Origin of the sequence: Geodermatophilus obscurus, assembly GCF_900115395.1 — a bacterium.
In the GTDB taxonomy this organism is placed as follows: Bacteria; Actinomycetota; Actinomycetes; order Mycobacteriales; family Geodermatophilaceae; genus Geodermatophilus; species Geodermatophilus obscurus_B.
In genome coordinates, this window is the sequence record NZ_FOWE01000008.1 from 1 (window position 1) to 209,169 (window position 209,169).

208 protein-coding genes, 1 pseudogene and 1 riboswitch are annotated in these 209,169 nt (G+C 75.3%); of the genes and pseudogenes, 107 read left to right on the top strand and 102 right to left on the bottom strand.

All coding sequences use genetic code 11. From position 1 onward, the window contains the following. A partial coding sequence (locus tag BM165_RS16110) for a hypothetical protein (RefSeq protein WP_208976774.1) occupies nt 1–266 on the bottom strand: 266 nt, incomplete at its 3' end. 93 nt (nt 267–359) lie between these two features. On the opposite strand from BM165_RS16110, the gene BM165_RS16115 reads away from it, so the two are divergent. Then, the gene (locus BM165_RS16115) at nt 360–1,112 is read left to right on the top strand and encodes a TetR/AcrR family transcriptional regulator (protein ID WP_083427419.1); all 753 of its coding nucleotides are present in this window, start codon (nt 360–362) and stop codon (nt 1,110–1,112) included. A gap of 110 nt (nt 1,113–1,222) precedes the next feature. Here the strand turns inward: BM165_RS16115 and BM165_RS16120 are convergent, their stop codons facing one another. Further along, on the bottom strand, nt 1,223–1,747 hold the full coding sequence (locus BM165_RS16120; protein WP_075014588.1) for an ATP-binding protein: 525 nt from the start codon (nt 1,745–1,747) through the stop codon (nt 1,223–1,225). 189 nt (nt 1,748–1,936) lie between these two features. Here BM165_RS16120 and dtd point away from each other — a divergent pair, with 189 nt between their 5' ends. The 4 genes from dtd to BM165_RS16140 all read left to right on the top strand — a co-directional run bounded on the left by dtd (nt 1,937) and on the right by BM165_RS16140 (nt 5,055). Further along, nucleotides 1,937–2,368 (top strand): D-aminoacyl-tRNA deacylase, encoded by a 432-nt coding sequence (gene dtd, locus BM165_RS16125; RefSeq protein WP_075014589.1) that lies wholly within the window; start codon nt 1,937–1,939, stop codon nt 2,366–2,368. Nucleotides 2,369–2,688: 320 nt separating this feature from the next. Then, complete coding sequence (gene sigB / locus BM165_RS16130; RefSeq protein ID WP_280140721.1) at nt 2,689–3,594, top strand: RNA polymerase sigma factor SigB; 906 nt, start codon at nt 2,689–2,691, stop codon at nt 3,592–3,594. A 173-nt stretch (nt 3,595–3,767) separates the two neighbouring features. Then, on the top strand, nt 3,768–4,331 hold the full coding sequence (locus BM165_RS16135; protein ID WP_075014591.1) for a TIGR03086 family metal-binding protein: 564 nt from the start codon (nt 3,768–3,770) through the stop codon (nt 4,329–4,331). An 82-nt stretch (nt 4,332–4,413) separates the two neighbouring features. Further along, nucleotides 4,414–5,055: a dihydrofolate reductase family protein gene (locus BM165_RS16140; protein WP_075014592.1), complete on the top strand. Its 642-nt coding sequence runs from the start codon at nt 4,414–4,416 to the stop codon at nt 5,053–5,055. A 16-nt stretch (nt 5,056–5,071) separates the two neighbouring features. Here the strand turns inward: BM165_RS16140 and BM165_RS16145 are convergent, their stop codons facing one another. After that, the gene (locus BM165_RS16145) at nt 5,072–7,756 is read right to left on the bottom strand and encodes a bifunctional acetate--CoA ligase family protein/GNAT family N-acetyltransferase (protein WP_075014593.1); all 2,685 of its coding nucleotides are present in this window, start codon (nt 7,754–7,756) and stop codon (nt 5,072–5,074) included. Nucleotides 7,757–7,868: 112 nt separating this feature from the next. After that, nucleotides 7,869–9,050: an acetoin utilization protein AcuC gene (locus BM165_RS16150; RefSeq protein ID WP_075014594.1), complete on the bottom strand. Its 1,182-nt coding sequence runs from the start codon at nt 9,048–9,050 to the stop codon at nt 7,869–7,871. A gap of 194 nt (nt 9,051–9,244) precedes the next feature. Here BM165_RS16150 and BM165_RS16155 point away from each other — a divergent pair, with 194 nt between their 5' ends. Both BM165_RS16155 and BM165_RS16160 read left to right on the top strand, forming a co-directional pair. Further along, entirely contained in the window at nt 9,245–9,952 is a 708-nt protein-coding gene (locus tag BM165_RS16155; RefSeq protein ID WP_075014595.1) for an iron-dependent transcriptional repressor DtxR, read from the top strand. Between the two features lie 123 nt (nt 9,953–10,075). Next, nucleotides 10,076–12,169: an alpha/beta hydrolase family protein gene (locus BM165_RS16160; RefSeq protein ID WP_143108190.1), complete on the top strand. Its 2,094-nt coding sequence runs from the start codon at nt 10,076–10,078 to the stop codon at nt 12,167–12,169. A gap of 3 nt (nt 12,170–12,172) precedes the next feature. On the opposite strand, the gene BM165_RS16165 is transcribed toward BM165_RS16160, so the two are convergent. From BM165_RS16165 to BM165_RS16175, 3 genes are all read right to left on the bottom strand, one after another. Beyond that, complete coding sequence (locus BM165_RS16165) at nt 12,173–13,276, bottom strand: DUF4192 domain-containing protein (protein WP_075014596.1); 1,104 nt, start codon at nt 13,274–13,276, stop codon at nt 12,173–12,175. Between the two features lie 93 nt (nt 13,277–13,369). Then, entirely contained in the window at nt 13,370–14,131 is a 762-nt protein-coding gene (locus tag BM165_RS24840; RefSeq protein ID WP_075014597.1) for a hypothetical protein, read from the bottom strand. Nucleotides 14,132–14,184: 53 nt separating this feature from the next. Next, entirely contained in the window at nt 14,185–14,478 is a 294-nt protein-coding gene (locus BM165_RS16175; protein ID WP_075014815.1) for a Dabb family protein, read from the bottom strand. 53 nt (nt 14,479–14,531) lie between these two features. Between BM165_RS16175 and BM165_RS16180 the strand changes: the two genes are divergently transcribed. The 5 genes from BM165_RS16180 to BM165_RS16200 all read left to right on the top strand — a co-directional run bounded on the left by BM165_RS16180 (nt 14,532) and on the right by BM165_RS16200 (nt 19,455). Then, nucleotides 14,532–15,785, top strand: coding sequence for a glycosyltransferase family 4 protein (locus BM165_RS16180; RefSeq protein WP_177225220.1), 1,254 nt, complete (start codon nt 14,532–14,534; stop codon nt 15,783–15,785). Beyond that, nucleotides 15,779–16,540 (top strand): class I SAM-dependent methyltransferase, encoded by a 762-nt coding sequence (locus BM165_RS16185; RefSeq protein WP_075014598.1) that lies wholly within the window; start codon nt 15,779–15,781, stop codon nt 16,538–16,540. The genes BM165_RS16180 and BM165_RS16185 overlap by 7 nt, the downstream gene beginning before the upstream one ends. 37 nt (nt 16,541–16,577) lie before the next feature. Then, complete coding sequence (locus tag BM165_RS16190; protein WP_244274274.1) at nt 16,578–17,615, top strand: prenyltransferase/squalene oxidase repeat-containing protein; 1,038 nt, start codon at nt 16,578–16,580, stop codon at nt 17,613–17,615. A 65-nt stretch (nt 17,616–17,680) separates the two neighbouring features. Beyond that, nucleotides 17,681–18,490: a glycosyltransferase gene (locus BM165_RS16195; protein ID WP_075014817.1), complete on the top strand. Its 810-nt coding sequence runs from the start codon at nt 17,681–17,683 to the stop codon at nt 18,488–18,490. Further along, entirely contained in the window at nt 18,487–19,455 is a 969-nt protein-coding gene (locus tag BM165_RS16200) for a glycosyltransferase family 2 protein (protein WP_083427421.1), read from the top strand. The genes BM165_RS16195 and BM165_RS16200 overlap by 4 nt, the downstream gene beginning before the upstream one ends. 67 nt (nt 19,456–19,522) lie before the next feature. Here the strand turns inward: BM165_RS16200 and BM165_RS16205 are convergent, their stop codons facing one another. From BM165_RS16205 to gdhA, 5 genes are all read right to left on the bottom strand, one after another. Continuing rightward, complete coding sequence (locus BM165_RS16205) at nt 19,523–19,852, bottom strand: TraR/DksA family transcriptional regulator (protein WP_075014600.1); 330 nt, start codon at nt 19,850–19,852, stop codon at nt 19,523–19,525. Then, a complete protein-coding gene (locus BM165_RS16210) occupies nt 19,842–20,417 on the bottom strand; it encodes a class I SAM-dependent methyltransferase (RefSeq protein ID WP_177225221.1) in 576 nt (191 codons plus the stop codon). The genes BM165_RS16205 and BM165_RS16210 overlap by 11 nt, the downstream gene beginning before the upstream one ends. A gap of 161 nt (nt 20,418–20,578) precedes the next feature. Then, complete coding sequence (locus tag BM165_RS16215; protein WP_075014601.1) at nt 20,579–21,865, bottom strand: YibE/F family protein; 1,287 nt, start codon at nt 21,863–21,865, stop codon at nt 20,579–20,581. 49 nt (nt 21,866–21,914) lie between these two features. After that, on the bottom strand, nt 21,915–22,364 hold the full coding sequence (locus tag BM165_RS16220; RefSeq protein WP_075014602.1) for an STAS domain-containing protein: 450 nt from the start codon (nt 22,362–22,364) through the stop codon (nt 21,915–21,917). 58 nt (nt 22,365–22,422) lie between these two features. Next, nucleotides 22,423–23,772 (bottom strand): NADP-specific glutamate dehydrogenase, encoded by a 1,350-nt coding sequence (gdhA, locus tag BM165_RS16225; protein WP_244274276.1) that lies wholly within the window; start codon nt 23,770–23,772, stop codon nt 22,423–22,425. A 246-nt stretch (nt 23,773–24,018) separates the two neighbouring features. Between gdhA and BM165_RS16230 the strand changes: the two genes are divergently transcribed. The 6 genes from BM165_RS16230 to BM165_RS16255 all read left to right on the top strand — a co-directional run bounded on the left by BM165_RS16230 (nt 24,019) and on the right by BM165_RS16255 (nt 28,726). After that, nucleotides 24,019–24,513, top strand: a complete 495-nt coding sequence (locus BM165_RS16230; RefSeq protein ID WP_083427422.1) for an Hsp20/alpha crystallin family protein — start codon at nt 24,019–24,021, stop codon at nt 24,511–24,513. Nucleotides 24,514–24,611: 98 nt separating this feature from the next. Next, nucleotides 24,612–25,028 (top strand): MerR family transcriptional regulator, encoded by a 417-nt coding sequence (locus tag BM165_RS16235; RefSeq protein WP_244274277.1) that lies wholly within the window; start codon nt 24,612–24,614, stop codon nt 25,026–25,028. A 32-nt stretch (nt 25,029–25,060) separates the two neighbouring features. Then, the gene (locus BM165_RS16240) at nt 25,061–25,372 is read left to right on the top strand and encodes a metal-sensitive transcriptional regulator (protein ID WP_075014823.1); all 312 of its coding nucleotides are present in this window, start codon (nt 25,061–25,063) and stop codon (nt 25,370–25,372) included. Nucleotides 25,373–25,398: 26 nt separating this feature from the next. Then, the gene (locus BM165_RS16245) at nt 25,399–25,608 is read left to right on the top strand and encodes a heavy-metal-associated domain-containing protein (protein WP_075014603.1); all 210 of its coding nucleotides are present in this window, start codon (nt 25,399–25,401) and stop codon (nt 25,606–25,608) included. Then, nucleotides 25,608–26,474 (top strand): hypothetical protein, encoded by an 867-nt coding sequence (locus BM165_RS16250; RefSeq protein ID WP_075014604.1) that lies wholly within the window; start codon nt 25,608–25,610, stop codon nt 26,472–26,474. Before BM165_RS16245 ends, BM165_RS16250 begins: the two co-directional genes overlap by 1 nt. Then, on the top strand, nt 26,471–28,726 hold the full coding sequence (locus BM165_RS16255; protein ID WP_244274278.1) for a heavy metal translocating P-type ATPase: 2,256 nt from the start codon (nt 26,471–26,473) through the stop codon (nt 28,724–28,726). The genes BM165_RS16250 and BM165_RS16255 overlap by 4 nt, the downstream gene beginning before the upstream one ends. A gap of 6 nt (nt 28,727–28,732) precedes the next feature. On the opposite strand, the gene BM165_RS16260 is transcribed toward BM165_RS16255, so the two are convergent. After that, complete coding sequence (locus BM165_RS16260) at nt 28,733–29,314, bottom strand: TetR/AcrR family transcriptional regulator (protein WP_075014605.1); 582 nt, start codon at nt 29,312–29,314, stop codon at nt 28,733–28,735. 64 nt (nt 29,315–29,378) lie between these two features. Between BM165_RS16260 and BM165_RS16265 the strand changes: the two genes are divergently transcribed. After that, on the top strand, nt 29,379–30,275 hold the full coding sequence (locus BM165_RS16265; protein ID WP_075014606.1) for an oxidoreductase: 897 nt from the start codon (nt 29,379–29,381) through the stop codon (nt 30,273–30,275). A gap of 45 nt (nt 30,276–30,320) precedes the next feature. On the opposite strand, the gene BM165_RS16270 is transcribed toward BM165_RS16265, so the two are convergent. Next, complete coding sequence (locus BM165_RS16270; protein WP_075014607.1) at nt 30,321–31,259, bottom strand: M56 family metallopeptidase; 939 nt, start codon at nt 31,257–31,259, stop codon at nt 30,321–30,323. A 1-nt stretch (nt 31,260) separates the two neighbouring features. Continuing rightward, nucleotides 31,261–31,605, bottom strand: coding sequence for a BlaI/MecI/CopY family transcriptional regulator (locus BM165_RS16275; protein WP_075014608.1), 345 nt, complete (start codon nt 31,603–31,605; stop codon nt 31,261–31,263). A 170-nt stretch (nt 31,606–31,775) separates the two neighbouring features. Here BM165_RS16275 and BM165_RS16280 point away from each other — a divergent pair, with 170 nt between their 5' ends. From BM165_RS16280 to cydC, 3 genes are read left to right on the top strand one after another with little or no spacing between them, the layout of a single operon-like run. After that, nucleotides 31,776–33,365, top strand: a complete 1,590-nt coding sequence (locus BM165_RS16280) for a cytochrome ubiquinol oxidase subunit I (protein ID WP_244274279.1) — start codon at nt 31,776–31,778, stop codon at nt 33,363–33,365. 11 nt (nt 33,366–33,376) lie between these two features. Further along, nucleotides 33,377–34,396: a cytochrome d ubiquinol oxidase subunit II gene (gene cydB, locus BM165_RS16285; protein ID WP_075014609.1), complete on the top strand. Its 1,020-nt coding sequence runs from the start codon at nt 33,377–33,379 to the stop codon at nt 34,394–34,396. Further along, nucleotides 34,393–37,761 carry a thiol reductant ABC exporter subunit CydC gene (gene cydC / locus BM165_RS16290; protein WP_075014610.1) on the top strand — a complete coding sequence of 1,123 codons (3,369 nt, stop codon included), beginning with the start codon at nt 34,393–34,395 and terminating at the stop codon, nt 37,759–37,761. Before cydB ends, cydC begins: the two co-directional genes overlap by 4 nt. On the opposite strand, the gene BM165_RS16295 is transcribed toward cydC, so the two are convergent. The 5 genes from BM165_RS16295 to BM165_RS16315 all read right to left on the bottom strand — a co-directional run bounded on the left by BM165_RS16295 (nt 37,754) and on the right by BM165_RS16315 (nt 42,025). Continuing rightward, nucleotides 37,754–38,404, bottom strand: a complete 651-nt coding sequence (locus BM165_RS16295) for a response regulator (RefSeq protein WP_083427423.1) — start codon at nt 38,402–38,404, stop codon at nt 37,754–37,756. The genes cydC and BM165_RS16295 overlap by 8 nt on opposite strands. Continuing rightward, entirely contained in the window at nt 38,401–39,615 is a 1,215-nt protein-coding gene (locus tag BM165_RS16300) for a sensor histidine kinase (protein ID WP_208976775.1), read from the bottom strand. Before BM165_RS16300 ends, BM165_RS16295 begins: the two co-directional genes overlap by 4 nt. A 41-nt stretch (nt 39,616–39,656) precedes the next feature. Beyond that, entirely contained in the window at nt 39,657–40,865 is a 1,209-nt protein-coding gene (locus BM165_RS16305) for a hypothetical protein (RefSeq protein ID WP_075014611.1), read from the bottom strand. A 113-nt stretch (nt 40,866–40,978) separates the two neighbouring features. Continuing rightward, a complete protein-coding gene (locus tag BM165_RS16310; RefSeq protein ID WP_075014612.1) occupies nt 40,979–41,251 on the bottom strand; it encodes a hypothetical protein in 273 nt (90 codons plus the stop codon). 132 nt (nt 41,252–41,383) lie between these two features. After that, complete coding sequence (locus BM165_RS16315) at nt 41,384–42,025, bottom strand: hypothetical protein (RefSeq protein ID WP_075014613.1); 642 nt, start codon at nt 42,023–42,025, stop codon at nt 41,384–41,386. Nucleotides 42,026–42,044: 19 nt separating this feature from the next. On the opposite strand from BM165_RS16315, the gene BM165_RS16320 reads away from it, so the two are divergent. Both BM165_RS16320 and BM165_RS16325 read left to right on the top strand, forming a co-directional pair. Beyond that, nucleotides 42,045–42,302 carry a hypothetical protein gene (locus tag BM165_RS16320; RefSeq protein ID WP_075014614.1) on the top strand — a complete coding sequence of 86 codons (258 nt, stop codon included), beginning with the start codon at nt 42,045–42,047 and terminating at the stop codon, nt 42,300–42,302. Between the two features lie 131 nt (nt 42,303–42,433). Further along, nucleotides 42,434–42,829 carry a nuclear transport factor 2 family protein gene (locus BM165_RS16325; RefSeq protein WP_075014615.1) on the top strand — a complete coding sequence of 132 codons (396 nt, stop codon included), beginning with the start codon at nt 42,434–42,436 and terminating at the stop codon, nt 42,827–42,829. Nucleotides 42,830–42,851: 22 nt separating this feature from the next. Here BM165_RS16325 and eutC read toward each other — a convergent pair whose 3' ends face one another. The 5 genes from eutC to BM165_RS16350 all read right to left on the bottom strand — a co-directional run bounded on the left by eutC (nt 42,852) and on the right by BM165_RS16350 (nt 47,868). Then, nucleotides 42,852–43,577, bottom strand: a complete 726-nt coding sequence (eutC, locus tag BM165_RS16330; RefSeq protein WP_075014616.1) for an ethanolamine ammonia-lyase subunit EutC — start codon at nt 43,575–43,577, stop codon at nt 42,852–42,854. Then, nucleotides 43,574–44,986, bottom strand: coding sequence for an ethanolamine ammonia-lyase subunit EutB (locus BM165_RS16335; RefSeq protein WP_075014617.1), 1,413 nt, complete (start codon nt 44,984–44,986; stop codon nt 43,574–43,576). Before BM165_RS16335 ends, eutC begins: the two co-directional genes overlap by 4 nt. Then, a complete protein-coding gene (gene eat / locus BM165_RS16340) occupies nt 44,983–46,452 on the bottom strand; it encodes an ethanolamine permease (RefSeq protein ID WP_177225222.1) in 1,470 nt (489 codons plus the stop codon). The genes BM165_RS16335 and eat overlap by 4 nt, the downstream gene beginning before the upstream one ends. 98 nt (nt 46,453–46,550) lie before the next feature. Beyond that, nucleotides 46,551–47,432 (bottom strand): SDR family NAD(P)-dependent oxidoreductase, encoded by an 882-nt coding sequence (locus tag BM165_RS16345; RefSeq protein WP_075014618.1) that lies wholly within the window; start codon nt 47,430–47,432, stop codon nt 46,551–46,553. A gap of 37 nt (nt 47,433–47,469) precedes the next feature. Continuing rightward, nucleotides 47,470–47,868: a hypothetical protein gene (locus BM165_RS16350; RefSeq protein ID WP_075014829.1), complete on the bottom strand. Its 399-nt coding sequence runs from the start codon at nt 47,866–47,868 to the stop codon at nt 47,470–47,472. Between the two features lie 116 nt (nt 47,869–47,984). On the opposite strand from BM165_RS16350, the gene BM165_RS16355 reads away from it, so the two are divergent. The 5 genes from BM165_RS16355 to BM165_RS16375 all read left to right on the top strand — a co-directional run bounded on the left by BM165_RS16355 (nt 47,985) and on the right by BM165_RS16375 (nt 51,436). Beyond that, nucleotides 47,985–48,605: a hypothetical protein gene (locus BM165_RS16355; protein WP_075014619.1), complete on the top strand. Its 621-nt coding sequence runs from the start codon at nt 47,985–47,987 to the stop codon at nt 48,603–48,605. A 102-nt stretch (nt 48,606–48,707) separates the two neighbouring features. After that, entirely contained in the window at nt 48,708–48,977 is a 270-nt protein-coding gene (locus tag BM165_RS16360) for a DUF2277 domain-containing protein (protein ID WP_075014620.1), read from the top strand. 100 nt (nt 48,978–49,077) lie between these two features. Then, nucleotides 49,078–49,611 carry a hypothetical protein gene (locus tag BM165_RS16365; protein ID WP_075014621.1) on the top strand — a complete coding sequence of 178 codons (534 nt, stop codon included), beginning with the start codon at nt 49,078–49,080 and terminating at the stop codon, nt 49,609–49,611. Nucleotides 49,612–49,654: 43 nt separating this feature from the next. Further along, nucleotides 49,655–50,161 (top strand): PGPGW domain-containing protein, encoded by a 507-nt coding sequence (locus BM165_RS16370; RefSeq protein ID WP_075014622.1) that lies wholly within the window; start codon nt 49,655–49,657, stop codon nt 50,159–50,161. 84 nt (nt 50,162–50,245) lie between these two features. After that, nucleotides 50,246–51,436: an FUSC family protein gene (locus BM165_RS16375; protein ID WP_177225223.1), complete on the top strand. Its 1,191-nt coding sequence runs from the start codon at nt 50,246–50,248 to the stop codon at nt 51,434–51,436. Nucleotides 51,437–51,483: 47 nt separating this feature from the next. Here the strand turns inward: BM165_RS16375 and map are convergent, their stop codons facing one another. Together map and BM165_RS16385 are read right to left on the bottom strand one after the other, a co-directional pair. Further along, nucleotides 51,484–52,266 carry a type I methionyl aminopeptidase gene (map, locus tag BM165_RS16380; protein WP_244274280.1) on the bottom strand — a complete coding sequence of 261 codons (783 nt, stop codon included), beginning with the start codon at nt 52,264–52,266 and terminating at the stop codon, nt 51,484–51,486. Nucleotides 52,267–52,323: 57 nt separating this feature from the next. Continuing rightward, the gene (locus tag BM165_RS16385) at nt 52,324–52,560 is read right to left on the bottom strand and encodes a hypothetical protein (RefSeq protein WP_177225224.1); all 237 of its coding nucleotides are present in this window, start codon (nt 52,558–52,560) and stop codon (nt 52,324–52,326) included. 178 nt (nt 52,561–52,738) lie between these two features. Here BM165_RS16385 and BM165_RS16390 point away from each other — a divergent pair, with 178 nt between their 5' ends. Together BM165_RS16390 and BM165_RS26110 are read left to right on the top strand one after the other, a co-directional pair. Then, on the top strand, nt 52,739–53,284 hold the full coding sequence (locus BM165_RS16390; RefSeq protein WP_244274281.1) for a DUF6328 family protein: 546 nt from the start codon (nt 52,739–52,741) through the stop codon (nt 53,282–53,284). 118 nt (nt 53,285–53,402) lie between these two features. Continuing rightward, a complete protein-coding gene (locus BM165_RS26110; protein ID WP_083427426.1) occupies nt 53,403–53,765 on the top strand; it encodes a PspC domain-containing protein in 363 nt (120 codons plus the stop codon). A gap of 69 nt (nt 53,766–53,834) precedes the next feature. Here BM165_RS26110 and BM165_RS16400 read toward each other — a convergent pair whose 3' ends face one another. Next, nucleotides 53,835–54,206 carry a VOC family protein gene (locus BM165_RS16400; protein WP_075014628.1) on the bottom strand — a complete coding sequence of 124 codons (372 nt, stop codon included), beginning with the start codon at nt 54,204–54,206 and terminating at the stop codon, nt 53,835–53,837. Between the two features lie 150 nt (nt 54,207–54,356). Further along, on the bottom strand, nt 54,357–55,850 hold the full coding sequence (locus BM165_RS16405; RefSeq protein WP_083427461.1) for an HNH endonuclease signature motif containing protein: 1,494 nt from the start codon (nt 55,848–55,850) through the stop codon (nt 54,357–54,359). A gap of 546 nt (nt 55,851–56,396) precedes the next feature. Between BM165_RS16405 and BM165_RS16415 the strand changes: the two genes are divergently transcribed. Further along, entirely contained in the window at nt 56,397–57,830 is a 1,434-nt protein-coding gene (locus tag BM165_RS16415) for a glycosyltransferase family 39 protein (RefSeq protein ID WP_075014629.1), read from the top strand. On the opposite strand, the gene BM165_RS16420 is transcribed toward BM165_RS16415, so the two are convergent. The 6 genes from BM165_RS16420 to BM165_RS16445 form a co-directional block, all read right to left on the bottom strand. Further along, nucleotides 57,745–58,509 carry a glycosyltransferase gene (locus tag BM165_RS16420; RefSeq protein ID WP_244274283.1) on the bottom strand — a complete coding sequence of 255 codons (765 nt, stop codon included), beginning with the start codon at nt 58,507–58,509 and terminating at the stop codon, nt 57,745–57,747. The genes BM165_RS16415 and BM165_RS16420 overlap by 86 nt on opposite strands. Continuing rightward, complete coding sequence (locus tag BM165_RS16425) at nt 58,506–59,363, bottom strand: NAD-dependent epimerase/dehydratase family protein (protein WP_075014630.1); 858 nt, start codon at nt 59,361–59,363, stop codon at nt 58,506–58,508. The genes BM165_RS16420 and BM165_RS16425 overlap by 4 nt, the downstream gene beginning before the upstream one ends. After that, on the bottom strand, nt 59,360–60,151 hold the full coding sequence (locus BM165_RS16430) for an aldolase/citrate lyase family protein (protein WP_075014631.1): 792 nt from the start codon (nt 60,149–60,151) through the stop codon (nt 59,360–59,362). Before BM165_RS16430 ends, BM165_RS16425 begins: the two co-directional genes overlap by 4 nt. Nucleotides 60,152–60,172: 21 nt before the next feature. Further along, nucleotides 60,173–61,261 (bottom strand): ABC transporter ATP-binding protein, encoded by a 1,089-nt coding sequence (locus BM165_RS16435; RefSeq protein WP_075014632.1) that lies wholly within the window; start codon nt 61,259–61,261, stop codon nt 60,173–60,175. After that, nucleotides 61,258–62,760: an ABC transporter permease gene (locus tag BM165_RS16440; RefSeq protein ID WP_075014633.1), complete on the bottom strand. Its 1,503-nt coding sequence runs from the start codon at nt 62,758–62,760 to the stop codon at nt 61,258–61,260. The genes BM165_RS16435 and BM165_RS16440 overlap by 4 nt, the downstream gene beginning before the upstream one ends. An 83-nt stretch (nt 62,761–62,843) precedes the next feature. Further along, nucleotides 62,844–63,866 (bottom strand): iron ABC transporter substrate-binding protein, encoded by a 1,023-nt coding sequence (locus BM165_RS16445; protein ID WP_075014634.1) that lies wholly within the window; start codon nt 63,864–63,866, stop codon nt 62,844–62,846. 173 nt (nt 63,867–64,039) lie between these two features. Between BM165_RS16445 and BM165_RS16450 the strand changes: the two genes are divergently transcribed. From BM165_RS16450 to BM165_RS16460, 3 genes are read left to right on the top strand one after another with little or no spacing between them, the layout of a single operon-like run. Further along, the gene (locus BM165_RS16450) at nt 64,040–65,071 is read left to right on the top strand and encodes an ATP-binding cassette domain-containing protein (RefSeq protein ID WP_244274284.1); all 1,032 of its coding nucleotides are present in this window, start codon (nt 64,040–64,042) and stop codon (nt 65,069–65,071) included. Beyond that, nucleotides 65,068–65,916, top strand: a complete 849-nt coding sequence (locus BM165_RS16455) for an ABC transporter permease (protein ID WP_075014635.1) — start codon at nt 65,068–65,070, stop codon at nt 65,914–65,916. The genes BM165_RS16450 and BM165_RS16455 overlap by 4 nt, the downstream gene beginning before the upstream one ends. A 43-nt stretch (nt 65,917–65,959) precedes the next feature. Continuing rightward, the gene (locus BM165_RS16460) at nt 65,960–66,397 is read left to right on the top strand and encodes a GNAT family N-acetyltransferase (protein WP_075014832.1); all 438 of its coding nucleotides are present in this window, start codon (nt 65,960–65,962) and stop codon (nt 66,395–66,397) included. 22 nt (nt 66,398–66,419) lie between these two features. Here the strand turns inward: BM165_RS16460 and BM165_RS16465 are convergent, their stop codons facing one another. Then, nucleotides 66,420–66,959 (bottom strand): DM13 domain-containing protein, encoded by a 540-nt coding sequence (locus BM165_RS16465; RefSeq protein ID WP_075014636.1) that lies wholly within the window; start codon nt 66,957–66,959, stop codon nt 66,420–66,422. Nucleotides 66,960–67,053: 94 nt separating this feature from the next. On the opposite strand from BM165_RS16465, the gene BM165_RS16470 reads away from it, so the two are divergent. Then, the gene (locus BM165_RS16470; RefSeq protein ID WP_075014637.1) at nt 67,054–67,440 is read left to right on the top strand and encodes a PaaI family thioesterase; all 387 of its coding nucleotides are present in this window, start codon (nt 67,054–67,056) and stop codon (nt 67,438–67,440) included. 26 nt (nt 67,441–67,466) lie between these two features. On the opposite strand, the gene BM165_RS16475 is transcribed toward BM165_RS16470, so the two are convergent. Beyond that, a complete protein-coding gene (locus BM165_RS16475) occupies nt 67,467–67,703 on the bottom strand; it encodes a hypothetical protein (protein WP_075014638.1) in 237 nt (78 codons plus the stop codon). Between the two features lie 168 nt (nt 67,704–67,871). On the opposite strand from BM165_RS16475, the gene BM165_RS16480 reads away from it, so the two are divergent. Then, nucleotides 67,872–68,153 carry a DUF427 domain-containing protein gene (locus tag BM165_RS16480; RefSeq protein WP_075014833.1) on the top strand — a complete coding sequence of 94 codons (282 nt, stop codon included), beginning with the start codon at nt 67,872–67,874 and terminating at the stop codon, nt 68,151–68,153. Between the two features lie 48 nt (nt 68,154–68,201). Here the strand turns inward: BM165_RS16480 and BM165_RS16485 are convergent, their stop codons facing one another. From BM165_RS16485 to BM165_RS16495, 3 genes are all read right to left on the bottom strand, one after another. Beyond that, nucleotides 68,202–68,624 (bottom strand): hypothetical protein, encoded by a 423-nt coding sequence (locus BM165_RS16485; RefSeq protein ID WP_075014639.1) that lies wholly within the window; start codon nt 68,622–68,624, stop codon nt 68,202–68,204. Between the two features lie 116 nt (nt 68,625–68,740). Continuing rightward, entirely contained in the window at nt 68,741–69,712 is a 972-nt protein-coding gene (locus BM165_RS16490) for a hypothetical protein (RefSeq protein WP_075014834.1), read from the bottom strand. A 102-nt stretch (nt 69,713–69,814) separates the two neighbouring features. Next, nucleotides 69,815–70,549, bottom strand: coding sequence for a TetR/AcrR family transcriptional regulator (locus BM165_RS16495; RefSeq protein ID WP_075014640.1), 735 nt, complete (start codon nt 70,547–70,549; stop codon nt 69,815–69,817). Between the two features lie 103 nt (nt 70,550–70,652). Between BM165_RS16495 and BM165_RS16500 the strand changes: the two genes are divergently transcribed. Further along, nucleotides 70,653–72,854 carry an MMPL family transporter gene (locus BM165_RS16500; protein ID WP_075014641.1) on the top strand — a complete coding sequence of 734 codons (2,202 nt, stop codon included), beginning with the start codon at nt 70,653–70,655 and terminating at the stop codon, nt 72,852–72,854. A 50-nt stretch (nt 72,855–72,904) separates the two neighbouring features. Here the strand turns inward: BM165_RS16500 and BM165_RS24845 are convergent, their stop codons facing one another. The 6 genes from BM165_RS24845 to BM165_RS16525 all read right to left on the bottom strand — a co-directional run bounded on the left by BM165_RS24845 (nt 72,905) and on the right by BM165_RS16525 (nt 79,468). After that, nucleotides 72,905–73,045, bottom strand: a complete 141-nt coding sequence (locus BM165_RS24845) for a hypothetical protein (RefSeq protein WP_177225225.1) — start codon at nt 73,043–73,045, stop codon at nt 72,905–72,907. Between the two features lie 511 nt (nt 73,046–73,556). Then, complete coding sequence (locus tag BM165_RS16505) at nt 73,557–74,015, bottom strand: NUDIX hydrolase (RefSeq protein ID WP_075014642.1); 459 nt, start codon at nt 74,013–74,015, stop codon at nt 73,557–73,559. An 82-nt stretch (nt 74,016–74,097) separates the two neighbouring features. Next, nucleotides 74,098–74,721, bottom strand: a complete 624-nt coding sequence (locus tag BM165_RS16510) for an isochorismatase family protein (RefSeq protein ID WP_075014643.1) — start codon at nt 74,719–74,721, stop codon at nt 74,098–74,100. Between the two features lie 100 nt (nt 74,722–74,821). Beyond that, nucleotides 74,822–76,699, bottom strand: a complete 1,878-nt coding sequence (locus BM165_RS16515) for a hydantoinase B/oxoprolinase family protein (RefSeq protein ID WP_075014644.1) — start codon at nt 76,697–76,699, stop codon at nt 74,822–74,824. A gap of 1 nt (nt 76,700) precedes the next feature. Then, the gene (locus BM165_RS16520; protein ID WP_075014645.1) at nt 76,701–78,785 is read right to left on the bottom strand and encodes a hydantoinase/oxoprolinase family protein; all 2,085 of its coding nucleotides are present in this window, start codon (nt 78,783–78,785) and stop codon (nt 76,701–76,703) included. Beyond that, entirely contained in the window at nt 78,782–79,468 is a 687-nt protein-coding gene (locus BM165_RS16525) for a GntR family transcriptional regulator (RefSeq protein WP_075014646.1), read from the bottom strand. The genes BM165_RS16520 and BM165_RS16525 overlap by 4 nt, the downstream gene beginning before the upstream one ends. A gap of 245 nt (nt 79,469–79,713) precedes the next feature. Here BM165_RS16525 and BM165_RS16530 point away from each other — a divergent pair, with 245 nt between their 5' ends. The 4 genes from BM165_RS16530 (at nt 79,714) to ilvA (ending at nt 88,611) form a co-directional block, all read left to right on the top strand. Next, nucleotides 79,714–80,136, top strand: a complete 423-nt coding sequence (locus BM165_RS16530; protein ID WP_075014647.1) for a nuclear transport factor 2 family protein — start codon at nt 79,714–79,716, stop codon at nt 80,134–80,136. A gap of 57 nt (nt 80,137–80,193) precedes the next feature. Next, on the top strand, nt 80,194–81,072 hold the full coding sequence (locus tag BM165_RS16535) for an isocitrate lyase/PEP mutase family protein (RefSeq protein ID WP_075014648.1): 879 nt from the start codon (nt 80,194–80,196) through the stop codon (nt 81,070–81,072). A 180-nt stretch (nt 81,073–81,252) separates the two neighbouring features. Next, a complete protein-coding gene (locus BM165_RS16540) occupies nt 81,253–87,150 on the top strand; it encodes a DUF3320 domain-containing protein (protein ID WP_075014649.1) in 5,898 nt (1,965 codons plus the stop codon). A gap of 171 nt (nt 87,151–87,321) precedes the next feature. Continuing rightward, complete coding sequence (gene ilvA / locus BM165_RS16545) at nt 87,322–88,611, top strand: threonine ammonia-lyase IlvA (protein WP_075014650.1); 1,290 nt, start codon at nt 87,322–87,324, stop codon at nt 88,609–88,611. Here the strand turns inward: ilvA and BM165_RS16550 are convergent. Continuing rightward, nucleotides 88,608–90,830: a SpoIIE family protein phosphatase gene (locus BM165_RS16550; RefSeq protein WP_177225226.1), complete on the bottom strand. Its 2,223-nt coding sequence runs from the start codon at nt 90,828–90,830 to the stop codon at nt 88,608–88,610. The two genes, ilvA and BM165_RS16550, sit on opposite strands and share 4 nt — an antisense overlap. A gap of 10 nt (nt 90,831–90,840) precedes the next feature. Next, nucleotides 90,841–91,242 (bottom strand): STAS domain-containing protein, encoded by a 402-nt coding sequence (locus tag BM165_RS16555; protein ID WP_143108191.1) that lies wholly within the window; start codon nt 91,240–91,242, stop codon nt 90,841–90,843. Between the two features lie 15 nt (nt 91,243–91,257). Between BM165_RS16555 and BM165_RS16560 the strand changes: the two genes are divergently transcribed. After that, complete coding sequence (locus BM165_RS16560) at nt 91,258–91,686, top strand: ATP-binding protein (protein ID WP_075014652.1); 429 nt, start codon at nt 91,258–91,260, stop codon at nt 91,684–91,686. Nucleotides 91,687–91,696: 10 nt separating this feature from the next. Here BM165_RS16560 and BM165_RS16565 read toward each other — a convergent pair whose 3' ends face one another. Next, nucleotides 91,697–92,053: a cupin domain-containing protein gene (locus tag BM165_RS16565; protein WP_075014653.1), complete on the bottom strand. Its 357-nt coding sequence runs from the start codon at nt 92,051–92,053 to the stop codon at nt 91,697–91,699. Between the two features lie 53 nt (nt 92,054–92,106). Further along, a complete protein-coding gene (locus BM165_RS16570; RefSeq protein WP_075014654.1) occupies nt 92,107–93,075 on the bottom strand; it encodes a TIGR03557 family F420-dependent LLM class oxidoreductase in 969 nt (322 codons plus the stop codon). A gap of 194 nt (nt 93,076–93,269) precedes the next feature. On the opposite strand from BM165_RS16570, the gene BM165_RS16575 reads away from it, so the two are divergent. Both BM165_RS16575 and BM165_RS16580 read left to right on the top strand, forming a co-directional pair. Then, nucleotides 93,270–94,433, top strand: coding sequence for an RtcB family protein (locus tag BM165_RS16575; protein WP_075014655.1), 1,164 nt, complete (start codon nt 93,270–93,272; stop codon nt 94,431–94,433). 226 nt (nt 94,434–94,659) lie between these two features. Next, a complete protein-coding gene (locus BM165_RS16580; protein ID WP_075014656.1) occupies nt 94,660–95,559 on the top strand; it encodes an SMP-30/gluconolactonase/LRE family protein in 900 nt (299 codons plus the stop codon). A 219-nt stretch (nt 95,560–95,778) separates the two neighbouring features. Here the strand turns inward: BM165_RS16580 and BM165_RS24850 are convergent, their stop codons facing one another. Next, on the bottom strand, nt 95,779–95,931 hold the full coding sequence (locus tag BM165_RS24850) for a hypothetical protein (protein WP_177225227.1): 153 nt from the start codon (nt 95,929–95,931) through the stop codon (nt 95,779–95,781). Between the two features lie 352 nt (nt 95,932–96,283). After that, a riboswitch (cyclic di-AMP (ydaO/yuaA leader) is annotated at nt 96,284–96,417 on the top strand. Between the two features lie 12 nt (nt 96,418–96,429). On the opposite strand from BM165_RS24850, the gene BM165_RS16585 reads away from it, so the two are divergent. Next, a complete protein-coding gene (locus BM165_RS16585) occupies nt 96,430–96,948 on the top strand; it encodes a C40 family peptidase (RefSeq protein ID WP_083427431.1) in 519 nt (172 codons plus the stop codon). Between the two features lie 52 nt (nt 96,949–97,000). Here the strand turns inward: BM165_RS16585 and BM165_RS16590 are convergent, their stop codons facing one another. Continuing rightward, on the bottom strand, nt 97,001–97,426 hold the full coding sequence (locus BM165_RS16590; protein ID WP_075014657.1) for a hypothetical protein: 426 nt from the start codon (nt 97,424–97,426) through the stop codon (nt 97,001–97,003). Between the two features lie 135 nt (nt 97,427–97,561). On the opposite strand from BM165_RS16590, the gene BM165_RS25760 reads away from it, so the two are divergent. Further along, nucleotides 97,562–97,867: a hypothetical protein gene (locus tag BM165_RS25760; protein WP_244274285.1), complete on the top strand. Its 306-nt coding sequence runs from the start codon at nt 97,562–97,564 to the stop codon at nt 97,865–97,867. Further along, on the top strand, nt 97,828–98,727 hold the full coding sequence (locus BM165_RS16595; RefSeq protein WP_244274286.1) for an HNH endonuclease signature motif containing protein: 900 nt from the start codon (nt 97,828–97,830) through the stop codon (nt 98,725–98,727). Before BM165_RS25760 ends, BM165_RS16595 begins: the two co-directional genes overlap by 40 nt. 2 nt (nt 98,728–98,729) lie before the next feature. Here BM165_RS16595 and BM165_RS16600 read toward each other — a convergent pair whose 3' ends face one another. From BM165_RS16600 to BM165_RS16610, 3 genes are read right to left on the bottom strand one after another with little or no spacing between them, the layout of a single operon-like run. After that, on the bottom strand, nt 98,730–99,668 hold the full coding sequence (locus BM165_RS16600; RefSeq protein ID WP_075014658.1) for a PGN_0703 family putative restriction endonuclease: 939 nt from the start codon (nt 99,666–99,668) through the stop codon (nt 98,730–98,732). A 12-nt stretch (nt 99,669–99,680) separates the two neighbouring features. Beyond that, entirely contained in the window at nt 99,681–100,103 is a 423-nt protein-coding gene (locus BM165_RS16605) for a hypothetical protein (protein ID WP_075014659.1), read from the bottom strand. Further along, nucleotides 100,096–103,371: a TM0106 family RecB-like putative nuclease gene (locus BM165_RS16610; RefSeq protein WP_075014660.1), complete on the bottom strand. Its 3,276-nt coding sequence runs from the start codon at nt 103,369–103,371 to the stop codon at nt 100,096–100,098. Before BM165_RS16610 ends, BM165_RS16605 begins: the two co-directional genes overlap by 8 nt. An 84-nt stretch (nt 103,372–103,455) precedes the next feature. Between BM165_RS16610 and BM165_RS16615 the strand changes: the two genes are divergently transcribed. From BM165_RS16615 to BM165_RS16645, 6 genes are all read left to right on the top strand, one after another. Then, nucleotides 103,456–104,859, top strand: coding sequence for an ADP-ribosylglycohydrolase family protein (locus BM165_RS16615; RefSeq protein WP_075014661.1), 1,404 nt, complete (start codon nt 103,456–103,458; stop codon nt 104,857–104,859). Between the two features lie 76 nt (nt 104,860–104,935). Beyond that, nucleotides 104,936–105,616, top strand: coding sequence for a helix-turn-helix domain-containing protein (locus tag BM165_RS24855; RefSeq protein WP_075014662.1), 681 nt, complete (start codon nt 104,936–104,938; stop codon nt 105,614–105,616). Beyond that, entirely contained in the window at nt 105,613–106,353 is a 741-nt protein-coding gene (locus BM165_RS16625) for a nucleotidyl transferase AbiEii/AbiGii toxin family protein (RefSeq protein ID WP_083427432.1), read from the top strand. Before BM165_RS24855 ends, BM165_RS16625 begins: the two co-directional genes overlap by 4 nt. Before the next feature lie 93 nt (nt 106,354–106,446). Then, the gene (locus BM165_RS24860; protein WP_208976778.1) at nt 106,447–107,361 is read left to right on the top strand and encodes an HNH endonuclease; all 915 of its coding nucleotides are present in this window, start codon (nt 106,447–106,449) and stop codon (nt 107,359–107,361) included. 338 nt (nt 107,362–107,699) lie between these two features. Next, nucleotides 107,700–108,083, top strand: a complete 384-nt coding sequence (locus tag BM165_RS16635) for a nuclear transport factor 2 family protein (RefSeq protein ID WP_083427433.1) — start codon at nt 107,700–107,702, stop codon at nt 108,081–108,083. A gap of 698 nt (nt 108,084–108,781) precedes the next feature. Next, complete coding sequence (locus tag BM165_RS16645; RefSeq protein WP_075014665.1) at nt 108,782–109,390, top strand: tetratricopeptide repeat protein; 609 nt, start codon at nt 108,782–108,784, stop codon at nt 109,388–109,390. A gap of 1 nt (nt 109,391) precedes the next feature. Here BM165_RS16645 and BM165_RS16650 read toward each other — a convergent pair whose 3' ends face one another. Both BM165_RS16650 and BM165_RS16655 read right to left on the bottom strand, forming a co-directional pair. Further along, on the bottom strand, nt 109,392–109,976 hold the full coding sequence (locus BM165_RS16650; RefSeq protein ID WP_083427434.1) for a hypothetical protein: 585 nt from the start codon (nt 109,974–109,976) through the stop codon (nt 109,392–109,394). Between the two features lie 4 nt (nt 109,977–109,980). Then, entirely contained in the window at nt 109,981–111,375 is a 1,395-nt protein-coding gene (locus BM165_RS16655) for a DUF4407 domain-containing protein (protein ID WP_075014666.1), read from the bottom strand. A 134-nt stretch (nt 111,376–111,509) separates the two neighbouring features. On the opposite strand from BM165_RS16655, the gene BM165_RS16660 reads away from it, so the two are divergent. Continuing rightward, nucleotides 111,510–112,100 carry a trypsin-like serine protease gene (locus tag BM165_RS16660; RefSeq protein WP_075014667.1) on the top strand — a complete coding sequence of 197 codons (591 nt, stop codon included), beginning with the start codon at nt 111,510–111,512 and terminating at the stop codon, nt 112,098–112,100. Nucleotides 112,101–112,173: 73 nt separating this feature from the next. Here the strand turns inward: BM165_RS16660 and BM165_RS16665 are convergent, their stop codons facing one another. Beyond that, nucleotides 112,174–112,572, bottom strand: coding sequence for a type II toxin-antitoxin system VapC family toxin (locus BM165_RS16665; RefSeq protein WP_075014668.1), 399 nt, complete (start codon nt 112,570–112,572; stop codon nt 112,174–112,176). Then, the gene (locus BM165_RS16670; protein WP_075014669.1) at nt 112,569–112,805 is read right to left on the bottom strand and encodes a FitA-like ribbon-helix-helix domain-containing protein; all 237 of its coding nucleotides are present in this window, start codon (nt 112,803–112,805) and stop codon (nt 112,569–112,571) included. The genes BM165_RS16665 and BM165_RS16670 overlap by 4 nt, the downstream gene beginning before the upstream one ends. Nucleotides 112,806–112,909: 104 nt before the next feature. Between BM165_RS16670 and BM165_RS16675 the strand changes: the two genes are divergently transcribed. From BM165_RS16675 to bla, 7 genes are all read left to right on the top strand, one after another. Continuing rightward, complete coding sequence (locus tag BM165_RS16675; protein WP_075014670.1) at nt 112,910–113,950, top strand: NAD(P)-dependent alcohol dehydrogenase; 1,041 nt, start codon at nt 112,910–112,912, stop codon at nt 113,948–113,950. A 466-nt stretch (nt 113,951–114,416) separates the two neighbouring features. Further along, on the top strand, nt 114,417–115,397 hold the full coding sequence (locus BM165_RS16685) for a hypothetical protein (RefSeq protein ID WP_075014672.1): 981 nt from the start codon (nt 114,417–114,419) through the stop codon (nt 115,395–115,397). Between the two features lie 55 nt (nt 115,398–115,452). After that, on the top strand, nt 115,453–116,661 hold the full coding sequence (locus BM165_RS16690) for a hypothetical protein (protein ID WP_075014673.1): 1,209 nt from the start codon (nt 115,453–115,455) through the stop codon (nt 116,659–116,661). A gap of 11 nt (nt 116,662–116,672) precedes the next feature. Next, nucleotides 116,673–117,833, top strand: a complete 1,161-nt coding sequence (locus BM165_RS16695; protein WP_075014674.1) for a TrbG/VirB9 family P-type conjugative transfer protein — start codon at nt 116,673–116,675, stop codon at nt 117,831–117,833. 28 nt (nt 117,834–117,861) lie between these two features. Further along, on the top strand, nt 117,862–118,374 hold the full coding sequence (locus tag BM165_RS16700) for an HAD domain-containing protein (RefSeq protein WP_075014675.1): 513 nt from the start codon (nt 117,862–117,864) through the stop codon (nt 118,372–118,374). Nucleotides 118,375–118,383: 9 nt separating this feature from the next. After that, nucleotides 118,384–119,310, top strand: a complete 927-nt coding sequence (locus BM165_RS16705) for a serine hydrolase domain-containing protein (protein ID WP_083427436.1) — start codon at nt 118,384–118,386, stop codon at nt 119,308–119,310. After that, nucleotides 119,310–120,203, top strand: a complete 894-nt coding sequence (bla, locus tag BM165_RS16710; protein WP_075014677.1) for a class A beta-lactamase — start codon at nt 119,310–119,312, stop codon at nt 120,201–120,203. Before BM165_RS16705 ends, bla begins: the two co-directional genes overlap by 1 nt. 3 nt (nt 120,204–120,206) lie before the next feature. Here bla and BM165_RS16715 read toward each other — a convergent pair whose 3' ends face one another. The 4 genes from BM165_RS16715 to BM165_RS26310 all read right to left on the bottom strand — a co-directional run bounded on the left by BM165_RS16715 (nt 120,207) and on the right by BM165_RS26310 (nt 123,810). Beyond that, entirely contained in the window at nt 120,207–121,361 is a 1,155-nt protein-coding gene (locus BM165_RS16715) for an OmpA family protein (protein ID WP_075014678.1), read from the bottom strand. A 52-nt stretch (nt 121,362–121,413) separates the two neighbouring features. Then, nucleotides 121,414–122,577 carry a hypothetical protein gene (locus tag BM165_RS16720; protein ID WP_143108193.1) on the bottom strand — a complete coding sequence of 388 codons (1,164 nt, stop codon included), beginning with the start codon at nt 122,575–122,577 and terminating at the stop codon, nt 121,414–121,416. Next, on the bottom strand, nt 122,574–123,287 hold the full coding sequence (locus BM165_RS16725) for a hypothetical protein (RefSeq protein ID WP_075014680.1): 714 nt from the start codon (nt 123,285–123,287) through the stop codon (nt 122,574–122,576). Before BM165_RS16725 ends, BM165_RS16720 begins: the two co-directional genes overlap by 4 nt. 175 nt (nt 123,288–123,462) lie before the next feature. Then, nucleotides 123,463–123,810: an HNH endonuclease gene (locus tag BM165_RS26310; RefSeq protein WP_208976779.1), complete on the bottom strand. Its 348-nt coding sequence runs from the start codon at nt 123,808–123,810 to the stop codon at nt 123,463–123,465. A 232-nt stretch (nt 123,811–124,042) separates the two neighbouring features. Between BM165_RS26310 and BM165_RS26220 the strand changes: the two are divergent. Together BM165_RS26220 and BM165_RS16730 are read left to right on the top strand one after the other, a co-directional pair. Continuing rightward, nucleotides 124,043–124,431 (top strand): annotated as a pseudogene (locus BM165_RS26220) (phosphorothioated DNA-binding restriction endonuclease); the annotation flags it as partial. A gap of 188 nt (nt 124,432–124,619) precedes the next feature. Then, nucleotides 124,620–125,402 (top strand): NgoMIV family type II restriction endonuclease, encoded by a 783-nt coding sequence (locus BM165_RS16730; RefSeq protein ID WP_208976780.1) that lies wholly within the window; start codon nt 124,620–124,622, stop codon nt 125,400–125,402. Nucleotides 125,403–125,416: 14 nt separating this feature from the next. On the opposite strand, the gene BM165_RS16735 is transcribed toward BM165_RS16730, so the two are convergent. Next, the gene (locus BM165_RS16735) at nt 125,417–126,688 is read right to left on the bottom strand and encodes a DNA cytosine methyltransferase (RefSeq protein ID WP_244274287.1); all 1,272 of its coding nucleotides are present in this window, start codon (nt 126,686–126,688) and stop codon (nt 125,417–125,419) included. A gap of 114 nt (nt 126,689–126,802) precedes the next feature. Between BM165_RS16735 and BM165_RS16740 the strand changes: the two genes are divergently transcribed. Beyond that, nucleotides 126,803–127,279, top strand: coding sequence for a very short patch repair endonuclease (locus tag BM165_RS16740; protein ID WP_208976781.1), 477 nt, complete (start codon nt 126,803–126,805; stop codon nt 127,277–127,279). 140 nt (nt 127,280–127,419) lie between these two features. On the opposite strand, the gene BM165_RS24370 is transcribed toward BM165_RS16740, so the two are convergent. From BM165_RS24370 to BM165_RS16760, 4 genes are all read right to left on the bottom strand, one after another. Next, nucleotides 127,420–128,010, bottom strand: a complete 591-nt coding sequence (locus tag BM165_RS24370) for a hypothetical protein (protein WP_143108194.1) — start codon at nt 128,008–128,010, stop codon at nt 127,420–127,422. Between the two features lie 2 nt (nt 128,011–128,012). Continuing rightward, entirely contained in the window at nt 128,013–129,788 is a 1,776-nt protein-coding gene (locus BM165_RS16750) for a DEAD/DEAH box helicase family protein (protein WP_075014683.1), read from the bottom strand. Further along, a complete protein-coding gene (locus BM165_RS16755; protein ID WP_075014684.1) occupies nt 129,785–132,295 on the bottom strand; it encodes an ATP-binding protein in 2,511 nt (836 codons plus the stop codon). Before BM165_RS16755 ends, BM165_RS16750 begins: the two co-directional genes overlap by 4 nt. Nucleotides 132,296–132,505: 210 nt before the next feature. Further along, complete coding sequence (locus BM165_RS16760) at nt 132,506–132,721, bottom strand: GAF domain-containing protein (protein WP_143108195.1); 216 nt, start codon at nt 132,719–132,721, stop codon at nt 132,506–132,508. 302 nt (nt 132,722–133,023) lie between these two features. Between BM165_RS16760 and BM165_RS24375 the strand changes: the two genes are divergently transcribed. From BM165_RS24375 to BM165_RS16810, 10 genes are all read left to right on the top strand, one after another. Beyond that, nucleotides 133,024–133,221, top strand: coding sequence for a hypothetical protein (locus BM165_RS24375; protein WP_143108196.1), 198 nt, complete (start codon nt 133,024–133,026; stop codon nt 133,219–133,221). A gap of 85 nt (nt 133,222–133,306) precedes the next feature. After that, on the top strand, nt 133,307–134,851 hold the full coding sequence (locus BM165_RS16770; protein WP_075014687.1) for an acyl-CoA synthetase: 1,545 nt from the start codon (nt 133,307–133,309) through the stop codon (nt 134,849–134,851). A 270-nt stretch (nt 134,852–135,121) separates the two neighbouring features. Further along, nucleotides 135,122–135,562, top strand: a complete 441-nt coding sequence (locus BM165_RS16775) for a VOC family protein (RefSeq protein WP_075014688.1) — start codon at nt 135,122–135,124, stop codon at nt 135,560–135,562. Nucleotides 135,563–135,613: 51 nt separating this feature from the next. Then, on the top strand, nt 135,614–136,957 hold the full coding sequence (locus BM165_RS16780; protein ID WP_075014689.1) for an ABC1 kinase family protein: 1,344 nt from the start codon (nt 135,614–135,616) through the stop codon (nt 136,955–136,957). A gap of 156 nt (nt 136,958–137,113) precedes the next feature. Then, the gene (locus BM165_RS16785) at nt 137,114–137,515 is read left to right on the top strand and encodes a nuclear transport factor 2 family protein (protein WP_075014690.1); all 402 of its coding nucleotides are present in this window, start codon (nt 137,114–137,116) and stop codon (nt 137,513–137,515) included. Between the two features lie 42 nt (nt 137,516–137,557). Then, nucleotides 137,558–138,523 carry an NAD(P)H-dependent flavin oxidoreductase gene (locus BM165_RS16790; RefSeq protein ID WP_075014691.1) on the top strand — a complete coding sequence of 322 codons (966 nt, stop codon included), beginning with the start codon at nt 137,558–137,560 and terminating at the stop codon, nt 138,521–138,523. A gap of 2 nt (nt 138,524–138,525) precedes the next feature. Further along, nucleotides 138,526–138,780: a type II toxin-antitoxin system Phd/YefM family antitoxin gene (locus BM165_RS16795; RefSeq protein WP_075014692.1), complete on the top strand. Its 255-nt coding sequence runs from the start codon at nt 138,526–138,528 to the stop codon at nt 138,778–138,780. Further along, nucleotides 138,777–139,169 (top strand): type II toxin-antitoxin system VapC family toxin, encoded by a 393-nt coding sequence (locus BM165_RS16800; protein ID WP_177225228.1) that lies wholly within the window; start codon nt 138,777–138,779, stop codon nt 139,167–139,169. The genes BM165_RS16795 and BM165_RS16800 overlap by 4 nt, the downstream gene beginning before the upstream one ends. Before the next feature lie 85 nt (nt 139,170–139,254). Next, nucleotides 139,255–139,716 (top strand): hypothetical protein, encoded by a 462-nt coding sequence (locus BM165_RS16805; protein WP_075014693.1) that lies wholly within the window; start codon nt 139,255–139,257, stop codon nt 139,714–139,716. 348 nt (nt 139,717–140,064) lie between these two features. Then, nucleotides 140,065–141,075, top strand: a complete 1,011-nt coding sequence (locus tag BM165_RS16810) for a hypothetical protein (RefSeq protein WP_075014694.1) — start codon at nt 140,065–140,067, stop codon at nt 141,073–141,075. Between the two features lie 6 nt (nt 141,076–141,081). Here BM165_RS16810 and BM165_RS16815 read toward each other — a convergent pair whose 3' ends face one another. Beyond that, the gene (locus BM165_RS16815) at nt 141,082–141,825 is read right to left on the bottom strand and encodes an enoyl-CoA hydratase/isomerase family protein (RefSeq protein WP_075014695.1); all 744 of its coding nucleotides are present in this window, start codon (nt 141,823–141,825) and stop codon (nt 141,082–141,084) included. Between the two features lie 120 nt (nt 141,826–141,945). Between BM165_RS16815 and BM165_RS16820 the strand changes: the two genes are divergently transcribed. Together BM165_RS16820 and BM165_RS16825 are read left to right on the top strand one after the other, a co-directional pair. Next, on the top strand, nt 141,946–142,989 hold the full coding sequence (locus BM165_RS16820) for a YncE family protein (RefSeq protein WP_143108197.1): 1,044 nt from the start codon (nt 141,946–141,948) through the stop codon (nt 142,987–142,989). A 56-nt stretch (nt 142,990–143,045) separates the two neighbouring features. Continuing rightward, nucleotides 143,046–144,068, top strand: coding sequence for a YncE family protein (locus BM165_RS16825; protein ID WP_075014697.1), 1,023 nt, complete (start codon nt 143,046–143,048; stop codon nt 144,066–144,068). Here BM165_RS16825 and BM165_RS16830 read toward each other — a convergent pair. Then, on the bottom strand, nt 144,065–144,634 hold the full coding sequence (locus BM165_RS16830; RefSeq protein ID WP_075014698.1) for a TIGR03086 family metal-binding protein: 570 nt from the start codon (nt 144,632–144,634) through the stop codon (nt 144,065–144,067). The genes BM165_RS16825 and BM165_RS16830 overlap by 4 nt on opposite strands. Before the next feature lie 65 nt (nt 144,635–144,699). Here BM165_RS16830 and BM165_RS16835 point away from each other — a divergent pair, with 65 nt between their 5' ends. From BM165_RS16835 to BM165_RS16865, 7 genes are all read left to right on the top strand, one after another. Beyond that, on the top strand, nt 144,700–145,467 hold the full coding sequence (locus tag BM165_RS16835; protein WP_244274288.1) for a hypothetical protein: 768 nt from the start codon (nt 144,700–144,702) through the stop codon (nt 145,465–145,467). 202 nt (nt 145,468–145,669) lie between these two features. Next, nucleotides 145,670–146,260 (top strand): hypothetical protein, encoded by a 591-nt coding sequence (locus BM165_RS16840; RefSeq protein WP_143108198.1) that lies wholly within the window; start codon nt 145,670–145,672, stop codon nt 146,258–146,260. A 35-nt stretch (nt 146,261–146,295) separates the two neighbouring features. Beyond that, nucleotides 146,296–147,150, top strand: coding sequence for a hypothetical protein (locus BM165_RS16845; protein ID WP_143108199.1), 855 nt, complete (start codon nt 146,296–146,298; stop codon nt 147,148–147,150). Nucleotides 147,151–147,187: 37 nt separating this feature from the next. After that, nucleotides 147,188–147,409, top strand: coding sequence for an antitoxin (locus BM165_RS16850; protein ID WP_075014702.1), 222 nt, complete (start codon nt 147,188–147,190; stop codon nt 147,407–147,409). After that, nucleotides 147,406–147,789, top strand: coding sequence for a type II toxin-antitoxin system VapC family toxin (locus tag BM165_RS16855; RefSeq protein ID WP_075014703.1), 384 nt, complete (start codon nt 147,406–147,408; stop codon nt 147,787–147,789). Before BM165_RS16850 ends, BM165_RS16855 begins: the two co-directional genes overlap by 4 nt. 53 nt (nt 147,790–147,842) lie before the next feature. After that, nucleotides 147,843–148,256 carry a DUF1810 domain-containing protein gene (locus tag BM165_RS16860; protein ID WP_208976782.1) on the top strand — a complete coding sequence of 138 codons (414 nt, stop codon included), beginning with the start codon at nt 147,843–147,845 and terminating at the stop codon, nt 148,254–148,256. Between the two features lie 116 nt (nt 148,257–148,372). Next, entirely contained in the window at nt 148,373–149,428 is a 1,056-nt protein-coding gene (locus BM165_RS16865; protein ID WP_075014704.1) for a glutathione S-transferase family protein, read from the top strand. A 9-nt stretch (nt 149,429–149,437) separates the two neighbouring features. Here the strand turns inward: BM165_RS16865 and BM165_RS24865 are convergent, their stop codons facing one another. The 5 genes from BM165_RS24865 to BM165_RS16885 all read right to left on the bottom strand — a co-directional run bounded on the left by BM165_RS24865 (nt 149,438) and on the right by BM165_RS16885 (nt 154,392). Then, on the bottom strand, nt 149,438–149,671 hold the full coding sequence (locus BM165_RS24865) for a hypothetical protein (RefSeq protein ID WP_177225229.1): 234 nt from the start codon (nt 149,669–149,671) through the stop codon (nt 149,438–149,440). Nucleotides 149,672–149,723: 52 nt separating this feature from the next. Next, nucleotides 149,724–149,963, bottom strand: coding sequence for a hypothetical protein (locus tag BM165_RS16870; RefSeq protein WP_143108200.1), 240 nt, complete (start codon nt 149,961–149,963; stop codon nt 149,724–149,726). A gap of 313 nt (nt 149,964–150,276) precedes the next feature. Next, nucleotides 150,277–152,829, bottom strand: coding sequence for a hypothetical protein (locus tag BM165_RS16875; protein WP_143108201.1), 2,553 nt, complete (start codon nt 152,827–152,829; stop codon nt 150,277–150,279). Between the two features lie 54 nt (nt 152,830–152,883). Further along, nucleotides 152,884–153,618: an alanyl-tRNA editing protein gene (locus tag BM165_RS16880; protein WP_075014707.1), complete on the bottom strand. Its 735-nt coding sequence runs from the start codon at nt 153,616–153,618 to the stop codon at nt 152,884–152,886. A 48-nt stretch (nt 153,619–153,666) separates the two neighbouring features. After that, complete coding sequence (locus tag BM165_RS16885; RefSeq protein WP_075014708.1) at nt 153,667–154,392, bottom strand: type 1 glutamine amidotransferase; 726 nt, start codon at nt 154,390–154,392, stop codon at nt 153,667–153,669. Between BM165_RS16885 and BM165_RS16890 the strand changes: the two genes are divergently transcribed. Together BM165_RS16890 and BM165_RS16895 are read left to right on the top strand one after the other, a co-directional pair. Beyond that, nucleotides 154,328–155,311, top strand: a complete 984-nt coding sequence (locus tag BM165_RS16890) for a DNA-3-methyladenine glycosylase family protein (RefSeq protein ID WP_083427439.1) — start codon at nt 154,328–154,330, stop codon at nt 155,309–155,311. The genes BM165_RS16885 and BM165_RS16890 overlap by 65 nt on opposite strands. Nucleotides 155,312–155,399: 88 nt before the next feature. Continuing rightward, a complete protein-coding gene (locus BM165_RS16895) occupies nt 155,400–156,020 on the top strand; it encodes a hypothetical protein (protein WP_075014709.1) in 621 nt (206 codons plus the stop codon). Nucleotides 156,021–156,075: 55 nt separating this feature from the next. On the opposite strand, the gene BM165_RS16900 is transcribed toward BM165_RS16895, so the two are convergent. The 6 genes from BM165_RS16900 to BM165_RS24870 all read right to left on the bottom strand — a co-directional run bounded on the left by BM165_RS16900 (nt 156,076) and on the right by BM165_RS24870 (nt 162,216). Beyond that, nucleotides 156,076–157,155 (bottom strand): acyl-CoA dehydrogenase family protein, encoded by a 1,080-nt coding sequence (locus BM165_RS16900; protein WP_075014710.1) that lies wholly within the window; start codon nt 157,153–157,155, stop codon nt 156,076–156,078. After that, nucleotides 157,152–158,321: an acyl-CoA dehydrogenase family protein gene (locus BM165_RS16905; protein ID WP_075014711.1), complete on the bottom strand. Its 1,170-nt coding sequence runs from the start codon at nt 158,319–158,321 to the stop codon at nt 157,152–157,154. Before BM165_RS16905 ends, BM165_RS16900 begins: the two co-directional genes overlap by 4 nt. 111 nt (nt 158,322–158,432) lie before the next feature. Beyond that, the gene (locus BM165_RS16910) at nt 158,433–158,765 is read right to left on the bottom strand and encodes a hypothetical protein (RefSeq protein WP_244274289.1); all 333 of its coding nucleotides are present in this window, start codon (nt 158,763–158,765) and stop codon (nt 158,433–158,435) included. Between the two features lie 114 nt (nt 158,766–158,879). Further along, a complete protein-coding gene (locus tag BM165_RS16915; RefSeq protein WP_075014712.1) occupies nt 158,880–161,141 on the bottom strand; it encodes a SpoIIE family protein phosphatase in 2,262 nt (753 codons plus the stop codon). Between the two features lie 16 nt (nt 161,142–161,157). Next, entirely contained in the window at nt 161,158–161,922 is a 765-nt protein-coding gene (locus BM165_RS16920) for an alpha/beta fold hydrolase (RefSeq protein WP_244274290.1), read from the bottom strand. Between the two features lie 150 nt (nt 161,923–162,072). Continuing rightward, nucleotides 162,073–162,216: a hypothetical protein gene (locus BM165_RS24870; protein WP_177225230.1), complete on the bottom strand. Its 144-nt coding sequence runs from the start codon at nt 162,214–162,216 to the stop codon at nt 162,073–162,075. 244 nt (nt 162,217–162,460) lie between these two features. Here BM165_RS24870 and BM165_RS16925 point away from each other — a divergent pair, with 244 nt between their 5' ends. The 3 genes from BM165_RS16925 to BM165_RS16935 all read left to right on the top strand — a co-directional run bounded on the left by BM165_RS16925 (nt 162,461) and on the right by BM165_RS16935 (nt 166,291). Next, nucleotides 162,461–163,120 (top strand): hypothetical protein, encoded by a 660-nt coding sequence (locus BM165_RS16925; RefSeq protein ID WP_075014714.1) that lies wholly within the window; start codon nt 162,461–162,463, stop codon nt 163,118–163,120. A gap of 41 nt (nt 163,121–163,161) precedes the next feature. Further along, nucleotides 163,162–163,881: an alpha/beta fold hydrolase gene (locus BM165_RS16930; protein WP_208976783.1), complete on the top strand. Its 720-nt coding sequence runs from the start codon at nt 163,162–163,164 to the stop codon at nt 163,879–163,881. 97 nt (nt 163,882–163,978) lie between these two features. Further along, entirely contained in the window at nt 163,979–166,291 is a 2,313-nt protein-coding gene (locus tag BM165_RS16935) for a HelD family protein (RefSeq protein WP_075014716.1), read from the top strand. A gap of 81 nt (nt 166,292–166,372) precedes the next feature. On the opposite strand, the gene BM165_RS16940 is transcribed toward BM165_RS16935, so the two are convergent. Both BM165_RS16940 and BM165_RS16945 read right to left on the bottom strand, forming a co-directional pair. Next, entirely contained in the window at nt 166,373–167,611 is a 1,239-nt protein-coding gene (locus BM165_RS16940) for a cytochrome P450 (protein ID WP_075014717.1), read from the bottom strand. Between the two features lie 38 nt (nt 167,612–167,649). Continuing rightward, nucleotides 167,650–169,353 carry an SIR2 family NAD-dependent protein deacylase gene (locus BM165_RS16945; protein ID WP_083427440.1) on the bottom strand — a complete coding sequence of 568 codons (1,704 nt, stop codon included), beginning with the start codon at nt 169,351–169,353 and terminating at the stop codon, nt 167,650–167,652. Between the two features lie 87 nt (nt 169,354–169,440). Between BM165_RS16945 and BM165_RS24875 the strand changes: the two genes are divergently transcribed. Continuing rightward, nucleotides 169,441–169,599: a hypothetical protein gene (locus BM165_RS24875; RefSeq protein WP_177225231.1), complete on the top strand. Its 159-nt coding sequence runs from the start codon at nt 169,441–169,443 to the stop codon at nt 169,597–169,599. Nucleotides 169,600–169,666: 67 nt separating this feature from the next. On the opposite strand, the gene BM165_RS23900 is transcribed toward BM165_RS24875, so the two are convergent. Further along, nucleotides 169,667–170,314 (bottom strand): hypothetical protein, encoded by a 648-nt coding sequence (locus BM165_RS23900; RefSeq protein WP_143108202.1) that lies wholly within the window; start codon nt 170,312–170,314, stop codon nt 169,667–169,669. A 181-nt stretch (nt 170,315–170,495) separates the two neighbouring features. On the opposite strand from BM165_RS23900, the gene BM165_RS16955 reads away from it, so the two are divergent. Together BM165_RS16955 and BM165_RS16960 are read left to right on the top strand one after the other, a co-directional pair. Continuing rightward, nucleotides 170,496–171,335 (top strand): DUF1206 domain-containing protein, encoded by an 840-nt coding sequence (locus tag BM165_RS16955; protein ID WP_075014718.1) that lies wholly within the window; start codon nt 170,496–170,498, stop codon nt 171,333–171,335. Further along, complete coding sequence (locus tag BM165_RS16960) at nt 171,332–172,237, top strand: DUF1206 domain-containing protein (RefSeq protein WP_244274291.1); 906 nt, start codon at nt 171,332–171,334, stop codon at nt 172,235–172,237. The genes BM165_RS16955 and BM165_RS16960 overlap by 4 nt, the downstream gene beginning before the upstream one ends. Here BM165_RS16960 and BM165_RS16965 read toward each other — a convergent pair. The 3 genes from BM165_RS16965 to BM165_RS16975 form a co-directional block, all read right to left on the bottom strand. Then, the gene (locus BM165_RS16965) at nt 172,234–172,995 is read right to left on the bottom strand and encodes an SDR family oxidoreductase (protein WP_075014719.1); all 762 of its coding nucleotides are present in this window, start codon (nt 172,993–172,995) and stop codon (nt 172,234–172,236) included. The two genes, BM165_RS16960 and BM165_RS16965, sit on opposite strands and share 4 nt — an antisense overlap. An 84-nt stretch (nt 172,996–173,079) precedes the next feature. Beyond that, nucleotides 173,080–174,294 carry an acetyl-CoA C-acetyltransferase gene (locus BM165_RS16970; RefSeq protein WP_075014720.1) on the bottom strand — a complete coding sequence of 405 codons (1,215 nt, stop codon included), beginning with the start codon at nt 174,292–174,294 and terminating at the stop codon, nt 173,080–173,082. 129 nt (nt 174,295–174,423) lie between these two features. Continuing rightward, a complete protein-coding gene (locus tag BM165_RS16975) occupies nt 174,424–174,789 on the bottom strand; it encodes an STAS domain-containing protein (RefSeq protein ID WP_075014721.1) in 366 nt (121 codons plus the stop codon). Nucleotides 174,790–175,013: 224 nt separating this feature from the next. Here BM165_RS16975 and BM165_RS16980 point away from each other — a divergent pair, with 224 nt between their 5' ends. Together BM165_RS16980 and BM165_RS16985 are read left to right on the top strand one after the other, a co-directional pair. Next, the gene (locus BM165_RS16980; RefSeq protein ID WP_075014722.1) at nt 175,014–175,316 is read left to right on the top strand and encodes a hypothetical protein; all 303 of its coding nucleotides are present in this window, start codon (nt 175,014–175,016) and stop codon (nt 175,314–175,316) included. Between the two features lie 247 nt (nt 175,317–175,563). After that, nucleotides 175,564–175,929: a hypothetical protein gene (locus BM165_RS16985; protein WP_075014723.1), complete on the top strand. Its 366-nt coding sequence runs from the start codon at nt 175,564–175,566 to the stop codon at nt 175,927–175,929. A gap of 83 nt (nt 175,930–176,012) precedes the next feature. Here the strand turns inward: BM165_RS16985 and BM165_RS16990 are convergent, their stop codons facing one another. Continuing rightward, entirely contained in the window at nt 176,013–179,018 is a 3,006-nt protein-coding gene (locus BM165_RS16990) for a sacsin N-terminal ATP-binding-like domain-containing protein (protein WP_075014844.1), read from the bottom strand. Between the two features lie 75 nt (nt 179,019–179,093). Between BM165_RS16990 and BM165_RS16995 the strand changes: the two genes are divergently transcribed. Next, nucleotides 179,094–180,632 carry an aldehyde dehydrogenase family protein gene (locus BM165_RS16995; protein ID WP_083427442.1) on the top strand — a complete coding sequence of 513 codons (1,539 nt, stop codon included), beginning with the start codon at nt 179,094–179,096 and terminating at the stop codon, nt 180,630–180,632. Beyond that, nucleotides 180,629–182,245 carry a GMC family oxidoreductase gene (locus BM165_RS17000; protein ID WP_075014724.1) on the top strand — a complete coding sequence of 539 codons (1,617 nt, stop codon included), beginning with the start codon at nt 180,629–180,631 and terminating at the stop codon, nt 182,243–182,245. The genes BM165_RS16995 and BM165_RS17000 overlap by 4 nt, the downstream gene beginning before the upstream one ends. Before the next feature lie 69 nt (nt 182,246–182,314). Here BM165_RS17000 and BM165_RS17005 read toward each other — a convergent pair whose 3' ends face one another. Both BM165_RS17005 and BM165_RS17010 read right to left on the bottom strand, forming a co-directional pair. Next, nucleotides 182,315–183,193 carry a DUF559 domain-containing protein gene (locus tag BM165_RS17005; RefSeq protein WP_083427443.1) on the bottom strand — a complete coding sequence of 293 codons (879 nt, stop codon included), beginning with the start codon at nt 183,191–183,193 and terminating at the stop codon, nt 182,315–182,317. Between the two features lie 89 nt (nt 183,194–183,282). Then, on the bottom strand, nt 183,283–184,602 hold the full coding sequence (locus BM165_RS17010) for an MFS transporter (protein ID WP_075014725.1): 1,320 nt from the start codon (nt 184,600–184,602) through the stop codon (nt 183,283–183,285). A 72-nt stretch (nt 184,603–184,674) separates the two neighbouring features. Between BM165_RS17010 and BM165_RS17015 the strand changes: the two genes are divergently transcribed. The 3 genes from BM165_RS17015 to BM165_RS17025 all read left to right on the top strand — a co-directional run bounded on the left by BM165_RS17015 (nt 184,675) and on the right by BM165_RS17025 (nt 188,150). Next, nucleotides 184,675–185,658 carry a GlxA family transcriptional regulator gene (locus tag BM165_RS17015; protein ID WP_075014726.1) on the top strand — a complete coding sequence of 328 codons (984 nt, stop codon included), beginning with the start codon at nt 184,675–184,677 and terminating at the stop codon, nt 185,656–185,658. 281 nt (nt 185,659–185,939) lie between these two features. Beyond that, complete coding sequence (locus BM165_RS17020; protein WP_244274292.1) at nt 185,940–187,553, top strand: DEAD/DEAH box helicase; 1,614 nt, start codon at nt 185,940–185,942, stop codon at nt 187,551–187,553. Between the two features lie 72 nt (nt 187,554–187,625). Then, the gene (locus BM165_RS17025; protein ID WP_075014727.1) at nt 187,626–188,150 is read left to right on the top strand and encodes a hypothetical protein; all 525 of its coding nucleotides are present in this window, start codon (nt 187,626–187,628) and stop codon (nt 188,148–188,150) included. 86 nt (nt 188,151–188,236) lie between these two features. Here the strand turns inward: BM165_RS17025 and BM165_RS17030 are convergent, their stop codons facing one another. Continuing rightward, nucleotides 188,237–188,773 (bottom strand): helix-turn-helix domain-containing protein, encoded by a 537-nt coding sequence (locus BM165_RS17030; protein ID WP_075014728.1) that lies wholly within the window; start codon nt 188,771–188,773, stop codon nt 188,237–188,239. 54 nt (nt 188,774–188,827) lie between these two features. Between BM165_RS17030 and BM165_RS17035 the strand changes: the two genes are divergently transcribed. The 4 genes from BM165_RS17035 to BM165_RS17050 all read left to right on the top strand — a co-directional run bounded on the left by BM165_RS17035 (nt 188,828) and on the right by BM165_RS17050 (nt 191,167). Next, nucleotides 188,828–189,184, top strand: a complete 357-nt coding sequence (locus BM165_RS17035; RefSeq protein ID WP_075014729.1) for a hypothetical protein — start codon at nt 188,828–188,830, stop codon at nt 189,182–189,184. A gap of 2 nt (nt 189,185–189,186) precedes the next feature. Continuing rightward, nucleotides 189,187–190,113: an alpha/beta hydrolase family protein gene (locus tag BM165_RS17040; RefSeq protein ID WP_143108203.1), complete on the top strand. Its 927-nt coding sequence runs from the start codon at nt 189,187–189,189 to the stop codon at nt 190,111–190,113. A 107-nt stretch (nt 190,114–190,220) separates the two neighbouring features. Further along, complete coding sequence (locus tag BM165_RS17045; RefSeq protein ID WP_075014731.1) at nt 190,221–190,751, top strand: cupredoxin domain-containing protein; 531 nt, start codon at nt 190,221–190,223, stop codon at nt 190,749–190,751. Continuing rightward, nucleotides 190,748–191,167, top strand: coding sequence for a hypothetical protein (locus tag BM165_RS17050; RefSeq protein WP_075014732.1), 420 nt, complete (start codon nt 190,748–190,750; stop codon nt 191,165–191,167). Before BM165_RS17045 ends, BM165_RS17050 begins: the two co-directional genes overlap by 4 nt. A 51-nt stretch (nt 191,168–191,218) precedes the next feature. Here BM165_RS17050 and BM165_RS17055 read toward each other — a convergent pair whose 3' ends face one another. From BM165_RS17055 to BM165_RS17085, 7 genes are all read right to left on the bottom strand, one after another. Next, entirely contained in the window at nt 191,219–192,226 is a 1,008-nt protein-coding gene (locus BM165_RS17055; protein ID WP_075014733.1) for a sugar phosphate isomerase/epimerase family protein, read from the bottom strand. Between the two features lie 22 nt (nt 192,227–192,248). Continuing rightward, nucleotides 192,249–193,433 carry a Gfo/Idh/MocA family protein gene (locus tag BM165_RS17060; RefSeq protein ID WP_075014734.1) on the bottom strand — a complete coding sequence of 395 codons (1,185 nt, stop codon included), beginning with the start codon at nt 193,431–193,433 and terminating at the stop codon, nt 192,249–192,251. A 61-nt stretch (nt 193,434–193,494) separates the two neighbouring features. Continuing rightward, nucleotides 193,495–194,553: a substrate-binding domain-containing protein gene (locus BM165_RS17065; protein ID WP_075014735.1), complete on the bottom strand. Its 1,059-nt coding sequence runs from the start codon at nt 194,551–194,553 to the stop codon at nt 193,495–193,497. Nucleotides 194,554–194,671: 118 nt separating this feature from the next. Continuing rightward, nucleotides 194,672–195,838, bottom strand: coding sequence for an ABC transporter permease (locus BM165_RS17070; RefSeq protein WP_075014736.1), 1,167 nt, complete (start codon nt 195,836–195,838; stop codon nt 194,672–194,674). Then, complete coding sequence (locus tag BM165_RS17075; RefSeq protein ID WP_244274293.1) at nt 195,835–197,457, bottom strand: sugar ABC transporter ATP-binding protein; 1,623 nt, start codon at nt 197,455–197,457, stop codon at nt 195,835–195,837. Before BM165_RS17075 ends, BM165_RS17070 begins: the two co-directional genes overlap by 4 nt. A gap of 424 nt (nt 197,458–197,881) precedes the next feature. Further along, entirely contained in the window at nt 197,882–199,063 is a 1,182-nt protein-coding gene (locus BM165_RS17080) for an ROK family protein (RefSeq protein WP_075014737.1), read from the bottom strand. Nucleotides 199,064–199,067: 4 nt separating this feature from the next. After that, nucleotides 199,068–199,757 (bottom strand): alpha/beta fold hydrolase, encoded by a 690-nt coding sequence (locus BM165_RS17085; RefSeq protein WP_075014738.1) that lies wholly within the window; start codon nt 199,755–199,757, stop codon nt 199,068–199,070. Between the two features lie 128 nt (nt 199,758–199,885). Here BM165_RS17085 and BM165_RS17090 point away from each other — a divergent pair, with 128 nt between their 5' ends. After that, the gene (locus tag BM165_RS17090; RefSeq protein WP_083427445.1) at nt 199,886–201,340 is read left to right on the top strand and encodes an NAD(P)/FAD-dependent oxidoreductase; all 1,455 of its coding nucleotides are present in this window, start codon (nt 199,886–199,888) and stop codon (nt 201,338–201,340) included. A gap of 94 nt (nt 201,341–201,434) precedes the next feature. On the opposite strand, the gene BM165_RS17095 is transcribed toward BM165_RS17090, so the two are convergent. From BM165_RS17095 to BM165_RS17105, 3 genes are read right to left on the bottom strand one after another with little or no spacing between them, the layout of a single operon-like run. Then, nucleotides 201,435–202,118: an alpha/beta hydrolase gene (locus BM165_RS17095; protein ID WP_075014739.1), complete on the bottom strand. Its 684-nt coding sequence runs from the start codon at nt 202,116–202,118 to the stop codon at nt 201,435–201,437. 2 nt (nt 202,119–202,120) lie between these two features. Beyond that, nucleotides 202,121–203,416 (bottom strand): erythromycin esterase family protein, encoded by a 1,296-nt coding sequence (locus BM165_RS17100; RefSeq protein WP_075014740.1) that lies wholly within the window; start codon nt 203,414–203,416, stop codon nt 202,121–202,123. Continuing rightward, nucleotides 203,416–204,561 (bottom strand): carboxylate-amine ligase, encoded by a 1,146-nt coding sequence (locus BM165_RS17105; RefSeq protein ID WP_075014741.1) that lies wholly within the window; start codon nt 204,559–204,561, stop codon nt 203,416–203,418. The genes BM165_RS17100 and BM165_RS17105 overlap by 1 nt, the downstream gene beginning before the upstream one ends. Nucleotides 204,562–204,792: 231 nt before the next feature. On the opposite strand from BM165_RS17105, the gene BM165_RS17110 reads away from it, so the two are divergent. Both BM165_RS17110 and BM165_RS17115 read left to right on the top strand, forming a co-directional pair. Further along, complete coding sequence (locus BM165_RS17110) at nt 204,793–205,734, top strand: S1C family serine protease (RefSeq protein WP_075014742.1); 942 nt, start codon at nt 204,793–204,795, stop codon at nt 205,732–205,734. 85 nt (nt 205,735–205,819) lie between these two features. Continuing rightward, a complete protein-coding gene (locus BM165_RS17115; protein WP_075014743.1) occupies nt 205,820–206,860 on the top strand; it encodes a GGDEF domain-containing protein in 1,041 nt (346 codons plus the stop codon). Here BM165_RS17115 and BM165_RS17120 read toward each other — a convergent pair. Beyond that, on the bottom strand, nt 206,779–207,585 hold the full coding sequence (locus BM165_RS17120) for an SDR family oxidoreductase (RefSeq protein WP_075014744.1): 807 nt from the start codon (nt 207,583–207,585) through the stop codon (nt 206,779–206,781). The genes BM165_RS17115 and BM165_RS17120 overlap by 82 nt on opposite strands. A 175-nt stretch (nt 207,586–207,760) precedes the next feature. Between BM165_RS17120 and BM165_RS17125 the strand changes: the two genes are divergently transcribed. Next, a partial coding sequence (locus BM165_RS17125; protein ID WP_177225233.1) for a protein kinase domain-containing protein occupies nt 207,761–209,169 on the top strand: 1,409 nt, incomplete at its 3' end.

The following is a 209,169-nucleotide window of genomic DNA, read 5'->3' on the forward strand; positions in this document are numbered from 1 at the left end:
TCGCCGCGCCGTCCCAGCACGGCGGGCAGCAGCAGGATCGGGACGAGCAGGATCGCGTACGTCCAGGCGGTGGCGAACCACGTCCAGGTCAGGCCCGCCCCGCCGGCGACGACGGCCGGCAGCACCACCGCAGCCGGTTCCCGCAGGACGTCCGGCCAGTCGAACGTCGAGGACAGCGCGGTGGCCGCCCCCGCGAACGCCAGGGCGCCCGCCACGAACAGGGTCCCCGCCGTGCGGCGCAGGCGGTGGTCCACGGTCACGGTCACGACGGGCACTCCCTGGACGGCGTACATTATCTGGACGGCGTACAGGAGCGTTCTCCTGTGTTGCCGGTGACGTCAAGGGGGTAGGGAGCACCGATGTCCGTCTCGGAGATCCGACGCAGGCGCGGCCCGCGTCGCGCGCTGACCGAGGACGAGATCCTCGATGCGGCGCTGGACCTGCTCGACGAGGGCGGCGCCGATGCGGCATCCATCCGCGGCATCGCCGCACGGGTCGGCGTCGCCCCGAACGCGGTCTACACCTACTTCCCGGACAAGGCCGCCGTGGTGCGCGGCCTCGTCGAGCGGCTGCTCGGCGGGGTGGACCACGACGTGTTCGCCGACCGGGCCCGGCCCTGGCACGAACGCGTCGAGGCCCTGGCCCTGGAGCTGCGGGCCCACCTCTCGGCCCACCCCGGCGCGGTCCCCCTGATGATCGGCGGGCCCATGGACGGGCCCCACGCGCTCACCCTCAACGAACGACTGCTGCAACTGCTGGCCGACGCCGGACTCGGTCCGGCCGACGCCGCACGGGCGTCCTACCTGCTCATCGTCTACGTCTTCGGGTCGATCGCGCTGGAGGTCGCCGACACCTCCCGTCCCGGTCCGCTGCCGCCGGAGGCCGAGCGCGTCGCCGCCCGGAAGGCGGCCTTCTCCGCGACACCGGCCGACGACTTCCCCCGCAGCGCGGAGGCGGCCGCGACCATGGCCGGCTACGTCTCCACCGAGCAGTACCTGTGGGGACTGCACCGGATCCTGGGCGGCATCGCCGCACGTGAGGCGACGCCGGAGGAGCTCGGACCCGTCGATCTGCGCGACCGGACGGGCCTACGGGAGGCGCACTCCGCCTGACCGGCGGGGTCCGGATCCGGTCACGCGTCCGTGCGGCGTCCGGGTCCCGGGGTCCCCGTGCCGGCGCCTCCCGGACGGCCGCACGGGGATCCCCCCTCGCGGCCGGACGGTCAGTGCCCCAGGCCGGGCGGTCGGCGGCCGCGGCCTCCCGGGCGCCGGGGGCGCCGGCGCGGGGACGCGCCGGGGCCCTCCGCGTAGGTGTAGTCCACCCGCGCCCACACCACCTTGCACCGGCCCTCGACGGTCCAGCCGTGGTCGGCGCAGATGGTGGCGACGAGGGACAGGCCCATGCCGCCGTGCGCCGGGTCCCGGTGGACGGCCGGTGACGGGGGGCTGTCCACCGCGGCGTCCCTGACCTCCAGCAGCCAGGAGCGGCCGCTCCGGATGACCGTCACCTCGGTCGGGGGGCCCCCGTGGCGCAGCGCGTTGGACGCCAGCTCCTCGAAGGCCAGGAGCAGCCGCTGCACCGCGCCCTCGACGGCCGCGGCCGGCCGGGCGCCGTCGTGCAGCGCGGAGCCGAGCTGGCGCCGGGAGACGGTGAGCTCGGCCAGCGTCTCGGGGTGCCACCGACCGACGACGGCGGACTCGGTGTCCCTGATCGGGAGTGCGCGGTGTGCCCACGGCGGCGCGGTCATCGGCCGACCTCCACGACCCGGGCCGGCTGTTCGACTCGGGTCCTCGTGTTTCGTCGGGCTCCGGCTCGCCGGCCGGGGCTCCGCGGCGGTCCGGGCCGGGACAACCTGTGACCGACGTTACGCGCACTTCCGGACGGCGGCGTCCCGGAGCGGTGCCGGTGGCTTCGGTGCCGGGCGCAGGATGGTCCGGTGCGCGCGGTGGTCAGCAGGGTCTCGTCGGCGTCGGTGACCGTCGACGGCGCCGTCGTCGGGGAGATCGGGCGGGGCCTGCTCGCGCTGGTCGGCGCCGGCCGGGACGACGACGCCGGCCGCGCCCGCACGCTGGCGCGGAGGATCCACGAGCTGCGGGTGTTCCCCACCGACGACGGCGCCCGCTCGGCCGGCGACCTCGGGCTGCCGGTGCTCGTCGTCAGCCAGTTCACGCTCTACGGCGACACACGGAAGGGCCGCCGTCCGTCCTGGGACGCCGCGGCTCCCGGCGAGGTCGCGGAACCGCTGGTCGACGAGGTGGTCGCCGAGCTGCGGCGGCGCGGCAGCGAGGTGGCGACCGGGGTGTTCGGGGCCCGGATGTCGGTCGCCTCGGTGAACGAGGGCCCGATGACCTTGCTCCTGGAGGTCTGACGCGCGACCGGTCGGGTACCGAAGGTGACCGAACACACGGCCTGTGCTTCTCCTGTGAACCCGGGCCTGCAGGAACACCAGGCCCCGTCGGAGCCGTTGAACGGGGTGTAACACAACGGACCACAACGGAAGAACAGCGGGGTGCCGCCCGGACAGCGGCGCTCCACCCCAGACGCGGGTGTCCCACCGGCCACGAGAGCCGGTACATGCATCCGAACTCCAGGCAAGGACGAAGACATCCCGTGACGCTCCTCCAGTCTTCCCCCAGTGACGCTCTCGAGGTCCGCTCGCCGCGACGCGAGCCGGACACCAGTGGCCTGGTGTCGACCGACCTGGTGCGCGTGTACCTCAACACGATCGGCAAGACCGCCCTGCTGACCGCCGAGCAGGAGGTCGAGCTGGCCAAGCGCATCGAGGCCGGGCTCTACGCCGAGCGGCTGCTCACCGAGCGGCAGCTCACCCCGGCCCTGCAGCGCGACTACAAGGCCCTCGCGGCCGACGGCAAGGCCGCCAAGCGGCACCTGCTCGAGGCCAACCTGCGCCTCGTGGTCTCGGTGGCCAAGCGCTACACCGGCCACGGCATGACTTTCCTCGACCTCATCCAGGAGGGCAACGTCGGCCTCATCCGTGCCGTCGAGAAGTTCGACTACACCAAGGGCTTTAAGTTCTCGACCTACGCGACGTGGTGGATCCGCCAGGCGATCACCCGCGCCATGGCCGACTCCGGCCGCACCATCCGGCTCCCCGTGCACCTGGCCGAGCAGGTCAACAAGGTGGTGCGGACCCGCCGGCGGGTGCACCAGGAACTCGAGCGGGAGCCCACCGCGGAGGAGCTCGGCCTCGAGCTCGACATGACCCCCGAGCGGGTCACCGAGCTGCTCGAGTACAGCCGCGACCTGGTCAGCCTCGACCAGACCGTCGGCGCCGACGAGGAGTCCCGCCTCGGTGACTTCATCGAGGACGCCGACGCCGCGGTGGCCGAGGACGCGGTGGCCTTCCAGATGATGAAGGGCGACGTGCGCACCGTCCTCTCCACGCTGGAGGACCGCGAGCGCGACGTCGTGGTGCTGCGCTTCGGCCTCGACGGCGGCCAGCCCCGCACACTCGAGCAGATCGGCAAGCAGTTCGGTCTGTCCCGCGAGCGGGTGCGCCAGATCGAGCGCGAGACGATGGCCAAGCTGCGCGACCCGCAGCGCGCCGACGCCCTGCGCGACTACCTGGGCTAGTGAAGGACCTCCTCGCCCCCCGACCCTCGCTCCGCTCGGGCCGGGTCCCTGCGAGGAGGCCGTTCCAGCCGCTCGGAGAGCCGGTTCCCCCCACGGGGAGCCGGCTCTCGGCGTTGACAGGGCCGCCCGTGCGGGCCACGCTATTCCTCAACCGATCGGTTGAGGAGGCGGCGATGACCACGACGGAACGGACGACGGCACAGCGGTGGCAGCGGCTGGCCGACGACTTCGGCCGGCGGGTGGACGCCGTGCCGGCGGATCGCTGGGACGCCCCCGCGCCGTGCGAGGGCTGGGTGGCGCGCGACGTCGTCCGGCACGTCGTCGACTGGATGCCCTCCCTCTACCTCGGCGCCGTGGGAGTGCCGCTGCCCGAGGGCCCGTCGGTCGACGACGACCCGGCCGGCGCGTGGCGGGCCGCCGACGCGGCGATCCGCTCGGTGCTCGAGGAGCCGGCGACGGCGCACCAGCAGACCTCCACCCGCGCCGGGGAGATGCCGCTCGAGGACCTGGTGGCCATGACCGGCCTGATGGACCTGCTGGTGCACGCCTGGGACCTCGCCCGCGCCACCGGTCAGGACGAGAGGCTCGACGCCGCCGAGGCGTCGGGCTTCCTCGCCGGCATCGAGCCGTGGGACGCGGCCCTGCGCAGCAGCGGCCACTACGGCGCGCGGGTCCCGGTGCCCGACGACGCCGACGACCAGACGAAGCTGCTCGCCTTCACCGGCCGCCGTCCCTGATCGGGGCGGCGCCCGGCCCGCCACCCCGATGAGTTCCGGTGCCGCCGGCGGTCATCCCGTCGCCGACACCGAGGAGGGGATCGTGGGCCAGCTGAGGGTGCAGAACTTCACCGTCTCGAGCGACGGGTACGGGGCGGGCGAGGGCCAGAGCCTGGAACGCCCGTTCGGGCACGCCGACCCGGGGGTGCTGATGGCCTGGGCCATCGCCACCGCGAGCTTCCCCGGCCGCGCCGGGCCGGGCGGCAGCCGCGGCCTCGACGACCTCCTCGTCCGCGACTTCGCGCACGGCATCGGCGCCGAGATCATGGGCCGCAACAAGTTCTCGCCCCACCGCGGCCCCTGGCAGGACCACGAGTGGCGGGGCTGGTGGGGGGACGAGCCGCCGTTCCACACGCCCGTGTTCGTGATGACGCACCACCTGCGGCCCTCGTTCAGGCTGTCGGACACGACGTTCTCCTTCACCGACGCCGAACCGGCCACGGTGCTGGAGCAGGCCCGTGCGGCGGCCGGCGGCGCCGACGTGCGACTCGGCGGCGGCGCCACCGTGATCCGGCAGTTCCTGGACGCCGACCTCGTCGACACGCTGCACGTCGCCGTCTCCCCGGTCGAGCTGGGCGCCGGCTCCCGGCTGTGGACGTCGCCCGACGAGCTGCTCGACCGCTTCCACCGCGACGTGGTCCCCAGCTCGAGCGGGGTCACCCACCACCTGTTCTGGCGGAGGTGACACCCCGGCCGCGGCGCTACGCGGGGTCGCGCATCCGCCGCGGGCCGGGCGCGATGCGAGCCGTGGGCGGGCCCACGCGCACGGTGCCTCCGGCGACGACCAGCGACCGGCCGCCGTGCGGCGGGTCGGCCGGGCCGGCGATCACCGGCGACAGCGTCAGGCCGAGCACCTCGGGCAGGTCGTCGGCCAGCCGCGCCACCCGCAGCAGCAGGTCCTCGAGCGCCGCGACGTCGACCGGCTCGGCACCCCGCCAGCCGTCGAGCAGCGGCCAGGCCCGCGGCTCGCGCACCAGCTCGGCGGCGTCGAGGTCGGTCAGCGGCAGGGTGCGGTAGGCGCGGTCGCCGAGCAGCTCGGTGGCCACCCCGCCGACGCCGAAGCTGACCAGCGCGCCGAAGGACGGGTCGTCGACGACCTCGACGACCGTGGCCACGCCCGGCGCGGCCATCTCCTGCACGATCACCGGGTCGCCGGCGGGGATGGCGCCGAAGGCGGCGCGGACGGCGGCGGCGTCGGCGAGGTCCAGCCGCACCCCGCCGAGGTCGGTGCGGTGCCGCAGCCACGGCGCCGTCGACTTGAGCACCACCGGGTAGCCGACCGCATCGGCGGCGGCGACGGCCTCCTCGGCCGTGGTCGCCACCCGGGTGCCCAGCAGCGGCACGCCGTAGGCCGCCAGCAGCGCCAACGTCTCGTCGTCGGTGAGCTGCCGCCCGCCCGGCGCCTCCGTGAGCGCGCCGAGGACGACCGACCGCGCCCGCCCGGCGTCGACGTCGGGCAGGTCGGGCACGGTGCCGATCGGCCGCTGCCGCCAGCGGGCGTACTCGGTCACCCGGGCCAGCGCGATGACGGCCCGCTCGGGCGTGGAGTACGACGGCACCGATCCGCGGGCGGGCATGCCGGCCTCGTCGGGCACGGTCAGCTCCGGCGGGATGCCCTCGGCGGAGAGGAACGTCGCCAGCACCGGCTTGGCCGACGCCAGCGACACCTCGCGCAGCGCCCGGCCGTAGGCGTCCGGGGACGTGCGCACCAGCGGCGGGAGGAACACCGCGACCACGGCGTCGACCCCGTCGTCGTCGACGGCGTCCTGCACCGCCGCCCGGAACGCCTCCGGGCTGCCGGCGCTGCCGATGTCGACCGGCGCCTCGTGGGACAGCGACAGCCCCTGGTCGAGGACGGAGTCGGCCACCAGCACGCCGAGCGCCGTGGAGTTGCCGACGACGGCGACGCGGTCCCCGGCCGGCAGCGGCTGGTGGGCGAGCAGCATTCCGACCTCGAACAGCTGGGCGACGGTCTCGACGCGGATGACGCCGGCCGAGGCGAACAGCGCGGCCACCGACTGCTCCGGCACCGACACCGAGGTGCCGGCCAGGCCCGGGGTGAGCCCGCCGTGCCGGCCGCTCTTGACCGCGACCACCGGCTTGGTGCGCGCCACCCGCCGGGCCAGCCGGGCGAACTTGCGGGGGTTGCCGAAGCTCTCCAGGTGCAGCAGCACGACCTCGGTGCCGGGGTCGCTGGCCCAGTACTGCAGCAGGTCGTTGCCGCTGACGTCGGCGCGGTTGCCGGCCGAGACGAAGGTCGACAGGCCGATGTTGCGGTCGCCGGCCCGTTCCAGCAGCGCCACCCCGAGGGCACCGGACTGGGCGAAGAAGCCGACCCGCCCGCGCCCGGGCACGCGGGGGGCGAGGCTGGCGTCAAGGCGGATCGCCGGGTCGGTGTTGACGATGCCCAGGCAGTTGGGGCCGACCACCCGCATCCCCGAGGCCCGCGCCGAGGCGACCAGCCGCCGCTCGGCCGCCCGGCCTTCGGGGCCGGACTCGCCGAACCCGCCGGAGATCACCACCAGGCCGCGGACCCGCTTGCGGCGGCAGGCCTCCACCACGCTCGCGACCTCGTCGGCCGGGACGGCCACGACCGCGAGGTCGACGTCACCGGGGATGTCCTCGATGGAGGCGTAGGCGGGCACCCCGCGCACGTGCCGGGCGCCGGGGTTGACCGGGTACACCGGCCCGTCGAAGCGGTAGTCGAGCAGGTTGCGCAGGACCAGGTTGCCGATCTTGCCCTCGTCGTTGCTCGCCCCGACGACGGCGACCGACGACGGGGTGAGCAACCGGGCGATGGACCGCGACTCGCTGCGCTGCTCGCGCTCGTAGGCGACGGCGAGGGAGGTCTGCGTGGGCGCGATCGGGAAGGAGAGGTGGACCACGCCCTCCTCGTAGGAGCGGCTGGGCTGGTAGCCGGCGTCGAGGAAGACCCGCACCATCCGGCCGTTCTGCGCCAGCACCTCGGCGACGAAGGCGGTGATCCCGCGCTCGCGGGCGGCGGCGGCGAGGTGCTCGAGCAGCACCGAGCCCAGCCCGCGGCCCTGGTGGGCGTCCTCGACGAGGAAGGCGACCTCGGCGTCGGTGGTGCCGGGGTACCGGTCGTAGCGGCCGACGCCGATCAGCTGGTCGCCGAGCAGCAGCACGAAGGCGACCCGGTCGTCGTGGTCGACGTGGGTGAAGCGGTACAGGTCCTTGTCGCTGAGCCGCTTCATCGGCCCGAAGAAGCGGTAGTAGCGCGTCTGGTCGGAGCTGCGCTCCATGAGGCCGGTCAGCCCGTCGGCGTCCTCGGGGCAGATCGGGCGCAGGTGCACCGTGCCGCCGTCGGCGGCGATGATGTCGGCCTCCCAGTGCGCGGGCGGCTTGGGCGCGGGCGGCTCGGGCACGGGTGACCCTCCCCCGCCGGCGGGGTCCACGGTCGGCCCCGCCGCAGCGCCCGCGGCCCCGTCCAGAGGCTCGCCGCGAGCCTGCGAGTGGTGAGGAGGACGGGGTCCTTTGTCAGTCACGGGGGTCGTCCGGGTCGAGGCCGAACCAGGGGTAGGAGGCCTTGCGGGTGCGGCCGATGGCCCGGTCGACGCGGGACTCGGTGAAGGGGTCCCAGGCGGAGAAGCCGGTGTAGCCGCCCTCGGTCATGTGCGTGGGCGGCCGGGCACGCAGCCCGCGGGCGACGACGTCGTCGCGCCAGGACTGCGGGATCGCCGTCGCCGGGTCCAGCTGCTCGCCCGACGCCTCCGCCAGCAGGTGGGTCCAGGCCCGCGGCACGCAGCGCACCAGCCCGTAGCCGCCCCCGCCGAGGGCGATCCAGCGGCCGTCGCAGATCTCGTGCGCCAACTCGTGGACGGCCCGGTAGCCGGCCCGCTGGCCGTCGACGGTGAGCGCGAGGTCGGCGAGCGGGTCCTCGTGGTGGGTGTCGCAGCCGCACTGGGTGACCAGGATCTGCGGGGAGAAGGCCCGCAGCACGCCGGGGACGACGGCGGAGAAGGCGCGCAACCAGCCGGAGTCGTCGGTGCCGTTGGGCAGGGCGATGTTGACCGCGCTGCCCAGCGCCTTCTCCGGGTGGCCGGTCTCCTCGGGGAAGCCGGTGCCCGGGAAGAGGGTCAGCGGGGTCTGGTGGATGCTGACGGTGAGCACCCGCGGGTCGTCGTAGAAGACCGCCTGCACGCCGTCGCCGTGGTGCACGTCGAGGTCGACGTAGGCGATGCGCTCGTAGCCCTGGCCGAGCAGCCACCGGATGGCGATCGCGGCGTCGTTGAACAGGCAGAACCCCGACGCGCGGTCGGGCATGGCGTGGTGCAGGCCGCCGGAGATGTTGACCGCGTGCTGCGCCCGGCCGGAGTGGACCAGCTCGGCGGCCTGCACGCTGCCGCCGGTGATGAGCGCGGCGGCGTCGTACATGCCCTCGAAGACGGGGTTGTCCGCGGTACCCAGGCCGTAGGCGGGGTCGGGGTGGGTGGGTGCGCGCCGCACCGCCTCGAGGTAGGCCGGGTCGTGGACCAGGGTCAGCAGGTCCGTGCCGGCCGGGGTGGGGGCGACGACGTCGATGCGACTCGACGCCAGGACGCCGAGGCCGTCGGCCAGCCGCATGGTCAGGTCCAGCCGCACCGGGTGCAGCGGATGGTCACCGCCCAGCGTGTAGCCGAGCAGCGCGTCGTCCCAGACGACGGCCACCGAGTCGCTCACGGGGCCCTCCTGTCACCGTCGGGGCGCCGGCGCCGGGACGTCGTCGTCCGCGGCCCGCCCTGCCGGGACGCTACCGCCGGTACCGGGGCGCCGCCCTCCCCACCGCCGCCTGCCCGCCCGTCGCCGACTCGCCGCGGACGACCGGGCAGGTGGCCCGTGCGCCGTAGGATCGGCGGCGACACGGAGGAGTGCCAGTGAACGACCTCATCGACACCACCGAGATGTACCTCCGCACGATCTTCGAACTGGAGGAGGAGGGGATCGTCCCGCTCCGGGCGCGGATCGCGGAGCGGCTGCACCAGAGCGGGCCCACCGTCAGCCAGACCGTCGCGCGCATGGAGCGCGACGGGCTGCTCACCGTGGAGGGCGACCGGCACCTGCAGCTGTCGGAGACCGGCCGCGCGCTGGCCACCGCGGTCATGCGCAAGCACCGGCTGGCCGAGTGCCTGCTCGTCGACGTCATCGGCCTGGACTACGCCGACGTCCACGAGGAGGCGTGCCGCTGGGAGCACGTCATGAGCGAGGCGGTCGAGCGCAAGCTGCTCACCCTGCTCGGCAACCCGACGGTCTCCCCCTTCGGCAACCCGATCCCCGGCCTCGACGCCCTCGGCGGGGAGACCTCCGCCGTGCTCGACGCCCTCGTCCTGCTGTCGACGTCGGCCACCGCCGAGGGGCGGCGGGTGACGATCCGGCGGATCAGCGAGCAGCTGCAGGAGGACGCCACCCTGCTGCGCCGGCTCGCCGACCAGGGCGTGCGCCCCGGCGCGACCATGGTCGCCCGGTCGGCCAACGGGACGGTCACCCTCGACGGGGTCGCCCTGCCACCGGGCGTGGCCCAGCACCTGTTCGTGGCCGCGCTCGACGAGGACCTGACCCCGGCGGAGGCCGCGGCCCAGCTGTAGGCGACGGGCCCCTCGCGGGCCCTCGGCGCCCGGCACCGCTCCCCGCGGGTGCCGGGCGCCGCTCGTTACGGTGGCGGCCACCGTCTGCCAGACGGAACCGCGCCCAGCCCGCGAGGAGCCCCGGTGAGCCAGCCCGACCACCCGACCGACGACTCCGCGGAGGCTCCCGCCGCACCTCCCGGCTCCTCCTTCGAGCGCCTCGCCGACTTCGTCGCGCTCCCGCGGGTGTCCGGCCTGGCCCTGTCGGCCGACGGGACCCGGCTGGCGGTCTCGGTGCAGACGCTCGGCCCGGAGCGCACGCGCTGGCAGTCGGCGCTGTGGGAGGTCGACCCCGCCGGGCAGCGCCCGCCCCGGCGGCTGACCCGCAGCGCACCGGGCGAGTCCGCGCCGTCCTTCACCCCCGACGGCAGCCTGCTGTTCGTCTCCGCCCGACCCGACCCGGCCGCCGGCAAGGACGCCGGGGAGCCGGAGCCGGCGCTGTGGGCGCTGCCGGCCGGCGGTGGCGAGGCCCGCCCGGTGGTGACCCGCCGCGGCGGCGTGGGCGGCTTCGCGGTCGCCGCCCACAGCGGCGACGTCGTGGTGGTGGCCTCGGCCATGCCGGGTGCCGCGGACGCCGCCGAGGACGGCGAGCGCCGCACGGCCCGCAAGGACGCCGGGGTGACGGCGATCCTGCACGAGGCCTACCCCGTGCGGTACTGGGACGCCGACCTCGGCCCGGCCGTGCCGCACCTGTTCTGGGCCGGCGCCGTGCCGGCGGAGGACCCGGCCGGGGAGGCCTCCGAGCCGGTCGACCTCCGCGACCTCACCCCCGACGCCGGCCCGCCCGTCGGAGCCGGCGAGTGGGTGACCCTCTCCCCCGACGGGACCCGGGCGCTGCGGCACGAGCAGGTGCCCGACGGCCCGGCCGGCCGCCGCACCCGGCTGGTGCTCGTGGAGACCGCCACCGGGGAGAGCCGGGTGCTGGCCGACGACCCGCTGGCCGACGTCCACTCCGGCGCCTTCTCCCCCGACGGCGCCTCCGTGGTGTGCGTCCGCGAGACGACGACCACCTACGCCGAGCCGCCGGACTTCACGCTGCTGCTGGTCGACGTCGCCTCCGCGGGGACCCGGGAGCTCACCACCGGCTTCGACCGCTGGCCCAGCGCCCCGCAGTTCGCCGCCGACGGCGACGCCGTCTACTTCCTCGCCGACGACGACGGCCGGCACGCGCTGTTCCGCGTGGACCTGGCCGGCGGGGACCCGGTGCGGCTGACCACGGACGGCGCCTACAGCGACCTGCAGGTGGCCCGCGACGGCAGCGCCCTCTACGCGCTGCGCTCGGCCTACGACGAGCCACCGGTCCCCGTCCGGCTCGACCCGCGGGCGACCGGCCAGCACCCCGACCCGCTGCCCGCTCCGGGCGCGGTCGGCCGGCTGCCGGGGACGCTGACCGAGGTCCGCGCCACCGCCGCCGACGGCGCCGAGGTGCAGTCGTGGCTGGTCCTGCCCGAGGGCGCCTCGGCCGAGCACCCGGCGCCGCTGCTGCTGTGGATCCACGGCGGACCGCTGATGAGCTGGAACTCCTGGTCGTGGCGCTGGTGCCCGTGGGTGCTGGCCGCCCGCGGCTACGCCGTCCTGCTGCCCAACCCGGCGCTGTCGCAGGGCTTCGGCCAGGACTTCGTGCGGCGCGGCTGGGGCGAGTGGGGCGGGGCGCCCTACACCGACCTCATGGCCGCCGTGGACGCCGCACTGGAGCGGCCCGACCTCGACGCGGAGCGCACCGCGGCGATGGGCGGCTCGTTCGGCGGCTACATGGCCAACTGGGTGGCCACCCAGACCGACCGGTTCCGGGCGATCGTCACGCACGCCAGCCTGTGGGACCTCGACAGCTTCGTGGGCACCACGGACGCGGCCTACTACTGGGAGAAGGAGTGGGGCGACCCGCTCGCGACCCCCAAGCGCTACGAGCAGAACTCGCCGCACCGGTTCGCCGACGCCATCCGCACGCCGGTGCTGGTCATCCACGGCGACAAGGACTACCGCGTGCCGATCGGCGAGGGCCTGCGTCTCTGGTACGACCTGCAGAAGCGCGGCGTGCCCTCGCGGTTCCTCTACTTCCCCGACGAGAACCACTGGGTGCTCACCCCCGGCAACTCCGCGGTCTGGTACGAGACGGTGATCGCCTTCCTGGCCGAGCACGTCCTCGGCCAGGAGTGGCAGCGACCCGCACTGCTCTGACCCTCAGCCGGCATCCGTCAGGAGCGTGCTGCGGATGAGCGCGCGCAGCTCGGCCGGCGGCACGCACGCGGCCAGGCCCTCGGCCAGCAGCCGGGGCAGCCGCGCGCCCGGGTCGGCGGCCATCGCCCGGTCGAGCGCGACGTTGGCCGTGGCGCCGTCGCCGCGCAGCCACGCGCTGACGGCCAGCAGCGTCGCGGGCGCGCCGTCGAGGGGCACCGGCGCGCGGCGGGTGCACTCCGTCCACAGCACCTCGGCGGCCGCGGCGTCCTCGCCGAGGGCCAGGGCGAGCGCCCGGTCACGGACGTCGGGCACGGTGAGCGCCCAGAGCACCTCGGCCACGCGGGCGTCGGGCAGCCGCGTGCCGGCGGTGGCCGGCCCCGGCCGGCAGGCGGCCACGGCGTCGGCGACCAGGGCGGCGCCCGCCTCGGCGACCTCGTCCGCAGCACCGGAGCGCAGGCGGGCGGCGTGCCGCCGTCCGGTCCGCAGGCACTGCGCCGCCATCGCCGCGGCGGCGGGCCCCTCGGCCGGGGCGATGCGGGCGGCGAGCGCGTCGCGGTCGGGTGCCAGCACCGCGCCACCCGCGACCGCGGCCGCGGCCAGCGGGCTGGCACCCTCGGGGACGGGCGTGCCCGCGCCGGGCCCGCAGCACGGGTGCGGGCAGTCGTAGTCCCACCAGCGGCCGCCGCGGACCAGCAGCGCCTCGCGGACGGGGACGTCCCGCGCGTCGAGGGCGAGCACCAGCTCGTGCACCACGTCGCGGTGCGGCAGCTCCGGCCGGGCCTCGAGGTCGCCGGACCCGGGGGGCGCGACCGGCAGGACCGTGACGTCCGGCGCCAGGACGTCAGGGGAGTCGGACACCACCGCGAGGAGCACGGCCCCGGGGTCGTCGGTGACGAGCTTGACGGCGAGCGTGCGGGCCAGCGCCGCGGCCGCCCCGGGAGGCGGGAGGTCGGCGCGCACGGTGAGGCCGACCCGGCTGCCGCCGGGACCGCGCAGGCTGACCAGCACCACCGACTCGGCCGGCCGGAAGCCGAGCAGGTGCGGCAGGGCCGCGGCGACCTCGCCGGTGTCGCCGAGGCGGATGACGGGGATCGGGGGTTCGTCCACACGAGCGACCCTGGGACCGCACGTGGGCCGGCGAGGGCGCCGACGACCCGCTGTGGACGACCGGGCGGCTGTGGACGGCGATCGGCGGACCCGTCAGTCGAGGGCCTCGGCCTGCGTGTCGTAGGCCTCCCGGAGCAGACCGGTGAACGCCGTCGGGTCCAGCCGGCCACCGCCGGTGTCGGTGGTGACCAGGACGACCACCCGCTCGCCGTCGTGCACAGCGCCCACCAGCGCCGGCACGGTCACCTGCTGCCCGTCGGGCCCGGTCGCGGTGGTGGTGGAGCTGATGCCCGCGGAGCCGTCGCCGAGGTCGGGGACGTCGATCTCGTCGAAGGCGACGGTGACGGTGCCGACCTCCGGCGAGGTCAGCTGCACCGAGCGGCAGGCCCCGAGCTGGTCGTCGAAGTTCGCCACGGCGTCCTCCGCCGGCCCGCCCGACGTCAGCGCCTGCACCGTGGTGGTCGTCCCGAGGACGGCGACCTGCGCGGCGACGTCGTCGTACTCGTCGAAGGAGGGCTGGGTGCCCTGCACGGCCTGGTCGCACTCGGGCGGGGTCACCTGCAGTCCCTCGGTGGAGGCGCCGGCGGCGCTCTGCTCGAGTTGTTGCTCGGGAATCGGGGTGACCTGGGCGCCGGGGCCGAACGCGTCGGCGGGCAGCAGCCCCGGGGCCAGGTCCGTCCCCGACGACGGCGCCCCCGACGACACCGACTCCGACGCCCCGGCCGACTCCGAGGGCGACCCCGACGCCGGCGACGCGGGCGAGGCGCTGCCCTCGACGTCGCCACCACCGCACGCGCTCAGCAGGACCGCGGCGGCCAGGCCGGCGGGGGCACGCAGACGACGGCTGGTGATCATGGTCGGACGCTGATGGCGGCGGGACGACCCCGCAGGTCGACCGCCCGGACGGGTCACACCTCGTACTGGACGGCGCTGCGCGCGGCCAGGTACGGGCGGACGTGCTCGGCGATGACCTCGAGGTGCACCGGGTCGGTGGCATAGCGGCGGAAGGCCCCGGCGTCGGGGAAGTCGGCCACCAGGACGGTGTGCGCGTTGCCCTCGACCAGGCCGGCGTCGGGCGCCACGGTGAAGGCCAGCGACCCCGGCACCTGCTCGGGCAGCCGGCGCAGCGCGGCGACCGTCGCGGCCCGGCGGTCCTCGTCGGCGGCGTCGGACCAGGTGAAGTGGACGACGTGTCGGATCACGCCGGTCACCCTGTCAGGCGGGCGGACGGTGCGGGGTCGGTAGGGTCCGGCGCATGGGACGACGGCTGCGGATCGCACTGCTGTCGTACCGGAGCAAGCCGCACAGCGGCGGGCAGGGCGTGTACGTGCGGGCGCTGTCGCGCGAGCTGACCGCGCTCGGTCACGCCGTCGAGGTCCTCAGCGGCCAGCCCTACCCGGAGCTCGACGACGGCGTCCCGCTGACCCGGGTGCCCAGCCTGGACCTCTACCGCGAGCCCGACCCGTTCCGCACGCCGCGGCCCTCGGAGTTCCGCGACGGGATCGACGTCCTGGAGTTCGCGGCGATGTGTACTGCCGGGTTCCCCGAGCCGCTCACCTTCACCCTCCGCGCGGCCCGCGCACTGCTCCCCCGCGCTCACGAGTTCGACGTCGTCCACGACAACCAGTCCCTCGGCTACGGGCTGCTGCGGCTGGTCCGCGCCGGCGTCCCGACGGTGGCCACCGTGCACCACCCGGTGGCCATCGACCGGCGGCTCGACCTCGCGGCCGCGCCGTCGCTGCGCCGCCGGCTGACGCTCACCCGCTGGTACGGCTTCACCGCGATGCAGGCCCGCGTGGCGCCGCGGCTGGACGCCGTCACCACGGTGTCGGAGAGCTCCCGCCGCGACATCGAGACCCACCTGCACGTGCCCGCGTCGGCCGTCGAGGTCGTCCCGGTCGGCATCGACCCCGGCGTCTTCACCCCGCCGCCGGCCGACCGGCTCCGCGAGGCCGACTCGATCGTGGTCACCACCAGCGCCGACGTCCCGCTCAAGGGCCTGGTGCACCTGCTGGAGGCGGTGGCGAAGCTGCGCACCGAGCGGCCGGTGCGGCTGACCGTCGTCGGTACCGCCCGGCCCGGTGGCCCCGCCGAGTCCGCGCTGGACCGCCTGGGCCTGCGCGACGCCGTCCGCTTCACCGGCCCGTTGCCCGAGGCCGACCTGGTCGGGCTGCTGCAGACGGCCACCGTGGCCGCCATCCCCTCCCTCTACGAGGGGTTCTCCCTGCCGGCGGTGGAGGCGATGGCCTGCGGCACGCCGCTGGTCACCACCGACGCCGGCGCGCTGCCGGAGGTCGTCGGCACGCAGGCGGGGCTGCGGGTGCGGGCCGGCGACGTCGACGAGCTGACCGCGGCGTTGCGGCTGGTGCTGGAGAACCCGTCGCTGCAGGAGCAGCTCGGCCGGGCCGGCCGCCGGCGGGTGCTGACCACCTACACGTGGCGCTCCACCGCGGAGCGGACGGCCGACTGGTACACCGAGGTGCTGGAACGGAAGGGTCGCCCGTGCTGACCGTCGACTACGACCTGCTCGACCTGCGGCCGGGCATGACCGTCCTCGACCTCGGCTGCGGCGAGGGCCGGCACGCGTTCGAGGCCTACCGGCGCGGCGCCCGCGTGGTCGCCCTCGACTGGGGCGTGTCCGAGGTGGAGACGACCAAGCGGTGGCTGGGCGCGATCGCCGAGGCCGGCGAGGCGCCGGCCGGTGCCCGGTTCGAGGTGGTGCGCGGCGACCTGCGGCACCTGCCCGTCCCCGACGCGAGCGTCGACCGGGTCATCGCCTCGGAGGTGCTCGAGCACGTCCCCGACGACGCCCGCGCGATGGCCGAGATCGCCCGCGTGCTCACGCCGGGCGGGCGGGTCGCGGTCACCGTGCCGCGCTTCGGCCCCGAGCGGATCTGCTGGGCGCTGTCGGACGCCTACCACGCCAACGAGGGCGGCCACGTCCGCATCTACCGCGGTGACGCGCTGCGCGCGCGGCTGTCGGTGGCGGGTCTGACACCCGGCCGGCAGCACCACGCGCACGCCCTGCACGCGCCGTTCTGGTGGCTCAAGTGCGCGGTCGGCGTCGAGCGCGACGCCGCCGTCGTCCGGGCCTACCACCGGCTGCTGGTCTGGGACCTCACCCGGCGGCCGTGGGTGACGCGGGTGGCCGAGCGGGTGCTCGACCCGCTCATCGGCAAGAGCCTCGTCGTCTACGCGGACAAGCCGGCCGTCGCGCGGCCGGCGGCCGCCCGCGAGCGGGAGCGGACCGCTGCCGCGCGCTGACCTGCCCGAGCTGCCCGGCGTCCTCGACGCCGCGGCGGTGCGGCGCACCGTCGCGAGCATCGCCGCCGAGCAGGGGGCCGACGGGTCGCTGCCGTGGTTCCGCGGCGGGCAGCTCGACCCGTGGGACTCCGTCGAGGCGGCGATGGCGCTCGACGTCGGCGGTGAGCACGAGCGGGCGGTCGCGGCCTACCGGTGGCTGGCCGGTCGTCAGCGTCCCGACGGCTCCTGGGCCGCCGAGTACCGCGGCGGCGCGGAGACCTCCCCCGCCGTCGAGAGCAACCACGCCGGCTACCTGGCCGTGGGCGTGTGGCACTCGTGGCTGACCACGCGGGACGAGGCGGTGGTGTCCGGGCTGTGGCCGGTCGTGCGGCGCGGGCTGGACCTCGTGGTGCGCATGCAGCTCGACAGCGGCGCGGTCGGCTGGGCGATGCGACCCGACGGCACCCCCGACGACACCGCGCTGCTGACGGGCAACGCGAGCCTCTTCCAGGCGCTGCGCTGCGGCATCGCGCTGGCCGGGCTGGCAGGGGAGCCGCAGCCGGACTGGGAGCTGGCGGTCACCGGCCTCGGCACCGCGCTGCGCACCGACCCCGCGGCCTTCGCCGACCGGTCGCGGTACTCGATGGACTGGTACTACCCGGTGCTCGCCGGCGCCGTCACCGGCGAGGCCGCCCGCGCGCGGCTGGCCGCCGACTGGGACCGCTTCGTCGTCCCGGGGCTGGGGACGCGCTGCGTCGCCGACCACCCCTGGGTGACCGGCGCGGAGACCTGCGAGCTGGCCCTGGCGCTCGTCGTCGCCGGGCAGCCGGAGGCCGCCCGCGAGCAGGTGGCGGCCATGCAGCACCTGCGCCACGACGACGGCTCCTACTGGACCGGGCTGGTCTACGCCGACGACGCCCGCTGGCCGGTGGAGCGCCCCACCTGGACGGCGGCCGCGGTCGTGCTGGCGGTCGACGCGCTGGCGGGCACCGGCCCGGCGTCGGGGTTGTTCGCCGACCCGGCCGCGCTCCCGGCGCCGGGCACCGTGGACACCCCCGGTTCGGCGGCGCCGCTGCCGGGCAGGGGGCAGCCGTGACGAGCACGTGGGCCCGGCCCCGCCACCGTCCGCCCGCGAGCCCCGACGGCGTCACCGTCGTCGTCATGAGCCGCGACCGGCGCGAGGACCTGCTCGCGACGCTGCCCCGGCACGAGGCGCCGGTGGTGCTGGTGGACAACGGCTCCACCGACGGCACCGTCGACGCCGTCCGGGCCGCGCTCCCGGAGGTGACCGTGCTGCCCCTCGCCGAGAACGTCGGCGCCCGGGCCCGCACCATCGGCGCCGGGCACGCGGGCACCGAGTTCGTGGCCTTCGCCGACGACGACTCGTGGTGGGCGCCCGGCGACCTCGCCCGGGCGGCGGCGGTCCTGCGCGCCCACCCGCGGCTGGCGGTGCTCAACGCCCGGGTCCTGGTGGGCCCGGAGGAGCGCCTGGACCCGCTGTGCCCGGTGCTCGCGGCCAGCCCGCTGGGCACCCCGCCGCACCTGCCGGGCCCGCGGCTGCTCGGCTTCATCGGCTGCGCGGCGATGGTCCGCCTCGACGCCTTCCTCGCCGTCGGCGGGTTCGACCCGGTGGTCCGCTTCCCCGGGGAGGAGGAGCGGCTGTCCCTGGACCTGGCGGCGGCCGGGTGGGACATCGCCTACGTCGACTCCGTCACCGTGCACCACCACCCCTCGACCCGCCGGCACGACGCCGCGGCCCGGCGGGCGGCGATCTCACGCTCGAAGGTGCTCACCGCGGTGATGCGCCTGCCGGCGCGCGACGTCGCCCGCACGGTGGCCGCCGCGGTCAGGGCCGGTGCGCCGGAACGCCGTGGCCTGCGCCGGGCGCTGCCCGACCTGCCGGCCGCGCTGCGCCGCCGCCGCGTGGTGCCGGGGTCCGTGCTGGCCGACCTGCGGCTGCTGGCACGGTGACCGCCACCGCCGGCCTCCCTGCAGGGGCCCGACGCGAGCCTGCGAGCGACGGGGGGCAGGGAGGTCCTTCCGCGGACCCCCGCGTCGCCGTCGTCGTCATCACCCACCAGCGGCGCGACGAGGTGATGCTGGCCCTCTCCCGCCTGCTGGCGCTGCCCGAGCGGCCGCACGTGGTGGTCGTCGACAACGGCTCCACCGACGGCACGGCGGAGGCGGTCGCCGAGCGCTTCCCCGCCGTCGAGCTCGTGGCCAGCCCGGAGAACCTGGGCGCGATCGGCCGCAACGTCGGTATCGCCCGGCTGTCGACGCCCTACGTCGCCTTCTGCGACGACGACACGTGGTGGGACCCGGGGTCGCTGCGGACGGCGGCCGACGTCCTCGACGCCCATCCGCGGCTGGCGGTGGTGACCGCGCGGATCCTCGTCGAGCCCGGGGCGCGGGAGGACCCGATCGTGCCGGAGCTGCGCGACTCCCCCGTCCGCGGCGCCGAGTGGCTGCCCGGGCCGGCGCTGGGCTCCTTCCTCGCCGGCGCCAGTGTGGTGCGCCGCGAGGCGTTCCTCGAGGTCGGCGGCTTCTGCGAGCGGCTGTGGCTGGGGGGCGAGGAGGAGCTCATGGCCGGCGACCTCGCCGCCGCCGGCTGGGAGCTGTGCTACCTCCCGCAGCTCACCGTGCACCACCAGGCGTCGAAGGCCCGCGACTCCCACCGCCGCCGCCGCGACGGCATCCGCAACACCCTCTGGACGACGTGGCTGCGGCGCCCGCTGCGCCCGGCGCTGCGCCGCACGCTGCACCTGCTGGGCACCCTCCCCCGCGACCGGGTGACCGCGCAGGGGCTGCTGGCCGCCGTCCGCGGGATCCCGTGGGTGGTGCGCGAACGGCGGGTGCTGCCCGCCCACGCCGAGGCCCGCTTCGCCGCGCTCGACGCCGTCCAGCGCCGCTCCACCGCCCGCCGCTACGTCAGTTGAAGGACCCCCTCGCCCCCCACCGCTCGCGGGCTCGCGGCAGGCCCCTGCGAGAGGGCCGACGACCGGCTCACCGGGCGCAGCTGATGCAGGTGCGGGCGGTGGGCCGTGCGGCCAGCCGCTCCGGGGCGATCGCCCGGCCGCACGTCTCGCAGCGCCCGTAGGTACCGGCCTCGACGGCGGTCACCGCGGCGTCGACGTCGGCCAGCCGGCGGCGCGCCTGCTCGAGCAGCGCCGCCACCTGCTGGCGCTCGAACGCGATCGTCGCGCCCTCCGGGTCGTGCTCGTCGTCGGCGTTGGACGCCTGCGACGCGGCGACGATCTCGTCGAACTGGCGGGTCAGCGCCTCGACCTGGGCCTGGGCGGCCGCCCGCACCGCCCCGAGCGCATCAGCGGACACGGCGCAGCAGCCGCAGCGAGCCGGTGCCGGGCAGCTCGGTGAAGTCGCCGGAGGCCAGCACCCGCGTGTAGACGCCGAACGGCGCCTGGCCGCCGTCGGCCGGGTCGGGGAACACGTCGTGGATGGCCAGCGTCCCGCCGACGGCGAGCTTGGCGACCCAGGCGTCCTGGTCGCGGCGCGCGGACTCCTCGGTGTGGCTGCCGTCGAGGAACAGCAGCGCCAGCGGGGTCGACCACAGCGGGGCGAGGACCTCCGACCGCGCCACGACGGCGACGACGACGTCCTCCGCGCCGGCCTCGGCGACGGTGCGGCGGAACCGCGGCAGCGTGTCGATCCGCCCCACGGCGGGGTCGACCAGCGACGGGTCGTGGTACTCCCAGCCGGGCTGGTGCTCCTCGGAGCCGCGGTGGTGGTCGACGGTGACCACCTGCCGCCCGGTCTCGCGGGCGGCCGCGGCGAGGTACAGCGCCGACTTGCCCATCCAGGAGCCGACCTCCAGCAGCGGCCCGGGCACCGCGACGGCGCGGGCGGCCTCGTAGAGGGCGCGGCCCTCGTCGGCGGGCATGAAACCAGGTGCCGCCTCCGCGGCGGCCAGCAGTCGGAGGACCCCGTCCCCCTCCCGCCTCGCGAGCTCGGCGTCGGACCCGGCCGCCTGCAGGGGCCCGCTGCGAGCCTGCGAGCGGTGGGGGGCAGGTGGTCCTTGGTGGGGCCGGGAAGTGCTCGTGTTCATCGGGCGAACCTCGCACGCAGTGCCGACAGTCGCTTCTCCGGGTCCGCGCCGGCCGCCGTCCGGGCCGCGGTGGCGAAGAACGCGCCGGCCGCCGTCGTCACCGGCACGGCCAGCACCAGCGCGATCGAGCCGACCAGGGTCCGGACGACCTCCTCGGCCATCGCCGAGCTGGTGACGATCGTGCCGGCCGGCTGGGAGTAGAGGTCGAAGAGGAGCAGGAGCGGCAGTGCGGCCCCGGCGTAGGCGAAGACGATCGTGTAGACGGTGGAGGCGATGTGGTCGCGGCCCACCGTCATGCCGCGGCGGTAGAGCTCCCTCCACCCCATCGCCGGGTCGACCTCGTGCAGCTGCCAGATGGCCGAGGCCTGGGTGATCGTGACGTCGTTGAGCACGCCGAGCCCGGCGACGACGACCCCGGCGATCACCAGGCCGGAGAAGTCCAGCGTCGGGTCGAAGGTGGCCAGCGTCGTGGTCTCCTCGCTGGTCAGCCCGGTCAGGCGGGCGACCGCCACGGACACCGCCCCCAGGACGGTCACCAGCGCGAGCCCGAACAGCGTGCCCACGAGCGCCGTCGTCGTCCGGGCCGAGAAGCCGTGCGCGAGGTAGAGGACGACGAACATGATCGCCGCCGACCCGACCAGGCTGACCGCGGTGGGCGAGGAGCCCTCCAGGATCCCGGGCAGCACGAACCGGATGAGCACGAAGAACGCGAACGCCAGCCCGACGATCGCGGCCAGCCCCCGCAGCCGGGCCACCGCCGCGGTGACGACGGCGAACGCGACGGCCAGCACGAGCATCGGCGTCGACCGCGCGAAGTCGTAGAACTGGTAGCTCGGGCCGCCCTCGGCACCCGGGTCGCGGGAGAGCACGACGGTGTCGCCCTCGCCGACCCCGTTGGCGACGACGTCGGCCTGCAGGTCCACCTGCTGGAACTCCCCGGCGCCATCGCCCTCGAGGACCTCGACGACGGCCGTCGCGCACGTCGCCTGCGCGGTCCCGGCCTCCCCGCACGGCAGCGTCTGCAGCGAGACGATCCGGCCGTCGGCGTAGGTGGTGCCCGGCGGCAGGTAGGTCTCGGCCACCTGCTGGGCGCGGGTCGGGCCGTCGCCGGGCCACAGCACGACCAGCCCGACGAGGGTGGCCAGGCCGGCCGGCACGAGCAGCAGCAGCATCAGCCAGACGGCCCGGCGCCGGCGGGTCAGCGTCTCCGCGCTCGGCGGCGCCGCGTCGGGGTCGGACCCGTGCGAGTGGCCGTGGGAGTGGGCGTGGGAAGAGGGTGGCACCCGGTCAGGCTAGGAGCCGCCGCGTCCCCCGCACCGCACGACACCGGGGTCAGGCGCTGCGGCCGCCGGGGCCGTCGGGCCGCCGGGTCTGCGCGCCCGACGGCGGCGAGCCACCCCCGTCGGCCGGGCCGGCGCCGTCCTCGACGACCTCGAAGCGCCGCCACAGACCGGTCAGCTGCAGCGGCCGGGCGACGGCCACGGGCGGCGAGACCAGGGCGACGGTGACCGCCCGCGGCGAGGTCATCCGCTGCAGCTGCACGAGGACGGCCATCCCCGCGGAGTTCATGAACGTCACCCCGGCGAGGTCGATCTCCAGCCGCCCGAGCGTGGGCACCGAGAGCATCTGGTCGGTGACCGCACGGACCAGGGGCCGCCGGGCTGCCTCGGTGAGCTCACCGGTGACGGTCACCCGGCTGACGTCGCCGTCGAGGGTGGCCGTCACCTCGGGACCGTCGTCGTGGTCGGCGGGCTGGTCGCCGGGCGGTACGGACTCGTCCATGGGGACGCACTGCCCGGTGTCCGGGCATCCCATGCCCGGAGCCTCCGTCCCGCGCGGCTCAGATGAGCCCGTGCGCGTGGACGGCCTCGGCCACCTGGAGGAACCCGGCGACGTTCGCGCCGAGGACCAGGTCGCCCGGGGAGCCGTACTCCTCGGCGGTGGCGGCGCACCGCTCGTGGATGCCGCGCATGATCTCCTCGAGCCGGTCCTCGGTGTGCTCGAAGGTCCACCGATCGCGCGAGGCGTTCTGCTGCATCTCCAGCGCGGAGGTGGCCACTCCCCCGGCGTTGGCCGCCTTGCCCGGCGCGAATGCGACCCCGGCCTCCCGGAACACCCGCACCGCCTCGGGAGTGGCAGGCATGTTGGCGCCCTCGACGACGTAGCGGCAGCCGTTGCGCGCCAGGACGGCGGCGGCATCGCCGTCGAGCTCGTTCTGCGTCGCGCTGGGGACCGCGACGTCGCACGGCACGTCCCAGATGCTGCCGCCGGCCACGAACGACGCCGACGGGACGCGGTCGGCGTAGGCGTCGATGCGGGCCCGCTCCGCCTCCTTGACCTGCTTGAGGACCTCGAGGTCGATGCCCTTCTCGTCGACGACGTGGCCGCTGGAGTCCGAGCAAGCGACGACGGTGCCTCCGAGCCGGTGCACCTTCTCGATCGCGTAGACGGCGACGTTGCCCGACCCGCTGACGGTGACACGCTTGCCGTCGAAGGACTCCCCGGCTGCCTCCATCATCGCCTCGGCGAAGAACGCCGCCCCGTACCCCGTGGCCTCCGTGCGCACCAGCGCACCGCCCCAGCCCAGGCCCTTGCCGGTGATGACACCGGACTCGTACCGGTTGGTGATCCGCTTGTACTGGCCGAACAGGTAGCCGATCTCGCGCGCCCCGACGCCGATGTCGCCGGCGGGCACGTCGGTGTACTCACCGAGATGCCGGTACAGCTCGGTCATGAAGGACTGGCAGAAGCGCATGACCTCGGCGTCGGAGCGGCCCTTGGGGTCGAAGTCCGAGCCGCCCTTGCCACCTCCGATGGGCATGCCGGTGAGCGCGTTCTTGAAGACCTGCTCGAAGCCGAGGAACTTGACGATGCCGAGGTTGACCGACGGGTGGAAGCGTAGCCCGCCCTTGTAGGGGCCGAGCGCGGAGTTGAACTCGACGCGGAAGCCGCGGTTGATCTGCACCTCGCCCGAGTCGTCCTGCCAGGGCACCCGGAAGATGACCTGCCGTTCGGGCTCGCAGATCCGCTCGACGGTCTTCATCTCGGTGTACTCGCTGTGCCGGCCGAGTACGACGGCCAGCGACTCGAGCACCTCACGGACCGCCTGGTGGAACTCCGGCTCGGCGGGGTTCCGGCGCAGCACCTCCTCGTGGATGCGCACGACCACCGGCGGGAGGCTGTCGGCCACGGGTGTCCTCCGTCCTCGACCGGATCCGTTCCGGATCCCTGACGGGGTCATGATGCCGTGCGACGGGCCGGCACCCGTCACCCGGAGGTGGCGGCCGGCTGGATCCGCCAGGACGGGACGACCCAGAAACAAATTCTCCCGAAGGACGTTTACATGGGTGTGCGATCGAGGTATTCTCCAGTCGCCACTTGAGGTTCTGCCTCGGGCAGCGAACACGACCAGCACACCCCAGGAGGTGCACCAGCCATGATGCTGACCGCCTACGACCCGTTCGCCGCCACGTCCGCCGCCTTCCGCGCGCTGGACCAGCTCGCCGGCCGCCCCGGCACCGCCCGCGCCCTGTCGGGCATGCCGATGGACGCCTACCGGGTCGGCGACAAGTTCGTCGCCCACTTCGACCTGCCCGGCGTCGACCCCGGCTCGATCGACCTGTCCATCGAGGGCACGACGCTGACCGTCAGCGCCGAGCGCTCGGTACCGCAGCTGGAGAACGCCGAGTGGGCCGTCGCGGAGCGCCCGTACGGCTCCTACACGCGGCAGCTGGTCCTGGGCCGCAGCCTCGACACCGACCGGCTCGAGGCCAGCTACCACGACGGCGTGCTCACGGTGAGCATCCCGGTGGCCGAGAAGGCCCGGTCCCGCAAGATCACCGTGACCCGCGCCGACGTGCCGGCCGCCGTCGAGGGCCGGACCATCGAGCACGGGACCGGCGCCGAGGAGCAGCGCGCCGTCGAGGGCTGACCGGCGCACCGATCGGCACCCCCGCGGGGCCGGGCCACCACGGCCCGGCCCCGCGCCGTTCCGGGCGACACCCGGAGCACGTCCTGCGAGGAGTCCCCGTGAGCACCGACGGCAGCCCGGCCGGCAGTCCGGCCGACAGCGGCCCCGAGCCCGCCGACCCCGCGGCCGACGCCGTCCGCCGGCTCGACGACCCCGACTTCCCGGCGCTCACCATGAGCCAGGCCGCCGCACTGCTCGGGGTGCAGGCGGCCTTCCTGCGCAGCCTCGACGGGTCGGGCGTGCTGCACCCCCACCGCTCCCCCGGCGGCCACCGGCGCTACTCCCGCCACCAGCTGCTGCTCGCCGCCCGCCTGCGCGGCCTGCTCGACGAGGGGCACCCGCTCGCCTCGGCCGAGGTGATCGTCGGCCTGCAGGACGAGCTGGCCGACGCCCGCGCCACCGGTGACCGGCTGCGCGACACCGTCGACCGGCTCCGCGCCGGCCCGCACGAGGTCCCGCCGGACGACGGCACCTGACACCCCTGGGGGGTAGGGGTACAGTGAGCGGTGTGACCGACCCGGAGACCGCACCCGCCCACGTGCACGGGTACATCCACCGCAAGGACGACCACCTCAAGCGGCTGCGCCGCATCGAGGGGCAGGTCCGCGGCCTGCAGCGGATGGTCGAGGACGAGAAGTACTGCATCGACATCCTCACGCAGGTCTCGGCGGTGAACTCCGCCCTGCAGTCGGTCGCCCTGGGCCTGCTGGAGGAGCACCTCTCCCACTGCGTCGCCGAGGCGGTCGCCACCGGTGGCCCGGAGGCCGACGCCAAGGTGCGCGAGGCCTCCGCCGCCATCGCCCGGCTCGTCCGCTCCTGACCCACGCCCACCCCCCGGAGGACCCCGTGAGCACCGCCACCTACACCGTCACCGGCATGACCTGCCAGCACTGCGTCTCCGCCGTCACCGAGGAGGTCAGCGGCCTGCCCGGCGTCACCGGCGTGCAGGTCGACCTGCCCAGCGGCGGCCTGACCGTCACCAGCGACGCCCCGCTCGACGACGACGCCGTGCGCGCCGCCGTCGGGGAGGCCGGCTACGAGGTCGTCGGCCGCTGATGCGCACCCCCGTCCGGCTCGCCGCCACCGCCCTGGGCCTGGCCGCCGTCCTCGGCGCCGGGTGGGGCGCCGGCGCGCTCGCCGGCCCGGTCGGCGCCGCGCCGCCCCCCGCGCACGCCGAGGACGCCGGCCACGCCGGAGCGGACTCCCACGAGGCCGCCGCGGCGGAGCACGACCTGCCCGCAGGCCTGGCGGTCTCCGCGGAGGGCCACACGCTCGACCTGGCCGCCGACGCGCTGCCCTCCGGCGACGCCGTCCCGCTGTCGTTCCGGCTGCTCGGGCCCGACGGCGCCCCGGTGACCGCCTACGAGACCGTGCACGAGCAGGACCTGCACCTCGTCGTCGTGCGCCGCGACCTGAGCGGCTACCAGCACCTGCACCCCACCCTCGCGCCCGACGGCACCTGGACGACGACGGTCGCGCTGGCCCCCGGCTCCTGGCGGGTGGTCGCCGACTCGACGCCGACCGCGCACGACGCCGGGCTGGTGCTCGGTGCCGACCTCGCCGTCGGCGGCGCGAGCGAGCCGGTGCCGCTGCCGGCGTCGTCCCCGACCGCGGAGGTCGACGGCTACACCGTCACCGTCGAGGGCGACCTGGTCGCCGGGCAGGAGTCCGAGGTGGTGGTGACCGTCGCCCGCGACGGCGTCCCGGTGACCGACCTGCAGCCGTACCTGGGCGCCCGCGGCCACCTGGTCGCGCTGCGCGCCGGCGACCTCGGCTACCTGCACGTGCACCCGACCGCCGCCACCGGCGCGGAGGTCCGCTTCGCCGTCGAGGTGCCCGCGGCCGGCGACCACCGGCTGTTCTTCGACTTCCGGCACGGCGACGTCGTCCGCACCGCCGCCGTCACGGTGACCGCCCGGTGACCGCGCAGGTCGAGCTCACGATCGGCGGGATGACCTGCGCCTCGTGCGCGGCCCGCATCGAGAAGAAGCTCAACCGGCTCGACGGCGTCACCGCCACGGTCAACTACGCCACCGAGAAGGCCCGCGTGGTCTACGGCGACGGCGTGACGCCCGAGGACCTGGTGGCCACCGTCGAGAGGACCGGCTACACCGCCCAGCCCGTTCGGCCCCGTCCAGAGGCTCGCCCCGAGCCTGCGAGGGGTGAGGAGGACGGGGTCCTCCGACCGGACGCCGCGCTGCGCACCCGGCTGGTGGTCTCGGCGGTGCTCACCGTGCCCGTCGTGCTGCTGGGCATGGTGCCGGCGCTGCAGTTCGACCACTGGCAGTGGCTGTCGCTCACCCTGGCCGCGCCGGTCGTCGTCTGGGGCGGGCTGCCGTTCCACCGCGCCGCCTGGACCAACCTGCGGCACGGCGCGGCCACCATGGACACCCTCGTGTCGCTCGGCACGGGTGCGGCGTTCCTGTGGTCGCTGTACGCGCTGTTCCTCGGCACCGCCGGCGACCCCGGCATGACGCACGAGTTCTCCCTCGCCGTCACCCGCACCGACGGCAGCGGCGACGTCTACCTCGAGGCCGCCGCCGGGGTGACCACGTTCCTGCTGGCCGGCCGCTACGCCGAGGCACGCGCCAAGCGGCGTGCCGGGTCGGCGCTGCGGGCGCTGCTGGAGATGGGCGCCCGCGAGGTGTCGGTCCTGCGCGGTGGGGCCGAGACCCGGGTGCCGGTGGACGCGCTGCACCCCGGCGACCTGTTCGTCGTCCGCCCGGGCGAGCGGGTGGCCACCGACGGCGAGGTGGTCGAGGGCTCCTCGGCCGTCGACGCCTCCATGCTCACCGGTGAGCCGGTGCCGGTGGAGGTCGGGCCGGGCGACGCCGTCGTCGGGGCGACGGTCAACGCCGGCGGCCGGCTGGTCGTGCGGGCCACCCGGGTCGGCGCGGACACCCAGCTGGCGCAGATGGCCCGGCTGGTCGAGGAGGCGCAGAACGGCAAGGCCCAGGTGCAGCGGCTGGCCGACCGCGTCTCCGGGGTCTTCGTGCCCGTGGTGCTCGCGCTCGCCGCCGCCACCCTCGGCTTCTGGATCGGCACCGGCGCCGGGCTGGCCGGGGCGTTCCCCGCCGCCGTGGCCGTGCTGATCATCGCCTGCCCGTGCGCGCTCGGGCTGGCCACGCCGACCGCGCTCATGGTCGGCACCGGCCGCGGCGCGCAGCTGGGCATCCTGGTGCGCGGACCCGAGGTGCTGGAGTCCACGCGCCGGGTGGACACCGTGGTGCTCGACAAGACCGGCACGGTCACCACCGGCCGGATGAGCCTGGTCGACGTCGTCGCCGCCGACGGCGAGGACGCGGCCGAGGTGCTGCGCCGCGCCGGCGCGCTGGAGGACGCCTCCGAGCACCCGATCGCGGCCGCCGTCGCCACCGCCGCCCGCGAGCGGGCCGGCACGCTGCCGGCCGTCGCCGGATTCCGGGCCGAGGCGGGGCTGGGCGTGCGCGGCACGGTCGAGGGCACGGCGGTCGTCGTCGGCCGGCCGGCACTGGTGGGGGCGCCGCCTGCGGAGCTGACCGCGGCGGTGGCCGCCGCCGACGCCGCCGGGCGGACCGCGGTCGCCGTCGGCTGGGACGGCGCGGTGCGCGGCGTGCTGGTCGTCGCCGACACCGTCAAGCCGACCTCCGCCGCCGCCGTGCGACAGTTCCGCGACCTGGGGCTGCGGCCGGTGCTGCTCACCGGCGACTCGGCGGCCGCCGCCCGTGCCGTGGCCGCGGAGGTCGGCATCGACGACGTGGTGGCCGAGGTGCTGCCGCAGGAGAAGGTCGACGCCGTCCGGCGGCTGCAGGCCGAGGGGCACACCGTGGCGATGGTCGGCGACGGCGTCAACGACGCGGCCGCGCTCGCCCAGGCCGACCTCGGGCTGGCGATGGGCACCGGCACCGACGTCGCCATCCAGGCCAGCGACCTCACCCTCGTGCGCGGCGACCTGCGCGCCGCCGCCGACGCCGTCCGGCTGGCCCGCCGCACGCTCGCGGTGATCAAGGGCAACCTGTTCTGGGCGTTCGCCTACAACGTCGCGGCGATCCCGCTGGCCATGGCCGGGCTGCTCAACCCGATGATCGCCGGTGCGGCGATGGCGCTGAGCTCGGTGTTCGTGGTCACCAACAGCCTGCGGCTGCGGCGGTTCGCACCCCTGCCGGGCAACGCGACCTCCGCGGTCCCGGGCTGACCGGGCTCAGCGGGGGCGGAGGCCGTCGAGCAGGCCGTCGACGGTCTGCTCGAGCAGCGGGTCGACGTCGGCCCCGGGCAGGGCGCCGCTGACCGAGAGTGCGGCCACCCCGTGCAGGGCCGCCCACAGCGCGGTGGCGAGCGTCCCGGGGTCGCCGGGGCGCACCTCGCCACGGGCCTGCGCGTCGGTGACCACCGCCTGCGGCCCGGACAGGCCCGGGCCCTCGTGGCTGCCTCCGGCGGCCTTGCCGGCGAACATGAGCTCCAGCAGGGCGGGCTCGTCGGTGGCGAACCGCACGTAGGCCCGGCCGAGCGCGAGCAGCCGGGGGCGCAGCCCCGCCCCGGGGCCGGGGTCGGCGGCCGACAGCGCGGCGTCGAGCCGCTCCCAGCCGGCGCCGGCGAGCGCCGCGAGGAAAGCCTGCCGGTCGGGGAAGTGCCGGTTGGGTGCCGCATGGCTGACGCCGAGGTCGCGGGCCAGGGCGCGCAGCGACAGGTCGGCGACGGTGCCCGTGCGCAACCGCTGGGCCGCCCGCTCCAGCAGGGCGGCCCGCAGGTCACCGTGGTGGTAGGGCTGCTCGGCCGTGGTCACGTCCGGAGAGGGTAGTCCCCTGTAGACGTTGCCTACATTGTTGTCAGCGACTACATTCATCCGCATGACACCTCCTCCCTTCACCGTCCCCTCCCAGGCCGGCCGCACCGCCGTCGTCACCGGCGCGACGAGCGGCCTCGGCCTGGCCACCGCGCGTGCGCTGGCCGCGGCGGGCGCCCGCGTGGTGCTCGCGGTCCGCGACGTCGCCCGCGGCGAGGCCGCCGCCGCCGGGCTGACCGGCGAGGTGGAGGTGCGCCGGCTGGACCTGGCCGACCTCGCCTCGGTGCGGGCCTTCGCCGGCGCCTGGACCGGCCGGCTCGACGTCCTGGTCGCCAACGCCGGGATCATGATGGTCCCGCGGGGCCGCACCGCCGACGGCTTCGAGCTGCAGTTCGGCACCAACCACCTCGGCCACTTCGCGCTCACCAACCTGCTGCTGCCGCACGTCGCCGACCGCGTGGTCACCGTGTCCTCGGGCGCGCACCGGATGGGCGGTCTCGACCTGACCGACCTGGCCTGGGAGCGCCGCCCCTACTCCCCCGAGCGGGCCTACGGCGCCTCCAAGCTGGCCAACCTGCTGTTCACGCTGGAGCTGCAGCGCCGGCTGACCGCGGCCGGCTCGCCGGTGCGCGCCACCGCGGCCCACCCGGGCTGGTCGGCGACGAACCTGCAGGGCCACACCGGCAACCGGGTCAAGCACGCGGCCATGGCGCTGGGCAACCGGGTCGTCGCCCAGTCCGGCGAGCAGGGCGCGCTGCCCACGCTGTTCGCGGCCACCGCCGACCTGCCCGGCGGCAGCTACGCCGGCCCGGAGGGTGCCTTCGAGCTCCGGGGCCAGCCGACACTGGTCGGGCGCAGCCGCGCGGCGAGCGACCCCGGGCTGGCGGCCCGGCTGTGGACGGCGTCGGCCGAGCTGACCGGCGCCGACTTCCCGACCCCTCTGTCCGCCGCCCGCGTCTGAGCACTTCCGCGGAAGTACACGGTGCATCTCCGCGGACGTGCCCGGCTACAGGGCCGGGGCCAGGAGCAGGACGGTCGGGACCAGCAGCAGCAGGCCCGCGCAGGCCAGCGCGGCGGCGCGGGCGGCGGCCGGCAGGGGCGACGGCGGGCCGAGCAGCCGCGCCACCCGGGCGGACACCGCGCCGCCGGCGACCGCCAGCGCGCCGCTGGGCACGCCGCCGGCTCCCCCGGCCGCTCCGCCGACCGCGAGGACGATCGCCTGCGCCAGCGTGCGCCGCGGGTCCGGGCCGGCCAGCGAGGCCACGGCACGGTCGTCGGCGCGCATCTCGACCAGCTCCCGCACGGCGGCGTGCGCCCGCGCCGCCGCCGGCAGCACCGGCAGCGCCGCCTCCCAGGCCACGAACGGCAGCAGGTAGAGGTGGTGGTGCTCGGCCAGGTGCGCCCGCTCGTGGGCGACGACGGCGGCGAGCTGGGCGTCGTCGAGCTCGGCGACCATGCCGGAGGACAGCACCAGCAGCGGGCGGGCGCCGGGGATGCAGAACGCCACCGGCGCCGGGTGCTCGAGCAGCCGCGCGTCGGGGACGGCGTCGGCGGGCCGGACGACGAGCTCGAGCAGCTCGCGGTGCCGGCGGCGGGCGCGGGCGGTGCGCGCCCACGACAGCGCGAGCACGCCGAGCAGCTCGGCCGCGAGGACGGCGGCCAGGGTCAGCGCGACCCAGTGGTCGCCGCGGACCGGGTCGCGGGCGGGCTGCCCGGTGAGCACCGCCCAGCCCGCCTCGGGCAGCGAGTGACCCCAGGGTGCCAGGCCGTGGACCAGCAGCGCGCCGATGATCGACAGGCCGCCGGCCAGCCCGATCGCCTGCCAGCAGACCAGGGCGACCAGCGGGTCGCGGCGCGGCCAGCGGGCGCGGCCCAGCAGCGCCGGTACCGGCCACGCCAGCAGCGCGGCCAGCACGGCGAGCGCGGCCGCGGTGGCGGGGAGCACGTCAGCTCTCGGCCAGCAGCTGCCGCAGCAGCCGGGCCTCCTCCGGGTCGACCCCGCCGACGAAGCGCGCCAGCACCGCCTGCCGGTCGGCCGACGCGCCGAGCACCTCGTGCATGAGCTCGGCCGCGTGCTGCTCGCGGGTGGCGGTGGGGCGGAACCGGCGCGGCCGGGCGTCGTCGTGGCGGACGAAGCCCTTGCCCTCCAGCCGCGACAGCACCGTGTGCACGGTGGTGAGGGCCAGCTCGCGGTCGGCCAGGGCGTCGCGCAGCTCGGCCGCGGCCACCGGGCCGTCAGCCGCCCACAGCACGCCCATGACGGTGCGCTCCAGGTCACCCAGCGACGCCACGGTTCCTCCTGCCGGTCGGTTCTACCCAGCGTAGAACGGCCGCGCCACCGGCCGCACGGACCCTGTCGCGCACCTCACCCCGACTCGTTCTACGGGATGTAGAAACAGAGTTCTACGAGGCGTAGAAAGGAGGTGTCGGGACCGCGCCCGACAGGTGAGGAGCAGGTTCCGTGGACCTCCTGGGCATGGACACGCTGGACGTCGCCCGCTGGCAGTTCGGCATCACGACCGTCTACCACTTCCTGATGGTCCCGCTGACCATCGGACTGGGGATCCTGGTCGCGGTCATGCACACGATGTGGGTGCGCACCGGCAAGCCGGAGTGGCTGCGGATGACCCGCTTCTGGGGCCGCGTCTACCTGGTCAACTTCGTGCTCGGCGTGGCCACCGGCCTCGTGCAGGAGTTCCAGTTCGGCCTGGCCTGGAGCGAGTACTCGCGCTTCGTCGGCGACGTCTTCGGCTCGCTGCTGGCGATGGAGGCGCTGCTCGCGTTCTTCCTCGAGTCGACCTTCCTCGGCCTGTGGATCTTCGGCTGGGGGCGCATCCCGAAGAAGCTGCACCTGGCCTCGCTGTGGGCCGCCGTCATCGGCTCGATCGTCAGCGCGTACTTCATCATCGCGGCCAACTCGTGGATGCAGCACCCGGTCGGCGTCGTCGTCGGCGAGGACGGCCGCCCGCAGCAGGTCGACTTCCTCGCCGTGCTGACCAACAACACGGCCCTGGCCGCCTTCACCCACGCGATCGTCGCCGCGCTCGTGGTCGCCGGCGCCCTGCTGGTCGGCATCGGCCTCTACCAGCTGCGCAAGCGGAAGCTGGCCGGCGCCTCCACCACCGACGTCTCGGGTGGGCGGGTAGACGACACGGTGTGGCGCCGCTCGGTGCGCGTCGGCGGGTGGGTGTCGCTGGCCGCGTTCGTGCTGGTCGCCGTCACCGGTGACTGGCAGGGCAAGCTCATGTACCACCAGCAGCCGCTGAAGATGAGCTCCGCCGAGGCGCTCTGCGAGACCGAGGCGCCGGCGCCGTTCTCCGTGTTCGCCTGGGCCAAGCTCGGCAGCAACGAGTGCGACGACGTGCACAGCTACACCATCCCGGGGCTGCTGTCCTTCCTCGCCCACGGCGACTTCTCCTCCCCCGTCCCCGGCATCGAGGAGCTGCAGGAGGAGTACGCCGCCGTCTACGGCGAGACCTACCCCGACGACCCGTCCTTCGGCGAGCGGGCCGGCGAGCCGGTCGACTACACCCCGGTGCTCGCGGCCACCTACTGGAGCTTCCGGATGATGATCGGCCTGGGCGGCGTCTCCGCCGGTGTGGCCGCCTACGCCCTGTGGGCCACCCGCCGGGGCCGGGTCCCGACGTCGCGGATCGGCGTCTACGGCTCGCTGGTCGCCGTCGGCGCGCCGTTCGCGGCCAACGCGGCCGGCTGGGTGTTCACCGAGATCGGCCGCCAGCCCTTCGTCGTGTACCCCAACCCCGACGTCCCGGTCGACGAGCAGGTGTGGTTCTTCACCGCCCAGGCCGTCTCCCCCGGCGTCACCGTCGCCGAGGTGTGGACCTCGCTGATCAGCCTGGGCCTGCTCTACGGCGCCCTGGCGGTGGTCGAGCTGGCCATCCTCGTCCGACTGTTCCGCCGCGGCGTCACCACCGGCGACACGACGCCGACGCCGCCCGCGGTGGGCAGCACGCGCACGGACGGCCGGTCCGACGACGACCGGTCCGACGACGAGCGCGCCGACGACGACGTCCTCTCCTTCGCGTACTAGGAGCCCCTGACATGGACCTGCAGACCCTGTGGTTCGCCGCCGTCGCGGTGCTCTGGACCGGTTTCCTGCTGCTCGAGGGGTTCGACTTCGGCGTCGCGGCGCTGCTGCCGGTGCTCGGCCGGCGCACCGCGGACCGCCACCTCATGCTGCGCACCATCGGCCCGGTGTGGGACGGCAACGAGGTCTGGCTCATCACCGCCGCCGGCGCCGTGTTCGCCGCCTTCCCCGGCTGGTACGCCACCTGGCTGCCGGCGCTGTACCTGCCCTTCGTCGTGGTGCTGCTCGGCCTGATCGTGCGGGCGGTGGCCTTCGAGTGGCGGCACAGCTCGCACGACCCGCGCTGGGACGCCACCTGGACCCGCGTCATCACCGGCGGCTCGCTGGTCGCGGCGGCCGGCGTCGGCGCGGCGCTGGGCGCCACCACGCTCGGCCTGCCGATCGACGCCGACGGCACCCGGGTCGGCGGCGCGTTCGCCGGCCTGGGCTGGTCCTCGCTGCTCGGAGCGGCCGCGGTGCTCGGCTTCTCGGTCGTGCACGGCGCGCTGTTCCTCGCGCTGAAGACCGACGGCCCGGTGCGGCTGCGGGCGCGGGCGTTCGCGCTGCGCTGGTCCCCGGTGGCCGCGCTGCCGCTGCTGGCGTGGGCCGGGCTGGTGCAGCTGCGGTCGGGCACGACGGTCACCGCGGTGCTCTGGCTGGTGGCCGCGCTGGCCGTCGTCGTCACCTGGACCCGGGTGCGGCTCGACCGCGAGGGGCAGGCCTTCGCCGGCTGGGCCACCGTGCTGCTCGCCTCGGCGGCCACGCTGTTTGGCTCGGCCCACCCCGTGGTCGTGCCCTCGACGATCGACCCGGCGTTCGACGTCACGATCGCGCAGGCCTCGGTCAGCGACTACACCCTCACCGTCATGACCTGGGTGGCCGCCGTCGGGCTGCCGGTGGTGCTGGCCTACCAGGCGTGGACGTACTGGGTGTTCCGCCGGCGGCTGACCGCCGAGCCGGAGCACGACGACAGCGCCGAGCCGGTGGCCGCGTGAGCACCGCCCGCGGGCCGCTGGCGCCGCTGGCCGGTGTGCCGGGGCTGCCCGGCGCGCTGGCCCGGGCGGCGGCGGCCGCGCTGGGGTCGACGGCGGGGCTGGTGCTGCTCGCGGCCGGCCTCGCGCACGCCGTCGCCCGGGCGGCCGGGTACGCCGACGGCGCGGTGACCGGACCGCTGGCGCTGGCCGCCGCCGGCGCGGTGCTGCGCGCGGTCGCCGGGACGCTGGGCGAGCGCGCCGCCGTCCGCGACGCCCGCCGCGCCGAGGACGCGCTGCGCCGCAGCCTGCTCGAGCGGCTGGCCGCCTCCCCCGCCGCGGTCGCCGCCGCCGGAGGGCCGGCCCCGGCCGCCGTGCTGGCCACCACCCGGCTCGCCGACCTCGCCCCCGGCCTGGCCGGCTACCTGCCCGCGCTCGCGCAGGCGGCCGTCGTCCCGCCGGTGCTGCTCGTCGTCCTCGCCGCCACGGACCTTCTCTCGGCCGGCCTGGTCGCGGTCACGCTGCCGCTGGTGCCGCTGTTCCTGGCGCTGGTCGGGCTGGCCACCCGCGACGGCACCACCGGCGCCGCCCGCGCGCTGGACCGGCTCGCCGCGCACGTCGCCGAACTGGTGCGCGGCCTGCCGGTCCTGGTGGGCCTGGGCCGCGCTGCCGAGCAGGTGACGGCGCTGGCCGAGCTGGGCGAGGCCACCCGCCGCCGCACGCTGGCCACGCTGCGACTGGCCTTCCTCTCCGCTCTGGTGCTCGAGCTGATCGCCACGCTGTCGGTCGCCCTGGTCGCGGTCACCGTCGGCCTGCGGCTGGTGCACGGCGACCTGTCGCTGGCCGTCGGGCTCACCGCGCTGCTGATCGCACCCGAGGCGTTCGCGCCGCTGCGCGCGCTCGGCACCGCCCACCACGCCGGGGAGGCCGCCACGCTGGCCGCCACCGAGGCGCGCGCCGTGCTCGCGGCCCCCGTCGCCGCACCCGCTCCGGCCACCGACGACGGCGACCCGCGCGGCGCCGACGTCGCCGTCACCGGGCTGACCGTGCGCCACGCCGGCCGCGCGCTCCCGGCCCTCCCGCCGACCGACCTGGTGCTGCGGCCCGGCGAACTCGTCGTGCTGCGCGGTGCCAGCGGCTCGGGCAAGTCGACCCTGCTCGCCGCGCTGACCGGCGGCCTCGACCCGGCCGCCCGGGTCGCCGGCACCGTCACCGGCGTGCCCGCCGGCAGGGTCGCGCTGGTCCCGCAGCACCCGCGGACGACGGCGCCCACGGTGGCCGACGAGCTGCGCCGGCACGCCGCCCCGGAGCCCGGCGTGGACGCCGTCGCGGCCGAGGCGCTCGTCGTCGCGGCGCTCGACGCCGTCGGCGCCACCGCGCTCGCCGGCCGCGCCTGCACCACCCTCTCCCCCGGCGAGCTGCAGCGCGTGGCGCTGGCCCGGGCGCTGGTGCGGGTCCGCCGCGGCGCCCGGCTGCTCCTGCTCGACGAGCCCACCGCGCACCTCGACGCCGCTTCCGCCGCCCGCGTCGCCGCCGTCCTCGCCGCCCTGCGCGGCACCGTCACCGTCCTGCTGGTCACCCACGACCCGGCCCTGGCCGCCCTGGCCGACCGCGCGGTGACGCTGCCCGGCGCGCCGGGCGCCGTCGCGCCGACTCCTGCGATCGCGGTGCCGTCGGCGGCCGATCGCCCCGAGCACGCTGGTCTCGCCGCCGCGCCCGCCCCGGTGACCCCGGCGCACCCGGCCGCCCCCACGGCGCTCGGTTGGCCGCGGCGGGCGCTGGTCCGCGCGGTCGCGGCCGGTACCGCGTCGGCCGGCGCCGGCGTCGCGCTGACCGCCCTGAGCGGCTGGCTCATCGTCCGCGCGGCGGAGATGCCGCCGGTCCTCACGCTGCTCGTCGCCATCGTCGGCGTGCGCGCGTCCGGCCTGGGCCGGGCCCTGCTGCGCTGGGTCGAGCGGCTCACCTCCCACGACGCCGCGCTGCGCATGGCCGCCGACCTGCGGGTGCGGGTGTGGCGGGCGCTGGCCGCCCAGGGCGTGGCCGCCGACCGGACGCCGGGCGGCGCGCTGGCGCGGGTGGTGGGCGACGTCGGGCTGGTGCAGGACCTCTCGGTGCGCGTCGTCCCGCCGGCCGCGGTCGCCGTCACCGTGCCGGCGCTCACCCTCGCCGTCCTGGCCGTGCTCTCCCCCGCCGCCGCGGGCGCCGCCACGCTGGTGCTGGCGGCCACCGTCGCGCTCGTGTTGCTGGCGCACCGCCGCGTCGACGCCGGCGCCGCCCGCGAGGAGGCCACGCTGCGGGTGGCCGCGCTGCGCGACGTCACCACCGCGCTCGAGGGCGCGGCCGACCTGCGCGCGCACGGCCTGGCCGCCACCACCGCCGGCGACCTCGCCGCCGTCGCCGGGCAGCGGTCGGCCGTGGCCGCCGGGAGCGCGCGGGCCGGCGCGCTGGGCAGCGGGCTGGTCGTCCTCGGCACCGGCCTCGCCGCCGTGGCCGCCACCGCCGTCGGCGCGGGTGCCGGGCTCGGCGGGCCGGTGGTCGCGGTGCTCGGGCTGGCGCCGCTCGCCCTGGCCGAGCCGCTCACCGGCCTGGTCGCCGCGCTGCAGCGGCGCGGCGCGCTGGCCGACGCCCGCGCCCGCCTCGACGCCGTCCTCGCCGCCCCCGTGCCGGCCGACCCCGCCGACCCGCGCCCGGCCCCCGCACCCGTCCGCGACCTCGCCGTCGAGCACCTCACCGCCGGCTGGCCCGGTGGCCCCGACGTGCTGCGCGGCCTGACCACCGGGGCGTCGGCCGACGGCGGCTGGCTGGTCGTCCGCGGCCCCTCCGGCGCCGGCAAGTCGACGTTCCTCGCGGTCCTGCTCGCCACCCTCCGCCCGCGCGGCGGGAGGTACGCGCTCGGCGGCACCGACACCGCCGCGCTGACCGGCGACGCGGTCCGCTCGCGCACCGCCTGGCTGCCGCAGGACGCCCACGTGTTCGCCTCGACGATCCGCGCCAACCTGGCGCTGGCCGCGCCCCGCGGCGTGCTCGCCGGCCCCGGCGGCGAGGCGCGGATGACCGCGGCGCTCACCGCGGCGGGCCTCGGGCCGCTGCTGGCCGGGCTGCCCGACGGCCTGGACACCCCGGTCGGCGCCGGCGGCACGGCGCTCTCGGGCGGCGAGCGCCGGCGGCTGGCCGCGGCACGGGCGCTGCTCGCCGACCGCGACGTCGTCCTGCTCGACGAGCCGACCGCCCACCTCGACCCGCCGACGGCGGCCGCGCTGGTCGCCGACCTGCGCCGGGCCCTGGCCGGCCGGGTGGTCGTCTGCGTGACCCACGACGACGCCGTCGAGCGGCCCGGCGACACCGTCGTCCGGCTCGGGACCGGGCTGCCCGTGGGCGCGGCTACCTGACGAAGCCGGAGCGGTAGGCCAGCACCACGGCCTGCGTGCGGTCCCGGGCACCGGTCTTGGCCAGCACCGCCGCGACGTGGCTGCGCACCGTCTCCACGCCCACCACCAGCCCGGCCGCGATCTCGGCGTTGCTGCGGCCGTCGGCCATCAGCCGCAGCACCTCCCCCTCCCGCGCGGTCAGCCGCGCCAGCTCCGGCGCGCCGGCCGGCCCGGCCGACCGCACGTGCCGGCGGGCGAGCTCGCGCACCGCATCCGGGAACAGCAGCGACTCCCCGCGGGCCACCGTGCGGATGCCGTGCAGCACCTCCTCCGGGGTGGCGCGCTTGAGGAGGAAGCCGTCGGCGCCGGCGGCCAGGGCGTCGAACACGTGGTCGTCGTTGGCGAACGTGGTGAGGACGAGCACCCGCGCCGCCGACCCGGCCCGCACCAGCGCGCGGGTGGCCGCGATGCCGTCCACGCCCGGCATCCGGACGTCCATGAGGACGACGTCGGGCGACGTCCTGCCCACCAGGTCGAGCACCTCCGACCCGTCGCCGGCCTGACCGACCACTTCGAGGTCGGGCTCGGCGCCGACGACCGCGGCCAGGCCACCGCGGATGAGCGGCTCGTCGTCGACCAGCGCGACCCGGACCACGGCGCTCACCGGGCGTGCACCGGCAGCCGCACGGCCAGCACCCACCGGCCGTCGGCGTCGGGGCCGGCCTCGACGGTCCCGCGCAGGTCCCGGGCCCGCTCCCGCAGCCCCCGCAGGCCCCGCCCGCCGCCGGGGGCCCCGGGGACGGTGCCGGGTCCGTCGTCGGCGAGCCGGATCCGCAGGTCCTCCCCCGCCGCCACGTCGAGCCGGCAGGCCGCGCCGGGCGCGTGCCGCAGCACGTTGGTCAGCCCCTCCTGGACGATCCGGTAGGCCTCGCGGGACACGACGGCCGGCAGGGCGTCGAGCTCCCCGGTCACGTGGGTCTCCACCCGCGCCCCAGCGTCGCGGGCGGTGCCGACGAGCTCGTCGAGGTCGCGCAGGTCCGGCGCCGGGGCGGTGCCGGCCCGGTCGCCGGACTCCTCGCGCACCAGCCCCAGCACGTGGTCGAGGTCCACCAGGGCACGGCGGGCGGCGTCCTCGGTCGCGCGGATCGCCGCCTCGGCCGCGGCGGGGTCACGCGTGACCAGCCGGCGGGCGGCACCGGCCTGGACGGTGACCAGGCTGAGCGAGTGGCCGACGCTGTCGTGCAGCTCACGGGCCAGGCGATCGCGGCCGGCGAGCACCGAGACCGCCGCCTCGGCCGCGGCCAGCCGCTCGGCCGCGGACCCGGCGAGCAGCCGCGGGGCCAGCCCGGCGAGGCCGCGGCCGAGCAGGTCACCGCCGGCGACCACCGCGGCGGCGAGGAGCAGCGCGAGCGCCGTCCGCACCGGCCACCCGCCCGGGACCGCGACGTCGCCGAACAGGCCGCCGGCGTCCGGCGTCGCCGCGAGCAGCACGGCCGTGGGCAGCCCGACGACGAGGAGCGCCCCGGCCAGCCCGCCGGCTCCGACGTGCAGCACGACCAGCAGGCCGGTGCGGGTGCGCTGGGCCGCCGTCACGGAGGGCCCGACGCGGTCCTCGGCGCGGCCGGTCAGCAGCGCCGCGACCGCCGCGCCCTCGACCGGCCGGGTCTCGGCGAGGGCACCCACGGCCGCGAGCGGCGCGGCCACGACGAGGAGGGCGAGCGGGACCGCGAGCACCAGGGGCAGGCCGGAGCTGACGAGCGCCTGCACCGGCCAGGCCAGGACGACGCCGAACGCCAGCGCCAGGGCACCGCCGAGCAGCAGGTACACCCAGCGGTGCAGCTCCCTCCGCAGCGCCGGGGAGGCGGGTACGCGCACCACGGCGCCATCCTGGCAGGCCACCACGTCCGGGCCCGCCGTCAGGAGCCGACGGCGAGCGGCGGGCCGCCCTGCCCGCACGAGGCGCACGCACCGCGGCGGCGGAGGGCGTAGGCGGTGACCGCGGCGGCCAGCGCCAGACCCCAGGGCAGCGTCGGGAAGAGCACCAGGAACGCCGCCTCGAACAGCTCCCCGGAGCCCAGCCCCGCGACGCCGATCGCGAGCATCCCGGGGCTGGCGGCGAGCAGCACGACGGCGACCAGCCCGCCGGCGACCACGGGGACCCGCACCGGCACGGGCCGCCCGCGCAGCACGGGCACCCAGGACGGCCAGACCTCGCCCCACGGCCGGATGAGGCCGATGGTGGCGACGGCGCCGCCCAGCGCCGCCACGCCCAGCGCCAGGCCGAACAGCCGCAGCGCCGGGTCCGACCCGTCGGGCAGCCCGACCGGCCACGGCGTCAGCCAGGTCATGCGCAGGAGCCCGTAGGGCAGCGGGCCGGCCGCGGCCACCAGCGTGGCCACCCGACCCCAGCGGGCGGCGGCCTCCGGCCGGGTCCACGCGGCGCCGGGCCGGCCGCACGAGGCGCAGGCACCGCGCGCGGCGCGCAGCACCAGCACCCCGAGGGCGGCGAGGAGGACCGCGCCGCCGATCAGCAGCGCGAGGTGCCCGCGGGCGGGCAGCTCGCGGGCCAGCGGGCCGCCGAGCTCGCCGGCGAGCCGCCCGATCGTGCCGGGCCGCAGCACGCCGCTGACGAGCCCGGCGGCGACGACCAGGCCGACGGCGGCCAGCCACGGCCGTGCCCGGCGGCTGCGCAGCGCCCCGACGGTGAAGACGGCGAGGAAGGCGGCCGGCGCCACGATCGCGGTGAGGTACCCGAGCAGCACCAGCGCCCGCACGTCCGCGGCCAGGACGCCGAGGCCGGCGGCGACGGCGAGAGCCGCTGCGGCGGCACGGGGCGACGGCCGGCGCAGCGAGGCCGCCGCCGTCGCGGCCAGCGCGCCCACGGCCAGGGCGAGCACCAGCCACGCGGTGACCGTGGGCGGCAGCACGGTGAGCAGTCCGGAGCCGCCGTTCTCCGCACCCCCCTCCAGGCCGGGACGGGTGGCGGGGACCAGCAGCCACAGGGTGGCGAGGGCCACGTGCAGGGCGCCCCAGGCCGCAGTGGCCCGGAGGACCGTGCGCGGGACCGCTGCCCCTCCGGTGGGGGCGGCGGTCCGGGGCGGGACGGCGGACGGCGGAGCGGACACGGAGGCCTCCCGGGAGCTGCCCGGGTCGCTCCCGGGCGGACGCGTCCAGCCTCGGGACGCCCGCGGCCGGGCTGCTCCCCCGCGCGGGGGATCCCGCTCCGCCGCGCGGGGGATCAGTGCGGCGGGACCCGGCGGACCTCGAAGCCCGGGCTGCGGGGCAGCTGCGCGTCGGTCACCAGCGGCACCCCGGCCGGGTCGCCGAGCAGGCCCGCGGCGACCGCCGGCCCGAGCTGGGCGACCAACCGGTCGTGCAGCTCCGGCCGCACCCGGATCTCCCGCGGAGGCGCGGCGCCGGGCTCCCACGCCACGGCGAGCAGGTCGTCGGCGAGACGGCAGCACCGGCGCGGAACGGCGGTGGGAGGGGCGGTGAGCGTCGCGGTGGCCATGACGAGCCTCCTGGGTGGGTTCCCGTGCTCTCACCCGGAGGTCTACTCCCGGGGTGTGACGGTTCCCGTGCCGCACGCTCGTGCTCTGCACACGGTCGCGTGCAGAGCACGACCCGCCGCCGGAGCAGGTGGTCAGCCGGCCCCGGGGACGGCGACGGGGACCTCCGGGCCGAGCGTCGCGCCCTGCAGGAGGCGCAGGTCGTCGCCGGACCAGAAGCTGCCCGGGTCGTACCAGTTGCGCGGCCGGTCGGCGGGCAGCAGGCCCATCGCGGTGTAGGTGGCGGCCACCAGCTCGGCGCAGAACACCGTCTCGGCCGCGGTCCCCCGGCGCAGCCGGCCGGTGACCCAGCCGCCCACCAGCCCGCGCGTCGTCGGGAAGGGCCGGCCGTCGAAGCGGGCGACGGTGCGCAGGACGGCGTCCTCCATCTCCCGGGTCACCCCGCCGTCGTCGGCCGGGCCGACCAGCTGCCGCAGCCACGCGCGCTGGCCGTAGCGCTGCCGCCAGGTGACGACGGCGTCGCGCAGGTCGTGCAGCTGCACCCCGCGCTGGTGCCGGCCGGTCCACGCGTCCGGCAGCGAGCGGCCCAGCTCGGCGTGCCACAGCAGCGGCGGCAGGTCCTCGAGGACGACGGCCATGCCGACGTGGTTGACCGGTGCGTTGGTCACCGCCCGGATCGCCCGGTCGGCGAGCGAGGCGCCACGGAACACCCAGACGTCGCCGGTGCGGGTGAGGTCGACCGCCTCGTCCAGCGGGAGGGTGCGCGGCGGGACCACGCGGCTACGGTAGGCGACCGTGCGCGTGTCCCCGCAGGTCTGGAAGCTGCTCGGTCTCGCCGGGCTGGCCGGTGTCGCGGCCACCGGCGCGGTGCTGGCCCGCGATGAGCGGCAGCGCCGTGCCCACACGCCCGACGAGGTCCGCGCGCGGCTGCACGAGCGGCACGCGGCCGCGCTGGCCGCCGCTCCGGGACCCGAGGCCGGGGAGGAGCCGCCCGGTCCGGTGCCAGTGGGTCTGCGCGCCCGGCTGCGCGTGGCGATGCGCCGTCGCCGTTGACGCGGGACGTCCTCCCGCGAACGCTCCGCGACCGCCACACCGGACCGCGCACCGGGTGCTCTCCTGCCGCGGACACCGGGTCGACACTGCTCGCGCCGTCCACGGGGGACCCGACCCGGGAGGAGAGCGCCATGTCCGAGCACCCCAACCTCGCCCGTGCACGCGAGGGCTACGAGGCCTTCGCCAAGGGCGACCTGGCCACGCTCACCGAGCAGTGGCGCGCGGACATCCGCTGGCACGAGCCGGGCGCCTCCGAACTCGCCGGCGACTACGAGGGGCCGCAGGCCGTCTTCGGCATGTTCGCCCGCCTCATGGAGCTGAGCGAGAACAGCTTCCGCGCCGAGCCGGTGCTCGTGTGCGCCGACGACGAGCACGCCACCGCCCTGGTCCGGTTCACCGCCCACCGCGGGGACCGGCACCTCGACACGCTGGTCGCCCAGGTCGCCCGCTTCGACGGCGATGGGAAGGTCGCCGAGTTCTGGAACGCGCCGACCGACCAGCAGGCCATGGAGCGGTTCCTCGCCTGAGCCCGCCCGCCGGCGCTCCCGTTCAGCCGGACGGGAGCGCCGGCCCCTCGTCCTTGAGCGCCACCCCTGAGGCGCCGAGCTCGCGCGCGGCGGTGAGCAGCGCGGTGACGGTGTCGGCGGCCTGCGCGTAGGACAGCCCGTGCGGTGGGCGGACGTTGGAGACGCAGTTGCGCTCGGAGTCCACCCGTCCCGGCCGCGGGTCCCAGGTCAGGTAGACGCCCAGGGAGTCCGCCGAGGACAGCCCCGGCCGCTCCCCGATCAGCACGACGACCGCGCGGACGCCGAGGGCCTCCCCCACCGCGTCGCCGAGCGCGACCCGCGCCTGGGTGGCCACCACCAGTGGGGCCAGCGACCAGCCGCCCAGGCGCTCGCGCAGCGCGGCCAGCAGCCCCGGCCCGTGCTCGTGCACCGCCCGCGGCGAGAGCCCGTCGGCCAGCACGACGGCGAGGTCGGCGCCCGCCCGCGGCAGCGCCAGCCCCTCGGCGAGCTGCCGGCCGAGGTCGGGGCGCTGCAGGTAGGTGGCCCGGTCGGGCGCGGCGGAGGCGACCGTCAGCACCTCGCCGGTCAGGGCGGCGCGCAGCGCGTCGACGTCGAGCGGGGAGTGCACGGCGTCGCGGGCGGCGGCGTGCGCGGCGCGGAACTCCAGCTCGCGGTGCGTGGGGAGCGCGTCGCCGGCCCGCCCGAGCGCCACCCGCGCCCGGGTGGCCGACCGCAGCACCGCCCAGGGGTCCTCCCCGACCAGGCTCACGGCGTCGCCGCCGCGAGCAGGACCCGGGCGGCCGGCGCGTCGGGGGCCAGCTCGCGCACCCGGCCGGCGTCGTCGAGCAGGTCCATCCGCGCCAGCCACGCCTCGAACTCCGGCGCCGGGCGCAACCCGAGCACCTGGCGGGCGGTGAGCACGTCGGAGAACGACAGCGACTGGTAGTGCAGCATCACGTCGTCGGCACCGGGGACGGCGATGACGAAGGAGCAGCCGGCCGCGCCGAGCAGCAGGGTGAGCGTGTCGGTGTCGTCGCCGTCGACCTCGGCGTGGTTGGTGTAGCAGACGTCCACACCCATGGGCAGGCCGAGCAGCTTGCCGCAGAAGTGGTCCTCCAGGCCCGCGCGCACCACCTGCTTGCCGTCGTAGAGGTACTCCGGGCCGATGAACCCGACGACGGTGTTGACCAGCAGCGGCTCGAAGTGCCGGGCGACGGCGTAGGCGCGGGCCTCCAGCGTCTGCTGGTCCACCGGCCGCCCGCCGACGCCGAGGTGGGCACCGGCCGACAGCGCCGACCCCTGCCCGGTCTCGAAGTACGTGACGTTGTCCCCCACCGTGCCGCGACCCAGGGCCAGCACACCGGCCCGGGCCTCGGCGAGCAGGTCCAGCGTCACGCCGAAGCCGCGGTTGGCCTCCTGCGTGCCGGCCACCGACTGGAACACCAGGTCCACCGGCGCGCCCTGCTCCAGCGCCCGCAGGGTCGTGGTGACGTGCGCGAGCACGCACGACTGGGTGGGGATCTCGTAGCGGCTGATCACCGCGTCGACCAGCTCGAGCAGGGCCACCGTGCGGGCCGGGGAGTCGGTGGCCGGGTTGATCCCGATGACCGCGTCGCCCGACCCGTGCAGCAGCCCGTCGAGGATCGAGGCGGTGACGCCGACCGGGTCGTCGGTCGGGTGGTTGGGCTGCAGCCGCGAGGCCAGCCGCCCCGGTAGGCCGATCGTGCTGCGCAGCCCGGTGACCACCCGCGTCCGCCGGCCCACGGCGACCAGGTCGGCGGTGCGCATGAGCTTCGACGTCGCCGCCACCATCTCCGGCGTCAGCCCGGGGGCCAGCGCGCTGATCGCCGCCTCGTCGCCGGCCGCCGTCCACGCCAGCAGCCGGTCGCGGAACTCCCCCACCGTCAGCGACGCCACCGGCGCGAATGCGTCCGCGTCGTGGGTGTCGAGGACCAGCCGGGTGACGTCGTCCTCGTCGTAGCCGACCACCTGCTCGTCGAGGAAGGTGGCCAGCGGCAGGTCGGCGAGCAATGTCTGCGCGGCCACCCGCTCGGCGGCCGACCGCGCCGCGCACCCGGCGAGCACGTCGCCGGAGCGCAACGGGGTCGCCCTGGCCATCAGCTCGACCAGCGTCGGGAACTCGTACGTGTGCCCGCCGACGGCGGCCCGTCTCCTCACCGGACGTCGTCCTGGGCCTCGGCGAGCAGCTCGAACTCCTCCTCCGGCGCGGAGGCCACGAGGTGGTGGCGGCTGTAGAGGGCGAACCAGGCGAGGAAGACGACGTAGGCCGCGAGCGTCCACAGCGCGGCGGTGACGTCGACGAGGAAGGTGGCCACGACCGCGGCGGCGGCGAGCACCAGCGCGACGCCGGTGGTCGCCGTCCCGCCCGGCGTCCGGTACGGGCGCGGCAGGTCCGGCTCGCGGCGGCGCAGCACGATGTGGCTGACCATCATCAGCACGTAGGACACCGTCGCGCCGAAGACGGCCATGTTGAGCAGCATCGCGCCCTGGCCGGTCAGCGAGAGGGCGAAGCCGATCGCGCCGGGGACCAGCAGCGCCAGCACCGGCGCCTTGCGCCCGTTGGTCACCGACAGCGCCCGCGGCAGGTAGCCGGCGCGGGACAGCGCGAAGGTCTGCCGCGAGTACGCGTAGATGATCGAGAAGAAGCTGGCGACCAGCCCGAACAGGCCGGCGTAGTTGACCACCCGGGTGAGGCCGTCGGAGGCGCCGGCGCCGGCCAGCGCGTCGACCGGCGGGTTGCCCGACTCCGCGATGGCCGCCGAGCCCGCGGCACCGGGGGTGAACACAAGCATGAGGACGGCGAGGACGACCAGCACGCCCATCGCCGCGACGATGCCCCGCGGCATCGACCGGGCCGGGTCGCGGGCCTCCTCGGCGGCCAGCGGCACGCTCTCGATCGCGAGGAAGAACCAGATGGCGAACGGGAACGCCGCCCAGATGCCGATGATCCCGTAGGGCAGGAACGACGAGGCGCCGGCCGCGTCGGTGGGCGCGATGTCGAGCAGGTTGCCGGCGTCGAACCGCGGCACGGCGCCGACGAGGAAGACGACCAGGCCGGCGAGCGCGACGACGGTGACGGCGAACATGGCCTTGAGCGCCTCGCCGACGCCCATCAGGTGGATGCCGACGAACAGCGCGTAGACGGCCAGGTAGACCCACCAGCCGTCGGTGATGCCGAACAGCCCGAGGGACTCGACGTAGGCGCCGATGAAGGTGGCGATCGCGGCCGGGGCGATGGCGTACTCGATGAGCACCGCGACGCCGGTGGCGTAACCGCCCCAGGGGCCCAGCGCGCGCCGGGCGAAGGTGTAGCCGCCACCGGCCGTCGGCAGCGCCGAGCCGAGCTCGGCCAGGCCGAACACCATGGCGGTGTACATGACCGCCATGAGCACGGTGGCGATCAGCAGCCCGCCGAAACCGCCCTCGGCCAGCCCGAAGTTCCAGCCCGCGTAGTCACCGGAGATGACCGCCGAGACGCCGAGCCCGGCCAGCAGCAGCCAGCCCGCCGTCCCGGTGCGCAGGCGGCGCTTCTCGAGGTAGCCCGCCTCGACCCGCTCGGCCTCCACGCCCGCGCGCGCGGCCGCCCGGGTCGGGGTGGGGCGGGCGGTGGGATCGGCGGTCATGGGCGCTCCCGCGGTCGGCCCGCCGACGGCGGGGAGGGCCAGCCTGGTGGCGCGGAGGACGCCTGGTCAACGGGGTGCGGCGGAACGGAACACGCCGTTCACGGGAGGCCGTGCCAGCGCCCCTCCTCGGCGTTGCCGGCCGGCTGCGAGGCGAAGACGTTGCCCTCGGTCGGCGGCGTCCGGTCGTCGTCGGCCAGGGCGAAGACCCGCAGCAGCGGACCGACCAGGGCGTCGTAGACGGCGGGGAAGAGCCGGAAGCCGAGGATGACCACCGGGTTGGCGAAGCCGGACTGCACCAGCCGCCGCGGCCGGTCCAGCCGGGCGACGATCGAGCGGGCCACCCGCTCGGGCGCGTAGATCGGGATGGGCGGGCGGCCCTTCAGGCCGATGTAGCTGCCGGCCTGCGAGTAGATCGGGGTGTTGACACCGCCAGGAGCGACGGCGGAGACGTGGACGCCGGGGACGTCGCGGGTCTCCTGCTGCAGCACCCGGATCATGCCGAGCTGCCCCCACTTGGCGGCGATGTAGCTGCCCATGAGCGGGGTGGCGACCGAGGCGAGCAGCGAGCTCACGACCACGAGGTGGCCGGCCTCCTGGCGGCGGAACACCGGCAGCACCACCCGCGCGAGGTTGGCGGTGCCGTGCAGCGCGGTGTCGACGACCCGCTCGAACACCTCCTTGGGCACCTCCTCCAGGCGCCCGTAGGCGATGACCTGCGCGGAGTGGACGACGACGTCGAGGCTGCCGAAGCGGGTGACCGCGCCGTCGACGGCGGTGCGCAGCGCGTCCTCGTCGAGCACGTCGGCGGGGCAGACGACGACGTCGGCGGCGCCCTGCGCCCGCACCTCGGCCGCGGTCTCCTCCAGGGCCTCGCGGCCGCGGGCCAGCAGCACCAGCTCCGCACCCCGCTGCGCGAAGAGGCGGGCGGTGGCGCGGCCGATGCCGCTGGAGGCCCCGGTGATCAGCACGGTCTCGGGCATGGGTGCGGTGTCTCCTCTGTCTCGGGTCACCGCGCGCCTACCCCGATCCGTTGCCCGCCATGCGATCGAGCACGTCGAGCAGGCGGCCGGGACCGGTCACCGCCGTCCCCGCGGGCAGCCGGGCCCGCAGGCCGCGGTCGGCGGTCACCGCCAGCACCGCCCGCCCGGCCGCGGCCAGCCCGGTGGCGGTCGCGGCCAGGGCGTCGTCGCCGCTCCCGGCCGCACGGACCAGGCGGACGCCGTCGGGTGCGGGGACGTCGCGGGCCGCACCCTCGACGACGACCACGACCTCGGCGACGACGGCGCCGTCGACCTCGCGCCCCGGCAGTCCGGCCAGGCGGGACAGGAGCCGGGCGGTGGCACCGGGCCGGTCGCGCCACCACCTGTCGGGCCGGGCACCGACGACGTTGGCCGCGTCGACCAGCAGGACGGTCACGCCGACCTCCCATCGGGTGGTGCCGGCCGGGTCCCGGTTCGCGGTGATCACCCGCGGGTACCCGCAGGTCCGGTCGGGGATCCCCGACGGGGGCGTCGACGAGACGAGGAGGACCGATGGCGAGCAACGACCGTACCGGGTACGACAGCGGCGCGACGGTGGGCGGCGAGGGGGCCTCCGCCACCCGCGGACCGGGCCGCGACGCCGTCGCCGCGCAGCGGGACCGCTTCGGCGGGATCAAGTGGGGAGCGGCCTTCTTCGGCTGGCTGTCGGCCAACGGGCTGGCCGTCCTGCTCATCGCCCTGGTGTCGGCGGGAGGCGTCGGCCTCGGTCTGGCGCAGGGCGTCGACAGCGTGGGCGAGGCGACCGACCAGGCCACCGGCATCGGCCTCGGCGGCGCGATCGCCGCCCTCGTCGTGCTGTTCCTGGCCTACCTCGCCGGCGGCTACGTCGCCGGGCGGATGGCCCGCTTCGACGGCGTCCGGCAGGGCCTGGCCGTGTGGATCATCGGCCTGCTGGTCGTGGCCCTGCTCGCCGTCCTCGGGTACGCCTTCGGGTCGCAGTACAACGTGCTGCAGCAGCTGAACCTGCCGCGCATCCCGGTCGACGAGGGCACCGCCACCACCGCCGGGCTGGTCACGCTGGGCGCGGTCCTGGTCGGCACGCTCCTCGGCGCGCTGCTCGGCGGCAAGCTCGGCACCCGCTACCACCGCAAGGTCGACCGCGCAGGCTTCTAGGAGGACCCTCCTGCCCCCCGCCACTCGCGAGCTCGCGGCGGGTCCCTGCAGGAGGGCCGTTCCCGCACCTCACCAGTCACCGGCCGTCCTACGCTGCGGCGCATGTGCCGGAACATCCGCCCGCTGTCGAACTTCGAGCCGCCGGCGACCGACGAGGAGGTGCAGGCCGCGGCGCTGCAGTACGTGCGCAAGATCAGCGGCGCCACGCACCCCTCCCGGGCCAACGCCGAGGCCTTCGACCGCGCCGTCGCGGAGGTGGCGGCGGCCTCCACCCGGCTGCTCGACGCCCTGGTCACGACGGCCCCGCCGAAGGACCGCGCCGTCGAGGCGGCGAAGGCCCGCGCCCGCTCCGCCGCCCGTTTCGGGAGCTGACCCACCGGGTCGTGCACGACCCGGTGGGCGACGGCGGGCATGGCCGCCGTGCGGACGGGTAGGTCTCGGGTCCACCTTCCCCGATCCGCAGGAGACCTCCATGGCCCGCAACACCCTGTCCCGCGCGCTGCACGACCTCGGACTGTCGGCCTGGTTCGGCGGCACGCTGGCCAACGCCGTCGCGCTCAACGCCGCCGCGGGTGCGGCCGGCAAGGACACCGGCCGCGTCGCCAACGAGGGCTGGAACCGCTGGACCCCGGTCAACGCCGTCGCCATCGGCACCCACCTGGTGGGCGCCGTCGGCCAGCTGATCGGCAACCGCAGCCGGGTGGCCCAGCAGGAGGGCGTCGCGAGCATGTCGGTGGGCAAGACGCTGCTGACCGCCGCCGCGCTGGGCGCCACCGCCTACAGCCGCTCGCTCGGCATGGTCGTGAACAGCCAGGACAACCCGTCGTCGAGGTCGGGCACCAAGCCGACCAAGCGCACGAAGGCCGAGATCGCCGCCGCGCAGGAGCAGCTCGACACCCTGCAGTGGGTCATCCCGGCGCTGACCGGCGCGCTGGTGTGGGTCAGCTCCTACGCCGGTGAGCAGCAGCGGCCCAGCGAGGTGCTCCCGGGCATCGCGCGTCGCTGACCGCTCCGTCCCGCACCACCACGCAGCACCTCTGGGGGAACCCGTGGACAGCACCGAGACACGAACCGTCACCTTCGCCGGCAACCGGGCGGCCGGTGCCCGCGACGAGGGCGCCGGGCACTCCGGCGGCTCGACCGTCTGCGCCGACTGCACCGACGGCCTGGGCAAGCCGACACCGGTCGAGCCGGACTCGTGGCGGGGACGGATCCGGGCCAAGCCGGGTATGCACCTGGCCTGGCGCGTCGGCGTCTTCGTCGTCGGCCTGCTGTTCGTGCTGCTCGGGGTGGCGCTGACGGTGCTACCTGGGCCGCTCACCATCCCACCGGTCCTGCTCGGGCTGTGGATCTGGTCGACCGAGTTCGACTGGGCGCGGCGGTTCTTCGCCGCGTTCCGCCGCAAGGCGGCCGCCGCCTGGCGACACGCCCGGCAGCACCCGGTCAGCTCGCTGGCGGTGACCGTCGGCGGTCTCGCGGCCGCGGCGGTGGTGTTCTGGGCGGTGGGCCACTTCGACCTGGTCGACCGGGCGAAGAGCGCCGTCGGGCTCGGCTGAGCCGCCCGTCCCCCGGCCGCCGTCCGCCTCCGCGGACGGCGGCCGGGGCGCGTGCGGGCCCGTGCGGCCGGGAGACTGGTGCCCGTGCCCGGACCGCGTGCCCTCCCGGCCCGGCTGGCCCGGCTGGTGCGGCCGGGACGGACCCCCGGCCTGCGCACGGCGAAGACCGTGCTGGCCGCGGTGGTCGCGTTCCAGGTGGCGACCTGGCTCGACACCACCAGCTCCCCGATCCTCGCGCCGCTGACCGCGCTGCTGGTCGTGCAGCTCACCCTCTACGAGACGCTGGCCACCGGCTGGGAGCGGGTCGCCAGCGTCACCGCGGGCGTCCTGATCGCGGTGCTGTTCGCCTCGGTCGTCGGGCTCACCTGGTGGAGCCTCGGCCTCGTCGTCGGCCTGTCGCTGATCGTCGGCCGGCTGCTTCGGCTCGGGCCGCACCTGGCCGAGGTGCCGATCAGCGCGATGCTCGTGCTGGCCGTGGGCGGAGCCGAGAGCGCGGCGCTCGGCCGGATCACCGAGACGCTCATCGGCGCCGGCGTCGGCGTCCTCGTGAACGTGGTGATCGCACCGCCGCTGTACGTCCAGCCGGCCGGTGAGGCCATCGCGGAGCTGGCCGAGCGCATGGCCGCCTACTGCGAGGACCTGGCGGCCGCACTGCGTGGCGAGTGGTCGCGTCGCGTCACCGACGACCTGCTCGACCGTGCCCGCGCGCTCGGCGCCGAGGTCACCCGGGCCGACGGCCGCCTCGCGCGCACCGAGGAGAGCGCTCGCCTCAACCCCCGGGGGTGGGTGGCCCGCGAGGCCCAGCCGCGGCTGCGCAACACGCTGACCGCGCTGGAGCGGGTGCACGTCACCCTGCGCACGCTCGCCCGCGTGCTCCTCGACCGCACCTACTTCGTGCCCGAGGACGAGGCCGGGCGCGCCTGGTCGCCGCCGGCACGGCAGGCGCTGGCCGACGTGCTGGTCACCGTGACGACGATCCTGCGCGAGGCCGGCGCGGTGGCCGCGGGCACCGTCCCGGCCGCGGGCGTCGACGCCGAGCGCCTCGCCGCCCTGCTCGACCTGCGCGCCCGGCTGGCCGAGGCCCTGCTCGTCGACCCGCGGGCCGACCAGGCCGCCTGGTCGCAGCACGGCACGCTGCTCGACGCCGTCGACCTGCTGCGCGTGGAGCTGAGCGCGGCGCTGCGCCCGACGTCGGCCACGTGGGCGCCGCCCCCGCTGGTCGGGGCGAGCCGGCGCGCGGTGCGCCGGGCGATGACCCGGCGCCGGCGGCGCTGACCCGGCGCCGGCGGCGCTGACCCGGCGCCGGCGGCGCTGACCGGCGCTCAGGGCAGGGTGAGGACCACCGGGCCGTCGTCGGTCACGGCGACGGTGTGCTCGACGTGCGCGGCCCGCCGGCCGTCGGCGGTGACCACCGCCCAGCCGTCCTTCTTGTGCCGGTACCGCTCGCCGCCGGCCAGCAGCATCGGCTCGATCGCCAGCGTGCTGCCGGCGTGCAGGCGCACCCGGTCCAGCCCCGCGTGCGGGCGGTTGGGCACGAACGGCGGCTCGTGCATCGAGCGGCCGATGCCGTGCCCGCCGTGGTCGGGCAGGTGGGCGTAGCCGTACCGGCGGGCGACCGCGTCGATCGCCTGCGCGACGTCGATCAGCGTGGCCCCGGGCACGGCCGCGGCGATCCCCGCGGCCAGCGCCTCCTCGGTGGCGGTGACGAGGCGGGCGTCGTCGGCGGACCCGTGCGACCCGACCTGCACCGTGATGGCCGCGTCGCCGTTCCAGCCGTCCACGACGGCTCCGCAGTCGATGCTGAGCAGGTCGCCGTCCTTGAGCCGCTGGCCGCTGGGCCGGCCGTGCACCACCACCTCGTTCGGCGACAGGCACAGCGCGCCGTTGTAGGCCGTGGGCGCCCAGGCCGGCTTGTAGCCGAGGAAGGACGACGTCGCGCCGGCCTCGCGGATGCAGGTCTGTGCCAGGTCGTCGAGGTCGCGCAGCCGCACGCCCGGGACCGCCGCCGCCCGCACCGCCGCGAGCGTCTGCGCCACCACGCGACCGGCGTCACGCATGGCGTCGAGTTCGGCGTCGGTACGGGCGGGCAACACAGTCAGGTCCACGTCCCCGACGGTACGAGACGGCGTGCTCGCCGCCGGCAGGGTCGCGGCGGCCCGCCGTCAGGCGATGCCGGGGCGGTGCACGTCGGCGGGGTCCGGCGTGCGGAAGACCGTGCCGACGTCGCCGGGGTCGGGTGCGAGTTCCGTCGTCGGCTCGTCGGGACGGTCGGTCTCCGCGGCGCGGTCGGGATCCTCCCCGGCGACGCCGAAGCCCTCGGCCGGCGGCGGCGCACCGGCTCCGGGATCGGCGGCGGCGATCTCGTCGGCCGGGCCGCCGGCGCCGGAGTCGGGGGTCATCGGTTCCCACATGGACGTCATGGCGGTGCAGTACCCCCTTGCCAGGCGGGCGCGTGGCCGGCCGGTGACCGGACGGGGGACAGCAGGTGACGAGGAGGTGTCGGCCGGGCATACAGCCGGGAACGGCGACGGGGCCGAGCGGCCCCTGGGGGTGCGACGGACCGGAGAGGAGCTGGGCATGGCCACGACGGGATCGGGACAGCGGGCAGGACGGGGCACGCGACCGGTGGTCGGGGACCCGCCCACCGGTGCCGACGGCCGGGACGAGACCCGGGCCGAGCGGATCGACCGGGAGCTGATGGAGCTGCTCAACGAGCTGCGCGTGGCGCTTCCCGGCGTGCAGTTCCTCTTCGCCTTCCTGCTGGTGGTGCCCTTCCAGCAGGCGACGGAGCGGGCGACGGACTTCCAGCGCGACGTCTACCTGGTGACCCTGGTGGCGGTCGTGGTGGCCACCGCGCTGCTCATCGCCCCGGCCGCGCAGCACCGCGCGCTGTTCCGGCAGCACGACAAGGAGGACCTGCTGCGGCGCAGCAACCGCTTCGCGTTCCTGGGCCTGTGCGTGCTGGCCGTCGCGATCGTCTCCGCGGTGCTGCTCGTCGTCGACTTCCTCTTCACGCTGACCCTGGCGCTGGTGACCGCCGGCGTCGTCGCCGTGCTGCTCGGCTGGCTGTGGATCGGCAGCCCGCTCACGCAGCGCGCCCGCGGATCCGCCTCCGGCGAGTGAGCCCGGGGCGACAGGGCCGTCCTGCGGATCCGTCTCGGCCCCGGCTGTCTCCGGAGGCCGCTCCGACGGGGACCTTGTCCCGTGTTCAGCGGCGCGTGCGAGAGAAAGGCTGCACGCCATGACAGCGAGCCCGTTCCCGGATCCCCCGACCTCCGCCATCCCGAACCCCGCCGAGCCTCCTCGACCGGATCAGCCGTCCTGGCCGCCGGCACCGCCTGTACCCGCAGCCGGGGTCACGCACCGTCGCCTCCTCCGCAGCTCCACCAACAAGGTGCTGGGTGGCGTGTGCGGCGGCTTGGCCGAGTACTCCGACACGGACCCCCTGCTGTGGCGCGTCGGGTTCGTCGCCCTGGCGGTGATGGGCGCCGGCATCCTCGTGTACCCGCTGCTGTGGCTGCTCGTGCCAGCCGCCGGCCCGGACGCACCGGGCGCCTCCGGGCTCCACGAGACGCTCCGGAGGGGACGGGCTCCCCGCTCCTGAGGCGGCCCACCGCACACGAGTGCAGCCTGCAGCTGTCCCGGAGCCCGGCCCGTGGCCGGGCCTCCCGGTTCAGTCGGGGGCGATCACCGAGAAGACGTTGCCCGAGGGGTCGGTGAACCAGGCGATGTCGGGGCCCTGTCCGCGCATGACCCCGTGCTCGTCCTGCGGGATCCCGTCGTATCGCTGGAAGCGCACGCCGCGCGCGGTCAACTCGCCGACCGCGGCCCCGACGTCGTCGACCTCGAAGTTCAGGACGGTGTAGCTGGCCGGGGTGGCCGTGGGCTGCTCGTAGACGAGGGTGTCCCGGCCGCCGGCCAGGTGCAGCCAGAGGTTGCCGTGGTCCTCGGACACGCGCAGCCCGAGCACCTCGCCGTAGAACTGCCGGGCCGCCGCCAGGTCGCGGACGGCGATGCCGCTGTACGCCTTCGTGTCGGTCAACATCGATGTGATCCCCTCTTATCGGCGCTCATGGGGTAGACGGCGTGAGCCCGGCGATCTCATCGCTCCGGAGCGGACCTCGATCCCTCCGCGCAGGCCTCCCTCTCCTGCTCGGGGACACCTGTGGAGGCGTGCGCGCTCCGCAGGACGTGCCTAGAACGGGGGCCGGTGGTCGCCCGGACAGGCCGGTGACTGTCCGGCGACGTCCGGTGGTGGGTCCGCAGTCGGCGCTGGTGGCGGCATGCCCGGTGGCCGGGTGGTCCTGGTGATCCCGGACGGTGTGGTGACGGTGAGTGTCCCGTCGGCACCCATCTCGAACCGCCAGCCGCGGGCGAAGGTCTTGAGGCGGTGGTGGGAGCGGCACAGGCAGCAGAGGTTGGCGCAGTCGGTGGCGCCACCTGCGGCGTGCGGGATGACGTGGTCGGTGTCGGCCCAGCCGATGCGTTGGCCGCAGGTGGGGAAGCGGCAGCTGCGGTCGCGGGTGCGTATGAACGCCTGCTGGGCGGCGGAGGGGGTGTAGCGGTCCTTCGCCGTCGGCCGGTCGAGCACCGCGCAGTCGCACTGCTCGTCGGGGTGCTGGGTGCAGCCGTGGGCGGCGAGCCGGCGCAGCCGGTCCAGCGTGCCGGTGGCGCGCAGGGTGCCGTCGTCGTCGGTGAGGGCCACGGTGACCGATCCGCCGTCGGGTGCCTGTACGCCGAGGGCGTCGAGCCGGGCGAGCAGGTCGCGCAGGTGTGCGGCGGTGATCGGCAGCCCGTTGACCGCACCGCACCCGGTCGAGGACCCGGCCAGCGAGGCGAGGGTGGCGGTGATCTGCAGGTGCGCGGTGACCGGCGGGCGGCTGTCGTCCCAGGGGCGCAGGATCAGGTCGGCGGCCACCTGGGTGTGCAGCTGCCCGATCGGGCGGGGATCGCCGTCGGCCTTGAGCATCGCCGCGAGTGCGTCGATGACCGCGTGGCAGGCCGCGGCCACCTCCGCGGGCAGGTCGGCGGTCAGTCTCGCCATGCCCTCGTCGGGGGAGGGCTCGAGGCGGACGTCGGCGTGGCGCTGTGCCTGCTCCCGGCGGCGCTCGGCCGCGTCGGGGTCCAACTGCAGCAGCAGTTCCAGCGCCCGCTTCCTCAGCCTCCCCGCGGTCAGCTGCACGGCCTCGGGCAGCAGCCGCGCCTCCACCCGCCGCGCCAGCCCCGGGTCGGCGTACTCCAAGACCTCGACCAGGATCCGCGCCCGGTACTCGTCCAGGTCCCCGGCGGCCAGCGCCGCCCACGTGCCCGGCAGCGACTCACGGAAGGTCCAGGCCCGGTGGGCCAGCTTCGCCGCCGCCACCCGCCCGCAGTTGAGCACCAACGCCAGCTCGGCGGGAAAGAACTCCGACACCCCCGGCAACTCGGGATCCGGCTTCCACGACCGCGCACCGGGCGTGCCGGGCGGCGGGTCGTCGCAGTCGGGGCGGAGCTCGGCCAGCCGCAGCACCAGCTCCGCCTCGTAGCCGGCCTCCATCGCCCGCCGTGCCTGCACCCGGGCCAGCTCGGCGGCCACCTGGTCGTCCGACAGCAGCTCCACCGGCAACCGCGACACCCGCACCGGCCGCGCCCCCAGCGCACCGGCCAGCGCACCCTCGAACCGCGACCCGCGGACGGCGACCTCCTGCACGACACCCAACCTACGCACGGGGTACGACAGAAACGTCGCTCTGAACAGCACGGATGCGTCCCAGCTCGGCGCAGATCGCGTCGGCCACGTCGTCGGGGTCCTCGTGCTCCCAGAACCGCAGCACCCGCCAGCCGGGGTCTGTGAGGACGGCGTCGGCGCGGCGGTCGCGGGCGGTGTTGGCCGCCAGCTTGGCCGCCCACCACCCCCGGTTGGCCTTCGGCAGGTGCCCACACGATGGGCAGCCGTGCCAGAAGCACCCGGGAAGGACCCCGTCCCCCTCACCCCTCGCACGCTCGGGGCGAGCCTCGGGACGGGGCCGTGGCCGCACGTCCACCGGAAGCGCACTCCCCGCGCGTGCAGCCGACGGCGCACGGCCATCTCGTGACGGGTGTCGCGCCGGCCCTGCCGGCGGAAGCGGGCGGCGACGACCTCCGACGACGGCGCCGGCGCGGGACCGGGGCCGGCCGTCGGGTCCACCACACCGCGCATGCTGCACCGCCGCACCGACACCCGCCGGCAGGGAAGGCTCGCCTACCCTCGCTCCCCGTGAGCACGACGGCGGACCGGACCGCGCAGGCACCGGCGTCCGCCACCGCGACGCGGCGCTGGTCCCCCGTCGAGCTGATCCCGCCCGCGGTGCTCGGCCTGCTGTGCGCGGTGCTGCTCGCTCCCGGCCACGGGTTCTGGTTCGACGAGGCGTTCACCGCCGAGGTCGCCCGCAGGCCACTGGCCGACATCCTGCGCGCGATCGCCACCGGCGAGGGCGTGACGAGCTACCTCGCCGACGTCCCGCCCTCGTACAACGCGCCGTACTACCTCGTCGTGCACGCCTGGGTGTCGCTGCCCGGGGTGGGCGGTGACACCTCGCTGCGGCTGTTGTCGGTGCTGGCAACCGCCGGCGGGCTGGCGTGCGTCACGCGCGCGGTCACCCGGCTGGCCGGCCGCCCCACCGGCGTGCTGGCCGGGCTGGTGCCCGCCTGCGCCCCGCTGCTGCTCGAGCAGGCCGTGGAGGCCCGCAGCTACGGGCTGGCGGTGCTGGCCACCGGCGGCGCGCTGCTCGGCCTGACCCGCTGGCTGCAGGACGGCCGCGGGCTGCTGCTGTTCGGCCTGGCCGGCGCGGGCATGGGCCTGGCGCACTGGTACGCCGTCACCGTCCTCGCCGCGTTCGTGGTCGCGGCGCTGCTGCTGCGCGGCCGGGCCGCCGTCCGGGTCGCCGTCGCCGGCACACTGGCCGCCCTGCCGGCGGCCGGGCTGGTCGGCGTCAACCTGCTCAACGGCACCGGGTCGCGCAACGCCGAGCACCTGCGCGACACCGGGGGCACGCTGGCCGACCTCGCCGTCGAGGCCTGGGCCGGCGGCCGCACCCCGCTGCTGTACCTCACCGTCGGCCTGGCCGTCATCGGCGCCGTGCGCGGCGCCGGGGTGCGGGTCGTCGGTGCCTGCTGGGTGCTGGTGCCCCTGCTGCTCCTGCTCGTCGCCGAGACCGTCCGGCCGGTGTACCTCCCCCGCTACCTGCTCGCCGGGCTCGTGGGGCTCGGCGTCCTCGCCGCCGCGGGCGTGACCGCGCTGCCCCGGGGCTCACGGGCGCCGGTGGCCGCGGCGCTGGTCGGACTGTCCCTCGTGGCGAGCGCACCCCTCGCCGTGCGCGAGCCGCGGGAGCGGTCGGACGACGCCGTCGCCCTGCTGCTGGGCGAGCAGCGGCCCGGCGAGCCGGTGGTCGCCGCCGACCAGCGGGCGGCCATGGGGCTCGACCACTTCGTCCGCACGTCCGGCCCGCGGCTGCGCCCCGACGTCGTCCTGCCACCCGCGGACGCCCCCGCCGACGCCGACCGCGTCTGGCTGGTCCGCCGCCTGGTCGACGGCGAGCCGGTGCCCACCGACGACGACGCGGTCCTCACCGGCGCCGGGTTGTACCTGACGCGGACCTGGGACCTGCCCGCCGTGAAGACCGACCTGGTCGTCCAGCTCTGGACCCGCTGACCCCGCGGCGTCGCGCCGCCCACGCCAGGGACCGCAGTGACTGCCGGAGCCGGGCCCGGGCGGTCCACGCCGACTCCCCCACCGGCCGGCGGTCGCGGGCGACGGGCACGCTGGCCAGCGGGGTCCCGGCCAGGCCCGCCGCGAGGACGACGCTGGGCGCCTGACCGCCGAGCACCGCGGCCACGACGGCGTCACGCACGGCGGGCCCGAGCGCGAGGAACGCGCCGGCGTCGGGCGGCAGGCCGGTGAGCGCGGCGGCGACCCGCCGGTGCAGCCCGCCGGTCAGCCGCCGCACCGGCGACTCGTAGCGGCCCCGGCGGCCGGCGAAGACCGCGCCGACGTCGCCCCGCGCCAACCGGTCGAGCAGCGCCGGCACCGCCTCGGGCGGGTCCTGCAGGTCGGCGTCGAGGCACACCCAGGCGTCGGCGTCCTCGGCGGCCAGCCCGGTGGCCAGCGCGCGGTGCTGCCCGACGTTGGCCGCCAGGGCGGTCACCGCGACGCGGGGGTCGGCCGCCAGCTCCCGGGCCACCGCCAGGCTGCCGTCCGGCGAGGCGTCGACGACCAGCCGCAGCCGCCAGTCCCGCCCGTCGAGGGCCGCGGCGAGCCGGGCGGCCAGCGGGCGCAGCGTCGCCTCGTTGCCGTACACCGGCACGACGACGGCGATCCGGGGACCGCTCACCCCGCCGCCCACGTGCGGGCCAGCCCCTCCTCGAGACCGACCGCCGGCGTCCAGCCGAGGAGCTCGCGCGCCGCGCGCGGGTCGCAGACCCAGTCGGCGGTGTCCCAGTCCCGGCCGGGGTGGGCGCCCGGCGCGGTCGCGACGGGCCGGCCGGTGACCCGCTCGGCGACGGCGACCAGCTCCTCCACCGACGTCTGCACGCCCGTGCCCACGTTGACCACCGCACCGGGCGGGAGGTCGTCGGCCAGCGCCGCCCGCACGCACGCGTCGACGACGTCACCGACCCACACCCAGTCGCGCCGGCTCACCCCGGCCGGCAGCGGCACCGTCGCCCCGGTGCGGGCGGCGGCGAGCACGACCGGCACCAGCCGGGTCGGGTGGTCCCCGGGGCCGTACACCTGGAAGGCGCGCAGCACCGCGGCGCGCACCCCGCGCTCGGCGGCGGCGGCCTGCAGCAGCAGCGAGCCGGCCGCCTTGGTGGCGCCGAAGAAGCCGCGCGGGCGCAGCGGCGCGTCCTCGGCCAGCGGTGCCCGCCCGGCCGCGTATTCGGTCGACGACCCGAGCCGCACGACGGCCCGGCAGCGGCCGGGCAGCGCGTCGACCAGCCAGGGGCTGGTGTTCACGGCCACCGTCGCGGCACGCTCGGCGGGGGTCGCCTTCGCCCGCCCCGCCGCGAGGGAGAAGACGACGTCGGGGTCGGCGGCCCGCACCGCGGCCGCGGCGGCGACGGGGTCGGCGAGGTCGACGTCGGCGCGGGTGAGTCCGGTGACCGCCCAGCCGTCGGCCCGCAACCGCGCCACCAGGTGCCGGCCGACGAAGCCCCCGGCCCCGGTGACCAGGGCCCGGCCGTTCACGCGGGGACGGCGACGGGGGCGGCCGCCCGCTCGACGGCGTCCACGAAGGCGGCCCGCCGCCCGTCGGCGGCCGACCGGTCGGCGCCGGCCAGGTCGGCGAGCGCGGCGAGCAGCCGCGGCACCTCGGTGAACGGGTCGCGCCCGGCCATGTCGGCGGTGAACGACCGGCGGAGGAAGGTGAAGTCGGTGCGCAGCCGGACCAGCTCGGCGGCCAGCAGGTCGCCCGGCACGGGGAACCCGCCGCCGGGCAGCGTCAGCCCGCCGACGCCGAAGGGCACGGGGACGGCGGCGCGGACGGCGTCGACCGTCCCGTCGACCAGCGGCCGGAACAGCTGGTCCGACCGCCGGTCGATGCGCAGGTCGTTCAGCCCCACGTAGACCCGCGACAGCGGCCGCCGGGCCAGCTCGGCAGCACGGTCGACGGCGTCCTGGGTCTCCACCAGGATGCCCAGCCCGCAGCGGCCGCCGACCAGGTCGAGGGTGCGGTCGACCTCGTCGGGCGCGCGCACCATCGGCAGCAGGACCTCGTCGGCGCCGGCCGCGACCGCGTCGTCGACCTCCCGGGCCGTCCACGGACCGGCCGCGTTGACCCGGCAGACCAGCCGGCCGTCGGTGGCCGCGCGCATACGGACGAGGTCCTCGAGGGTGTCGCCGTTGATCTGGGTGCCCTCGCCGGCCTGCCGGCGGTGCTTGCCGCGGCGCTCCCAGTCGACGACGATCCCGGCGGCACCGGCCGCGACGACGTCCCGCCCCCAGGCGGGGTCCACGGTGAAGAGGAACAGCTGCACGGGCGGTGAGCTTAGGCAGGCCTAAGTCGCCGTCGGCACCCCGGGTCGGGCCGGCGCGGTCGCGACGGGCGGGACGGTCGGCGCCGCGGCGGGGAACGGTACCGCCGGGCCGGCGACCACCACGGTGACCTCGGCCCCCTCGGAGGGCAGGTCACCGCCCTCGGTGCGCGCGCTGACCCGCAGCCCCGAGGGCAGCTCCAGCTCGATCCGGGCGTCGTGGCCGTAGAAGTCGACGCCGCGGACCCGTGCGCGCGTGCCCGGGCCGCCCGACAGCCGCAGCTGCTCGGGTCGCAGCAGCACCCGGACCGGGCCGTCGGCGCACGGCCGCCCGAGGGACAGCTCCCCCAGCTCGGAGGTGACCCGCCCGCCGGCGGCCTCGCCGTCGAGGACCACGGCCTCCCCGACGAAGGCGGCCACCTCGAGGTCCGCGGGCCGGGAGTAGAGGGTCCGCGGATCGGCAAGCTGCGCGAGCCTGCCGCCACGCACCACGGCCACCTGGTCGGCGGTCGAGAGCGCCTCGGCCTGGTCGTGGGTGACCAGGACGGCGGTCGCGCCGGTGGCCCGCAGCGCGTCGGCGACGGCGCGGCGGGTGTCCTCCCGCAGCGCGGCGTCGAGGGAGGAGAACGGCTCGTCGAGCAGGACGAGGGAGGGCTCGGGTGCCAGGGCGCGGGCCAGCGCCACCCGCTGCTGCTGGCCACCGGAGAGCTGGTGCGGCACCCGGTCGGCCAGCGCGGCGTCGAGGCCGACGAGCGCCAGCAGCCCGGCGACGCGCGTGCGGTCGCGGCGCAGCCTGCGGGGCAGCCCGAACGCGACGTTGCCGGCCACGCTCAGGTGCGGGAACAGCCCACCCTCCTGCGGCACGAAGCCGATGCCCCGGGAGCGCGCGGGGACGCCGCGCCCGGCACCGGCCACCACCCGGCCGCCCAGCTCCACGGTCCCGGCGTCGGGGTCGTCGAACCCGGCGACGATGCGCAGCAGCGTCGTCTTCCCGCAGCCGGAGGGGCCGAGCAGCGCGGTGGTCGTCCCGGACGGGACGTGCAGGTCGACGCCGGTGAGCACCGGGGTGCGGCCGTGGGACTTCACCAGGCCGGTGACGGTCAGCGCGCTCATGTGGTCAGACCTCGTCGGACGTCTCGGGAGAGCAGCACCGTGGCCGGTGCCGAGAGCAGGACCATGACCGCGGCGTAGGGCGCGGCGGCGCCGTACTCGAGGGCACTGCTCGCCGACCAGAACGCCGTGGCGAGCGTCTCGGTGCCCGTCGGGGCCAGCAGCAGCGTGGCGGTGAGCTCGGTGACCACCGCGAGGAACACCAGCGCCGCTCCCGCCCCGATCCCCGGGGCCAGCAGCGGCAGCGTCACCCGCCACAGCCGCGCGGGCGCGGAGACCCCGAGGGAGGCGGCGACGTCGTCGTGCACCGGCGGGGACTGCTCGACGGCCGCGCGCACGGTGACGATCGCCCGGGGCAGGAACAGGACGGCGTAGGCGGCCAGCAGGACCGGCACGGTCTGGTACAGCCCGGGCAGGACGCGGATGCCGACCGCCACCAGGGCGAGGGCGACGACGATGGCCGGCACGGCGCTGCCCAGGTAGGTGGTGCGCTCGAGCAGCGTGGCCAGCGGCCCCCGGCGGCGCACCGCCAGCCACCCGGTGGGCAGCGCCAGCACGGTGGTGACGGCCGCGGCCGCGCCGGCCAGGGCGAGCGTCGTCCCCGTCGTGCCGGCCAGGACCGCCCAGTCGACCCGCGCCGAGGTGCCGGTGAGGAACCAGGACACCAGCGCGCCGAGCGGGACCAGCAGCGACAGCCCGACCACGGTGGCGAGGACGAGCAGGGCCGGGCCGGTGAGCGCCCCGAGCCGGACGGGGACCACCCGGCGGGCGGCGCCGGCCCCGGTGCGGGCGTAGCCGCGGGTGCCGCGCAGCCGGACCTCTGCCAGCAGCAGCACCAGGCACAGCAGGACGAGGACACCGGCGAGCATCGTGGCGGCCGGGCCGTTGAAGGTGGCGCGGTACTGGTCGTAGACCGCCGTCGTGAGGGTCGGGTAGCGCAGCATCGCCAGGGCGCCGAACTCGGCGAGCACGTGCAGCGCGACCAGCAGGGTCCCGCCGAGGACGGCCACCCGCAGCTGGGGCAGCTGCACCCGCCGGAAGACCGCCCAGGCCGACAGGCCCAGACCGCGGGCGGTCTCCTCCAGCGCGGGGTCCAGCCCCCGGAAGGCGGCGACGACGGGCAGGTAGACGAAGGGCGCGTAGGCCAGCGACACGACCAGCAGGGCGCCGCCGTAGGTGTCCAGGCCGGGCAGCAGCGAGATCCACGCCGAGCTGCTGACGAAGGCGGGCAGGGCCAGCGGTGCGACCAGCAGCACGTGCCAGACGCGGCGGCCGGGCACCGTGCTGCGCTCGACCAGCCAGGCCGTCCCCACGCCCAGGACCGCGGTGACCGCGACGGTGCCGCCGACCAGCCGGACGGTGTTGCCGAGGAGCTCGGCCACCCGCGGGCGGAACACCAGCTCCGCGACGCCGCTCCAGCCGACCTCGGCGACGGCCACCGCGATGTGCACCAGGGGCAGCAGCGCGAGCGCGGCGACGGCCGCCGCCAGCAGCACCGTCACCGGCGAGCGCCGGGCCCGGGACGCGCGGCGGCGCCGCGACGCCGGGGCGGCCGGGGTCGCGGGGCCGGGGACGGCGGTGGGGCTCAGAGCAGCCCCACCTCCTGCATGAGCTCGGTGACGCGCTCCTGGTCGAGGGAGGAGGGGTCGACGGCCGGGGCGCCGAGGGTGTCCAGCGGCGGCAGCGCCCCGGCGGAGGGCACCCCGGTGCCGACGGCGTACTCGAGGGCGGTGCTCTCGGCCAGCCGCTGCTGCGCCTCCGGCGCGGTCAGCCAGGCGACCAGCCGCTGGGCGGCGTCCTGCTGGTCGGAGGAGGCCAGCACTCCGGCGCCGGAGACGCTGAGGAAGGCGCCCGGGTCGCCGTTGCCGAAGAGGTGCAGCCGCGCGTCGTCGCCCTTGAGGCCACCCTCGGCCTGGTCGCGGTACCAGTAGTAGTGGTACATCACCCCGGCGTCGATCTCGCCCTCGTCGGCGGCGACCATCACGGCGGTGTTGCTCTGGTAGACGCCGGCGTTGCGCTCGAGGCCCTCCAGCCACGCCCGGGTGGCCTCCTCGCCCTGCGTGGCGAGGACGGCGGCGACGATGGCCTGGAAGTCCGCGCCGCCGGCGGCGATGCCGATGCGGCCCTCCCACGCCGGGTCGGCCAGGTCCATGATCGAGGCCGGCAACTGGTCCTCCGTCAGCGCAGCCGGGTCGTAGACCAGCACGGTCGAGCGGGCGGCGAAGCCGGTCCAGGTGCCCGACGAGGGCCGGAACTGCTCCCCGACCTGGTCGAGGGTCTCCTGGTCCAGTGGCGCGAGCAGTCCCTCACGGTCGAGCACGGCGATCGAGGGGCTGTTCTCGGTGAGGAACACGTCGGCCGGCGAGGCCTCGCCCTCCTGCACGATCTGGTTGGCCAGCTCCGCGTCGTTGCCGTCGCGGAGCTCCACCTCGATGCCGGTCTCGTCGGTGAAGCCCTCGAGCATCGTGCGCACCAGGCTCTCGTGCTGGGCGCTGTACACGGTGAGCGTCTCGGGATCGGCGGCCCCCGCGCTGCCGCAGGCGGCCAGCGCCCCGGAGAGGCACACGGCGGTCAGCGCGGCAGCTGTCGCCCGGGCAGGGCTGGTCACGGGTCCTCCACGGGTCGCGGGACGACGGTCTCGTCAGCCGCCCAGGATAGGCACACCTAAGCAGGGCACCGCCCGCCGCGGTACCGATGAGTCCCGGGACGCCGGCCCGTCTGACCGTCAGACCCGTGCGGCACCGTGCGGGCACCCGACACGGGAGGCAGGAGGTGGAGCACGTGACGGCGTACGTCGGCGACACGGTGCCGGCCGGAGGGACGGCGCCCGGGGACGACGACGTCCCGGCGATCGAGGCGACCGGGCTGGTCAAGCGGTTCGGCGCGACGACGGCGGTGGCCGGCGTCGACCTGCGCATCCCGCGCGGCGGGGTGCACGGCTTCCTGGGTCCCAACGGGGCGGGCAAGACGACGACCATCCGCATGCTGGCGACCCTCGTCCCGCCCGACGGCGGGCAGGCGCGGGTCTTCGGCCACGACGTGGTCCGCGACGCCGACGCCGTCCGCGCGCGGGTCAGCCTCACCGGCCAGTTCGCCTCCCTCGACGAGGACCTCTCCGGCGCGGAGAACCTGCTGCTGCTGGCCCGGCTGCTCGGCTACTCCCGTGCCGCGGCCCGCCAGCGCACCGACCAGCTGCTGAGCGCCTTCGGCCTCACCGAGGCGGCCGGCAAGCAGGTGAAGCAGTACTCCGGCGGCATGCGGCGGCGGGTCGACATCGCCGCGAGCATCGTCGTCCGGCCCGACCTGGTCTTCCTCGACGAGCCCACCACCGGCCTCGACCCGCGCAGCCGCAACCAGGTGTGGGACGTCGTGCGGGCGCTGGTCCGCGGCGGGACGACGGTGCTGCTGACCACCCAGTACCTCGACGAGGCCGACCAGCTCGCCGACCGCATCTCCGTCATCGACGCCGGCCGGGTCATCGCCGAGGGCACGCCCGGGCAGCTCAAGGCGTCGGTGGGCTCGGGCACGCTGCACGTGCGGGTGCTCGACCCGGCCCGCCGGGGCACGGCCCGCGAGCTGCTCCAGCGAGTGCTGGGCGTGCCGGTGACCGAGGACGGCGACCCGGCGGCGCTCACCGCGCGGGTGCTCGGGTCCGCCCCCGCCGCCCGCGCGCTGACCGCGCTCGAGGGGGCCGGGATCGACCTGGCCCAGTTCGCGCTCGGCCAGCCGAGCCTCGACGAGGTCTTCCTCGCCCTGACCGGCCGGCCCGCCGAGGACGCCGGCACCCCGACCGCCCCGGAGGCACGGCGATGACCGCCCTGGACAGCGCACCCATCCGGCTCGCCGCACCCGACACCGCCGCGGTGCTCGCCGCGCTGGGGTCCGGCGAGCGCCCGAGGCCGCAGGGACCGATCGCCGCGTCGGCGACCTTCGGCTGGCGGACCCTGCTGCGGATCAAGCACGTCCCCGAGCAACTCTTCGACGTCACCGTCTTCCCGGTGATGCTCACGCTGATCTTCACGTACCTCTTCGGCGGCGCCCTGGCCGGCTCGGTCGAGGCCTACGTGCAGTTCTTCCTGCCCGGGATCCTGGTGCAGAGCATCCTGATGATCACCATGTACACCGGCGTCGCCCTGAACACCGACATCGAGAAGGGCGTCTTCGACCGGATCCGCTCGCTGCCGGTGTGGCGGCCCAGCGCGCTGGTGGGGGCCCTGCTCGGCGACGTCGTCCGGTTCACGCTGGCCTCGATCGTCGTGCTCGGCCTCGGCATGGCGCTGGGCCTGCGGCCCGGTGGCGGGGTGACCGGCGTGCTGGCCGCCGTGGGCCTGCTGCTGGTCTTCGCCTTCGCCCTCGGCTGGACCTGGACCTACCTGGCGCTCCGGCTCCGCACCCCGCAGGCGGTGATGGGCTGGTCGATGATGGTCCTGATGCCGCTGACGTTCGGCAGCAACATCTTCGTCGACCCGGCGACCATGCCCGGCTGGCTGCAGGCGGTCGTCGAGGTGAACCCGGTGAGCTCGCTCGTGAGCTCGGTGCGCGGCCTGGTGCACGGCGAGGTCGTCGGCTCCGACGTGCTGTGGGTGCTGGTCTGGGCGGTGGCCCTGGTGGCCGTCCTCGGCCCGCTGACGATGCGCCGCTACCGCGACCGCGCGTGAGACGCCTCCGAGCTCCCGGCGGGCGGTGCGCTACAACGGGCGGGTGACCCCCGTCCTGCGCACCGCCCGCTTCGCCGAACTCACCCCGTTCGAGGTCTACGCCCTGTGCCGGCTGCGGGTCGACGTGTTCGTCGTCGAGCAGGAGTGCCCCTACCCCGAGCTCGACGGCCGCGACGTCGAGCCGGCCACCTGGCACCTGTGGTTCGACGACGGCGGCGACGTCCTGGCCACCATCCGGGTGCTCGACGACGGCGCGACGCGCGCGATCGGCCGGGTGGCCACCGCCGCGGGCGCCCGGGGACGCGGGCTGGCCGCCCGGCTGGTGGAGGCCGGCATCGCGCTGTGCGAGGGCGTGCCCGTCACGCTCGGCGCGCAGGCGCACCTGCAGGGCTGGTACGAGCGGTTCGGATTCCGGCTCAGCGGCCCCGGCTACGTCGAGGACGGCATCCCGCACGTGCCGATGCGGCGCGAGCCCGCCTGAGCGCGGCTCACGACAGCGCGGCTCACGACATCGCCACCGCCTGCAGGTCGGCGGCCCCGAACGCGGCGTCGAACCGGTCGCACCAGATGACGACGCTGACCCAGCCGGTGGCCTCGACGCCCGCGGGGACCGGGTAGTTCTGGTCACCCACGTTGCCCTTGAGCACGCCCAGGTCGACGAACTCGTCGTCGAACGCGCCCTCCTCGCCGGCCGCGGGGTTCTGCGACAGGTAGACGTGGAGCGCCGGGCCGTTGGACGTCTCGAACCCCTCCAGCCGCACGACCGTCTGCCCGTCCGGCAGCCGGACGACCCGCGCGGTGCCGACGGTCCCGTGCTCGCGGGACACGAACGTCCCCGCGGCGAGGTCGACCGGCCCGGGTGGCGCGGCGGTGACCACGCCACCGTCGGCGGTCGGGGGCGCGGCCCCGGCCGAGGGCAGGCCCTCGTCGACCCGGTCGTCGTAGAAGAGCTTCTGCGGCTGGAACCAGACCAGGGTGACCACCCCGAGCACCACCACGACCGCCGCCACGAGCCCGACCCAGGTCCTCCGCCGCACCGACACGGCGGCGGACCCTAGCCGCGCGCCGTCGGTCCGGGAGTGGTCCCGCGCGCGGCGTCCGGGCGTGGGCCCCGGCCGGCGGGGGTACCGCCCAGGCATGGCGGACGACGGCGACGTGGGCGGCTTCGCGGGGCGGATCGGCGCCCGGCTCGACGAGGGCGAGGACGGCACGGCCACGCTCGTCTTCGAGGTCCGCGACGAGCACCTCAACCCCGCGGGGACGCTGCACGGTGGCGTCGTCGCGACGCTGGTCGACACCGCCATGGGTCAGGCGGTGCGCACGACCACCGAGGACGGCGAGGTGCCGGCGACCAGCCAGCTGACGGTGACCTACCTGCGCCCCGGCGAGCCAGGACCGCTGCAGGTGCGGGGCCGGGTGCGCACCCGCGGCCGGCACCTGACCATCTGCGAGGCCGACGTCGAGCAGGACGGCCGCTCGGTGGCGCACGCGGTGGCCACCTTCGCCATCCTCGACCGCCGCTGACCCCGGGGCCCGGCCTCCCCGAGGGCTCAGGCGGCGGGCAGCAGGGACGCGACGTCGACGACCAGGGCGCTGCCCTGCGGGTCGTCGTCGTAGACCTCGTCGTCGTCGCCGGTGCCGCACTGGCTGACGAGGGTGATGAAGAGGAACACGAACACGATCAGGCCGAAGAAGATGCCGAGCATCAGCGCGCGCCCCCGCTTGGGCCGGGGCGTCATCCCGCGGCGCTGGTCGTCGGGGTCGGGCGTGCGGGCGGCTCCGGACACGGGCGGGCTCCTCGTCGTCGGGGGTGGGGTGGCAGCGGGGTGCCGGGGAGGCGCCGGTCTGCGCTCCCCCGACACATGCCCACCCCACCCGGCGGTACTCCTGCGGTGGACCCCCGGATCACGCACGACGGGGTGCCGCGGGACACCGGCGGGGAGGACGATCGGGCCATGACCACAGCGACCTGGCACGGCACCGTCATCGCCGAGTCCGACGACATCGTCACCGTCGAGGGCAACGCCTACTTCCCGCGGGAGGCGGTGCGCGCGGACGTCCTGCGCCCCTCCTCGACCCAGACCACGTGCCCGTGGAAGGGCGAGGCGTCCTACTTCAGCCTCGAGGTCGACGGGCGGACCAACCCCGACGCCGCCTGGTACTACCCCGAGCCGAAGGACGCGGCGAAGGAGATCACCGGCCGGGTGGCCTTCTGGCGCGGCGTCGAGGTCCGCTGACCCCCGGCGAGGTGCTGGAACGGCCTCCCCGCAGGGGGGCCGGAACCGCTAGGAGGGCCGGTCCCCGGCGAGCTCGCGTGCCTCCGCGGCCTCCTGCGGGCCGAGGACGGCGGCGCGCTCCTGGCGCTCGATGGCCCGGTGGTAGGAGGTCCACGCCTCCGCCGGCGCGACGTCGAGGGCGGCGGCGATCTGCTCCCAGCTCGCCCCGCCGCGGAGCGCGGCGCGGAAGCCGATCAGCTGGCTGTCGTGGGCCTTGCGGGCGATGACCTCGCCGAGGGCGAGCACCTCGAGGGACTCCGCCACGTCGAGGGAGGTCTGCTGGGCGAGCAGGGAGGTCCAGTCGTCCTCGTCGCGCTCCGGTGCGGAGGTGCCGGACCCGGCACCGGAGTCCCGTCGGCTGAGGAAGTCCAGGCGGGTGGCGGCGGTCTGGAGCGAGAACTCCTGCTCCAGGACCTGGGGTGTGATCTGCATGCCCCGAGCATGCCCGGGGCCCGTTCCCGGTGAACGGGGAGCGACGGGGATCTCCCCGGACGGCGGAGGGCCCGCACCCGGTCGGGGTGCGGGCCCTCCGGAGAGTGGCGGAGACGTCAGCTGTCGACGCCCACGGCCTCCTTGGCCACCGCGGCGAGGGCGACCTGGGCGGCGCTGATGACGCTCGACCGGTTCTTGTGGGTCTCCTCGTAGCGGATGACCACGCGGATGTCGTGCGGCTCACGCAGCTTCTTGGCGGCCTCGGCGGCGGCCGACGTCGACAGCGAGTCGAAGCCCTTGATGGGCAGCTCGTCGGCGGAGACGTCGCCGAGCTCCTCGCGGGCGGCCTTGGCGGCCTCGGCGGCGTCGCGGTTGCCCTCGCGGCGGGCGATGCGCTCGGCCCGGCGCAGCGCGGCGGCCCGGCTGGCGGCGAGCGTCTCGCGGACGGCGTCGGTGAGCGTGCCGGCCTTGTCGGCCGCCTCACCGAGCCCGCCCTCGACCTGCGAGCGGCGCTGCGCCGCGGAGTCGAGCACCTCGTTGACCCGGTTGGCGACGAAGCGGTAGGGCGCGTTGGCGGCGCGGGTCGCGACACCGGCGACCTGCTGGAACGGCGTCGGCTGCAGCGCGGCCGGGCCGCCCAGGGCCTCCTCGGCCAGCACGACGGTCAGCCACTCGATGGTGGCCGCGTGGGCCTTCTCCAGCCCCTCGGCCAGGCGCTCGACCTTGGCCATGCCGGCCTTCTTGCCGAGGACCTTCAGGTAGGTGGCGCGGTCGTGCAGCTGGTGCTCGAGGGTGAGGTCCTGCAGGAGGGCCTCCTCGATCGGCGCGGCCTGCTCGACGGTGGCCTTGAGGACGGCCGACAGCCGGCCCACGAGCGGGGTGACGACGTCGGGCACGCCGCCGAGCTCGCGCAGCTCGGCGGTGATGAGGCGGGTGCGCTCGGCGGCGTTGTCGGCGTTCTGGGTGAGCTCACGACGCACGGCGTCGGTACGCGCCTGCGACACGCGGGTGCGGGCGATCTGCTCCTCGGTCTGGGTGAGCAGGACCAGCGCACGGAGCTGGTTGACGATCTTTGCGTGGTCGGTCACGACGGAGGACTCCAACGATCGGGGGAAAGCCTGACGCAGGAGTCATGCCCCGCCCTCCCGGACTGCTAACTCCTGCAAGCGTATTGCTAGCGGTGAGGTCGGTCACGCCCGTGGCGGTACCCACTCGTCCACGATGCCCAGCCGCTTCCCCAGCGCGCGCATCTCCGCCTCGAACAGCGGGGCGGCGTCGGTGAGGGCGAAGCGCAGGTGGCCGAACACCTCCATGCACACCAGCCCGTAGAGCCTGACCCAGCACGAGAGGAACACCGACATCACGCCCAGGGGCAGCTCGACGGGCAGCTCGGCGCACCACGCCCGCAACTGGTCGCGGTAGCCGGGGTCGAGGTCGTCGTCGGCGGGCACCGGGAAGGGCCGCCGGAGGTGGATCTCGGCGAAGAGGGTGGCGAAGACCCCGCCGAACCGGCGGCCGGCGACGGCCGCGGGCCCCTCGCCGCCCGGGGACTCCGGGACGACGCCGTCGGCGGCGCTGCCGAACAGCAGGCCGAACTCCGCCGGGTGGGTGGTGGCCCAGGTGCGGAACGCCCGCGCGGTGACCAGCAGCCGGGTGCCCGGGGCCCTCGGGTCGACGGCGTCGCGCGCGGCCTCCATGACCTCGCAGAGCTCGCCGTAGAGGTCGGCCACCACCTGCTCGACCAGGTCCTCGCGGCTGGCGAAGTAGCGGTAGAGCGCCGGTGCGGTCAGCCCCACCTCGCGGGCGATGGCCCGCAGCGCCAGGCCGTCGACCCCGCGGTCGACCAGCACCGCACGCGCCGCACTGCGGATGTCGCGCAGCGTGTCGGCGCGCGCCCGCTCCCGACGGCTCGCCGGCTGCGCCATCCCCTCTCCCCTCCGTCGGTTGACACCCGTGAACGGTGTATGCAGAGTTACCGCCGTTAGCTAACGGCGTTCACAATAGTACCGGGACAGAGTGGAGGCTGCCGTGTTCGAGACCCTCGGACGAGTGGTGTACCGGCGACGGCGGGCGGTACTGGCGGTCGGCGCCCTGCTCGTCGTCCTCGCGGGCGTGTTCGGCACCGGCCTGTTCGGCCGGCTCACCGGCGCCGGCTTCGAGGACCCGGCCAGCGAGAGCTCCCGGGCGGCGGAGCTGGCGGTCCGGGAGCTCGGCCGCGACAGCGCCGACGTCGTCGTCCTCTACCGCAGCGAGGACCTCCTCGTCGACGACCCGGCCTACCGCGAGGTGGTCACCGCCTCGCTCGCCCGGCTGCCCGGCGACCTCGTCGAGCGGACGACGACCTGGTTCGACACCGGGGCGGAGTCCCTGGTGAGCAGGGACCGGCGGTCGACCTACGCGGTGCTGCAGCTGGCCGGGGACGCCGACGAGCGGACCGACGCGCTCGAGGCCGTCGAGGCGGAGCTGTCCGCACCCGGGCTGGAGACGGCGATCGGCGGCGCCACCACCGTGGAGCGCGACATCAACGAGCGCGTCGGCGACGACATCGCGCGGGCCGAGATGATCTCGCTGCCGGTGCTCGCGGTGCTGCTGGTGGTGGTCTTCGGCAGCCTCACCGCCGCGAGCCTGCCGCTGGCCATCGGCATCACCTCGATCCTCGGCTCGTTCGCGGCGCTGCGGGCGGCCAGCGCGTTCACCGACGTCTCGGTGTTCGCCGTCAACGTGGTGACGATCCTGGGCCTGGGGCTGGCCATCGACTACGGGCTGTTCGTGGTGAGCCGGTTCCGCGAGGAGGTCCGGCAGCGGGCGACGGTCGAGGAGGCGCTGGCCCGCACGATGGCCACGGCCGGCCGGACGGTCGCCGTCTCGGGGGTCACGGTCGCGCTGTCGCTGGCCGGGCTGCTGATCTTCCCGCAGGTGTTCCTGCGCTCCATGGGGATCGGCGGGATGAGCGCCGTCCTGGTCGCGATGCTCGCCGCCCTTACCCTGCTCCCGGCGCTGCTGGCCGTGCTCGGTCCGCGGGTCGACGCACTGTCGGTGCGGCCGTGGCTGAGCCGGGTGAGCCGGCGTCCCCGGCACGCGGCGACCTCCGGCCCCGGCGGCTGGGAGCGGCTCGCCCGCGCGGTCATGCGCCGGCCGGTCGTGGTGACCGTCGCCGTCGTCGGCCTCCTGCTGGCGCTGGCCCTGCCCTTCCTGCGCGTCGAGTTCGGGGCGATCGACGTCCGGGCGCTGCCGGCGGGGACGGAGAGCCGGGTGGTGGCCGAGACGATCGACCGCGACTTCCCCGCCTCGCCGTCCGGCCCGGTGACGGCGGTGGTGACCCTCGCCGACCCCGTCGCCTCCCCCGAGGGCGCGGTGGCGCTGCAGCGCTACGTGGGGGACCTCGCCGCCGTCGAGGGCGTCGAGGGCGCCACGGTGACCGGCGCGGCCGGGAGCACGGCCCGGGTGTCGCTGGCCTACGCCGGGGACCCGGTCGACGCCGCCGCCCGCGACCTGGTCGCCGCGGTGCGCGACGTCCCCGCTCCCCCCGGCGGCGCGGTGCTCGTGGGCGGGGAGAGCGCGGCGATGACCGACCTGCTCGCCAGCCTGGCCTCGCTGCTGCCGTGGATGGCGCTGCTCGTGGTGGGGACGACGCTGGTGCTGCTGTTCCTGGCCTTCGGCTCGGTCGTGCTGCCGGTCAAGGCCGTGCTGATGAACGTGCTGTCTCTGGGGGCCTCGTTCGGCGCCCTCGTGTGGATCTTCCAGGACGGCAACCTCTCCGGCGTCCTGGACTTCACCCCGACCGGCTTCATCGAGGCGACCCAGCCGATCCTCGTGCTGGCCATCGTCTTCGGCCTGTCGATGGACTACGAGGTGTTCCTGCTGTCGCGGATCCGGGAGCAGTACGACCTCACCGGCGACAACACCACCGCGGTGGCCACCGGGCTGCAGCGCACCGGCGGCATCATCACCAGCGCCGCCCTGCTGCTGCTGGTGGTGATCGGCGCGTTCTCGCTGTCGGGGATCACGTTCATCAAGATGATCGGCGTGGCGATGGCCATCGCGATCGTCGTCGACGCGACCGTCGTCCGGCTCCTGCTCGTGCCGGCGTCGATGCGGCTGCTGGGCCGGGCCAACTGGTGGGCGCCCGGGCCGCTGCGCCGGGTCTACGCCCGGTACGGCATCCGGGAGTCCGACGGCGGGCAGCCGGCGGCCGCGCCCCGCGACCCGGAGCCGGCCCTCGCCGGCTGACGACGCCCCGGCGCCGGCTCCGCGATCACCGCGGAGCCGGCGCCCGGGGGTCAGCGGGCCGGAGCCTGGGGCACCGGCGGGCGGCGGCGGGTCCGCAGCCGCAGCACCGGCTGGGTCAGCTGCGCCAGCGCGGCGCAGCGCGCGCACACCGGGCCGGGACGGGTCTCGGCGGCGCAGGTGTCACAGGGCACGCGGGTCTCCTCGAACGCGGGAGTCCGACCGGACTCGGGGAGACACCGACCCTGCCACCTGAGACCGGCGGCGCCGTGCCGCGTGGGGCGGGTGGGACGACTCGTCAGCGATCCGTCACCTGGCGGCGGGCTCGGCGATCCAGCGGGGCCGGCGGCGCACGACGGCGGTGGCGACCGGGCGGGGCGGAGGGGTGTCGGCGCGGACGGGGACACAGGGGTGCGGGGTGCTCACGGTGACCTCCCGGGGACGGTGGCCGCAGAGCGTGGCACCCACCGCCGCGCCGTGGGGGTGCCGACGCCCCCGGAGGACGACATGTCACGCGAACGCCCCACCCCGTTCCCCCGGACGGTGCCGCTGCGTCGCGCCGGGGACCCCGCGAGTGGTCGGTCGTCGAGTGATCGGTGGTCGTGGTCCCCGGGCGCTGATGGTCACGGTGCCCGACCACTCGGCGCCGGGTGTCGGCCTGCGGTCGCCTCGCACCGCCGAAGACAGCAGCAGGCCGACACGCGGTCAGGTCTCGAGCAGGGCGCGCAGCCGGTCGAGGTAGGGCACCTGCCCCGTCACCAGCTTGGACCGCGCCTCGTCGAGGCCGAACCAGGCCGCGCGGTCGACCTCCGGGAAGTGCTGCACCCGGCCCGACCGCGGCGGCCACTCCAGCGGGAAGGTGCCGCTGACCACCGCGTCGGCGTCCAGGTCGCCCTCGGCGGCCCACACGGTGAGCACCTTGGCGCCGGCCCGCAGCTCGCCGAGCGGCACCAGCGCCGTCGACGGGACCGGGCTGCCGAGCTCCTCCTCGAACTCCCGGCGCGCCGCGGCGAGAGGCTCCTCGCCGTCGCCGTACTCGCCCTTCGGGATCGACCAGGCGCCCTCGTCCCTGCGCGACCAGAACGGCCCGCCCATGTGCCCGAGCAGCACCTGCAGGCCGGGGGTGCGCCGGTACAGCAGGACCCCCGCGCTCCGTCTCGGCACCGGCCCAGCCTGGCACGCGGTGACCAGGCGGGACGTCGTGGACGGCGCCTCCCGAGGGGGGACACTCGGGAGGCGCCGCCGTCTACGCGGGGCGCTGCAGGTGGGTCAGCGCCCCGGACAGGTCGACGACGTCGGCGTACTTGGCGTCGAGGTCGGCCAGGTTGTTCTCGTGCAGGGCCGGGCTCCGGTCGGCGCAGGCCTGGCGCACCACCTGCGGGCGGAAGCCGGAGTTGAGCGCGTCCGTGGCCGAGGCCCGGATGCAGCCGGACGTGGAGACGCCGGCGAGCACCACGGTGTCCACGCCCAGGCCGACGAGGGTCGGCGCCAGTGTCGTGCCGAAGAACGCCGAGGCGTACTGCTTGACCACCACCGGCTCCCCGGGATCGGGCTCCAGCGTGAGCTCGCCCCACTCCCCCGGCGCGTCCTCGGCGAAGGCGGCCAGCGCCGGCACCTTGCGCACGAACAGCCCGCCGTCGGCCAGCCCCCGGGCGTAACGGACCGCCGTCCACACCACCGGGTGCCCGCCGGACCGGGCGGCGTCGACCAGCGCGGCGGCCGCCTCGACGGCCGAGGCGGGGTCGGGCAGCGCGAACGGCCCGTCCGGCTCGGTGTAGGCCCGGCACAGGTCGACGACGAGCACGGCCGGCTGGCTCCCCCAGCCCACCCGGCCGGAGAACGCCGGGCCGTGCGGCCCGGCGGCGCTCATCCCGCCCCCCGGTGTCGAGATCGCGCGATCTCGCACGTTTGGAGCCCGCCGAGCGTGCGAGATCGCGCGATCTCGACGGAGGAGGAGGGCAGCACCGCGTTCACCTCGCGGCCCACACCGGACGGCGCGGCGCGGGGAGGCCGGTCTCCTCCTCGCAGCGGGCCAGCAGCTCCTCGATCGGCGGCCCCATGTCGAACACCGGCAGCTCGGCGGGGCGGTCGGCGCGCAGCTGGTCGCGCAGGGTGTCGGTCGCCCCGGGGTCCACCTCGCCGCCGTCGCACACGACCACGCCGTAGCGCCGGGCGCCGTCCTGGGTGACCAGCCCGCGGCGGACCTCCCGCGCCACCAGCTCCGGGTCGCGCGCCAGCGGGTCGCCCCACCCGCCCCCGCCCCAGGTGACGAAGTGCAGGACGTCGCCCGGCCGCACCGGCACCCCGTGGCACTTGCTGGGCAGCATCTCGCGGGTGCCGTCGGTGCGGTCGATCCACTTGCGGCCCCGGGCGCCGGGCGTGCCGCCGTTGACGCCCCACGGGTAGGTCAGCCAGCGGTCGTCGTGGATGGCGATCTCGCCGGGCTCCTCGAAGACGTAGGCGACGTCGACGCCGTTGCCGCCGCGGTGCAGCCCGGCGCCGCCGGTGTCGGCGACGGTCTCCCACTTCTCGATCCGCAGCGGGTAGTAGGACTCGAGGTACTCGCAGGGGATGTTGACGAAGCTCGGCCACAGCGAGTGCCCGTCGGGCCCGTCGCCGAGCGGCCGGCCCGGGATGCCGCCGAACCCGATCGAGTAGAGCTGGAACCACTCCCCCGTGCGCTCCCCGGACGAGTAGTGCCCGGAGTACATGAAGTGCGGCGAGGACGAGAAGCCGGCCGCGTTGAGCAGCGCTGGGTTGGTCTGCCCGAGCAGCCCGCCGAAGAGGTCGAACACCCGCCCGATGCCGTGGTTGCGGCCCGACAACGCCGCCGGGAACTTCGGCTTCCAGTAGGAGCCCTCGGGGATCGTGACGTCGACCAGCGGGTAGAAGCCGTCGTTCCAGAGGATCTGCGGGTCGGCGACGGTGATCATGTAGATCCCGAAGAACATCCGGGTCAGGTTCTCGTTGATGTAGTAGTTGATCGGCCCGACCGCCTGCGGCGAGGAGCCGGTGAAGTCGATGTGCACCTTGTCCCCGGTGCGGGTCAGCGACATCTTCAGCTCGTAGGGGCCGTTGCCGACGCCGTCGTCGCAGATGTAGTCGGTGAAGGAGAGGGTGCGGCCCTCCTCGAACACCATCGACAGCAGCACCTTCATCGCGTCGTGGTTGCGCTGCAGCAGCGCGTCGAGCGCCGACAGGTAGGTGCCCGTGCCGAACCGGTCGCACATCTCGACCACCCGCCGGGAGGCGGTGCGGCAGGCGGCGACCAGGCCGTTGAGGTCGGCGCGGTTCCAGTCGGGCTTGCGGACCTGGTTGAGGATGATCCGCAGCGCGTCCTCGTTCGGCACGCCCCGCCGGTAGAGCTTGAAGGGCGGGATGACCACGCCCTCCTCGTAGATGGTGGTGGCGTCGGTCGGCATGGACGACGGCGTCTTGCCGCCCACGTCGGACATGTGCCCGAACATCGACGCCCAGCCGACGATCCGGCCCTCGTGGAAGACCGGGACGACGACCAGCCAGTCGTTGGCGTGGCTGATCGCGGCGCCGCAGGAGTAGGGGTCCGACGTCAGCAGGACGTCGCCCTCCTCGACGGTGCCGTCGAAGCCGTCGAGGAAGTCGGGGATGGACAGGCCGAACTGGCCGACGACCATCTTCCCGTCGCGGTCGGCGATGAGCGGGAACTCGTCGTGCTGCTCGCGGATGCCCGGGGAGAGCGCGGTGCGGAAGAGCACCTCGTCCATCTCGTAGCGGGCGTTGCGCAGCCCGTTCTCGATGAGGTCGAGGGTCACCGGGTCGACGTCGACCCGCTCCACCTCGCCGGTCGCGGTCTCGATGATCCGTGCCATGTCAGCCCTCCACCGGGGTGATCAGCAGCGAGCCCGAGGCGTGCACGGTGGCCACGTGCCCGGGCAGGACGAGGGTGGTGGAGTCCATCTCGGTGACGATCGCCGGTCCGCGGACGACGTCCCCGGCGCGCAACCGCGCCCGGTCGTAGACCGACGCGGTCACCCGCTCGCCGCCGACGTGCACCGGCGCCTCGGAGACCAGCGCCTCCCGCGGGTCGCCGTCGCCGGGGTCCAGGTGCACCGGGGTGACGTCGGGACGCGGGCCGGTGACCGTGGCGCGGGCGTTGACCAGCTCGTGGTCGACGTCGAGGAGGAAGGAGAACAGCCGGTCGTGCTCGGCGTCGAAGGCCGTCCCGAGCTCGGCCAGCGCGCTGCTGCCCCCACCCGCACGACCGTCGTCGCCGTCGAGCCAGGCCGGGTCGACCGCGACCGGGATCTCGAAGCCCTGCCCGTGGTAGCGGACGTCGACCTGGTACCCGACCGTCTGCTCGGCGCGCGCCAGGCCCTGCGCGGCCAGCCGCTCACCGGCGTCGTCGGCCAGCTCGCGCAGGATCTGCACCAGCTCGGCGTCGTCGAGCTGGCCGAAGCGGCGCAGCACGGTGCGGGCGGACTCGTCGCGCCGGCTGGTGGTCGCGTCGCCGAGGGCGCACAGCACGCCGGGTGACGGCGGGACGATCACCGGCCACGCGCCGGTCAGCCGCCCCAGCGCGTTGGCGTGCAGCGGCCCGGCGCCGCCGAAGGCGACGAGGGCGAAGTCGCGCGGGTCGAAGCCCTGCTGCACCGAGACCAGCCGCAGCCCGCCGAGCATGTTCTCGTTGACGATGTCGACGATGCCGGCGGCCGCGGCCTCCGGGGAGTCCAGGCCCATCGCCTCGGCCACCTTGCCCACCGCGGCGCGCGAGGCCTCGGCGTCGAGGGTGATCTCCCCGCCGGCCAGCGACGAGGGCAGGTAGCCCAGGACGACGTCGGCGTCGGTGACCGTGGGGTCGACGCCGCCCTTGCCGTAGGCAGCCGGACCCGGGTCGGCGCCGGCCGACTGCGGGCCGACCCGAAGCGCGCGGGTCAGCTCGGGCACGTGCGCGATCGAGCCACCGCCGGCACCGACGGTGCGGATGTCGACGCTGGAGGCCCGCACGGTGAGGTCGCCGACCTTGGTCTCGCGGCCGATCCGCGGTGACAGGTCGCGCACCAGCGCCACGTCGGTGGAGGTGCCGCCCATGTCGAAGGTGATCAGGTCGCGGAACCCGCACTGCTCGGCGACCCACACCGCGCCGGTCACCCCGCCGGCCGGGCCGGACAGCAGCATGGTCACCGGCGCCGAGACCGCGGCCCCGGCCGACTGCAGCCCGCCGTCGCTGCGCAGGATCGACAGCTCCCCGGCCACGCCGCCCTCGCGCAGGCCCTGCGACAGGTGCCGCACGTAGCGGTCGACCTGCGGCTGCACGTAGCCGTTGGCGACGGTGGTCAGCGTGCGCTCGTACTCGCGCAGCTCGGGCAGCACGTCCGAGGACAGCGACACCGGCACACCGGGCAGCACGTCGGCGGCGATCTCGCGGATGCGGCGCTCGTGGGCGGCGTCGGCGAAGGAGTTGATCAGGCTGACCGCCAGCGCCTGGATGCCGCGGCGCGACAGCCGCTCCAGCGCGGCGCGCACGTCGGCGTCGTCGAGCGGGCGGACCACCGACCCGTCGCTGGCGATCCGCTCGTCGACCTCCACGGTGTCCTCGAGGTCGGCCAGCGGCTCGGGCTTGGGCCAGATGATCCAGCCGGCCAGCCCGCCGGGCACGAAGCTGCGGGCGATCTGCAGCACCTGCCGGAAGCCCCTGGTGGTGACCAGCCCGACGGTGGCGCCCTTGCCCTCGAGGATCGCGTTGGTGGCGACGGTCGTGCCGTGCAGCACCGAGGCCACCTCGGCCATCGAGATGCCGGCGTCGGCGCAGACCCGCTCGATGCCGGTGAGCACGCCGACCGCCTGGTCGGCCGGGGTCGAGGCGGTCTTGGCCCGCCACGTCGCGCCGCTGTCCTCGTCCACGAGCAGGACGTCGGTGAAGGTCCCCCCGACGTCGACTCCGAGCCGGTAGCTCATGCGGTCTCCTCCTGGGGGTGGGCGGTCGCCTGCAGGCGGGCCGCCCGGACCATGACGGCCCGGGCGTTGGCGATGTGGCTGGTCATGACGGCGCGCGCCCACGCGGGGTCCCCGGCGCGGACGGCGGCGACGATCTCGGTGTGGTGGGCCAGGCTGCGGCGCAGCGACTCCTCGTCGTAGGTGAGGAAGTTGCGCCGCACGATCGGCGGGTGGATCGCGGCGGCGAGGGCGGCGGCCAGGGTCGGGTGCGCGGCGAGGGTCACCAGCCGGTCGTGGAAGGCGCGGTTGAGCGGCACGAGGGCGTCGAGGTCCTGGGCCGGCCCGGGGGCGCCGACCTCGTGCATCCGGCGGGCCAGGGCGTCGAGCTCGTCGACGTCGCCGGGCCCGGCGTTCGGGACGGCGTGCGCGGTGAGCTGCGGCTCCAGCACCGACCGCAGGTCGAACACGCCCTCGAGCTCGGCGACGGTCCAGGTGGCCACCCGGGCGCCGCGGTTGGCCACGACCTCCACCAGCCCCTCGGCGGCCAGCCGGGAGAGCGCCTCGCGGACCGGGGTCCGGCTCACGCCCAGCCGGTCGGCGAGCTCGACCTCGCCGAGTCGCGCGCCCGGGGCCAGCTCGCCGCCCATGATCAGCTCGCGCAGCGTTCCGAGGGCGCGCTCCGCGGACGTCGGCGGACGTGTCAACGGTCACACCTCCCCGGTGATTGCATGCAAGTTAGGGGTCGAGGTGGCCCGCCACAAGAGGAGCGCGGAAGACTCCCCGGTCTCGATTCCGCCGTTGCACTGCAGGTCGTGGCGGGTGCAGACTCCCCATCACCCCGGACACCGCGCTCCGGAGCCTGTATGCAACCGAGCGTGTCGGGATCCGTGCAGGAACGGCGCGCCCGGCGGGGTCGACCGAGCCCACCCGCGAGGAAGCGAGGACCGACATGGTCACGGCGACGATCACGCGCCCGGCCGGCGACGCACCGACGTACGGCTACCTGGTCAACCTGGTCGAGCGGTACTTCTCCTGCGTCGACGCCAACGACCTCAGCGGTGTCCTCGACTGCTTCACCGAGGACGCGGTGTTCACCATCCAGTCGGCGCACTCCACACACAGCGGGCGCGACGGCCTGCGGGCGATGTACGAGGACCTCTTCGCCACCTACACGCCGCGGATGCGGCACGTGCACTTCACCCACGTCGCCGACCCGGAGAACAACCGGATCGCCTCGCAGTTCACCGTCGAGCTCACCGACACCGGGGGCACCGAGACGACGCTGACCAACTGCAACTTCTTCTACCTGGACGGCCTGCGGTTCCACCGGGTGTTCGTCTACATGAGCGACGGCGTCAACGTCCTGCACTGACGGTCCTGCACGGGCGGCGGTACGGGTACCGGACACACGGAGGTCGGCGTGGGAGAGATGCTGGGGAGCGACCGGACCCCCCGTGCCCGGCTGCGCGAGCTGCTCGCCGGGCGCGGGCCGCTGCTGGCGCCGGGCGCCTACGACGCCCTGTCGGCGCGGCTGGTGGAGCAGGCCGGGTTCGACGCCGTCTACATGACCGGCTTCGGGACGACGGCGTCGCTCATCGGCCGGCCGGACGTCGGGCTGCTCACCGGCGCGGAGATGGTCGACAACGCCCGGCGCATCGCCGCCGCCGTCGACGTCCCGGTGATCGCCGACGCCGACACCGGCTACGGCAACGCGCTCAACGTCGTCCGGACCGTGCAGCTCTACGAGCAGGCCGGGGTGGCCGGGATCCAGCTCGAGGACCAGGTCATGCCCAAGCGGTGCGGGCACATGAGCGGCAAGGCCCTCGTGGCCGCCGACGAGATGACCGGCAAGGTCCGGGCCGCCGTGGCCGCCCGCCGCGACCCCGACCTGGTGGTCATCGCCCGCACCGATGCGGTGGCCGTCACCGGCGTCGGCGACGCCCTCGAGCGCGCGCGGGCCTACGCCGACGCCGGCGCGGACCTGCTCTTCGTCGAGGCGCCCACCACCGAGGGCGACGTCGAGGCGGTGGCGACGGCGCTCGACGGCGTCGCGCCGCTGGTCTTCAACTGGGCCGAGGGCGGCCGCACCCCTCCCCTGTCCCTGGAGCGGATGCGCGAGCTCGGGTTCGCGCTGGTCATCTACCCGATCGGCACCCTGCTGGCCGCCACGGCCGGTATCCGCTCCCTGCTCGCGGCGCTGCGCGCCCAGGGCGTCCCGCCGCTGGAGGGGCTGCCCTCCTTCGACCAGTTCACCGACCTCGTCGGCCTGCCCGAGGTGCAGGACCTGGAGCAGCGCTTCGCGCGCTGACCGGGCCGCGCTGTCGGGCCACGCCGGCCGGGCCGCGCTGTCTGCCTGCGCCCCCGGCGGCCGACCCTCATCGGCAGCCGGGACGGGCCGCTGGGCACGTTCTCGGCCCTCCCGTCACACCCGTCCCAGACGCTCGCGGCGATGACCGGACCGGTCCGTCCGGACCGGTAGACAGGATCCGTGAGCACCACCGACAGCCGGCCGCAGCCGCACGACGGCGCCCCGCGGGTGGCCGTGGCGGTCGCCGCGACGTGCACGCCGGTGCTGTCCCACGCCCTCGCCGCCCACCGCGTCCCGGTCGTCTCCCGCCTGGCGTTCACCACCCACGGCCCCGCGGTGCACGGCGCGGTCGTCCGGCTCGGCGTCCGCGACGCCGAGGGCCCGATCGGCAGCCCCGTGGAGCTCACCGTCGACCTCGACGCCGACGCCACGACCGTCCTCAGCGACGTGGGCCTGGTCGTCGACGCCGCCGCGGTGCTGCACATCGAGGAGCAGCGGCCCGGGGTCGTCGAGGTCGACGTCACCGTCGACGGCGCCGACGTCGGCGGCACCGCCGTCCCCGTGCAGGTGCTGGCCGCCGGGCAGTGGCTGGCCTCCCCCGTGCCGCTCGCGCTGGAGATGCTCGCCGCGCACGTCATGCCGAACCACCCGGCGGTGACCGCGCTGCTGACCGAGGCCGCCGCGCTGCTCGACGCGCGCACCGGGGACGCCTCCCTGTCGGCGGCGGACCCCGCGCGGGTCGACCAGGTCGTCTCCGCGGTCGCCGCCGCGATGCGCGCCCGCGGCATCCGCCACAGCGAGGCGGCCGCGGACCGTGCCCAGATCGCGCAGAAGGTGCGCACGCCCGGCGACGTCCTCGACGGCCGGGTCGGCACCGCCCTCGACACCACCGTCGCGCTCGCCGCCGTCCTGGAGGCCGCCGGCGTCCGGACGCTGCTGTGGCTCGCGGACGGTCACGCGTTCCTCGGCTACTGGCGGGATGAGCTCAGCGCCGAGAGCGCCGCCACCACCGACGTCGGCCCGCTGGCCGACCTGGTCGGCGCCGGGCTGGTCCGGCTGGTGGAGACGACGCTGCTCACCACCCGGGGGCCCGAGGAGCCCGACGCCGGGCACCTGCACCGCGCGGCCGCCGACGCGTGGCTGACCGGCGGCACCGACCGGCTGCTCGGCGTCACCGACGTCCACCGGGCCCGCCGCGAGGGCATCCTGCCGCTGCCGGCCCGCCTGCGCGGGCCCGACGGCGCGCTGCAGGTGGTCGAGTACCGCGCGCCCGCGCACGGCACCGGCGACCCCGCCGGACGGCACGCCGCCCCGGCGCCCGGCGGCCGCGACGACGTGCCCCCGCGGGTGCGGCAGTGGCTGGACGGGCTGCTCGACCCGAGCCCGCGCAACCGGCTCCTGCACCTCCCCGACGGCACCGGCCTGCCGCTGGTCGTCCCCGGCCTCTACCTGGCCACCCTCACCGAGCTGCTCGGCGGCGACGGCGCGGTCACCGTGCTGCCCGGCGACGAGCTCGGCGCCGCCGACGCCGCACAGGTGCTGGGCTCGGCGCGCGAGCTGCCGGTCGGGGTGCTCGGCGAGGTCCTCCACGACCGCGCGGCCGTGCACGCCGACGTCCCCGCCGACGGCTACGACGACCGGCTGGGCACGCTGGCGCACCGAGCGCGCACCGCCCGCGAGGGGACCGGCGCCGAGGAACTCCACCTCGCCGTCGGCACCCTGGCGTGGGAGCTCGACGGCCGGCCGCTGCGCTCACCGCTGTTCCTGCTGCCGGTGTCGCTCTCCCCCGCTCCCGGCGGCTACCGGCTGACCGCCGCCGACCCCGCCGGCGCCGGGCCGAACCGGTGCCTGCTGGAGGTGCTGCGCCGGGTGCACGGCCTGGAGGCCCGCGGGCTCGGCGAGGACGGCGACGGGGTCGACGTCGACACGGTGCTCGGCGCGGTGCGCCAGGCGGTGACCGAGGCCGGCCTGCCGTTCCGGGTCGAGGCCACCGCCGAGCTGGCCCTGCTGCGCCCCGCCGCGTACCGGACCTGGCGCGACCTCGACCGGTCGTGGGGCGACCTGGTCACCCACCCGCTGGTCCGCGCCCTCGTGCCCGCGCCCGACGGGTCCTTCGCCGACCCGGTGCCGGCCCCGCCCCGGCCCGACCTCGACGAGCTGGCGGCGGCGTGCCCGCTGCCCGCCGACTCCGCGCAGCTGCGGGCCGTCGCGGAGGCCGGCGCCGGCCGCACGTTCATGTTGGAGGGCCCGCCGGGGACCGGCAAGTCGCAGACCATCACCAACCTGGTCGCCCGCGCGGTCGCCGACGGCCGGCGGGTGCTGGTGGTCGCCGCCCGCCGGACCGCGCTCGACGTCGTCGCCCGCCGGCTCGAGGGGGTGGGCCTGGGCCCGCTCACCCTCGACCTGCGCGCCCGCCCGGCCGCGGTGCGCGCCCGGGTCGGCGCGGCGCTGGAGCACACGGCCGCCGACGGCGGACGCCCGCCCGCCGGGGAGCACCCGTCCGCCGACGCCGGGGAGCTGCGCGCCGCCCGCCGGGCGCTGGCCCGCTACGCCGAGCTGCTGCACGCCCCCAACGCCGCCGGGCTGTCGTACTCCTCCGCGTGCACCGCGCGACCCGCTCCCGGTACCGACGCGCTGCCGCTGCCGCCGTCGTTCGTGGCCGGCGCGTCCCCGGCGACGCTGGCCGCGGTGCGCCGCGCCCTGGCGCTGCTGCCCGACGTCGCCGACCTGGTGCGCCCCTCCCCGCGGCACCCGTGGGCCTTCGTCGACACCGCCGGCGTCGACCTGCCCGCCGCGCACCGGGCGGCCGCCGCCGTCGACGCCGCGATGCGCGCCCTGCCCGCCGAGGAGCACCTCGCGCGGGCGCTGCGCGAGGTCTGCACCCCCGGCGACCTCGACGACCTCGCCCACCTGCTGTCCGGCCCGGCCGTCGGGCTGGACGTCCTCGACGAGGTGCCCACGGCCCGCTGGTCGGCGGCGACGACGGCCCTGCTCGCCGAGGTCGCCGCGTTCGCCTCGACCGTCCACCCGGGCCTGGAGGTGGCGACGCCGGAGGCGCTGGCGCTGCCGCTGGCCGACCTCTACGTCGCCGCGCAGACCGCCCAGGCCGCCCGCACCTGGACCCGCCGGCAGGGCCTGGTCGCGGTGCGCGACCGGCTCGCGCCGGTGCTGCGGCCGGGGGTGGCCGTGCGGCTGCGCGACGTCCCGGAGCTCACCGCGTCGCTGTGGCGGCTGCAGACCGCCGCGGCCGCGCTCGCCGCCCGCGCCTCGGTCGTCCCCGGGCTGGCGGTGCCGGCCAGCTGGAACCCGCTGCTGCAGCCGACGCTGCTCGACGGGCAGGTGGCCTGGCTGCGCCGGGCCGGCGCGGTCGTCGACAGCGCCCGCGGCTTCGCCGTCGCGCTGCGCCGCTACGTCGTCGCCGGGCCCGGCCCCTCCCCCGCCGCCGCGGCGGCGGTCGCCCGGCTGCGCGACGAGCTCGACACGCTGCTGCGGGTGTGCCGCAGCACGCCCGCCCGGCTGGCCGCCTGGTGCGGCACCGACGGCGTGCTGCTGCGCTGGGCGATGACCCGCCCGGAGCGCGGCCTGGAGCACAGCGGGCTCATCTCGCTGCGCCGGTGGGCGGAGTTCCTCGACACCGTCGAGCCCCTGCGGGCGGCGGGGCTCACCGAGGCCCGCGCCGCGCTGGTCAGCGGCCGGCTGCGCGCCGACCTCGCCCCGCGCGCCCTGCAGGCCGGCCTGGCCGCCGCCTCGGCCGTCGAGCGGCGCGCCGCCACCGGCCTCGACGACGTCGACGCGGCCGACCAGGACACCGCGCTCGCCCGCCTGACCGCCGCCTCCCGCGCGGTGCGGCGGCAGCTGACCACCGCGCTGCCCGCCGCGGCGCTGGCCGCCCGCCGCCTCGACGGCGACCGGCTCGCCGCCCTGCGGGACGAGCTCGCCGCACCCGGCGCCGACGCGGGCGTGCACGCCCTGCTCACCGCGCACGGGGACACGGTCGCGGCGCTGCTGCCCTGCGTGCTGGCCGACCCGGACTCCGTCGCCCGCCTGCTCCCCGCGCGCGCCGGCCTGTTCGACCTCGTGGTGGTCGACGAGGCCTCGCAGTTGCGCGTCGCCGATGCCGTCGGCGCGCTGGGCCGGGCCCGGTCGGCGGTGGTGGCCGGCGACAGCCGGCAGCTGCCGCCCGCCGCTCCCGACGCCCTGCCGGGCACCGCGGCGGACGAGGAGGAGTCGCTGCTGTCGGCGTGCCTGCGGGCGGGGGTGCCGGCGCACCGGCTGACCTGGCACCACCGCAGCCGCGACGAGTCGCTGATCGCCTTCAGCAACGCCCACCACTACGGCGGCCGGCTGTCCTCCTTCCCCGCGCCGCCGCGCGCGGACACCGGCATCTCGCTGGTGCGCGTGCCGGGCACCTTCCACCGCACGGGCGGCGGGCGGCTGCGGCGCACGAACCCGATCGAGGCCAAGGCTGTCGTCGCCGAGGTGCGCCGGCGCTTCGACGCCGAGCCGGGCCGGACGCCGTCGATCGCCGTCCTCACCGTGCACGCCCGGCAGCGGGCGCACGTCGAGTCGCTGCTGCGCGAGGCCGGCGACGAGCGGCTGACCGCGGCCCTGGACCGCGCCGACGGCGAGGGCCTGCTCGTCCGCACCCTGCAGGAGGTGCAGGGCGAGGAGCGCGACGTCGTGCTGATCTCGCTCGGCGCCGGCCTGGACCCCCGCGGCGCGCTGCCGCTGGACTTCGGCCCGCTCAACCGGGTCGGCGGCGAGCGGTGGCTGAACGTGGCGATCACCCGGGCGCGCCGGCAGGTCGTCGTCTTCTGCTCCTTCGACCCCGCGGCGCTGCGGGCCGAGGAGACGTCGTCGGTAGGCATCAAGCACCTGCGCGCCTACCTCGACCTGGCCGCGCTGGGCACCGAGGCGCTGCCGCGCGAGGCCCGTCGGCCCGGCGTCCCCGACCCGCACCGCGAGGAGGTCGCGGCCGCGTTGCGCGAGCGGGGACTGGTGGTGCGCACCGACGTCGGCCTCTCCGACCTGCGCATCGACCTGACGCTGGCCCGGCCCGAGGCGCCGGGGACCCCGCTGGTCGCCGTGCTGCTCGACGGTCCGGCGTGGGCGCGGCGGCGCACGGTCGGCGACCGCGACGGCCTGCCCGCCGAGGTCCTCCCCGCCCTCGGCTGGCCCGCGGTGGAGCGGGTGTGGCTGCCGGCGTGGCTGCGCGACCGCGACGCCGTGCTGGACCGCCTCGTCGCCGCCGTCGCCGCGGCCGCCCCCGTCGCGCCTGCCGTCCCGGCCCCTACCCCGGTCCTGTCCGTGGTGGACGACGGTCCTGCCACACCGGCGCCCTCCCCGGTGCCGGTGCTGCGTTCCGTGACGTCGGCCGCCCTCGCGCCGCTCCCCCGCCCGCTGCCCGGGGAGGCCGCCGAGCCGCAGCCGGTGGGCCCGCCGGCGCTGAGCGTCGTCCCGCCCGTCCCGGAGGAGACCCCCGCCGCCGAGGAGGACCCCGCCGCCGAGGAGGTGCCGGCCGCCGAGGAGGTGCCGGCCACCGAGCTGCGCTTCCGTGCGTGGTCGCCGAAGCCGGCCGGTGACCGCAAGGTCCTCGACGCCCTCACCGACCCGCGCAACGCCCGCCTCGTCACCCGCGTGCTCACCGCCGGCCTGAAGGCGGAGGGCCCGGTGCACCGCGACCGCCTGGCCCGGCTGGCCGCCGGCGCCTTCGGGCTCTCGCGGGTGGGCGAGGCCCGCCGCGACGCGCTGCTCGCGCTGCTGCCGGCGCACACGCTCGACGGCGAGGTCGTGTGGCCGGCGTCGCTGGACCCGGCGACGTGGACCGCCTACCGCCGCCAGTCCGCGAGCACCGTGCGCCCGCTGGAGCACGTGCCGCCGCAGGAGGTCGGGAACGCGATGGTGGCCCTGTGCCGCCACGGCGGCCTGCCGCGGGACGAGCTGTTCGTGCGCACCGCCGAGGTGTTCGGCTACCGCCGCCGCACGCCGTCGCTGACCCCGCTGCTCACCGCGGCGCTCGACCGCGCGGCCGCCACCGGCCGGCTCACCGTGCACGACGACGGCCGGGTCACCGCCTGAAGGAGACCTCCCGCACCTCCGCCGGGTCGTGCTCTGCACGCAGGTGTGTGCAGAGCACGAGCGTCCGCAGGAGCACCTATTCCTCCCGCCGACTCGTGCTCTGAGTCCGCCACGGACTCAGAGCACGAGCGTCCGCGGGAGGACCCCGGCCGGCAGGGAGGATGGGACACCGTGAGCACCGCCGTGGCGCCGGACCTGACCCGCTTCCCCGCCGACGTGCGCGACGCCGTCGGCCGCCTCGCCGGCGTCGCCGAGCGCACGCCGCTCCAGCGCAACGAGCGGCTGTCGCGGGCCACCGGCGCCGACGTGTGGCTCAAGCGCGAGGACCTGCAGGTCGGCCGCTCCTACAAGGTCCGCGGCGCCTACAACACGATCAGCCGCCTCGACGCCGCCGCCCGCGCCGCCGGGGTGGTGTGCGCCAGCGCCGGCAACCACGGGCAGGGCGTCGCGCACGCCTGCCGGGTGCTCGGCGTCCGCGGCGCGGTGTTCGTCCCGGGCACCACGCCGCGGCAGAAGCGCGCCCGCATCCGCGCGCTCGGCGGGGACGTGGTGGAGCTGGTCGTCACCGGCGACACCTACGACGACGCCGCCGCGGCCGCCAGGGCACACGCCGACGCCACCGGCGCCACGCTGGTGCCGGCGTTCGACGCGTGGCCGGTCGTGGTCGGGCAGGCGACGGTCGCCGTCGAGGTGCTCGAACAGTTGGGCTCCGCGCCCGACGTCGTCGTGCTGCCGCTGGGCGGCGGTGGGCTGGTCGCCGGCTGCGGAACCTGGCTGGCGCAGGCCAGCCCGGGCACCCGGCTGGTCGGCGTGGAGCCCGCCGGGGCGGCGGGCATGGCGGCGGCGCTGGCGGCCGGGCGGCCGGTGGAGCTGCCGGCCATCGACACCTTCGTCGACGGCGCCGCGGTGCGCCGGGCCGGCGACGTCACCTTCCCGCTGGTGCGCGACTGCGGCGCCGAGGTGGTCGCCGTGCCCGAGGGGCAGATCTGCACCGAGATGCTCGACCTCTACCAGGTCGACGGGATCATCGCCGAGCCCGCCGGGGCGCTGGCCGCCGCAGCGCTCACCGGTGGGACCGTGCGCGTCGAGCCCGGCTCGACGGTGGTCTGCCTGCTCTCGGGCGGCAACAACGACGTCAGCCGCTACGCCGAGGTCATCGAGCGCTCGCTGGTGCACCAGGGCCTCAAGCACTACTTCCTCGTCGAGTTCCCGCAGGAGCCCGGGGCGCTGCGCCGCTTCCTCGACGACGTCCTCGGCGCCGACGACGACATCGTGCTGTTCGAGTACGTCAAGCGCGACAACCGGGAGACCGGCGCCGCGCTCACCGGCATCGAGCTCGGCAGCGCCGACACCCTGCCCGGCCTGCTCGCGCGGATCGCGGCCAGCCCGCTGCGCATCCAGCACCTCGACCCCGGCTCACCGGCCTACCGCTACCTCGTCCGCGGCGGCGTCCCCGGCTAGACCCGCGCCAGCCCCACCACGGTGACGTCGTCGGTGCCGGGCGGGTCGAGCGCGCCGACCACCGCGTCGACCACCTCCTGCGGCTCCCCCGCGGCCGCGGCCACCGCGCGGCGCACCGCCTCGATGCCCTCGGGCAGCGGCCGGTCGCGGCGCTCGACCAGGCCGTCGCTGTAGAGCAGCAGCCGGTCGCCGGCCCCCAGCCGCAGCGTCACCTGCGGGTAGGCGACGTCGTCGAGCAGGCCGAGCGCCGGTCCGCGGCCGTCGGAGACCAACGCGGCGGCGCCGCCGGCGACGTGCACGGCCGGCAGGTGCCCGGCGCTGGCCAGCGCCAGCTCCCCGGTCCCCGGGTCGAGCTGGGCGACGACGACGGTCGCCATCTCCCCCGGCAGCAGGGCGGCGACCAGCCGGTTCAGCGCGGCGAGCGCGGCGGCCGGGCCCTCGTCGCGCAGCAGCGCCGCGCGCAGGGCGTGCCGCAGCTGGGCGGTCACCGCGGCTGCGCCCAGCCCGTGCCCGGCGCCGTCGCCGAGGACCACGGCCAGCTCCCCGCCGGGCAGCGGCACCAGGTCGTACCAGTCGCCGCCGACGACGTCGGCCTCGCTGGGCCGGTACCGGGCGCCCAGCGCGACGCCGGGGACCTCGGGCAGCTCCTCGAGCAGCAGGGTGCGCTGCAGCGCGGCCGACAGGCGGTCGTCCTCGGCGGCGCGGGCCAGCACCGCCTCGCCGAGGTGGGCGGCCAGCGCGCGGGCGGCGGCGACCTCGTGCGCCCGCCACGGGCGGGCGGTGCCGCGGACGGTCTCGGTCCAGCGGGCGAAGGAGCGGCGCGGCGACAGCCGCCCGTCGGTCACCTCCGACGTCGAGGGGTCCCCGCCCCAGCTGACCTCGCGCGGGGTCTCAGGGCGGAACCAGGCGAGGAAGTCCCCGCGCCCGCCGCCGACCTCCACGGCGAGGACGCCGCTGGCGTCGGCGGCGAGGTCGTCGAGGCCGGGCAGGTCGAGGGGTAGCCGGTCGGTGCCCCCGCCGGCGCGCAGCACCGCGGGGACGAGCGCGGCGACGCGGTCGGCCGGCGGCGTCGTCCCGAGCAGGTGCAGCCGGCCGCCGAGGCGCACCGCGGCGCCGGCCGCCGGGAGCAGGTCCAGCGCGGTCACGTCGCCGTCGACCAGCGCCGCGGCAGGCGCCCGGGGGCTGCGCCCGACGGCGGCGGCCAGGTCGGCCTCCCGCCGGGACACCGCCACCACCGCCTCGCGGTCGCCGGCCTCGACGGTGGTGTGCAGCAGCAGCGAGGCGGTCCGGCCGAGGAACTCCGCCGCGGTGCGGTCGGCGACCGAGGGCCGGTGCGGGCCGCTGTAGGAGTGGCAGGCGACCAGGCCCCACAGCTGCCCGCGGTCGATCAGCGACACCGACATCGAGGCGGTGACGCCCATGTTGGCCAGGTACTCCAGGTGCACCGGCGAGACGCTGCGCAGCATTGCGCCGGACAGGTCCAGCGGCGCGCCCGTCCCCGGCAGCAGCGGCGGGTCGAGCGGCACCGGGGCGTAGGAGGCGTCGGGGATCAGCCGCAGCCAGTTGGTCGCGTACAGCGCGCGGGCCTGGGCGGGGATGTCGCCGGCCGGGTAGTGCAGGCCGAGGAACGGCTCGAGGTCTGGACGCCGGTCCTCGGCGACCACCTCGCCGTTCCACCCGGCGTCGAAGCGGTAGACCATCACCCGGTCGAAGCCGGTCAGCGCCCGCACCTCGCGGGCGAGCACGGCGGTCAGCCCCTCGAGCGTCGTCGGCGCGGACAGCCGCTGCAGCACCCGGGGCAGCCGCCGGTGCCACGCCGCGCCGGCCTCCCCGGCGCCGGCGACGGGCTCCCACTCGGTGACCAGCAGGCCGCCGCTGCGGCTGAGCACCAGGTCGGCCTCCCGGCCGCCGGGCGCGACCCGCAGCGGGTCGGCCTCGGCGAGGTCGCCGTCGAGCGCGGCCCGCAGCCGGTCGAGGTCGGCGGTGCCGAGCACGTCGGCGAGCGTGGCGGGGGTGGCGCCGAGGACCTCGGCGGCGTTCGCCGAGGCGACGACGACGGCCAGGTCGGGCTCGGTGACGGCGAGCAGCGCGCCGTGAGGCTGGATCGCGCCGGGGACGGCGATCGGCTCCTCCGCGCAGCGGGCCAGCGCCTCGGCCTGCGAACGGGCGTCGACCAGGCGGCCGACGGGGTCGGGAGCTGCCGCCGGGGGCCGGATCACCCGCTCGACCCTACGACCCCACCTCGCCGTCGGTGAGGGCTGCCGACTCCACGACGGGCACGAGCAGGTGCAGTTCGAGCAGGTCGATGACCAGGCGCACCGGTGTGTTGCCCCGCGGGCAGACCACCTGCACCGAGGTGCCGACGTCGGCGGCCCGGCGTGCGGCGCGGACCAGCTCGCGCGCACCCGAGGAGTCCAGGAACGTGGTGTCGGTCAGGTCGACGACCAGCGACCGCGGCTTCGCCGCCAGCTCGGACGCGACGCTCTCGGCCAGCCGGGGAGCCGTCGCGACGTCGAGCTCACCACGTACGCTCAGCGCCGGTCGCCCGTGAGCCGCTCCGCGGTGGACGACGAACAGCACGATCGGGCTCCCTCGCTCGGCCTGGACCGCAGGAGCGTAGTACGGCGTCACGGAGGGAGGCTCGGCGTGGACATCTCGTTCACCGTCCGGCTGCCCGTCGACGTCGACAGCGTCCCGTTCGTCCGCGGCCTGTGCCGGCAGGCCCTCGACCACCTGCGGGTGGACCGGCCGGTGGTCGAGGAGACGACGCTGGCGCTGACCGAGGCCTGCGCGAACGTCGTCCAGCACGCCGGCGAGCACGCGGAGTACGAGGTGTCGGTCGCCATCGGCGACGGCCTGTGCCGGATCACCGTGGTCGACGACGGGTCCGGGTTCGACCGGGCCGAGGCCGAGGGCCGGGCGGGGCTCGACGTCGACGGCGGCGCGGGCGTGCGGCTGATGGAGGCGCTGGTCGACTCCCTCGACTTCCGCCGCGACGCCGAGGGCCGGCACCGGGTCAGCCTGGAGAAGCGGCTGTCCTCCCGTCCGCCGCTGCGCCTGCTCGACCGCGCGTAGTCCCGCCCCGTCAGGCGGGTGGTGCGTCGCGGTCCTGCTGCTGTGCGGGCGGGGACGTCGCCTCCACAGCGGTGAACGGCTCGACGATCTCGTAGGTGTGGGCCACCCCGGCCGGGACCACCCAGGAGTCGCCCGGGCCCAGCTCCAGCGTCTGGCTGCCCGCGCGCAGCCGGGCCTGCCCGGCGACGACGTAGCCCACCGTCTCGTAGTCCCGCGCGGTCTCCGGCTTGCCCTCGCTCTCGGGCTGCTCGTCCCACAGCCGCATGGCCACCCGGGACCCCGCGGCCAGGTGGTGCTGACCCATCCGGCCGGTGCCCGCGTCCGGGGCGTCGACCTTGCCGACCTGGCCGTTCGTCGTCTCACTCATCGACCGGGGCTACCCGGGCCGGTGGTGGTCACGCGTCCACCGCCGGGGCACGGTCAGGACGACGGGGTCAGCCCCCGCACCCGCTCGATGAGGCCGCCGGCGCAGGCGTCGATGAACCCGTCGGGGTCGGGCCCGACGTTCTGCAGCACCAGGTGGTCGAAGCCGGCGTCGACGTAGGGCTGGGCCTGCGCGACGTGCACGTCGGGGTCGGGGCCGACGGAGAACTGCTGCCGGATGTCGTCCTCCTTCACCGTCTGGCTGGCGGCGTCGAAGTTGACCGGGTTGGGCAGCTCGCTCATCACCTTCCAGCCGGTCAGCGCCCAGCGGCTCTTCTCCAGGGCCTCCGCGACGGCGGACTCCTCGTCCTGCGCCCAGGCCATCGGCACCTCCGCGTAGAGCGGCCCGGAGCCGCCGGTGTCGCGGAAGGCGGCGACCAGGTCCTCGCGCGGCTCGGTGGCGAACAGGCCGTCGCCGAACTCGGCGGCCAACCTCGAGGCGTGCGGGCCGCCGCTGGCGACCGCGATCACCGGCAGCTGCTCGGGCAGGTCGAAGACGCGGGCGTCCTCCAGCTGCAGGTACTTGCCCTCGAAGGTCTGGTAGCCGCCCTGCCACAGCTGCCGGATGATCTGCAGCGCCTCGCGGAGCATCTCGTGGCGCACGTGCACGGCCGGCCAGCCGGTGCCGACGACGTGCTCGTTGAGCCGCTCGCCGGCCCCGATGCCGAGGGTGAAACGGCCGCCGGAGAGCAGCGCGACGGTCGCGGCGGCCTGGGCGATGATCGCCGGGTGGTACCGGATGATCGGGCAGGTCACGCCGGTGACCAGGCCGATGCGCTCGGTCCTGGCGGCCATCGCGCCGAGCATCGACCAGGTGAAGCCGCTGTGGCCCTGGGCGTCCAGCCACGGGTGGAAGTGGTCGCTCATCTCGACGAAGTCGAAACCCGCCTCCTCGGCGCGCACCGTCTGGCGGACGACCTCCTCGGGCGGGAACGCCTCGGTGGCGAGCTTCAGTCCGACCTGCATCGCGGGGTCCTCACTGCTCGGTGTCCGGTCGGAGCGGGAGCTGCCCGGGGTCCGCGGAACGGAAACGGCACGCCGGGGTCCGCCGGCCGGCCGTCCGGGTAATGCGGTCGCGCCGCGTGAGCCCAGCGCGTTGACTGCCCCGGCCCACCGAAGCACCGCGGGGACCGGGCCCCGCGCCGGAGAGAGAAAGGACCATGGAGCAGATCACCGAACGCCTGCTCAGCTGGGCGTCGATCCTGGAGCCCGCCACCCGGGAGCAGGCCGAGCGCACCGCCTCGATGCCCTTCGTCCACCCGCACCTGGCGCTCATGCCCGACGCGCACCTGGGCCTGGGCGCGACCGTCGGCTCCGTCATCCCGACCGACGGCGCCATCATCCCGGCCGCGGTCGGGGTGGACATCGGCTGCGGGATGATGGCCGTCCGCACCCAGTTCACCGGCGACGACCTCCGCGGCCGCAACCTCGCGACCCTGCACGAGCAGGTCTCCCGGTCGATCCCGCTGTCGGCCGGCGGCCGCAACCGCAGGGTGCGCGACACCGCCGCCCCCCGGGTCGAGGAGCTGCGTGGCATGCCGGGCGCCGACCAGGCCGACGGCGTCGCCGACTCGTGGCCGCTGCAGCTGGGCTCGCTCGGCTCCGGCAACCACTTCATCGAGGTGTCCCTCGACGAGGCCGACCGGGTGTGGCTGTTCCTGCACTCGGGCTCGCGCGGCGTCGGCAACAAGCTGGCGTCGAAGCACATCCGGGTCGCGCAGGAGCGCACGCGGGCCCGCGGTGTCGAGGTCCCCGACCGCGACCTCGCCTACCTGGAGGAGGGCGAGCCGGAGTTCGACACCTACATCGAGGCGCTGCGCTGGGCACAGCGGTTCGCCGCGCTCAACCGCGAGGAGATGATGGACCGCGTCGCCGACCAGCTGTCGAGGTTCCTCACCGAGGAGGTGCGGCGCGAGCAGGTGGTCCAGTGCCACCACAACTACACCGAGCGGGAGATCCACTCCGGGCGGGAGGTGTGGCTGTCGCGCAAGGGCGCCATCTCGGCGCGCGCCGGTCAGTGGGGGCTCATCCCCGGCTCGATGGGCGCGGCGTCCTACGTCGTCGTCGGGAAGGGCGACCCCGCGTCGCTCATGTCGGCGCCGCACGGCGCCGGCCGGGCGTTCTCCCGGACGGCGGCGCGCAAGCGGTTCAGCCGGGCCGACCTCGACCGGAGGATGGCGGGCATCGCGTGGGGCCGCTCGGACGCGTTCCTCGACGAGCACCCCGACGCCTACAAGGACATCGACGTCGTCATGGCCGACGCCGCCGACCTCGTCGAGATCCGGCACACGCTGCGCCAGGTGGTGAACGTCAAGGGCGACTGACGTGGCCTCCTCCCTGCCCACGGTCTGCCAGCCACCGCGTCCCGCGGACGGTCGTGCTCTGCACACACCGGTGTGCAGAGCACGACCGTGCCGGACAGGACAGTGGGCCGGCGGACGGCGAGGGGACCGGCCCGCCGTCGCCGGAGGTGGGCGGTGGACGTCGGGTCCCTGCGCTCCGCCGTCGGCCATGGGGTGACGGCAGTCACGACCTCCTAGGGTCCGCGGCATGGCAGAGCGCGAGATCAGGACGGTGCTGACCGGCGGCGGGTTCTTCGAGGGCCCGCGCTGGCACGAGGGCACGTGGTGGGTGTCGGACTTCTACCGGCACACGGTGAGCCGGGTGACCGCCGACGGGCAGGAGACGGTGCAGTTCGAGGTGCCCGGGCAGCCGTCGGGACTGGGCTGGCTGCCCGACGGGTCGCTCGTCGTCGTCTCGATGAAGACCCACGAGGTGCTGCGCTGGGACGGCTCCTCGCTGTCGACCCACGCGGACCTGTCGGAGCACTGCGGCGGGCACCTGAACGACCTGGCGGTGTCCGCGACCGGTCACGTCTTCGCCGGCGACTTCGGCTTCGACCTGATGGGCGGCGGCGATGCCGCGACCGCGTCGCTGAAGCGGATCGACCCCGACGGCACGGTGTCGGAGGCCGCCGACGGGCTGCAATTCCCCAACGGCTCGGTCATCACGCCGGACGGCGGCACGCTCGTGGTCGGCGAGACCCTCGGCAACCGCTACACCGCGTTCGACCTGGCGCCCGACGGGTCGCTGTCGAACCGGCGGGTGTGGGCGTCGCTCGGTCCGGAGGTCACCGGCCGCACCGTCGACGAGGTGCTCGGCCAGCTCGCCGTCGCACCGGACGGCTGCACGCTCGACGCCGACGGCTGCATCTGGGCGGCCGACGCCGTGGGCGGCCGCGTGGTGCGGGTGGCCGAGGGCGGGGAGATCGTCGACGCCGTGGCCGCGCCCGAGGGGCTCGGTGTCTATGCGTGCATGCTCGGCGGCGAGGACGGCCGCACGCTGCTCATGTGCGCCGCGCCGGACTTCTACGAGCACAACCGGGCGCCGGTGCGCGAGGCGGTCCTGCTGGCGACGGAGGTCGACGTCCCCCACGCCGGCCGGCCGTGAGACGAGCGCCGTCCCCCCGCGCGGCGGGGACGGCGCTCACACCCGGGTCAGGGGCAGGCCTCCTCGAGGTCCACGGCACCGAGGTCGCTGGCCCCCTCGGACGGGCAGCAGCCCGCCCGGGAGGGGCGCCGCTGCCGCGACACGCCGCCCCAGTAGCCCCGGACGCACCGCGCCCCCCGTCCCGGTGCGGGACGGGGGGCGCGGTCAGGCGTCAAACCCTCAGTAGGCGCGGCCTCCCGGGCCGCCCTTCTTGTTCTTGGCCTGGTAGTTGCGGATGGCCTGCTTGATCTTGGCCTGGTTCTGCGGCTTCTGCAGCTCCCGGATCACCTTGGCGGCGACGCCGGAGGCGAGCAGGTTCCTCAACATGCCCATGGGTGCTCTCCTCTCGTTCCGTACTCCGGTTCCCCGCCGACGACCGGGGCAACCGTCCGTCTCGCCGCAAGGTCGTCGTCACTCCCCGTACGGACGCACCGCGCCGTCCTTTCTTCTCGACCTCGGCGTGTCGTCCTCGGCGCGTCCTCGGTCTCCTGTCCCCCGTACCGATGTCCGCGCTGGTCAGCGAGGCGATTCGAGTCCGCGCCGCCGGTCAAGTCGACGACGGCGCGTCGGGCGTGGCGGGCGGTCGGCACGGTTGAGGCCGGGTGGGGCCCTCCCTACCGTTCCTCGCGGTCCGGCCGGGGTCCTCTCGTCACCCATCACGTGACACCCGCCGGGCACGCCGAACCAGGTGCCACGACTCAGCCGGCACCCGGACCGGGGACCCAGAGCAGCACTGGGGTGAAGCGCGATCCGTCGCGCCGGGCGACTCCTCCGTCCGAACCCGTCAGCTAACCCGGTAGGCGATCGCGGAGAACAGGAGAACCGTCGTCCATGACGACTACACGCACGTCCATCGCCCGCCGCTCGTTCCGCGGGATCGCCGTCGCGGCCATCGCCGGCGCCACCGTCACCCTCTCGCCCGCGGTCGCCTCGGCCGACGCGGGTGGTGGCGGCGGGACTACGACCACCGTGGCCGCCGCGCCGGCCGCCGCGCCCAACGGCGCGGCACAGGTCGCCGTCGACACCGCGCTGGCCCAGCGCGGTGACATGTACCTGTACGGCGCGACCGGTCCCGACCGGTTCGACTGCTCGGGCCTGACCAGCTACGCCTACAAGGCCGCGGGCGTCACCATCCCGCGCACCTCGAAGCTGCAGTCGACGTTCGGCACCGCGGTCGCGAAGGCCGACCTCAAGCCCGGTGACCTGGTGTTCTTCTACAGCCCGGTCTCGCACGTCGGCATGTACATCGGCAACGGCCAGATGGTGCACGCCTCCTCCGCCGGCAAGCCGGTGGCGGTCGTGAACCTCAGCTCGATGCCGGGCTACGCGGGCGCACGCCGCGTCGTCTGACGCACCTCCGCGACGGCACCCCCGTCCTCCCCGGACCGGGGTGCCGTCGCGGTCAGACGGGCAGTGCCGACCGGCGGCGGCTGATCGCACGCCGCAGGTCGGTGCGGGCGACGTCGCGCAGGTCGAGCGGCGGGTCGGCCAGGCCCAGCAGCCACCCCTCGCCGGGGACGACGTCCTCGACCGCCAGCGGCAGGACGGCGACCCGCAGGTGCCGGTGCATCCACCCCGTCAGCTCGGCTCCGTCGACCGCCGGCCCGCCGACCGGTGACAGGCAGGCCGAGAGGGTCGTCCGGAAGGTCGAGAACCGCCGGCGCCCGCCGAGGTGCATGGTGGCGATGCGGCCCCACAGCGTGTTGGTCGACCGCACCCCGCTCGGCCGCACTCCCCCGGCCCGTCCGGCGTAGACGAGCCCTGCGGCCAGGCGGTGACCGAGCCCGGCGGTGAGGTCGGCGGCCCCTGCAGCGTCGGCCCACCGCACGACTTCGCGCTGTTGGCGGCCGGCCGTCCTGGCCGCCTCCCGCCACGGTACGACGCCGAGCCCCGGTACCGCCGTCAGGCCTCTGAGCTGCACTTTCGAGTTGATCAGCCCATGACCGCCCAGTATCATTCGTACATGTGTTCGAGCGACTGGCAGACGGGTGACGTACTCGACGACGTCGCCGCGCTGGTCGCCGAGCGCAACCGGATCGACGCCGCGCTGGCCCGCCGTGTGCGGGCGGCGGAGCTGGCGCAGGCGCCGGAGCGGGACGGGCAGAAGTCGATGGCGTCGTGGTTGCGGGGGCACGGCCGGCTGTCGGGGTCGGAGGCCCTGCGGGTGGTGGCCAACGGGCGGGCGCTGGAGCACCTGCCCGTCCTGCCGAGGCGGCCGAGGCGGGGCTGGTGTCGGCGGTGCAGGTGGCCGAGGCCGCCCGGGCGGTGACGCCGCGGCGGCTGGCCGTCGCCGCCGAACAGGGCGTGGACCTGGCGGTGGTCGACGCGGTGTTCACCGGCGTCGCCACCGAGCAGCCGCACGCCGACCTGGTGGCGGTGGTGGCGCGCTACCTGCTCGGTCTGGAGCCCGACGGGCCCGAGCCGGACCCCACCGAGGGGCGGCGGTTGGTGTTCACCCGGCACGCGGATGGGTCGGTGTCCTTCTCCAGGCACCTCGACGCGGTGGGTGGGGAGAAGGTCCAGGCCGCGGTGGAGGCCCACGTGCAGGCCGACCGGCCGGCCGGTGACGAGCGCACCCGCGCCCAGCGGCAGGGCGACGCACTGGTGCAGATCGCCGACAACGCCCTCGCCACCGGCCAGGTGCCGGTGCTGCGCACGGTCCGACCCCACGTGGCCGTGCGCATCGACCTCGACGACCTCGCCACGGGTGAGGGCGCCGCGACCATGGGCTTCGGTGCGGTCATCTCCGCCGCCCGCGCCCGCTGGCTGGCCTGCGACGGCCGCATCGCCCGGGTCGTGTTCGGCCCCGACGGCGTGCCCCTGGACGTGGGCCGCGAGCACCGGCTGGTCTCCGGAGCGCTGCGGCGGGCGGTCGAGGCCCGCGACGGCGGCTGCGTGTTCACCGGCTGCCACGCACCCAGTCACTGGGCCGACGTGCACCACCTCGTCCACTGGATCGACGGCGGCGACACCAGCCTCGACAACTCAGCCCTTCTCTGCGAACGCCACCACACGAAGGTCCACCACGGCTTCCGGGTCGAACGACAACCGAGCGGGCGATGGCGAACCTGGCGACCCGACGGCACCGAGATCACCACTCCTGAGCCGCTCCTCTCCCCCGCCGCCTGACCTCAGGGCAGGTAGCGGCGGCGGAACGACGCCACCCACTCCCCCATCCCCGGCACCGCAACGGCGGCGTCGGCCAGGTCGCCGTGCCCGCGGAAGAGGACGCGCGTCGGCATCGCTGCGCGGTCGGCGGTGAGGCGCTCCACGGCGGCCCGCGCACCGTCATCGGCGTCGCGCGCCAGCACGAGGGCGACAGCGCGGTCGAACGCCGGTCCGTCGTCGGAGCGGCCACGGCGCACGCTCTCGGTCAGCAGGGTGTTCCGCAGCAGTTGCCGGGTCGGGTACTCGCCCAGCCGGCCGAAGGCACCGGGAGCCATGCCGAACGACTCGCACGCGCGCCGGTACCGGTCGTCCTTCTCCAGCCGCCGCCTGTCCCTCTCCGGGCCCGGGTCGCGGCTGAAGCTGTCGACGTACTTCGTCTCGACGGCGACCAGCAGGCTCGCCCCGTCGGCCAGCCGGGCCGCCACCACTGCGTCGAAGGCAGACCCGTCCTGCAGGTGCTCACGCGGCTCCGGCGCCCACTCGCACTCGATGCCGTCGATGACCCGGCGCCCGACGGCGACCCGGTCGAGACCGGTCACCGGCAGCCCGAGCAGCCGCGACACCACCTGCGCCGCCGCCACCCGGTGCGCCCGCAGGTGACCGAAGACGCTGAACGCCAGCGGCATCGAGCTGAGCATGTTGGTGAACAGCCGTGAGCGGTCGAGCTGACCCCCCTCACGCCCCACGACCCCGGCCCGCGCCTTTGCGTACCGCGCCGCCTCCGGGGACAGCAGGTTGCGGTCGCCGTCCTCCTCGTCGAGGAGACTGCCCAGCACCCGGCCGCCCTTGTCGCGGCCGGCCGGGAGCCCGAGGACCCGTTCACGGAAGTCCGACTGACGCCGGCGCTCCCGCAGGGTGACCGGGTCGTCGGAGGCGGGCCAGGTCAGATCCCAGGGCCCCACGGCGTCTCCTCCTCAGTACACGACGCCGAGGTGGCGCTCGGCGCAGGGCATGCACAGACCGGTGTTGTCGTGCACGTGCTCACGCGCGTTGACCCTGCGGCACACCGGGCACCAGCGGAAGGTCCGCCGTCGCTTGCGGGCGACCTCCTCGGCCGCCTCGGCGAGGGTCGCGCGCTCGTAGAGCACCTCATCGGAGGAGAACCGGCGGTCGGGCAGGAACTCCCACACGAGCCGGTGCCCCTCCCACCGCGGCTCCGGACGGGCCAGCGTGAAGCCGAAGCCGTCCCAGCCCACCGCCACCTGCGCCGGCTCGCCGCTCACGAACCACCGCTCGTGCGGCGGGCCGGCGACCTCGAACCAGGCGTCGCCCAGCGCCCGCACCAGCACGTCCGGGGCGACGCCCGCCAACTCGGCCAGCGATGCGGTGTCAGACACCGGCCATCTCGGCCAGTCGGCACATCGCGTTGACCTGCCGCAGCTGCTCCGGCGTGCGCACCGCGGCGTCGAGCAGCAGCGGGCTCATCACCACCACCGCCAGCGCCTTCGCCCGCGACACCGCCACGTTGAGCCGGTTGAGGTCGTACAGGAACGACACCCCGCGCGGCGCCTCCTCGGCCGACGTCGACGTCGTCGAGTAGACGACGACCGGCGCCTCCTGCCCCTGGAACCGGTCCACCGTCCCCACCCGCGCGCCGTCGGGCAGCAACGAGCGGATCAGCGCCACCTGGTTGTTGTACGGCGCGACCACGAGCACGTCGTCGGGCCCGATCGGCCGCTGCGCGCCCTCGTAGTCGACCCACCCCACGCCCTGCAGCGACCTCCAGACGGCGGCCACCTCGCGCGCCTCCTCCACCGACGACGCCGACGCCGGGGTCGTGTGGGACACGAACCGCACCGCCGGCCCGGAGCCCGACACGAGCCCGCCCGGCCGCACCGTGATCCGCTCCCGCAGCGGCGCCGACTCCAGCCGGCCCTCGTACGCCAGGTCGGAGACGAACGCGGTCAGCGCGGGGTGCATCCGGTAGGTGCGGTCGAGGAAGACCCCCCGGCCCTCGGGGACCGTCGGGTGGCCCTCGAGCAGGTGCTCCAGCGCCGAGAGCCCCGACTCGCCGGGGTGGACGCCCTGCGTCGGCTGGGCGAGCTGCTGCGGGTCGCCGAGCAGCACCAGCGAGCGGGCCGACCGCGCCACGGCCAGCGCGTTGGCCAGCGAGAACTGCCCCGCCTCGTCGACGACGAGGACGTCCACGGCCCCGGCCAGGTCGGGCTGCGTCCAGAACCACGCCGTCCCGCCGACCAGCGACACGTCGCCCCCGAGCAGCCGGCGCGCCACCTCCTTGCCGTCCTTCGACCACTCGACGTCCGGCGCCCCGCACGCCTGGTTCTCGTCGCACTTCTGCAGCGCCGGCCGCCGGACCGCCGACAGCACGTTGCCGATGACGGCGTGCGAGGTCGCCGTGACGCCGACCTTCTTGCCCGCGTCGAGCAGCGCCCGGATCAGCCGCGACGCCGCCCGCGTCTTGCCGCTGCCGGGCGGGCCCTGCACGGCCAGCACCTCGCCGTCCAGCCTCAGCCCCAGCCGGACGACGGCGTCACCGGCCTCCTCCCCCGGCTGCCGCCGGCAGTCCGCCGGCACCCGGCGCGCCAGCAGCGCCGACCCGAGGCAGTCGCGGTCGGCCAGCACGTCGTCGGCGGTGGCGGCGATCGCCGCGCGCATGCCCTTGTCGTCCAGCGGCCCGCTCGGCCCGAGCCCCCGGGCGGCCACCGGCGGCTTCGCCGTCTTGACGACGACCCGCCCCGCGGCGGCGTCCAGCGCGACGACGGTGCCGATGCTGACGTGCCGGTCGACGTCGACCGCCGTCGACCCCTTGGCCAGCTTCGTGTCCTGCGTCGGGAACCGGTACTCGTAGAGCTTCGACCGCTTCTCCTGGCCGACCTCCACCGGCTCTGTCAGCCGGCCGAGCGCGGTGCCGTCCTCGACGAGCGCGTCGTCGTCCATGTCCTTCCGGGCGAAGAACTCCCACCAGCCGGGGCGGGCCTCGCGGCGGTGCCACTGCACGAGGTCGCCGATCAGGTCGTGCCCGGCCTCCTTGAGCCGCTCGACCAGCGCCAGCTCGGCGAGGTCGGCGTCGGTCCGCTCCACCGGGCCGGTGGTCTCCGACACCAGCGGGCGGTCCTGGCCGCCGAACTCCCGCTCGAGCTCCTCGCGCTGCGTCTCCAGCCAGTCGTGGAGCTCGCGGGTGGAGTCGACGTCGTCCTTGTTGTAGTCCTCGATGGCCTGCAGCCGGGCGGGGTCGCGGTCGGCGAGCCACTGCTCGTAGGCGATGACGCTGCCCATCGCGTCGGCGACGTCCCCGGTGTGCTCGCGGCCGTAGAACGCCTCGACCTTCTTGATCGAGTACGAGCCCTTGCTGATCCGCATCGACTGCTTGACGACCGGATAGAGGTCGACGAACCGCCCGGCGCGCAGCAGCTCGTCGAGCTCGGCCTCGCGGACGCCGTAGCGGCCGGTCAGGCGCTTGAGCGCGCTGACCTCGTAGGCGGCGTAGTGGTAGACGTGCATGCCGGGGTCGGCGCGCCAGGCGTCGAGGACGAGGTCGACGAGGTCGGCGACCATCTGCCGCTCGGCGGCGGGGTCGTGCGCCCACAGCGCGGTGAACGAGCCGTCGCGCCGCCCGACGCCGGCGAGGTACTCCAGACCCGCGCCGTCGGCGGAGAGCGGGTCGCCCTCGAAGTCGAGGTAGAGGTCGCCGGGGCTGGGCTCGGGCAGCCGGAGCAGGCCGAGGCCCTTGACGGGTGCGAGCAGCGTGCGGGTGGGCGCACCGGTGGACCGCTCGCGCAGCTGCTCGCGGGCCTGCTCCTGCACGCGGGCGCGGGTGGCGGCGCCGATGCGCGCCGCCTTCAGCGTCTCGGGGTCGGCGCCGGCGAGCTGCTCGAGCGTGGTGATGCCGGCGGCGCGCAGGGCCTCGCGGGTGTCGGTGCGCATGCCGGCGACGAGGGAGAGGTCGTCGGCGGCGAGCAGCTCCGCGTCGCAGCGCGCCTTCCACGTGCACTGGCTGCAGTAGTTGGTCGGGACAGGCCCGGTGACCGGCGGGTCGGCGAGGAAGCCGGTGAGCCGGGCGCGGGCGCGGCGGGCGTAGGCGGCGACGTCGACCAGCCGCCACGGGTGGGTGACGCCGTCGCCGGTGACGACGCAGATCCGGTCGGGCTGCCGGCCCTGCAGGACGGCGAGCCGCTCGGCGTAGGTGGCCATCTGCAGCAGCGCGGGCACCTTGACGCGGCGGGCGAGCTTGGCGTCGGCGACCTCGTAGGACCAGCCACCCAGGGCCGACGGGGTCTCCACGCGGAGCAGGAAGTCGGCCGCGCCGCCCCACGTGCCGTCGAAGAAGGACGCCTGCGCGATGACGTCGACGCCGGCGCGCATCGCCTGCAGCGTGAGCGCCTCGGCCTCGCGGCGGCCGGCGACGTCGAAGCGCGCCGGGATGCGGACGACCGACCGCCCCTCGGCCTCGAGCGCGTCGAGGTAGGCCAGCTCGTGCTCGATGCCGAGGTCGGCGATGAGCGCGGCGTGGTCGTCGGGGCCCTCGGCGGGCGGACGCAACCGGCCGTCGGCGACGGCGAGGTCGAGCGTCGTGGCGTGCGCGCAGGCCTGGTGGCGGGTGAGGTCGGTGGGGCTCAGGACCAGAGAGCCGTCGGTGCGGTACATCGGGACGGGACGGTCTCACGCGCCGTCCATGATCGGCGTCTCCCCCGCCGGTAGCGTCGGCGCGCCGAGGCCGAGGAGGCGCACGTGACACGGGGACTGCACCGCTCGCACCGGGTGGCGGGTGCGCTGGTCGGGTCGGCGGTGGGTGACGCGCTGGGCGCGCCGTTCGAGTTCGGCCCGCCGGGCGCGTTCTCGGCCCGGTTCCCCGTGCCCGCGCGGGGTTCGGCGACGGAGATGTGCGGCGGCGGGTCGCTGGGCTGGGAGCCGGGCGAGTTCACCGACGACACGCAGATGGCGCTGCTGCTGGCCGGCTCCCTCGTCGAGCGCGGCGGGCTCGACGAGGCGGATCTCTTCGAGCGGTTCGTGGCCTGGGCGGCGGCGGATCCGCCGGACATCGGCAACCAGACGCGGGCGGTGCTGTCGTCGGGGCTGCCGTGGGATCGCGCGGCTGAGGAGCACTTCGCGCGGTCGGGGCACGCGGCGGGGAACGGCTCGCTGATGCGGACCACCCCGGCGGCGATCTGGTTCTCGCGCTCCGGCACGGAGGCGACCGTCGACGCCGCGCGCCGGATCTCGGCGCTGACCCACGGCGACCCGTCCGCCGGCGAGGGCTGCGCCGTCTTCCACGAGCTGCTGCGGGTGGCGCTCGACGGCGGGGACCCGCTGGCCGCCGTCGCCTCGGCACTGTCACTGGTGGCGCCCGAGCACCGGGACCGGTGGGCGACCGTGCTGGCCGAGGACTGGTCGCCCGACCAGGCCACCGAGTCCAACGGCGCGGTGTGGCCGACGCTCGGGCAGGCGGTGTGGGCGCTGCGGCACGGGCGCGACTTCGCCGAGGTGCTGCGGCTCGTCGTCGACCTCGGCGGCGACACCGACACGGTCGCCTGCGTGGCCGGCGGGCTGGCCGGGGCGGTGTACGGGATGGGCGGCATCCCGATGCGGTGGTCCTCGCCGGTGCACGGACGGATCCCCGGGCACGGCGACCGGGTGTGGCGGCTGGCCGACCTGCAGCAGCTCGCGGCGGCGCTGGACGGCAAGCCGGTGCCGTCGTACGACCCCGGCGTCATCCCGCGGATCGGTCCGGTGGAGGTGCTGCCGGGGATCTGGGCGGGCAACCTCGACGGCGCGCGGTTCTCCGACGAGGACTTCGCCGTCATCTCGCTGTGCCGGCTGGGCGAGCCGTTCCCGCACACCAACCACCGCATGGCCTACATCGCGGACAACGAGTACAACGTCGACCTCGACGTGATGCTGGCCGACGTCCTCGACGACCTCACCGCGCTGCACGCCGAGGGCCACCGGGTGCTCGTGCACTGCCACGGTGGGGCGTCGCGGACGGGGCTGGTGCTTCGCGGCTGGCTGGTGCGCGAGCAGGGGATGTCGGTGGAGGAGGCGACGACGCACGTCGCCGAGCGCTGGTCGCACCTCGGGCTCTGGAACGCCAGCTTCACCGCCGCGCTGGAGCGGCTGACGAAGCCGAACCGCTGAGCGTGTCGCGGACGCATCAGGAGTCCACGTTGCAGAATTGATGCGCTAGCGCATTATTTCCGCAACGGAGGTCGCCGTGCTGACAGTCGACCAGGCAGCGACCCGTCTGGGTGTGAGTGCCCAGGAGGTCCGGCGACTCGTGCGCGCCGGCACGCTACCCGCCGAGCGGGTGGGGCGGACGCTCGTCCTCGCCGAGGACGCGGTCGACGAGCGAGCCCGGATGCCGGTCGGTCCAGGTCGCGTCCTGTCCGCACCGGCCGCGTGGGCGACGTTGTGGGAGCTGTCGGGCGAGCGGGCCGACTGGCTCGACCGGCCGGCCAGGTCCCGGCTCACCACCCGCCTGCGGAGCTCCGACGCCGAGCAGGTCGTGGCGGCCGTCCGGGACCGCGCCGAGCGGCACGAACTCCGTGTCCTGCCGGCCTACCGGGACCGCGTCCTGGGTGCCGACGGCGTCGTCCTCTCCGGGATCACCGCCGCGGAGACGGTGGGCGCGGACATCGTCGCCGCCGAGGCCGCCGCTGATCTCTACTGCACCGCCGACACGCTCGATCGACTCCGGCGGGAGCTCGGCCTGACGGACCGTGGCGAGGCGAACCTCGTCATCCGGGTCCCGCACTTCGGCAACCTGCCCCTGACCGGCCGGCAGCACATGCCGGCGGCCGTGGTCGCCGTCGACCTGGCCGAGTCGGCCGACGTGCGCACTCGTCGCGCGGGGATCGACCTGCTCGCCGCTGCGCTGGACACCGCCCGTCGGTGAGCGGACCGGAACCCGTCGTCCTGCCGCCGCTCACCGGGGCGCTCGACCGGCTGTGGGACCTGGTCCTGGACCTGGCCGACCAGCTGGAACCGGCCGGCTGGGTGCTCGTCGGCGGTCAGATGGTGATGCTGCACGGACTGGCCGCGGGACGAACGGCCACGCGGGCGAGCCAGGACGTCGACGTGCTCGCGGATCTCCTCACCGACCGCGCCAGCCTGAGCCGGTGCGTACAGGCGGTACGCCGGCTGGACCTGGCGCCGCAGCCGGACAGCGCCGGCAAGGTCTACCGCTTCCGCCGCGCGGCAGACGGCGCCGTGGTCGACGTGCTGGCCCCTGACCACTCCCCACCCCGCTGGTCACTCCGCACCGCGGCCGGCGGCCAGACGATCCAGGTCGACGGCGGTCACCAGGCACTGCAGCGAGCCACCCGGCTGACCGTCGTCAAGGGCGACCGGTCCGCGGTCGTCCCGGTACCGGACCTCCTGGGCGCTCTGGTGCTGAAGGCCGCCGCGTGGACGGCGGACAACCGCGACCGGGCCCGGCACAGCGGAGACGCCGCCTTCCTCGCCAGCCTGGTGACCGACCCGCTCGCCGAGCGCATCCGCTTCGCCGGCAGTGACCGCAAGCGGCTCCGGCGACTGGACGCCGTCCTGGGTGACCCGGACGCGGCCGAGTGGCGGCGGCTGGGCGATCGGGCCGACGACGGCCACGCCACCTGGCGGCTACTGCTGGCCTGAGCGACCGACTGGTCGACAACCTGGCGACCCGACCGCTCTCCGTCACCGAGGCGTCGCACTGCGCCGGCACGCAGGACGATGCAGTCTGCTGGTGTGAGTGACGCCGTCCCCGAGGAGCACGTGCGGGCCGCGGCGCTCCAGTGGCTCACTGAAGTCACCTTCGACGGCACTGTCACGGTGACCCGCGACCAGTTGACCAACGACTTCTCCGTCGAAGGTGTCCGCTTCCCCTTGGTCGACGCCGGGCGCGGCATCCGACGACCACGGGGCTGGTCGACGGCGCTGAGCATCCTGACGGCGGTGCCCAAAGGTTCCCGCGGCCCCGTGTACGACGACGCCGAGGGTCCCGACGGGTACCACCGCTACAAGCTCCGGCGGGACGCCCGCGGCGCCGCCGAGAACGACGGCCTGCGTGCGGCGATGGCCAAGCAGACGCCGCTCATCTGGTTCTACGGCCTGGCACCGAGCGTGTACCAGGCGATCTTCCCCGTCTACCTCATGGCCGAGGAGCACGAGCTGTCGCAGTTCGTCATGGCGGTCACCGAGGAGCAGCGCCGGCTGTGGCCGACCGAGAGCCGCTTCGAGGAGGCCCTCCGCCGTTACCTGCTGACGACGACCCGGCGCCGCCTCCACCAACCGGTCTTCGCCTACCAGGTCATGCAGGCGTACAGCACGCGGTGCGCGGTGTGCTCCCTCGGGCACCGGGAGCTGCTCGACGCTGCACACATCACCCCGGACGCCGACGAGGCTGGTGCCGCCGTCGTCACCAACGGCCTGGCGCTGTGCAAGATCCACCACGCCGCGTACGACCGACACATCCTCGGCATCCGGCCCGACTACACGGTCGAGATCCACCACCGACTGCTGGAGGAGATCGACGGCCCGATGCTGCGCCACGGGTTGCAGGACCACCATGGCCGCCCGCTGATGACCATCCCGACCGCCCGCACGGAACGCCCTGACCCTGACCGTCTGCGACAGCGGTACGCGCTCTTCCGCGCGACCTGACGGCGGTGGCGAGCGGCGGTCTCGGGAGGTGCCACTCGACTGCGTCTGCAGCGATGCGCTGACGCTCCAGCTCTGCAACGAGCCCTCTGTTGCGCTGACGGTCAGCGAGGCGCACCGAGGACCTCGGCCCCTACTCGACGGACGGGACCGTCACTAGCTTCGCGCCCACGGAGCCATGGCGCACGGCATCGCCGGGGGATGTGCAGGAGGGCGGTCGCGAGCCTGGACTGCCGACAGGCAGGGCCCCCGATCCACGCGACGTCCCCCGGTAGCGGTTGCCGAAGGCGGGTGCCTCTGGAGAGTGCAGGTCGATCACGCCGCCGGAAGGGGATGCTGCGATGTCTGGATCGGATGTGGCCGCGCTTCGGGACGCCTACGAGGCGTTCAGCCGGGGGGACTTCGCTGTCGCCAGCAAGATCCTGGCCCCCGATGTCGAGTGGGTGGAGCACGGTCGGGGCATGCCGTACAGCGGGACCTGGCACGGTCCCGACAGCGTCGTGAACGACGTCTGGACCCAGTTCGCGCAGTACTGGGGAGGCCCTGGTGTGGTGGGCCTCGAGACGGACGAGTTCCTGGAAGCCGGTGACCGCATCGTGGTGACCGGCCGCTTCGTCGGCAGGGACAGCGAGGGCCGTGTCCTCGACGCGCCGTGCGCGCACGTCTGGCGCATGTCCGACGGCGCCGCCACGCACTTCGCCGACTACGTCGACTGGAGTGTCTAGTCGACCCCTCGTGTGGCTCGCGGACGCCCGGAGGCGACGTCCGGCGGGCCTCGAGCACGGGTGGTCGCGCGCCTGAGCAGCCCTGCCGGCGGGTGCGTGGGGAGGGATGTCGGTCGAGGAGGCGACAGCGCCACCGCACCCCGGGTGAGCCTGGCCGGACGCCGACGCGCCACCCGCGTCGTCAGCGTCCCCGCATGGCCGTGGATCCCCGTGGTGTCGACCTCAAGCGCTTCCTCCAGGAGGACCCGGGCGGTCCCGTGGTGATGCTGAACCTGCTCCGGTTCGCCGAGGGCGGCCGCGAGTCCTACGCGCGGTACTCGAAGGCCCTCTCGGAGACTTCCTGCCCCGGTACGGCGGCGAGGTCCTCTACGCCGGCGACGGCCACGCCCCGCTCGTCGCCGAGCCGGGGCAGGAGTGGGACGCGGTGCTGCCCGTCCGCTATCCCTTACGCGAGGCGTCGAGCCGCATGGTCGCCGACCCCGAGTACCAGCAGTTCACGCACTTCCGGACCGAGGCACTGACCGAGGCCGTTCTGCAGTGGACGAGCCCCTGGGTCGGCGGCTGAGCCGGCAACCCAGGGGTGATGTGCGTCGGCGGCGCATCCGCCGCCACGGATGCGCCGCCGACGCACATCGCTCCGCCGCTCGCGTCGCACCGAGGCACTGCCGTGGGAGCCGAGCCGGGAATACGGTCGGGCCATGCGGAGGCCGCGCACGCAGGACGATCTCGATGCCGCCTACGCCCTCCGCCAGACGCCCGAGCAGAGCCGTGCCGTGTCGCGCCAGTTGGAGACGTGGGCGGCGGAGGGCACCCGTGCCGGCGACGAGGTCAACGCCGCGGAGTTGCTGGTCTGCGCCGGAGAGGGGCTCGCCCGCATCGGCGACACCCATGAGGCCGTGCGGCTGTTCCGCCGGGCCGTCGCGACCGGCGAACCTGTCGTGCCCGACGTCCGCTGCTACCTGCACCACGGCCTGCTGGCGATCGGCGACACCGATGCCGCCCGCGAGCTGGCCGACGGCATCCGCCGTGAGCGCCCGGCCGACGCAGACGTCTACCTCTTCATCGGCGAGGACCACGAGATCCACGGCGACCTGCGGGAGGCCCACCGGTGGCTGACCTTGGGGGCGCGGGTGGCCCTGGGTGACGTCGACGACGCCGACGAGCCGGAAGCGCTCGACGCGGCGACCGGTGCGGCCTTCCTGCTGACTGCCCGACGGCGGGTCCGCCGGCGCCTGGACATGCCGCCCGACGACTGGGACGGGCTGGTACCCGAGCCACCGACCCTGGACGAGGACCGCTTCGAGTGAGTCAGGCCGCGGGGACGACGACCTCGCGGATGCGCTGAGCCAGATCCGCGTACCGCACCAGCGGGCCGGCCATCTCCTCGACGACGGACAGCCGGATGCTGCGCTGTCCGGTCGCCGCGACCCTGGCCGCCGGCAGCACCCAGAAGGACCACTGGTCCAGGTCGAGGGCGTCGTAGGCGGCGTGCTCGGTCGCCGTCTGGACCGCGAAGACGTACCCGTCGGCGTTGTACGAGCCCGCCTCGCTGTAGCCGTCGGTCGCCGACCAGGTGCGCGCACGCAGGCCGCCGAAGGTGATCGACGAGAGCCGGGCCTGCTCCCACGCCTGCAGGTAGGCGCCCGACTTGACCTCGAGGCGCAGTCCCTCGGGGGTCAGGACGTCGTGGCTGTCCCACTCGACCCGCGGCCGCCGGTCGGCACCCACCGCCCGGGCGACGAGGTACTCGGCGAGCATCGGGCGGACCGTGTTGGCGCGCAGGTCGGAGTACGCCCAGGCCCAGAAGTCCCCCAGCCTCGCGTCGGCGCCGTCGATCGGCTCGTCGCCGCTGAGGATCGCGGCCTGCGGCAGCGGACCCCACGTCGTCGTCATGCCGTCAGACCCCGGCGGCGACGCGGTTGCCCAGCCGGCGCGAGGGCCGGATGGTGCGGGCGGCCGTGCGGGCCAGGCGGATCGGGCCGGTGTCCCAGAGCTTCTGCGCGGGCTCCTCGACGGCGGGCGCCGGCTGCGGCGCCGGGCGGGCGGCCTCCTCGGCCTGCATCTGGACCTGCGCCATGGCGGCGAGGTGGCGGGCGCGGATGACGGCCTTCTGCCGGTCAAGGCGCTCCTGCTCGGCCATCACCAGCAGCTCCTCCTTCGCCTCGGCCACGGTGCGCCGCGACTGCTGCTGCAGCTCCTCGATCTCGACGTCGCCGCGGTCGCGCAGCGCCGCGAGCTCGTCGTACACGGTCGGCGGACCGAAGTTGAGCAGCACCTTCATGAGGACGGGGAGGATCTCCACGCACATGAACAGCAGCGAGAGCATGGCCTTGGCCAGAGCCAGCGTGGCGTTGCGGTCGCTGAGCCGGTCGAGCGCCTCCAGCCGCAGCAGGATGCCGCCGGAGCCCTCGTTGGTGGCGTCGAACGCCGACTGCAGCCGGTCCAGCTCGCCGGTCAGCCGGGTCAGCTCGGCCTGGTCGGTGGCCAGCGCGGCGGCAGCGAGGTCGGCACTGCGCGACTCGGCACCGGCAGCGGCGTCGGTCGCGTCGTCTAGCTCGCCGCGGGCCGAGGCGACGACGGCGGCCTGCGCGTCCGCGGCGGCGCGGGCCTGCACGTAGGCCTCGCCGGTGCCGGCGTCGCCGGTGCCACAGGTGCCGTCGAGCTCGCACTGGGCGCGCGCCTCGAGCTCGCGCTGGGTGGCGAGGGCGGCGTCGTAGGCGGCCTGCCTGGCGGTCAGCTCGGCCTGCACGGCGAGCAGCGCGGGGTCGGCCTGCCCGCCGGTCGCGACGACGTCCTGGTTGAGCGCGACCCGCTCCTGCAGCTCCGCCAGGCCGGCGAAGCGCGCGTCGGCCTCGAGCGACTGCCGGTAGGCGTCGGCGGCCTCGGCCTGCATGACGGTGATCTCGGCGTCGATCTCCTTGTGGAACACCTGCAGCGTCAGCGGGGTCGCGACGACGACGCCCAGCACCAGCGCCAGCCCGACCCGCGGGACGGCGAGGGCGAGGTTGCGCTTGAGCGAGGCGTCGTGCGCCATGCCGACCAGCAGCATCCGGTCGAGGTTGACCACGACGGCGCCCCAGCCCAGGCCGAGGACGAGCGCGAACGGCCACCAGACGCCGAGCGCCATGTGCAGCGCGAACGCCGCCGACGCGACGGCGAGGCCGCCGGTGCTGAGCAGGACGCCGCCGAGCGCGGCGAAGCGCGGCCGCGCGCCGGGCGCCGCCTCGAGCAGGTCGGGCCGCGCGCCACCGAGGACCGCGAGGCGGTCCTGGAGCCGTCGTCGTCCAGCCATGCGCAGAGCACTCCCCGGCGACGGGGGTCGAACCGCCGCTCACTGCCCCATCGGCAGTCGTGCCGTCCGTCAGGACGTCGGAGCGGTCGGTCTCGTCACATCCGCCCCACGCCCGACACGACTTCAGACAGGACGTGGCCGCGAAGGCACCGGGCTACCCGACGACGGGCGGCGTCGTCTCGACGGCGATCTACGACTACGGCTACCGGGGCCTCGACGAGATCCCCGAGTCCAAGGACGCCGGCGTGCTCGTGCTCGACCAGTCGGTGGAGGACGTCTACGACATCGAGCGGTACGCCTCGCTGGCCGACGTCGGCGCGCTCGACGACTACAAGGCCGACAACCCGGGGAACTCGGCCACGACGACGGTGTCGGGCTACGGCGTGCAGGAGAGCAACGGCAGCCAGACCGAGCAGGTCGCCTACCGGGAGCGGCTCACCGCTGAGAGCTTCATCATCGGCCTGGACGGCACCAACGCCGGCGGCTACAACGTGAAGCTGTCGACCAACCCGGGCAACGGCCGCGGCGGCACGTGCTTCGGCGACTCCGGCGGCCCGGTGCTCGTCGGCGACACGGTGACCGCGGTGAACTCGTTCGTGATGAACGGCGCCTGCGCCGGTACGGGCTTCGGCTACCGGGTGGACCAAAGGGCGGTCATCGACTTCGTCCTCGCGAGCGCAGCCCAGTATGGCGAGGACGACGAGATCACCGTCACCGAGCTCTGACGCACTCCTGACGGGGCCGTCCCGTCGCGGCGGGGCGGCCTCCGTCGTATCCGGGCCGACGACCCGTCCTCGGTCACCCCTCCGGTGTGCGGAACGAGCACCGTGGACCCGACGCGGCGGCGAGCCGGCGGTCGAGGGTCCACAGCGGCGCGGCCAGCTCCTCGGCCAGCGCCACGAAGGCGGCGTCGTAGGCGGTGACAGCAGGGTGCAGCTTCCACACACGGTCGCCCAGCGGCTCGAAGGGGAAAGTCGTCAGTGGCAGCTGGACGAGGTCGCGGATGGCCAGCGCTGCGGCGTCGCGGCCGAGACGCCCGGCGAGGACCGCACGCCGGAGCACGTTCGACACCTCGACGAAGACGTGAGCCGGCGCCGCCAGGTCGTTCACCCGCATGCCGGCCCGGGCCCACGTCCCGTCGGACCCGTCGTCGACGAGTGCGGCGACCACCGCGGAGGAGTCGACGACGATCGTCACGTCCGGTCGTGCTCGCGCAGCTCCAGGATCTCCGCCGCCGGGAGCCGGGTGCCCGTGGCACGGACCCGGTGCTGCACGCGGTCCCACAGGTCCTCGGGGCTCGGCCGGCTCGCCAGCTCGGTGAGCCGGGCCCGGACGTACTCCTGCAACGACTGCCCGGCCCGTGCGGCCCGGGCCGCGAGCTCGTCGCGCGTCTCGTCGGGGACGTCGCGGATGGTCATCGACACGGGCATGCATGCAGATTAGCAGCATCGCAGGCACGTTGCAGGTGGTGGCGGTGTGCCCGGCCGGGTAGGACGAGCGGTGGTCGACCCGGACACGAGGCAGAGGACGCCCCATGCGCGCAGTGCAGTACCGGACCATCGGCAGCGGCCCCGAGGTGGTGGACGTCCCGACGCCGGAGCCCGGGCCGGGGGAGGTCCGGCTGCGGGTGACCGCGGCCGGCCTGTGCCACTCCGACTGGTTCGTCATGGACCTGCCCGAGGAGCAGTACGCCTACGGGCTGCCGCTCACCCTCGGGCACGAGGGCGCCGGTGTGGTCGACGCGCTGGGCGACGGGGTCTCCGGCGTGGCCGTGGGCGATGCGGTCGCCGTCTACGGCCCGTGGGGGTGCGGGCTGTGCCACGCCTGCGCCCGGGGTGCGGAGAACTACTGCCCGCGGGCGGCCGGGCTGGGCATCGCGCCGCCCGGGCTCGGGGCGCCGGGCGCGCTGGCCGAGTACCTGATCGTCGACGACGTCCGGCACCTGGTACCGCTCGGCGACCTCGACCCGGTGGCCAGCGTGTCGCTGACCGACGCCGGGCTGACGCCCTACCACGCGATCGTGTCCAGTCTGGACGCACTGCCGGCCGGGAGCACCGCCGTCGTCATCGGTGCCGGCGGCCTCGGGCACGTGGGCATCCAGGTGCTGCGCGCGATCACCGGGGCGCGGGTGGTCGCGCTCGACATCAGCGACGAAAAGCTGGACCTGGCGCGCGAGGTGGGCGCGCACGAGGTGCTGCGGTCGGATGAGTCGGCCGTGGAGGCGATCCGGTCGATGACCGGCGGGGTGGGCGCCCAGGCGGTGTTCGACTTCGTCGGCGCCCCGCCCACCTTGGAGATCTCCCGGCGGACCGTCGCGCTCGACGGCGTCGTGCAGATCGTCGGGATCGGCGGCGGCGTGCTGCCGACCGGTTTCTTCTCCACCCCGTTCGGGGCGTCGGTGCGGGCGCCGTACTGGGGCACGCGCACCGAGTTCATGGAGGTGCTCGACCTGGCGCGCACCGGGGCGGTGCACGTGGAGGTCGAGCGGTACGGCATGGACCAGGCGGTCGAGGCCTACCGCCGGCTGCACGCCGGCGAGGTGCGCGGCCGCGCCGTCGTCGTCCCCGGGGAGTAGCCGCCTCCGGACCCGGCCCTGGCTGTCGTGCCCCGGGCCGTGGACGAGGCGACGTCCGGACGACCTGGCGCGTCGCCGTTCCGGAACGGCGGCATCACGCGGACGGTGGTCCTCGTCGGGTCCAGGTGGGGGTCAAGAGGAGCCGCCCACAGTGCGAGCAGGAGCCGCCGGATCCGGCGCTCCCCCGCACCCAGGAGCTCCTGCCATGCGCTAGTCCCGGCTCGCCGCCGCCTTCCTCGGCACCGCCGTCCTCGCGGCCGGCTGCGCGTCCACGGTCACCGGCACCGCCACCTCGGCGGCGGGTCCGCCCGTCACCACACCGCCCACCGAGTACGTCCCCGCCCCTGCAGCGGTCGACCTGCACACCGGCGACCTCCTGCGCCTGGCCGACGTCGCGGCGACGCCCGACGGCGGCTTCCTCGCCCTCCTCGTCGCCGACCCCGGCTCCCACGCCCGCACCACCGTCGTGCGGCTGACCCCCGCCGACGGCGGCCTGACCGCCAGTGCGGTGGCCGAGGCCCCGCTCGTCGACCACCCGGGCGAGCTGCTCCTGGCACCCGACGGCTCGGTCGTCACCCTCGGCACCGTCCCGCCCGAGGCCGGCGACCCCAGCGGCGACCTCTCCGACGGGCCGGACCTCGTGCTCGCCGTCCTGCCGCTCGGCGGCACCCAGGCGGAGGTGCGCGCCGTCGGGGCCGACCCGGAGCTGGGCCCGCCCGAGACCGGCAGCGGCGTCCTCTCCGCCGACGGCGCGACGGTGTACGCAGCCCTGCGCTGGACCGTCGACGGCGAGACGGTCACCCGGCTGGCCACCGTCGACGTCGCCACCGGCGAGATCACCGCCACCGCGCCGCTGGGCGTGGAGACGCCCGGGCTGGCGTGCGCCTACGACGTGACGCTTCTCCCCGACGGCGGGGTCGCGGTGCTGGTGACCGCCCACCGCGACGCCGAGCGGACGGTCGACCACACCCTCGTCGTGCGGCTCGACGCGGACCTGCGGCCGGTCGGGGCGCCCGTGGAGCTGGTCCCGGACGAGCCGAACGCCGGCTACGCGCTGGTCCCGCTGCCCGACGGGACCCTCGTCGCGACGGTCTCGGTGGGGGTGGACGACGGAGGCGAGGACGACGACACGCGGCTGGTCACCGTCCGGGACGGCGCAGTGCAGGTGACCGCCGACCTGCCGGGCACGGCCCTGGGGATGGCCGTCTCCCCCGCCGGGGACCGGGCGTTCCTCACCTACCACGGCGACGCTGAGCGCGGCGAGGACGTCGCCGCGACGGCGACGGTCGACCTCGCGAGCGGGACGGTGGTCGACGACGTGTTCCTCTGCCCGAACGGCACCGCGTACGAGAACGCCGTCTCCGCCGACGGGCGGGCGGTGGTCGTCACCGCGGCCTGCTACGAGGACGGCGTCCCGCACGTCCGCGCCTTCCTCCTCGCCGGCTGAGGACCGCACGTCGCCCGCAAGTGCCCGGCAAGCGGCGGAACCGAGGGTGCCTCCCATGCGCCCGGCCCCCGTCCTCGTCGCCACCGCCCTGCTCACCGCGGCCTGCTCGTCGTCCGTCGTCGGGGACGCCGGCCCGGTCCTGGCGAGCAGCGCCGGCCCGCTCACCGAGGCGCTCGCCACCGTCGAGGCCGACGCCGGGGTGGAGGGGCAGGTGCGCATCGCCGACGTCGCCCCGACCGCCGACGGCCGCTTCGTCGTCCTGCTGACCGGCGACCTCGGCTCGAACCACCGCGGCGTGCTCGTCGAGCTCGTCCCCGACGACGGCGGCCTGACCGTGGGCACCGTGACCGAGGGCCCCGCGTTCGCCGACACCGGCGAGGTGCACGTGGCCGACGACGGCACCGTCGTCGCCCTCGCCCCCGTGCTGCCGGAGGCCGGCGACCCGGGCAGCGGCGACGGCGGCCGCGAGCAGGACCTGGCGCTGGCCGTCCTCGCGCCCGGAGCCGGGGAGCCGGAGCTGGTGCGCATCGCCCCCGACGCCGAGCTGGGCACGCCCGACCTCGGCACCGGCGTCCTGTCCCCCGACGGCGCGACGCTGTACGCGAGCCTGCGGTGGACCGTCGGCGACGGCACGGTCAACCGGCTGGCAGAGGTCGACGTCGCCAGCGGGGAGGTCCGCGCGACCGGCGAGCTGGGCGTCCCGACGCCGGGGCAGGCCGTCGTGCGCGCCCTCGCGCTGCACCCGGACGGCGGGCTGGCGGCGCTGGTGGGCGCCGACCGCGACGTCGAGGGCGAGGTCGAGGGCGTCGTCCTGGCGCAGTACGACGCCGGCCTGCGGCCGCTCGGGGACCCGGTCGAGCTGGTCGGGGCGGAGGAGAGCCGCGGCTACGCGCTGGAGGTGCTGCCCGACGGCGCCGTGCTGGCCTCCGTCCTGGAGGGGGACCTCGACACCGGCCGGGCGCTGCTGGTGACCGTCCGGGACGGCGCGGTGGCGGTCACCGCGAAACTGACCGGCCCCGCCGGCATCGACCTCGCCGTCGCACCGGGCGGGGAGCACGTCTACGTGACCTCCGGGTCCCAGGGCCGTGGGCCCGCCGTCGCCACGGTCGACCTGGGGACCGGCGGGACCGTCGCCGACGTGCCGCTGTGCGCCGACGGCTACCCGGTGGGCCTCGCGCCCGCCGCGGACGGCCGCACCGTGCTCGCCGGCGCCCTCTGCACCGACGACCGCACCGCCCGCGACCTCGCCGTCCTCGTCGGCTGACGGAGCCCGTCATGCGTTCCTCCGTCCTCGCCGCCGCCGTCCTCGTGCTGACCGGCTGCACGTCCGCCGTCGCCGGCACCGCCACGGCGCCGGCCGCCCCCTCCCCCGGGCTGCTCGGCAGCGTCGACCTCGCCGCCGTCGACGACGAGCTGACCCCCCGCGACGTCGTCGCGCTCGACGACGGCTCGTTCCTCGTGCTGCTGACCGGCGACTCCTACTACGGCAGGGAGGCGGGCAGCGCCCTGGTCGAGCTGGTGCCCGGCGCGGACGGACCGACCGTCGGCACGGTGACCGCGGGCGCGCCGTACGTCGGTGGCAGCGAGGTGCACGTCGCCGACGACGGCACGGTGGTCGCCGTCGGTTCCGTTCCGGTCGGGGACGGCGACGACGAGCAGCTCGACGTCGCCCTCACCGTCCTCGCACCGGGCGCGGAGCGGACCGAGGTCCGGGTGCTCCCCGCCGACCCGGAGCTGGGCACCGCCGACCGCGCGACCGCTGCCCTCGCCCCCCACGGGCGGACCCTGTACGCCGCGCTGCGGTGGTACGTCGTCGGCGGGGACGAGGTGACCCGCCTGGTGACGGTCGACGTCGCGACCGGCGCGGTGACCGCGGGCGCCGACCTGCAGGTGACGGCGCCCGGCGGTGCGGACGTCGCCGACCTGGCGCTGCGGCCGGACGGCGGGCTGACCGCGCTGGTCACCACCTACCGCGTGCCCGGGGAGGGCGACTCCGACGCCGTGCTGGTGGGGTACGACGCCGGCCTGCGGCTCGCCGGCGGGCCGGTCGACGTCATCGGCGACGGCAGCGAGGGCCACGGGCACGCGCTGCGGGTGCTCGACGACGGGACCGCCGTCGTCTCCCTCAGCACCAGCGGGACCGACCACCGGCTGGTGACCGTCCGGGACGGCGCGGTGGAGGAGTCGCACGCGCTCCCCTTCATCGCTGCCGAGGTCGACGTCGCACCCGGTTCGCGGCGGGTGTGGCTGAACCTGGGCTCGGCCGAGGTGCACACCGTCGCCCCGCTCGACGTCGACACCGGGGAGCTGGGGCGGCAGGTGCCGCTGTGCTCGGAGGGCGGCGCACCCCTGGACCTCGCCGTCTCGGCCGACGGCGGCACGCTGGTCGCCTCCGGGGTCTGCGCCGGTGGGGACGTCGCCCACCTGGTCGGCTGAGCCCGGCCCGAGCGGGTAGGGGGTGGGCATGGGGAACCCGCCGATCCTGCTGCTGGACGTCGACGGCGTCCTCAACTCGCCCCGCCGGGACCTGCCGGAGGGGTGGCGGCAGGGGTCGTTCAACGGTTACCGACTGTCGTGGGACCCGGGCATCACCGCGCGGCTGCGGGAGCTGCACGAGTCGGGCCGGGTGGAGATCCAGTGGCTGACAACCTGGACCACCGACGCCGACCGGCTGCTGGCCGAGCCGATGGGCCTGCCGCGGGGGCTGAAGACGCACGCCCGTGCCGACGCCGCGCCGACCGGGTTCCTCGGGGTGTTCGGCGGCTCGTCGGGCTGGTGGAAGCTGACCGCCGCGAAGGAGGTCGCCGAGGCCGAGCCGGACCGGCGGATCGTGTGGATCGACGACGACCTCGCCGCTCAGGCCGACGACACCGGTAACTGGCTGGCCGCCCATCCGCACGTGCTTGTGGTCGCGCCGGACCTGCACGTGGGGCTCACCCACGAGCAGCTCGACCGGGTCGAGGAGTGGCTCGGGTAGAACAGCCCGGTGCCGCCCCTTCCCGATCGCGTGCTGGCCGTCTGCGAGCGGATCGACCGGGAGATCCGCACCCGCCCGGATTTCGCCCACACCAGCCACCTGCGCGTCGACGTCGGCGGGGAGGTCGTGTTCGACCACCACTACCGGGGACCGGCGGTCGCGGACGTGTTCTCGGTGACCAAGTCGGTGCTGGCGGCGGTGGCGGGGATCGCCGCGCGGGACGGGCACCTGCGCGACCTGGACCTGCCGGTGGGCCCGGTGCTGGACCTGCCGCTGCCCGGCCAGACGGTGCGGCACCTGCTGACGATGACGCGCGGCTGCGAGACCGGGGGCCCGTACGACATCGACGAGGTCTGCGCCCTCCCCAGCGGGTGGCTGGAGCGCATCGCGGCGGCGCCAGCGCTGGAGCCGCCCGGCACGCGGTTCCGCTACGACAACGGCGCCGCGCACCTGCTGGCCGCCGTCCTCGACCGGCTGCTGCCCGGCGGCCTGGCCTCCTTCGCCGAGCGGGAGCTGTTCGGGCCGCTCGGCATCACCGGGTGGCGGTGGCACCGCGACCCCGACGGCGTGCCCACCGGGCACGCGCACCTGGAGCTCGACGCCGCCGGGCTGGCGGCGCTGGGCCGGCTGTGGCTGTCCGGGACGCTGCTCGACCCGGGGTTCGCGCGGGACATGCTCACCGCGCACACGCGCGGCGGCCCGCCGGAGGAGCGGCCCTACGGCTACCTCGTCTGGATCGACGACGCCGGCCCGCTGGCCGGCGGCTGGGCCGGGCAGCACGTGCACGCGGTACCGGCCGCGGACGCGGTGGTGGTGACTACCGGCGACCCGGAGTTCTCCTTCGGCCCGCCGCCCCGCGACCGGCTGCAGGACGGGTGGCGGCCGGCGCACGACCTGGTGGCCGAGCACCTGCTGCCGGTCCTGGTGGGCGGCTGATGGCCCGCCGCGCCCTGCTCGTGTGCCTCCTGCTCGCAGGGTGCACGTCGCCGCAGGCCGCCGCTCCCTCGGTGACCACCAGCTCCCCGCCGGCGACCGTGTCCGCCGTCCCGGACGTCTCCGGTGAGTTCGCCACGCTGGAGGAGCGGTTCGACGCGCGGCTGGGTGTGTTCGCCGTCGACACCGGCTCTGGCGCGACGATCGAGCACCGGGCCGACGAGCGGTTCGCCTACGCCAGCACGATCAAGGCGCTGGCCGCCGGGGCGCTGCTGGCGCAGACGTCGCCGGCGGACCTGGCGCGGGCCGTGCCGATCGCCGCCGCCGACCTGGCGCCGGCGTACTCGCCGGTCACAGAGACGCGGGTGGGCGGCAGCATGACGCTGGCCGAGCTCTGCGACGCCGCCGTCCGGTTCAGCGACAACAGCGCGCTCAACCTGCTGCTGCGCGAGCTCGGCGGCCCGGCGGGGCTCGACGCGGCGCTGGAGCGGGTGGGCGACACGGTGACCGAGGTGGTGCGCGACGAGCCGGGGCTCAACAGCGCCGTCCCCGGCGATCCCCGCGACACGACGACGCCGCGGGCGCTGGCCGGGTCGCTGCGGGCGTACGCCCTGGACGCGGCCGCTCCCGAGGACCGCGAGCAGCTCGTGGACTGGCTGCGCCGCAACACCACCGGCGACGCGCTCATCCGCGCCGGCGTCCCCGACGACTGGGACGTCGGGGACAAGACCGGCACCGGCGCCTACGGCACCCGCAACGACGTCGCCGTGGTCATCCCACCCGGCCGGTCACCGATCGTGTTGGCGGTGATGTCGAGCCGGGACGAGCCGGACGCCGAGCACGACGACGCGCTGATCGCCGAGACCACGCGGGTGGTCGCCGCGGGGCTGATGTGAGTGTCAGCCGCAGGTCAGGCCAGCGCCGCCGACGAGCTGGACGACGACCCTGCGGTTCTGCGCCGCCTTGTCCTCGTCCAGTTCGCCGTCAGGTCCATGGTCCTCGACATACTCCGGGAAATCACTGCCGAGTCCGATGGCTGCCATGGCGTCCGATGGGCTTTCGAACTCATCAGTCAGGAGAGACCGGACGGCCTCAGCCCGGCTCAGGCTGAGCTCGACCTGCCCGGCCATGTCACCGACCCTCGCCGTCGTGCCGGTCAGCGTTGCGGAGACGCCCGGCTGTGTCAGCTGCGCGGCAAGCGGCGCCAAGACCTCGAGCGTCGCAGCCCGATCAAGGAACTCCGCGCTGTCCGGCTTGAAGCGGACCAGATCGCTGGTCAACGTGACGGTGCACGCGGCGCCGTCTGGGACCTCGACCGGCGTCACCTTGGGGAGGACGCCGACCGGAGGCACAAGCAGCCGGGATTCCTCGACGACGACGTCCGCGGCCCCGGCCCTCTCAGCGATCGCGGCCCAGATGTCAATGAGGTCCTGCCGCTGCGGCCGCCCGAGCGGCATCTGAGGGGAGAAGGTGTCGCCCAGCCCCTGGAAGACGACCGTGCTGCCCTTGAGGTCTGGCAGCTCGTCGTCAGCCGCCAGCTGATCGGCCAGTGCCTTCGGATCCGCGCTCAGCACATCCCGTGCGCGGAAGTCGAGAGCGCCTGCGGTGGACAGGCCCGAGTCGACCACGACCACGGTGTGAGGGCCGGGTGCTGAGGAGATACTCCGCACTGCCTCGTCGAGCGCCCCGAGGAGGTCCGTCTCCTTGTCTTCGGCCCGGGCGGAGACGAGGCCGTCGAGCACGAGCTGCCGGTTCTCCACGCGGCTGGCATCCCGGGCCTGGCTCGTTGCCCCCTCGATGAGCAAGTCGATGGCTCCGGGTTCCACGAGCGACGGCTCGCCGTCGGCCACCGTGATCGACACTCGGGACTGGTCGTCGACTGCGGCGTCGAGGACCTCCAGCGCCCCGCCGTCGAGCTGTGGTGCCGGCATGTTGCTGCGGGCACCCACCACGAAGGCGACGCCGCCCGTCGGCTCGGCGACGTCGTCACTGCCACAGCCGGTAAGGCCGGCGACCAGGGCAGCCGAGACGGCGACTGTCAGCAGACGACGCACAGGGCGAGAGGTCGACACGGTCGGTTTTCCGTTCTCGAGATGCGGGGAGTGGTCAGGACGCCGGGCCGCGACCGGTGACGAGGCCGGTCGTCGCCTCGGGGAGGCCGAGGTGGGCCGCGACCTCGACGCGCACGAGCTCCTTGAGCTCGTCAATTTCGGCGTCGATGCGGTCGATGTCGGCGCGGGTCCGCAGCGCAGCGCGCTCGGCATCACCGCGGGCGAGGTCGAGCGCCTGCCGGGCTTCGTTGAGGAGGCGAGTCTCGGTGGCAACAGCCTGGCCCTGCTCCGGCAGTCGCTTGCGCAGAGCCAGGTAGGTCTTCATGCGCGGGTGGTGCTCGGAGAAGCCGGCGTAATAGGCGAGCAGACCCGAGGCGAGGAAGAGCCCGGCCAGGAGCACAGCCGACAGCAGCGGATCGGTGCCGGTACTCGTCGTCGTGGCGGTCCCGAAGCCGGTGGCCCCGGTGCCGCCGTCCTCGGACTCCAGGCGGAAGGCGAACGCGACACCGCCGAGCACCAGCCAGCCCGCCGTCATCAGCGCGATGGCCACCCGGCCGATGCCGCCGCGCGCCTCGCGGAGGTCCTTCACCGCCCGGCCGATGCCGTGCATCAGCCCCACCGACGCGGCAGCGAAGGCCGCGGTCAGCGCACCGATGATCAGGGGGCCGGCCTCACGGTAGGCCGTGGCGAGGACGATGTAGAAGGTCGCGAGGTCACCGGCCGCCGCCAGGAGCAGCAGCACGATCACGATGCCGCTGTGCCAAGGACGCCGGACCAGGCCCTCGAGCGGGTCGAGGGTGGGGCGGGGACGGCGGCGGCGTTCGCGGGACTCGACCGGCGGCTGCTCGGCGGGCCCGAGGAGTTGCGCCTCGAGGATGCCGATCACGCGCTCGGTGTGCGCGACCTCTGCCGTCGCGGACGCCAGCCGCTGATCGGCCGCGAGCACTTCTGCCTCGAGCCGGGCGACCTCGCGCTCTGCGGCGGCCGCGGCCCGGGTGCGGTCCGCCTCGGCATCAGCCCGCCGCGTGCGGCGGGTGCCCTCGAGCCAGGCGTCGAGGACGTCGCCATTGGCGGCGTCGAGCGAGCCGGCGGAGGCGAGCTGGGCGACCCGGGCTCGGACGTCCTCATGCGCGTCGCGACGGCCGGTGTTCGGCCACGCGAGGTCGACGGTCACGACGGGCGTGCTGTTCTCCACGGAGCGGGACCACGGACGGCTCACGCTGGTACTCCCGAGGGCTCGGTGGTCGGCAGGATCGGATCGGTCGCAGCCCAGGCCGGCGGCCGGGCGAGGTCGGTGCTCCACCGGCGCACAAGCTCCTCGCGCTCGGGGTGGCGGCGGATGAGGGCACGGCGGTAGATGGCGGCCTGACGGTTGGTGAACTGGCTGAGGCGGACGACGCGAGAACGGGCGACGTCTGCCTTCGCACGCAGGCGCGCCCGCAGGTCGGCCTGCTCGGCCAGCGCCTGGTCCAGTTGCTCCTGCAGCTCGGCCTGCGCGGCTCGAGCGCGGTCGAGCTGGCGGCGGTGAGCGACGGCCCGGCGCTCCCGGGTGGCCGACGGGGACATGGCGTCCTCGTTGGGGTAGCGCATGGCCAGCCACTCCTCGCCCGGAGGCTGGGCGCAGCGCCGGACCTCGTCGGCCTGACGCACCAGTGCGCCCTCCAGGGAGGACAGCCGCGCCTCGAGCTGCCCGAGACGGACGACCAAGTTGTCCACGTCGGCGAGGTACCGGGTGCGCTCGCGCTCGCAGGCATCACCGAACTGGACGACGAGCTCATGGAGCACAGGCGTGCTGCCTGCGTCCAAGCCCACCGGCAGGCCGGCCCGCCGGTCGGCACGGGCGTACCAGCGCAGACGCCACCTCTGGCGCCAGGTGACGCGCAAGGTGCGGTAGCCGAGATCGACCTGATCGGTGATGGGCCCGGCCACAGTCACTCCCGTCTCAGGCGCATCGCCCGCGAATCAACCAGTTGGATGACGCGGGGAAGGTCGAGAACGACGACTCCCCCGGTCGACCGTCCGCGTCGCAAAGGGACGGCGCAGACGAACGCTCAACGGAACCTATTCGTGTCGTAAGCGCGGGGACCGCTTGACGAAGAGCCCGTCATCCCAAGTGGGGAGGGCCGACGGGCACCCACCAAGTCCCATTGCGGATGACCGCGGTCGACACTCCAGACGGGAAGTAGGCCTCCCGCCGTCGGGCGAGCCGATCGAGCTCCCAGGTCCAGAGCACCCGGTTGGCCTTCCGCGTGTTGTGACGAGGACACAACGCCTGCCCGCTTGCGACCGTGGTGGACCCGCCTCGACTGTGCGGGTGTACGTGGTCGGCCTGCAGGTTCTCCGTGGCTCGGCATCGACGGCCGAGCCAGGAATCGCTCGCAGCGCTGTCCCGCCCTCTCCAGCAGGATCCGCTTGTCCGTCCGGATGAAGCAGCGCTGCGGATCTCGCGCACGCCGCCCGTGGAGCAGGCCAGGGATCCTCCGGACCACGGCGTTGGCCAGCCGGAGGGCGAGCAGGGCGCCGGGCCAGGGCTCTGCCGCTATTTGCTGTAGGCCGCCGAGTACGCCCCGACGACCTCTGCCGGACCGAGGGTAGACGCCTGAAGGCGAAACGCGGTCACGCTTTGCTCGTCGGGAAGACGGACGGCAGCCTTGAGCGACTCGCCGCAGGTGCACTCGGCCGGGGAGTTCGGACTCCCGTCGTGGACCGGCCGGGCGCAGAGCGACGCCTATCCCTTCACCCGATTGCGGTCCGACGGCGTCTGGACGCTCGGCTGCAACATGCCCATGGACAACGTCGGACCGTTGCGAGCCGACGTCACCGGGCGGCCCGAGGCTTCGCTGGAGGCTGCGCTGCGGTCACGTCCGGAGCTCGTCGGTGAGGTTGCGCGGGGCTCCTTGAGGTGCACTTCCCTGCCACCGTGGCGCCGGACGTCCTGGTCGCCGTCGGCCTGGACCCCGAGCTGCTGCATGGCGGAGCGCACGACCCGACGGTGAGGCGCAAGCGCAGCAGCAAGTGGCCGGCGCAGGTGTTCGAGGTGTGGGACCGGCAGTGCGCGTTCTTCGGCTTCGAGCGTGACATGAAGACAGGCTTCACCCAAAGATCACCTTACGATCGAGAACTCCGCTCCTGGTGGCACCCACTTGATTTGGAACCGATTGCATACGGTAGGGCTATGGAGACGGGCGACCCGATCATGACGGAGGAGCGGCGGCGCCTCCACGCCAGCTTGCTGACTGATCAAGCCTTTCGGTTAGCGAGTTGCGCGTCCCCAGCGACGCGGACAAGGACAACCGTGCGAGCGTCGCCTACGCCACTCACATCGCGACAGCCTTACGGGCGGAGACAGGGTTGCGCCTCGCTAGCCAATCCTCGGGCGGGAGATTCGAGCAAGCCTGCGCGAACTTCCTCAGCACGACCTTTCCCCGCCTCAGCCACCTGCGCCCGGGCGATTTGGGAATCACAAAGGTTGGAAGTCGCAACGCGGATTCCGGCGCCTCCCGCTTCGAGCAATACTCACACCTGGTAGAGCTGTCGGCCGCGGTCGAGGCAAACCCCTCGCTTCGCGCGGCACTAGGCAATGCCTATGCGATTGCCCCTGACGTAACCATCGCCCGTGCCCCCGTCGGCGATGAGGAGATTAATGCACACGACTGGCTGATAGATGATTCGGTGGCCACCCGCGCTACGATCCGCGCCCCAGTGCAGCCGCTGCCCATCTTGCATGCGGTTGTGTCATGCAAATGGACTCTCCGCCCGGACCGCGCTCAGAACGTCCGCAGTGAGGCACTCAACCTCGTCCGGAACCGCAAGGGCAGGCTCCCCCACGTCGTGGTGGTCACCGGCGAGCCGACACCCACACGAATCTCATCACTCGCCCTCGGCACAGGCGACATTAACTGCGTATACCACTTCGCCCTACCAGAACTCATCGAAGCCGTGAAGACCTACGGCGCCGATGACGCCATTGAGCTGCTGGATATAATGATCCAGGGCAAGCGGCTCAAGGACATCGCCGACTTGCCCTTCGACCTCGCCGTCTAGCGAGTCAGCTTTGGTCAGCTGATGCGGGAGCGAGCCGAGCGTGTCGCAAAGGCAGCGTGCCGTTCGTGGTCATCCTGGCCGGTGAAGGCCCTAAAACTTCCGAGGCGGATCTCCACGCCCCCTTGAGCCGGGTAGATGAAGTCGATGTGGAAATCCTTGCTCAGGTTGGCAACGTGCTGCTCAAGCTTCGCGGGATCAAGTGCTGGCTTGACGCGGTTCCGCAGCGCCTCGAATGAGACGTAGCCGTCAGCTTCCCGCAACGCCCTGTAGACCCCGTCATGCTCTACTTTGAGGAGCCCGAGGTCCGTCTTCTCTTCCTTCTGACTCAGAGCGTCGTGGATAGCGCGACCAACCGCCTCGGCCATCGGCGGCGGGAAGGCGTTACCCACTTGGCGGTACTGAGCAGTCTTCCGACCCGCCAGCTCCCACTTGTCAGCCGGATCCCACCCTTGGAGGCGCTTGACCATCTCCACGGTGAGCTTCGGCTTCTTTTCCTCGGGATGCGGGTCCTTCATGGCCGGCGCCTCGTTGGCGATGCCCAAGCCATCGACGAACATGTCTGCCCATGCACGCTTGGCCCGGGTAGGGCCAAGATCAGCGCCACCGTGCTTCTTGCTGCCGCCAACGATCGTCGGAGCGATGCCACTGGCCAGCTGCGCCCACTCGTCGGCGTGCTCCCAGCCGTTCTCCTCCATGAGGCCCCTGAGGGCGTCACCGACTGTGCCCGGATCGCCCTGGGCCTCGGGCCAGGCGAAGTAGGGCGCGTCCTTGTCCCGCAGCGCGACGAGCACAAAACGAGGCCGTAGCTGCGGGACACCAAAGTCCGAGGCCTGCAAGAGACGCCACTGGCCCACGTAGCCAGCGTCGGCGAGGCTGTCGAGCACATGCTGGCGGTATGCAGCAAAACGCGGCATCGACAGACCACGGACGTTCTCGAGGAGAAGCGCACGGGGCCGGATCTCCACTGCCGTCTGGACGGCCCATGCGAAGAGATCCCGCTCGTCGCCGGCACCCAGCTGCTTGCCGGCAATCGAGAACGGCGGACACGGCACCCCGCCGGCCAGCAGGTCCACACCGGCATAGATCTCGGGCTTCCAGACTGACCGGTCGGCGACGTCGCCCTGCGCGATCTTCCAGGACTGCCGGTTCAGGGCCAGGGTCTGACACGCGTAGCTGTCGATCTCCACCGCCAGCTCGTGCTCGAATCCTGCCTTCTCCAGCCCGAGACCCTGGCCGCCAGCGCCGGCGCAGATCTCGACGACCTTGAAGGTCTGCTCTTTGCTCACCATTGGTGCCACACCCTAGAGCTCTCCAGTCCCCCGGCCGGGTGACACGTCTGCATGCCGAGCATCAAAGCCGGCGCCACCGACAAGTCGCCGCGGCTGGCTACCGTGGCGCCCGTGTCTGGCGGCGACATCACACCGCAACCCGGCTCCGACGCGCCAGAGGCGGCAGCCGGGCGCCCTGTGCCGATCAGCCCTGGACGCTCGCGCAACCTCGCCGCCATCCGGCGCACAGGCACCAAGCCTGAGCTGGCGCTTCGCTCAGCGCTGCACGCCCGTGGCTGGCGCTTCCGGAAGGACTACCGGCTCGACCTTCCAGACGGACGCGTGCGGCCAGATGTGGTCTTCACGCGCCGCCAGGTCGCCGTCTTCGTCGACGGCTGCTTCTGGCACGCCTGCCCGATCCATGGGCGCGAGCCGACACGCAACACGGGCTACTGGTCCCCGAAGCTGGCGCGCAACGTCGAGCGCGACCGCCGGAACAACGCGGCGCTCATGGCTGCCGGCTGGACCGTCGTACGCGTCTGGGAGCACGAGCCCCTCGCCAACGCTGTCACTGCCGTCGAGGAAGCGCTTAGACGAGCGCTAGCCTAAGGCCTCCCGTGCGCTCGACCGCCACCTCGAGACTTAGATCGGCCTGCCTTAAGTAACTGAAAGGAGCGGACCGAGCCCCATGTGAACCTTAAGCGGTCCCACGCCGTGCAAGCCTACCCCACCCTAGAATGCGGTTTCGCCTAAGCGACTCCACCCCCTCCGCGTCCACTCAAGACGTGGGCTACGAATGCCTCTCGCTCACACCGAGGCAACCTTGCATCAGCATTAATGTTCTTGAGAGTCAACCCCTCCGCTGCCTCCTGGAGATTAGCCGAAAGAGTGGTCAGACGATAAGTGGCAACCCCGCCACTCTCGCGTGTCACGACATTCAGGCCGAGGTCTCGAAGCTCACGAGCTCTGCGCTCAGTATGGACCGCATCGCCCGACAGGAGCCGCAGCTCATCCGCTGCAATTTCTTCGTTCAGCCTAGCCGACAGGTAATTCAAGATCAGTGCATGGACAGCGTAGAAGCGCTTGACCTGCAGGTACTTGAGAGGGATGGCGGGATACGAACGCCGCATCTGCACTTCGATCTCATGCTTGACCCGAGATATCTCCCGGTCGTCAGCGTAGGTTTCTTTCGCGAGCGTCTCGAAAGCCGCAGCAAGCTCCCGCTTCGCATCAAGGTAACCCAAGGTTAACCGCCGTTCGTCGACCTCAGCGTCCCGCAATAGGTGACCAAGGAGTTGAACAGCCTCCAGCGCCCGCGCGCGCTTATGTTCCCAGGACACAATTATCCTCGATTCCTGGCCGCATCACTTAGAAGATCGATCGGCGGAAAGCGGAGCACACTGACATCCTCACCGGCCTCCTCGACTTCCTGCAACTCGCCAAGCCAGTGTCGCAGGAATGAAGCCCCCTCGATATCCTCCGCGTCCGCACGCCTGAAGCTCACACGCGACGGCAAACTCACACGAGTGCTTCGATCGCTACGCGGACCAGGCGCCTCGAGTGATTGCTGCAACTCCAGGCCGGCCGCAAACCTACGTACATCAGACACGAAGTCGAGCACCAAGACCCTTTCCTTGCCGGGCGCTAACCTAAGGCCCCTCCCGAGCTGCTGCACGAAGATTCGTCGACTATGGGTGACCCTCTGAAACACCAGAAGGTTCACATCGGGAACGTCAACGCCCTCATTCAACACGTCCACAGCACAGAGAATCTGGACTCGGCCATCCGCAAAGTCCAGCAGCAGCTTTGCCCGGTCGATGGGGCCCATGGAAACTCCGTCTGACGCTCTGCTGTAAATCGGCCGTGCACTAGCGAAGCCAAGCGCATTAATGCGCGCAGACACGCGCTCCGCATGCTCCACAGTGCCACAGAAGACGATGCCGCGCCCACGCTGCTGTAATTCAGCCCACGCTTCGCGCGTGCGCTCGATGACGGCATCATCCCATTGATCAATGAATAGCGTTCTATTGATTGCTCTAGGCGTGAAGCGGTCGCCCCGCAACCTTTGAAGTCCGCGCCAATCGACGTTATCCATGTACATGCGGTAGTCGACGTTCGCTAGGAAGCCTGAGCGTAGCCCTTCGACCAAGTCCTTATTGACGACAGGCGCATCAAAGCGATGATCCAGCCCCTCCCCGCCAGGTCGCCAGGGGGTGGCAGTCAATCCGAGCAGGAACGGGCCACCGACACGTCCGGCGGCGAGGTAGTCAAGCATGCTTTCATACCGATTCGACCCTAGGTGATGACACTCGTCGACGATCACCATATCGAAGTCTGGTAGTGAGATGCCGCTGTCCATGGCCGGCACCAGACTGTCTCGAGACGCGAACACGATGGAGTAATGATCCAAGTCCGTCCACTTGGGACGCTCGAACCCGTTGATAACCGCGGTCGTCTGATCAATCCGCAAGAAGGGCCAAAAAGCTCGTTCGAGCTGATAAACTAGATCGTTGGTATGCGCCACCACGAGCACTCGCCAACTCGGCTCCGCGCTGCACAGACGTCGCACAGTTTCAGCCGCCACCCATGTCTTACCAAGGCCCGTCGCCAGGACCACGAGAGCACTCCCAGGTTTACGCGACATGGAAGCTTGAACGATGGCGTCGGTGGCGTCCTCCTGGTATCGGCGAGGCTCGAATCGCTCAGGCGCCCGACGGCTGAGGGGCTCGATCGGAAGTTTCTGCCCTCGACTCACCAATACTTCGCGATCCCAGAGCTGAACATTCATGCCCTCGGCTGCGAGACGATCTCGCTGCACAATGAGGCCGCGCGTGAAGCCAGACTTGCTGACTATCACTGGCACTTGCGCGCCGTATGTGGCCGCGGCGGCTATCGTCCGGTCTAGGACCTCACTACCCGCGGGAGTCGTCCAGCGCTTCACCTGGAATAGCCAACGCTTGCCACGACGGTGGGCCAATACATCCGCCCCGCCGTCACCCGACCTGCCCACAAGAGCTACGTAATCAAAGCCCTCTGCGACTAGAAGGCGAGCAACCATTCGCTCGTAGGCCTGCCACGAGCTGATACTTATGGCGAGGTCATCGACGAACCGCCTCATACCAACTTACTTTCGAGATATTCGGCCGCCGCGCGCACGCGATCGTTCACCAGCTTGTCGTCATCGGGGAATTGCAGGAATGAGGCGCAGTCATTGAGGCACCTTGAGTAGGATCCGACCGAGTAGTGCTTGGCACTCTCAGCGGCTGCCCTACCAACCAAACGTTCGTCCGGGAGGCGGTCCGCCCAAACGACTCCAAACCAAGACTCTGCTGCCGTGTCGAAGAGTCGCGCAATCGTGACGGCCGAGACATATCGAATGTAGCGCCCAGTGCTCCTCAGTTCCTCGAGCTCTTCGAGCTTTTTGTCAGCGATCAGGCGTTGAGCGAAGTCCCGCTGCTCATGTTCGTCCATAGTCTCCATGAAGTCGCCTATTTGCGGGATAGTTTCGAGCCGCAACGCGATTTTCGCAAATAGGTCACGCACCTGGTCGGTGAGCGACACGGGCGGCCCGGACAAGGACTCTCCCCATACCTCCTGCATGATCTGAACCGCGAGATTTGCCACTGAGTGACCCGGGCGCCCAGTCAAGTCAAGCCGCATGTTGTACAGGTACTGCGCGGCCTCAACGGCCACCGCCTCCTCAGGTGAAAGGTGCAGCTGCGTAAACGCACGATGGCCCAGGTCGAGGAAAACGTCGACGGCCCCCGGCTGCTTAACCGCCAGGGTCGGAACTGTAGGACCGTCCCACCGCGGTCTCGTGGGGTCCATGCGGAAGGCCGTCACATCGAGAGGCTCGCTTCTCTTGCCGTCCGCAGTCTCGAAGGTTTTTCCCGAAAAGCAGAGTGAGTCAAGCTTGACGGCCATCCGCCAAAGAACCTCGGGATCGGCCGGATTCTCCGCTCCTCGCAACGACTCACACTGAACACATTGGTCGTCGTCCACGCCGTTTATGTGCTGACAGACCTGACAGGTCCAAGGCTCTCGGACCTCAGGAATCTGAGAGGCCCCGCAGGACTCGCAGGTCACCGCCGATCGAGGCAACTCCTGGTTGCAGGCTACACACGGCTTCGCGTCAAGGATTGCCTCGCAGTCGGCACACACCTCAGCGTCCGCAACGTTCTGGAAATCGCAATGCGGGCAGGTCGCGAATGTTGCCACAGGCGGAACGGTGGCGTTCTCGACATACTCCCACCACTCCCGATCATCGTAATAGCCCGGCTCATGATTCAGGAAGCGCCGGTAAAGCTCCGCTTCAACATCTCGACCGATCCGCACCGCCTTGCCCGCCGCTTCGTCATACCGCCCCATATACATGTCGGGCCGACCGAAGTTGCGCAGTTTGCGGTATCCCTGAAAGAGCTTCGATACGGGTGATTCGTTTCGGGTTCCGGGCGGCCAGCTACTCGGAAGTAGAGATCCGCCACGGAGGAACTGCATCGCGCGCTGCCATTCTCCGCTACTGCGCTGGAAGTCCTGCTTCTGAAAGTCGACTGGGACGTGGTCGAGGTGCACCTCCCCTACGATCCGCCCCGTCTGCTGATCCGTCGGGTACTCCTTTACGGGACTTCCTAGGTCGTCGGGATATTCAAAGAAGGCATCCTTCTCGGCGACGCGAATGGCTCTGCCATTGCGGATGAGATCTATGCCGTATCGGTTGCTATCGTCGAACCGCTGGATCCCGACCCAGCCCTTAACCCGTTCCTCAACCGTGCGGAACTCGCCGCCGCCACATTCAATGCACTGATCTGCGGCATCTTCGATCTCAGTTCCGTCTGCCACACATCGCCGCTGCGTGCGCAGTACGGTATTGAAGTCAAGTCTTGCCGGGATGACTCCCCAGGCTTGCCGCTCGACAAATCTTTCACTTGACCACACACAGTGCTCGAACGGCGCAACGGGCTCAGTATTGAGGATCACCCGAATGCTTGGCATGTCCTCGCGGCCAAGTAGAGATGCATACCTGCGACCGACTTGCTCTCGCAGCGCGCGCTTCGAGATGTGTGCCAGCTGAACAACAAATCCGGCGTTCGGGTCGCCGTCTGGCCACCACATGTCGACGTCAACAACGGTGCCCTGATCGAGGCCACTTGGTTTCGGCACAACCTGCACCGGAACGAGGAACTGGCGCGATCGAACAACCGCCGGAAGATCAAGAATGACTTTCAAGGCGTAGTCATCCCCGCGTCTGGCCGTTGTCACCGTGGTTCGACGGCCCAACTTTCCGGTCGCAATGTTGAAGCCCATGCCGAAAAGGCCAAGCGTGTCATATCGATTCTTGCCGCTAAAGCCAGCGCGAAGAGCGTCCGCGAGCCGTTCACGCGTGAGGCCGGGGCCATTGTCTCTGACGCGTAGCGTGCCCTCACCGCGCCTCGCCTCGCTCTCGCCCGGGACACTGATCTCCAACAGCGGGTGGGCCACCGGAGCGCCCAGCAGCAGCGCAGCCCGGTATGAATCAATACCGTTGTCGATTAGCTCGCAGAGAGCGTCGAGGGGCTTGATCGGCGTGTGTGTAAGCGCGAGGAGAACCTTGGGGTCTGGCGTGATGTCAAGGACGTCTTCAGGCATGAATGACCTCAGGGATGCTTTGCGTGTGGAGCACGCAATCTAGTTCAGGCTGCGTGGCGGGCCGGTCGTCATGGGCTCGAGTGGTGGCGCCTGTGGCGTAGCGGTGCAGCTGAGGCCAGTGATGCGTGTGGGGATACTCCTTGCGGTCCATGCAGTTTCAGCGGCGACCTAGCAAGAGTAGTTGATTGCGCGAGTCCCACCTGATCTCCATCACCTCGTACTCCCCCGCGTGAACTCGCACGGCTCGTCGTCGAGGCCGCCCAGCGAACCGAGCACGTAGCCGTCCTCGTCGATCAGCGGCAGCCCGAGGTGCGAGCGGATCGCGCTGGCGGCCACCGCCGGGTGGTCGCGGAACACCGGGTGGTCGAGCGCGTCCACCACCTGCAGCGGCGCCCGCGGCGCGACCACGTACGCGCAGAACGGCAGCTCGCTGGGCGCGTGCGAGCACGGCGCGCCCGCACCCCGCTCGGCCGGGAGTCACTGCTCGTCCGGGCCGACCGGGTCAGTCACCGCAGGCCGGTGTCCACCACCGGGGCCCTGTACGCCACCACGGCGTCAAGATCGGAGATGCCGGCGTGCCCCGGCAGCCGATAGCTCGCCAGCGCGGCCAGGCGAGTCGGCTCGGCGACGGCGGGGCGGGGGTCGGGCAGGACGGCGTAGGGACGGCGGTGCTCACGAGCGCGGACCCCAGCTGCTCGATGTCCCGCACAAGACCCCACTTCGGCACGGTGAAGTTCCGCTGGTCCCTTGACGCGCCCCTTCCCCGTCGGGACGGCCCCGAGCGCACCGGGACCGTCGAGCTGTGTGGCGGCTCCTCCGGCACCTCCGGAGTCATCGCACCGGATACCGACGGCGACACGCTCACCGTCGCCGGCTCGGGAGTCGACCCCGACGGCCCCGACACGATTGCCTTCCTCATCGGGTGACCCGGTCCCAGGGCCGTCCGCCTCTGGCACCGCCGAGGCCGCGGAAGCCAGGATCCGGACCCACCCGAGCCCGGAGGCCGGCACCGTGTACGTCACCCAGGGTCTGCACCGCCACGTCCAGCACCGCCCGGACGAGATCGCCACCGTCTGCGCCGGCCGCACCCGGACCCACGCCGAGTCGGTCGACCGGATCGCCCGCCTCGCGGCCGCCCTGCAGGAGCTCGGCGTCGGGGACGGCGAGCGCGCGGCGATCCTGTCCCTGAACTCCGACCGCTACTCCGAGTTCCTCGCCGCGACGCTGTGGGCCGGCGGCGTCGTGGTCCCGGTCAACTTCCGCTGGAGCGTCCCGGAGATCGCGGAGTCGCTCGCCGAGGTGGACGCCCGGGTGCTCGTCGTCGACGACGCCCTCGCCGGGTGCGTCGACGACATCCGCGCCGGCTGCCCCGGCCTGCGGCACGTCGTCCACGCCGGCGACGGCCCCACCCCTGACGGCATGCTCGCCTTCGAGGAGCTGGTCGCGGGGCACGAGCCGGTCGAGGACGTCCGCCGCGGCGGCGACTCCCTCGCCGGCGTCTTCTACACCGGCGGCACCACCGGCCGGTCCAAGGGCGTCCTGCTCAGCCACGACAACCTGCTGACGTCGTCCATGGGCTACCTCGCGGGCGTGCCGACGCCGACCGACCGCGTGTACCTGCACGCCGCGCCGATGTTCCACCTCGCCGACTTCTCCGCCTGGGTCACCGGCGGCATCGTGGGCGGCACCCAGGTGATGATCCCGGCGTTCGACCCGGTCGCCGTCCTGGCCGCCGTCCAGGAGCACGGCATCACCGACGTCCTGCTGGTGCCCACGATGATCCAGCTGACCGTCGACTCCCCGCGGGTCGACGAGTTCGACCTGACCAGCCTCCGGCGGGTCCTCTACGGCGCCTCCCCCATGTCCGACGCCCTGCTGGGCCGCGCGGTGAAGGCCTTCCCCAACGCCCGCTTCGTCCAGGCCTACGGGATGACCGAGCTCGCGCCCATCGCGACCCTGCTCACCCCCGAGGACCACGAGGACCCGGCCCGCCGGCGCACGGTCGGCCGCGCCGCCCCCTGCACCGAGGTGCGCGTCGTCGGGCCCGACGACGCCGAGCTGCCCCGCGGTGAGGTCGGCGAGATCGTCGTCCGCGGGGGCAACGTCATGCTCGGCTACTGGGACCGGCCCGAGGCCACCGCCGAGGCCCTGCGCGGCGGCTGGATGCACACCGGCGACGCCGGCTGGATGGACGACGGGGGCTACGTCTCCCTCACCGACCGCCTCAAGGACATGATCATCACCGGCGGCGAGAACGTGTACTCGGTCGAGGTGGAGAGCGTCCTGGCCCAGCACCCGGCGGTGGCCACGTGCGCGGTCATCGGCGTCCCCGACGAGACCTGGGGCGAGCGCGTGCACGCCGTCGTCGTCCCCGCGGCCGGCGCCACCGTCACCCTCGAGCAGCTGCACGCCTTCTGCGCCGACCGGCTCGCCGGCTACAAGACGCCGCGGTCGATGGAGGTCGTCGAGGCACTGCCCCTGTCCGCGGCCGGGAAGGTCCTCAAGCGGGAGCTGCGCGCGCCCTACTGGGCCGGGCAGGAGCGGGCCGTCCACTGATCGCCCACCCGGGCATCCTCCTGACGGGACACCCACCGTGTCCCCCCGCTGGGATCGCACCGCCCGTCCTGCTCACGGCGCCTGCACCGGCGGGTCACGCCACGGCATCAGCAGCTGCGGGACGACGAACCCACCGACAGACGCCGCCTGGCCGGTCCCAGGGCCGTCCGCCTCTGTCGCCGCGGACGTCGTCGGCGCCACGCTCCGGATCCACCGGCCAGGATGCCCGGCAGCGGGCCACCGGTCGATGCAGGCAGTCAGGAGGGCGACGTGACCGTTCCAGCACGGGTCCGACCGGCTGTCGCGGGCTTCCACCACCTCGCGATCACCGCCACGGACCTCGACGCGAGCGTCGCGTGGTACCAGCGCGTGCTGGGGCTCCAGCCGCTCCCGATGACGTTCCCGCACAACGGCGCGGAGGAGTCCGGCCACGCCGTCCTCCTCCTCGAACCGGCACAGGGGTGGGCGATCGGGATCCACCGCCACGTCGCCAACCCGGGCACGCCGGCCAGTGAGACGACGACGGGCCTGGACCACATCGCGTGGGCGGTGTCCTCCCGGGAGGATCTCGATGCCTGGGCCTCGTGGCTCGACGAGCAGGGTGTGCAGCACGCCGGCGTGACCGACACGACCGACCCCATGCCGTACTCGGTCCTGGTGTTCCGGGATCCGGACAACGTCCAGCTGGAGCTGGTGCACCTGCCGGGTTGAGCCGCGCACGACGGGCACCGCGGCGCAGCCGGACGGCGCTACCGTCCGGCCGTGGACGCCCCCGACGCCGGCCGTCCGACGAGCAGCCGCCTCGCCCGCACCGCTCGGCTCGCCGCGCTGCCCGCGGCGTTCGCCGGCCGCACGGCCGTCGGTCTCGGCAAGCGCCTCGGCGGCCGCCCGGCCGAGGCGGTCGCCGCCCAGGTGCAGCGGCGCACCGCCGAGCAGCTGTTCGCCACCCTCGGCCAGCTCAAGGGCGGCGCCATGAAGGTCGGCCAGGCCATGTCGGCGATGGAGGCCGCGCTGCCCGAGCAGCTGGCCGGTCCCTACCGCGAGGCGCTCGTCCGGCTGCAGGACGCGGCACCGGCGTTGCCGGCCGCGATGGTGCACCAGCAGCTCGACCAGGCGTTCCCGGCCGGCTGGCGGCGACTCCTGCGCGACTTCGACGACCGGCCGGTCGCGGCGGCCAGCGTGGGCCAGGTGCACCGCGCCACCTGGTCCGACGGCACTCCGGTGGCCGTGAAGGTCCAGTACCCGGGCGCCGGCGAGGCGCTGGTCGCGGACCTCGGGATGATGCAGAAGGTGGCCCCGGTCGTGCAGACGGCCATGCCCGGCCTCGACGCCCGGCAGCTCTTCGCCGAGCTGCGCGCGCGGCTGGTCGAGGAGGTCGACTACGTCCTCGAGGCCGACGCCCAGATGGCGTTCGCCGACGCCTACCGCGACGACCCGGACATCGCCGTCCCCGACGTGCTCGCCACCGAGGACCGCGTGCTGGTCACCGCCTGGATGGAGGGAACGCCCCTGTCACGGGTCATCGCCGAGGGCACCCGGGACGACCGGGACCGCGCCGGCCTGCTGCTGGTGCGGCTGTTCGCCTCCGCTCCCGTGCGCGCCCGCCGGCTGCACGGCGATCCCCATCCCGGCAACTTCCGGCTGCTGCCCGACGGCCGGCTCGGCGTCCTCGACTTCGGGGCGACCGAGGCCATGCCGTCCGGCTGGCCGACCCGGCTCGGACCGCTGCTCGCCGCCGGCCGGGACGGCGACGCCGCGGCGCTGCACCGCGTCGCCGCGTCCGCGGGACTGCTGCGACCGGACCAGGTGACCGCCGAGGCGCTCCTCGCGCTGCTCGACCCCTACCTGCAGCCGCTGCGCAGCCCCACCTACACGTTCACCCGCGCCTGGATGCAGGAGCAGACGAAGGCCGCCTCCGACCCGTTCAGCGCCACCTCCCGCACCCAGCGCCGGCTGACCATCCCGCCGCGCCATCTGCTGCTGCAGCGCGTGGCCGTCGGGATGACCGGCGTCCTCTGCTCCCTGGGCGCCACGGTCGCGGTCGACGCCGAGATCCGCTGGTGGCTGCCCGGCTACGACCCCGACGTCACCGGTCCGCTCACCTGACGGGTCCCGCCGGGCTACCCGTCGGACCACCGCACGGTGCACCCGGGTCACACACCGGCGCGGCACGCTGAGCACCGCCCGCGGGAGCCGCCGCGCCACTCGACGGGACCCGGCGGCTCCCTACCGTGGCGGCACCCGTTCCCGGAGGAGGTCGCCATGACCCAGACAGCCGCTACCAGCGTCGAGACGATCAAGGCCCTCTACGACGCCTTCGCCCGCGGCGACGTCGGCACGGTCCTCGGTGCGATGGACGAGGCCATCAAGTGGTCCGAGGCCGAGGGGAACCCCTGGTACCTCGGACACCCCTTCGTGGGGCCGCAGCAGGTCGTCGACGGCGTCTTCGCCCGGATCGGCGACGAGTACGAGGACTTCCGGCTCGAGTTGCACCGCTTCCTCGCCGACGGCGACACGGTGGCCGTCCAGGGCCGGTACTCCGCGACCAGCCACCGGGCGACCGGCCGGCCGCTGGACGCCCAGTTCGTGCACGTGTGGGACCTCCGGAACGGCAAGCTCGTCCGCTTCCAGCAGTACACCGACACCCGCCAGTGGCCGACGTGATGGGAGCCGGCGCCTCCTGACCGCGAGGCCGCCGGACCCGCCGTGCAGACGCCCTTCACCGAGCTGGTCGGCTGCTCCGTCCCGATCCAGCAGGCGCCGATGGGAGCGGTCTCCTCGCCCGACCTGGCCGTTGCGGTCGCCGAGGCCGGCGGCGTCGGCACGGTCTCCGCACTCGGCCTCCGGCCGTCCGCCCTGCTCCGGCTGCTGGACGGGATCCGCGGGCGCACGTCCGGCGTGCTGTCCGCCAACGTCGTCACCCCCGACGTCGACGAGGGACTGGTCACCGACGTCGCCGGGCGGGTGCGGCTCGTCGACTTCTTCTGGTTCGACCCCTCACCGCGGCTGGTGGACCTCGTCCACCGGGCCGGGGCGCTCGCCGGGTGGCAGGTCGGGTCGGTCGCGGAGACGCGCGCCGCGGTGGACGCCGGCTGCGACGTCGTCACGGTCCAGGGGGTCGAGGCCGGTGGTCACGTGAGAGGCGACCAGCCGCTCCGACCTCTGCTGCGCCAGGTGCTCGACGCTGTCGACGTCCCCGTCCTCGCGGCCGGGGGCATCACCGACGGACGCGCCTTCGCCGAGGTCATGGCGGACGGTGCGGCCGGCGCCCGGATCGGCACCCGCTTCCTCGCGACGAGCGAGTCCGGCGCCTCCCCCGCGTACAAGCGAGCCGTCGTCGACGCCGCCGGCGACAGCACCGTCGTCACCGGCGCCTTCGCCGTCTGCCCCCTCTGCGCCACCAGCCCGCGGGCCCGGGTGCTGCGCTCAGCCGTCGAGCGGCTCGCCGAGCTGGACGACGACGTCGTCGCCACCACGGGCCCCACCCGGGTCCCCGTGCCGCGCGGGTCCGGCCTCCCGCCGGTGGCCGGCGCCGAGGGACACCTCGACGCGATGGCCATGTACGCGGGAGCCGGCGTCGACGCGGTGACCGATGTCCGGCCTGCCGCCGAGGTCGTCGCCGAGCTGATGGCGGCCCTCGACCGGCTTGCTACGGATGGCCTACACTCGTAGCCATGCGGGTGGCCTCCAGAGAACTGCGCAACGACACGGCCGGTGTCCTCCGGCGGGCCGCCGCGGGCGAGGTCGTGCAGGTGACGGTGAACGGCGAACCTGTGGCCGAGCTGGGACCGATCCACGAGCGACGCTCGCACTGGACGCCGAAGGCGGCCTTCGCCGCGCGTCTGGCAGCGGCGCAGGCCGATCCGGGACTCCGGGAGGACCTCCGCGCCCTCGCCGGGGACACCGACGAGCTGGGGCCCATCCGGTGAGCCGTGGCCTGCTGGACACCAGCGTCTTCATCGCCCAGGAGGGACGGGAGCTGGACGTCTCGGCCCTGCCCGACGAGGTCGCTGTCTCCGTGGTGACCTACGGCGAGCTGCGTGCCGGTGTCCTCGCCGCCACGGACGTCTCCGTGAGATCGCGCCGGCTGTCCACCCTGCAGACCGTGGCCGACCTCCACCCCCTCCCCGTCGACACCACCGTGGCCGACGAGTGGGCCCGGTTGCGGCTCCTCCTCGCCGCGGCCGGACGCCGTGTCAACGTGAACGACACCTGGATCGCCGCCACCGCGTTGGCACACGGCGTCCCGGTCGTCACCCAGGACGCCGACTATCGGGCGCTCGCCGAGATCAGCGACCTCCAGGTCATCGCGGTCTGACCCCTGCCGTCCACAGGGAACCGCCACCATCGGCAGCCTGTGGACAACCCCGGAGCGGTCCTCGAGCGCTGCCACGGTGTCCCGCGTGACGACACCGACCCTCGCCGACGTCCCCGTCCGCTCGTCCCTGGCACTGACCCGCCGCTGGACCGCCCTCCTGCAACCGCCCACCTTCGCCGGCCGCAGTCTCTGGCTGACCTGGCTCGGGACCGACGGCCGGCAGTCCCCCGTCCTGCTCCCGGTCGACGACGTCCCTGCCGTGCCGGACCGGCGCCTGCTCTCCGGCCTCCTCGACCTGCACGCCGAGGTGGCACCCCATCTCGGAGGGAACGACGTTCACCTCGCCATGGCGCTCTCCCGTCCCGGCGAGCCGGTGCAGACCGAGCACGACGCGGCGTGGGCGTGCGCCCTCCACGACGTCCTCGACGACGCCCTCGACGCCACCTGGAGCCTGCATCTGGCCGCCGGCGGCCGGGTCGAACCGCTGGTGGAGGCGTCGAGCTTCTTCGTGCGCGTCGCCGCGCGGCTCGGGGACGGTCCCCGGTGACGGCGCCGCACAGCTCCTGGACGCCGGGACCGCGCGACTGGGTGGTCGACCCAGCCCTGCACGTCGTCCCGCCACCGGCCATCGGCGCGGCGGTGCCTGACCGTCCGCGTCGACGGGGTCCGTCCCCACGGACGCTCCTGGCCGCACTCCTTGGTCGTCGACGACGAGCTCAGCCGGGACGGTGAGACACCACTCGGAGATGCTCGTCGTGCAGGAGGACGGCGACTTCCGCGCGTGTGGTGACCCCTGACCCGGTGCAGGACGGACCGGGTCAGTCGGACCGGCGCCGGAACCGATGGACCGGGAGCGGTCTCGGCGGGACCCTCGACTCCGAGCACGGGAGACGACATGTCCCGCACCGTCGCGGCAGCACTCGCCGTGCTGCTCACGGCCGCCTGCAGCGCCGGGGACGACACCGCCGCGCCGGACGTGTTCGACACGGTCCTGGGCACCGTCGACATCGACGCCGCCGTCGGCTCGGACGTCGTCTTCTACGACCTCGCGCCGAATCCCGACGGCGCGCCCGTGGCGCTGGTCGGCGCGGCCGGCGCACGGCAGAGCTGGCTGGTCCTCTCGGCGCGCGGTGCACCGGTCGTCCGGACCATCCCCGCCGCCGAGCCGGGCAGCGAACTCCTCATCGCGGACGACGGCACACCGCTCGTCGTCGGCTCCGCGTTGCGGGTCGGCGGAGCCGTCCTGCCGCTCCCCGTCGGCGGGCCCCCGCTCGCCGTCCACCTGCACCACGACACCCTGCTCGTCGCCCGCTACACCCGACTGGCCGCCGTCGACCGCACCACCGGAGCCGTCCGGGCCACCGCCGCCGCGCCGGGTCGGGTCACGCACGTGGCCACGACACCGGTCGGCGACGTCGTCGCGCTGGTCACCGACCCGGAGGGCGGCATCGTCCTCCTGCGGTTCACCCCGGACCTGCGCCCGGACGGCGACCCGGTCGAGGTCGTCGCCGAAGGTGGAACGCCCACCGCCCTGCGGGTGACCGCCGGCGGCACGGTCGTCGCCGCGCTCTACGTCGGCGAGGCACAGGAGGACGGGCGGCTGGTCACCGTCGTCGACGGCGGGGTGGACACGGTCGTCGACCTCACCGGCGCCGACGACACCGCCCTCGACCTCGCCGTCGTCGGGGACACGGCCTACGTGGTGCTGTCCGCCTCGTACCACCCCGCCGAGCTGACGGCGATCCACCTCGCCAGCGGCGAGCGCACCGGGACCGTCGAGCTGTGCGACGGCACCGCCGGTGCCTTCGGCGCCATCGCGCCCTCCGCCGACGGCAGCACCCTCACGGTCGCCGGCTCGTGCGTCGACCCCGACGGCCCCGGCACCACCGCGTTCGTCATCGGTTGACCAGGGTCAGCGGGCCTGCCGACGCATCGACCACATCTGCGCCGGGCGCTCGAACTGGGTGGCGACCTCCCAGCTCACCGCGCCGTTGACGACCTCCTTGCGGAAGTTGCCCACGGCCACCCGCGCCAGCTCCGGGTCGGCGGCCACACGGCGGGCCAGCTCGAGCGCCCGGTCCTCGACGGCAGCGTCGTCCACGGCCTCCCACGCCAGGCCCAGCTCGGCGGCGCGCGTCCCGTCGATCTCCTCGCCGAACAGGGCCATCGCCGCGGCGGCCTCGCGGCCGATCAGCCGCGACAGGATGACGAAGTGCCCGCCGCCGGGGTGCATGCCGCGCTTGAGGAAGCCGGCCAGCAGCCGGGCGTCGGTGGCGACGATCCGCAGGTCGGCCGCCAGCAGCATGTTCATCCCGGCGCCCACGGCGGACCCGCGGACGGCCGCGATGGTGGGCACGCGCACCTGCCCCAGCCGGTAGAAGGAGTCGTAGATCCGGCTCATGCCGTCGTAGGCCTCCGGTGCGGCCGGGTCCTTGCCGGCGTTCGTCAGCGTCGCGACGTCCCCGCCCGCGCAGAACGACTTGCCCACCGCCCGCACCACCAGCGCGCCGACCTCGGGCCGGGCGTCCACCCGGTCGAACACGTCGATCAGCTCGGCCGCCATCTGAGGGGTGAGAGCGTTGCGGCGGTCGGGCGCGTTGAGCGTCACCACCGCCACGCCGCCGTCGACCTCGAGCAGGACCTCGGCGTCAGCCACCAGCGCACCTCCGGATCGCAGACCCCGCGGGTCCGCGGGGCATCACCCGGCATCAGACCACGCGGTTGCCGCGCCGGTCCGGGCGGCCGGACACTCGCCGCACCGACCCCCGGAGCCCGCATGCCCGCCCGCCGTGCCGCCGCTGCAGCCTTTATCGCGATATTGGCTGGGTGCACGACGGTCACCGGCGACCCCAGCCCGGCGCCGCCCACGTTCACCGAGGCGGTCGGCAGCGTCGCGCTCGACGCGATCACGCCGGGCGGCGTCGACGTCCTCGACCTCGCGGCCGCGCCCGACGGCGGCACGCTCGCCCTCCTCGCCGACACCGCCGACCCGGCGGTCACATACCTCGTCCCGATCGACGAGGACGGCGTCGGCGCGGTCCGCCGCCTCGACGACGCCGGCGACCGGCTCTTCGTCACGGCCGACGGCACCGTCCTGGTGGCGGGCCCCGGCCGGCTCACCACCGTGGGTGCCGGCACCGTCGACCTCGCCGTCACCGGCGACGTCGCCGCCCTCTCCCCCGACGGCCGCCGCCTGTACGTGGCGAACGGCAGCGAGCTGGCCGCCGTCGACCCGGCCACCGGCGCCGTGCAGGGCAGCGTCGAGATCGGCGAGGGCTACACCGTCACAGCCCTGGCCGCCGCCGAGGACGGGCCCATCGCGCTGATGAGCGACGCCCGCGCGACCGACCTCGCCGACGTCGCCGTGCTGGGCACCTGGTCGGCGGACCTCGAACCAGGCCCCGTGGTCGAGCTCGCCCCCGACCGCCCCGCCAGCATCCCGTTCGCCCTGCGACTCACCGGCGACGGCACCGCCGTCGTCACGCTCACCGCGGGCTCGGGCGACGACCCGTACCGCGTCGTCGTCGTCGAGGACGGCGAGGTGACCGCCTCCCACGTCATCCCGGGCACCGACCGCACCCCTGCCGACCTCGCGCTCTCCCCCGACGGGCGGATCGCCTACCTGCCGGTGGCCGGCTTCGAAGTCACCTCCGGCGTCATCAGCCTCGACCTGGCCAGCGGCGAGCAGCTCGCCGACGCACGGCTGTGCGAGGGGCAGGCCACCTTCGGCCGCGTGGCCCTGGCCGCCGACCGGCTCACCGTCATCGGCTCGTGCATCTCCGGAGCCGCGCCGTCGACCACCGCGTTCGTCGTGGGCTGACGGTCCGCGCCGTGACCCTTGCCGCGGACCACCCGGTCCGGACAGACTCCGCCGTCGTGCGCCGTCCCGCCGGGCCCCTGCTCGCCGCCGTCCTGCTCGCCGGCTGTGGCGGGGCGGCGGAGGAGACCGCGTCCCCCGAGGGACAGCGCCCCGGGACGGTGTCGCTGGCCGACGTCGCCGGGGCGGACGCCGCCGTGCTCGACGCCGCCGCCACCGACGACGGCCGCGCGGTCGTCCTCCTGGCCCCGCCCGGCGGCCCGCTCACCCTCGCCGACGTCACCGCCGACGGCTCGGCCACCGCCGTCCCGGTCCCCGGGCTCGACGCCGAGCGCCAGGGCCTCGCCCGCGTCGCCGCAGCGGACGACGGCGTAGTGGTCGTCGGGTTCGCCGCCGGCCGGGTCACCCTCGTCCCCGCCACCGCGCAGGGCGCCGGTGCGCCGCAGCCGGTCGGCACGCTCGGCGCCGCCGACGTCACGGCCCTCGACGTCACCGCCCGCGCGGACGTGCTGTACCTCGCGCTCAGCGGCGTCGACGGCACTCACCGCCTGTTCGCCGTCGACCCGGCGACCGGCGCCGTCCGCGACGAGGCGGAGCTCCCGGGCACCCCCCGCGACCTGGAGACCACCGACGGCGGAGTCGCCGTGGCCACCGACTCCGGGCGCTCCGCCACCGTGGTCACGTTCGACGCCGCCCTGGACGTGGTCGCCGAGCTGCCCGCCGGCCCGGGGACGGCCGGCCCGCTGACCGTGGTGGACGGCGCCGTGTACGCGACCGCCGGCCGCACCGGCGAGGTCACGGTCTCCCGCGACGGCGAGGTGCTGGCCAGCGTGCCCGGCGACCTCCCGGCGCTGGTCACCGTCGACCCGGCCGGCGAGGTCGCCACGCTCGTCGACACCGTCGCCGACAGCGAGGTCCCGCGCGTGCTGCGGCGGACCGTGGACCTGGCGACCGACGAGGTCACCGACGAGGTGGAGCTGTGCGACAGCGGCGCCGTCGCCGGGGCCGACGTCGACGCCGCGGGTCGCGGGGCGGTGGCCGCCGACTGCCGCGGTGAGCCGGTGCTCTGGCGGCTGGACTAGGCGGGCCGCCAGCGCGGGTCGCGGCCGGTGGCGCCGAGCAGCCGGTCGAGGGCCGGCGCGTCGGCGGGTACCGGCACGACCGGGCCGTACAGGCCCGACGGCCGGTCGTCGCCGAAGGACTCGGCGAACGCCCGGCACGCGTCGGCGGCGGCGGGGTCGACGTCGTAGGGCTGCCCGGTGGCGACGGCGAGGTCCCAGCCGTGCACCACCACCTCGTCGAGGGCGACGACGGCGGCAACCTCGCCCGGCATCTCCACGCCGCCGGCCGCGGTCATCCCCTCGTGCGCCGCGGGGTCGCGCCAGGCGGTGGCGAGCGCGTCGAGCTGCGCAGGGATGTACTCGCGCCAGTCGGTCGGCAGGTGGGTGGGGTCGGCGGAGGCGGTGCCGTCGACGGGCGTCCGCTCGGCGGCCATGCGGAAGGCGTACGCGAGCCCGGCGAGGTGCACGAGGATCCCCGCCACGGGGGTGCCCGCGCACGGGGTGGGCGTGCTCAGGTGCTCGTCGCGGATGCCCGCCACGACCCTCGCCGTGGTGGCGGCCGCCGGGCCCAGGTCGATCGTCTGCATGTCGTCCTGACCGCCCGGCGCGCGCGGATTCATCGGAGGCCGCGGACGGAGTAGGAATGACGTCCGTGACAGGGGGACGACGGGAGACTGCCGCCCTCGTCCTCCCCAGCGCCGGCCCGGACCCGATCCCGCTGGCCACCGCGCTGGCCGCCGTCCTCGGGTACGCGCGCGGGCGCCGGCCACTGTTCTTCCGCTCCCCCGGCCAGCCGCAGGGGCGGTGGGTGCAGGTGCTCGCCTTCGCGCACGACCGCTTCGACGGCCAGCCGCCCGAGACCGGCGACCGGCCAACCGACCGCGACGTGCTCGTCGCCGAGGGCCTGCACGGCCGCCTCGACCCGGCCGCGTGGCGCCGCGTGCGCTCGACCCTGGACGACGTCTGGCCGCTGGTGGGTTCGGTGGTCGAGCGGTCGGCCGGGCGCGCGTTCTGGGAGCTCCCCGACGACGAGTTCTCGGTGCTCACGGAACCGGGGACGGTCGGCGCGGCGCTGCGGGGGCTCGCCGACCGGCACGTGCGCGCCGCGCTGCACTCGCGGTACCCGGCGCTGGTGCCGCTGACCGACGGCGTCACGTGGCGGCAGCTCTACGGGCACCTGCGCGAGGGGGACAGCGGGCCGGAGGCCGCCGTCCACCGGGAGCTGACGGCCAACGCCGGCGCGTTCACGACCCTGGAGACGGCGACGGCGACGCTGCTGGGCCACCCGCTCACCCGGCTCCGGCTGCACGACGTCCTGCTGTGGCTGGCCGGATCGCTGCGGATGACGCACGCGGTCGCGCTCGGGCGGGCGCTGGCCGCGGAGTCCGACCAGGGCCTGGAGGCACTGCTGCCGGCGTGAGCTCCGTTCGACTCGCGTGTTGATCAACGGCTCGTCGCCGCTGATGCGCGCGGACACGCCGGTGCGGACGGCAAGGATCCGATGATCACCGCGGTGCTGGACGTCTCGGTCGACGGGTCGGGTGCCCGTGCCCCGCCGTTCGGGTGGCGTTGTCCCCAGGGTGCCCCCGTGATGGGCAGCGTTCTGGTTATCGTCCCCGACCGTGCGTGATCACCTTCGGCGTACGCGGCTGACGGCGGTGGCCGTGGCACTCGGGACGGCGCTGCTGGCCGGGTGTGCGAGCGAGGCCGCCGAGGCCCCGAGCGAGAGCCTCCCCTCCACCTCGTCCCCGGCTCCGACCACCGAGGCGCTGCCCGCGGTCGGCCCGGCGGACTTCCCGGTGCCACCCGAGGCTCGGACGAAGGACGCCGCCGGCGCCGAGGCCTTCCTCCGCTACTGGATCGACCTGCTCAACCGCCAGCGGGCGATCCCCGCGGGCCAGCCGCTGCGCGACCTGGGGCCGGACTGCCAGGAGTGCCTGCGCATCGCGACGAACTACGACGATGCTGCAGCAGTCGGAAGCAGGTACATCGGTGGCGAGGTATCGCTCGTCGATGTGCCCTCGCCGATCATCGAGGGGGACACGGCGAAGTTCAGCTTTAGCGCTCGCCGGGAACCTGTGTCGCTCGTAGACAGTGCCGGGACGGAGATCGAAGGGCGCGCCGAGGTCGCACCAAGATTGTTTTCCGGCCTCTACCTCATCTGGTCCACCTCGACGCAGTCGTGGTTGGTCACGGCATTTCAGCTCGGATGAGAATCCTCGCCCGGTTCCTCTTGTCCCTAGCGATGGTGAGCAGTTGGGTCGTCGCCAGTGGATCGGCTCAGGCCTGCCAACTCGACGACTGCGGAGGTACCGCGGCGCGAGACAGCGCCATCGACGCCTGGTACAGCAGTGCCAACGTCGGCTCGGTCGTCGGCGCAAGCGGCGCGGGGACCGTCGACTACGTCTGGCGACTGATGCGGCCCTGTGCGCTGGTGGAGGAGGGCGGCGGCGTCTGCAACGCCCTGGACTTTGAGAACTGCCCGGCGGAGCCCGGGCAGGTGGTCCGCTACCTGACCGTCCAGCAGCGGCCGATCGTCCGCCCCGACGGCACCGCAGTCGTACCGGTGCCGCCCGGTGCGCTGCCTGGGGATCCCATCGGCGGGTGGACCACAGATCGCACGGCCTGCATCGACATCACGGCACTGAACCCGCCGCCCACGCCGGAGGAGGTCTTCACCTACTTCGAGCGTCTGCCTCTCCCCCAGCTGACCACCGAGCACGCGCCACCGGGCGACGGGCTGTCCGGGCTGCCGGTGGTGTTCTGGACCGATTCCCCCGCCACGCAGACCTTCACCGTGGACATCCGCGGCTTCACCGTGGTCATCGTCGCCGAGGCCGAGCAGTTCACCTGGCGCACCGGCGACCGCACCACCCCGACGCTCACCACCACGGAGCCCGGCAGCGCCTATCCCGACCACGCCGCCGAGCACCTGTACCGCTCGGGCACCTACACCGCGAGCCTCACCGTGACCTGGGGCGCGACGTTCACCGTCGACGGCAGCGCCCCGGCCGACGTCCCCGGCACCACCACCACCGACGGACCGCCGGTGACCTTCGACGTCGTCGAGGCAGCCGCCGTCCTCACGAACCCGTACGACTGAGCGCAGAACCGCTAGCAGATTGCTAGCATCTTGCGACATGCGGACCCTGTACCTGCGCAACGTCCCCGACGAGGTCGTCGAGCGCCTCGAACGCCTGGCGGCCCGTGAGGCGATGTCCGTGGGAGCCCTGGCCGTCCGCGAGCTCGCCGCTGCCTCCCGGCGGGTGGACAACCCGGCCCTGCTCGCCGAGCTGCCCGATCTGGACGTGTCCGCGGACGACGTAGTCGCAGGACTGGACGCCGAGCGCGCAGGACGGTGATCGTCGCCGACGCATCAGCCGCCGTCAGCGCTCTCTTCAACGCCGGTCCCGCCAGGGACCTGCTGGCCCGGGAGCGGGTACACGTGCCGCATCTGGTCGACGTCGAGGTCACCAGTGCGCTGCGCCGCTCCGTGGCAGTGGGCCGCGTGACCGCGGAGCAGGGCCGGGCAGCGCTCGATACGTGGCGTCGGCTCGGCGTCACCCGTCACGCGGCGACCGGTCTCCTGGGCAGGGTCTGGGAACTGCGGGAGAACGTGACGGCCTACGACGCCACCTACGTCGCACTGGCCGAGGCCCTCGACTGCCCGGTGGTGACCGCGGACGGACGCCTGGGGCGCGCACCGGGCCTCCGGTGCCCGGTCACGGTCGTTCCGCGATAGGCCGCAGCACCGGACCGGGTGTCGGTGAGGCTGAGCGCGGGCAGGGGGCCGGGGTGATCGTCGACCTGTCCCGCTTCGTCGACGCCCAGGCCGGCACCTACGAGCGGGCCCTCGCCGAGCTGCGCGCCGGGCGCAAGACCGGCCACTGGATGTGGTTCGTCTTCCCGCAGGTCGCCGGGCTCGGCCGCAGCCCGACGGCGCAGCACTACGCGATCAGCGGGCTCGACGAGGCCCGCGCCTACCTCGCCCACCCGGTGCTCGGCCCCCGCCTGGTCGAGTGCGCACAGGCGCTGCTCGACCTGCCGGGAGACGACGCCACCGCGGTGCTCGGACCCGTCGACGCGATGAAGCTGCGCTCGTCGGTGACGCTGTTCGCGCACGCCGACCCCGCACGACCGCAGTTCCGCGCTGTCCTCGAGCGGTACTTCGACGGCCGGGAGGACGAGGCGACGACGTCGCGGCTGTAGGGCGGCGCGCAGTCGTGCTCTGAGTCCGCCGGGGACTCAGAGCACGACGTTGCGCAGGAGTTGCGAGTGGGAGGCTCCACCGGGCGCTCGCCGCCGCCGTCCGCGAGGCTCGTCCCGTGACCGACAACAGCGGATCCGGATACGTCGCCGGCGGCCAGGAGTACAGCCGCGACACGAACTACATCACTGACCGGATCACCGCCGACGGGTCGAGTCCCTGGCCGGTGGAGGCGGGCCGCTACCGGTTGGTCATCGCGCGCGCGTGCCCCTGGGCGAACCGGGCGGCGATCGTGCGCCGGCTGCTGGGCCTGGAGCAGGCGTTCTCGATGGGCATCTGCGGGCCCACGCACGACGAGCGCAGCTGGACCTTCGACCTCGACCCGGGCGGCCGTGACCCGGTGCTGGGCTACGAGCGGCTGCAGGAGGCCTTCTTCGCCCGCGACCCGGAGTACCCGCGCGGGATCACCGTGCCGGCGATGGTCGACGTCCCGACGAAGGCCGTCGTCACCAACGACTTCATGCAGATGACGCTCGACTTCTCCACGCAGTGGACCGCCCACCACCGCGACGGCGCCCCCGACCTCTACCCCGAGCACCTGCGGGACGAGATGGGCGAGGTGATGCAGCGCGTCTACACGGAGGTCAACAACGGCGTGTACCGCTGCGGGTTCGCCGGCTCACAGCGCGCCTACGACAGGGCCTACGACCGGCTCTGGACGGCGCTGGACTGGCTCGAGGAGCGGCTGACGACGCAGCGCTACCTCATGGGCGAGACGATCACCGAGGCCGACGTCCGCCTGTTCACCACGCTGGCGCGCTTCGACGCCGTCTACCACGGCCACTTCAAGTGCAACCGGCAGAAGCTGAGCGAGATGCCGGCGCTGTGGGCGTACGCGCGCGACCTGTTCCAGACGCCGGGGTTCGGCGACACCACCGACTTCCCGCAGATCAAGGAGCACTACTTCGTCGTCCACGCCGACATCAACCCGACGCAGGTCATCCCGATGGGACCGGACACGTCGAACTGGCTGACGGCGCACGGCCGCGATGAGCTCGGCGGCTCACCGTTCGGGGACGGCACCCCGCCCGGGCCGGTCGCGCAGGGCGAGGAGGTGCCGGCCGACCGCGGGGCAGGCGGCATCGGCCACCGGCCCGACGACGAGCGGCGCTAGGACCGCGGCTCAGCAGCCGCCGCCACCGCCGTCCCCGCCACCACCACCGCCGCCGTCGAAGCCGCCGCCGACCCCACCGCCGCCTCCGTCGGCGAGGTAGGCACCGCCGGCGAGGTAGCCGGGCGCGTGGCCGCGACGGTAGGAACCGTCGGACCACGAGCCGCGCACGGAGCGGCGCCGGTGCACGGCCAGGGCCGCGAACAGGACCGCCGAGAACACCGCCATCAGCACGATGACCGTCATGGCGGAACTGTCCCGCGCGGAGGCTCCCGGCGCCAGACCTGCGCGACCGGGATCAGTCGCCGCCGCCACCCCCGCCGCCGTCGCCACCACCGCTGTCGCCGCCCCAGCCGCCACCGGAGTCGGAGTGGTGCCCGTCGGAACCGGTGTGGTGGAACCAGCTGTCGCCGCCACCGCCGTCCCCGCCGTTGCGGCGTGACTGCCGGCCGCCGCCCGACCGGCGGACGGAACGCTGGAGGGCGGAGGCGAGGACGACGAACGACACGGCGACCACGACGGCGATGAAGACGACCACGTGCGGCACTGTGCACCAGCTCGGCGCGGTGCGGCAGGTGTCCGCGCGCGGTCGGCACCCCGCAGGGGTCAGGTCGACGGGGGCGGCGACGTCGCCGCCGCCCCCGTCGTCCTGAGGAACGGGCGGGGAGGTCAGAGGTGCCGCCCCGACTGTCGCCGGTGCGCGGAACCTCCATCCCCGATACCTCCCCGCCCGGTGGCCCCGACCCAGCCGGAGCCAGGAAGGGGTCACACCCGGGAAGGCGCGCACGGCTCGCGGGGCGGTACGGGAGAGCCCGACCGGGCCGGCGGCAGGTGCGCGCCTGGCGAGGAGGTCAGTCGGGCGAGAAGGACGGGTCGCGCAGAGCGGCAGCGGCGACGGCGGGGGCCGACGCGGGTGCCAGGAGGGTGACGACGGTGGTGGGCGGCACCGAGGACGGGCAGACGGCCGCCACCGCGGCGAGGGACGTCGAGGACGACGCCGACGGCGAGGTCGGTCCCGCGGGCTTGGGTCCCGGCGGGGTCGGGGTGGGCTCGACCGGCAGGACGGGCTCCACCGGCTCACCGGCGGGCACCGGATCCGTGCCCGCGTGGGTCGGCGGCGCCGCCCGCCCGACGTCTGCCATGCCTCCGCCCAGGACGGCCACGGAGTGGACGAGCGATGGGACGACCGACCGGCACGCGGGCCCGTGGGCCGTGGTGGAGGCGGCCCGGCCGCCGACGGCCGTGGCGACGGCGGACAGCGCCGTCTCGACCGCGTCCTCGAGGACGGACGTGACGACCAGCGCCGCCGACTGACCCACGGAGGCCGCCGGCGAGGTGATGACGGACGCTGTCGTGTTCGCGGCAGGCTGCGGGACCGGCGCGGTTGCCAGGGGAGTGACGTCGACCGGCTCGACCGGCGGGACGACGGCCTGGACGACCGGCGCCGGCGGCGGGACGACGGCCTGGATGATCGTCGCGGTGGGGGCCGTGACGGTCTGAGCCGGAACGGTGTTGACCGCCTGCGCGACGACTGGCGGCAGCGGGTCGACCACCGGCGCGACGGCCACGGCCGCCGGCGGGATCACAGGCGCGACGACCTGGGCGACGGCCTCGATCACCGGCGTCACGGCTCCGATCACCGGCGGCGGCGCGGGCGCGATGACCTCGACCACCGGAGCGACCACCGGAGCCACGGCCTCCACGACCGGCTGCACCGTTCCCGCGGGAAAGCCCTCCACCGGAGCGACCAGCGGCGGGACGACCCCGACAACCGGCGGCCGCGCGGGTGCGACCACCACGGCCACCGGCGGCCGTGTGGGTGCGACGGCCTCCAGGACCGGCTCGACCACCGGAACGACGACCTCGACCACGGGCGGAAGCGCGGGCACGACCACCTCGACCACCGGCGGCCGCATGGGTGCGACGACCTCGACAACCGGAGCGACCACCGGTGGGACGACGCCGACCACCGGCGGGAGCGCGGGAGCTACCACCTCGACCACCGGCGGCCGCGCGGGCGCAACGACCTCGACTACCGGTGGCAGCGCCGGCGCAACGACCTCCACCACCGGCTCGACCACCGGAGCGACGACTTCACGGACCGGAGCCGCCACGGGAGGAACCACGGGAGGAAGGACCTCCGCCACCGGCTCGATCACCGGCGCGATGACCTCGCGCACCGGAGCGGCCACGGGCGGGAGCGCAGGCGCGACGACCTCGACCACCGGCGGCAGCACGGGCGCGACGACCTCGCGGACCGGAGCCGCCACAGGCGGGACCACCGACTCGACGACCTCAGGCACCGGCGGCCCATCCCGGCCGACCGCCTTGCCCGGGACGTCCCTCGCGGGTGGCCCCACCGGCCGTGCGGTGGGTGGCACAACTGTCTCGACCACCGGCTGCACCGTTCCCGCGAGAACGTCGACGACCTGCTCGACCACCGGGATCACCGGTTCGACAACCGGCGCCAGCACCTCGGCCGGAACGTCCACGACCGGCTCGACGACGGGTTCGGTGACCGGCTCGACCGTCTCCGCGGGAACGTCCGGCACGACCTCGAACACCGGCTCCAGGACCGGCTCGACGACGTCGATGACCGCCTCGACCACGGGAGTGGGGGCCTCCGCAGGAACGTCCGGCACGACCTCGGCGACCGGCTCCGGCGCCTGCTCGACGACCTCCGCCACCGGCTCGAGCACTTCCGCGGACGTGTCTGCGACTGGCTCGATCACCGGCGCCGGCGTTCCCGCGAGAACGTCCGGCACGACCTCGGCGACCGGCTCCGGCGCCTGCTCGACGACCTCCGCCACCGGCTCGAGCACTTCCGCGGACGTGTCTGCGACTGGCTCGATCACCGGCGCCGGCGTTCCCGCGAGAACGTCCGGCACGACCTCGGCGACCGGCTCCGGCGCCTGCTCGACGACCTCCGCCACCGGCTCCATGACCGGCTCGACGACGTCAACGACCTCGACCACGGGAGCAGGGGCCTCCGCGGGAACGTCCGGCACGACCTCCGCGACCGGCTCCGGCGCCTGCTCGACGACCTCCGCCACCGGCTCCATGACCGGCTCGACGACGTCAACGACCTCGACCACGGGAGCAGGGGCCTCCGCGGGAACGTCCGGCACGACCTCGGCGGCGACCTCCGCCACCGGCTCGGCGACCGGCTCGGCGACCGGCTCGGTCACCTCCGCGGCAGCGTCACTCGCCGCCGTCGCGACGTCCTCCAGCGCATCGCCGAGCGGGGCGAGGACGAGGGGGTCGTCGGCGCGCGCGGCACCGGCCGACATGAGCAGGACGCCGTGGATCCCGGCGATCAGCGCGACGAGGAGCAGCAGCCTCCGCAGCCAGGGCACGACGACTACGCCCTCCGCGGCCACCGGTGCCGAGCCTGCTCTCCGCACACCGCGAGACTAGGTCGGCTGGAATAGGCCCGCTCGGCGACGGCGATGCGTCCTTCACATGATGCGCACGCGCAGCCGGCGAAACCCGCGGCCCTTGTTCTCCAGCTTCACGACCTCCACCCGCCCGACCATCGCCGTCGACGCGACGTGGGTGCCGCCGTCGGCCTGGGTGTCGAGACCGACGATGTCGACGATGCGCACCTGCTCGATGTCCGGCGGCAGCAGGTCGGTCGCCGTCCGGATGAGGTCCGGGATGGCATAGGCCTCCTCGCGCGGCAGCGTGCGGACCTCGATCGGCCGGTCCGCGGCGATCTCGGCGTTGACCGCCTCGGTGATGCGGTCGCGGAAGTCGGCGGGCACCTCGGGCAGGTCGAAGTCCATCCGGGCGACCAGCGGCTCCATGTTGCCGCCGGTCACCTTGGCGCCGAAGTCGCGGAGCACGACGCCGGTGAGCACGTGCAGCCCCGAGTGCGTGCGCATGAGCGCCGTCCGCCGCTCGTCGTCCAGCGCGCCGCGCACCGCCGTCCCGGGCGGCGGCACCGGGTCGCCCTCGGCCGGCACGAGGTAGAGGTCGTCGCCCTTGACCGTCCCGGCGATCCGGGTGCGCACCCCGCCCCAGAGCAGCACGCCCTCGTCCGGCGGCTGCCCCCCACCGCCCGGGTAGAAGGCCGACCGGTCGAGGACGATCCCCCGCTCCGGGTCGACGGCGACGACGGTCGCGTCCCACTCCCGGACGGTCGCGTCGGCCAGGTCGAGACGGTGGGTGTGCCCGTGCCGGTCAGCGCTCACGGGGGCATCCTGCCGCGCCGCCGCCGTCGCCCGGCCACGGCCACGGGCTCAGGCGGCCACGTCGTCGGACAGCCCGTCGGCCCGGTCGAGGAACGCCGCCACCAGCCGGGCGCAGGCCGCGGCCGCCTCGGGTGCCCGCTCGGCGATCTCCCGCCGCAGCCCCGGCACCAGCGCGGCGGCCTCGGGCGGCGGCGGGCCGGTGAGCGCCCAGGTCTCCTCCCACGCCGAGAAGGCGCCCGGGTCGATCTCCGGGTGGAACTGCACGCCCAGGTGCGGCCCCGACGTGAACGCCTGCACCGCCCGCGCGGTGCGCGCGACCTCCACCGCGCCGGGCGGCACCGTGAACCGGTCGCCGTGGTACTCGAACCACGGACCGGCCGGCACCAGCGAGGCGTCGGCGGACTCGACGTCGAGGAAGCCGTGCTCCCCCTCCGGAGCCTCGGACACCACGCCACCCAGCACCCGCGACATCGCCTGCCCGCCGAAGCAGACGCCGAGCACCGGCGTCCCGGCGTCGACCGCCCGCCGCAGGTAGGCCAGCTCCGCCCCGAGCCACGGCACGGTGTCGTCGTACGCGGCCGCACCCGAGCCCACCACCACGAGCGTGCGCAGGCCGGCGGGGTCGGGCAGGTCGGTGAGCAGCGGGGACGGCCCCACGGTGGTGCCGACGACGACCGTCAGCCCCTGCGCCTCCAGCGCGGGCCGCAGGGTGCCGACCAGGCGGTGCCCGCGGGAGGGGTCGGCGTCGTGGACGAGGACGAGAGCGGTCTGCACGGGTGCAGTATCGGCAGGTGCCCGCGTCCTCCAGGTCCCGACCGGCGACACCGACCTCGCCGCCACGCTCGGATCGGTCGCCTGGCTGCCCCGCGACCCGACGACGCGGCTGGCGCCCGGCCGGTTCGAGCGCGCCACCTGGACGCCGGACGGCAGCGGCACCGTCGTCGTCACCTGGTCCCCGGACGGCGGCACCGCGCGGGTCGAGGCCTCCGGCGACGGCGCCGGCTGGCTGCTCGACCGCGCCCCGCGGCTGCTGGGCTGCGAGGACGACGTCGCCGGCTTCGACCCACCCGCCCAGCCGCTGCGCGACCTGTGGCGGCGGCACGGCCGGCGGCGGATCGCCCGCACCGGCACGCTCTGGCACGACCTGGCCTGCCTGGTCGTGCAGCAGCGCATCGACCGGATCTCCGCCGCCGACCAGTGGCGCCGCCTGGTCACCGCCCACGGCTCCCCCGCTCCCGGCGTCGACGGCCTGTGGGCACCGCCGGCACCGGCGACGCTGGCCCGGCTGTCCCCGGTCGACCTGCACCGCCTCGGCCTCGAGCGCACGCGGGCCTCGACCCTCGTCGGCGCCGGCCTGGCGCTGGCCCGCCACCAGCACCTCGCCGACGACGACGTCGCTCCCGGCACCGCCGCGCTGCGCGCCGTCCCCGGCATCGGCCCGTGGACCACCGGCTGCCTGGCCGCGCTGACCTGGGGCGATCGGGACGCCGTCATCCCCGGCGACAGCGGCATCCCGTCGCTGGTGGCGTGGGCGCTGGCCGGGCGGCACCGCGCCGACGACGCCGCGATGCTCGACCTGCTGGAGCCCCACCGCCCGCACCGCTACCGCGTGCTGGGCCTGGTCATGGCCAGCGGCCGGCGCCCGCCGCGGCACGCCCCGCGCGGTCACCGGCAGGACATCCGCCGCCGCTGACGGGCCGGGGCTTCCGCCGGAGCCCCCACGCGAGGACGCTGTGGGACGCGGCGGTGCCGTGGGGCGCCGCCGTCCGAGGGAGGACCGCATGTACGCACGCTCGACCACGCTCACCGGTAGCCCGATGACCATCGAGGACGGCATCACCTACGTCATCGACGAGGTCATGCCCGCGGTCACCGCGATGCCCGGCTGCGTGGGGCTGTCGATGCTGGCCGACCGGGAGTCCGGCCGCAGCATCGTCACCTCGGGCTGGCGCGACGCGGAGGCGATGGCCGCCAGCGAGGAGGGCATCCGCGGCATGCGCGAGCACGCCGGCGGCATCTTCGGCGGACCGCCCGAGGTGCACGAGTGGGAGGTCGCCGTCATGCACCGCCGCTCCGAGGCGCCGTCGGGGGCGTGCACCCGGGTGACGTGGAGCCGCTGTGCGCCCGAGGACGTCGACCGCGTGCTCGACGCCTACCGCACGATCATGGTGCCGCGGATGGAGGACTACGGCGGCTTCGTCAGCGTCAGCCTCTTCCTCGACCGCGAGAAGGGGGAGGCGGCGTCGGCGGTGACCTTCGAGAACCGCGACTGCATGGCCGCCAGCCGCACCCACGCACGGGCCAGCCGGGACGACTTCGCCCGGCTCATGCGCATGGAGATCACCGACCACGACGAGTTCGACCTCGTCCTGGCCCACCTGCGGATCCCCGAGACGGTCTGAGGTCTCCCCTGTCCGCCTTTCGCGCGCGAAAGGCGGACAGGGGGCGGACCCGGCGTCACACCACGCGGGTGAAGGTGGGCCAGACGTCGTCGCCACCGTCGGCGACCAGGCCGGCGCCGAGCACGCGGGACCACACCGACTCGGTGCCGGCCTCGTCGCGCCAGGACCAGCAGCGCCGGGTGAGGTGGTGCAGCCGGTGCTCCTGGGTGAAGCCGATCGCGCCGTGCACCTGGTGGGCGAGCTTGGCGACGGTCTCGACCGCCTCCCCCGCCCGCACCTTCGCCGCGGCGGCCGCCAGCTCCACCGTCTCCTCGTCCCGGTCCAGCGCCTGCACGGCGGCGTCGACCAGCGCGGTGGTGGCGGTGACCTCGCCGGCCATCTGCGCCAGCTCCATCTGGACGGCCTGGAACTTGCCGAGCGGCCGGCCGAACTGCACCCGCTCGCCGGCGTACTGCACCGTCCAGGCCAGCACCTGCTCCAGCGCCGCGGACAGCTGCACCGCGCGGGCCAGGGCGTAGCGCGCCCGCACCCGCGTCACCTGCGCCGGGGACAGCAGCGCGCCGGGCACGCCGACGCCGTCGAGCACCAGCGACCCGCGCGGCTCCCCGGCCAGGTTGACCGCCCGGGACGCGCCCAGCCCGGCGGTGTCGACGACGGCGAGCACCGCGCCCTCGATCCCCGCGGGCGGGGTCGCCAGCACCGCGACGTGCCGGGCGACGCCGGCCCACGGCACGTCGGTGGCGGTGCCGGTGAGGACGAACCGGCCCGGGCCGTCGCCGTCGTCGGAGGGCTCGGCGGTGACCGCGCCGTCCACCGCGATCGTCAGCGGCTCCTCCGGCGAGGGCAGGTCGAGGTCGGCGGCCAGCAGCGCGGGCCCGGCGACCAGCAGCTGCTCGGCCACCGGCACCGCGCCGGCCCCCGCGGCCAGCGTCCGCACGACCGCCACGGCGTCGGCGAGCTCGCCGCCGGAGCCGCCGGACTCCTCGGGCAGCCCGACGCCGGTCAGCCCGGCCCCGGCCAGCGCGGTCCACAGGCCCTCGTCCCACTGCCGCTCGGCCGTCAGCACGAACGGCTCGTGCCCGGCGAGGATCTCCCGGACGGTCTCGACCACCAGGTCCTGGTCGGATGCGGTCATCGCAGGCCCAGCCCGCGCGCCACGATCCCCTTGAGGATCTCGTTGGTCCCGCCGCGCAGCGTGTAGCCCGGCGCGTGCAGCTGGGCCTCGGCGAGCGCCCGCCCGAGCGGGTCGGGGCTGTCCAGCGACGCGGGCACGTCGACCACCCGGCGCACCTCGTCGACGACGTCCTGCTCGAACGTCGTCCCCATGTCCTTGACCAGCGCGGCCGGGATGTCGGGCAGCTCCCCGCGGTCCAGCGCCGCCGCGATGCGCAGCGACAGCTGCCGCAGCGCCAGCGCCCGCGACGACAGCCGCCCCAGCACCGCCAGCTGCGCTGGGTCGCCGGTGGCGGCGGCGCGCCGGCCGAACTCGGCCAGCAGCGGCCAGGTGGAGAGGAACCGCTCGGGACCGGACCGCTCGAAGGCCAGCTCCGCGGTCACCTGGTGCCAGCCGTTGCCCTCCTCGCCGAGCAGCATGTCGCCGGGGACGACGACGTCGTCGAACACCACCTCGTTGAAGTGGTGGCCGCCGTCGAGGATGCGGATCGGGTTGACCGTGATGCCGGGCAGCGACAGGTCGACCACCAGCTGGGTCAGGCCCTGGTGCTTACCGCGCGGGCCCTCACCGGGCGGGCCGGTGCGCACCAGCACGATCCCGTAGTGGGAGTGGTGGGCGTTGCTCGTCCACACCTTCGCGCCGTTGACCACGAAGTCGCCGTCGGCGTTGCGGGTGCCGCGGGTGCGGATGGAGGCGAGGTCGGAGCCGCTGTCGGGCTCGCTCATCCCGATGACGAAGTAGCACTGGCCGGCGGCGATGCGCGGCAGGATCTCCTTGCGCTGCGCCTCGGTGCCGTAGCGCAGCAGCGCGAGCCCGGACTGGCGGTCGGCGATCCAGTGCGCGGCCACCGGGGCGCCGGCGGCGAGCAGCTCCTCGGTGACGGCGTAGCGCTCCATCGCGCTGCGCTCGTGGCCGCCGTACTCCTTCGGCCAGGTCATCCCCAGCCAGCCGCGGGCGCCGAGCTTCCGGGAGAAGTCGGGGTCGACGCCGGACAGCCAGGTGTCGACGTGGGTGGTGAAGCTGCCGGCGGCGAGCTCCTCGGCGAGGAACCGCCGCACCTCCAGGCGCACCTGCTCGGCGGCCTCCGACGGCGGCGCGGGCGCCAGGGTCAACTGGTCGTTGCTCATGGGACGGTCCCCCACCTCGGCGTGGCAGTTGTCACCGTCGGTTGTACAGGTCACCCCCGTGTCCCACCCGCGGACGGGGTGTCGGACACCCCACTCCCCCGGCGCGTGCCCTCAGCGGCGCTCGTCCCCCGGGAACGCGTCGGAGGCCCGCTGCCGCAGCTCGGTGACGGCCTCCCCGGCGATGGTCGCCATGCGGGTGACCACCCCGGACACCAGCCGGCGCACCTGCGCGGGGTCCAGGCCCAGCACCGAGCCGAGCCCCGCCGCGACGTCCAGGCCCGGGAACGACGACGACGGCGGCGGTGCCGGCGCCGCGGCCTGCTCGGGTGACCAGCGCATCGCGTCGCCGGAGATCGTGAGGTCGCCGCCGGCGCCGTCGAGGGCGTCGGACAGGTCCTCGCTCGCGGCGCGCCGCGGCTCGCCGTCGTCGTCGGCAGGTCCCACGGCGGCCTCCTCGCCGGTGCGCGCCGGCGTGCTGCGGCGCTACCGGGATGGTCCGCCCGGCGGCCCCGACCCGCCAGCCGTCCGGGTCAGCAGGTCCGGGTCGGTGCAGCCGGGTCAGCGCAGCCGGGTGAGGGCGAGCAGCGCGACGTCGTCGGCCCGGTGCGGGCCGGTCAGCGCGGCCAGCAGCCGGTCGCAGAGCTCGCCGGGGTCGGCCGGCCCGTCGCCGCTCGCGTCGGCCGCGACGGTCCGCAGCCGGGCCAGCCCCACGTCGAGGTCGGCGGTGCGGCTCTCCACCAGCCCGTCGGTGTAGAGGACCAGCGTGGCGCCCACCGGCAGCTCCCCCTTCCACTCCGGCGCCGGGCCGGGTGGCGCGCCGAGCAGCCGGCCGGGGACGACGTCGAGCAGCTCGGCGCGCCCGCCGGCGACCAGCAGCGGCGGCAGGTGCCCGGCCGAGGCGATCCGCAGCGCGCCGGTGGCCGGGTCGAGCCGGGCGAACATCGCGGTGGCCATCCGCGGGAGCCCCAGCAGCGGCCAGCTGCCGTGGAGCCGGTCGACCAGCTCGGACGGGCCCGGCCGGTCGGCGAGGAACGCGCGGTGCACGCTGCGCAGCTGCCCCATGGTGGCCGCGGCGGTGACGTCGTGGCCGACGACGTCCCCGACCGCCAGCGCGACGTCGCCCTCCGGCAGCGCCACGACGTCGTGGAAGTCGCCGCCGACGTCGGCGCCGCTGCTGCCGGGCAGGTAGCGCACCGCCACGGCCAGGCCGGGCACGTGCGGCGGCACCGGGGGCAGCAGGCTGGCCTGCAGGGTGTGCGACGTCCGCGACTCCAGCTCGAACCGCGCCGCCACCTCCAGGCCCTGCGACATCTGCAGGGCCAGCTGCTCGGCGGTCTCGACGTCGGCCTCGCTGAACGGGCCGCGCTGCGCCCCGTTGCCCAGGCTGATCACCCCGAGCGGCCGGTTGTCCACCAGCAGCGGCACGCAGACGAGGTCGGCCAGCTCCAGCGCGCGGGACACGGCGAGGTGGCCGGGGCCGGTGGCCATCCGCTGCAGGTCGGCGTCGTCGACGCCGCGCAGCCACACCGTCCGGCGGCCGACCATCGCCCGGACGCTGGGGTGGCGGCCGTCGCGGCGCGGCAGGTGCAGGTCGCGCAGCTCCTCGACGAGGTGCCGCCGGGCGGGGTCGGTGTGCGCCACCACCGGCTCGACCAGACCGCGATCGGTCACCAGGTCGATCACGCAGACGTCGGCGAGCCGGGTCACCGCCAGCGCCGCGAGGCCCTCGACCGTCTCGGTCATGCCGTGGCCGCCGGCCAGGAGGCGCGCGGCCTCGAGGAGGAACGCCGACCGGGCGGCCTGCCGCACGGTCTCCAGCAGCAGCCGGACCCGCTCGAGCGCCTGGCCCGCCTGGCGCCCCAGCGTCGCCAGCAGGTCGGCGTCGGCGGGGACGAGCGCCCCGCGGGTGCCCGGCTCGGCCAGGCTGATGAGCTCGCTGTCATCGGTGACCCCGAGGACGAGGACCAGCGCCCCCAGGTGCCGGTCGTCGGCGGCCGACACCGGCACGACGACGACGGCCTCCTGCCCCGCCTCGGCCATCGCCGTGGCGAGGTCGGGCCACCGCTCGCGCAGCCCCGGGCCCAGCGGCACCACCTGCACCTCACCGGAGCGCACCAGCTGCGCGCCGGCCTCGGCCGCGGCGACCAGCGCCGCGAGCAGCTCGGGGGCCAGGCCGTCGGCGGCGGCGAGGACGACCGGCCGCGGCCGGCCCGTGTCCGCTCCGGTGGCCGCGGCGGCCAGCCACAGGCCGGCGCCACCGGCCTGCACCGCGGCGCGGGCGCGGCGCACGACGACGTCGGCGACCTGCTCGGGCGTGCCCGCGGCGGCCAGCTCGGAGACGACCTGCTGCAGCGTGCGGGCCCGCACCTCGGAGTCGGCGGTGGCGCGCTGCGCGGCCAGCAGCGCCTGCTCGTAGCGCCGCCGCGACGTGGCCTCGAACAGGGTGGCGCGGACCAGCAGCGGCCGGCCGTCGTCGTCGCGGACCTCGACGGCGTTGACCAGGCACGGCAGCACCGTGCCGTCGGCGCGGACGACGTCGAGGGCGACCTCCCGCACCACGCCCTGCAGCCGCAGCAGCGGCGCCAGGTGCGTCTCGTAGTAGACCCGCCCGCCGGCGCTGAGCAAGTCGGGCAGCCGGCTGCCGCGGACCTCCTCGGGCGTGCGGCCGGTCCAGGCGCAGAAGGTGCCGTTGACCTTGGCCACCCGCCCGTCGGGCACCATCGACAGGTAGCCGCAGGGCGCGTTCTCGTAGAGGTCGGCCGGGTCCTCCTCGAGCAACCGGTCGAGCTCCGTCGGGACCTGCTGCTCCTCGTCCGCCACCGTCCCGGTCCGCCCCTCAGGACCCGAGGAACGCACGGATGGCCGCCACCGTCTCCTCCGGTGCCGACAGGTGCGGGCAGTGGCCGGTCGCGGCCAGCCGGGTGAAGACGCTGCCGGGCACGTGCTCGTGCACGTAGCGGCCGACCACCTCCGGCGCGATCGAGTCGTCGGTGCACTGCAGGACCAGGGTCGGCACGGTCACGGCGGGCAGGTCGGCGCGGTTGTCGGAGAGGAAGGTGACCCGGGCGAACTGGCGGGCCACCTCCGGGTCGGTGCGGCAGAAGCTGCGCTGCAGCTCCGCGGCGGTCCCGGGGTTGCCCGGTCCGGCGACCACCGCCGCCAGCGCCGGCGACCACTGGTCGGGGTCGCTGTCGAGGGAGTCCAGCAGCGCGGCGACGTCGGCGCGGCTGAAACCACCGGTGTAGCCCTCGTCGTCGACGTAGCGCGGGCTGGGCCCGACCATCACCAGCGCGCCGAACAGCTCCGGGGCCCGTCGGGTGGCCAGGACGCCGATCATCGCGCTCACCGAGTGCCCGACGAACACGACGTCGGTCAGGTCGAGCTCGCGGCAGATCCCGACGACGTCCTCGGCGTAGCCGGCCAACGACCGGTACCGCCGGGGGTCGTAGGCCGCGACGTCGGAGTCCCCCGAGCCGACGTGGTCGAAGGTGACGACGCGGTGGTCGGTGGCGAGGGCGGGCGCGACGGAGCGCCACATCGTCTGGTCGCAGCCGAAGCCGTGCGCGAGGAGCATCGGGCGGCCCGTCGCCGGACCGCTCACGCGCACACCATTCCGCGTGATCGCGCTCACCCCGGCGACGCTAACGGACGAGCCCGTCCCTGTCGTGGCCCCCGCCCGTGTCGTGGCGCCGCCCGCCGTGTCGGCCGGGGTCGGGGGCTGCCGGCGGGCGTCAGTGACCGCCGGGGCCCCTCACCACCGGGAGGTGCCGCAGTCGCGGCAGCGCTTCTTCGCCGTGCTGGTCTCGCCGCGGCAGTTCGGGCAGCTCCAGGTCGCCCGGTCGGTCGTGCGGTCGGTCGTGCGGTCGGTGGTGCGTTCGGTGACGGTGGTGCTCATCCCTCTCCCCTGTCGTCCGGGAGCCCCCGACGGTAGGCGGCCGGGATGACGGGGAGGTGTCGCGCGGATTGCCGACGGCGGTGCCCCCCGGGCTCCGGGCGCCATCCCGCCACCGCGCACTGGCGGCGCACTGGGACGCCGGTGCAAGCGGGCCTCCCAGTGGCTCTGCAGTCCGGCACAGGTGGCGCGCGGGAGCGTCCTCCCAGCGAGCCGACCACCGGCTCCCGACCGAGGAGGCACTGCCATGACCCGCACCCGCCTGACCCGCACGCTGCTGCGCACCGCCGTCCCCACCGCCGCCGTCGCCGCGGTGCTCGCCACCGCCGGCACCGCGTCGGCCACCGGCTACGCCTACAACGCCTACGACACCGACGCGAACGGCTACATCGACGCCTACGCCTTCGACGACGACGGTGACGGCTGGGAGGACACCTGGGCGATCGACTGGGACGAGAACGGCCTGACCGAGCAGGTCGCCGTCGACACCGACGCGGACGGCTGGGCCGACACCTTCGCCTTCGACAGCGACGAGGACGGCTACGTCGAGGAGGTCGGCGTCGACACCACCTACAACGGCCTGCCCGACGTCTGGGGCGCCGACACGAACTACGACGGCTACGTCGACGCGGTGGCCTACGACCACGACGACGACGGCTACGCCGACCACTCGGAGGCCGCGGCTCCCTCCTCCTACGCCTACACGTCGGTGAGCTACGTCCTCGCCGAGGCCGACGGCTGGACCTACTGGGAGGTCAGCGTCGAGTACGGCTACGGCCTGGTCGCCGAGGAGACCGCCGACAGCGGCATCGAGGCGCCGGCGGCCGGCGGCGTGCAGGTCACCGGGGACTCCACCGCCGACGAGGGCGGCGACCTGGTCGCCGACGCCCTGCGGATGCTGTTCTGACCGCACCGATGAGATCCCGGGCCGGCGCCGGTCGGGAGGACGTGGGCACCCCCTTCCTCCTCCTCCCCGGCGCCGGCGGGCGCGCCTGGTACTGGCACCGGCTGGTCCCCGAGCTCGAGCGGCGGGGACACCGGGTCGCCGCCGTCGACCTGCCGGCCGACGACGACACCGCCGGCCTGGAGGCCTACGCCACCGTGGCGACGGCCGCGCTCGACGCCCTGGTGGCGGCCGGCGGGGACGGGGACGCGGTGGTGGTCGCGCAGTCGATGGGCGGCCTCACCGCGCCGCTGGTCGCCGCGCGCCGCCCGGTCCGGCTGCTGGTGCTGCTCAACGCGATGGTGCCGCGGCCCGGCGAGACCGGCGGCGAGTGGTGGGACGCCGTGGACCAGGCCGGCGCCCGGGCCGCGCTGGCCCGGGAGCAGGGCCGCCCCGAGGACGGCGACGGGGAGACCGACTTCTCCCACGACGTCCCGCCGGAGGTGTGGGCGGCCGGTGCCGAGGAGGTCGGCGACCAGTCCGGCACCCCGTTCGGCGAGCCCTGGCCGCTGCCGTCCTGGCCGGACGTGCCCACCCGGGTGCTGGCCGGCCGCGACGACCGGTTCTTCCCCCTGGCGCTGCAGCGGCGGGTCGCCCGGGATCGGCTGGGCCTGGACGTCGTGGAGGTCCCCGGCGGTCACCTGTGCGCCCTGAGCCGGCCCGCGGAGCTCGCCGACGCCCTCGACGCGCTGCTCGTAGCGGAACCGACACGCCCCGTCACGTGACGAGCGGCCCGGACAGGCGCAGGATGGACGGCCGCTCTCCGCGCCGGGACGACCCGCGCGGCGGAGCCCGGAACCCGTCCTAGCAGAGGGAAGTGCAGTGCCGGCCACCCCGTCCGACGTCGTCCCCGATACCGAACTGGCCCGCGAGCAGGAGTACGTCACCGACCTCTACACCCGGCTGGACGCCGCCCGTGAGCACGCCGCCCGGCGCATGCAGCAGGCGATCACCTGGCCGGCCGTCGACCCGCAGGCGCTGCAGGAGCGCGACGCGACCGTGCGCTTCCACGGCGAGCGGGTCGTCGCCCTCGACGCAGCCGAGGCCGGGCTGTGCGTCGGCCGCATCGACCGGGCCGACGACGGCGGCGCCCTCTACATCGGCCGGATCGGGCTGCCCGCCGACGACCCGGGCGGTGACCCGGCGCTGGTCGACTGGCGGGCGCCGGCCGCGCGCCCCTTCTACGTCGCCACGCCGGTGCACCCGCTGGGCATCGTGCGGCGCCGGCACATCCGCACCCGCGGGCGCACCGTCGTCCGCCTCGACGACGAGGTGCTCACCTCCGGCATCGCCGGGTCGGGGCTGACCGGCGAGGCGGCGCTGCTGTCGGCGCTGGACGCCTCGCGCACCGGGCGGATGACCGACATCGTGCGCACCATCCAGGCCGAGCAGGACCGGATCATCCGCAGCGACGCCGCCGGCGTGCTCGTCGTCCAGGGCGGGCCGGGCACCGGCAAGACCGCCGTCGCGCTGCACCGGGCGGCCTACCTGCTCTACACCCACCGCGAGCGGCTGGCCCGCCGCGGCCTGCTCGTCGTCGGCCCCACGCCGACGTTCCTGCGCTACATCGCCGACGTGCTGCCCGCCCTCGGCGAGACCGGGGTGCTGCTCGCCGGGCTCGGCCAGCTGCGGCCGGGCCTCGACGCGCGCGGTGAGGAGTCGCCGGAGGCGGCGGCGGTCAAGGGCCGGCTGGCGATGGTCGACGTGCTGCGCGCCGCGGTCGCCGACCGGCAGGTGGTCCCCGACGCGCCCGTCGAGGTCGTCGTGGACGGCTACCCGCTGCGGCTGCGGCCGGTCGACGTCAGCCGGGCGCGGACCGCCGCCCGCAAGGCCGACCCGCTGCACAACCTGGCCCGGCCGGTGTTCGTGCGCCGGGTGGTCGACACGCTGACCCGCCGCTACGTCGACCGCATCGGCAGCGGGGTGCAGGCCGGGCCGGACCTGCTCGACCGAGAGGACGTCGCCGCGCTGCGCAGCGAGGTGGCGCAGGACCCGCAGGTGCGCTCGCTGCTCGCCCGGCTGTGGCCGGTGCTCACCCCGGAGCGGCTGCTCACCGACCTCTACGCCGACCCGGCGCGCATCACCGCCGCGACGCCGGACTGGTCCGACGCCGACCGGGCGCTGCTGCACCGCCCGCGCGGGTCGGGGTGGACGCCGGCGGACGTACCGTTGCTCGAGGAGGCCGAGGAGCTGCTCGGGTTCGACGACAGCGCCCAGCGGGCCCGGGCCGACCGCGACCGGCAGCGGGCGCTGCGCCGCGCGCAGGAGACCCTCGACGTGCTGCACGGCTCCCGCTCGGTGGACCTGGAAGACGAGCACCTGGAGGCCGAGGTGCTCAGCGCCGGCGACCTGCTGTCGGCCGAGGATCTCGCCGACCGGCACCGCGAGCTCGACCTGCGCACCACCGCCGAGCGGGCCGCCGCCGACCGCACCTGGACGTTCGGGCACGTCGTCGTCGACGAGGCGCAGGAGCTCTCCCCCATGGCGTGGCGGCTGCTGGTGCGCCGCTGCCCGACCCGGTCGATGACCGTCGTCGGCGACGTCGCCCAGACCGGCAGCCTGGCCGGCACCGACCGCTGGGAGGAGGTGCTCGCGCCGCACGTGGGCAGCGCCTGGCGGCTGGAGGAGCTGACGGTCAACTACCGGACGCCGGCGGAGGTCATGGCGGTGGCCGCCGAGGTGCTGGCCGCGACCGGCACGGGCCTGCGCCCGCCGCGCTCGGTGCGCACCGGCGGCACGCCGCCGGCCGCGGAGGTCACCGGTGAGTCGGGCCTGGCGCGGCGGGCCGCGGAGGTCGGCGCCGACCTGGCCGGTGCGGAGGGGACGACGGCGCTGGTGGTCCCGCCGAGCCGGCGCGACGCCGTGGTCGCCGCGCTGGCGGAGCTGCGGCCGGACGTGCAGTCCGGTCCGGACGCGGACTCCTCGCTCGGCCCGGTGGTGCTGCTGCCCGGCGAGGCGAAGGGGCTGGAGTTCGACTCGGTCGTCGTCGTGGACCCGCAGGGCGTGCTCGACGAGGGCGTGCGCGGGCTCAACGACCTCTACGTCGCGCTCACCCGCGCCACCCAGCGGCTGACCGTGCTCTCCCCCGGTGCGCTGCCGTCGGTGCTGGCCGGGCTGGCGTCGGTCGCGGCCTAGCCCGGGGCAGCACCGGGTGCTCCACCGGACGCTCGTGCTCTGAGTCCCCAGCGGACTCAGGGCACGAGCGCGCGGGAGGGACTACCCCCGGGCGGCGGCAGCGGCCGGGCGGAGGACGACGCCGCTGGCCGGGCGGGCCGGGATGCGGCGCAGCGAGATGGTGAGGTCCTGGTCGGCGGGGACGTCGAACGGCAGCCGGGCCAGGCGCGGGGCCAGCGCCGCCAGCAGGGCGACGGTGATCTGCTCGCCGGGGCAGCGGTGGTTGGTGCGGGGGTCACCACCGCCCTGCGGGACCAGGTCGAACGCCCCGATCTCCCGGCCGAGGAAGCGCTCGGGCCGGAACGCGTAGGGGTCCTCCCACAGCTGCGGGTCGTGGTTCTGCCCGTAGAGGTCGAGCAGCACCATCGCGTTCCGGGGGATCGTCTGCCCACCGAACTCCAGCCGCTGCGGCGCCCGGCCGCCGATGAACGGCGCGAACGGGTAGAACCGGCGCACCTCGTGGGCCCACGCCTCGGCGAACGCGGGGTCGGCGCCGGCCAGCCGCTCGCGGTACTGCGGCCACCGGGCCAGCGCGTGCCCGGAGAACGCCATGAACCAGGCGACCGCCGTCGTCGGCCGGATGACGTTGAGCACCTCGACGGCGGCCACCCGCGGGTCGAGCAGCCCGCCGTCGGCGTCGCGGTGGGCGGCGACCACGGCGAGCACCGATCCGGGGGCCGCCCCGGCCCGCCCGGACCGGACCTGCTCGACGATCCCGCCCAGCCAGTCCTCGCGCCGGCCGCGGGCCCGCCGCGCCCGCCAGTGCCGCGGGCCGCCGGTGGCGAACCCGTCGACCATGGCGAGCAGGTCGCGGGTGAGCGCGGGCACCTCGCCGTCGGTCAGCGGGACGCCGGCCCAACGGGTGACCGACCCGGCGATGACCTCGGCGGAGGCGTCGAAGAGCACGACCTGCGGCCGGGTCGCCCACTCCGCCGCCGCGGCGTCCCAGACGGCGGTGGTGCGCTCGACGAGGGCGTCGATCCCGGCGCCGTCCATGAGCAGCGCCACGAACATCGCCTTGCGGACCCGGTGCGCCTCGCCGTCGAGGGTGTGCACGGCGCCCTTGCCGAACAGGGTCCCCTGCACCGGCTCGGGGATGGCGTGCGAGCGGTGCACGTGGTCCTCGTCGTAGAGGAAGCGCGCCGCCTCGGTGCCCTGGATGCCCACCGCGGGCAGGCCGCCGAGCCGGGTCCCGACCGCGTGCAGCCCGCGGGCGCGGCGCAGGTCGGGCAGCCAGGCGTAGCCCTTGCTCAGCAGGGCGGGGGAGTTCTCCAGACGCATGGACCCGCCCGTGCCCCGCGCCGCGAGCGGCCAACCGCTCAGCCCGGACGCTGGCTCTGCAGCCGGTCGTCGCGCGGCTCGCTGGCGGCGTCGGCCGGCCCGGTGTCGGCCGGCCCGGTGTCGGCCGGCCCGGTGTCGGCCGGCCCGGTGTCGGCCGGCCCGGTGTCGGTGGGCCCGGGCCCGGTGTCGGCGGAGTCGTCGCGGCGGCCGGCGGACCGGCCGTGGCCCAGCCGGCGCAGCAGGGCGGCCACCTCGCCGGCGGCCGACGTCGTCGCCGTGCCCTCCGGCAGCCGGGCGGCCACCTCCTGCAGCGCCTCGGCCAGCCCGCGCTCGTCGGCGTCGAGCATGCCGCGGTAGGCGGGGTCGAGCAGGTAGCCCGTCGGCGGGGTGGACAGGCAGCCGATGAGGTCGAGCAGCACCTCCAGCCGCCGCGCGGCCTCGGCCGGCGGGGTGTCGCCACTGGCCATCGCCACCGTCTCGACGTCCTGCTCCCACAGCCGGCTGCGCGCGGCGTCCTCGTGCAGCGCCAGCACGGTGCCCGACCGGTGCCGGGACTCCCGGTCCGAGCCCTGGACGGCGCTGCGGACCTGGTGGGCGATGCGGATCAGGTCGTCGTCGAGCATGGAGGTGCCCACGAACAGCACGTGCCGGGTGAGCAGCAGCGAGTGCAGGACGCCGGCCAGCGCGGCCCGCGAGTCGCCCAGCTGCAGGTACTCCTCGCGCGTGAGCACGACGCTGTCGGGGTGCGCGGCGTCGCCGTGCAGCTTGAGCAGCCACGGCCGGCCCGGCCGTGCCTCGTCGTAGGGCAGCACCGACAGGTCCCGGCCGATGTCCGCGGCGGCCAGCTCGACCAGCGGGTCGTAGTTCGTGGTCACGAACTCCTGCACCGGCAGGTCGGCGATCAGCGCGTGCGCCAGCGCGTAGGGACCGGGGCCGAAACGCTCCTGCACGAAGTCCTGGAGCCGCTCGCGGCCGAGCTCGCGGGCCAGCAGCGCCGCGGAGTCCTGCGGCGGCAGCCGGGACAGGCCCTCGCGCAGGCCGCCGTCGAGGCCGGAGTGCCCGGCCAGCTCGTCGAGCAGCTGCTCCCACGTCGGCAGGCCGGCGGCGGCGCTCACCCCGGCGCCGATGAACAGGGCGAGCTGGCCCCGCCGCGCGCGCTCGCCGAGCTGCTCGGCCAGGGCCCGCAGCGGGTCGGGCAGGTCCCAGCCGGTGCTGTCGCCGCGGCGGATCCGCTGGGCCGCGGCCAGGTCGCTGGGCCCGCGCAGCACCAGGGCGACGTCGAAGCCGTGCTCGTCGGCGGCCTCGCGGAGCACCGGCAGCAGCTGCCGGAGCAGGTCGCCGCGGCGCCCGGCGGCGCCGCCCCACCCGGTGCCCAGCGCCGGCAGGCCGACCAGGCGACGGGCCCGGCCGTGCACCGGCGCCTCGACCCGACGGCGGGCGACGGCCGCCAGCGCCTCGCGGGCGCCGTCGAGCAGCCAGTCCAGGCCGCGGCCGCAGTCGTCGACGGTGTCGAGCAGCCACGCCTGACGGGACCCGTCCCCAGGCACCGCGAGCACCCGCTCGTCGCCGGACCAGGCCAGGTCCACGCACACGCCCTGCTCGTCCTCGTCGGCCACGAGGTCGGCGGGCAGGAGGTCCCGCCAGCTCGCCGCCACGCGCAGGGTCCGCCCGGTGGGCACGAGGACGTCGTCGCAGGACAGGCGGGTGAGGTCGGCGCCGACCACGAAGACGTGTCCACTCACACCGGGCCCCTACCCGCGCAGCCCCCTCCCGGGAACCGGACCCGCCGCAAGCCGCCCGCAGGACACGCGCCAGCACCCGTCCCGAGGGTGTTCGTCGTCGAACTGGCCACCGGTGCCACCACCGAGGTGCAGGTGCAGCTGGCCGCCGACGGGCACGCCGGTGACGTGGCTACGGCCTCCGACGGCCGGACGGTCTGGGTCGCCGGGTCGAGCGGGGACGCCCTCGGGGTGTGGCTGGTCGGCTGACCCCCGCGGCTCGGGCCCCGCGGGTTCGGGCCCCGCGGCTCGGGCTCCGCGGCTCAGGCCTCGCGGCTCAGGCCTCGCGGCTCAGGCCCCCGCAGCCGCCCGCCGAGCAGGCGCAGCCGCCGCAGCCGAGGGGGCGGGCAGGCGCCGGGCGGCGGGCGACCTCGCGCAGGCCCGCCGCGGCGACCAGCACCGGCACGGCCGCCAGGCCGGTGGCGAGCGCGGCGACGACCGTGGCGACGTCGGCTCCCCGGGCGGCGCCCTGCACCACCGCGGTGGCGGCCAGCAGCCCGCCGACCAGCAGCGCCCAGACCAGCAGCGCGGTGCCGGCGCGGCGGGCGGCGCCCCCGCGGGCGAGGGCGGCCCCGGCGCCGGCCAGCAGGGACAGCGGCACCCCGAGCAGCAGCACCCAGCCGGTCATTGCCGCCGACGTCGCGGCGACGCCGATCGCGGCGGCCCCGCCGGTGCCGGCCAGCAGCCCGGCCGGCACCGAGCCGGCGCGCAGCTCCGCCACGCCGCGGCCGGCGGCGAGCAGACCGAGGCCGGCCAGCAGGAGCCGCGCACCGAGGTCCCCGGTGACGACGGCGGCCATGGCGAGCAGGAGCAGGACGATCCCGAGCGCCGCGCGCAGCGGCCACGCCCGGCGGGCCGCCTCCTGCCCGGTAGGGGTGCGTGCTGCCGTCCGTCCTGCCGTGCGTGCTGCCGTCGGTGTCGCCACGGTGCCAGTGTCCCGCACCGGAGCCACGGCCCGGAGCCACGGCCCGGAGCCACGGTCCGGGACCACACCCGGACCGGCCGCGCCGGCACGTCGGTCCGCCACCGCGACGCTCGACCCCGCGCGGTGATCGTCCCCGTGCCACGCTGGTCGGCACGGGGGTTCGCGACGGGAGGCGGCGGGGATGAGCGGTACCGGATCGGTGACGGGTGCGGCGGGCCGGGCGGGCGACAGCGACGCGCTGGAGAACCTGGCCCGCGTGGGACTGATCGCCTACGGCGTGGTCCACCTGCTGATCGCATGGCTGGCCCTCCAGCTCGCCTGGGGCGGCGGCGGGCAGTCGGCCGACCAGTCCGGCGCCCTGGCGACCGTGGCCGAGTCCCCGATCGGCAAGCCGCTGCTGTGGGTGATCGCGCTGGGCCTGGTCGCTCTGGCGCTGTGGCAGGCCGCCGAGGTGCTGCGCTGGCGGTCGGGCTGGTCGGCGTCCGGGGACGCCCGCAAGAAGGCCGTGACGAGGTCCGGCAAGGCGGTGGCCAAGACGGTCGTCTACCTGGTGCTGGCCTTCGCCGCGTTCCGGGCCGCCACCGGCGGCGGGCAGTCGAGCTCCGGTCAGCAGCAGCAGACCGCGGCCGGCGTCTTCGGCTGGCCCGCCGGGCGCTGGCTCGTCGGCCTCGCCGGCCTGGTGGTGATCGGCGTCGGGGTCTACCACGTGGTCAAGGGCGTCACCCAGAAGTTCCTCGAGCAGGTCGACCTCTCGACCGCGCCGCAGGGCACGCGGCGTCTGGTGACCCGGCTCGGGCAGGTCGGCTACCCGGCCAAGGGGGTCGCGCTGGGCGTCGTCGGCGCGCTGCTGGTCTACGCGGCGGTCACCTTCGACCCCGCCAAGGCCTCGGGCCTCGACGGCGCGATGCGGACTATCCTCGACGCCCCGTTCGGCCGCGTGCTGCTCACCCTCGTGGCCCTCGGGATCGCCGCGTTCGGCGCGTACTGCTTCGTGCGGGCCCGGTACCCCGAGCGCACGTGAAGGACCTCCCCGCCCCCCACCGCTCGCGAGCTCGCGGCGGGCCCCTGCGGGGAGGCCGGGACCGGCTGCACCGGGCGGTCGCGGCCGCCCGGGAGGTCACCGACCACCCCGTCCTGCAGGCTCTCGCCCGGGTCGGGCTGGTCGCCTACGGCGTCGTGCACCTGCTGATCGGCTGGCTGACCTGGCGGGTGTCGCGCGGGGCGGAGCAGACCGACGCCGACCAGACCGGCGCGCTGCACGCCGTCGCCGCGACCCCCGGCGGGGCGGTGCTGCTGTGGGCGATCGGGCTGGGCCTGCTGGCGCTGGCGCTGTGGCAGGGCGGTGAGGTGCTGCTGTGGTGGCACGGCCTGTTCGACCGCCGGCACCGTGTCCGCACCGCCGTGGTGTGCGCCAAGTGCCTGGCGAAGGCCGCCGTCTACGCCGTCCTCGCGGTCACCGCGCTGCTGTTCGCCGCCGGCGCGGAGTACGACGCCGACGAGCGGCTGCGCGAGCTCACCGGCGAGACGCTGGAGGTCCCCGGCGGCGCGGTCGCGGTCGGCGCCGCCGGGGTGGGCGTCGTCGTCCTGGGCGCCTACTCGCTGTGGCGCGGGGTGTCCGGCGGCTTCATGCGCGACATCGACCTGCCCGCCGCACCCGACCGGTGGGAGCCGGTGATCGAGGCGGTCGGGCGGGTCGGCTACGCGGCCAAGGGCGTGGCGTTCGGCGTCGTCGGCGTGCTGGTGGTCCGGGCGGCGGCGACGGCCGACGTCTCGACCGCCACCGGCCTCGACGGCGCGATGACGACGATCGGCCGCGCCGGCGCGGGCCCGGCGATGCTCACCGTCGTGGCGGCCGGGTTCGCGGCGTTCGGCGTCTACGCGCTCGCCCGGGCCCGCTACCCCGACCGCGACCCGTCGTCCTAGGTGCGGGGGCCGCCGGCGACGTAGACGACCTGGCCGGACACGAACCCGGCTCCCTCGCTGACGAGGAACGAGACGGTGTGCGCGATGTCCTCGGGCACACCGGCGCGGGCCACCGGGATGGCCGCGGCGCGCTCGGCCACGTACTCCTCCCAGTCGCGCCCGATCCGCTCCGCGGTGGCCCTGGTCATCTCCGTCTGGATGAAGCCCGGGGCGATCGCGTTGGCGGTGACGCCGAACTTGCCCAGCTCGAGGGCGAGGGTCTTGGTGAACCCCTGCAGGCCGGCCTTGGCGGTGGCGTAGTTGGCCTGCCCGCGGTTGCCCAGCGCCGACGTCGACGACAGGTTGACCACGCGGCCCCACCCCACCTCGACCATGAACCTCTGGCATGCGCGGGTCATGAGGAACGAGCCGCGCAGGTGCACGTGCATGACCAGGTCCCAGTCGGCGTCGGTCATCTTGAACAGCATGTTGTCGCGGGTGACGCCCGCGTTGTTCACCAGGACCACGGGCGGGCCCAGCTCGGCGGCGACCCGGTCGACGGCGGCCTGCACCTGCTCGGCGTCGCCGACGTCGGCGCCCACCCCGAGCGCGCGGCCGCCGGCGGCCTGGACCGCCTGCACGGTGGCGGCGGTGGACCCCTCGTCGAGGTCGACCACCGCGACGGCGAGCCCGTCGGCGGCCAGGCGCAGGGCCGTGGCCGCGCCGATGCCGCGGGCGGCGCCGGTGACGATCGCGACGCGGGCGGTGGACTCGCTCATGGGGAGGCTCTCCTCGGGGTCGGGGGCTGCCGGCCGATCATGCCGGGCAGCCCCCGCGCCCGCCGAGCGGGACGGTGACCCCGGTCAGGACACGCGCTCGAGGACGGCGGCCAGGCCCTGCCCGCCGCCGATGCACATCGTCTCCAGGCCGTAGCGGGCGCCGCGGCGGTCCATCTCGCGGGTCAGCGTGGCGAGGATGCGGCCACCGGTGGCGCCGACGGGGTGCCCCAGGGAGATGCCCGAGCCGTTGACGTTGGTGCGCTCGAAGTCGGCCTCGGTGAAGCCCCACTCGCGGGTCACCGCGAGGACCTGGCTGGCGAAGGCCTCGTTGAGCTCGACGAGGTCGATGTCGGACAGCTTCAGGCCGGCGAGGTCGAGCGCCTTCGCCGTCGCCGGCACCGGACCGATGCCCATGGTCCGCGGCGGGACGCCGGCCACCGCCCACGAGACGATCCGGGCCAGCGGGCGCAGCCCCAGCTCGGCCGCCCTCTCCGGCGAGGTGACGACGCAGGCGGCGGCGCCGTCGTTCTGGCCGCTGGCGTTGCCGGCGGTGACGGTGGCCTCGGGGTCGTCCTTCCCCATGATCGGCCGCAGCTTGGCGAGGGTCTCGACGGACGAGTCGGGCCGGATGTGCTCGTCACGCTCGACGACGGTGTCGCCCTTCCGGCCCCGGATCGTCACCGGGACGATCTCGTCGGCGAACCGGCCCGCCTCGGTGGCCGCGGCGGCCCGGTGGTGGCTGCGGACGGAGTACTCGTCCTGCTCCTCGCGGCTGATCGAGTACTCGCGGCGCAGGTTCTCCGCGGTCTCGAGCATGCCGCCGGGCACCGGGTGGTGCACGCCGCCGGCGGTGACGCGGCCGCGGGCCAGGCCGTCCTGCAGCAGCACGCCGGGGCCGGCCTTGACCCCCCAGCGCATGGCGTGGGAGTAGAAGGGCGCGTTGCTCATCGACTCGGCGCCGCCGGCCAGCACGACCTCGGCGGCGCCGGTCTGCACCTGCATGGCGGCGTAGAGGACCGCCTGCAGGCCCGAGCCGCAGCGGCGGTCGACCTGGATGCCCGCGGCGGTCACCGGCAGGCCGGCGTCGAGGGCGGCGACGCGGCCGAGGGCCGGCGCCTCCATCGTCGGGTAGCAGTGGCCGAGGACGACGTCGTCGACCGACTCCGGCGGCAGGCCGGTGCGCTCCAGGAGTGCCCTGATGACGGTGGAGGCCAGGTCCTGCACGGGCACGTCCCGCAGGGATCCCCCGAAGCCCCCGACCGGGGTCCGCAGCGGCTCACAGATGACCGCGTCGCGCACGGCGTCCTCCTCGGCTCGTGGTGTGCCGGCCCACGTCCGGGCGGCTCGACACGGAGTGTCCTCCCCGCCGCGGGCGGGCGCGGACCGACCCGGAGCCGACGGGGCCCGGAGCGGGAGGAGCGGGAGGGACTACGCGGCGCCGGCGCCGGTCTGGACCTGCTCGACGCCGAGGAGGTCCCACAGGCCGGTGACCTGGAGGGCGCGGGTGACCGCGCGGGTGCCGACGAGCACGCGCAGCCGGGCGCCGGTCTGGTCGGCGGTGCGGTGGGCGACGGCGAGCACCGACAGGCCCGCGGAGTCGAGGAAGGTGACGGCCTCCAGGTCCACGGTCACCGAGCGCGGGCTGCCGGCGAAGGCGTCGTCGAGCGCGCGGCGCAGGTCGGGCGCGGTGGAGCAGTCCACCTCACCGGCGCAGACGAGGCGCGCGGCGCCGTCCGCGAGGACGGTGTCGACGGTCAGCAGGTCACTGGTGGGGCGAGGGGAGACGGTGGTCACGGTGCGCCTCTCGGTCGAGGGCGGGCCCGTGCGAAGGACAGCGGCTGGGTGAGCCGTACCAAGCGCGGAGTCCGGCAAGACGTGGACGGCTGGTGTTGAACCGCACCTCGGACGGTAGGCGGGGGGCACATGTGGCGCAAGGGTCCCCACGGTGTGTCCGCCCACGTGCACCTGTCCACCCGGAGCCCGGCGGCAGGTGGCCGCGGACGGGGATACTCGACGGCGTGAACGGTCGCTGGGTGGTCGCGGGTCTGATGTGGGCGGCCGTGTCGGTCCTGGCCTTCCGGGGCATCGGCAACGTGATCGTGGCGGGCGGCCTCGTGGTGTTCGGGCTGGTCCTGCTCGTCGTCCTCGCGATGGCCAGCGACTGGGACCGCCACCCCGGCTTCGAGGAGCGCGAGCGGGAGCGGGCGCGCCGGCGGCGGGAGAAGTGGGAGCGCAACGCGGGCGCACGGGCGCGCGACCGGGAGCGCTGGGAGGCCCACCAGGCCCGCAAGGCCGCGCGCGGGGCCGCGCAGGACCGGTAGCCGGCCTCCCCGCGCGGGGAGGCCGTCGGAAAACCCGTGGACGGCGTCGGCGGGCCGCTCTAGCGTCGCCGTCATGCGCCTCTGAGTCCGCTCGCGACCGCGTCCCCCGTGACGCCGCCCGCGTCCTCCGCCGACGCCCGCGGGTCGAGCCCCGGCTCCCCGCTCTCCTCCCGCCCGTTCACCGGGCGCTCCCTCCCCTGGCTGCCGGCTGCCCCGCGGCCGGTCCGACCTCCCCCAGGAGGCCCCCGTGTCACGTCCCGTCCGACCGCTGTCCCCCGCCGCCGGCGCCGCCCGCGCCGCCCTGCCCGCCGACGCCGCCGCCGACCTCGACCGGCTGGCGTCAGCCGTGCTGGCCTCCCCCTCGGCGGCGCTCGGCGCCGTGCTGCGGTCCCACCTGCCCGGCATGGCCGGCGTGCGCTGGCTGCGCATGGCCGGGCTGCCGCCCACCGCCCGGGCGACCGCGCTGACGGAGGAGCAGTGGTCGAAGGACCCCTCTGCCCCCCACCACTCGCACGCTCGTGGCGGGCCCCTGCAGAGGGGCCGGAAGACGGGCGGGCGGCCGTCGGCGCACGGCCACGCGCCCGGTGCGATGGCCGCCCCGCGCTGGCACTGACGAAGGACCACCCCTCCCCCCACGCTTCGCGAGCTCGGCGCGGGGCCCTGAGGGGTGGCCGTTCCAGCACCTCACCAGGGGGGTCAGGTCACCGAGTCCTCCGCGGCGAGGTCGGCGGAGCGGGCGGGCTCGGCGAAGGCCTCGGCGAGGGCCTGCCGCAGCGGCCAGGCGCCGGCCCGCCAGGCCAGCGCCCGGCCCAGCGCGGCCGGGGTGCCGTCCACGTGGTCGACGCCCTCGCCGGGCCACCAGGCCACCGGCCGGCCGGCGGCCAGCAGCGGCCCGTGGACGGCGACCTCGCCGGGCAGCACCGGGAGGCCCAGCCGGGCGGCGGCCAGGCCGGCGCCCGGCACCGCCGCCCACGGCCCGCGGCGCACCGGGGTGCTGGTGACCGCGGCCTGCACGCGCTCGCTCAGCAGCGGCAGGTCGAGCAGGTCGGCCACCGGCCCCGGGGCGCCGCCGGCCGGCACGAGGGCGCCGTCGGCCAGCGGCTGCAGCCAAGGCGCGTCCAGCACGGCGACGGGCTCGCGCGCGGGGTCGGCCACCCGGTCCGGCGCCACCCGCACCCGCGCCGGCGGGTCGACGTCGATCCCGTCGAGGGCGGCCGCCAGGCGCGCGTACACGGTGCGCAGCACGGCGGCCGGCGCCGTGCGGGCGGGGTCGCCGAGGCGGTCGAGCAGGTCGGCGGCCGCGTCGGGGTCGGCCAGCACGTCGTCGACGGTGGCGGGCGGGCGCAGCCGCGCGAGCACCTCCGGCGGCGCGTGCGCCGGGTCGTAGAGCCCGTCCAGCTCCCGGCCGTCCGGTGCCCGCAGCCGGTCGGGGCGCCGCCCGCCGAGCACCGGGCGGGTCGACAGCCACCAGCGCAGGTGCCCGGGCACCGCGACGCCGTCGAGGACGACGTCGGCCCACGCCTCCTCCGGCGCCGCGGCCAGCAGCGGCAGGGCGCCGTCCCAGTCGGCCACCAGGTCGAGGTCGCGGACGGCGGTCAGCGGTGGCCACGCCGGCGGGGGCGCGTCGGCCGGCAGCCGGTCCAGCACCGCGTCGGCCCAGTCCTCGGCGGCGTCGACGTCGAGGTCGGCGGGGTCCTCGGCGCGCACCAGCGCGAACGTGCCCAGCACGCCGACCGCCCGCAGCGCCGCGGGGTCGTGGTCGGCGGCGAAGCCGGGGTCGAGCACGCCGAGCGCGCCGTCCTCGAGGACCGCGGCGAGCGGCGCGCCGGGCAGCAGCAGCTCCCCCGCGGGCGCCCAGGCGCCCCCGTCGTCGGGCAGCGCCAGCTCGGCCAGCCACGGCAGCTCCCCGGGGGCGGTGCCGGCGGCGGCCACGAGGGCGAGGACGGCGTCGGCGAGGTCGGCGGGGTCGGTCTCGCCGAGGTCCTCGTCGACGGCGTCGACGGACTCCTCGACGGCGGCCCGCACGGCGGGGTCGGCGAGCACCGCGGCCGCGGTGGCCGGGCGGGCGCCGAGCCGTTCCAGCAGCCGCCGCGCGGCCGGCGGTGCCACCGCGTCCGGGGCGGCGATCCGCAGGGCGAGCGACCCCAGCCGGCCGACCGGCAGGTCCGGCTCGGGCAGCAGCACGCCCGCCGGACCCGGCGCGGTGCGGCCGTCGGCCAGCGGCACCGGCAGCGCGCCGAGCTCCTCGCGGTCGGCGGAGGCGAGCGCGGTGTAGAGCCGCGCCCACCAGTCCGGTGGCCGGGCCACCGCTGTCACCGCCTCCACCACCTGCGCCGTCCCCACCCGCCGCACGCCCAGGGCGGCCAGCGCGGGCGCCCCGTCGCGGCGCGCCCAGCCGGCCGGCAGCAGCCCCGGCACCACGTCGGTGAGGACGTCGACCAGCTCGTCGGGGCCGCCGTCGAGGACGGCCGCCCGGTCGGGCTGCTGGCGGGTGCCGTCGGCGGCCGGCAGCCACGCCGTGGCGCGGAGCCGGTCGAGGACGGCCGAGCCGAGGGCGGCGTCGAGCTCGGCGGCGGCCAGCCCGATGCGCGGCACCAGCCCGAGCACCGCCGGGTCGGGCGACAGCGCGGCCAGCAGGTCGGCGTAGCCCTCCGCGGCCACGGCGACCAGCGCGTCGGTGACCGGGCCGGGGGCGACGTGCCGGCGGTCGGGGCCGAGCGGGAACGGCGCGACCAGCCGCACCGGCAGCGACAGCGGCTCGTCGCTGGGCGTGGGCGCGTGCACCACCTGGCGGCCCGGCAGGGGCTCCGGGCGGCCGTCGTCGTCGAGGGGCACCGCCCAGGTGACGGTGTACCCGCGGCGGGCGCGCTCCTCGACCGGGCGGTCGGCGAGCAGCCCGGCGGGCAGCTCCCCGCTGCGCTGGCCCAGCCGCCAGGTCGTCGTCGCGTCGCCGTCGCGCAGGCGGGCGAGCGGCGGGGTGCGGGTGCACGACAGGGTGCGCACGACGCCGTCGACGACCACCTCGACCTCGGCCAGGCCGGGAAGCGCGAGGAGCAGCCCGGCGTCGAGGGCCCCCAGCGCGGCCCGGACGGCCGCCCGCGACCCGGCGCGCAGCGGGAGCACGACCTCGGTGGCGTACCCGTCGCGCGGCGGGCCGCCGTCGGGCCACGGCAGCCGCAGCACCGGGACGGCGCCCTCGCGGCGGGCGAGCTCGCCGGCCAGCGCCGCGACGTCGGCCACCTCGGCGCGGGTGCGCGCGGCGCTGAAGCGGACGCCGCCGTGCTGCGAGTGCACCGCCGGCTCGTCGGAGACGGCGAGGACGGCGGCGAACCCGACCCCGAACCGGCCGACGGTCTGCCGTTGGTCCCGCTTCGCCGACGCGCGCAGGGTCGCCAGGCCGGCCACGCCGGCGGCGTCCAGCGGCGCGCCGGTGTTGGCCGCGTGCAGCACCTCTCCCCCGGCGCCCTCGCTGCCGACCGCCGCGAGCTCCAGCCGCAGCCGTCCCGGCACCCCGGCCCGCGCCGCGGCGTCGGCGGCATTCTGTGCCAGCTCGACCAGCAGCCGGTCGCGGTAGCCGCCGCGGACGAGGTCCTCCTCGGCGTTGGCGTCCTCCCGGAAGCGCGCCGGTGAGTCGCTCCAGGCGGCGAGCACGCGCCGGCGGATCCCCGCGGTGTCGAAGGGGTCGGTCCGGCCCGCCAGCATGGCGGTCAGCATGGCAGCGGACGGGGGCGCGGGACGGGTCCGGAGCCGGGGCTACGCGCGGGTAACCTGCGCCACATGTCGCTCGCCGAGCAGTTGGACACCGTCACCGACGCCGCCGCCGGCACCGTCGACCGGCACGCCACCACCGAGACCTTCGCGTCGACGGACCCGGCCACCGGCGCCGTCGTCGGGGTCTTCCCCGTGCACGACGCGGCCGCCGTGCAGGAGACCGTCGAGCGGGCCCGCCCGGCCGCGCGGCGGTGGGCCGAGCTCGGGTACGACGGGCGGCGGCAGCGGCTGGCCGCCTTCCGCGGCTACCTCGCGCGGCGGATCCACGAGCTGGCCGACCTGGTGCACCGGGAGAACGGCAAGCCGCACGCCGACGCGATCCTCGAGATCAGCCTGGCGATCGACCACCTCGCCTGGGCCGGGGCGCACGCGCGGAGGACGCTCGGCCCGCGCCGCGTCCGCGCCGGGATGCTGGCGGCCAACCACGCCGCGTACCTGGAGTACCAGCCCCTCGGCGTCGTCGGCGTCATCGGCCCGTGGAACTACCCGGTCTTCACGCCGATGGGCTCGATCGCCTACGCGCTGGCCGCCGGCAACGCCGTCGTCTTCAAGCCCTCGGAGCACACCCCCGCCATCGGCGCGTGGCTGGCCGCCGCCTGGCGCGCCGCCGTCCCCGACGCCGCCGACGCCCTCCAGGTGGTCACCGGGTACGGCGAGACGGGCGCGGCGCTGTGCCGCGCGGGGGTGGGCAAGCTGGCCTTCACCGGCTCGGCGCCCACCGGCCGGAAGGTCATGGCCGCGTGCGCCGAGACGCTCACCCCGGTGCTCATGGAGCTCGGCGGCAAGGACGCGATGATCGTCGACGACGACGCCGACGTGGCCGCCGCCGCCGACGCCGCTGTCTGGGGCGCGATGAGCAACGCCGGGCAGACCTGCATCGGCATCGAGCGGGTGTACGTGACCGCGCCGGTGTACGACCGGTTCGTCGCCGAGGTGGGCGAGCGGGTGCGCGACCTGCGCCCCGGCTCCGACGACGAGGCCGCCTACGGCCCGATGACGATGGCCTCGCAGACCGACGTCGTCCGGCGCCACCTCGCCGACGCGGCGGCGGCCGGCGGGCGCACGCTCGCCGGCGGCACCATCGACGGCGTCCTCGTCGCCCCCACCGTGCTGCTCGACGTCCCCGAGTCGTCGTCGGCCGTCCGCGAGGAGACGTTCGGGCCGACGCTGACCATCACCCGCGTGGCCGACGCCGAGGAGGCGCTCGAGCGCACCAACGCGACGTCCTACGGCCTGGCCGGTGCCGTGTTCTCCCGCTCGAGGACGAAGGCGATGGACCTCGCCCGCCGGATGCGCAGCGGCATGACCAGCGTCAACTCGGTGCTGACGTTCGCCTCGATCCCGGCGCTGCCCTTCGGCGGCGTGGGCGAGAGCGGCTTCGGCCGGATCCACGGCGAGGACGGGCTCAAGGAGTTCACCCGCGCCAAGGCGATCACCCGGCAGCGCTTCCCGCTGCCGGTGGACCTGACGTCCTTCCGCCGCCCGCCGGCGGCCACCGACGCGCTCGCGCGGGTCATGGGCCTGGTGCACGGACGCCACCGGTGACGGCGTCGCACGACGAGTACGACGTCGTCGTCGTCGGGGCCGGGTCGGCCGGGTGCGCGCTGGCCGCCCGGCTCACCGAGGACCCGTCGGTGCGGGTGCTGCTGCTGGAGGCCGGCGGCTCCGACGACGTCCTGGAGGTGCGGGTCCCCGCGGCGCTCTACAAGGTCTGGCGCACCCGGCGGGACTGGAACTACACGACCGAGCCGCAGCCCGGGCTCGGCGGGCGCGGGCTGTTCTGGCCGCGCGGGAAGCTGCTGGGCGGGTCGTCGTCGATCAACGCGATGATCTACGTCCGGGGCGCCGCGGCCGACTACGACGAGTGGGCGCAGCTCACCGGGGACCCGTCGTGGTCCTACGCGGCGGTGCTGCCGCTGTTCCGGCGGATGGAGGACAACGCCCGCGGCGCCGACCGCTTCCACGGCACCGGCGGCCCGCTGCGGGTGGAGGACCTGCGCTCGCCGCACCCGTGGACCCGCGCGGTCGTCGAGTCCGCGGTGGCCGCCGGGTACCCGCGCAACGACGACTTCAACGGCGCGGCGCAGGAGGGCGTGGGCACCTACCAGGTCACGCAGCGGCGCGGCCGGCGCTGGTCGGCCGCCGACGCCTACCTGCGCCCGGCGCTGGGCCGGCCGAACCTCACGGTGCTGACCGGCGCGCTGGCCACCCGGGTGCTGCTCTCCGGCGGGCGGGCCACCGGTGTGGAGTACCGGCGGGGCGGGCGGACGCACACCGCGCACGCGGCCGCCGAGGTGGTGCTCTGCGGCGGCGCGGTCAACTCGCCGCAGCTGCTCCTGCTCTCGGGCATCGGCCCGGGCGCGCACCTGCGCGAGGTCGGCGTCGACGTCGTCCACGACCTGCCCGGTGTGGGCGGCGGGCTGCAGGACCACCCGCTGGTGCCGGTCGTCTGGGACGTGCGGTCGGGGAGGTCGCTGCTGCGGGGTGAGTCGCCGTCGGGGTACGCGCGGTGGTTCGGCGCCCGCCGCGGGCCGCTGTCGTCGAACCTCGCCGAGGCGGGGCTGTTCACCCGGTCCCGGCCCGACCTCGCCGAGCCCGACCTGCAGTACCACTTCCTGCCGGTCAAGTTCTGGCGACAGGCGGAGGTCGACCCCGACGTCGACGCGTTCACCGCGGCGACCGTCCTGGTGCGCGTGCACTCGCGGGGCTCGGTGCGGCTGCGGTCGGCCGACCCGGCGTGGGCGCCGGCCATCGACGCCGGCTACCTCACCGACGAGCGCGACCTCGACGCCCTGGTGACCGGGGTGGAGAAGGCCCGCGAGATCGCCTCGGTCGGCCCCCTGGCGCGGGTGCTGGCCGGCGAGTGGTCCCCCGGCCCGGCCGTGCGGACGCGCGAGGCGCTGCGGCAGGCGGCGCGGGACACGCTGGAGTCGCTGTACCACCCGGTGTCCTCGTGCCGGATGGGCACCGACGACGCGTCCGTGGTCGACCCGCAGCTGCGCGTGCACGGCGTCGACGGCCTGCGGGTGGTGGACGCCTCGGTGATGCCGACGCTGGTCCGCGGCAACACGAACGCCCCCACGATGATGATCGCCGAGCGCGCCGCCGACCTCCTGGCCGGCCGCTCCGTCGACCCCGCCCTGGCCACGATCGCCTGACCCCGCCTCGGGAAGCCCTTGTAGCGCTGTTGGCTCCCCGGGCGGCGGCGTGAGGGAGCCTTTGTAGCGCTAATGGCTCCCTGGGGCTCCGGTCAGGGCAGCGCGGATCCGGGCGAGGAGGGCGTCCAGGTCGCGCATGTCCGAGACACTGACCCGGATCACCCGCCAGCCGGCAGCCCGCAGCCGGTCGAGCCGAGCGTCGTCCCGCGGGATCTGGTCGTCCTCGAAGTGGTGAGCGCCCTCGTACTCGATCGCCAGCCGCTCGTCGGGAAACGCGAGGTCCACGCGAGCGACGAACCAGCCGCGGTGGAGTACCTCGTACTGCGGGACCGGCTCGAGCCCGGCGAGACGGAGGCACACCCTCAGACGCGACTCCTGCGGGGACTCGGCGCGGGGGTCGACCAGTGGCACCGCCCGTCGCACGCGGCTGACGCCCCAGCGCCCCGAGCCGCGCTGCGCCATGGAGACCAGCTCGGCGAGGGTCACGTGCTCGGCCGCCACCATCGCGTCCAGCGCAGCCACCGCCGTCGTCAGCGGCTCGAGCGTCATGACGTCCCACGCCGTCCGCAGCGCCGTCGTCACCGGGACGTCGTCGATGCAGACGACGTCGCCGGGCTGCAGCACCGTGTGGTGGACGTCGGCCTCGCGGGGCCCGCGCCAACGGACCTCCTCCGGGCAGACGACGGTCACCTGGTCCGCGGCCGCAGCGAAGGGAGCGCCGTACCAGGCGGCCGCCGAGTACCCACCGATAGCGGCGCCCGGAGCCAGGAGAAGGGCGACACCTCGGCAACGCAACCGGTGGTCGAACGGCAGCCCCGGGTCGGCGTAGACGCCGTGGACGAGCCGCCGGTAGCTGCGACGTCGCAACTGGGCTCGGGTCAGGTAGCCCTCGGCGATCGCCGCGCTGCCCAGGAAGACGCCGGGGAGGAGACGACGGTGTGCGGACACGCGGGGCAGCCTGTCCGACCAGGAGGACCCGGGTCGGCGTCGTCCACAGGCTCCGGAGCCATTAGCGCTACAAAGGCTCCGTCGGTGGCTCAGCCGTGGGTGGTGGTGACCGAGGCGGTGCCGGGCTCGGTGGGGACCGCCGGCGGCACCGGGACCGGCCGGCGGCGGATCGACACCGACATGGCCGCCGCGAGCAGGCACAGCCCGCCGGCGAGGAACCAGGCCAGGTCGTAGGAGCCGGTGACGTCGCGGATGACACCGCCGCCGAACGCCGCGAACGCCGAGCCGAGCTGGTGGGACGCGAACACCCACCCGAAGACGACGGGCGCGCGGGTGCCGAAGTGCTCGCGGCACAGCGCGAGCGTCGGCGGCACCGTGGCCACCCAGTCCAGGCCGTAGAAGACGATGAACGCGATCATGCTGACGTGCAGGTCGGGCCCGAACAGGGTCGGCAGCAGGAACAGCGAGAACCCGCGCAGCGCGTAGTAGGCCAGCAGCAGCACCCGCGGGTCGACGCGGTCGGTCAGCCAGCCGGAGAGCACGGTGCCGGCGATGTCGAAGACCCCGACGACGGCGAGCAGCGTCGCCGCGGTGGTCACCGGCATGCCGTGGTCGTGCGCCGCCGGGATGAAGTGCGGCTGCACCAGCCCGTTGGTCGACAGCCCGCAGATGAAGAAGCCGCCGGCCAGCAGCCAGAACGGCCGCGACCGGGAGGCGTGCACGAACCCGGCGACCGCGGCGCGGGCGGCACCGGTCCGCACCGGGTCGACGTCGTCGGCCGCCGTGCCGCCGTAGGGGACGGCGCCCACGTCGCGCGGGCGGTCGCGCAGCAGCCACAGCACCAGCGGGACGACGGCCAGGGCGGCGGCGGTCGTCCCCAGCGACGCGGCCCGCCAGCCGCCGCTGGTCTGCGCGACCGCCGCGACGACGGGGAGGAACACCAGCTGCCCCGTGGCCCCACCGGCGGTGAGGATGCCGCTGACGAACCCGCGCCGGGCGACGAACCAGCGGCCGGTGACCGTGGCCACCAGCGACAGCGCCATCGACCCGGTGCCCAGGCCCACGGCGAACCCCCACAGCAGCACCAGCTGCCAGCTCGCCGTCATGAAGACGGTCAGCCCGCTGCCGAGCGCGGTGAGCAGCAGCGCGCCGACGACGACCCGGCGGATGCCGAAGCGCTCCATCAGCGCCGCGGCGAAGGGCGCGGTCAGCCCGTAGAGCGCCATGTTGACCGCGACGGCGGCCGAGATCGTCGAGACCGACCAGCCGAACTCCGCGCGCAGCGGGTCGATGAGCACGCCCGGCACGGCGCGGAACGCCGCGGCACCGACCAGCGCCAGGAAGGTCACCGCGGCCACCCACCACGCGGGGTGCACGCGGGTGGTCCGGCCGGGCGCGGTGGTCGTCACGATCGGAGAGCATGACCGAGCGGGCACCCCCGCGACAGTGGCCCGATGGACAACACGTGCAAGGATCCGGCCATGACAGCGCCGGTGCCCCACGAGGTCGTCGTCCTCGCGGTCGACCACGTCGTCGGCTTCGAGCTGGGCCTGCCCCACCGGCTGCTCGGCCTCGCCGAGGACGCCCACGGCAACCCGCTCTACCGGGTCCGGGTCGCCACCCTCGACGGGCGCCCGGTCCGCACGGCCGACGGCTTCTCGGTGCTGCCCGAGCACGACGCGTCGGTGCTCGCCGAGGCCGGCACGGTCGTCGTCCCCGGGATCATGGGCGGCCCCGTCGTCCGGGAGGGGCGGGCGCCGACCGCGCTCACCGCGGCCGTGCGCGGGGCCGCGGAGCACGCGCGGATGGTGTCGATCTGCACCGGCGCGTCGGTGCTGGCCGCGGCCGGCCTGCTCGACGGCCGCCCGGCGGCCACGCACTGGCGCGACGCCGAGGCGTTCCGCCGGCACTTCCCCGCCGTCCGGCTCGACGCCGACGTGCTCTTCGTCGACGACGGCGACGTGCTGACCTCCGCCGGCGTGGCCGCGGGCATCGACCTGCTGCTGCACCTGGTCCGCCGCGACCACGGCAGCGAGGTGGCCAACCGGGTCGCGCGGCGCAACGTCGTCGCCCCGTGGCGGGAGGGCGGGCAGTCGCAGTTCGTGGAGCGACCGCTGCCGGAGGCCGGGGACACCGGGACGGCGGCCACGCGCGCCTGGGCCGTGGAGCGCCTGGCCGAGCCGCTCACCCTCGCCGACCTGGCCGCACACGCGCGGATGAGCGTGCGCACCTTCACCCGGCGCTTCCGCGAGGAGACCGGTGTCTCGCCGCTGCGCTGGCTCGCCGGGCAGCGGATCGCGCTGGCCCGCCGGCTGCTGGAGTCGACCGACGCCTCGGTCGACCGGGTGGCGGCCGAGGCCGGGTTCGGCACCCCGGCGTCGCTGCGCCAGCACCTGCGCGCCTCGATCGGCGTCGCCCCCGGCGCCTACCGGCGCAGCTACCGCGGAACCGGCCGCACCGCCTGACCGCCTTCCGTACGCGGGAGAGGCCCCCCGGACGGGGGACGTGTGACACGCGACTCCCCCGGCGGCGGCAGGTTCGGGCGCCGCGTCTGGTTGAGTGGGACGTACCGGCGTTGCCCTCGCTCATCCGGAGCTGCAGGACTCGACGTCGGGCTGGTGCTGCGCCACGGAGGCGCGCCCGGCTGTCCGACGTCGCCGCCGGCGCGCACCGCCCCGCTCCCGGGGCCGGCCTGCGCCCGCGCACGGTGACCGACGACGGCGACCCGAGAACGCCCGAGGAACCGATGACCTCCCCGCAGTCCCCCACGCCCACCGCCGGCACATCCCGGCCCCGCCGCCGTCGCGGCGGCCGCGGCCGCGGCACCGGCGCCGGCACGAACCCCACGCCGGCGGCGGCCACCGCCCCGGCCGCCGGCGCCCCGACCGCCGCTCCGTCCACCGAGGTCGTCGTGGCGCCCGCCGTGCTGCCCGCCGGTGACGTCGCCACCGTGCTGCCCACCGACACCACGTTCGCCGCGCTCGGCGTGCCCGCCCCGCTCGTCGAGGTGCTCACCGCCAGCGGCATCACCGCGCCGTTCCCGATCCAGGTCGCGACGCTGCCCGACTCCCTCGCCGGCCGCGACGTGCTCGGCCGCGGCCGCACCGGCTCGGGCAAGACGATCGCCTTCGCCCTCCCGCTGGTCGCGCGGCTGGCCGCCTCCACCACCCGGCGCCAGGCCCGTCGGCCGCGCGCGCTGGTGCTCGTCCCGACCCGCGAGCTGGCCAACCAGGTGCTGGCCGTCGTCGAGCCGCTGGGCCGCGCCCTCGGCCTGCGCTCCACCGTCGTCTTCGGCGGCGTGGGCCAGAACCCGCAGGTGCAGGCGCTGGCCGCCGGCATCGACGTCCTCATCGCCTGCCCCGGCCGGCTCGAGGACCTCATCGGTCAGGGGCACGCCGACCTCTCCGCCGTCGAGGTCACGATCCTCGACGAGGCCGACCACATGGCCGACCTGGGCTTCCTGCCCGGCGTCAAGCGGCTGCTGGACCGCACGCCGAAGGTCGGCCAGCGGATGCTGTTCTCCGCGACGCTGGACAACGGCGTCGACGTCCTGGTCAAGCGGTACCTGTCGCAGCCGGTGACCCACTCGGTCGACCCGGCCGTCGCGCCGGTGTCCACGATGACGCACCACGTGTTCCAGGTGAGCGCCGCGGACAAGGCCGAGGTCGTGCGCCAGCTGGCCTCGGGCCTGGGCCGCAGCGTGCTGTTCACCCGCACCAAGCACCAGGCCAAGAAGCTCGCCAAGCAGCTCACCGCGGCCGGGGTCCCCGCCGTCGACCTGCACGGCAACCTCAGCCAGAACGCCCGCGAGCGCAACCTCGAGGCGTTCAGCTCCGGCGAGACCCGCGTGCTGTGCGCCACCGACATCGCCGCGCGTGGCATCCACGTCGACGACGTCTCGCTCGTCGTGCACGTCGACCCGCCGACCGAGCACAAGGCCTACCTGCACCGCTCCGGCCGTACCGCCCGCGCCGGTGCCGGCGGCACGGTGGTCACGCTGTCGACGCCCGACCAGAACGGCGAGGTCCGCACCCTGACCCGCCAGGCCGGGATCACCCCGGTCGTGACGGCGGTGCGCCCTGGCGCCGAGCAGATCACCGCGCTCACCGGCCCGGCCGCGCCGTACGTCGAGCCCGCCCCGGCGCCGGCTCCCCAGCCGCAGGGCCAGGCAGGCGGGCGTCGTCGCCGCTCCGGCGGGTCCGGTGGCTCCGCCCCGACCGCGTCGGCCCCGGCAGTGGGCGGCCGCTCCGGTCAGGGCCGGGCCTCGGGTCCGGCGCGCACCCGTGCGGAGCTGGCCGCGCGGGCGGGCACCCACTCCGCGTCGTCGTTCAGCGGCCGGTCCCGGCGCGGGGGCCGCTGACCTCGACGGGGTTCACCACGGGGACGGTCGGGCAGAGCAGTCCCGACCGTCCCCGACCCTGTGAGGTGCCCCGTGGCCCTGCCCATCACCCTGTCCGAGATCGGTCCCCGGATCTCGGCCGGCGCGTTCATCCTCAACAGCGGGCTCGGCAAGCGCGGCGCCGACGAGGAGGCCGCGGCCGGCCTGCACGGCTTCGCCGCCGGCACCTACCCGTTCCTCCAGGACGTGGAGCCCCGGCAGTTCGCCCGGGCCCTGTCCACCGCCGAGATCGCCATCGGCGCGGCCCTGCTGACACCGTTCGTCCCCACCGCGGTCGCCGGCGCCCTCCTCACCGGCTTCGCCGGCGGCCTCCTCGGCCTGTACCTGCAGACGCCGGGCATGCGCAAGGAAGGCAGCCTCGCCCCGACCGAACAGGGCCTGTCCATCGCCAAGGACGTGTGGCTGCTCGGCATCGGCGTCGGGCTGCTCACCCGCGGCACCGTCGACCGCGGCAGCACGCGGGTGGAGAGGGCCGCGAAGACCCTGGCCAGGGCCAACAAGCGGGTGTCACGGGCCGAGCGCAAGGCCGAGCGGAAGGCCCTCCGCGCCGCCTCATGAAGGACCCCCTCCTCCCCACCTCTCGCAAGCTCGGGGCGGGACCCGGGAGGGGCCGAGGCGCAGCACGGATACGACCCGTCCCTGGGTCAACCCGGCAGGAACACCGTCCCGAGCAGGCGACGGCGACGCTCCCCGCCGGGCTCGTTCGCCAGGCGGTCGCCCAGCACCCGGCGCAGGTCGGCGACGAGCGCGGTGAACTCGTCGTCGTCGAGCCACAGGCCCGTCATCCGGTAGCCCACCCCGTCCCGGGCGGCGTCCAGCCCGCCCGGGACGGCGGCACCGCCGTCGGCCCAGCGGTCGAAGTCGGCGAGCAGCGCGGCGACGAAGGTGCCGAACGCCCGCCGGTGCTCCTCGGGCGTCATCCCCGCCGCCTCCTCCGGCCCGACCGAGGCGGCCGCGGTCACGAGCCGGTAGGTCCGCTCGGTGCTGCCCCGCACCCGCCGCTCCGCGGCCACCTCGAGCACGCCGGCGTCGGCCAGCACGCCGACCTGCCGGTAGAGGGTCGCGACCGGGACGTCGGGCAGTTCGGCGTGCAGGTCGCCCGTGGTCATGGCCCGGTCGCCCAGCAGCGCCTGGACGACCCGGAGACGCACCGGGTGCAGCAGCAGGTCCGCGGTCGCCACGCGCCCACCTTTCCCATTGTTGACAACGGTCGCGTTCGTGAGAACAATGGTGCCATGGCGACGATCGAGACGACATCCGGGACGCTGCGCGTCTCCCTCACCCGGGCCGAGAAGGTCCTCGGCCTGCTCCGCGACCTCGAGGTGCCGCTCCCGGCCGTCCGGTCGGTGACGGTCGTCCCCGACGGTCTCGCGGCGGCCCGCGGCCTCCGGGCTCCCGGCCTGGGCGTACCCGGCGTGCGGCGCATCGGGACCTGGCGGCGCCGGGGGTCGACGACGTTCGTCAGCGTCCGGCGCGGCCCGGCACTGCGCCTGGAGCTGACCGGTGCGCGGTTCGACACCGTGCTCGTGTCCGCCGACGACGCGGCCGCGGTCGCCGCCGCCCTCGACGCCCGCCTGTCCGCGGGGCGGTGACCGTGCGCGAGATCCCCCTGACCGTGCCGGGCGAGCCCCCGCTCGCCGGCACGCTGACCCTCCCCGACTCCCCCGGGCCCGTGCCGGCCGTGCTGCTCGCGCCGGGCTCGGGCCCCCTCGACCGCGACTCCGACCACCGCCGGGCGCGCTTCGGCGTCACCCGCGACCTCGCGCACGCCCTCGCGGCCGCGGGCCTGGCCTCGCTGCGCTACGACAAGCGCGGCGTGGGCGGGACGCCGGGCGACTGGCGGCGGGCCGGGTTCTCCGACGCCGCCGACGACCTCGTCCGCGCCCGCGACGCCCTGGCCGCGCGGCCGGAGGTCGACGGCGACCGCGTGGTCCTGGCGGGGCACAGCGAGGGAGCGCTCCTCGCGGCGACGGCGGCCGCGCGCGGGGTGCCGTGTGCCGGCGTCGTGCTGCTCGCCGGGTCGGCCACCCCGGGTGCCGAGCTGCTGCTCTGGCAGGCGCGCCGGATCGGCCCCACCCTGCCGGCGCCCGTCCGCGGTCTCCTGCGGCTGCTGCGCGTCGACCTCGAGCGCAAGGTGGCCGCCAACCACGAGCGCATCCGGGCCACCACCACCGACGTCGCCCGCATCGGCGGGGTGCGCCTCAACGCGCGGTGGCACCGGGAGTTCCTGGCGCACGACCCGCGGGCCGACCTCGCCCGGATCACCGTGCCGGTCCTGGCCGTGACCGGGGGGAAGGACCTGCAGGTGCCGGCCGACGACCTCGACACGATCGCGGCGACGGTCCGCGGCCCGGTCGAGGTCCTGCGCGTCGACGACCTCACCCACACGCTGCGACGGCAGCCCGGACCGGCGTCGATGCGCGCCTACCGGGCCGAGCTGCGCCGGCCGGTCGACCCGGCCGTGCTGGCCGCCGTGGTGGCCTGGTGCCGGCGGGTCGCCGTCGGTCCCCGCGTGTCCTGACCCTGAGGCGAAAAAGGGGTTACGGAGAACTGCGGCGAGGTTGGAGTATCCCCGGCCTACGGGGGGCCGCCGCCGGGGCGGGACCCCGTCGGCTCCGAGGAGGCCCCATGTCCCACCCCTCCCGCCGCGCTGCGGCCCTGGTCCTCGCCCTGGGCGTCGGTCTGCTCAGTGCCTGCTCCGACGACGGAGGGGACGCCGCCGAGGCCGCCGCCTCGACCAGCGAGCACGCCGGGAGCGAGCACTCGGAGAGCACCGCGGCCGGGAGCAGCACACCCGGAAGCGAGCCGTCCACGAGCGCCGCGCCCAGCAGCGCCGCGCCTGAGACCGCGGCTCCTCCCGCCGCCGCGCCGGCCGAGGCGCGCGCCGTCACCGCGACCGAGGGCGAGATGTACATCGAGCTCTCCGAGGACTCCTTCACGCCCGGGAGCTACACCATCGAGGTGGTCAACGAGGGCAACGCCACCCACGACCTCGTGGTCGAGCGGGACGGCGCGGACGTGGCCGCGACCGAGACCATCGCCCCCGGCGCGTCGGCCACGCTCACGGTCACCCTCGAGGAGGGCGAGTACGTCTTCTACTGCTCGATCGGCAACCACCGGGCCATGGGCATGGTGACCACCGTGGCGGTCGGCGCATGAGCGGCAGGACCGCGACGCGCACCCCGCGCACCGGGACCGCGATCGCGGTGCTGCGGCTGGCCGGCGCGGCGCTGCTGGCGGCCATCGCCGTCATCCACGTCCACCTGTGGCAGCAGGGGTACAGCGGCATCGACGTCATCGGCCCGGCGTTCCTGGTGCAGTCCGTGCTCGGGTTCGGCGGTGCGCTGCTGCTCCTCGGCGCACCACCGCGACTGGTGCCGTGGGCGGCCGCCCTGGGCGCCGCGTTCGCCGCCGGGTCGCTGGCCGCACTGCTCCTGTCGACGACTGTGGGGCTGTTCGGCTTCGTCGAGACGACCCTGGCGACCCTGTGGTGGGAGTCGTTCTGGGTGGAGGCCGCGGCCGTCGTCGTCCTCCTCGTGCTCGCCGTCCTCACCGCGCGGCGGGCCGGACGCTGAGCCGGGCGCCGGACCGGCGGGCTTCCCGCCCGCCGGTCCGGCGCCGGGTCCTCAGCCGTTCGAGGAGAACGCGGCGTCGAAGGCGGCGGCCGGCGGGTCGAAGGCCAGCCGACGGACGAACGCCAGCGCCTCGGGGGCGCCGACCAGGCGGTCCATGCCGGCGTCCTCCCACTCCACCGAGATCGGCCCGTCGTAGCCGATGGTGTTGAGCATCCGGAAGCAGGCCTCCCACGGGACGTCGCCGTGGCCGGTGGAGACGAAGTCCCAGCCGCGCCGCGGGTCGGCCCACGGCAGGTGCGAGCCCATCCGGCCGTTGCGGCCGTTGCCCACCTGCCTCTTCGCGTCCTTGCAGTCGACGTGGTAGATCCGGTCCTTGAAGTCCCAGATGAACGACACCGGGTCGAGGTCCTGCCACACGAAGTGCGACGGGTCCCAGTTGAGGCCGAACGCCTCGCGGTGCCCGATCGCCTCCATCGCACGGACGGTCGTCCAGTAGTCGTAGGCGATCTCCGACGGGTGCACCTCGTGGGCGAACCGCACGCCGACCTCGTCGAAGACGTCGAGGATCGGGTTCCAGCGGTCGGCGAAGTCGCGGTAGCCGTCCTCGATCATCGACTCCGGCACCGGCGGGAACATCGCCACGGTCTTCCAGATCTTCGACCCGGTGAACCCGACGACGGTCCGCACCCCCAGCTTCGCCGCGGCGCGGGCGGTGGCCTTCATCTCCTCCGCGGCGCGCTGCCGCACGCCCTCGGGGTCGCCGTCGCCCCACACGCGCGGGTGCACGATCCCGCGGTGCCGCTCGTCGATCGGGTCGTCGCAGACGGCCTGGCCGTTGAGGTGGTTGGAGATGGCGAACACCTGCAGGCCGTACTTCTCCAGCAGCGCCTTGCGGTCGGCGACGTAGGAGTCGTCCTCCGCGGCGCGCACGACGTCGAGGTGGTCGCCCCAGCAGGCGATCTCGAGGCCGTCGTAGCCCCACTCGGAGGCCAGCCGGCACATCTCCTCGAAGGGCAGGTCGGCCCACTGGCCGGTGAACAGGGTGACGGGACGGGGCATCGAGGATGTCCTTTCGTTCGTCTCAGGAGGGGGCGACGGGGGTCCAGGTCGAGTCGGCCGCGGCGCTGCGCTCGACGGCGTCGAGCACGCGCTGCACCTGCAGGCCGTCGGCGAAGGACGGCACCGGGTCCTCGTCCTTGGCGATCGCGGTGACCAGGTCGACGACCTGGTGCGTGAACCCGTGCTCGTAGCCGAGGCCGTGCCCGGCCGGCCACCACGCGGAGACGTAGGGGTGCTCGGGTTCGGTGACGATGATCCGGCGGAAGCCGGCCCGCTCGGCGGGCTCGGTGCCGTCGAAGAACTCCAGGACGTTCATGTCCTCGAAGTCGAAGGCGAGGCTGCCCTCGGAGCCGTTGATCTCGATGCGGATGCCGTTCTTGCGGCCCAGGGCGAAGCGGGTGGCCTCGAAGGTGGCCACCGCGCCGCCGGAGAAGCGGCCGAGGAACACCGCCGCGTCGTCCACGGTGACCCGGCCCATGCCCTCCCCCGCGACCCCGGACAGCGACCCGGCCGACGCCGGCAGCGGGCGCTCCTTGACGAAGGTCTCCAACAGCGCGCTCACGCCGGTGACGGTCTCGCCGGTGATGTACTGCGTCAGGTCGACGACGTGCGCGCCGATGTCGCCGAGCGCGCCGGAGCCGGCCTTCTCCTTCTCCAGCCGCCACGACATCGGCGCCGACGGGTCGGCGATCCAGTCCTGCAGGTACGCCGCGCGCACGTGCCGGATCCGGCCGAGACGGCCCTCGGCGACCAGCCGGCGGGCCAGCCCGATCGCCGGCACCCGGCGGTAGGTGAAGCCGACCATCGAGCGCACGCCGCGGGCGGCGGCGCGGGCGGCGGCGTCGGCCATCGCCTCGGCCTCGGCGACGGTGTTGGCCAGCGGCTTCTCGCACAGCACGTGCTTGCCGGCCTCGAGGGCGGCGATCGCGATCTCGGCGTGCGTGTCGCCGGGCGTGCAGACGTCGACCAGGTCGACGTCGTCGCGCTCGACCACGCGGCGCCAGTCGGTCTCGGTCCCGTCCCAGCCGAGCTTGCCGGCGGCCTCGGCCACCCGGGCGGCGTCGCGGCCGGCGAGCACCCGCAGCTCGGGGCGCAGCGGCAGGTCGAAGAAGCGGGGGGCGGTGCGCCAGGCCTGCGAGTGCGCCGCGCCCATGAAGGCGTAGCCGATCAGGCCCACCCCGAGGGTCGGCCGGTCGGGCGAGGTCATCTGCGATCTCCTCGGGGAAGGAGGCGGGGCCGCCGGCACCGGCGGCCCCGCCCCGGGTGGATCAGGACTCGAACGCGGTGTCGATGTACTGGTCGACGTTGTCGGCGGTGACGACCGGCGCGTTGAGCACGATCTCCCGCGGGATCTCGACCTCGACGAGGTCGGAGAGCGCCTTGTCCTGCGCGATCAGCCGGGCCAGGCGCACGCCGTCGGCGGCCTGGGTCGACGGGTAGATGACCGTCGCCTGGAGCACCGAGTTGCCCTCCTGGATCGCCCGCATGGCGTTGGCCGAGCCGGCGCCGCCGACCATGAAGAACTCGTCGCGGCCGGCGTTCTCGATGGCGGCCAGGACGCCGACGCCCTGGTCGTCGTCGTGGTTCCAGATGGCGTCGATCTGCGGCGCGGCCTGGAGCAGGTTGGCCGCCGCCTCCTCGCCGCCCTCGACGGTGAAGTCCGCCGCGACGCGGTTGTCGACGTTGAGCCCGCACTCCGACAGCGCGTCGGCGAAGCCCTGGCTGCGGTCCTGGGTCAGCGGCAGCGAGTCGATGCCGGCGATCTCGGCCACGACGGCGTCCGGGTTGTCGCCGAGCTGCTCGCAGATGTACGTGCCGGCCGAGACGCCCATGCCGTAGTTGTCGCCGAGGATGGTGGTGCGCGCGGCGAACGGGCTGTCGAACTGGCGGTCGACGTTGATGACCGGGATGCCGGCTTCCATCGCCTGCAGCGCCACCGGGGTGAGCGCGGCGCCGTCGAAGGGCAGCAGCACGATGGCGTCGACGTCGTCGTTGATGAACGTCTCGACCTGGCTGATCTGGGCGCTGACGTCGTTGGTGCCCTCCGCGACCACCAGCTCGACGTCCTCGTAGCCCTCGGCCTCGGCGCGGGCGGCCTCGGTGATGCCGGCCATCCAGCCGTGGTCGGCGGCCGGCGCCGAGAAGCCGATGGTGACGGTGTCGCCGGCCTCGTCGTTGTCGCTGGCGGCCTGGTTGCCGCCGCCACCACCGCCGCCGGACTCCTCCGGGGTGTTGCTGGTGCAGCCGGCCACGAGCACGCCTGCGCTGAGCAGGGCCACCGTGGCGTAGGGCAGGCGGCGGAACGGACGCTGCCTCGTTGCAGACATGTGCTCTCCTCGGGTCTCGGCCCCTGTCCGGGAGCCGGGGTGGGACACCACCGGACGGGAGGTCCGGTGGGTGGTGCCGCCGGCGCGCAGGCTCACGCGCCGGGCTGTCTGGGCAGGACTAGAGCGTCTTGCCGGTGGAGGCCGGCCGGGTGCCGCCCGGGCCGCCCTCCGCGGTGGTGCCGCCGGACACCGCCCCGGAGGGCGAGCCGCTCAGCACCGGTCCGCCGGACGGGCCGCCGGACGAGGGCCGGCGGAAGCTGAAGCCCCCGGTGGCGATGCGCTGCTGCAGCAGGACGGCGGCGACGATGATGACGCCGCGGGCGACGGCCTGGGCCGAGCTCGAGACGTTGTTCAGCGTGAAGACGTTGCCCAGCGTGATGAAGATCAGGACGCCCAGGACGGTGCCGACGATCGTGCCGCGGCCGCCGATGAGCAGCGTGCCGCCGATGACGACCGCGGCGATGGCCTCGAGCTCGGCGAGCGTGCCGTGGGTGGAGCTGCCCGTCGTCGTCCGCGCCATGAGCATGACGGCGGCGATCCCGCAGCAGATGCCCGACAGCACGTAGAGCTTCACCGTGTGCCGCTGCACCCGGATGCCGGCCAGACGGGCGGCCTCGGCGTTGCCGCCGACGGCGAAGGTGCGCCGGCCGAAGGTCGTGCGGTTGAGCAGCACCCACCCGGCGGCCGCGACCAGCGCGAAGATGATGACCAGCGTCGGGACGCCGAGGACGTCGCCGGAGAAGAAGGACAGGAAGCCCCGGTCGCGGACGATCTGCGTGCGCCGGTTGGCGATGATCTCGGCCAGGCCGCGGGCGGCGGTGAGCATGGCCAGCGTCGCGATGAAGGCGGCGAGCTTGCCGTAGGCGATGACCACGCCGTTGACGAACCCAGCCACCGCGCCGACCACCAGCGCGGTGAACACCATGACGATCCAGTGGACGTCCTCGGCCATCTGCTGGGTGGCCAGCGTGGTCGCCCACACCGACGCCAGCGCGGTCAGCGCCCCGACCGACAGGTCGATGCCGCCGCCGATGATCACGAAGGTCATGCCGACACTGATCACGCCGATGACCGAGGCCGCCCGCAGGATGGTCAGGACGTTGTCGACGTCGGCGAAGCGGTCGCCGGCGGTGGCGATCCCGACGATGCAGAGGATGACCAGGGCGACGACCAGGCCCAGGTTGCGGCCCAGCGGCCCGGCCATGAGGCCGCCCCCGGACCCGCCGCGGCCGTCGGCCTCGGCCTTCCCCGTCCCCGCCGCCAGGGCGGTGCTGCCCTCACTCATGCTCCGGTCCCTTCGTGCTGCGTCTTCTCGAGGTGTGTCTTCTCGAGGTGTGTCGTGTCGTGCAGTACGGGGCCCTGGCCGTGCGTGGTGGTCCCCTGCATCACCAGGTCGAGCACCCGGTGCTCGTCGAGCGCCCCGGCCGGCTCCTCTGCCAGCACCCGGCCCTCGGCGATGACGAGGACGCGGTCGGCCAGCCCGAGCACCTCGGGGATCTCGCTGGAGACCACGACGACGGCGACACCGCGGTCGGCGAGGTCGCGCACCAGCGCGTAGATCTCCGAGCGGGCGCCGACGTCGACGCCGCGGGTGGGCTCGTCGAGCAGCAGCACCTTGCAGTCGCGCAGCAGCCAGCGGGCCAGCACGACCTTCTGCTGGTTGCCGCCCGACAGCGTGCGCACCTCGCGGGTCTCGTCGGTGGGGCGCACGTCGAGGGAGCGGACCTGCTCGCGCGCGGCCGCCCGCTCGGCGGAGCGGGACAGCAGGCCACCGCGGGAGAAGCGGGCCAGGCTGGAGATGCTGATGTTGCGGGCCACGGACTCGCCGAGCAGCAGCGCCTGGCTCTTGCGCTCCTCGGGGGCCAGGCCCACGCCGGCGGCCACCGCGGCGCCGACGTCGCCGGCGCGCAGCCGGCGGCCGGCCACCCGGACCTGGCCCGAGGTGGCGCGCCGCGCGCCGTAGACGGTCTCGAGGATCTCCGAGCGGCCGGAGCCGACGAGCCCGGCCAGGCCGACGATCTCGCCCGGCCGGACGGTGAAGGAGACCCCGGAGAAGGAGCCGTACAGGGCGAGGTCCTCCACCTCGAGCAGCGGCTGGGGGTCGCCCTCCAGCGGGCGGCGGCGCTCGGGGAAGACGTACTCGATCGTCCGGCCGGTCATCAGGGTGATGACCTCGCGGGTCGGCGTCTCGCGTGCGGGGAGCCCGGTGGCGACGGTCCGGCCGTCCTTGAGGACGGTGATCCGGTCGCCGATCTCGCGGATCTCCTCCAGCCGGTGGGAGATGTAGACGATCGCGACGCCCTCGGCGGTGAGGTCGCGGATGACGGTGAAGAGGCGCTCGACCTCCTCGTTGTCGAGGACCGCGGAGGGCTCGTCCATGATGATCAGCCGCGCGTCCTGCGAGAGCGCCCGCGCGATGCTGACCATCTGCTGCGAGGCGGCCGACAGCGAGCCCACCTCCGCGCCCGGCCGGATCTCGGGGTGCCCGAGCCGGGTGAGCAGCGCGGCGGCCCGCCGGTTGATCTCGCCGGGGAAGGTCAGGCCGAAGCGGGACTGCTCGCGGCCGAGGAAGACGTTGTCGGCGACGGTGAGCCCGGAGACGAGGTCGAGCTCCTGGTAGATCGTGGCGATGCCGAGCCCCAGGGCGGACTGCGGGTCGCTCAGCCGCACCTGCTCCCCGCGCCAGTAGATGGCGCCCTCGTCGGGCTGGTGGGCCCCGGCGAGCACCTTGATCAGCGTCGACTTGCCGGCGCCGTTCTGGCCGAGCAGGCAGTGCACCTCACCGGCCCGGACGTCGAGGTCGACGCCGCCGAGCGCCCGGACACCCGGGAAGGTCTTGACGATGCCGTGCATCTCCAGCAGCGGCGCCTCGCGCAGCGCTGCCCCCTGGACCGGCGCGGTCACCGGGCCGCCCCGGAGCCGCCGGCGGTCCGGCGTCGTGCGACGACCACCATGGCGCCACCTCTCGACTTCTGCTCATCGTTGACCATTAGTCCGCTGAGCGCAGAACATATGAGCCCAGCCACAACCGGGTCAAGCCCCGAACCGGGCGGTTACCGAATCGGGATGAACCGCGGCCGGGACGGGCACCCCTGGACCGGAGCCGAGCCCGTCCTCGCGCGTGGGCCGCTCGGCCATGGGGTTCCTCCGGCTGCGCATCGGCGCACTCGTCCGGGTGACGCAGGCCATCCTTTTTGTGCTGCCGTGGAACATAACGACGTCGGCTGGGTACCTCAAGGGGTCGGTCGAGTCCGCAGCGAGCGGTCGTACGGGGAGCATCCGCGTGACAGCGGATCGCCGGGTCGTCGCCGCCCGGCGACGGGAGGGGCTAGCGCGCGAGGGTGGCGCGGGTGAGGGCCTCGGAGACCGAGTCGTCGTCGAGGTAGCCCTCGATGGCCATGAGCGCCGCGCCGACCCGGCCGGAGAGGTCGGGGGCGTCGCTCACGGTGATCTCCAGCGCGCGGGCGGCCAGCGGCATGGAGCGGGCGTAGACCGACTCGCGGATGCCGGCCAGCAGCGGGACGCCGGCCCGCGCCACGCCGCCGGTCATGACGATCCGGTGCGGGTTGAAGAAGTTGACGAGCGCGGCGAGCACGGTGCCGATCGTGCGGCCGGCGTGCCGGACCAGCTCCAGCGCCACGCCGTCGCCCTGCGCGGCCCGCTCGACGACCTCGCGGGTCGTCGCCACCGGCAGCCCGGCCGCCCGGGCGTCGCGCAGCAACGCACCGCCGCCGGCGATCGCCTCCAGGCAGTTGACCTGTCCGCACCGGCAGACGACCTCCCGGCCGTCGGCGCAGGGGACGTGGATGTGGCCGATGTCGCCGGCACTGCCCTGCGCGCCGCGGTACACGTCGCCGTCGACGATGATCCCGCAACCGATGCCGGTGCCGACCTTCACCACGAGGACGTCCTGCACGGAGCCCGCGACGCCCATCTCGCCGAGCGCCATGACGTTGACGTCGTTGTCGACGAACACCGGGCCGTCGTAGCGGCCGAACGCGCTCGGGATCGGGAAGTCGTGCCAGCCCGGCATGATCGGCGGATGGGACGGCCGCCCGGTCGAGAACTCGACGGGCCCGGGGACGCCGACGCCGACGGCGCACACGTCGGCGGGCGTGAGCCCGGCCTCGGCGAGCACCTCCTGCGCCAGCCGATCGACCTCCGCGAGCACCGGGCCGGGGCCGTCGGCGATGTCGATCGGGTGCCCGATGGTGGCGAGGACCTGCGCCGACAGGTCGGTCACCGCGACGTCGACGCTGGTGACCCCGAGGTCGACGGCGAGCACGCACCCGGCCGCGCTGTTGAAGCGCAGCAGCGTGGGCGGCCGGCCCCCGGTGCTCCACCCGCGGCCGCCCTCCTCGAGCAGGCCGGCGGCGATGAGCTGGTCGACGCGGGCGCTGACCGTGTTGCGCGCCGCGCCGGTCAGGGCGACGAGCTCGGCCCGGCTCCGGGCACGGCCGGTGCGCACGTGGTGCAGCAGCGCGCCGGCCGAGGCGGAGGAGTGGGCCACGCGGTCATGGTGACACGCCACCGGCCCCCTGCCCGCCCTCCGGCGTCGCCACGGCCCGGACGGCGGCCCGCAGGACCGCGGCGACGTCGTCGGGGTGGGTCTGCACGGTCACGTGCGCCGCGCCGGGCACCTCGACCAGCCGCCCGGACGGCGCTGCCGCGGCGACCGCGGCCGCCCACTCCCGTCGGCAGAGCCGGTCCCGGGTGCCGCGGACGACGGTCACCGGCACGTGCACGGCACGCAGCCGGTCCCCGATCGGATCCGGCGCGGCCGACCGCCACAGCGCCCGCATGGCCCGCGGACCGGTGGTCAGCCACTGGAGGAGGACGATCGGGAGCTGCCACCAGCGCTCGCACGCCGCCGTGAGCAGCCACTCCCGGGCCAGCGTGCGCGGCCGGCGCAGCCGCGGGTCGGTCGTCGGGCCGAGCAGGACGACCCCGGCCACCCGGGGGTCGACCGCCGCCGCCGCGACGACCTGGCAGCCCTGGCTGTGGCCGGCGAGCACCACCGGACCGTCCCCCAGGCCGGCGCGGAGCGCGGCCGCCAGGTCGTCGACCGACGGAACAGGTGCAGACCGCCCCATCCCGGGTAGGAGCACCACGTCGGCCGACACCCGTCGGCGCAGCCGCGACCACGACCGCCCGTCCAGCCCCATCCCCGGGACGAGCACCAGCCGGGGGATGACGACGGGCACCGGCCCGGTTGTACCGGGTGGACGCGGACACCGCGACAGCACACGACACGGCAGGCGTGGCGGGGATCACCACCCCGAGCGGCCCGCCGCAGGACAGCGGAGTCCCTGACGGGAGAGGATCAGTCATCATGACGACGACATCACCTGCGTACAACGCCGCCGACAGCACGCCCACCGGCCGGCCGCGGGTGGTGATCGTCGGCTCCGGCTTCGGGGGCCTGTTCGCCGCCAAGGCCCTGCGCAACGCCGCCGTCGACCTCACGGTGATCGCCAAGACGGGCCACCACCTGTTCCAGCCGCTCCTCTACCAGGTGGCCACCGGCATCCTGTCCGAGGGCGAGATCGCCCCCGCCACCCGCGAGGTCCTGCGGCACCAGAAGAACGCCCGCGTGGTGCTCGGCGAGGTCGTCGACATCGACGTGGACGCGCGCACGGTCACCTCGACGATCCTCGGCCGCACCACGGTGTACCCCTACGACGAGCTGATCGTCGCCGCCGGTGCGGGGCAGTCCTACTTCGGCAACGACCACTTCGCCGAGTTCGCCCCCGGCATGAAGAGCATCGACGACGCCCTCGAGCTGCGCGGCCGGATCTTCGGCGCCTTCGAGCTGGCCGAGCTGGCCACCGACCCGGCCGAGGTCGACCGGCTGATGACCTTCGTCGTCGTCGGCGCCGGCCCCACCGGTGTGGAGATGGCCGGCCAGATCGCCGAGCTGGCGCACCGCACGCTGCGCCGCGACTTCCGGAACATCGACCCCGAGCGGGCGCGCATCATCCTCATCGACGGCGCGTCGCAGGTGCTGCCGCCGTTCGGCCCGAAGCTGGGCGAGAAGGCCCGCCGGCACCTCAACCGGATGGGCATCGAGGTCCAGCTGGGCGCGCTGGTCACCGACCTGGACGCCGACGGCCTGACGGTCAAGGACCCCGACGGGCAGCTGCGCCGCATCTCGGCGGCCACCAAGGTGTGGGCCGCCGGCGTGCAGGCGTCCCCGCTGGGCCGGCTGCTGGCCGACAAGACCGGCGCCGAGATCGACCGCCCCGGCCGCATCACGGTGCAGCCGGACCTCACGCTGCCGGGCCACCCCGAGATCCACGTGGTCGGGGACATGGCCAACCACCCGGACAAGCTCCCCGGCGTCGCCCAGGTGGCCATCCAGGGCGGGCGCTACGCCGCCGACCAGATCAAGCGGAGGATCGCCGGCAAGCAGCCGCGCGGACCCTTCCGCTACGGGGACAAGGGCAACATGGCGACCATCTCGCGGTTCTCCGCGGTGGCCGACATCAAGGGGATGAAGTTCGAGGGCTTCATCGCCTGGGTGATCTGGCTGGTCGTGCACCTCTTCTACATCATCGGCTTCAAGAGCCGCATCACCACGGTGCTGCACTGGATGGTCAGCTTCCTCGGCCGCGGCCGCTCCCAGCGGGTCGCCACCCAGCAGCAGGTCTACGGCCGGCTGGCGCTGGAGAAGCTCGGTCCCGGGTTCTCCGCGTCCAAGACCGGCGGCCCGAAGGACCACGGGGACAACCCCGACGAGGTCAACCCCGACCAGCAGCGCGACCTGGTCGCCCGCCGCACCGCCTGACGAAGGACCCCGCTGCCCCCCACGCCTCGCTCCGCTCGGCGCGGGACCCCGCAGCGGGGCCGTTCCAGCAGCTCACCCCTCGGCCCGTACGGCGTCAGCCGGACGGGCCGAGCCACGTGTCGAGCGCGGCGGTGACCAGTCCGGGCGTCACCACGTGCCCGCCGTCGAACTCGTCGTAGGTGACGTCGTAGCCGGCCGTGGAGAGCTGCTGCGCCACCCGCCGGCCGCAGCGCTCCACCGGCAGGACGCGGTCGTGGGTGCCGTGCGCGACCCAGATCCGCGGACGCCCCTCCCTGCCCGGGGGCGCGACGAAACCGGGCGAGAAGGCCAGCACTGCCTCGAACAGGTCGCCGTTGGCCAGGCCGAGCGAGAGCGCGTAGGAACCGCCGTCGGAGAAGCCGCCGAGCGCCACGCGCGACACCGCCAGGCCGGCGGCCACCTCCTGCAGCGCGGCGTCGAGGACGGCGACGTCGCGGCCGAGCCCGCCGGCCAGCAGGTCCCACGTGGTGGACACCGAGGTGGTCGCCAGCACCGCCACACCGCGGGCGGTGGCCACGTCCCCCACCGCGGCCAGCGACTGCGCGGCCTCCCCGCCCGCGCCGTGGCAGAAGACCAGCAGCGGCCGGGCACCGGACGGGCCGCCGGGCACCGCGACGAGCGCCTCCGCCCGCCCGCCGAGGTCGAGGGACGTCGTGCCCGGGGGCAGCGGCGGGCCGGCCGGGTCAGGGCCGGGCCGGGTGTCGAGGCGGCCGTCGGCGGCGCGGCGCGGCGCGGCCACGCTCAGACCGCCTCGGCCGCGAGCGGCACGTGCTCGCCGGGCCGCTCCAGGTGCAGCGGCTGCAGCGGCGTCGTGTCCTCCAGGTACAGGAAGGCGTCGTAGCGCTCCCCGAGCACGGTCGGCACGTAGTTGCCCCAGCGCTCCCGCTCGGGCCGGTAGACGACGCCGATCGCCCGGTGGTCCAGCCGCCGGTCCAGCTCCCCCGGTCGCTCGTCGCGCGGCCACACGAGCAGCGCGTCGCGGCCGAGCCGCTCGTGGAGCAGGTGCTCGAGGCTGCCCTCCCGGGCCGGCGGCACGGGCATGCGCTCCATCTGCGCGCCCCACTCGCGCCCGGCGACCACCCCGCCGCGGTGCCCGCCGAACCCGACGAGGACGACGTCGTCGGTGCCGTGCCGCTCGCGCAGCAGCTGTCCGACGTTGGTCATCCCGACGTCGGCCATGTCGGTGGCGCGGGCGTCGCCGACGTGGGTGTTGTGCTCCCAGACGACCGCCTTGCCGCCGGTGTGCTCGAGCAGCCGGTCGAGGGTGTCGGCCATGTGCACGTCGCGGACGTTCCACGACTCGGCCGAGCCGCCGACCATCGCGCGGTAGTACCGCTCGGCGTCGACGACGACCGAGGCGTTCTGCTCGGCGGCGAACCGCGCCTCGGGGTCGTCGCCGTCGCCGTCGTCGCCGTCGTCGGAGCGGCCGCGCTGCCGGCAGAGGTGGTGCATCAGGTCGACGGCGGCCTGCTCGCAGGAGGTGGGCGCGAACCGGGTGGCGAAGGCGTACTCGGCGCCGTCCTCCCCGAACGGCTCGAAGCAGCGCATCGCCCGCACGGCGGCCCCGGCGTGCTCGGGCTCGTTCTCCCGGAGCCAGGCGACGAGCTCGTGCACCGAGTCCCACAGGCTGTAGACGTCGAGGCCGTAGAAGCCCACCCGCTCGTCCTCGGGCCGGGCGGCGTTGTGCCCGCGCAGCCAGCGGCAGAAGTCGACGACGTCGTCGTTGGCCCACATCCACGTCGGCCAGCGGTCGATCGCGTCCAGGGCGGTGCGTGGGTCGTCGTCGGCGCCGGGGCGCAGCCGCACGCTGCGGTTGACGCGGTAGCAGTCGGGCCAGTCGCCCTCGACGGCGACCAGCCCGAAGCCGTGCTCCTCGACCAGGCGGCGGGTCAGCGCCGCGCGCCAGGCGTAGTACTCGTGGGTGCCGTGGCTGGCCTCGCCGATCGCCACCACCCGGGCGTCCCCGACGCGCGCGAGCAGCGGATCGAGGTCGACCGCCTCGCGCAGCGGGAGCGCGAGCTCCTCGATCCGGTCCATCAGGTCCTCCCGGCCGCCCCCTCGCGGACGACCCAGTCGGCGACCGCCCGGCGGTCGCCCGTGCGCAGCCAGGTCCTCCGCTGCCGCACGGCGGACGTACCCCGGCCGAGCAGGTCCTGCACCAGCGCGCAGACCTCGTCCCACTCACCGGCGCCGGTGAGGTCCTCCTCCAGTTCGGCGAGCAGCGCGCTGACGGCATCGCGGGCGTCGACCAGCTCCAGCCGCAGCGGGTCGAACAGCCGGCCGGTGACGCCGGCCCGGGCCGCGCGCCAGCGGGCCGCGCGCAGGTGCTCGGGGCGCACCTCCGGCACCGGCTCCCCACGCACGGCCCGGGCGGCGAGCACCCGCACCAGCGACCGCACCAGGGCCGCGTGCAGGACGGCGTCGTCGAGGGTGGTGCAGACGTCGGCCAGCCGGAACTCCAGGGTCGGCAGCCGGGCCGAGGGGCGGACGTCCCAGTACAGGTGCGAGCCGTCCTCGACCACGCCGGAGGCGACCAGGCCGGCGAGCACGCGGCGGTAGCCGTCGGCGTCGCCCAGCGGCTCGGGGGCCCCGGCGTGCGGGAAGCGGGTCCACCACAGCGTCCGCCACGACTCGTAGCCGGTGTCGACGCCGTCGTGGAACGGCGAGCTGCCGGTCATCGCCAGCAGCACGGGGACGTAGGGCCGGGTGCGGTCGAGGACGGCGACGGCGGTGTCGAGGTCGGGGACGCCGACGTGCACGTGGCAGCCGCAGATGTCCTGCTGCCGGGCCAGGCCCGCCCAGCGCTGGACCATCGCCTCGTACCGCTCCCCCGGCGACATGGGCATCGTGTGCCAGGAGTCCCACGGGTGGGTGGACGCGGGGAGGAGCAGCAACCCGTCGCGGTCGGCCGCCGCGGCCGCCTGGGCCCGTGCCGCGCGGAGGTCGGCGCGGACCTCGGCCAGCGAGGTGCAGATGCCGGTGGCGGTCTCCAGCTGGGTGGTCGCGATCTCGGGGTGGACGAACGAGCCGGCCTCGCCGGCGAGGGCGGCCGCCGACGCGTTCGGTCCCGGTGTCATCGCCAGGCTGTCCGGGTCGACGAGGTGGAACTCCTCCTCCACGCCGACGGTGCGCCCGACGGCGGCGTCGGCAGTCGTCTCGGGCTGGTGGCCGTCGGTGTGCACGCCGCTCCTGGATGGTCGCCGGGGAGGCCGACGCTACGGCCGGCCGACCGGCGCCGCACCCGCTCGTGATCTCTCCCCGGCACCTCGTGCACTGGTCCGCACCAGGGGCAGAGCACGACCGCGTACGGGAGGTCGGTGGGGTTGATCGCTGTCGGCGTAGCGGGAGGGGTGGCCGAGGCGGGCCCGACAGGAGTCCACTGGCTGTGCAACAACGTAATCAGGAGGTGCGTCGTGACCCGACCGGACACCGGCGCCGCGCTGGACGCCTACTCGCAGGTGGTCACCGCGGTGGCCGCCGACCTCACCCCGCACGTCGCCGCGCTCCAGGTCACCGGCCCCGACGGCCGGCAGGGCGCCGGCTCGGCGGTCGTCGTCCCCGGGGACGGGCTGCTGCTCACCAACGCGCACGTCGTCGGTCGCGCCCGCAGCGGGCGGGCGGTGTTCGGCGACGGGAGCGAGACGCCGGTCGAGGTCGTGGGCACCGACCCGCTCTCCGACCTCGCCGTGGTCCGCACGACCACGGGCGCCCCCGAGCCGGCCGTCCTCGGCGACGCCGCCCAGCTCAAGGTCGGCCAGCTCGTCGTCGCCGTGGGCAACCCGCTCGGCCTGGCCGGGTCGGTCACCGCCGGCGTGGTCAGCGGGCTGGGCCGCTCCATGCCCACCCGGGACGGGCGGACGGCGCGGGTGGTGGAGGACGTCATCCAGACCGACGCCGCGCTCAACCCCGGCAACTCCGGCGGGGCGCTCGCCGACTCCGCGAGCCGGGTGGTGGGCATCAACACCGCCGTCGCCGGGTGGGGGCTGGGACTGGCCGTCCCGGTCAACGACACCACCCGCCGGATCATGGACACGCTGGTGCGCGACGGCCGTGTCCGGCGGGCCTACCTCGGCCTGGTCAGCAGCCCCGCTCCGCTGCCCGCCGCACTCGCCGAGCGCACCGGCCGGCGGCGCGGGCTGCGCGTGGTCGACGTCGTCGCCGGGTCGCCGGCCGACCGGGCGGGGCTGCGCCCGGGTGACCTCGTCCTCGAGGCGGGCCGTGCGCCGGTGGCCGAGGCGCAGAGCCTGCAGCGGCTGCTGTTCACCGAGGCGATCGGCCTGCCGCTGCCGGTCACGGTGTACCGGCGCGGGGCGATGGTCGACGTCATCGCCGTCCCCACGGAGCTCACCGGCTGACTCCCCCGTGCGGGTGGCGCGCCGTCCCCCCTGCTCAGGAGCCCGCGCGTGGGTCACGATGACCCGGCCGAAGAGGGGGGCGCCGGTGGACGGGGACCGCAGGGGTGGGCTGGGCCTGCTCGCGCTGGTGTACGGCTGTGGTGCGGCGCTGTGCGCGGTGGGCGCGCTGTGGCCGATGACGGCGCGCACGCCGGTGGCGCTGCTGGTGGTCCTCGCCGTCTCCGGCGCCGCGCTCTCCGCCGGGCTGTGGCTGGGCCGCGACCGGCTGCCGATGGCGGCCGTGCACGCCGCGCTCGCCCTGCTGGCCCTGCTGACCGGGCTCCTGGCCTGGCAGTCGGTCACCGCCGTCGGCGTCGTCGGCCTCGGTCCGGCGCTCGTGGCGCTGGGGGTCCTCGCCGGGCACGTGCTCCCGGCGGCGCACGCCCGGGCGCACGTCGCCGGCGCGGTCGCCGTCGTCAGCGCGGGTGCGCTGTCCGCGGCCCCGTCGGGCTTCCTCGCCCCGTGGCTCACCGCGGTCGTCACCGCGCTGGTGCTCACCGAGGCCCAGGTGCGCCAGACCGGGGCGCTGCGCCGCGCGGCCTGCACCGACCCGCTCACCGGGCTGGCCAACCGCCGCGCGTGGGAGGACGGCGCCGACCGGTTGCTGGCCGCCGCCGGGCGGAGCGGCGAGCCGCTCACCGTGGCCCTCCTCGACCTCGACGGGTTCAAGGCGGTCAACGACACCGAGGGCCACGCCGCGGGGGACGCGCTGCTGCGCGCGCTGGCCTCCGGCTGGTCCGGGGAGCTGCGCCGCTCGGACCTGCTCGGCCGCCTCGGCGGCGACGAATTCGCGCTCTGCCTGCCCGGCAGCGACCGCGCGGCCACCGCCGACCTGCTGGGCCGGCTGCGCGCCGTGTCGGCGGGCCCGTGGTCGGCCGGGACGGCCACCGCCCACCCCGGCGAGACCCTGCACGAGGTGCTCGCCCGCGCCGACGCCGATCTCTACCGGGAGAAGGCGGCCCGTCCCGGCTCCCGCACGCGCGTCGACCGACCCGCGCCCGGACCTCAGGGGCGGCGCCAGTCGTCGGAGGTCAGGTGCGAGCCCGCCATTGGGCCCATCTGCAGCATCCCGCCATCGACGGCGTAGGAGGACCCGGTCACGTAGGACGCCGACGGCGAGGCGAGGAAGGCGACGACGGCGGCGACCTCGTGCGCATTCCCCGGGCGGCCCACCGGGACGCCGGGCCGCTCGTGCCCCGGCGCGGTGGGGTCCTCGTCCTCCTGGCCGGTCATCGGGGTGGCGATCTCCCCCGGTGCGACGGCGTTAACGGTGATGCCGTGCTCGGCCAGCTCGAGGGCCGCGACCCGGGTGAGCAGCCCGAGACCGCCCTTGGCCGCGCAGTACGCGGCCGCGCCGACCCGCGGCTGGTGCTCGTGGACGCTCGTGACGTTCACGATCCGCCCGCCCCGGCCGGCGGCGACCATGCGGCGCGCGGCGCGCTGCAGGCACAGGAACGCCGCGTCGAGGTCGGTGGCGAGCACCTCGCGCCAGGTCCCGTAGTCGGTCTCCAGGATCGCGGTGGAGTGGCCGGTTCCGGCGTCGTTGACCAGCACGTCGATCCCGCCGAGGGCCTCGGCCAGCTCGTCGACGACGTCGGCGGCCTGCGGCAGCTGCGTGAGGTCGACGTGGCGGACCTCCGCGCGCCGGCCCCTCGACCGCACCTCCTCGGCGGTGCCCTGCGCGTGCGCCTCGTCGCGGTACCAGGTGATCCCGACGTCGCAGCCCTGCTCGGCGAGCGCGACCGCGACGGCCCGCCCGATGCCCGACTCCGACCCCGTGACGACCGCGACGCGGCCCGCTGACTCCGTCATGCCCCCATGCTGCGGGGGCACGCCGGTGCCCGCCCGGCAACCCGTCACCTCGTGCGGTCCGCCCGCGACCGGCTGCTGCCCGGCACCGCGTGTCGCACGGTTGGGTGGCAGGCCAGCAGATCGGCGTCGACACTCGGGCAGGACGCAGCAGCCGTCACCCCGGCTCCCCCCGGAGTTGCTCCTGATCCCCCAGACGTTCGGCCCCTACGAGCTCGACGAGGTGCTCGGCCGCGGCCACACCGGCGAGGTGTACCGCGCCTGGGACACCCGCCGGTCGCGGACGGTCGCCCTCGAGGTCCTCTCGCCCGAGCTCAGCGCCGACCCGCGGTTCCGTGCGCAGTTCGAGCAGGTGAGCCGGGCCGTCGCGGCGATCGAGGAGCCGCACGTCGTCGTCGTCCACGAGGTCGGCGAGGTCGACGGCCGGCTCTACCGAGACGTGCAGCTCGTCGACGGGCGGGCTCTGTCCGCGGTGCTCGCCACCGAGGGACCGCTCTCCGCCGTCGTGGCGGTCGACGTCGTCGGTCAGGTCGCGGCCGCCCTCGACGCCGCGCACGCCGCCGGGGTCGTGCACGGGAGCGTCCGCGCATCCGACGTCCTGGTGTCCGGCCACCCCGACCGTCCCGAGTGCCACCTGACGCACTTCGGCCTCGCCGACCGCCCCGACGGCCGGCCCGCCGACCCCCGGGCCGACGTCTCCGCGCTGGCCTGGCTCCTCTCCGAGCTGCTCACCGGCCGGCCGCGCGGGAGCGACACCGGCGGGACGGCACCCGGCGGCGGAGGCCGGCACCGGGAGCCGCCGTACCCCACCGGGGAGGACTCCGTGCCCCCGGCCCTGGAGGCGGTGGTGGCGCGGAGCACCGCCGCGGACCCCGCCGGCCGGTACGCGAGCGCCGGGGCGCTGGCCGCGGCCGCGCGCGCGGCGCTGCGCCGGACCTCGGACACGGTGCCGGTGCAGGCGGTGTCCGCACCGGCCTCAGCCGGTGTGGCGGCCGGTGCGGCGAGCGGGGCGGCCGGCGGCGCGGCGGCAGCGCGGACGGCCGGGGTGGGCGCAGCGGCGGCCCGCCAGGCACGGCGCCGCGCCTCCCCGCCGGCACCCCGGTCGCAACGCCGGAGGGAACTGGCGGCCGTCCTCGTCGCCGCGGCGGTCGGGCTGACCGCCGCGGGCGGGGTCGTGGCGGTCCGGCTGGCCGCGGACGACTCCGACGCCGTGGCGTCGACCCCGGTCGTGCTGGAGCCGGCCGACGACCCCGGGGACGCTCCCTTCGTGCCCGCACCGCCGGGGACGACGGGGCCGGCCGGGGAGACCGGGGACCGCGCCCCGGGCTCGGCCGGGACCCCGCAGGGGGGCGACGACCCGGCCTCCGGTTCCGCCGGCACCCCGCAGGACGGCGAGCGTCCCGCGGAGGAGAGCGCCGCGACCACGCCGGGAGGCGACGACACGGCACCGGGCACCGCCGGGACCGCGCCGGGCTCGGGCGACGCGGGCTCGGGCGACGCGGGCTCGGGCGACGCGGGCTCGGGCGACGCGGACTCGGGCGATGCGGACTCGGGCGATGCGGACTCGGGCGATGCGGACTCGGGCGA

Coding starts and splice junctions, on each gene's coding strand:
- BM165_RS16115 (WP_083427419.1), top strand. CDS start 360: ATGTCCGTCTCGGAGATCCGACGCAGGCGCGGCCCGCGTCGCGCGCTG.
- BM165_RS16120 (WP_075014588.1), bottom strand. CDS start 1,747: ATGACCGCGCCGCCGTGGGCACACCGCGCACTCCCGATCAGGGACACC.
- BM165_RS16135 (WP_075014591.1), top strand. CDS start 3,768: ATGACCACGACGGAACGGACGACGGCACAGCGGTGGCAGCGGCTGGCC.
- BM165_RS24840 (WP_075014597.1), bottom strand. CDS start 14,131: ATGATCACCAGCCGTCGTCTGCGTGCCCCCGCCGGCCTGGCCGCCGCG.
- BM165_RS16180 (WP_177225220.1), top strand. CDS start 14,532: ATGGGACGACGGCTGCGGATCGCACTGCTGTCGTACCGGAGCAAGCCG.
- BM165_RS16195 (WP_075014817.1), top strand. CDS start 17,681: ATGAGCCGCGACCGGCGCGAGGACCTGCTCGCGACGCTGCCCCGGCAC.
- BM165_RS16210 (WP_177225221.1), bottom strand. CDS start 20,417: ATGCCCGCCGACGAGGGCCGCGCCCTCTACGAGGCCGCCCGCGCCGTC.
- BM165_RS16220 (WP_075014602.1), bottom strand. CDS start 22,364: ATGGACGAGTCCGTACCGCCCGGCGACCAGCCCGCCGACCACGACGAC.
- BM165_RS16230 (WP_083427422.1), top strand. CDS start 24,019: ATGATGCTGACCGCCTACGACCCGTTCGCCGCCACGTCCGCCGCCTTC.
- BM165_RS16250 (WP_075014604.1), top strand. CDS start 25,608: ATGCGCACCCCCGTCCGGCTCGCCGCCACCGCCCTGGGCCTGGCCGCC.
- BM165_RS16265 (WP_075014606.1), top strand. CDS start 29,379: ATGACACCTCCTCCCTTCACCGTCCCCTCCCAGGCCGGCCGCACCGCC.
- cydB (WP_075014609.1), top strand. CDS start 33,377: ATGGACCTGCAGACCCTGTGGTTCGCCGCCGTCGCGGTGCTCTGGACC.
- BM165_RS16310 (WP_075014612.1), bottom strand. CDS start 41,251: ATGGCCACCGCGACGCTCACCGCCCCTCCCACCGCCGTTCCGCGCCGG.
- BM165_RS16325 (WP_075014615.1), top strand. CDS start 42,434: ATGTCCGAGCACCCCAACCTCGCCCGTGCACGCGAGGGCTACGAGGCC.
- eat (WP_177225222.1), bottom strand. CDS start 46,452: ATGACCGCCGATCCCACCGCCCGCCCCACCCCGACCCGGGCGGCCGCG.
- BM165_RS16345 (WP_075014618.1), bottom strand. CDS start 47,432: ATGCCCGAGACCGTGCTGATCACCGGGGCCTCCAGCGGCATCGGCCGC.
- BM165_RS16355 (WP_075014619.1), top strand. CDS start 47,985: ATGGCGAGCAACGACCGTACCGGGTACGACAGCGGCGCGACGGTGGGC.
- BM165_RS16360 (WP_075014620.1), top strand. CDS start 48,708: ATGTGCCGGAACATCCGCCCGCTGTCGAACTTCGAGCCGCCGGCGACC.
- BM165_RS16365 (WP_075014621.1), top strand. CDS start 49,078: ATGGCCCGCAACACCCTGTCCCGCGCGCTGCACGACCTCGGACTGTCG.
- BM165_RS16385 (WP_177225224.1), bottom strand. CDS start 52,560: ATGACCCCCGACTCCGGCGCCGGCGGCCCGGCCGACGAGATCGCCGCC.
- BM165_RS16390 (WP_244274281.1), top strand. CDS start 52,739: ATGGCCACGACGGGATCGGGACAGCGGGCAGGACGGGGCACGCGACCG.
- BM165_RS26110 (WP_083427426.1), top strand. CDS start 53,403: ATGACAGCGAGCCCGTTCCCGGATCCCCCGACCTCCGCCATCCCGAAC.
- BM165_RS16400 (WP_075014628.1), bottom strand. CDS start 54,206: ATGTTGACCGACACGAAGGCGTACAGCGGCATCGCCGTCCGCGACCTG.
- BM165_RS16435 (WP_075014632.1), bottom strand. CDS start 61,261: ATGAGCGCGCTGACCGTCACCGGCCTGGTGAAGTCCCACGGCCGCACC.
- BM165_RS16455 (WP_075014635.1), top strand. CDS start 65,068: ATGACCGCCCTGGACAGCGCACCCATCCGGCTCGCCGCACCCGACACC.
- BM165_RS16470 (WP_075014637.1), top strand. CDS start 67,054: ATGGCGGACGACGGCGACGTGGGCGGCTTCGCGGGGCGGATCGGCGCC.
- BM165_RS16480 (WP_075014833.1), top strand. CDS start 67,872: ATGACCACAGCGACCTGGCACGGCACCGTCATCGCCGAGTCCGACGAC.
- BM165_RS16485 (WP_075014639.1), bottom strand. CDS start 68,624: ATGCAGATCACACCCCAGGTCCTGGAGCAGGAGTTCTCGCTCCAGACC.
- BM165_RS16495 (WP_075014640.1), bottom strand. CDS start 70,549: ATGGCGCAGCCGGCGAGCCGTCGGGAGCGGGCGCGCGCCGACACGCTG.
- BM165_RS16510 (WP_075014643.1), bottom strand. CDS start 74,721: ATGAGCGCCGCCGGGCCGCACGGCCCGGCGTTCTCCGGCCGGGTGGGC.
- BM165_RS16515 (WP_075014644.1), bottom strand. CDS start 76,699: ATGGCACGGATCATCGAGACCGCGACCGGCGAGGTGGAGCGGGTCGAC.
- BM165_RS16520 (WP_075014645.1), bottom strand. CDS start 78,785: ATGAGCTACCGGCTCGGAGTCGACGTCGGGGGGACCTTCACCGACGTC.
- BM165_RS16530 (WP_075014647.1), top strand. CDS start 79,714: ATGGTCACGGCGACGATCACGCGCCCGGCCGGCGACGCACCGACGTAC.
- BM165_RS16535 (WP_075014648.1), top strand. CDS start 80,194: ATGCTGGGGAGCGACCGGACCCCCCGTGCCCGGCTGCGCGAGCTGCTC.
- BM165_RS16565 (WP_075014653.1), bottom strand. CDS start 92,053: ATGAGTGAGACGACGAACGGCCAGGTCGGCAAGGTCGACGCCCCGGAC.
- BM165_RS16570 (WP_075014654.1), bottom strand. CDS start 93,075: ATGCAGGTCGGACTGAAGCTCGCCACCGAGGCGTTCCCGCCCGAGGAG.
- BM165_RS16575 (WP_075014655.1), top strand. CDS start 93,270: ATGGAGCAGATCACCGAACGCCTGCTCAGCTGGGCGTCGATCCTGGAG.
- BM165_RS16580 (WP_075014656.1), top strand. CDS start 94,660: ATGGCAGAGCGCGAGATCAGGACGGTGCTGACCGGCGGCGGGTTCTTC.
- BM165_RS24850 (WP_177225227.1), bottom strand. CDS start 95,931: ATGGGCATGTTGAGGAACCTGCTCGCCTCCGGCGTCGCCGCCAAGGTG.
- BM165_RS16585 (WP_083427431.1), top strand. CDS start 96,430: ATGACGACTACACGCACGTCCATCGCCCGCCGCTCGTTCCGCGGGATC.
- BM165_RS25760 (WP_244274285.1), top strand. CDS start 97,562: ATGTGTTCGAGCGACTGGCAGACGGGTGACGTACTCGACGACGTCGCC.
- BM165_RS16610 (WP_075014660.1), bottom strand. CDS start 103,371: ATGTACCGCACCGACGGCTCTCTGGTCCTGAGCCCCACCGACCTCACC.
- BM165_RS16635 (WP_083427433.1), top strand. CDS start 107,700: ATGTCTGGATCGGATGTGGCCGCGCTTCGGGACGCCTACGAGGCGTTC.
- BM165_RS16645 (WP_075014665.1), top strand. CDS start 108,782: ATGCGGAGGCCGCGCACGCAGGACGATCTCGATGCCGCCTACGCCCTC.
- BM165_RS16650 (WP_083427434.1), bottom strand. CDS start 109,976: ATGACGACGACGTGGGGTCCGCTGCCGCAGGCCGCGATCCTCAGCGGC.
- BM165_RS16655 (WP_075014666.1), bottom strand. CDS start 111,375: ATGGCTGGACGACGACGGCTCCAGGACCGCCTCGCGGTCCTCGGTGGC.
- BM165_RS16670 (WP_075014669.1), bottom strand. CDS start 112,805: ATGCCCGTGTCGATGACCATCCGCGACGTCCCCGACGAGACGCGCGAC.
- BM165_RS16675 (WP_075014670.1), top strand. CDS start 112,910: ATGCGCGCAGTGCAGTACCGGACCATCGGCAGCGGCCCCGAGGTGGTG.
- BM165_RS16690 (WP_075014673.1), top strand. CDS start 115,453: ATGCGCCCGGCCCCCGTCCTCGTCGCCACCGCCCTGCTCACCGCGGCC.
- BM165_RS16695 (WP_075014674.1), top strand. CDS start 116,673: ATGCGTTCCTCCGTCCTCGCCGCCGCCGTCCTCGTGCTGACCGGCTGC.
- BM165_RS16700 (WP_075014675.1), top strand. CDS start 117,862: ATGGGGAACCCGCCGATCCTGCTGCTGGACGTCGACGGCGTCCTCAAC.
- bla (WP_075014677.1), top strand. CDS start 119,310: ATGGCCCGCCGCGCCCTGCTCGTGTGCCTCCTGCTCGCAGGGTGCACG.
- BM165_RS16750 (WP_075014683.1), bottom strand. CDS start 129,788: ATGAGGCGGTTCGTCGATGACCTCGCCATAAGTATCAGCTCGTGGCAG.
- BM165_RS16755 (WP_075014684.1), bottom strand. CDS start 132,295: ATGCCTGAAGACGTCCTTGACATCACGCCAGACCCCAAGGTTCTCCTC.
- BM165_RS16785 (WP_075014690.1), top strand. CDS start 137,114: ATGACCCAGACAGCCGCTACCAGCGTCGAGACGATCAAGGCCCTCTAC.
- BM165_RS16795 (WP_075014692.1), top strand. CDS start 138,526: ATGCGGGTGGCCTCCAGAGAACTGCGCAACGACACGGCCGGTGTCCTC.
- BM165_RS16810 (WP_075014694.1), top strand. CDS start 140,065: ATGTCCCGCACCGTCGCGGCAGCACTCGCCGTGCTGCTCACGGCCGCC.
- BM165_RS16820 (WP_143108197.1), top strand. CDS start 141,946: ATGCCCGCCCGCCGTGCCGCCGCTGCAGCCTTTATCGCGATATTGGCT.
- BM165_RS16830 (WP_075014698.1), bottom strand. CDS start 144,634: ATGCAGACGATCGACCTGGGCCCGGCGGCCGCCACCACGGCGAGGGTC.
- BM165_RS16850 (WP_075014702.1), top strand. CDS start 147,188: ATGCGGACCCTGTACCTGCGCAACGTCCCCGACGAGGTCGTCGAGCGC.
- BM165_RS24865 (WP_177225229.1), bottom strand. CDS start 149,671: ATGACGGTCATCGTGCTGATGGCGGTGTTCTCGGCGGTCCTGTTCGCG.
- BM165_RS16895 (WP_075014709.1), top strand. CDS start 155,400: ATGTACGCACGCTCGACCACGCTCACCGGTAGCCCGATGACCATCGAG.
- BM165_RS16900 (WP_075014710.1), bottom strand. CDS start 157,155: ATGACCGCATCCGACCAGGACCTGGTGGTCGAGACCGTCCGGGAGATC.
- BM165_RS16905 (WP_075014711.1), bottom strand. CDS start 158,321: ATGAGCAACGACCAGTTGACCCTGGCGCCCGCGCCGCCGTCGGAGGCC.
- BM165_RS24870 (WP_177225230.1), bottom strand. CDS start 162,216: ATGAGCACCACCGTCACCGAACGCACCACCGACCGCACGACCGACCGC.
- BM165_RS16925 (WP_075014714.1), top strand. CDS start 162,461: ATGACCCGCACCCGCCTGACCCGCACGCTGCTGCGCACCGCCGTCCCC.
- BM165_RS16940 (WP_075014717.1), bottom strand. CDS start 167,611: ATGCGTCTGGAGAACTCCCCCGCCCTGCTGAGCAAGGGCTACGCCTGG.
- BM165_RS16955 (WP_075014718.1), top strand. CDS start 170,496: ATGAGCGGTACCGGATCGGTGACGGGTGCGGCGGGCCGGGCGGGCGAC.
- BM165_RS16965 (WP_075014719.1), bottom strand. CDS start 172,995: ATGAGCGAGTCCACCGCCCGCGTCGCGATCGTCACCGGCGCCGCCCGC.
- BM165_RS16990 (WP_075014844.1), bottom strand. CDS start 179,018: ATGCTGGCGGGCCGGACCGACCCCTTCGACACCGCGGGGATCCGCCGG.
- BM165_RS16995 (WP_083427442.1), top strand. CDS start 179,094: ATGTCGCTCGCCGAGCAGTTGGACACCGTCACCGACGCCGCCGCCGGC.
- BM165_RS17015 (WP_075014726.1), top strand. CDS start 184,675: ATGACAGCGCCGGTGCCCCACGAGGTCGTCGTCCTCGCGGTCGACCAC.
- BM165_RS17020 (WP_244274292.1), top strand. CDS start 185,940: ATGACCTCCCCGCAGTCCCCCACGCCCACCGCCGGCACATCCCGGCCC.
- BM165_RS17035 (WP_075014729.1), top strand. CDS start 188,828: ATGGCGACGATCGAGACGACATCCGGGACGCTGCGCGTCTCCCTCACC.
- BM165_RS17045 (WP_075014731.1), top strand. CDS start 190,221: ATGTCCCACCCCTCCCGCCGCGCTGCGGCCCTGGTCCTCGCCCTGGGC.
- BM165_RS17050 (WP_075014732.1), top strand. CDS start 190,748: ATGAGCGGCAGGACCGCGACGCGCACCCCGCGCACCGGGACCGCGATC.
- BM165_RS17055 (WP_075014733.1), bottom strand. CDS start 192,226: ATGCCCCGTCCCGTCACCCTGTTCACCGGCCAGTGGGCCGACCTGCCC.
- BM165_RS17060 (WP_075014734.1), bottom strand. CDS start 193,433: ATGACCTCGCCCGACCGGCCGACCCTCGGGGTGGGCCTGATCGGCTAC.
- BM165_RS17065 (WP_075014735.1), bottom strand. CDS start 194,553: ATGTCTGCAACGAGGCAGCGTCCGTTCCGCCGCCTGCCCTACGCCACG.
- BM165_RS17070 (WP_075014736.1), bottom strand. CDS start 195,838: ATGAGTGAGGGCAGCACCGCCCTGGCGGCGGGGACGGGGAAGGCCGAG.
- BM165_RS17090 (WP_083427445.1), top strand. CDS start 199,886: ATGACGACGACATCACCTGCGTACAACGCCGCCGACAGCACGCCCACC.
- BM165_RS17100 (WP_075014740.1), bottom strand. CDS start 203,416: ATGGACCGGATCGAGGAGCTCGCGCTCCCGCTGCGCGAGGCGGTCGAC.
- BM165_RS17120 (WP_075014744.1), bottom strand. CDS start 207,585: ATGACGGAGTCAGCGGGCCGCGTCGCGGTCGTCACGGGGTCGGAGTCG.